This is a genomic window from Janthinobacterium svalbardense, assembly GCF_002327145.1.
GTDB lineage: Bacteria > Pseudomonadota > Gammaproteobacteria > Burkholderiales > Burkholderiaceae_D > Janthinobacterium > Janthinobacterium tructae.
Genome location: NZ_CP023422.1, coordinates 5,784,680 through 6,013,237 on the forward strand (window position 1 = coordinate 5,784,680; position 228,558 = coordinate 6,013,237).

The 228,558-nt window shown below is 62.9% G+C and carries 208 protein-coding genes, 1 tRNA gene and 1 pseudogene (2 of these 210 only partly in view); 87 read left to right on the plus strand and 123 right to left on the minus strand.

Annotated features, from left to right (window positions below; genetic code table 11):
- The 9 genes from CNX70_RS25775 to CNX70_RS25810 all read right to left on the minus strand — a co-directional run.
- On the minus strand, positions 1–1,372 hold the 5' portion of the coding sequence (locus CNX70_RS25775; RefSeq protein WP_096238679.1) for a bifunctional enoyl-CoA hydratase/phosphate acetyltransferase. The gene continues 44 nt to the left of window position 1, outside the view; the window shows 1,372 of its 1,416 coding nt (coding positions 1–1,372); its start codon is at positions 1,370–1,372; its stop codon lies off the left edge, out of view.
- Between the two features lie 9 nt (positions 1,373–1,381).
- A complete protein-coding gene (locus CNX70_RS25780) occupies positions 1,382–3,658 on the minus strand; it encodes a DUF3141 domain-containing protein (RefSeq protein ID WP_096237883.1) in 2,277 nt (758 codons plus the stop codon).
- A gap of 48 nt (positions 3,659–3,706) precedes the next feature.
- Positions 3,707–4,831 (minus strand): ABC transporter permease, encoded by a 1,125-nt coding sequence (locus CNX70_RS25785; protein WP_034746452.1) that lies wholly within the window; start codon positions 4,829–4,831, stop codon positions 3,707–3,709.
- A 1-nt stretch (position 4,832) separates the two neighbouring features.
- On the minus strand, positions 4,833–7,580 hold the full coding sequence (rbbA, locus tag CNX70_RS25790; protein WP_096237884.1) for a ribosome-associated ATPase/putative transporter RbbA: 2,748 nt from the start codon (positions 7,578–7,580) through the stop codon (positions 4,833–4,835).
- Between the two features lie 2 nt (positions 7,581–7,582).
- A complete protein-coding gene (locus CNX70_RS25795; RefSeq protein ID WP_096237885.1) occupies positions 7,583–8,656 on the minus strand; it encodes an HlyD family secretion protein in 1,074 nt (357 codons plus the stop codon).
- Between the two features lie 18 nt (positions 8,657–8,674).
- Entirely contained in the window at positions 8,675–10,132 is a 1,458-nt protein-coding gene (locus CNX70_RS25800; RefSeq protein ID WP_096237886.1) for an efflux transporter outer membrane subunit, read from the minus strand.
- A gap of 10 nt (positions 10,133–10,142) precedes the next feature.
- The gene (gene fabI, locus CNX70_RS25805) at positions 10,143–10,928 is read right to left on the minus strand and encodes an enoyl-ACP reductase FabI (RefSeq protein ID WP_096237887.1); all 786 of its coding nucleotides are present in this window, start codon (positions 10,926–10,928) and stop codon (positions 10,143–10,145) included.
- Positions 10,925–11,110, minus strand: a complete 186-nt coding sequence (locus CNX70_RS28435) for a hypothetical protein (protein ID WP_157751278.1) — start codon at positions 11,108–11,110, stop codon at positions 10,925–10,927. The genes fabI and CNX70_RS28435 overlap by 4 nt, the downstream gene beginning before the upstream one ends.
- A 430-nt stretch (positions 11,111–11,540) precedes the next feature.
- Positions 11,541–12,983 carry an IgA Peptidase M64 gene (locus CNX70_RS25810; RefSeq protein WP_096237888.1) on the minus strand — a complete coding sequence of 481 codons (1,443 nt, stop codon included), beginning with the start codon at positions 12,981–12,983 and terminating at the stop codon, positions 11,541–11,543.
- Positions 12,984–13,197: 214 nt separating this feature from the next.
- Here CNX70_RS25810 and CNX70_RS25815 point away from each other — a divergent pair, with 214 nt between their 5' ends.
- Positions 13,198–13,800 carry a TetR/AcrR family transcriptional regulator gene (locus tag CNX70_RS25815; RefSeq protein ID WP_096237889.1) on the plus strand — a complete coding sequence of 201 codons (603 nt, stop codon included), beginning with the start codon at positions 13,198–13,200 and terminating at the stop codon, positions 13,798–13,800.
- Between the two features lie 8 nt (positions 13,801–13,808).
- Complete coding sequence (locus CNX70_RS25820) at positions 13,809–14,993, plus strand: DUF418 domain-containing protein (RefSeq protein WP_208624468.1); 1,185 nt, start codon at positions 13,809–13,811, stop codon at positions 14,991–14,993.
- Between the two features lie 8 nt (positions 14,994–15,001).
- Here the strand turns inward: CNX70_RS25820 and CNX70_RS25825 are convergent, their stop codons facing one another.
- The 3 genes from CNX70_RS25825 to CNX70_RS25835 all read right to left on the minus strand — a co-directional run bounded on the left by CNX70_RS25825 (position 15,002) and on the right by CNX70_RS25835 (position 20,202).
- Positions 15,002–16,255 (minus strand): cyanophycinase, encoded by a 1,254-nt coding sequence (locus CNX70_RS25825; RefSeq protein WP_096237891.1) that lies wholly within the window; start codon positions 16,253–16,255, stop codon positions 15,002–15,004.
- Positions 16,256–16,399: 144 nt separating this feature from the next.
- Positions 16,400–19,168 (minus strand): TonB-dependent receptor, encoded by a 2,769-nt coding sequence (locus CNX70_RS25830; RefSeq protein ID WP_096237892.1) that lies wholly within the window; start codon positions 19,166–19,168, stop codon positions 16,400–16,402.
- A gap of 44 nt (positions 19,169–19,212) precedes the next feature.
- The gene (locus tag CNX70_RS25835) at positions 19,213–20,202 is read right to left on the minus strand and encodes a MurR/RpiR family transcriptional regulator (protein WP_096237893.1); all 990 of its coding nucleotides are present in this window, start codon (positions 20,200–20,202) and stop codon (positions 19,213–19,215) included.
- A gap of 202 nt (positions 20,203–20,404) precedes the next feature.
- Between CNX70_RS25835 and CNX70_RS25840 the strand changes: the two genes are divergently transcribed.
- Both CNX70_RS25840 and CNX70_RS25845 read left to right on the plus strand, forming a co-directional pair.
- Positions 20,405–21,541, plus strand: coding sequence for a succinylglutamate desuccinylase/aspartoacylase family protein (locus CNX70_RS25840; protein ID WP_096238680.1), 1,137 nt, complete (start codon positions 20,405–20,407; stop codon positions 21,539–21,541).
- A 19-nt stretch (positions 21,542–21,560) separates the two neighbouring features.
- A complete protein-coding gene (locus tag CNX70_RS25845) occupies positions 21,561–22,949 on the plus strand; it encodes a YfcC family protein (RefSeq protein ID WP_096237894.1) in 1,389 nt (462 codons plus the stop codon).
- 37 nt (positions 22,950–22,986) lie between these two features.
- On the opposite strand, the gene CNX70_RS25850 is transcribed toward CNX70_RS25845, so the two are convergent.
- The 3 genes from CNX70_RS25850 to CNX70_RS25860 form a co-directional block, all read right to left on the minus strand.
- Positions 22,987–24,192 carry an alpha/beta hydrolase family protein gene (locus tag CNX70_RS25850; protein WP_157751280.1) on the minus strand — a complete coding sequence of 402 codons (1,206 nt, stop codon included), beginning with the start codon at positions 24,190–24,192 and terminating at the stop codon, positions 22,987–22,989.
- Between the two features lie 155 nt (positions 24,193–24,347).
- Positions 24,348–24,917, minus strand: coding sequence for a GNAT family N-acetyltransferase (locus CNX70_RS25855; protein ID WP_341865538.1), 570 nt, complete (start codon positions 24,915–24,917; stop codon positions 24,348–24,350).
- Positions 24,918–24,930: 13 nt separating this feature from the next.
- Entirely contained in the window at positions 24,931–25,128 is a 198-nt protein-coding gene (locus CNX70_RS25860; RefSeq protein ID WP_096237896.1) for a hypothetical protein, read from the minus strand.
- A 266-nt stretch (positions 25,129–25,394) separates the two neighbouring features.
- Here CNX70_RS25860 and argH point away from each other — a divergent pair, with 266 nt between their 5' ends.
- Entirely contained in the window at positions 25,395–26,792 is a 1,398-nt protein-coding gene (gene argH, locus CNX70_RS25865) for an argininosuccinate lyase (RefSeq protein ID WP_096237897.1), read from the plus strand.
- 52 nt (positions 26,793–26,844) lie between these two features.
- Here the strand turns inward: argH and CNX70_RS25870 are convergent, their stop codons facing one another.
- Positions 26,845–27,501: a hypothetical protein gene (locus CNX70_RS25870; RefSeq protein WP_096237898.1), complete on the minus strand. Its 657-nt coding sequence runs from the start codon at positions 27,499–27,501 to the stop codon at positions 26,845–26,847.
- 675 nt (positions 27,502–28,176) lie between these two features.
- Between CNX70_RS25870 and CNX70_RS25875 the strand changes: the two genes are divergently transcribed.
- From CNX70_RS25875 to CNX70_RS25930, 12 genes are all read left to right on the plus strand, one after another.
- A complete protein-coding gene (locus tag CNX70_RS25875; RefSeq protein WP_096237899.1) occupies positions 28,177–30,708 on the plus strand; it encodes a M4 family metallopeptidase in 2,532 nt (843 codons plus the stop codon).
- Between the two features lie 246 nt (positions 30,709–30,954).
- A complete protein-coding gene (locus CNX70_RS25880; protein WP_096237900.1) occupies positions 30,955–32,148 on the plus strand; it encodes a type II secretion system F family protein in 1,194 nt (397 codons plus the stop codon).
- A gap of 10 nt (positions 32,149–32,158) precedes the next feature.
- A complete protein-coding gene (locus tag CNX70_RS25885) occupies positions 32,159–33,856 on the plus strand; it encodes a GspE/PulE family protein (RefSeq protein ID WP_096237901.1) in 1,698 nt (565 codons plus the stop codon).
- Positions 33,843–34,631 (plus strand): hypothetical protein, encoded by a 789-nt coding sequence (locus CNX70_RS25890; RefSeq protein ID WP_157751282.1) that lies wholly within the window; start codon positions 33,843–33,845, stop codon positions 34,629–34,631. The genes CNX70_RS25885 and CNX70_RS25890 overlap by 14 nt, the downstream gene beginning before the upstream one ends.
- On the plus strand, positions 34,622–35,164 hold the full coding sequence (locus CNX70_RS25895) for a hypothetical protein (protein ID WP_096237903.1): 543 nt from the start codon (positions 34,622–34,624) through the stop codon (positions 35,162–35,164). The genes CNX70_RS25890 and CNX70_RS25895 overlap by 10 nt, the downstream gene beginning before the upstream one ends.
- On the plus strand, positions 35,152–35,772 hold the full coding sequence (gene pilO, locus CNX70_RS25900) for a type 4a pilus biogenesis protein PilO (RefSeq protein ID WP_096237904.1): 621 nt from the start codon (positions 35,152–35,154) through the stop codon (positions 35,770–35,772). Before CNX70_RS25895 ends, pilO begins: the two co-directional genes overlap by 13 nt.
- Positions 35,769–36,308, plus strand: coding sequence for a hypothetical protein (locus tag CNX70_RS25905; RefSeq protein WP_096237905.1), 540 nt, complete (start codon positions 35,769–35,771; stop codon positions 36,306–36,308). The genes pilO and CNX70_RS25905 overlap by 4 nt, the downstream gene beginning before the upstream one ends.
- A gap of 17 nt (positions 36,309–36,325) precedes the next feature.
- A complete protein-coding gene (locus CNX70_RS25910; RefSeq protein WP_096237906.1) occupies positions 36,326–38,194 on the plus strand; it encodes a secretin GspD/PilQ domain-containing protein in 1,869 nt (622 codons plus the stop codon).
- Positions 38,191–38,661, plus strand: coding sequence for a type II secretion system protein (locus tag CNX70_RS25915; protein WP_279629335.1), 471 nt, complete (start codon positions 38,191–38,193; stop codon positions 38,659–38,661). The genes CNX70_RS25910 and CNX70_RS25915 overlap by 4 nt, the downstream gene beginning before the upstream one ends.
- A 5-nt stretch (positions 38,662–38,666) precedes the next feature.
- Positions 38,667–39,050, plus strand: coding sequence for a type IV pilin protein (locus CNX70_RS25920; protein WP_096238683.1), 384 nt, complete (start codon positions 38,667–38,669; stop codon positions 39,048–39,050).
- The gene (locus tag CNX70_RS25925; RefSeq protein WP_244198957.1) at positions 39,037–39,573 is read left to right on the plus strand and encodes a type II secretion system protein; all 537 of its coding nucleotides are present in this window, start codon (positions 39,037–39,039) and stop codon (positions 39,571–39,573) included. The genes CNX70_RS25920 and CNX70_RS25925 overlap by 14 nt, the downstream gene beginning before the upstream one ends.
- 45 nt (positions 39,574–39,618) lie before the next feature.
- A complete protein-coding gene (locus CNX70_RS25930) occupies positions 39,619–40,842 on the plus strand; it encodes a M24 family metallopeptidase (protein ID WP_096237908.1) in 1,224 nt (407 codons plus the stop codon).
- Between the two features lie 5 nt (positions 40,843–40,847).
- Here CNX70_RS25930 and CNX70_RS25935 read toward each other — a convergent pair whose 3' ends face one another.
- From CNX70_RS25935 to paaA, 20 genes are all read right to left on the minus strand, one after another.
- Positions 40,848–42,419: a methyl-accepting chemotaxis protein gene (locus CNX70_RS25935; protein WP_096237909.1), complete on the minus strand. Its 1,572-nt coding sequence runs from the start codon at positions 42,417–42,419 to the stop codon at positions 40,848–40,850.
- A gap of 61 nt (positions 42,420–42,480) precedes the next feature.
- Positions 42,481–42,888 (minus strand): type 2 periplasmic-binding domain-containing protein, encoded by a 408-nt coding sequence (locus tag CNX70_RS25940; RefSeq protein ID WP_096237910.1) that lies wholly within the window; start codon positions 42,886–42,888, stop codon positions 42,481–42,483.
- Positions 42,889–42,898: 10 nt separating this feature from the next.
- Positions 42,899–44,164 (minus strand): hypothetical protein, encoded by a 1,266-nt coding sequence (locus tag CNX70_RS25945; RefSeq protein ID WP_096237911.1) that lies wholly within the window; start codon positions 44,162–44,164, stop codon positions 42,899–42,901.
- A 388-nt stretch (positions 44,165–44,552) separates the two neighbouring features.
- Complete coding sequence (gene paaZ, locus CNX70_RS25950) at positions 44,553–46,604, minus strand: phenylacetic acid degradation bifunctional protein PaaZ (protein WP_096237912.1); 2,052 nt, start codon at positions 46,602–46,604, stop codon at positions 44,553–44,555.
- A 32-nt stretch (positions 46,605–46,636) separates the two neighbouring features.
- Positions 46,637–47,251, minus strand: coding sequence for a phenylacetic acid degradation protein PaaY (gene paaY, locus CNX70_RS25955; RefSeq protein ID WP_096237913.1), 615 nt, complete (start codon positions 47,249–47,251; stop codon positions 46,637–46,639).
- Positions 47,252–47,339: 88 nt separating this feature from the next.
- Positions 47,340–48,071, minus strand: a complete 732-nt coding sequence (locus CNX70_RS25960; protein ID WP_096237914.1) for an ABC transporter ATP-binding protein — start codon at positions 48,069–48,071, stop codon at positions 47,340–47,342.
- The gene (locus CNX70_RS25965) at positions 48,071–48,826 is read right to left on the minus strand and encodes an ABC transporter ATP-binding protein (protein ID WP_096237915.1); all 756 of its coding nucleotides are present in this window, start codon (positions 48,824–48,826) and stop codon (positions 48,071–48,073) included. Before CNX70_RS25965 ends, CNX70_RS25960 begins: the two co-directional genes overlap by 1 nt.
- Position 48,827: 1 nt before the next feature.
- Positions 48,828–49,823 carry a branched-chain amino acid ABC transporter permease gene (locus CNX70_RS25970; protein WP_096237916.1) on the minus strand — a complete coding sequence of 332 codons (996 nt, stop codon included), beginning with the start codon at positions 49,821–49,823 and terminating at the stop codon, positions 48,828–48,830.
- A complete protein-coding gene (locus CNX70_RS25975; protein ID WP_010401459.1) occupies positions 49,820–50,698 on the minus strand; it encodes a branched-chain amino acid ABC transporter permease in 879 nt (292 codons plus the stop codon). The genes CNX70_RS25970 and CNX70_RS25975 overlap by 4 nt, the downstream gene beginning before the upstream one ends.
- A 94-nt stretch (positions 50,699–50,792) precedes the next feature.
- Positions 50,793–51,944, minus strand: a complete 1,152-nt coding sequence (locus tag CNX70_RS25980; RefSeq protein WP_096237917.1) for an ABC transporter substrate-binding protein — start codon at positions 51,942–51,944, stop codon at positions 50,793–50,795.
- A gap of 78 nt (positions 51,945–52,022) precedes the next feature.
- A complete protein-coding gene (gene pcaF / locus CNX70_RS25985) occupies positions 52,023–53,228 on the minus strand; it encodes a 3-oxoadipyl-CoA thiolase (protein WP_096237918.1) in 1,206 nt (401 codons plus the stop codon).
- 22 nt (positions 53,229–53,250) lie between these two features.
- Positions 53,251–54,579 (minus strand): phenylacetate--CoA ligase PaaK, encoded by a 1,329-nt coding sequence (gene paaK / locus CNX70_RS25990; RefSeq protein WP_096237919.1) that lies wholly within the window; start codon positions 54,577–54,579, stop codon positions 53,251–53,253.
- 67 nt (positions 54,580–54,646) lie between these two features.
- Positions 54,647–55,072, minus strand: a complete 426-nt coding sequence (paaI, locus tag CNX70_RS25995; RefSeq protein WP_425269212.1) for a hydroxyphenylacetyl-CoA thioesterase PaaI — start codon at positions 55,070–55,072, stop codon at positions 54,647–54,649.
- Between the two features lie 22 nt (positions 55,073–55,094).
- Positions 55,095–56,663 (minus strand): 3-hydroxyacyl-CoA dehydrogenase PaaH, encoded by a 1,569-nt coding sequence (paaH, locus tag CNX70_RS26000; protein WP_096237920.1) that lies wholly within the window; start codon positions 56,661–56,663, stop codon positions 55,095–55,097.
- Between the two features lies 1 nt (position 56,664).
- A complete protein-coding gene (paaG, locus tag CNX70_RS26005; RefSeq protein ID WP_096237921.1) occupies positions 56,665–57,456 on the minus strand; it encodes a 2-(1,2-epoxy-1,2-dihydrophenyl)acetyl-CoA isomerase PaaG in 792 nt (263 codons plus the stop codon).
- 89 nt (positions 57,457–57,545) lie between these two features.
- Positions 57,546–58,625 (minus strand): 1,2-phenylacetyl-CoA epoxidase subunit PaaE, encoded by a 1,080-nt coding sequence (gene paaE / locus CNX70_RS26010; RefSeq protein ID WP_096237922.1) that lies wholly within the window; start codon positions 58,623–58,625, stop codon positions 57,546–57,548.
- A gap of 40 nt (positions 58,626–58,665) precedes the next feature.
- Positions 58,666–59,193: a 1,2-phenylacetyl-CoA epoxidase subunit PaaD gene (paaD, locus tag CNX70_RS26015; protein WP_096238685.1), complete on the minus strand. Its 528-nt coding sequence runs from the start codon at positions 59,191–59,193 to the stop codon at positions 58,666–58,668.
- 11 nt (positions 59,194–59,204) lie between these two features.
- Positions 59,205–59,957, minus strand: a complete 753-nt coding sequence (gene paaC / locus CNX70_RS26020) for a 1,2-phenylacetyl-CoA epoxidase subunit PaaC (RefSeq protein ID WP_096237923.1) — start codon at positions 59,955–59,957, stop codon at positions 59,205–59,207.
- A 14-nt stretch (positions 59,958–59,971) separates the two neighbouring features.
- Positions 59,972–60,256, minus strand: a complete 285-nt coding sequence (gene paaB, locus CNX70_RS26025) for a 1,2-phenylacetyl-CoA epoxidase subunit PaaB (protein ID WP_034746356.1) — start codon at positions 60,254–60,256, stop codon at positions 59,972–59,974.
- A 28-nt stretch (positions 60,257–60,284) separates the two neighbouring features.
- Positions 60,285–61,274: a 1,2-phenylacetyl-CoA epoxidase subunit PaaA gene (gene paaA / locus CNX70_RS26030; protein WP_071075427.1), complete on the minus strand. Its 990-nt coding sequence runs from the start codon at positions 61,272–61,274 to the stop codon at positions 60,285–60,287.
- Positions 61,275–61,536: 262 nt separating this feature from the next.
- Between paaA and paaX the strand changes: the two genes are divergently transcribed.
- On the plus strand, positions 61,537–62,466 hold the full coding sequence (paaX, locus tag CNX70_RS26035) for a phenylacetic acid degradation operon negative regulatory protein PaaX (protein ID WP_096237924.1): 930 nt from the start codon (positions 61,537–61,539) through the stop codon (positions 62,464–62,466).
- 113 nt (positions 62,467–62,579) lie between these two features.
- Here the strand turns inward: paaX and CNX70_RS26040 are convergent, their stop codons facing one another.
- Complete coding sequence (locus CNX70_RS26040; protein WP_096237925.1) at positions 62,580–62,834, minus strand: hypothetical protein; 255 nt, start codon at positions 62,832–62,834, stop codon at positions 62,580–62,582.
- A gap of 141 nt (positions 62,835–62,975) precedes the next feature.
- Between CNX70_RS26040 and CNX70_RS26045 the strand changes: the two genes are divergently transcribed.
- Together CNX70_RS26045 and CNX70_RS29160 are read left to right on the plus strand one after the other, a co-directional pair.
- The gene (locus CNX70_RS26045) at positions 62,976–64,100 is read left to right on the plus strand and encodes a M14 family metallopeptidase (RefSeq protein ID WP_096237926.1); all 1,125 of its coding nucleotides are present in this window, start codon (positions 62,976–62,978) and stop codon (positions 64,098–64,100) included.
- Positions 64,101–64,467: 367 nt separating this feature from the next.
- Positions 64,468–66,165, plus strand: a complete 1,698-nt coding sequence (locus CNX70_RS29160; protein WP_096237927.1) for a methyl-accepting chemotaxis protein — start codon at positions 64,468–64,470, stop codon at positions 66,163–66,165.
- A gap of 23 nt (positions 66,166–66,188) precedes the next feature.
- Here CNX70_RS29160 and CNX70_RS26055 read toward each other — a convergent pair whose 3' ends face one another.
- From CNX70_RS26055 to pmbA, 3 genes and pseudogenes are all read right to left on the minus strand, one after another.
- Positions 66,189–67,508 carry an aminotransferase class V-fold PLP-dependent enzyme gene (locus CNX70_RS26055; RefSeq protein WP_208624469.1) on the minus strand — a complete coding sequence of 440 codons (1,320 nt, stop codon included), beginning with the start codon at positions 67,506–67,508 and terminating at the stop codon, positions 66,189–66,191.
- Positions 67,509–67,517: 9 nt separating this feature from the next.
- On the minus strand, positions 67,518–69,929 hold the full coding sequence (locus CNX70_RS26060; RefSeq protein ID WP_208624470.1) for a TonB-dependent receptor plug domain-containing protein: 2,412 nt from the start codon (positions 69,927–69,929) through the stop codon (positions 67,518–67,520).
- 246 nt (positions 69,930–70,175) lie between these two features.
- Positions 70,176–71,527, minus strand: a pseudogene (pmbA, locus tag CNX70_RS26065) (metalloprotease PmbA).
- 92 nt (positions 71,528–71,619) lie between these two features.
- Between pmbA and yjgA the strand changes: the two are divergent.
- The 3 genes from yjgA (at position 71,620) to CNX70_RS26080 (ending at position 73,604) form a co-directional block, all read left to right on the plus strand.
- A complete protein-coding gene (gene yjgA / locus CNX70_RS26070) occupies positions 71,620–72,219 on the plus strand; it encodes a ribosome biogenesis factor YjgA (RefSeq protein WP_096237928.1) in 600 nt (199 codons plus the stop codon).
- Between the two features lie 90 nt (positions 72,220–72,309).
- The gene (gene mog / locus CNX70_RS26075; protein ID WP_096237929.1) at positions 72,310–72,939 is read left to right on the plus strand and encodes a molybdopterin adenylyltransferase; all 630 of its coding nucleotides are present in this window, start codon (positions 72,310–72,312) and stop codon (positions 72,937–72,939) included.
- The gene (locus tag CNX70_RS26080) at positions 72,936–73,604 is read left to right on the plus strand and encodes an alpha/beta hydrolase (protein WP_096237930.1); all 669 of its coding nucleotides are present in this window, start codon (positions 72,936–72,938) and stop codon (positions 73,602–73,604) included. The genes mog and CNX70_RS26080 overlap by 4 nt, the downstream gene beginning before the upstream one ends.
- 56 nt (positions 73,605–73,660) lie before the next feature.
- On the opposite strand, the gene CNX70_RS26085 is transcribed toward CNX70_RS26080, so the two are convergent.
- The 5 genes from CNX70_RS26085 to CNX70_RS26105 form a co-directional block, all read right to left on the minus strand.
- Positions 73,661–75,220 carry a S1C family serine protease gene (locus CNX70_RS26085; RefSeq protein WP_244198958.1) on the minus strand — a complete coding sequence of 520 codons (1,560 nt, stop codon included), beginning with the start codon at positions 75,218–75,220 and terminating at the stop codon, positions 73,661–73,663.
- Between the two features lie 95 nt (positions 75,221–75,315).
- Positions 75,316–75,882 carry a carboxymuconolactone decarboxylase family protein gene (locus CNX70_RS26090; RefSeq protein WP_096237932.1) on the minus strand — a complete coding sequence of 189 codons (567 nt, stop codon included), beginning with the start codon at positions 75,880–75,882 and terminating at the stop codon, positions 75,316–75,318.
- Positions 75,882–76,730: a fumarylacetoacetate hydrolase family protein gene (locus CNX70_RS26095; RefSeq protein WP_096237933.1), complete on the minus strand. Its 849-nt coding sequence runs from the start codon at positions 76,728–76,730 to the stop codon at positions 75,882–75,884. The genes CNX70_RS26090 and CNX70_RS26095 overlap by 1 nt, the downstream gene beginning before the upstream one ends.
- Positions 76,731–76,898: 168 nt before the next feature.
- On the minus strand, positions 76,899–78,020 hold the full coding sequence (locus CNX70_RS26100; RefSeq protein WP_244198959.1) for an MFS transporter: 1,122 nt from the start codon (positions 78,018–78,020) through the stop codon (positions 76,899–76,901).
- A gap of 2 nt (positions 78,021–78,022) precedes the next feature.
- Positions 78,023–79,387 carry a KamA family radical SAM protein gene (locus tag CNX70_RS26105; RefSeq protein WP_167389723.1) on the minus strand — a complete coding sequence of 455 codons (1,365 nt, stop codon included), beginning with the start codon at positions 79,385–79,387 and terminating at the stop codon, positions 78,023–78,025.
- A 284-nt stretch (positions 79,388–79,671) separates the two neighbouring features.
- Between CNX70_RS26105 and CNX70_RS26110 the strand changes: the two genes are divergently transcribed.
- Both CNX70_RS26110 and CNX70_RS26115 read left to right on the plus strand, forming a co-directional pair.
- Complete coding sequence (locus CNX70_RS26110) at positions 79,672–80,130, plus strand: cache domain-containing protein (RefSeq protein WP_034780434.1); 459 nt, start codon at positions 79,672–79,674, stop codon at positions 80,128–80,130.
- Positions 80,131–80,198: 68 nt separating this feature from the next.
- Positions 80,199–81,893, plus strand: coding sequence for a methyl-accepting chemotaxis protein (locus CNX70_RS26115; RefSeq protein WP_096237934.1), 1,695 nt, complete (start codon positions 80,199–80,201; stop codon positions 81,891–81,893).
- Here the strand turns inward: CNX70_RS26115 and CNX70_RS26120 are convergent.
- Positions 81,890–82,468, minus strand: a complete 579-nt coding sequence (locus tag CNX70_RS26120) for a DNA-3-methyladenine glycosylase (protein ID WP_096237935.1) — start codon at positions 82,466–82,468, stop codon at positions 81,890–81,892. The genes CNX70_RS26115 and CNX70_RS26120 overlap by 4 nt on opposite strands.
- A 46-nt stretch (positions 82,469–82,514) precedes the next feature.
- Positions 82,515–82,826 (minus strand): hypothetical protein, encoded by a 312-nt coding sequence (locus CNX70_RS28640; RefSeq protein ID WP_167389590.1) that lies wholly within the window; start codon positions 82,824–82,826, stop codon positions 82,515–82,517.
- Between CNX70_RS28640 and CNX70_RS26125 the strand changes: the two genes are divergently transcribed.
- Together CNX70_RS26125 and CNX70_RS26130 are read left to right on the plus strand one after the other, a co-directional pair.
- Positions 82,759–83,625, plus strand: coding sequence for an HDOD domain-containing protein (locus CNX70_RS26125; RefSeq protein ID WP_096237936.1), 867 nt, complete (start codon positions 82,759–82,761; stop codon positions 83,623–83,625). The two genes, CNX70_RS28640 and CNX70_RS26125, sit on opposite strands and share 68 nt — an antisense overlap.
- A 105-nt stretch (positions 83,626–83,730) precedes the next feature.
- Positions 83,731–84,939, plus strand: coding sequence for a hypothetical protein (locus tag CNX70_RS26130; RefSeq protein ID WP_096237937.1), 1,209 nt, complete (start codon positions 83,731–83,733; stop codon positions 84,937–84,939).
- 14 nt (positions 84,940–84,953) lie between these two features.
- Here CNX70_RS26130 and CNX70_RS26135 read toward each other — a convergent pair whose 3' ends face one another.
- A complete protein-coding gene (locus CNX70_RS26135) occupies positions 84,954–85,496 on the minus strand; it encodes a DNA-deoxyinosine glycosylase (RefSeq protein ID WP_244198960.1) in 543 nt (180 codons plus the stop codon).
- 94 nt (positions 85,497–85,590) lie between these two features.
- Here CNX70_RS26135 and CNX70_RS26140 point away from each other — a divergent pair, with 94 nt between their 5' ends.
- The 4 genes from CNX70_RS26140 to CNX70_RS26155 all read left to right on the plus strand — a co-directional run bounded on the left by CNX70_RS26140 (position 85,591) and on the right by CNX70_RS26155 (position 88,388).
- Positions 85,591–86,019, plus strand: coding sequence for an Mpo1 family 2-hydroxy fatty acid dioxygenase (locus CNX70_RS26140; protein WP_096237939.1), 429 nt, complete (start codon positions 85,591–85,593; stop codon positions 86,017–86,019).
- 150 nt (positions 86,020–86,169) lie between these two features.
- Positions 86,170–86,619, plus strand: coding sequence for an outer membrane lipoprotein (locus CNX70_RS26145; RefSeq protein WP_096237940.1), 450 nt, complete (start codon positions 86,170–86,172; stop codon positions 86,617–86,619).
- Between the two features lie 321 nt (positions 86,620–86,940).
- The gene (locus CNX70_RS26150; protein WP_096237941.1) at positions 86,941–87,885 is read left to right on the plus strand and encodes a DMT family transporter; all 945 of its coding nucleotides are present in this window, start codon (positions 86,941–86,943) and stop codon (positions 87,883–87,885) included.
- On the plus strand, positions 87,882–88,388 hold the full coding sequence (locus CNX70_RS26155; RefSeq protein ID WP_096237942.1) for a GNAT family N-acetyltransferase: 507 nt from the start codon (positions 87,882–87,884) through the stop codon (positions 88,386–88,388). The genes CNX70_RS26150 and CNX70_RS26155 overlap by 4 nt, the downstream gene beginning before the upstream one ends.
- Positions 88,389–88,694: 306 nt before the next feature.
- Here the strand turns inward: CNX70_RS26155 and CNX70_RS28440 are convergent, their stop codons facing one another.
- Positions 88,695–88,832: a hypothetical protein gene (locus tag CNX70_RS28440; protein ID WP_157751284.1), complete on the minus strand. Its 138-nt coding sequence runs from the start codon at positions 88,830–88,832 to the stop codon at positions 88,695–88,697.
- Between the two features lie 226 nt (positions 88,833–89,058).
- Here CNX70_RS28440 and CNX70_RS26160 point away from each other — a divergent pair, with 226 nt between their 5' ends.
- Positions 89,059–89,238 carry a hypothetical protein gene (locus CNX70_RS26160; RefSeq protein ID WP_034746290.1) on the plus strand — a complete coding sequence of 60 codons (180 nt, stop codon included), beginning with the start codon at positions 89,059–89,061 and terminating at the stop codon, positions 89,236–89,238.
- Between the two features lie 5 nt (positions 89,239–89,243).
- On the opposite strand, the gene CNX70_RS26165 is transcribed toward CNX70_RS26160, so the two are convergent.
- The 9 genes from CNX70_RS26165 to CNX70_RS26205 form a co-directional block, all read right to left on the minus strand.
- Positions 89,244–90,689, minus strand: a complete 1,446-nt coding sequence (locus CNX70_RS26165) for a glycine betaine ABC transporter substrate-binding protein (RefSeq protein WP_096238689.1) — start codon at positions 90,687–90,689, stop codon at positions 89,244–89,246.
- Positions 90,690–90,758: 69 nt separating this feature from the next.
- Positions 90,759–91,985 (minus strand): imidazolonepropionase, encoded by a 1,227-nt coding sequence (hutI, locus tag CNX70_RS26170; RefSeq protein ID WP_096237943.1) that lies wholly within the window; start codon positions 91,983–91,985, stop codon positions 90,759–90,761.
- 13 nt (positions 91,986–91,998) lie between these two features.
- Positions 91,999–92,574: a HutD/Ves family protein gene (locus CNX70_RS26175; protein ID WP_096237944.1), complete on the minus strand. Its 576-nt coding sequence runs from the start codon at positions 92,572–92,574 to the stop codon at positions 91,999–92,001.
- Positions 92,574–93,950, minus strand: coding sequence for a formimidoylglutamate deiminase (locus CNX70_RS26180; protein WP_244198961.1), 1,377 nt, complete (start codon positions 93,948–93,950; stop codon positions 92,574–92,576). Before CNX70_RS26180 ends, CNX70_RS26175 begins: the two co-directional genes overlap by 1 nt.
- Positions 93,947–94,735, minus strand: coding sequence for an N-formylglutamate deformylase (hutG, locus tag CNX70_RS26185; RefSeq protein ID WP_096237946.1), 789 nt, complete (start codon positions 94,733–94,735; stop codon positions 93,947–93,949). The genes CNX70_RS26180 and hutG overlap by 4 nt, the downstream gene beginning before the upstream one ends.
- A gap of 20 nt (positions 94,736–94,755) precedes the next feature.
- On the minus strand, positions 94,756–96,315 hold the full coding sequence (gene hutH / locus CNX70_RS26190) for a histidine ammonia-lyase (RefSeq protein WP_096237947.1): 1,560 nt from the start codon (positions 96,313–96,315) through the stop codon (positions 94,756–94,758).
- A gap of 19 nt (positions 96,316–96,334) precedes the next feature.
- Positions 96,335–98,038, minus strand: a complete 1,704-nt coding sequence (gene hutU, locus CNX70_RS26195) for a urocanate hydratase (protein ID WP_096237948.1) — start codon at positions 98,036–98,038, stop codon at positions 96,335–96,337.
- Between the two features lie 126 nt (positions 98,039–98,164).
- The gene (locus tag CNX70_RS26200; protein WP_096237949.1) at positions 98,165–99,838 is read right to left on the minus strand and encodes an amidohydrolase; all 1,674 of its coding nucleotides are present in this window, start codon (positions 99,836–99,838) and stop codon (positions 98,165–98,167) included.
- A 58-nt stretch (positions 99,839–99,896) separates the two neighbouring features.
- The gene (locus tag CNX70_RS26205; protein WP_096237950.1) at positions 99,897–100,511 is read right to left on the minus strand and encodes a GNAT family N-acetyltransferase; all 615 of its coding nucleotides are present in this window, start codon (positions 100,509–100,511) and stop codon (positions 99,897–99,899) included.
- A 118-nt stretch (positions 100,512–100,629) separates the two neighbouring features.
- Between CNX70_RS26205 and CNX70_RS29060 the strand changes: the two genes are divergently transcribed.
- The 4 genes from CNX70_RS29060 to CNX70_RS28455 are packed head-to-tail and all read left to right on the plus strand — an operon-like array spanning position 100,630 to position 103,179.
- Positions 100,630–101,700: a hypothetical protein gene (locus tag CNX70_RS29060; protein WP_096237951.1), complete on the plus strand. Its 1,071-nt coding sequence runs from the start codon at positions 100,630–100,632 to the stop codon at positions 101,698–101,700.
- Positions 101,701–101,710: 10 nt separating this feature from the next.
- On the plus strand, positions 101,711–102,151 hold the full coding sequence (locus CNX70_RS28445; protein ID WP_157751286.1) for a hypothetical protein: 441 nt from the start codon (positions 101,711–101,713) through the stop codon (positions 102,149–102,151).
- A 7-nt stretch (positions 102,152–102,158) separates the two neighbouring features.
- Positions 102,159–102,668, plus strand: coding sequence for a hypothetical protein (locus CNX70_RS28450; protein WP_157751288.1), 510 nt, complete (start codon positions 102,159–102,161; stop codon positions 102,666–102,668).
- A gap of 13 nt (positions 102,669–102,681) precedes the next feature.
- A complete protein-coding gene (locus tag CNX70_RS28455) occupies positions 102,682–103,179 on the plus strand; it encodes a hypothetical protein (protein WP_157751290.1) in 498 nt (165 codons plus the stop codon).
- Between the two features lie 5 nt (positions 103,180–103,184).
- On the opposite strand, the gene CNX70_RS26215 is transcribed toward CNX70_RS28455, so the two are convergent.
- The 3 genes from CNX70_RS26215 to ada all read right to left on the minus strand — a co-directional run bounded on the left by CNX70_RS26215 (position 103,185) and on the right by ada (position 106,680).
- Complete coding sequence (locus tag CNX70_RS26215; protein ID WP_096237952.1) at positions 103,185–104,864, minus strand: mechanosensitive ion channel family protein; 1,680 nt, start codon at positions 104,862–104,864, stop codon at positions 103,185–103,187.
- 74 nt (positions 104,865–104,938) lie between these two features.
- On the minus strand, positions 104,939–105,628 hold the full coding sequence (locus CNX70_RS26220; RefSeq protein WP_096237953.1) for a 2OG-Fe(II) oxygenase: 690 nt from the start codon (positions 105,626–105,628) through the stop codon (positions 104,939–104,941).
- Positions 105,625–106,680: a bifunctional DNA-binding transcriptional regulator/O6-methylguanine-DNA methyltransferase Ada gene (gene ada / locus CNX70_RS26225; protein WP_096237954.1), complete on the minus strand. Its 1,056-nt coding sequence runs from the start codon at positions 106,678–106,680 to the stop codon at positions 105,625–105,627. Before ada ends, CNX70_RS26220 begins: the two co-directional genes overlap by 4 nt.
- Before the next feature lie 181 nt (positions 106,681–106,861).
- Between ada and hutC the strand changes: the two genes are divergently transcribed.
- The 8 genes from hutC (at position 106,862) to CNX70_RS26265 (ending at position 117,321) form a co-directional block, all read left to right on the plus strand.
- Entirely contained in the window at positions 106,862–107,581 is a 720-nt protein-coding gene (gene hutC, locus CNX70_RS26230; RefSeq protein ID WP_096237955.1) for a histidine utilization transcriptional repressor HutC, read from the plus strand.
- Positions 107,582–107,911: 330 nt separating this feature from the next.
- On the plus strand, positions 107,912–111,244 hold the full coding sequence (locus CNX70_RS26235) for a PAS domain-containing hybrid sensor histidine kinase/response regulator (protein WP_096237956.1): 3,333 nt from the start codon (positions 107,912–107,914) through the stop codon (positions 111,242–111,244).
- Positions 111,245–111,317: 73 nt separating this feature from the next.
- Positions 111,318–111,776, plus strand: a complete 459-nt coding sequence (locus CNX70_RS26240) for a response regulator (protein ID WP_096237957.1) — start codon at positions 111,318–111,320, stop codon at positions 111,774–111,776.
- 302 nt (positions 111,777–112,078) lie between these two features.
- Positions 112,079–112,405: a thioredoxin TrxA gene (trxA, locus tag CNX70_RS26245; protein ID WP_071075390.1), complete on the plus strand. Its 327-nt coding sequence runs from the start codon at positions 112,079–112,081 to the stop codon at positions 112,403–112,405.
- Between the two features lie 155 nt (positions 112,406–112,560).
- Positions 112,561–113,823, plus strand: a complete 1,263-nt coding sequence (gene rho / locus CNX70_RS26250; protein ID WP_034746249.1) for a transcription termination factor Rho — start codon at positions 112,561–112,563, stop codon at positions 113,821–113,823.
- 234 nt (positions 113,824–114,057) lie between these two features.
- Positions 114,058–114,327: a type B 50S ribosomal protein L31 gene (locus CNX70_RS26255; RefSeq protein ID WP_010401544.1), complete on the plus strand. Its 270-nt coding sequence runs from the start codon at positions 114,058–114,060 to the stop codon at positions 114,325–114,327.
- A 153-nt stretch (positions 114,328–114,480) separates the two neighbouring features.
- On the plus strand, positions 114,481–116,205 hold the full coding sequence (locus CNX70_RS26260; RefSeq protein ID WP_096237958.1) for an ArnT family glycosyltransferase: 1,725 nt from the start codon (positions 114,481–114,483) through the stop codon (positions 116,203–116,205).
- A 135-nt stretch (positions 116,206–116,340) separates the two neighbouring features.
- Complete coding sequence (locus CNX70_RS26265; RefSeq protein ID WP_096237959.1) at positions 116,341–117,321, plus strand: choice-of-anchor A family protein; 981 nt, start codon at positions 116,341–116,343, stop codon at positions 117,319–117,321.
- Between the two features lie 76 nt (positions 117,322–117,397).
- On the opposite strand, the gene CNX70_RS26270 is transcribed toward CNX70_RS26265, so the two are convergent.
- Positions 117,398–119,077 carry an AMP-binding protein gene (locus CNX70_RS26270; protein WP_096237960.1) on the minus strand — a complete coding sequence of 560 codons (1,680 nt, stop codon included), beginning with the start codon at positions 119,075–119,077 and terminating at the stop codon, positions 117,398–117,400.
- 133 nt (positions 119,078–119,210) lie between these two features.
- Here CNX70_RS26270 and CNX70_RS26275 point away from each other — a divergent pair, with 133 nt between their 5' ends.
- From CNX70_RS26275 to CNX70_RS26285, 3 genes are all read left to right on the plus strand, one after another.
- The gene (locus CNX70_RS26275) at positions 119,211–121,574 is read left to right on the plus strand and encodes a DNA polymerase II (RefSeq protein ID WP_096237961.1); all 2,364 of its coding nucleotides are present in this window, start codon (positions 119,211–119,213) and stop codon (positions 121,572–121,574) included.
- 263 nt (positions 121,575–121,837) lie between these two features.
- The gene (locus tag CNX70_RS26280) at positions 121,838–123,154 is read left to right on the plus strand and encodes an enoyl ACP reductase FabMG family protein (RefSeq protein WP_096237962.1); all 1,317 of its coding nucleotides are present in this window, start codon (positions 121,838–121,840) and stop codon (positions 123,152–123,154) included.
- Between the two features lie 324 nt (positions 123,155–123,478).
- Positions 123,479–123,565 (plus strand) — tRNA-Leu (locus CNX70_RS26285).
- Between the two features lie 221 nt (positions 123,566–123,786).
- On the opposite strand, the gene CNX70_RS26290 is transcribed toward CNX70_RS26285, so the two are convergent.
- The 3 genes from CNX70_RS26290 to CNX70_RS26300 form a co-directional block, all read right to left on the minus strand.
- Positions 123,787–124,032 (minus strand): hypothetical protein, encoded by a 246-nt coding sequence (locus tag CNX70_RS26290; RefSeq protein WP_071075378.1) that lies wholly within the window; start codon positions 124,030–124,032, stop codon positions 123,787–123,789.
- A gap of 666 nt (positions 124,033–124,698) precedes the next feature.
- On the minus strand, positions 124,699–125,277 hold the full coding sequence (locus CNX70_RS26295; RefSeq protein WP_096237963.1) for an NnrU family protein: 579 nt from the start codon (positions 125,275–125,277) through the stop codon (positions 124,699–124,701).
- 69 nt (positions 125,278–125,346) lie between these two features.
- A complete protein-coding gene (locus CNX70_RS26300) occupies positions 125,347–125,739 on the minus strand; it encodes an Imm10 family immunity protein (protein ID WP_096237964.1) in 393 nt (130 codons plus the stop codon).
- A 147-nt stretch (positions 125,740–125,886) separates the two neighbouring features.
- On the opposite strand from CNX70_RS26300, the gene CNX70_RS26305 reads away from it, so the two are divergent.
- From CNX70_RS26305 to CNX70_RS26320, 4 genes are all read left to right on the plus strand, one after another.
- Positions 125,887–126,303, plus strand: a complete 417-nt coding sequence (locus tag CNX70_RS26305; RefSeq protein ID WP_244198962.1) for a GNAT family N-acetyltransferase — start codon at positions 125,887–125,889, stop codon at positions 126,301–126,303.
- Positions 126,304–126,311: 8 nt separating this feature from the next.
- Entirely contained in the window at positions 126,312–127,049 is a 738-nt protein-coding gene (locus CNX70_RS26310; protein WP_157751292.1) for a M56 family metallopeptidase, read from the plus strand.
- Positions 127,050–127,112: 63 nt separating this feature from the next.
- A complete protein-coding gene (locus CNX70_RS26315; RefSeq protein WP_096237966.1) occupies positions 127,113–127,613 on the plus strand; it encodes a hypothetical protein in 501 nt (166 codons plus the stop codon).
- 310 nt (positions 127,614–127,923) lie between these two features.
- A complete protein-coding gene (locus CNX70_RS26320) occupies positions 127,924–128,760 on the plus strand; it encodes a universal stress protein (protein ID WP_096237967.1) in 837 nt (278 codons plus the stop codon).
- A gap of 59 nt (positions 128,761–128,819) precedes the next feature.
- On the opposite strand, the gene CNX70_RS26325 is transcribed toward CNX70_RS26320, so the two are convergent.
- From CNX70_RS26325 to CNX70_RS26335, 3 genes are all read right to left on the minus strand, one after another.
- A complete protein-coding gene (locus tag CNX70_RS26325; RefSeq protein ID WP_096237968.1) occupies positions 128,820–131,138 on the minus strand; it encodes an NADP-dependent malic enzyme in 2,319 nt (772 codons plus the stop codon).
- Positions 131,139–131,330: 192 nt separating this feature from the next.
- The gene (locus tag CNX70_RS26330; protein WP_096237969.1) at positions 131,331–131,693 is read right to left on the minus strand and encodes a hypothetical protein; all 363 of its coding nucleotides are present in this window, start codon (positions 131,691–131,693) and stop codon (positions 131,331–131,333) included.
- Between the two features lie 34 nt (positions 131,694–131,727).
- Entirely contained in the window at positions 131,728–132,927 is a 1,200-nt protein-coding gene (locus CNX70_RS26335; RefSeq protein WP_096237970.1) for an MFS transporter, read from the minus strand.
- 124 nt (positions 132,928–133,051) lie between these two features.
- On the opposite strand from CNX70_RS26335, the gene CNX70_RS26340 reads away from it, so the two are divergent.
- Positions 133,052–133,573: a MarR family winged helix-turn-helix transcriptional regulator gene (locus CNX70_RS26340; RefSeq protein ID WP_096237971.1), complete on the plus strand. Its 522-nt coding sequence runs from the start codon at positions 133,052–133,054 to the stop codon at positions 133,571–133,573.
- Here CNX70_RS26340 and CNX70_RS26345 read toward each other — a convergent pair.
- Positions 133,570–134,178 (minus strand): hypothetical protein, encoded by a 609-nt coding sequence (locus CNX70_RS26345; protein WP_096237972.1) that lies wholly within the window; start codon positions 134,176–134,178, stop codon positions 133,570–133,572. The two genes, CNX70_RS26340 and CNX70_RS26345, sit on opposite strands and share 4 nt — an antisense overlap.
- 89 nt (positions 134,179–134,267) lie before the next feature.
- Here CNX70_RS26345 and thiL point away from each other — a divergent pair, with 89 nt between their 5' ends.
- Entirely contained in the window at positions 134,268–135,248 is a 981-nt protein-coding gene (thiL, locus tag CNX70_RS26350) for a thiamine-phosphate kinase (protein WP_096237973.1), read from the plus strand.
- A 7-nt stretch (positions 135,249–135,255) separates the two neighbouring features.
- Here thiL and CNX70_RS26355 read toward each other — a convergent pair whose 3' ends face one another.
- From CNX70_RS26355 to CNX70_RS26365, 3 genes are read right to left on the minus strand one after another with little or no spacing between them, the layout of a single operon-like run.
- Positions 135,256–137,844 carry an EAL domain-containing protein gene (locus CNX70_RS26355; RefSeq protein ID WP_096237974.1) on the minus strand — a complete coding sequence of 863 codons (2,589 nt, stop codon included), beginning with the start codon at positions 137,842–137,844 and terminating at the stop codon, positions 135,256–135,258.
- A complete protein-coding gene (locus tag CNX70_RS26360; RefSeq protein WP_096237975.1) occupies positions 137,841–139,871 on the minus strand; it encodes a sensor histidine kinase, YfiR-like protein-associated in 2,031 nt (676 codons plus the stop codon). The genes CNX70_RS26355 and CNX70_RS26360 overlap by 4 nt, the downstream gene beginning before the upstream one ends.
- Positions 139,872–139,873: 2 nt before the next feature.
- The gene (locus CNX70_RS26365; protein WP_157751294.1) at positions 139,874–140,491 is read right to left on the minus strand and encodes a TOL_0243 family YfiR-like periplasmic protein; all 618 of its coding nucleotides are present in this window, start codon (positions 140,489–140,491) and stop codon (positions 139,874–139,876) included.
- Positions 140,492–140,714: 223 nt separating this feature from the next.
- Between CNX70_RS26365 and CNX70_RS26370 the strand changes: the two genes are divergently transcribed.
- Positions 140,715–141,197 (plus strand): CinA family protein, encoded by a 483-nt coding sequence (locus tag CNX70_RS26370; RefSeq protein WP_096237977.1) that lies wholly within the window; start codon positions 140,715–140,717, stop codon positions 141,195–141,197.
- Here CNX70_RS26370 and CNX70_RS26375 read toward each other — a convergent pair.
- Positions 141,187–142,959: a GGDEF domain-containing protein gene (locus CNX70_RS26375; protein ID WP_244198963.1), complete on the minus strand. Its 1,773-nt coding sequence runs from the start codon at positions 142,957–142,959 to the stop codon at positions 141,187–141,189. The genes CNX70_RS26370 and CNX70_RS26375 overlap by 11 nt on opposite strands.
- Positions 142,960–143,172: 213 nt before the next feature.
- Here CNX70_RS26375 and CNX70_RS26380 point away from each other — a divergent pair, with 213 nt between their 5' ends.
- From CNX70_RS26380 to CNX70_RS26390, 3 genes are all read left to right on the plus strand, one after another.
- Positions 143,173–143,901, plus strand: a complete 729-nt coding sequence (locus tag CNX70_RS26380) for a P-loop NTPase family protein (protein WP_071075359.1) — start codon at positions 143,173–143,175, stop codon at positions 143,899–143,901.
- Positions 143,902–144,264, plus strand: coding sequence for a conjugal transfer transcriptional regulator TraM (locus tag CNX70_RS26385; RefSeq protein ID WP_096237979.1), 363 nt, complete (start codon positions 143,902–143,904; stop codon positions 144,262–144,264). It abuts the gene before it with no gap.
- A gap of 79 nt (positions 144,265–144,343) precedes the next feature.
- A complete protein-coding gene (locus CNX70_RS26390) occupies positions 144,344–147,157 on the plus strand; it encodes a M16 family metallopeptidase (RefSeq protein WP_096237980.1) in 2,814 nt (937 codons plus the stop codon).
- On the opposite strand, the gene CNX70_RS26395 is transcribed toward CNX70_RS26390, so the two are convergent.
- From CNX70_RS26395 to CNX70_RS26410, 4 genes are all read right to left on the minus strand, one after another.
- Positions 147,158–147,565, minus strand: coding sequence for a ribosomal maturation YjgA family protein (locus CNX70_RS26395; RefSeq protein WP_096237981.1), 408 nt, complete (start codon positions 147,563–147,565; stop codon positions 147,158–147,160).
- 144 nt (positions 147,566–147,709) lie between these two features.
- The gene (gene cysK / locus CNX70_RS26400; protein WP_096237982.1) at positions 147,710–148,642 is read right to left on the minus strand and encodes a cysteine synthase A; all 933 of its coding nucleotides are present in this window, start codon (positions 148,640–148,642) and stop codon (positions 147,710–147,712) included.
- A gap of 84 nt (positions 148,643–148,726) precedes the next feature.
- Positions 148,727–149,191: an FKBP-type peptidyl-prolyl cis-trans isomerase gene (locus CNX70_RS26405; RefSeq protein ID WP_096237983.1), complete on the minus strand. Its 465-nt coding sequence runs from the start codon at positions 149,189–149,191 to the stop codon at positions 148,727–148,729.
- A gap of 172 nt (positions 149,192–149,363) precedes the next feature.
- Positions 149,364–150,209 carry a tRNA threonylcarbamoyladenosine dehydratase gene (locus CNX70_RS26410; protein WP_071075352.1) on the minus strand — a complete coding sequence of 282 codons (846 nt, stop codon included), beginning with the start codon at positions 150,207–150,209 and terminating at the stop codon, positions 149,364–149,366.
- A 112-nt stretch (positions 150,210–150,321) separates the two neighbouring features.
- Here CNX70_RS26410 and pdxH point away from each other — a divergent pair, with 112 nt between their 5' ends.
- The gene (pdxH, locus tag CNX70_RS26415) at positions 150,322–151,530 is read left to right on the plus strand and encodes a pyridoxamine 5'-phosphate oxidase (RefSeq protein ID WP_096237984.1); all 1,209 of its coding nucleotides are present in this window, start codon (positions 150,322–150,324) and stop codon (positions 151,528–151,530) included.
- 127 nt (positions 151,531–151,657) lie between these two features.
- Positions 151,658–152,893 (plus strand): class I SAM-dependent methyltransferase, encoded by a 1,236-nt coding sequence (locus CNX70_RS26420; protein WP_096238691.1) that lies wholly within the window; start codon positions 151,658–151,660, stop codon positions 152,891–152,893.
- A gap of 27 nt (positions 152,894–152,920) precedes the next feature.
- Here CNX70_RS26420 and msrA read toward each other — a convergent pair whose 3' ends face one another.
- On the minus strand, positions 152,921–153,454 hold the full coding sequence (msrA, locus tag CNX70_RS26425; protein WP_244198964.1) for a peptide-methionine (S)-S-oxide reductase MsrA: 534 nt from the start codon (positions 153,452–153,454) through the stop codon (positions 152,921–152,923).
- A 176-nt stretch (positions 153,455–153,630) separates the two neighbouring features.
- Between msrA and CNX70_RS26430 the strand changes: the two genes are divergently transcribed.
- Positions 153,631–154,137, plus strand: a complete 507-nt coding sequence (locus CNX70_RS26430) for a flavin reductase family protein (protein WP_096237985.1) — start codon at positions 153,631–153,633, stop codon at positions 154,135–154,137.
- Between the two features lie 38 nt (positions 154,138–154,175).
- Here CNX70_RS26430 and CNX70_RS26435 read toward each other — a convergent pair whose 3' ends face one another.
- From CNX70_RS26435 to CNX70_RS26485, 11 genes are all read right to left on the minus strand, one after another.
- On the minus strand, positions 154,176–154,862 hold the full coding sequence (locus tag CNX70_RS26435; protein WP_208624471.1) for an OmpW/AlkL family protein: 687 nt from the start codon (positions 154,860–154,862) through the stop codon (positions 154,176–154,178).
- A 99-nt stretch (positions 154,863–154,961) separates the two neighbouring features.
- Positions 154,962–156,332 carry an SGNH/GDSL hydrolase family protein gene (locus tag CNX70_RS26440; protein WP_096237986.1) on the minus strand — a complete coding sequence of 457 codons (1,371 nt, stop codon included), beginning with the start codon at positions 156,330–156,332 and terminating at the stop codon, positions 154,962–154,964.
- Positions 156,333–156,571: 239 nt separating this feature from the next.
- Positions 156,572–157,594, minus strand: a complete 1,023-nt coding sequence (locus CNX70_RS26445) for an L-threonylcarbamoyladenylate synthase (protein ID WP_096237987.1) — start codon at positions 157,592–157,594, stop codon at positions 156,572–156,574.
- Positions 157,591–158,763 carry a 5-(carboxyamino)imidazole ribonucleotide synthase gene (locus tag CNX70_RS26450; RefSeq protein ID WP_096237988.1) on the minus strand — a complete coding sequence of 391 codons (1,173 nt, stop codon included), beginning with the start codon at positions 158,761–158,763 and terminating at the stop codon, positions 157,591–157,593. Before CNX70_RS26450 ends, CNX70_RS26445 begins: the two co-directional genes overlap by 4 nt.
- 38 nt (positions 158,764–158,801) lie before the next feature.
- Entirely contained in the window at positions 158,802–159,308 is a 507-nt protein-coding gene (gene purE, locus CNX70_RS26455) for a 5-(carboxyamino)imidazole ribonucleotide mutase (protein ID WP_096237989.1), read from the minus strand.
- A 1-nt stretch (position 159,309) separates the two neighbouring features.
- The gene (locus CNX70_RS26460; RefSeq protein WP_096237990.1) at positions 159,310–160,203 is read right to left on the minus strand and encodes a phosphoribosylaminoimidazolesuccinocarboxamide synthase; all 894 of its coding nucleotides are present in this window, start codon (positions 160,201–160,203) and stop codon (positions 159,310–159,312) included.
- A gap of 119 nt (positions 160,204–160,322) precedes the next feature.
- Positions 160,323–161,387: a class II fructose-bisphosphate aldolase gene (gene fba, locus CNX70_RS26465; RefSeq protein ID WP_071075342.1), complete on the minus strand. Its 1,065-nt coding sequence runs from the start codon at positions 161,385–161,387 to the stop codon at positions 160,323–160,325.
- 199 nt (positions 161,388–161,586) lie between these two features.
- Positions 161,587–163,035 (minus strand): pyruvate kinase, encoded by a 1,449-nt coding sequence (gene pyk, locus CNX70_RS26470; RefSeq protein ID WP_096237991.1) that lies wholly within the window; start codon positions 163,033–163,035, stop codon positions 161,587–161,589.
- 113 nt (positions 163,036–163,148) lie between these two features.
- Positions 163,149–164,360: a phosphoglycerate kinase gene (locus CNX70_RS26475; protein ID WP_096237992.1), complete on the minus strand. Its 1,212-nt coding sequence runs from the start codon at positions 164,358–164,360 to the stop codon at positions 163,149–163,151.
- A gap of 77 nt (positions 164,361–164,437) precedes the next feature.
- Positions 164,438–164,788 carry an AzlD domain-containing protein gene (locus CNX70_RS26480; protein ID WP_096237993.1) on the minus strand — a complete coding sequence of 117 codons (351 nt, stop codon included), beginning with the start codon at positions 164,786–164,788 and terminating at the stop codon, positions 164,438–164,440.
- A complete protein-coding gene (locus tag CNX70_RS26485) occupies positions 164,781–165,527 on the minus strand; it encodes an AzlC family ABC transporter permease (protein ID WP_096238694.1) in 747 nt (248 codons plus the stop codon). The genes CNX70_RS26480 and CNX70_RS26485 overlap by 8 nt, the downstream gene beginning before the upstream one ends.
- Before the next feature lie 258 nt (positions 165,528–165,785).
- Between CNX70_RS26485 and CNX70_RS26490 the strand changes: the two genes are divergently transcribed.
- Genes CNX70_RS26490 through CNX70_RS26505 form a run of 4 tightly spaced genes read left to right on the plus strand, consistent with a single transcriptional unit; the run spans position 165,786 to position 168,078 of the window.
- Complete coding sequence (locus CNX70_RS26490; RefSeq protein WP_070220739.1) at positions 165,786–165,980, plus strand: zinc-finger domain-containing protein; 195 nt, start codon at positions 165,786–165,788, stop codon at positions 165,978–165,980.
- Positions 165,981–166,038: 58 nt separating this feature from the next.
- Complete coding sequence (locus CNX70_RS26495) at positions 166,039–166,464, plus strand: YybH family protein (RefSeq protein WP_096237994.1); 426 nt, start codon at positions 166,039–166,041, stop codon at positions 166,462–166,464.
- Positions 166,464–167,489: a YheT family hydrolase gene (locus CNX70_RS26500; protein WP_096237995.1), complete on the plus strand. Its 1,026-nt coding sequence runs from the start codon at positions 166,464–166,466 to the stop codon at positions 167,487–167,489. Before CNX70_RS26495 ends, CNX70_RS26500 begins: the two co-directional genes overlap by 1 nt.
- Positions 167,482–168,078, plus strand: coding sequence for a DUF2946 family protein (locus CNX70_RS26505; protein ID WP_096237996.1), 597 nt, complete (start codon positions 167,482–167,484; stop codon positions 168,076–168,078). Before CNX70_RS26500 ends, CNX70_RS26505 begins: the two co-directional genes overlap by 8 nt.
- Here CNX70_RS26505 and CNX70_RS26510 read toward each other — a convergent pair.
- Positions 168,075–169,664, minus strand: a complete 1,590-nt coding sequence (locus tag CNX70_RS26510) for a beta-barrel assembly-enhancing protease (protein WP_096237997.1) — start codon at positions 169,662–169,664, stop codon at positions 168,075–168,077. The genes CNX70_RS26505 and CNX70_RS26510 overlap by 4 nt on opposite strands.
- A 152-nt stretch (positions 169,665–169,816) precedes the next feature.
- Between CNX70_RS26510 and moaC the strand changes: the two genes are divergently transcribed.
- Positions 169,817–170,323 (plus strand): cyclic pyranopterin monophosphate synthase MoaC, encoded by a 507-nt coding sequence (moaC, locus tag CNX70_RS26515; RefSeq protein WP_096237998.1) that lies wholly within the window; start codon positions 169,817–169,819, stop codon positions 170,321–170,323.
- Here moaC and CNX70_RS26520 read toward each other — a convergent pair whose 3' ends face one another.
- Positions 170,324–170,704, minus strand: coding sequence for a DUF6713 family protein (locus CNX70_RS26520; RefSeq protein ID WP_096237999.1), 381 nt, complete (start codon positions 170,702–170,704; stop codon positions 170,324–170,326).
- Between the two features lie 163 nt (positions 170,705–170,867).
- Between CNX70_RS26520 and CNX70_RS26525 the strand changes: the two genes are divergently transcribed.
- Positions 170,868–171,590, plus strand: coding sequence for a flagellar brake protein (locus CNX70_RS26525; protein WP_096238000.1), 723 nt, complete (start codon positions 170,868–170,870; stop codon positions 171,588–171,590).
- Positions 171,591–171,611: 21 nt separating this feature from the next.
- Here the strand turns inward: CNX70_RS26525 and CNX70_RS26530 are convergent, their stop codons facing one another.
- The 7 genes from CNX70_RS26530 to recA form a co-directional block, all read right to left on the minus strand.
- Positions 171,612–172,076: a pilin gene (locus CNX70_RS26530; protein ID WP_096238001.1), complete on the minus strand. Its 465-nt coding sequence runs from the start codon at positions 172,074–172,076 to the stop codon at positions 171,612–171,614.
- A 213-nt stretch (positions 172,077–172,289) separates the two neighbouring features.
- A complete protein-coding gene (gene sucD, locus CNX70_RS26535; RefSeq protein ID WP_065306949.1) occupies positions 172,290–173,171 on the minus strand; it encodes a succinate--CoA ligase subunit alpha in 882 nt (293 codons plus the stop codon).
- Between the two features lie 13 nt (positions 173,172–173,184).
- Positions 173,185–174,354 (minus strand): ADP-forming succinate--CoA ligase subunit beta, encoded by a 1,170-nt coding sequence (sucC, locus tag CNX70_RS26540; RefSeq protein ID WP_096238002.1) that lies wholly within the window; start codon positions 174,352–174,354, stop codon positions 173,185–173,187.
- Between the two features lie 75 nt (positions 174,355–174,429).
- Positions 174,430–174,990: a DUF2889 domain-containing protein gene (locus CNX70_RS26545; protein WP_096238003.1), complete on the minus strand. Its 561-nt coding sequence runs from the start codon at positions 174,988–174,990 to the stop codon at positions 174,430–174,432.
- A gap of 289 nt (positions 174,991–175,279) precedes the next feature.
- On the minus strand, positions 175,280–176,818 hold the full coding sequence (locus CNX70_RS26550) for a class I SAM-dependent methyltransferase (RefSeq protein ID WP_096238004.1): 1,539 nt from the start codon (positions 176,816–176,818) through the stop codon (positions 175,280–175,282).
- 95 nt (positions 176,819–176,913) lie between these two features.
- Entirely contained in the window at positions 176,914–177,369 is a 456-nt protein-coding gene (recX, locus tag CNX70_RS26555) for a recombination regulator RecX (protein WP_071075325.1), read from the minus strand.
- A gap of 227 nt (positions 177,370–177,596) precedes the next feature.
- Complete coding sequence (recA, locus tag CNX70_RS26560) at positions 177,597–178,697, minus strand: recombinase RecA (RefSeq protein WP_096238005.1); 1,101 nt, start codon at positions 178,695–178,697, stop codon at positions 177,597–177,599.
- Between the two features lie 249 nt (positions 178,698–178,946).
- Between recA and CNX70_RS26565 the strand changes: the two genes are divergently transcribed.
- From CNX70_RS26565 to CNX70_RS26585, 5 genes are all read left to right on the plus strand, one after another.
- Positions 178,947–179,681, plus strand: a complete 735-nt coding sequence (locus CNX70_RS26565; protein WP_071075323.1) for a response regulator — start codon at positions 178,947–178,949, stop codon at positions 179,679–179,681.
- Complete coding sequence (locus CNX70_RS26570; protein WP_244198965.1) at positions 179,678–181,210, plus strand: sensor histidine kinase; 1,533 nt, start codon at positions 179,678–179,680, stop codon at positions 181,208–181,210. Before CNX70_RS26565 ends, CNX70_RS26570 begins: the two co-directional genes overlap by 4 nt.
- Entirely contained in the window at positions 181,203–181,517 is a 315-nt protein-coding gene (locus CNX70_RS26575; RefSeq protein ID WP_096238006.1) for a DUF4212 domain-containing protein, read from the plus strand. The genes CNX70_RS26570 and CNX70_RS26575 overlap by 8 nt, the downstream gene beginning before the upstream one ends.
- The gene (locus CNX70_RS26580) at positions 181,514–183,562 is read left to right on the plus strand and encodes a sodium:solute symporter family protein (protein WP_096238007.1); all 2,049 of its coding nucleotides are present in this window, start codon (positions 181,514–181,516) and stop codon (positions 183,560–183,562) included. The genes CNX70_RS26575 and CNX70_RS26580 overlap by 4 nt, the downstream gene beginning before the upstream one ends.
- 118 nt (positions 183,563–183,680) lie before the next feature.
- Entirely contained in the window at positions 183,681–184,907 is a 1,227-nt protein-coding gene (locus CNX70_RS26585) for a 6-phosphofructokinase (RefSeq protein WP_096238008.1), read from the plus strand.
- On the opposite strand, the gene CNX70_RS26590 is transcribed toward CNX70_RS26585, so the two are convergent.
- Positions 184,904–185,761 (minus strand): IclR family transcriptional regulator, encoded by an 858-nt coding sequence (locus CNX70_RS26590; RefSeq protein ID WP_208624472.1) that lies wholly within the window; start codon positions 185,759–185,761, stop codon positions 184,904–184,906. The two genes, CNX70_RS26585 and CNX70_RS26590, sit on opposite strands and share 4 nt — an antisense overlap.
- Before the next feature lie 151 nt (positions 185,762–185,912).
- On the opposite strand from CNX70_RS26590, the gene CNX70_RS26595 reads away from it, so the two are divergent.
- Together CNX70_RS26595 and CNX70_RS26600 are read left to right on the plus strand one after the other, a co-directional pair.
- The gene (locus CNX70_RS26595) at positions 185,913–187,529 is read left to right on the plus strand and encodes a GMC family oxidoreductase (protein ID WP_096238010.1); all 1,617 of its coding nucleotides are present in this window, start codon (positions 185,913–185,915) and stop codon (positions 187,527–187,529) included.
- Positions 187,530–187,653: 124 nt separating this feature from the next.
- A complete protein-coding gene (locus CNX70_RS26600) occupies positions 187,654–188,985 on the plus strand; it encodes an MFS transporter (protein ID WP_096238011.1) in 1,332 nt (443 codons plus the stop codon).
- Between the two features lie 67 nt (positions 188,986–189,052).
- On the opposite strand, the gene purM is transcribed toward CNX70_RS26600, so the two are convergent.
- Positions 189,053–190,096 carry a phosphoribosylformylglycinamidine cyclo-ligase gene (purM, locus tag CNX70_RS26605; RefSeq protein ID WP_096238012.1) on the minus strand — a complete coding sequence of 348 codons (1,044 nt, stop codon included), beginning with the start codon at positions 190,094–190,096 and terminating at the stop codon, positions 189,053–189,055.
- Positions 190,097–190,284: 188 nt separating this feature from the next.
- Here purM and CNX70_RS26610 point away from each other — a divergent pair, with 188 nt between their 5' ends.
- The 6 genes from CNX70_RS26610 to panB all read left to right on the plus strand — a co-directional run bounded on the left by CNX70_RS26610 (position 190,285) and on the right by panB (position 195,609).
- A complete protein-coding gene (locus CNX70_RS26610; RefSeq protein ID WP_096238013.1) occupies positions 190,285–191,367 on the plus strand; it encodes an AI-2E family transporter in 1,083 nt (360 codons plus the stop codon).
- 76 nt (positions 191,368–191,443) lie between these two features.
- A complete protein-coding gene (gene hda / locus CNX70_RS26615; protein ID WP_096238014.1) occupies positions 191,444–192,112 on the plus strand; it encodes a DnaA regulatory inactivator Hda in 669 nt (222 codons plus the stop codon).
- Complete coding sequence (locus tag CNX70_RS26620; protein ID WP_096238696.1) at positions 192,112–192,783, plus strand: histidinol-phosphatase; 672 nt, start codon at positions 192,112–192,114, stop codon at positions 192,781–192,783. The genes hda and CNX70_RS26620 overlap by 1 nt, the downstream gene beginning before the upstream one ends.
- Positions 192,776–194,149, plus strand: a complete 1,374-nt coding sequence (gene pcnB, locus CNX70_RS26625; RefSeq protein WP_096238015.1) for a polynucleotide adenylyltransferase PcnB — start codon at positions 192,776–192,778, stop codon at positions 194,147–194,149. Before CNX70_RS26620 ends, pcnB begins: the two co-directional genes overlap by 8 nt.
- Positions 194,149–194,625 carry a 2-amino-4-hydroxy-6-hydroxymethyldihydropteridine diphosphokinase gene (gene folK, locus CNX70_RS26630; RefSeq protein ID WP_096238016.1) on the plus strand — a complete coding sequence of 159 codons (477 nt, stop codon included), beginning with the start codon at positions 194,149–194,151 and terminating at the stop codon, positions 194,623–194,625. Before pcnB ends, folK begins: the two co-directional genes overlap by 1 nt.
- Before the next feature lie 108 nt (positions 194,626–194,733).
- Complete coding sequence (panB, locus tag CNX70_RS26635) at positions 194,734–195,609, plus strand: 3-methyl-2-oxobutanoate hydroxymethyltransferase (protein WP_208624473.1); 876 nt, start codon at positions 194,734–194,736, stop codon at positions 195,607–195,609.
- Positions 195,610–195,623: 14 nt separating this feature from the next.
- Here panB and CNX70_RS26640 read toward each other — a convergent pair whose 3' ends face one another.
- The 10 genes from CNX70_RS26640 to CNX70_RS28460 form a co-directional block, all read right to left on the minus strand.
- Positions 195,624–195,956, minus strand: a complete 333-nt coding sequence (locus tag CNX70_RS26640) for a helix-turn-helix transcriptional regulator (RefSeq protein ID WP_096238017.1) — start codon at positions 195,954–195,956, stop codon at positions 195,624–195,626.
- Position 195,957: 1 nt separating this feature from the next.
- Positions 195,958–197,250 (minus strand): type II toxin-antitoxin system HipA family toxin, encoded by a 1,293-nt coding sequence (locus tag CNX70_RS26645; protein ID WP_096238018.1) that lies wholly within the window; start codon positions 197,248–197,250, stop codon positions 195,958–195,960.
- A gap of 173 nt (positions 197,251–197,423) precedes the next feature.
- Positions 197,424–198,911: an aldehyde dehydrogenase gene (locus CNX70_RS26650; protein WP_096238019.1), complete on the minus strand. Its 1,488-nt coding sequence runs from the start codon at positions 198,909–198,911 to the stop codon at positions 197,424–197,426.
- A gap of 30 nt (positions 198,912–198,941) precedes the next feature.
- Positions 198,942–199,793, minus strand: a complete 852-nt coding sequence (locus CNX70_RS26655; RefSeq protein ID WP_096238020.1) for an ABC transporter permease — start codon at positions 199,791–199,793, stop codon at positions 198,942–198,944.
- Positions 199,790–200,719, minus strand: a complete 930-nt coding sequence (locus tag CNX70_RS26660) for an ABC transporter permease subunit (protein ID WP_096238021.1) — start codon at positions 200,717–200,719, stop codon at positions 199,790–199,792. Before CNX70_RS26660 ends, CNX70_RS26655 begins: the two co-directional genes overlap by 4 nt.
- A gap of 7 nt (positions 200,720–200,726) precedes the next feature.
- On the minus strand, positions 200,727–201,875 hold the full coding sequence (locus CNX70_RS26665) for an ABC transporter ATP-binding protein (RefSeq protein WP_096238022.1): 1,149 nt from the start codon (positions 201,873–201,875) through the stop codon (positions 200,727–200,729).
- Between the two features lie 205 nt (positions 201,876–202,080).
- Positions 202,081–203,541 carry an aspartate aminotransferase family protein gene (locus CNX70_RS26670; protein ID WP_096238023.1) on the minus strand — a complete coding sequence of 487 codons (1,461 nt, stop codon included), beginning with the start codon at positions 203,539–203,541 and terminating at the stop codon, positions 202,081–202,083.
- 12 nt (positions 203,542–203,553) lie between these two features.
- A complete protein-coding gene (locus CNX70_RS26675; protein ID WP_071075305.1) occupies positions 203,554–204,924 on the minus strand; it encodes a glutamine synthetase family protein in 1,371 nt (456 codons plus the stop codon).
- Positions 204,925–204,995: 71 nt separating this feature from the next.
- The gene (locus tag CNX70_RS26680; protein WP_096238024.1) at positions 204,996–205,772 is read right to left on the minus strand and encodes a gamma-glutamyl-gamma-aminobutyrate hydrolase family protein; all 777 of its coding nucleotides are present in this window, start codon (positions 205,770–205,772) and stop codon (positions 204,996–204,998) included.
- 134 nt (positions 205,773–205,906) lie between these two features.
- On the minus strand, positions 205,907–206,059 hold the full coding sequence (locus CNX70_RS28460) for a hypothetical protein (RefSeq protein WP_157751296.1): 153 nt from the start codon (positions 206,057–206,059) through the stop codon (positions 205,907–205,909).
- Here CNX70_RS28460 and CNX70_RS26685 point away from each other — a divergent pair.
- Positions 206,058–207,203 (plus strand): MFS transporter, encoded by a 1,146-nt coding sequence (locus tag CNX70_RS26685; RefSeq protein WP_096238025.1) that lies wholly within the window; start codon positions 206,058–206,060, stop codon positions 207,201–207,203. The genes CNX70_RS28460 and CNX70_RS26685 overlap by 2 nt on opposite strands.
- A 4-nt stretch (positions 207,204–207,207) precedes the next feature.
- Here the strand turns inward: CNX70_RS26685 and CNX70_RS26690 are convergent, their stop codons facing one another.
- From CNX70_RS26690 to CNX70_RS26710, 5 genes are all read right to left on the minus strand, one after another.
- On the minus strand, positions 207,208–208,014 hold the full coding sequence (locus CNX70_RS26690) for a hypothetical protein (protein ID WP_096238026.1): 807 nt from the start codon (positions 208,012–208,014) through the stop codon (positions 207,208–207,210).
- The gene (locus CNX70_RS26695; RefSeq protein WP_244198966.1) at positions 208,011–208,577 is read right to left on the minus strand and encodes a sigma-70 family RNA polymerase sigma factor; all 567 of its coding nucleotides are present in this window, start codon (positions 208,575–208,577) and stop codon (positions 208,011–208,013) included. Before CNX70_RS26695 ends, CNX70_RS26690 begins: the two co-directional genes overlap by 4 nt.
- Before the next feature lie 49 nt (positions 208,578–208,626).
- Positions 208,627–210,510 carry a beta-propeller domain-containing protein gene (locus CNX70_RS26700; protein WP_096238028.1) on the minus strand — a complete coding sequence of 628 codons (1,884 nt, stop codon included), beginning with the start codon at positions 210,508–210,510 and terminating at the stop codon, positions 208,627–208,629.
- 97 nt (positions 210,511–210,607) lie between these two features.
- Positions 210,608–211,231, minus strand: a complete 624-nt coding sequence (locus tag CNX70_RS26705) for a trimeric intracellular cation channel family protein (RefSeq protein ID WP_071075300.1) — start codon at positions 211,229–211,231, stop codon at positions 210,608–210,610.
- 4 nt (positions 211,232–211,235) lie between these two features.
- Complete coding sequence (locus CNX70_RS26710) at positions 211,236–213,665, minus strand: penicillin-binding protein 1A (RefSeq protein ID WP_096238029.1); 2,430 nt, start codon at positions 213,663–213,665, stop codon at positions 211,236–211,238.
- A gap of 136 nt (positions 213,666–213,801) precedes the next feature.
- Here CNX70_RS26710 and CNX70_RS26715 point away from each other — a divergent pair, with 136 nt between their 5' ends.
- Both CNX70_RS26715 and CNX70_RS26720 read left to right on the plus strand, forming a co-directional pair.
- Positions 213,802–214,689 carry an HTH-type transcriptional regulator ArgP gene (locus CNX70_RS26715; protein ID WP_096238030.1) on the plus strand — a complete coding sequence of 296 codons (888 nt, stop codon included), beginning with the start codon at positions 213,802–213,804 and terminating at the stop codon, positions 214,687–214,689.
- Between the two features lie 221 nt (positions 214,690–214,910).
- Complete coding sequence (locus CNX70_RS26720; protein ID WP_096238031.1) at positions 214,911–215,396, plus strand: tetratricopeptide repeat protein; 486 nt, start codon at positions 214,911–214,913, stop codon at positions 215,394–215,396.
- Between the two features lie 18 nt (positions 215,397–215,414).
- Here CNX70_RS26720 and can read toward each other — a convergent pair whose 3' ends face one another.
- The 7 genes from can to CNX70_RS26755 all read right to left on the minus strand — a co-directional run bounded on the left by can (position 215,415) and on the right by CNX70_RS26755 (position 224,320).
- Positions 215,415–216,086 (minus strand): carbonate dehydratase, encoded by a 672-nt coding sequence (gene can, locus CNX70_RS26725; protein WP_071075293.1) that lies wholly within the window; start codon positions 216,084–216,086, stop codon positions 215,415–215,417.
- A gap of 134 nt (positions 216,087–216,220) precedes the next feature.
- Positions 216,221–217,354: a molecular chaperone DnaJ gene (gene dnaJ / locus CNX70_RS26730; protein WP_071075292.1), complete on the minus strand. Its 1,134-nt coding sequence runs from the start codon at positions 217,352–217,354 to the stop codon at positions 216,221–216,223.
- 160 nt (positions 217,355–217,514) lie between these two features.
- On the minus strand, positions 217,515–219,458 hold the full coding sequence (gene dnaK, locus CNX70_RS26735) for a molecular chaperone DnaK (protein ID WP_071075291.1): 1,944 nt from the start codon (positions 219,456–219,458) through the stop codon (positions 217,515–217,517).
- A 91-nt stretch (positions 219,459–219,549) separates the two neighbouring features.
- Complete coding sequence (grpE, locus tag CNX70_RS26740; protein WP_071075290.1) at positions 219,550–220,071, minus strand: nucleotide exchange factor GrpE; 522 nt, start codon at positions 220,069–220,071, stop codon at positions 219,550–219,552.
- A 345-nt stretch (positions 220,072–220,416) separates the two neighbouring features.
- Positions 220,417–221,526: a ferrochelatase gene (hemH, locus tag CNX70_RS26745; RefSeq protein WP_096238032.1), complete on the minus strand. Its 1,110-nt coding sequence runs from the start codon at positions 221,524–221,526 to the stop codon at positions 220,417–220,419.
- Positions 221,527–221,633: 107 nt separating this feature from the next.
- Positions 221,634–223,301 carry a DNA repair protein RecN gene (recN, locus tag CNX70_RS26750; protein WP_096238033.1) on the minus strand — a complete coding sequence of 556 codons (1,668 nt, stop codon included), beginning with the start codon at positions 223,299–223,301 and terminating at the stop codon, positions 221,634–221,636.
- Between the two features lie 47 nt (positions 223,302–223,348).
- Positions 223,349–224,320 (minus strand): NAD kinase, encoded by a 972-nt coding sequence (locus CNX70_RS26755; RefSeq protein WP_242428251.1) that lies wholly within the window; start codon positions 224,318–224,320, stop codon positions 223,349–223,351.
- A gap of 256 nt (positions 224,321–224,576) precedes the next feature.
- On the opposite strand from CNX70_RS26755, the gene CNX70_RS26760 reads away from it, so the two are divergent.
- The 4 genes from CNX70_RS26760 to gloA all read left to right on the plus strand — a co-directional run bounded on the left by CNX70_RS26760 (position 224,577) and on the right by gloA (position 227,237).
- The gene (locus tag CNX70_RS26760) at positions 224,577–224,843 is read left to right on the plus strand and encodes a hypothetical protein (RefSeq protein WP_096238034.1); all 267 of its coding nucleotides are present in this window, start codon (positions 224,577–224,579) and stop codon (positions 224,841–224,843) included.
- Positions 224,844–224,882: 39 nt separating this feature from the next.
- Positions 224,883–226,193 (plus strand): PQQ-dependent sugar dehydrogenase, encoded by a 1,311-nt coding sequence (locus CNX70_RS26765; protein ID WP_096238035.1) that lies wholly within the window; start codon positions 224,883–224,885, stop codon positions 226,191–226,193.
- A gap of 89 nt (positions 226,194–226,282) precedes the next feature.
- On the plus strand, positions 226,283–226,705 hold the full coding sequence (locus CNX70_RS26770) for an OsmC family protein (RefSeq protein ID WP_096238036.1): 423 nt from the start codon (positions 226,283–226,285) through the stop codon (positions 226,703–226,705).
- Positions 226,706–226,829: 124 nt separating this feature from the next.
- Positions 226,830–227,237 carry a lactoylglutathione lyase gene (gene gloA / locus CNX70_RS26775; protein ID WP_010401713.1) on the plus strand — a complete coding sequence of 136 codons (408 nt, stop codon included), beginning with the start codon at positions 226,830–226,832 and terminating at the stop codon, positions 227,235–227,237.
- A 4-nt stretch (positions 227,238–227,241) separates the two neighbouring features.
- Here gloA and CNX70_RS26780 read toward each other — a convergent pair whose 3' ends face one another.
- Entirely contained in the window at positions 227,242–228,147 is a 906-nt protein-coding gene (locus CNX70_RS26780; RefSeq protein ID WP_096238037.1) for a LysR substrate-binding domain-containing protein, read from the minus strand.
- A gap of 58 nt (positions 228,148–228,205) precedes the next feature.
- Here CNX70_RS26780 and CNX70_RS26785 point away from each other — a divergent pair, with 58 nt between their 5' ends.
- Positions 228,206–228,558, plus strand: partial view of a DMT family transporter gene (locus CNX70_RS26785; RefSeq protein WP_244198967.1) — the 5' portion only. The gene runs 148 nt beyond the window's last position; 353 of the gene's 501 nt are visible here — the first part of the coding sequence; its start codon is at positions 228,206–228,208; the stop codon falls past the right edge of the window.

Consider the following 228,558-nt stretch of genomic DNA (forward strand, 5'->3'; position numbering starts at 1 on the left):
TCGCGCACGAGGCGATGCGGCTGGCGCGCGAATCGGCGCGGCTGGTCAGGATGATGGGGATTTTCGCGCCCAGCACGATGCCGGCGCTGTCCGCGTCGCCCATGTATTCAAGCTGCTTGGCCAGCATGTTGCCGCTTTCCAGGTCGGGCACCAGCAAAATATCGGCGCGGCCCGCCACTTCCGAGACGATGCCCTTGACGGTGGCGGCGGCAATCGACACGGCGTTGTCGAAGGCCAGCGGGCCATCGAGGATCGCTCCGGTGATTTGGCCACGGTCGGCCATCTTGCACAGGGCGGCCGCGTCCAAGGTAGCCGGCATGTCCGCATTCACCGTTTCCACGGCGGCCAGGATGGCCACGCGCGGGCAGGCCACGCCGATCACGTGCGCCAGGTCGATGGCGTTGCGCACGATGTCGGCCTTCATGGCCAGGTTCGGCGCGATATTGATGGCCGCATCCGTGATGATGAAGGGACGCGGATAGGCAGGCGTCTGCATCAGGAAGCAGTGGCTGATGCGGCGCTTGGTGCGCAGGCCGGCGCTGGCGGCCAGCACGGCCGACATCAGTTCATCCGTGTGCAGGCTGCCCTTCATCAGCGCCTCGACTTCGCCCTTGCCCGCCAGCTCGGCGCCGCGCGCGGCGGCAGCATGGCTATGCTCGACATCCTCGATGGCGATGCCTTCCAGGTTCAGGCCAGCCTCGGCCGCCACCGCTTCCAGGCGCGCGCGCGGCGCCACCAGCACGGGCGTGATCAGGCCGGCCGCATGCGCATCGAGCGCGCCCGCCAGGCTCAGTTCATCGCAGGGGTGGATCACGGCTACCCGGATCGGACCCAGCGTGCGCGCGTGTTCCAGCAGGCGCCGCGTGCCGTCGCCGTTATGCAGGCGTACTTCGGGCAAGGTGGCGCGCACTCTTTCAATCTGTTCAGCGGGCGCGATCACCTGCGCTTCGCCGTCGAGCACCACGGCGCCATGCTGGTTGACGCAGCGGCAGGCCAGGGTCACGTGGCGGTTGCGCGGCTCGCGCGCGGTGACGGTGACGCTGATGGCCAGCGTATCGCCCACGCGCACGGGCTGTAGGAAACGCAGGGTCTGGCCCGTGTAGACGGTGCCGGCGCCGGGCAGGCGCGTGCCCAGCACGGCCGAAATGAGGGCGGCGCCCCACATGCCGTGCGCGATGACGCCCTGGTAGCGGCTGGAGGCGGCAAATTCGGCATCCAGGTGCTGCGGGTTGTCATCGCCCGACATCACCGCGAACAGGGCGATATCGTCCATGCTCAGGGTGCGCGTGATGCTGGCGGTGTCGCCGATGGCGATCTGGTCGAAGGTGCGGTTACGCACGATATGCAAATCATCGTCTTGGGTGGTAGTCATCATGGTCTTCTAGGCAGAGGTAGTGTTTTTGGCAGGTTTGGCCTGGATAGCAGGCTGGGACGCAGTTTGAGATGCGCGCGCGGCCGGTGGCAGCGCCTTCGCGTGCGCCTTGACCGCGCGATCGAAGACCTCCAGCATTTGCTGCAGGCTCGCTTCCTCATCCGGCGTCGGCGCTTCGGGCACTTGCAGCACTTGCTGCAGCCATTCGCCCAGCGCGCCGATGGCATCCGGTTCGGCGCGTGCCAGCAAAGTCGGCAAGGCGGCGATGGCGGCATCGAAATCATGCAGCATCAAACGCGCCTGCTGGCGCACGATGCCGCGGAATTCTTCCATACTGAAGCCCTGCGTGTACTGCGGCTTGACCAACTTGAGGGCCAGGTTGACCCTGCGCTCGTCGGCGATCATGCGGAAGCGGTAGATGTAGAACAGCGCGCGCACGGCCGCTTCCACCAGGCCGCCATGCTGCATGTCCGCGTCCATCTTGAGCGTTTCGCAACGCACGTATTCGCAATGCTCGGGCGAGATACCGGGATGCGGGCGCGGCGGCGTGGTGTCGCCGAGGGCTTGTCCCGTCAGCGCCTGCACCAGGGGCGAACCGTACACCAGGTCGAAGGTCGTTTCCTGCACCGTATCGCGCCAGTCGCGCCAGCTGTTCAAGCCGGCCGTGATGGCGCCGGAGATGGCCTCTTGCATGGCCAGCAGCGGATTGTCCGGCGCCACCGGCTGGCGGTGCGCACGCACTTTTTCCGCCTCCTTGGCCACCAGCTTGGCCAGCGGATTGTGGTCCGTCCAGCGCTCGTACGAGACGCGCAGCGGATGCGTGAGCTGCAGCAAGCGCGCCGACTGCGGCGTGACCATGGCGCGCACCCACGGCTGCGCAAACGTGCGGTACAACGCCAGGTTCACTTCGGACACGCGCGCGGCGGCGGCGAACTTGCGGTCATTTTCCACGCTTGGCTGCACGATGGCGCGCACATCCTCGATGCCGCGGTGCTCGACCTGCAGCACGTAGTCGCCGCTGGCCAGGTCCGCGTTCGGCGTATCGGGCGTCTTGTCGACGATCCGCGCTTCGTAAATGCCGGCCGGCAGCAGGTTGATCAGGTCGATATTGCTGGCAAATTTCTGGTGTTCTTTGTGGCCTACCTTGGCCGAGACGAAAATGCCCAGGTGGCCGATGCTGTCATGCACGGCATACACGATGGTCTGGTCGTGCAGCAGCACATCGTTGTCGTCGCGGTACAGGTCCGTGATCCAGCCCAGCGCCTGCGGCGGCGGCGTGATGTTGTCGCCGTTCGAGCAGAACACGACGATGGGCGAACGGATATTGCGCAAGTCCAGGCGCACGCCGTCGGAGGTTATCAACTCCGCCGTGGCCAGGCGGTTGCCGATGAACAGATTGTCGACGATGTACTGCATCTCGACGTCGTTGAGGAACACGTGGCCGCCCCAGTATTTTTCAAATTCCAGATAACGGGGCGCTTCCGTATCGATGTTCGCGTACAGGTTGTACTGCTTGCCCCACAGGGTATTGGCCGGGTTCAGCTTCTCGAAATTCTGCACCAGGCTGGCGCCGTCGAAACGGCCCTTGCCCAGGTCGCCCGCCAGGGCCGTGGCCCAGCTGCCGCCCATCAGGCCACCCGCATAGCGCATCGGATTGCGGCCATGCCAGCCGGCCCAGTACGACACGGGCGCGCCAGCCACGATGATGGGGCCGAACAGCTCCGGGCGCATGGCCGCCGTCATGAGGATTTGCCAGCCCGCCTGGCAATTGCCGATGACGACAGGCTTGCCTTCGCTCTGCGGATGCAGGGCGATGACTTTTTCCAGGAAGGCCGCCTCGGCGTGCATCACGTCTTCCACCGTCTGTCCCGGCACGGGATCGGGCAGGAAGCCGATGAAGTAGCACGGGTGGCCGGCGCGCAGGGCCACGCCGATTTCGCTCTCGGCCTTGAAGCCGCCGATGCCGGGACCGTGACCGGCGCGCGGGTCGACGACGACGAACGGCCGCTTGGCTTGATCTGGCTCCGGTGCATCTGGCGTCAATATGCGCGCCAGGCCGTAGTTGACGGGACGCGCCAGCTCCAGGCCGGACATCACCAGTTCGGCGGGAAAGTCCAGTACGTTCGGCACTTCCTCGGCCAGATGCTCCTGGTACTGGTTGCCACGCCGGCGCATCACGTCCGCGTACAGCACGATGCGCTGCCACGAGTCGCGCGCATAGTCGCCCAGCACGCCCAGCGACGGCAAGCCGCCGGTGGAGAAAAATGGAGCAGTTTCGATCTTCATGGCTATCCTTTTCATGCAAACAAACGCCGGAACATTCCGGCGCGGGGGCTACGCCATCTGGCTGATGGTCTTGCGAAAGCGCGCCAGCGCGAAGGTAAACAAGGCCGTGCCGATGGCCAGCAGGGCCAGGAACGGTTTCCACACCACGTCGATGCCGGCGCCCCGGTACAGGATCGCCTGGCTCAGTTCGACGAAATGCGTGGTCGGAGCGATCAGCATGATGTTCTGCACCAGTTCGGGCATGCTTTCGCGCGGCGTGCTGCCGCCCGAAAGCATCTGCAGCGGCAGCAGCACGAGGATCAACAGCATGCCAAACTGCGGCATGCTGCGCGCCACGGTGGCCAGAAAAATGCCCATCGAGGTGGTGGCAAACAGGTGCAAGGCTGCGCCGCACAGGAACAGCGCGATCGAGCCTTCGATCGGCACATGCAGCATGCCGCGCACCACCAGGTTCAGCGACAGGGCGGCGGCCAGCAGCACCACCAGGCCCATCGACCAGACCTTGCCCAGCATGATTTCGGCCGGCGTCACGGGCATCACCAGCAAGTGCTCGATGGTGCCGTGTTCGCGCTCGCGGATCAGCGCCGCACCCGTCAAAATGATCGACAGCATCGTCACCTGGTTGATGAGTTCCATCAGCGAACCAAACCACGCCTGGCTCAGCGAAGGATTGAAGCGCGCACGCATCACCAGCTCCACCGGCGAGACCGTCGCGCCGCGATAGCGCTTGGCGAATTCCGATATTTCGCCGGCGACGATCTGCTGGATGTAGCCGCTGCCGCTGAAGGCCTGGCTCATGCGCGTGGCGTCCACGTTCAGCTGCAGCTCCGCCTGGCGCCCACCCAGCACGTCCGCCTGCAGCTTGGGCGGGATGGTCAGCACGAAGGTGTACTGGCCCGCGTCCAGGCCCGCATCGACCTGGCTCTGGTTGATCATGGCCGGCGGCGTGAACTGCGGCGGAAAGAAGGCCGAGGCGATGCGCCCGGACAGCGGCGAGCCATCCTCGTCGACGATGGCAATCGAGGCCATGTGCAGGGTTTCCGGCTTGGCCGTGGCGGCCACGTAGATGGCCAAAGTGAAGGTGTAGAGGATCAGGATCAGCATCATCGGATCGCGGATCAGGCTCCAGATTTCCTTCACGCCCAGGCGGTAAATATTTTCAAGATGCCGCATATCAGCTCTCCTGTTTCTTCAGCAGCGCCACCGTCACGCCGAGGATCACGGGGATCGCCACGATCAGGGGCCAGAACGAGGCGTGCAGGTCGCCAAAGCCCAGCGCCTTGTTGAACACGCCGCGACTGATATTGAGCATGTGCGTGGCCGGATACATCAGGCCGATCGCCTTGCCCACGCCTTCCATCGAGGAGACGGGATTGAGCAGGCCGGAAAACTGGATGGCCGGGATCATGGTGCCGATCATGGTCACGAACAGGGCTGCGATCTGGCTGCGCGTAAACGTCGAAGCGAACAGGCCGATGCCGGTGGCGCAGATATTGAAGATGAACGTGGCGCCGATCAGGGTCAGCAGACTGCCCTTGATCGGCACGCCAAAGGCGGTCACCGCCAGCAGCGCCATGAGGGCGAAGTTGAACATGGCCAGCACGACGTACGGCACCTGCTTGCCGAGCAAGAATTCCAGGCGCGTGACGGGCGTCACGTACAGGTTGATGATGGAGCCCAGTTCCTTTTCACGCACCACGGACAGCGCCGCCAGCATGGCCGGCAGCATCAGCAGCAGCAGGGGAATCACGGCCGGTACCATGGCCGGCAGGCTTTTCACGTCGGGGTTGTAGCGGTAGCGCGTCTGGATGGCGACGGGATTGCTCATCGTGATGCCATAGCGGTGCAGGGCCTGGTCGGCCAGCCATAGCTGATGCATGCCCTGCACGTAGCCCTGCACGGTTTCGGCGCGCATCGGCATGGCGCCGTCGATCCAGGCGCCCACCTGGGCTGGCGCGCCGCGCTGCACGTCGCGCGCAAAGCCGGGCGGAATCTCGATCGCCAGCGACAGTTCGCCGCTGCGCATGCGCTTGTCGATATCGGCATAGTCGCGCAGCGGCGCTCGCTCGACGAAGTAGCGCGAACCGGCCAGGTTGTTCGTGTAATTCTGGCTCAGGGTGGTCTGGTCGTGGTCGAGCACCGCATAACTGAGGTCTTCCACATCCAGGCTGATGCCGAAGCCGATGACGAACAACAGCAGCACGGAGCCGCCCAGCGCCAGGGTCAGGCGCACGGGGTCGCGCCGCAATTCCAGCGTTTCGCGCCACATGTAGCTGAGCATGCGCCCCAGGCTGAAGCGGCTGCGCGGCTGCTTCTGCTGCGGTGCCTGCACTGCCGCCTTTTGCCCCGGCGCCTCGCTTTCCTGCGCTTCGGCCGCTGCCGTGCCGCCGCCCGCCTCTTCCAGGTAGGCGATGAAGGCCGCTTCCAGCGAGGGCGCGCCCTTCTTGCGTACCAGTTCGGCCGGCGCATCGCTGACCAGCACTTTACCGGCATGCATCAGCGAGATGCGGTCGCAGCGCTCCGCCTCGTTCATGAAGTGGGTGGAAATGAAAATGGTGACGCGGTCGCGCCGCGCCAGCTCGATCATCAGGCGCCAGAAATTGTCGCGCGCGATCGGGTCGACGCCGGACGTGGGCTCGTCGAGGATCAGCATTTCCGGCTTGTGCACCATGGCCACGGCCAGCGACAAACGCTGGCGTATGCCCAACGGCAGGCTGTCGGGCAGGTCGTCCATCACCTCGCGCAAGTCGAAGCGCTGCGCCATTTCGTCGATGCGGGCAGCGATTTGTGCTTCCGGCACGTGGAACAGGCGCGCATGCAGCACCAGGTTCTGGCGCACTGTCAGTTCGCTGTACAGCGAGAATGCCTGCGACATGTAGCCGACCCTGCGGCGCGTATCGATATCGTTGGAATCGACTTCCTTGCCGAACAGCCAGGCCTTGCCTTCCGTTGCCGGCAGCAGGCCCGTGAGCATCTTCATGGTGGTCGACTTGCCGCAGCCGTTCGAGCCGAGAAAGCCGAAAATCTCGCCGCGGCCGATGCGGAAATTCACATGGTCGACGGCCGTAAAATCGCCGAAGCGCATGGTCAGGTCTTGCGCCTCGATGGCGACGTCCTGCGCGCTGGCAGCGTCCAGCGGCGTGATCACCACAGGCTGGTGACCCGCGCGCTTGGCTTCCGGCAGCAGCTTGATGAAGGCCGCCTCCAGGTTGTCGCTTTGCGTGCGCGCCAGCAGTTCGGCCGGCGTGCCCGTATCAAGCACCTTGCCGTCATCCATGGCCACCAGCCAGTCGAAGCGCTGCGCCTCGTCCATGTAGGCGGTGGCGACCATCACGCTCATTTGCGGGCGCTGCACGCGAATGCCGGCGATCAGGTCCCAGAACTGGGCCCGCGCCAGCGGATCGACACCGGTGGTCGGTTCATCGAGAATGAGCAGATCGGGATCGTGGATCAGGGCGCAGCACAGGCCCAGTTTCTGCTTCATGCCGCCCGACAGCTTGCCCGCCGGGCGCGCCAGGAAGGGGTGCAAGCCCGTGCTGCGGGTCAGCTGGTCGATGCGGCGGCGGCGTTCGGCGGCATCGTGGCCGAACAGGCGCGCGAAAAACTGCAGGTTTTCCTCGACCGACAGGGTCGGATACAGATTCTTGCCCAGGCCTTGCGGCATGTAGGCGATGCGCGGACAGACGTCGTCGCGATGGCGCGCATCGCGCATGTCGCCGCCCAGCGCCATGACGCTGCCCTGCTGCACGGCGCGCGCGCCGGCCACCAGCGACAGCAGGCTCGATTTGCCCACGCCATCGGGCCCGATCAAGCCGACCATGCGGCCGGCCGGCACATCGAGGTCGATGGCGTCGAGCGCCACCGTCTTGCCGTAATGCTGGCTGACGCCCTTGATGCTGACGACAAATGGGGTCACGTCCATGCTCACTGCGGAACTTTGGCCGTCAGTTCAGCCGGCCATGCCTGCTGCGCATCGAGACGTACCCAGGCCACGCCGGGCAAGCCCACCTTGACCAGCGCCAGGTGCTTTTGCAGCAGCTCGCGGCTGATCTGCGCTTTCACGCGGAACATCAGCTTCTGGCGCTCGCTGGCCGTTTCTACCGTCTTCGGCGTGAACTGCGCGCTAGCAGCGACAAAGGAAATCGTTGCCGGAATCACGTAGTTGGGCGCCGCATCGAGGATGATGCGCACTTCGCCGCCCATCGCCACCTTGCCGGCCGCCGTCTCGGGCAGGAAGAAGGTCATGTAGACGTCCGACAGATCGACCAGGTTGAGCACCTTGCCGCCACCGGCCAGTACTTCGCCCTGCTGCGCCACCAGGTACTGCACGCGGCCGTCGCGCGGCGCCGCCAGCTGGCCATCGGCCAGGTCGGCGTCGATGCGCGCGGTGGTCGCTTCGGCGGCCGTCACGGCGGAACGCGAACCGACCACTTGCGCCCTGGCCGCGTCGATGGCAGCCTGCGCCGCCGTGACCTGCGCCTTGGCCGCATTCAGGGCTGCGGTCACGCTGCGCACGCGGGCGCGGTCATCGTCGAGTTCCTGCACCGAGGAAGCGCCCTCCTTCGACAAGGTTTCCGAGCGGGCCAGGCGGCGGCGGGCCGCATCGAGTTCGCTTTCGCGCTGCGCCACCAGGGCCAGCGCGGCCGCCTTGTCGCTCTCGCGCACGGCCACCTGCGCCTGCGCACCGACCACCGCGTCGGAGGCCTGCTGCTGGCGCGCGCGCGCCTCGTCGCGCTGGGCAGTCAGCGAGTCCACCTGCATGCTGGCCAGCGGCTGGCCCGCCTTGACGAAGTCGCCCTCGCGCACGAGGATCTCCTTGACCCTTCCGGCCAGCTTGGTGGCGACGTCGATTTCGGTCGCTTCGATGCGGCCATTGCCGCTGACAAAACCTTCACCGGGGCCGGTAGGACGCATTTTTTGCCAGGCCACATAGCCCAGCACGAGAACGGCCACGACCAGCGCAGCGGGGATGAGTTTTTTCTTCAGTTGAGCATTCATGGTATCGGGGCGATCAAATTAGTGGGTGGAAGCGGCGGCGGCGACAGGCGCGCCGCCGCCCAGCGCGGCATACAGGCTGACCTGGCTGGAGAGCAGCGCGCGGCGCGTTTGCACCAGTTGCTGCTCGACCGTCAGCAGGTCGCGCTGCGCATCGAGCACTTCGAGGTAGGGCGCGGCGCCATTGTCATAGCGCAGCTTGGCCAGGCGCGCGCGTTCGCTCTGCGCGGCCAGGGTGGTCTTGCCGATGTCGACCTGCAGCGCCAGCCAGCGCCGGTTCGACAACGCGTCGGCCACTTCGCGAAACGCGCCCTGCACGCTCTTTTCATAATTGGCCACGGCCACGTCGCGGCGTACCTCGGCCAGGTCCATGTTGGCGCGGATGCGGCCCGCGTCAAAGATCGGCAGCACCAGGCGCGGCGCGAAATTCCAGGCGCCGCTGCCAGAATCGAACAGGCCGCTCAATTCCGCGCTGGCCGTGCCGTAGGCGGCCGTCAGCGAAATGGTCGGGAAGAAGGCGGCCCGCGCGGCGCCGATATTGGCTTGCGCGGCGCGCAGCTGATGCTCGGCCGCCACCAGGTCGGGGCGCTGCGTGAGTAAAGCCGAGGGCAGGCCCGCATGCAGCGGCTGCAGCACGCTGGCATCGTCGAAGCGGCGCACGTCACCAGCCCCCGGCGTCAGGTCGACCGGGCCGCCCACCAGCTGGGCCAGCGCATGCGCTTGCACGGCGCGCGCCTGCTCCAGCTGCGCCGACAGCGAGAGGGCCTGGCTGAGCAGGGTTTCCACCTGCGTCAGGTCCAGCTTGGAAATCGAACCGACCTCGAAGCGGCGCGTAAAGATGCGCAGCGACTCGGCACGGCTGTCGACCGTGGCGCGCGCCAGCGCCACCCGTTCATCGAGTTCGCGCAAGCTCAGGTAGCCATTGGCCACCTGCGCCACCAGGGCCACGCCGACGGCACGGCGCGCCTCGTCGCTGGCCAGCAGGGTTTGCAGCGCGCTGTCCTTCAGGCTGCGCACGCGGCCCCAGAAATCAAGCTCCCAGGCGCTCACGTTCAAGCCCGTTTGGTACTGCGCGCTCGTCATGGGGCGGCCCGTCACGCTCAGGTCACCAGGCACGCGCGCACGGCTGCCGGAGGCGCCCAGCGCAATGGTGGGGAATTGTTCCGCGCGCTGGATGCCATACGCGGCGCGCGCCTCTTCCACGCGCAGGGCGGCGATGCGAATATCGCGGTTGCTGGCCAGCGCCTGCGCAATCAGCGCCTGCAGGCGCGCGTCGGCAAAGTAGGCTTGCCAGGCGATGTTCGCCGCGTGCGCGCCGGCGGGATCGGTTTCCGGATACTGCGCCGCCACGGGTAGCGGCGGTGGCGCATACGGCGGCGCCATCGAGGCGCAGCCGGCCAGGGCCAGCGTGGCGGCCAGTCCAGTGGCCAGCGCGGCCATCCTGGCGCACGCAGATAAAGCGGGAACAGGCATGATCATCTTCTTCCAGTCAATTCAGAATGTTGTAGCCGCCGTCGACATACAAGGTGCCGCCGGTGATGGCGCGCGCGCCGTCGCCGGCGAGGAAGGCGCATAGCGCGCCCACGTCCTCGATGGTGGCCAGGCAGCGCATGGGCGAGCGTTCGATGGCGTCGGCCATCAGGCGGTCGAAATGGGCAATGCCGGAAGCGGCCCGCGTCTCCAGGGGCCCCGGCGAGATGGCATTGACGCGGATGCCTTGCGGACCCAGTTCCGCAGCCAGGTAGCGCACCGATGCTTCCAGCGCCGCCTTCACGGGACCCATCAGACCATAGTCGGCGATGACTTCCTCGGCGCCCAGGTAACTCATGGTCATCAGGCTGCCACCGTCCGGCATCAGCGGTTCGGCCAGCTTCGCCATGCGCATGAAGGAGTGGCACGAGATATCCATCGCCTGCGCGAAGCCGTCGGCCGAACTGTCCGTGACGCGGCCATGCAAGTCTTGTTTGGGCGCGTAAGCGATGGAATGGACGACGAAATCGAGCCGCCCCCACTGCTGCTCGATCTGCGCAAACAGCGCTTCGAGCTGGCCTGGCACGGCCACGTCGAGGGGCGCCATGATGGCCGCCTGCACTTGCTGCGCCAGCGGCTCCACATGCGGACGCGCCTTGTCATTGAGCCAGGTCACGGCCAGTTCGGCACCGGCCGCGCGCAATGCGCTGGCGCAGCCCCAGGCGATGCTTTGCGCGTTGGCGATGCCGACCACAAGCCCACGCTTGCCCTGCAAAGGCAAGTACTGCTGCAAGGCGCCCGTCATGCCTGAACTGGACGCAGGGCGGGCCAGGGCGTGGCCGCATGCACGCAGCGCACCGCGCCGGCACGCATGGCGGCGGCGCACATGGCCAGGGTGACGCCACCGGCGCGCGCATACGGCAAAGCAATGGGAGTGTGGGGGTGTAAGGTACTGCACGCGTCAGGCGCGGGAATCTGCATCTTCATGAATCGGGCTTCCGTCACTGAAATTCGAGGCCAGCACCAGTGCATTCTCGGGGAACTGGTACGGGGCGAAAATTACTCTACAGCATTTAGATACGTGATTCCCGATAAGTCCGGTCCGCATGCATAAAGCTTTTGAGCTAGGTCAACTATAAGTGCGATTGCGGCAATGCAGCATTGATGTAAATCAAATTTTACCTCAATATTATCTAAATGAAATATTTTTCAAGCAAGCGTGCGGGCATGCATATTTGATAATACTGCTGGGCTGACGGGAAGAAAAGAGACTTTTCCAGCGCAGATGAACATTGCTTGAAACACAAGCAGCGCTGGACGGCGGCGGATGACAGGCGCTGGGGGAGAGATGGAATGGGGGCCATGCTATTGCATTGCAACATGGCCGCCATGCCTTACGGAACTGCGCTGAACGGCATTATTGGCGCGGCGCCGCCGCAGGACGCGAATACAGGTCGATGATGGTGCTGATGCCATCCTGGCATACGGAGCAGAACGTCTCGCTGCGGTCGAACATGATGCACTGCATCTCGGGGCGGTAGTAGCCGGACGACTCATAGTTCGCGCCTTCGAAGGCGCCCACCGCATGGCGCTGCGGCGCCTTCGAGAACAGCTGCTGCGTGTACGCCAGGTCAGCCTTGAACAAGTCGCTCATCTCGCTTTCCGGGCGGTTGGCCGCGCGCAGGGCGGCGCGCTGCTTCTGGTATTCGCGCGCATGGCTGTCGTACGCTTCCTTCGGCCACGGCGTGGGCAGCGGCGTGCCGGCCTTGACGTGGTTCTGCCATTTCAGCCTGGCCGGATCGCGCAGCGCCGTGGCATTCGGCTCCCACGGTTCCTGCCGCTCGCCATTTGACTGATAGGCCACGGGCGAGGTGTAGTATTCGTCGGCCAGGCCGGCAAAGTGGTGGCCGAATTCATGCACGAACAGGTAATTGGCCCAGTCGTTGTTGGCTGCGGCCGTGCTGAACTGGCCGAAGATGCCGCCACCGCCGTAGGTATCGTTATTCACGAGGATTTCGATGAATTCATACGGCGCATACTGCGCCAGGTCGCGCAGCGCGCGGTTGTCGGTGGTCAGTACATAACGCTCGCTGCCGAAGATATCGTAGCGCGTGCCCAGCGGCGACGCATGGTGCACGCCCGTCGATGGACGCGACACGCCCGATTCCTGCGTCGGCGCGGCCATGGCCCACACATTGAAGTCATCGGCCCGCTCGCGAAATGGCGACACCGTAAACAGATGTTCGGCCAGTTTGCGCGCCGTCGCTTCGAATTTGCCCATTTCGGCGGCCGTGTAGCCGTCGCCCATGATCAGCAGGTCGACCTTCCCGGACGAAGGGCCACTGATGCGGATCGGTATCGGCTTGACGGGTGCCGGCGGCTGCTTGCGAATCACGTCCTGCGCGGCCGGGTCGACATCGGTACTCCACACAACGGAAAACAGGCCGCGCTCGTCGCGCTTGAGGATGCGCACGCGCACGGGGAGCTCGGGCTGCGGGAAACGCACGGATTCCTGGAACGCGCGCGTGGTGGTTTTCGCTTCGTCGGTACTGGCCCATTCACCGAAAATGGTAGAAAAACCGCGCGAATACAGCACCTTGCCCGACTTGATATCGACCACTTCCAGCAAGTTGTTGCCACGGTTGCTGTCGTCGATGGGACGCGCCAGATTGCCCGGCCATGGCAAGGGTTCGACCAGCACGCGCTCGACCGCATAATGCTCGCCCAGCGCATTGCCGCTGTGCTGGTAATCGAGGCGCATGGTGGCCGGCTGGGCGACACCGGCAGCGTGCGCGACAGGGACGATGCCGGCGGCCAGCGCCAGCGCGCAGAGGAAGGATCGAATCGGGGTCTGCTGCATTTCATTCCTGACACGGTAGAAAAACGGGTAAAAGAAGCGGTTTTCCAAACAAACAGCGGCGCCAGCGGCGGGCATGGAAAAATCCGGTGCGGCACATTGTAGCGACAGGAATACGCACTGCAAAGCACCTATTTCACGCACCCGCTTGACCGCGCCACGCAATCCATTTATATTAGACTGACTAGTCGATCAATTAAAAGGAGAGCCAACCGCCATGCGCACCATCGATCCCGGCAAACACGCGGCCCGTCGCGATGCCATTCTCGCCGCCGCGCGCAGCTGCTTCGCGCGCAAGGGCTTTCACCAGACCAGCACCGCCGCCATCTGCGCGCAAGCGGGCATGAGTCCCGGCAACCTGTTTCATTACTTCCCCACCAAGCAAGCCATCATCGCCGCCATCGTCGACCAGGAAGGCGGCGAGACGGCCGCCTATTTCGCCGGCGTGCAAGCCAGCGATGATGCGTACGGCACCCTGCTCGATTTCATGGACCTGGTACTGGCACTGGCGGCAGACGCGGACTTTGCGGGACTAACACTGGAAATAGCGGCCGAGGCGATGCGCGACACGGATATCGCGGCCAGGGTGGCGCGCAACGATGCCGTGCTGCGCGCCGGCGTGCAGGCGCTGCTGGAAAGCGCTGCTGCGCGAGGCCAGGTCGACGCCGCGCTCGACCCCGCGCAAACGGCCGGCTGGATCGCCGCGCTGATCGACGGCATCTTCAACCGGGTCGCCGTCGATCCCCATTACGCGCCGCCGGCGCAGCGCGCCAGCCTGCACCTGTTATTGGCGCGCTTCCTGCGCCCTGCCCTGGCATGAGCGCCGTCATGCAAACCCCGCCGGCGCGCATCGCCGACGTCGACGCCCTGCGCGGCTGCGCCCTGTTCGGCATTTTGGTCGTCAATATCGGCGCCTTCGCCACGCCCTGGTTCGGCCTGGGCTTGACCGATCCGGCCTTTCACGGCGGCGTGGACCGCGCCACGCATTTTCTCGTCGCCCTACTGTTCGAGACCAAGTTCTATCTGCTGTTTTCCTTCCTGTTCGGCTACAGCTTCACCTTGCAGATGCAGGCGGCGGCGCGCGCCGGTGCGCCGTTCGTGCCGCGCATGCTGCGCCGGCAAGCGGGCCTGTGGCTGATCGGCGCCCTGCATGCCGTGTTGCTGTTTCATGGCGACATACTCACCACCTACGCCGTGCTGGGCATCGTGCTGCTGGCGCTGCACCGCTGCGGAGAACGCCAGGCACTGTCCCTGGCCTTGATGCTCGTCACCGTCTGCGTGGCGTTCTGGGGATGGATGGCCTGGCTGCAAAGCCTGCAGCCGGCGGGCGACGCGGCGGACAACGCCGTGGCGATGGCGCAGAAAGCGGCAAGCGCGCTGGCCGCCTGGCGCGCCACCCCGGCCACAGTCGTCCATCAGCACTTGCGCGAACTGAGTGACATCTGGATCGTCCTGCTGCTGGTGCAAGCGCCATGCGCGCTGGCCATGTTCCTGTGCGGCCTGGCCGCCGGCAAGCGCGAGATGCTGCTGCACGCAAGCGCGTATCTGCCGCTGCGCCGCCGTCTGCTGTGGGCCGGGTTGCTGGTGGGCCTGCCCGGCGCTGCCTTCTACGCGTGGACGTCCGTGTATGCGCAAAGCCAGGCATGGCAGGTGGCGGGACTGGCCGTGGGCCTGGCGAGCGCGCCGCTGCTGGCCGGCGCTTACCTGGCGCTGGCACTGGCCCTGTTCGAGCGCCTGCGCGGTGGCACGCTGTTTTCCCTGCTGGCCGATACGGGCCGCATGGCCCTGTCGAACTACCTGCTGCAGTCGGCCATCTGTGCCTGGCTGTTTCTCGCGTATGGCGCACGGCTGATGGGCAGCGTCTCGCCGCTCGGGGCGCTGGCGCTGGCCGTCATCATCTTCAGCCTGCAGCTGCCACTGAGCCGCCGGTGGCTGCGCGGCCACGCGTATGGCCCCGTCGAGTGGCTGCTCAGGGCATTGACGATCGCCGCATGGCCCCGCTGGCGGCGATAGCGCGCCGCCTATTTGTAGCGGTACAGCGGCTGGCGCAGCTGGATCGGGCGGATATCGAGGCGCAGCTTCAGCACCGAATACGCTTCCGCCTCGGTCGAACTGTAGCCGACGCTGTTGACGGTCTTGCTGAACCTGAATTCAAAACCCAGGTCCGGGTACGGGTCGCGCGGGTTGCCGAAGGCGATGCCGATGGCTTCCTGCTGCGCGTTGTCGATCAGGTTGCCCATCAGGTCCAGCACGGCGTTATTGCCGAGGATATCGTTGGTAAACACAGGTTCGCGCATGTCGGGCTGGTTCGGATCGAGCTTGTTGTCGGCCTTGTCCGGCGAGGGTGTAAACACGCGCGTGACGAGGTTGAATTTGTCGCCCCGGTCCAGGTAGCTGATGGCCGCGTTGCTGATATTGAAATTTTTCACACCACGGTCGCTGATGGCGCCCGACAAGTCGATCAGCAAGGCGCCGCTGTAGCCGATGACTTCCACGTCGCGCATGGCGTCGACCACCATGGCGCTGTTTTCATCGATACCCAGCCCCAGGTGATAGCCTTTTTTCAGCATCACGGGAATCATGCGCGCAAAGCGCCCGCGTACCAGCAGATGCTGGTCCACGAAGACATCGCTGCCGATGAAGCCCAGCCCCGGCGCAATCTCGCGGCCATCCGTGACGCCCATCTTGAGCATGTCGAGCACGGGCTTGGCATCGTAGAACATGGTGGTGCTCATGATGGCGGCGCCGGCGCTGGAACCGGCGATCACGCCGCCATTGCGGTAGACCGACCAGATGGCTTCCAGCGCGGCCGTGCGGCTGCCGTCCGGGCGCAGCAAGGCTTGCGTGATGCGGCCCTGGTCGCCGCCAGCAAAATAGATGCCGCTGGCCGACTTGATCTGCGTGACGATGGCCGGATCTTCGGCCGCCTTGCGGTAATCGCGATTGGGCAGCTTGACGGCCAGCGGCACGAAAAAGGCATCGGCGCCATATTGATTGAGTTTTTGGATGATGCTTTCACCCGACTTTTCCGGATTCATCGCGGCCGAGGCCAGCACGGCGATCCGCGCGCCCGGCCCGCCCGACAACTTGACGATGCGCTGCCAGACTTCGGCATTGTCGGCGCGCAGGCCGCCGCCAATGATGACGAGGGTGCCCTGCGGGGCGCTGCCGATGGCACTGCCGCCAGGCGCCGCCACGGCATGGAAGCTGCACAATGCCAGCGCGAACAGCAGCGCGGCGCGGAAGGTGTGATACAGGCTTGAAGATGATTTCATGGTGCCTCTCGAATACATGGAAAGGGGCACGCGCCTGGCGCGCGCCCTTGCTGCCAAAACTGCTGCTTGCAACCTACGCCATCGAGCTACGATACTACCCGCTGCGTGTGACAGCCGTATTGCGGTATCTCCTGCTTTGCCGCCCTACTTGAAGCTGTAATTGGCGCTGGCATAGAAGCGCCGGCCGCGCGGGTCCGAATAAGTAGGGTCATAGCCGGACAGGAAGAAGTACGCCTGGTTCGAGTACGGCGGGCTGGTATTGAACAGATTCTGTATGCCCGCGCGCAGCTTGAACTGCTTGCTGACCGCATACGCACCCGACATGTCCCACAGCGTGTAGGCCTTCACCCGGTTCGGCTTGACCACGCTGCCGTCGTCCGTGTTGATGGCCGAATTCTGGTCATCATAGCCGCTCGAATACGTGTTCGACAGGCTGGCCGAATACGGGCCATTATCCCAGTCCAGCGTGATCGTATGGCGCCAGCGCTGCACCACGCCGTCCGTGACGAATTTATTCAAGTTACTGATAAAAACGTCTCCGGGGCTGGTCTGGATTTTCGAGTCGAGCACATACGTGCCGCTCAGGTGGCCGCCGAAACGCCCCCACGCCGTTTTCACGCCATGCAGGTCGGCCGTGATATCGATGCCCGCGGCTTTTTGCGCGCCGCGGTTTTCCTTGCGCAGCTCGATGTAGTCGATCCCATTGTCTTCATCGCGGTGCACCAGGTTGCCGTATTTGGCCAGGTTGGACAGGATGATGTCGTCGCCGATTTCGCTGATCAGGTCCGTACGCTTGATGTTCCAGTAATCAAAGCTGAAGGTCCAGTGCTGGCTGGGCTCGAGCACCAGGCCGGCCGTGAACTGGCGGCTGCGTTCCGGTTTCAGCTTGTCGTTGCTGTAGCGGCGCGTACGCCAGTTGTCGGCGCAGACAGAGTAGTCGTTGTCCTCGGCTTCGCAGTACACGGGATCGGGCAGGGTCGCCGTCTGGCTATAGACGGTGGGCCGGTGCAGGTCCGACATCGATGGCGCGCGGAAGCCCTTGCCGGCCGAGGCGCGCAGCAGCACCTGCTTGCTGGGCATGTAGGTCAGGCCGATTTTAGGACTCAAGGCGCCGCCCACCTGCTGGTAATGGTCATAGCGGCCCGAGAGCTGCGCCTGCCACTGCTTGCTGAATGGCAGCAGCAGTTCGCTGTAGATGGCCTGCACATTGCGGCTGTCGCTGGTGGCCACGCCCCCTTCGGGCGCTTCGTCGTTGGTGATGTTATTACTCATCAACAATGCCGATGGCCGGAAGTCCGTGCGCTCGCGCCGCACTTCGCCGCCCACGGCCAGCGCCAGGTCGCCGCCGCCCAGCGCCATCAGCGCGCGCGACACCTTGAAATCGAGCGAGTCCATGACGCCGCGCGCATGCCGCACCTCGTCGTTGATCTGGATGCTATCGAGCAGTGCCTTGCCCGCCGCGCTGGACGGGCCGAAGGGATTGATGGTGCCATCCGTGATGCCCTTTTGTAGCTGGTCGGCCAGGAGGTAGCCGTGCGTGTCCTTGTCCCTGACCACGTTGACGCTGTGATTCAAGCCCACGTCGTAATCCCAGCCGCCCACGGTGCCGGTGGCGCCCACCACGTAACGCTGGCTTTCGCTGGTCAATTCGCTGGTGCGCATGCCCGCTTCGTTCAGGCGGATGCGCAGGGCCAGCGTGTCAGTCAGACCGGCCGCGCTCAGCTGCGGCACCATGCTGGCGTCGATTTCACCATCCGGCCGCGCTGTCGATCCCACGTAATAGCTGCGCGAACGGCTCAACGCCACCTCGGCATACAGCTGGTGATCATTGTTCAATTTGAGGACGCCGCGCGTCAGCAGGTTCTGCTTGTCCGTCTTCGGATACAGCTCGGTGTCGCCCATATAGTTATAGGTACACGCATCGACGCCGCCCGTGCCCCCCGGCAGGTACACATTGGCAGGGCCGCTGCAGCCGGGAATCGACAGGTTGATCAGGCGATTCGTGATCGGCTTCCCATTGAGCAGGAAGCCCTGTTCCTGCAGGTAGTCGCGCTGGTCGCTGGAGAGGCGGATATTCGCCGGACTGGTGTAACTGGACAACAAATGACCAAGGCGTTCCGGCACATGCAGGTTCGGAATGAACTTGCGCTGCGAAGTGCTCAGGCGGTCGGTTTTTTGCAGGTCGACCACGGCAAAGATATTGTAGCCATCCGCCGCCAGGTCACCGGTGCCGGCCGTGATGCTGGCAGTGCGCTTGCCGGCCCCGCCTTCATCGGTGCGGCTGCCGTAGACATTCAGCTCCACGCCCTGGTAATCCTTGCGCGTAATAAAATTGATGACGCCGCCGATGGCGTCCGTGCCGTACAGGGCCGAGGCACCGTCGAGCAATACTTCCACGCGCTGCAGGGCGGCGGCGGGAATGTTATTCAGGTCCACGCCCGCATCGTCGCCGGGCGAGGCAAAGTTGGCCATGCGCCGGCCATTGAGCAGCACCAGGGTCGATGAGGTGCCCACGCCGCGCAGGTTGGCGCTGTTGAAGCCGCGCTGGTCGCCGCCCACATTGATGCTGACGCCATCGGTCAGGCCGCCCACGTTGGCCGACACGCGCGCCATCAGCTCGGCCGCCGTCGTCACGCCCGCCTTCTCGATATCGGCGCGCGTGATGACCTGCACCGGCAGCGCCGTCTCCGATTCCAGGCGCTTGATGGCCGAACCCGTGATCTCCACGCGCTGCATTTTTTTCGGCGCCGGCTCGCCATCGCGCGCCTGCTCCTGTTCCTGTGCCTGCGCGCCGCTGGCCAGCATGCCCAGCGCCGCCGACACGCTCAAGGCGCCCAGCGCCAGGCGCACGCCTTGCGCCAGCAGCGACTCGCGTGGCAATACGGAACGGCCGTCCTGTCTTTTCATGTGCATTGCAACTCCCCCCAATGGTGTATGTCTGATTTTTATCATGATTTTTATACTGCCTTGCGCTGCCTGAATACTGCTTTCCGGGGCCCCGGCACGCCATGCTCGCCGCCGTACAAATAGGCGGCGATGACTTCGCTCAGGCGGGCCGCTTTTTCAACGTTGTTCTTGTTCGATACCATCAGCGCCACGGCCAGCGCCTCGATCACGGCCAGTGCCGTGCTGGCGCTGCTGGGCAGGACGGGATGCGTGCTTTGCGCATACAAGGCGTGATCGGCCAGTTCGGCCAGGGGGGATGCCGGAGAATCGGTGAGCGCCACGATGCAGGCGCCGCGGTCGCGCGCAAAGCTGGCCAGGCCGATGCAGTCGAGCGTATAGCGGGGCAACGAAATCACCACCAGCACGTCGTGCGCCGTCAGGTTGACCAGATGCCCGGCCGCCACTTCCGAACCGCCGATGCCCACCACTTCCACCACATGCGGGCAAAACGGCTGCAGATGCTGCACCAGCATGCCCGCCAGGTTGGCCGACAGGCCAAACCCCATCACATACACCACCTTGGCGCGCGTCAGGCGCCGCACCACGGCCTGCATGGCAGGCGGCGACAGGGCATCGGAGGTGGCGGCAATGTTCGCGGCCGCATACTCCAGGCTTTCCGTGACGGGTGATGTGGCGCGCCCACGCCGTTGTATCGTACGGCGCAATTTGTCGACTGGCTGCAACAGCGATTGCAGGGTTTCGGCCATGGCGCTGCGCATGGCCGAATAATTCTTCTGGCCGATGTCGCGCGCGAAGCGGCTGATGGTGGCCGTCGATACCTGGCAGCTGTCGGCCAGTTCCTCGATGCCCAGCGCCGTCACGCGCATCTGGTTGCGCAGCAGGTAATCGGCGATCTGCCGCTGCGAGGCCGAGCCGCTGGCCAGCAGGTGCATCAGCGTTTGCCCCAACGGCGATTGCGCGAAGGCGGCATCGGGCGACGACAGGGCGGCGGCCACCGGCGCGCGGAAGCTGTTACGGGCAGGACTGGCGGAGGATTTCATATCACTGGCGGCCTGTGTTCTTGTACATGGCGGATGACGCATAAAAAGGCGAAAACGGGTCGCTGGAACTTACTCTACTCATATCAAAAAGAAAACTCAACAAATATTTGTAAAAGGATTTTCATTGATTTACTTCGTGAAAATAATGCTACATAATCGACCGAAATCCATCAACCGCGCCCCGTTTTGGGGCGAATTTTCCATGCAAGTACAACAGCATCCCATCTCCACTGCGCACGCCAGCATCACCTGCCAATTGAGCAGCTTCCACTTCGGCGCCGCAGCAGCCAATAGCCGCAGCGGCAAGAAGGTGTATATCCAGGCGGCGCTGCACGCGGACGAAGTACCGGGCATGCTGGTATCGCAATGCTTGCGCCGCGAGTTGCTGGCGCTAGAGGCGGCGGGCAAGATCCACGGCGAAGTGATTCTGGTACCGGCCGCCAATCCCATCGGCCTGGCGCAAGCCATCCATGGCGCGCCGTTCGGCCGCTTCGACCTGACCACCGGCATCAACTTCAACCGCGCCTACCGCCACGTGGCCGATGAACTGAAAACCACGCTCGATGGCAAGCTGGGGCAAGATGCGCAAGCCAACGTGGCGCTGATACGCCAGCATGCGCGCGACGCCGTCGCCGCCTGGCGGCCGTCCACGGATGCGGAGACGCTGAAAAAGACGCTGCTGGGCATGGCCATTGATGCCGACATCGTGCTCGACCTGCATTGCGATAACGAGGCGGCCCTGCACATCTATACGGGCACGCCGCTGGCAGCGCAGATCGCGCCCCTGTCCGCGCTCTTGGGCGCGCGCGCCGTGCTGCTGGAACTGGCGGCCGGCGAAGAGCCGTTCGACGAAGCCTGCAGCCGCCTGTGGTGGGACCTGGACGCACACTTCCAGGGCCGCTATCCGATTCCCGCCGCCTGCCTGTCGACCACCGTCGAATTGCGCGGCGAAGTGGAAGTGAGCTATGCCCTGGCAGAGCGCGACGCCACCGCCCTGCTGCGCTTTCTTGCCATCGAGGGCGTGCTGGAGATCGCCGGCGCCGGCGACGACCTGCCTGCACCGCAATGCCAGCCCACGCCGCTGGCCGGCGTGGAACCGATCCTCGCGCCGCATCACGGCGTGCTGGTGTATCTGCGCGAAATGGGCGAGGTGCTGGCCGCCGGCGATGCGCTGGCCGACCTGATCGATCCGGTCAGCGGCGAGACGACGACCTTGCGCTGCAGCGTCGCCGGAGTCTTCTTTGCGCGCAGCGCCCACCGCCATGTCTTGCGCGGCATGAACGTCGGCAAGGTCGCCGGCGCCATCGCCTTCCGCGGCGGCAGCCTGCTGAGCCAATAAAAATTCCAAAAAAAGCGCCATGAAAAAATTCAAGCTGCCCAATACCTTCGTCCTGCTGTGCGGCATCCTGGCCATGATCGCCCTGGCGACCTGGCTGGTACCGGGCGGGAAATTCGATACCCAACTGGTGAACGGCAAACAGCTGATCATTCCCGGCACGTTTCACTACGTGGACAACAAGCCGCAGGGACTGGCCGCGCTGATGATGGCGCCCATCAAGGGCTTCGTCGATGCCAGCCTGATCATCGGCTTCATCCTGATCGTCGGCGGCGCCTTCGCCGTGCTGCAAAAAACCGAAGCCTTCGATTCGCTGATCAAGGCCATCGCCAAGGCGCATACCAGTTCGCGCTTCGTGCGCGCCGCCATCATTCCCGTCTTCTTCACCATGTTCTCGCTGGGCGGCGCCACTTTCGGCATGAACGAGGAAGCCATTCCCTTCATCCTGATCTTCGTACCGCTGGCGCTGGCGCTGGGCTATGACACCATCACGGGCGTGTCGATTCCTTTCATCGGCTCGCAGGTGGGCTTTTCCGCCGCCTTTTTAAATCCGTTCAACGTCGGCATCGCGCAGGGCATCGCCGGCGTGCCGATCTTTTCCGGCATCGGCTACCGCCTGATCGTGTGGGCCATCGCCACGGCGGTCAGCATCGTGTTTTTGATGTGGTACGCGGCGCGCATCAAGCGCCATCCGGAGAAAAGCCCGACCTACCTGCTCGACATCGAAAAGCGCAGCGAGCATTCGATGGACCTCGACAGCTTTGCCGGTATGACCCGCACGCACCGCGCGGTGCTGTGGATTTTCATGGCGACCTTGCTGACGATGGTCGTCGGCGTCGTCAAGTACGACTGGTTCATCGATGAAATCGCCGCCCTGTTCCTGGTGATGGCCATCGTCGTCGGCCTGGTTGGCCGGCTCGACATGGACAGCCTGGTGGCATCCTTCGTGCAAGGCGCGCGCGACATGGTCAGCGTGGCACTCGTCATCGCGCTGGCGCGCGGCACCATGATCCTGGCGCGCGATGCGCAGATCATCGACACCATGCTGCATGCGCTCACGCCCCTGGTGGCGTCGTCAAGCCCCGTCTTTGCCGCGCAAAAGATGTTCTTCATGCAGTCAGTGATCAACTTCTTCATCCATTCCGGCAGCGGCCAGGCGGCGCTGACCATGCCCATCATGGCGCCACTGGCCGACCTGGTGGGCGTGACGCGCCAGACGGCCATCCTGGCCTTCCAGTTCGGCGAATTCACCACGCCGATGATTCCCACTTCCGGCATCACCGTCGGCGTGCTGGCGCTGGCGCGCGTGCCGTGGATTACCTGGGCCAAGTGGATGATTCCGCTGCAGCTGATCTATCTGGTGCTGGCGCTGCTGCTGCTGATTCCACCCTGCCTGATGCACTGGCAGTAAAACAACGCCACGGCGATGCACAGCCGCCGTGGCGTTCTTATTTGCGGTACGCCTGTCCGTACGCGCCATCGACGCCGCCCTTTGCCCAGTCGGCCATCAAATCATAAAACCCTGGCGTGATGACGGTGGGTTTGTGCGTTCCATCCGATGCCTGCGCGTAGCTGCGCATGCCGTGATCTGCCTGCGGGAAGAGGTAGACCGAGATGGCCTGGCCCTGGCCGCGCAATGCCGTCAGGCGCTCCACGGTGACAGCCGGCGGCGCCTGGCGATCGTCCTCTGCCAAGGCCCATAGCTGCGGCACTGTGACCTGGCGCAATACCTGCACCGGATCTTGCGACCAGTCGACACCGAGCTTGTCGAACCGCGGCACGCCATGCTTACGCAGCTCATCGACCGGTATGCCCAGCAACACGCCCGTGTAGCCTCCCTTGATGAGGCCAAACCACGCTTCCTTGCCGAACTGCTGCTGGAATGCCGCCAGGTCGTCCAGGCCATCCTTGTAGCCGGATTTGACGATTCTTGCCGTGATATCCGTCACCATCCTGGCCTTGGCGATGACGTCGCCGCCATAGCCTTTGTCCCGCAATTCCATGGCGACCTGCGCCGCATCCTGCTCCGTGATATCGGCCACCAGGCCGTAGCCGATGCCGAGAAATTCCGCCTTGGCGCGCGCCTGCGCCAGCGGGGCGATCCAGCCGCCCTGGCTCACCCCCATCAGGCCGAAGCGGCCGTAGCGGCCTTGCGCCAGCCGTTTGGCTTCGTGCGACGCGGCCACCAGGTCATCGGCCAGGCGCGGAAAATTCTGCGTATATTCGCCTTCGGATAGCCCTGTACCGCGCTTGTCATACACGAAAACAGACACGCCCCGTCCAACCATCTGGTAAGGATCACGCGCGTGGTCGATCCAGCCGCTGCCTTCGGAACCATGGGCATACACGACCAGCGGCGTGTTCTTGCCTGCGCCCGGCGCTTCCAGCAAGCGGCCAGCGAGCATGACGCCATGCGATTCAAAGCGCGTATTGGCTTCGGCCAATGCCACTTTCGGCCAGCGTTCCTTGCCGCTGACAAGCACGGCGTCCTTTCCGCACACGACCAATGCCCCGGCATCCTGCGTGTTGCCAACGGTCCCGTCGCTGAAGGTGTAGCTGTACCCTTTGCCCCCTTTGGTGACGGCGACGAAGCCAGTCCGGTCCTGGCGAAAAATGCCCGTCTCGCAAGGCGCCGGACTGAATGCCTCCAGCATGGGTGCGCCAGTCGCCGTGAGCGAAACAGCAAGGAGAGGCCAGAGAAAATAAGAGGTCATGGAGTCAGTATCCAATAGTGGATTGTCGCGTTGTTGATCGAGAAAACGGAGATATCAGGGCAAGACCGGGGTCGCGCGCAAACCGTGCCAGCTGTTCAACGCCGATAAATATCGGGAAAATACCGCTCCATCAGCGTCTCCGGCCTGAGCGGCGCGGTAAAGCCGTGACGCACATACAAGCCATGCGCCGTGCTGGTGGCCAGCATGAAACGGCGCAAGTCCTGCAAGTCGGGATGTGCCATCACGGCCTCCATCAGGCGCTTGCTGTAGCCACGGCCGCGGTACTCTTGCAGCACATACACGTCGACCAGATAGGCAAACGTGGCGTAGTCGCTGACCACGCGGGCGAACGCCACCTGACACCCGTCGAGCGTGCCGCCAAAGCACAGCGAATGGTCAATGGCGCGCTGTACGGTGGCCTGCGGGATGCCGATGGCCCATGTCGATTGCGTGCTGAGAAAATGGTGGATGGCTGGAACGTCGAGTTCCGCCTTGTCGGTGCTGATCTTCAAGTGTGGCATCACGCTGTCCGCCTGTCGTGGAAAAAACTGATCATCGGCGATTTGCGCGCTGCTGTTACCCGGCACGAAAGAATCGGCGCGCCGCCCCTGCTGACTGCTGATGACGGGGGTACTGCCTGCTGCTGCCGTAGCTGCGACTGGCATGCGGCCGCCACGCTTACAGGGCGGCTTTTTCTTCTGCGCTCAGACGCTTGGCGCTGACATACACGGTGTGCATGGTGGCTTGATCGGCGCTGGCGGCGATGGGGGCTGGCGCGGCGCGCAATTTCGGCACGGCGGCGGTGGCCAGGCTGGTGGCGGCGGCGATGGCGATGATGGCAACGAAGATGGCTTCCATGTTTTTAGCGATGTTCATGATGGTGTCCTTTGAGTGGCTGGTTGTGTGTTGCGATGATTGAACTGTAGGCCGATCACCCCTGAACTGCCATCGGATTGCGACCAAACGCACGATTCGCGGGACAGAATACAAAAAGCCCGGATGGAACGCGCAAGCACCGCCCGCGCCTGCCATTTGACGCTTGCCAGCCCCATTCCTGGCCATTTCAGCGCCCTGCAAGGTCCTAAAAGCCCTACCGCTGGCCAACCTTGTTTATAATCGCCCTACACTAAAGGACTTCTTTCATGACTGATCAATTCTCCAAAAAGGGCGAAGCCTGGTCGGCCCGGTTTTCCGAACCGGTCTCGGACCTCGTCAAGCGCTACACAGCTTCTGTATTTTTTGATAAGCGCCTGGCGCTGTTCGACATCGAAGGTTCGCTCGCCCATGCGGAAATGCTGCATGCGCAAGCCATCATCAGCCCGGCCGACTACGCGGAAATCGTGCGCGGCATGGCGCAAATCTCGCAGGAAATCGCCGCCGGCCAGTTCGAATGGCTGCTGGATCTGGAAGATGTCCACCTGAATATCGAAAAACGCCTGACCGAACTGGTAGGCGATGCGGGCAAGCGATTGCACACCGGCCGTTCGCGCAACGACCAGGTAGCCACCGACATCCGCCTGTACGTGCGTTCCGCCATCGACGACATCACCACCCTGCTGGCGACGTTCCGCAGCGCGCTGACGGACCTGGCCGAGCAGCATGCCGACACCATCATGCCGGGCTTTACCCACATGCAGGTGGCCCAGCCGATCACCTTCGGCCATCACATGCTGGCGTATGTCGAAATGTTCGGCCGCGATGCCGAGCGCATGGCCGATTGCCGCAAGCGCGTCAACCGCCTGCCGCTGGGCGCCGCCGCCCTGGCCGGCACCACCTTCCCCATCGACCGCCTGCGCGTGGCAAAAACGCTGGGCTTCGACGACGTCTGCCACAACTCGCTCGACGCCGTGTCGGACCGTGATTTCGCCATCGAATTCTGCGCCGCTGCCGCCGTGCTGATGATGCACGTGTCGCGCATGGCCGAGGAACTGGTCATCTGGATGAGCCCTCGCATCGGCTTCATCGACATCGCCGACCGCTTCTGCACTGGCTCGTCGATCATGCCGCAAAAGAAAAACCCGGACGTGCCCGAGCTCGCCCGTGGCAAGACGGGCCGCGTGTATGGCCACCTGATTGGCCTATTGACCCTGATGAAAGGCCAGCCGCTGGCCTACAACAAGGATAACCAGGAAGACAAGGAACCGCTGTTCGACACCGTCGACACCGTCATCGACACCTTGCGCATCTTCGCCGACATGGCCGGCGGCATCACGGTGAAACCGGAAGCGATGCGCGCGGCAGCCCTGCAGGGTTATGCCACGGCGACCGACCTGGCCGACTACCTGGTCAAGAAGGGCTTGCCGTTCCGCGACGCCCATGAAGCGGTGGCCCTGGCCGTGCGCGCCTGCGTCGATGCCGGTTGCGACCTGGCCGACCTGACGCTGGAGCAGCTGCGCGCGTTTTCCCCGTTGACCGGTGAAGACGTGTTTGAAGTGCTGACGCTGGAAGGCTCCGTCGCCGCGCGCGATCACGTGGGCGGCACCGCGCCGCGCCAGGTGCGCGCCGCAATCGCCCGCGTGCGCACGCAACTGGAAAAATAAACCGCGCTTGCGCGCTCAAGCGCCCCGCTGCATCGCGCAAGCGGGGCGTTTTTCATTGCGCGACGATTTTCGACAGCACGGAAAAAGCGGCCCCCGTCTGCGATGCTTCCAGCAGCAAGGTCAGCTCCGTATACGTGCAGATGATATTGATCAGGTTAATGCGCTCCCAGGCCAGGCGCTTGAGGATGGCGTGATACACGCCCGGCGTATAGCAGGTTTCGGGCGCCAGATGCAAGGTCACGGCCGTCACCCGTTCCAGGCGCGCCAGTTCCTGCTCTTCGCCGAACACCTCTTCCACCAGCGCATGCAGCGAACGGCTGCAGATCACCATCACCTCGTTGACGCCGCGCGTGACCGTAATGAACGTGCCGCGCTGGGGCGCTGCCAGCGCCAGCAACTGGCGCTGGCAGGCATACGTCTGGTCGGAGTAGCGGTAGGTAAAAATCATCAATTCGCTGCGCGTGGACAGTTCGCCCGCGCGGTGCGCCAGCACGATCTCGCCGCTTTTCTGCTGCGGCATCCGCTCGGCCAGGCGGCGCAGCGCCATCACCACGGCGGCCTGCCCCACCGGTTTCCATAAGTCGGTCTGCAATTGCGGCTGCAACTGGCGCGCCAGTTCCGACAGGTTGAGCAAGCCCCGGCCCAGCCCCTCGCTGAGAAACGCCGATTCCATCACGATCTGTTCCACTTTGGTCGCTATCGAAAGCATAGTTCGTCGGGCCGGTGATTCCGGTGCACGCACCAGGAGCCGGCAACCCTTCCTGAAAAAAGGATGCACTGTGCCAGCGGCCACGCCGGGTGGCGCGGTCGGACTCACGAAAAGCCCCCCGTCGCAGGGGAGGAGGAGCCGGATAGCGGCGGCTAGGAAGGCGGATGCAGCATACTGGCCGCTCCAGAGGGGAAATGGCTGAAACCAACAGCAGAAAACAGAACTGATGTCATGTGAAACTCCCGATTTTTTTCCCGATGCGCTGTATCTGGACGCGGTCATTGCCGCGTGCGCTTTTATTGTCTTCGCGTGCTCCGCTGGGGGCAACGCGAAGAGCTAGTGTAGATCGCAACATTTAAAAAAGGCAACAGTGTTTTTCCAACAGAACACGCCATTCGGGGAAGTAGTCCAAAACAAAAATCGCAGCTTGCGATACATCAAACTTTGCGATGATGCCGCGCCGATAAATGTTCAATTCTTAACAAAAACTCGCGTAGTGACCCATTTCTTGAATTTTTTGACATGGCGATCTCGACAAGTTTAGTGTCCCCCTACCCGGCGTCACGCCACCACAAAACGGCAGGCTATCCGCTCGCCGCAAGGCAGGCCGGGGTGGCCATCAGGCATCGCGGCCAGCTCATTCACCATTTCCTTAACCGATACCATGGAGCAGAAATGAATTTACGTTTGACGATAGTTGCCGCATCCATCGCCGCCTTGCCGCTGATGGCCACCACGGCCGATGCCGCCACGCCGCTGCCACAAACCCTGATGGCCGCCCCCGTCACCCTGGCCTCTCCACAAGAGAACGCCAGCTTGGTCAACAAGCTGGCCGCGCAGGCGCGCAGCCGCGGCCTGAATACCGAACATGGCTTTGCCGTCGGCGCCCAGCATCCCGGTGTCAGCGGCACGCGCGTGAGCCGCGTACAGCACACTTACAAGGGCTTGCCCGTCTTCGGTTCCGAGACGGTGGTGGTCAGCAACAGCGCTGGCGACATCGTCAGCGAATCTGTGTCGGACCGCGCTTCGGGCCTCGGTAGCGGCAGCATCAATGCCGTCACCCGCAGCGCCACCACCGATATCGACACCACGCCGGCAGTCAGCGCTGCTGCCGCCATCGCCGCCGCAGTGAAAAGCATCGGCGTGCCGGCCGTCGACCACGTGCCGCCGCAGGCGCAACTGCTGATCTACCCGGTGATGAAAACCGTGCGCGTGGCTGGCGCCGAAAACAAATCGGAAGCGGCACTGAACGCCCTCGACGTGCAGGACGTGGTCGACCACTACGAGCTGGCCTACCTGGTGCAGACGCGCATGATCAGCGGCAACAAGCCCGTCTACTACGACACCATCGTCAGCGCCAAGGACGGCCGCATCCTGCGCCAGTGGAAAGCCCTGAAAACCGTCGCCGGCATCGGCAACAGCCAGTACAACGGCCAAGTTCCGCTCAACACCACGCTCACGGGCAGCACCTACAGCATGAAGGATCCCAGCCGTGGCACGGGCGGCAGCTTCGGCGGCATGGCCATCACGAATGCCAACCACGGCACCACATCGGGCAGCGTGTACAGCAGCACCAGCAATACCTGGGGCGACGGCCAGCAATACATCAACGGCGGCAGCACCACCAACGCCAACGGCCAGACGGCGGCCGTCAACGCAATGTGGGGCCTGATGAACACCTACGACACGCACAAGAATGTGCTGGGCTGGTCCAGCCTGGACGGCAACAACACGGCCACCCATATCGCCGCCCACGTCAACACGGCCTACGACAACGCCTACTACGACAGCAGCTGCAAGTGCATGTACATCGGCGACGGCGGCAGCTCGTTCAACAACCTCGGCTCCATCGACGTGATCGGCCATGAAATGGGCCACGGCATCACGGACGCCACCTCGGGCCTGATCTACTCGCAGGAGTCGGGCGGCTTGAACGAATCGAGCTCGGACATCGCCGGCGAAATGGTGGAAGCGTATGCGCGCGCCGGCGGCACTGGCACCAGCATCCCCAACACGGGCAACGATTGGATGACGGGCAAGGAAATCGCCAAGAATGGCCAGCCGCTGCGCTGGCTGTACAAGCCGAGCAAGGATGGCAGCAGCCCGAATGCATGGAGCAGCACCATCAAGAACCTCGACGTCCACTACAGCAGCGGCCCGAACAACCGCATGTTCTACTTCCTGTCGCAAGGCTCGAATTCCACGTCCAGCAGCGACTACTACAGCTCCTACCTGAACAAAAGCCCGCTGGCCATGACGGGTATCGGCAGCGACAAGGCTTACCGCATCTGGTTCAAGGCAGCGACCACCAAGTTTACTTCTTCGACCAACTACGCCGATGCGCGCAACAAGGTGCTGCTGGCCGCCGAGGAACTGTATGGCGTGGGCAGCGCCGAGGCGACGGCCGTCAAGCGCGCGTATGCGGCCATCAACGTCGGCACCGACGTCGATGAATCGACCACGGGCGGCGCGGTGAGCATCACCAGCCAGCCGGCCAGCATCAGCGTCGCACCGGGCGCCACCGCCTCGTTCGCCGTGGGCGCGGGCGGCGGCACGGCACCGTACACCTACAAGTGGTACCGCAACGGCGCCGTGATCAGCGGCGCCACCTCGCCCGCCTACAGCTTTACCACTGTGGCGGCCGACAGCGGCGCCGTCTTCAAGGCCACGGTAACGGATGCCTCCTCGCCCGCCGTGACGGCCACGTCGAACAACGCCACGCTGACGGTGGGCACCAGCAGCGCCACCGAACGCGTGACGAACGGCGGCTTCGAGTCCGGCGCCACGGGTTGGAGCGGCACCACGGGCGCCATCGGCACCTTCACGGGGCAAACCGCGTATGAAGGCACGCAGTACGCCTGGCTGGGCGGCAATGGCGCCACGGCCAGCGAATCGCTGACGCAAAGCGTGGCCATTCCTGCCGCCGCCACCTCGGCCAGCTTGACCTTCGCGCTGCATATCGACACGGCGGAAACGGGCAATACCGTGTACGACAAGCTGGTCGTCACCGTGAAGAACAGCGCCGGCACGGTGCTCGGTACCCTGGCCTCGTACTCAAACGTGAACAAGGCGGCCGGCTACCAGATCCGCACGTTTAACCTGATCGCCTACAAGGGCCAGACCGTCCAACTGTCGTTTGCCGCGACCGAGGACGCCTCGCTGCAAACCTCGTTCGTGATCGACAAGGTCAGCCTGATCACCCAGTAAGCGGCTGAACATGCGGGCAAGCCATCGATACAAGGGCTTGCCCGCGCATGCGACACCGCACGATTGATTTTCTGGCAATTCAAGTCTACCCTGAGGCAGTGATTGCATTTTGCTGCTGCCGGTACCCGCGACGAATTGAACTTTTTTTGGATTGTTCCTGACCGATGCCTACTTTGACCGCACGCACCTACCTCCCCGTCAGCCTGTCCCTGTCTACTTCCGTCGCCCTGCTCACCTGAGCCGGCGATGCAGTTCCACCTCCAGGTGCAGGGCCCGGCCGGCAGCCAGGCATTGGCCGTCGACGCCGCCAGCGAGGCCGAGGCGATCCGCGCGGCCGTGCGCGGTGGCTGGCGCGTGCTTGCCGTCGACGCTGGCGCCACCTCAGACACGGGCGCCGCGCTACGCCCGGGCAAACAGGGACTGCCCCTGCTGCAATTCAGCCAGGAGCTGCTGGCCCTGCTCGAAGCGGGCCTGAACCTGGGCGAGGCCATGGCCACCCTGCACAACAAGGAAACGCGCCCGGGCGCCAAGACCACCCTGGCCGCCATCGTGCTCACCCTGCAGCAAGGGCAAAGCTTTTCCGACACCCTGGCCGGTTTCCCCGACATCTTCCCTGACATTTACATCGCCACCGTGCATGCGGCCGAACGCTCGGGCAACCTGCCGGAAGCGCTGGCGCGCTTTGTCGGCTACCAGCTGCAGTTCGACGCCATCCGCAAAAAACTCATTTCCGCCGCCATCTATCCGTGCATGCTGCTCGTCGTCGGCGGCCTGGTGACGCTGTTCCTGCTCGGCTACGTGGTGCCCAAATTCAGCGTCGTCTACGAAAGCTCGGGCCGCGAGATTCCGTGGATGTCGCAAATGCTGCTGGGTTTTGGCCAGACCCTGGCCGCGCATCCGCTGCTGTGCGCCAGCGCACTGGCCGCTGCGGTCGGCGCCGTGGTCTTTGGCATCGCCAATGCCGGCGCGCGCCAGGCCCTGGTTTTGCGCCTGCTGCGCCTGCCCGTGCTGGCGGGGAAGGCGGCGGAGTTCCGCCTGGCCCGCTTCTACCGCGCCCTGAGCCTGCTGCTGCACGCCGGCATCCCGCTGCACAAGGCACTGGCCATGGTGGCACCCATGCTGCTGCCGGCGCAACAGGAACAGCTGGCACAGGCGCGCCGCGCGGTGCAGGAAGGCATGCCGTTTTCCACCGCGCTGGAACACGCCGGCATGGCCACGCCGGTGGCGCAATCGCTGCTGAAAGTGGGAGAAAACACGGGCCGCCTGGGCGACATGCTGGAACGCTCGGCCAAGTTCCACGACGAGGAATTCGCCCGCTGGGTGGACTGGGCATCGCGCCTGCTCGAGCCACTCCTGATGACCATCATCGGCGTGGTGATCGGCGGCGTGGTGGTACTGATGTACATGCCGATCTTTGAACTGGCGGGGAGCTTATCTTGAAGGTCATGTCATGAACGCGCGCGACGAAGAACGCACCGTCCTCGATGCGGCCATGCTGCGCCGGGCCCACGCCAGCGCGCTGGAACAGGGTCGCCCGCAGATGGCCGTGCTGCAGGAAACGGCGGCCCTGCCCCCAGAGGTCTTTTTGCGCCAGCTGGCCGCCCTGTTCCGCTATCCGGCCTGGACGATGGCCGAACTGCAGGCCGCCCTGCCCGCCTTTGCCCTGCTGCCCTATACCGATTGCGCCCAGCGCGACTGCGTGCTGCTGCAGCCGGATGCTCCGGGCGCGCCGCCCGTGCTCGTCATCGGCAACCCGTTTGCCGAAGACTTGCTGCAATGGGCCGACTTCGCCCTGTCCATGCCCTTCACGGTGGCGCTGGCGCACCCGGACGACCTGGCCGCCTATTTGCTGCAGCAGGAAAGCGTGCAGCAGGCGATGCAGGAGATGCAACACGGTGATGACGTGCCGGGACTCGACCAGAGTATCGAAGATATCTCGCTGATCCGCATCAGCGAGGACAGCAGCCCGGTCGTGAAACTGGTGAACTCCACCATCTACGATGCCCTGAAATTCCAGGCCAGCGACATCCACCTCGAATGCGACGTGGCCAGCCTGGTGATCAAATACCGCGTCGACGGCGTGCTGGTACAGGCGGGCCAGGTGCAGGGGCTGGCGATGGCCGAACAGATCATCTCGCGCATCAAGGTCATGGCCGACCTGGACATCGCCGAGCGGCGCATCCCGCAGGATGGCCGCTTCAAGGTGCGCGTCAAAGGGGCGGAAATCGATTTTCGCGTCTCCATCATGCCCAATATCTTTGGCGAAGACGCCGTGCTGCGCCTGCTGGACCGGCGCGCGCTGACGGAAGCGGCGCAGGCGCTGCGCCTGGAAAGCCTGGGCCTGAACGAGGATGCCATCGAGCAGATACGCCGCCTGGCGGCCAAGCCGCACGGCATGCTGCTGGTGACGGGGCCCACGGGTTCCGGCAAGACCACCACCCTGTACGCGGCCATCACGGAAATCAATACAGGACGCGACAAGATCGTCACCATCGAAGACCCCGTTGAATACCGCTTGCCGCGCGTGCTGCAAATTCCCGTCAATGAAAAAAAGGGGCTGACGTTCGCGCGCGGCCTGCGCTCCATCCTGCGCCACGATCCCGACAAGATCATGATCGGCGAGATCCGCGATGACGAAACGGCGCAGATCGCCGTGCAGGCGGCGCTCACGGGCCACCTGGTGTTTACCACCGTGCACGCGAACAACGTCTTTGATGTGGTAGGCCGCTTCCTGCACATGGGCGTCGATGCCTACAGCTTTGCGGCGGCCCTGAACGGCATCGTGGCGCAGCGCCTGCTGCGCCTCAATTGCGTCCATTGCGCCGTCGACGCCAGCGCCGAGGTACTGGCCGATGCGCAGCAATTGCGCGACAGCGGCCTGGCCCTGCACCAGCTGCAGGACTGGCAATTCATGGCCGGCAAGGGGTGCGGCCATTGCCGCGGCACCGGCTACAAGGGCCGCAAGGCCGTTGCCGAGGTCTTGATGCTCAGCGACGCCATGCGCGAAATGATCTGCACGCGCGCGCCCCTGAGCCAGATGAAGGAAGAAGCGGCGCGCAACGGTTTTCGCCTGGCGCGCGAAGCGGGCCTGGACCTGGTGCGGCGCGGCGAAACCACTTTAGCGGAGCTCAATCGTGTCACTTATTGAACGTGTTAGCCGCGCCACCGTGTGCCTGCACCTGGCGCCGCACGGATTGTACGGCGTGCTGCGCCGCGCCGGCCGTCCCGTGGCCGACAGCACCTTCCACCTGCCGATTGCGAATCCCGAGGCCAGCTGGCAAGTGGCGCTGGCCGCCCTGCGCGGCTGGCTCGAACAGCACAATGAAAAAAGACTGCCGCTGGCCGTCAGCCTGGCCAGCCGCTGGTGCGCCATGCTGATGGTGCCGTGGAGCGGCGCCCTGCTCGACCGGAGCAGCGCACAGCGCTTCCTGCATGGCCAGTTCGCTGCCGTCTACGGCGATGGCGCGCGCGCCTGGCGCCTGGCTGCCGACGACGCGCCCTATGGCAAACCGCGCCTGGCCTGCGGCATCGATGGGGACTTGCTGCAAGGCGTGCAGGATGCAGTGGCAGCACATGGCCGGCGCTGCCTGTCCATCGAACCCATCGTCGGGCCGGCCTGGCGCAGCATCGCCAGCGGCAAGCCAAACGCCTTCGCCCTGGTGGAAGCGGGACGGCTGCTGCTGGCAACGACGAGCGGCGGGCGCATCACGGCCCTGCACAGCCAGTCTTGCGGTGCCGCCTGGGGCGAGGAACTGGATAGCGCGTGGCGGCGCTGGACTTTGCGCGCGCCGCAGCTCGACGCCATCGAACACGTGGCGCTGCTCGACCTGAGCGGCGTGCCGCAAGCGGAGGTGCCAGAACGCTTCGTGCCCATCGCCGTGGCCAGCGGCGCCCACCTGATGCGGGAGGCCGCATGGGCCTGAGCCGCCTGGAATTCCTGCCACCCGGAGCAAGGCAGACCTTCAAGGGCTGGCGCCTGGCCCTGTGCCTGGCAAGCGGCCTGATGCTGCTGCCGGCCGCCGTGTACTGGCTGGTGCAGGCGCAGGAAACGCGGCGCCTGGAAGCCCAACTGGCGCAGCTGCAGCCAGCGCGCCCCGTGCGCGCCCCTCTCTCGGCAAGCCAGCAACGCGAACGCGACCTCGAACTGAAACAGGTGGCCGCCGCCGTGCGCCAGCTTAACCTGCCCGTCACGCGCCTGGTCCGGACGGTGCAGGCGCCGCGCGACGTGCGCGTGGCCCTGCTGGGACTGGACCTGAACGCGCAGCAGGGGCAGGACGGCGCCAGCGTCCTGAAAATCGCCGCCGAAGCGGAAACGCCGCAGGACATGCTCAACTACCTGGCCTTCCTGAACCAGCAGCCCATGTTCAGCTCCGTGTATCTGCTCAAGCACGAGATGAATGCGAACGCCCCCGAACACCCTTACCGTTTTCAGCTGGAGGCGCAATGGCGACAATAAAACCGGCACTAAAAGCCAGCGCGCCCGTGGCCCGTCCGCGCCTGCAGCTGCGCATGCCGCCGCGCCTGCAGTGGGAAGCGCAACGGCTGTGGCGTAGCCTGGGCTGGCCTTGCGCCATCGGCGCGGCCTGCCTGGCGCTGGCCGCTTTCGCCATGCAGCAGGGCGATGCGCTGGCCGCGCGCCAGCAGCAATTGACGGCGCAACTGGCCGCGGCTGCCAGACAATCGGCGCTGCCGTCGGCACCAATCACGCTCGATGCCGATGCGGACAGCCTGGCCGCCTTTCACGCCTACCTGCCCGCGCATGACAGCATTCCCGAACAGTTAAAGGCCTTGCTGGAAGTGGCGCAAAAGAGCGGCGTCACCCTGGCCAAGGCCGACTACAAGCCGCAGGAAGACGGTAACACAGCCTTTTTACGCTACCAGATCACCCTGCCCGTGAAGGCTGAATACGCGCAGCTGCAAACCTTTATCGTCGACGCGCTGCAGGCGCTGCCCACCCTGACGCTCGACTCCGTGCTCTTCAAGCGCGAGCAGATCGAAGCGGGCGAGATCGACGCCCGCATCCAGTTCATCCTGCTGGTGAAAAAGGCGGAGGTGCGCCGATGAAAAAGGCCGTACTGGGAGCCGCCGCCGTGGCGACCTTGCTCGCCGCCCTCTTCGCGCCCGAGGATGAAGGCAGCATCGTGGGCCCGGCCACGGCCACCACGCGCCAGGTGGAGCGGGTGGCGATCGCGCCTCTCGCTGCAGCCACTGCTGCTGCGCAACCCAATCGCGCGCTGGCCATCGAACCGCGCCGGGGCCTCGATGACGAGGAAGCGGCCACCCTGTTCGCCAAGCAAAGCTGGCAGCCGGAGACGCCGAAAAAGATCATGCTCGACCAGCAGGCAGCCCAGGCCGCACTACCCGCTGCCCGCGTCGATGCGAACGCGCCGCCACCGCTGCCGTTTCAATTCCTTGGCCGCTTTGTCGATGAAGGCAAGGCGGCCTACTTCCTGCAGACGGGCGAACGCAACGTGGTGGCGCGGCCAGGCGACACGCTCGAAGAGCGCTACCGCTTCGATGGCGTGGTCCAGGGCGCCCTGCAATTTACCTATCTGCCGCTCAACCTGAAACAGACACTCGCCGTAGGGGACCTCAATTGAAACGACGCGCCGCACGTATGTCTCGTACTATCCTCACCCTGCTCCCGGTGCTGTCCCTGCTGGCCGCCTGCGCCGGCAACCAGGCCTACAACGATGGCCAGGTCATGCTGGGCGCGGGCCGCACGGAACAGGGACTGGCCCTGCTGGAACAGGCGGCGCAAGCCGAACCGACCAACGCCAAGTACCGCATCGCCGTCACCAATGGCAGGATGCGCGCGCTGAACAAGCTGAATGGCGCTGCGGAAGCGCTGCGCCAGCAGGGCAAGCTGCCCGAAGCGCAAGCGCTGTACCAGCAGGCGCTGGTGCTGGACGCCAGCAACGACGTGGCACAGCGTGGCCTGGCTGGCGTGGTGCAGGAGGAACGGCACCGCAAGCTGGTGCAGGACGCGCAGGCCAGCTACCAGCGCGGCGGCGAAGCGAATATCGCGCAAGCGCAGGAAGCCTTGCGCCAGGTACTGCAGGAACGTCCCGCGCAGCGCGAAGCGCTGGCCCTGAAAAGCCGTATCGGCGACGCGCAGGCCAAGGCACGGCCGGCCGGCGGCAAGCTGGCGGCCGCCTACCGCAAACCCGTGACCCTCGAATTTCGCGATGCCCCCCTGCGCTCCGTGTTCGACTTCATCAGCAAGGTCTCGGGCCTGAACTTCGTCTTCGACAAGGAAGTCGACCCCGCCCTGCGCGCCACCATTTCCGTGCGCGACACCAGCATCGAAGAGGCGATTGCCATGCTGCTGGGCGCCAACCAGCTGGAACAAAGCGTCACCAGCGACAAGTCGATCACGATTTACCCGAACACGCCGCAAAAGGTGAAGGATTACCAGCAACTGGTGGTACGCACCTTCTTTCTCGCCAATGCGGACGTCAAGACGGTGGCGTTTTCCATCAAGACCCTGCTCAAGGCCAAGGACGTCGTCACCGATGAACGCCTGGGCATCATCATGCTGCGCGATACGCCGGAAATGGTGCGCATGGCCGAACGCATCATCAATGTGCAGGATCTGGCCGACCCGGAAGTGATGCTGGAAGTGGAAGTGCTGGAAGTCAAGCGCACGCGCCTGATGGAACTGGGCGTGCGCTGGCCCGACCAGGCCAGCCTGACCTTGGCCGGTGTCGGCAGCGGCTTGGGCGGCCTGAAGGTGGCGGACCTGCACCGCATCAATGGCGACAATATCAACCTAGGCATCGGCGGCGTCACCCTGAACGCCAACAAGACCGATAGCGACAGCAATATCCTCGCCAACCCGCGCATCCGCGTGCGCAACAAGGAAAAGGCCAAGATCCTCATCGGCGACCGCGTGCCCGTCATTACCGTCACAACGAATAACGGCGTCAGTTCCGACAGCGTCAATTACATCGACGTGGGCCTGAAGCTCGACGTCGAACCGAACGTCTACCTGGACGACGAGGTGGCCATCAAGATCAACCTGGAAGTGTCGAACGTCGTCAAGGAAGTGATCAGCAAGACGGGCACGCAGGCATACCAGATCGGCACGCGCAGCGCTTCCACCGTGCTGCGACTGAAAGATGGCGAGACGCAGGTGCTGGCAGGCTTGATCAGCGACGAGGACAGGGGCACGGCCAACAAGGTGCCCGGCGTGGGCGAACTGCCCGTGTTGAACCGCCTGTTTGGCAGCCAGAAGGATGACGCCATGCGCAGCGAGATCGTGCTGTCGATCACGCCGCGCCTGCTGCGCAGCATCCGCCGCCCGGACCTGATGACGGCCGAGTTCAACTCGGGCACCGAGGCAGCGGTGGGCGGCCGTGCCAGCGTGGGCGGCACGCCGGAAGCCATTACCGCACCCGAGCAGGCCGCGCCGCGTACCGGCTCGCCCATGACGGGCGGCGACGAAGCGCCCGCCGCCGACAAGACAAGCAAAGGTGGCCAGTGAAGCATAAAGGTTTTACTTTCATCGAGCTGATGATCACCCTGGCCATCATGGCGACCCTGGCCACGGTGGCCGTGCCGATGGCGCAGGTGGCCGTGCAACGGGCGAAGGAGCAGCAATTGCGCAGCGCCCTGATCGAGATACGCGAAGCCATCGATACCTACAAGCGCGCCTCGGACAATGGCCGCATCAAGCTGTCGCTGGGAGGATCCGGCTATCCGAAGAAACTCGATGAACTGGTCGAGGGCGTGCCCGACCAGCGCAGTCCCTCGAAACAGAACATCTATTTTTTGCGCCGCCTGCCGCGCGACCCGTTCCAGCCCAGGGAAGAAGGCAGCGCCGCCGACAGCTGGAGCAAGCGCGCCTATGCCTCGCCGCCCGACAATCCCAGCGAAGGCGAGGACGTATTCGACGTCGCCTCGCGCTCGACCAAGGCAGGCCTGAACGGCGTGCCGCTCAATCAATGGTGATCCCCATGCCCTGTTCATCCCCACGGCGCGGCTTTACCCTGGTCGAATTGCTGGTGGTGCTGGCGATCATCTCGCTGCTGCTGACGATTGCCATTCCCCGCTATTTCGGCTCCGTGGAAAAATCGAAGGAAGTCGCGCTGAAGGAAAACCTGCAAGTGCTCAGGAGCGGCCTCGATAAATACTACGCCGACAAGGGAGAATATCCGGCCGCACTGGCCGACCTGGTGACCCACCATTACTTCCGCAGCGTACCGCTGGACCCCGTCACGGAGTCCGCCGCCACCTGGCAACTGATCCCTTCTCCGAACGGCGAGATCAGCGGCGTGGCCGACGTGCGCAGCGGCGCCAAGGGCAAGACGCGCGAGGGCATCCCCTTTGAGCAGCTCTAGTTTTCGACTTCGCGCACGGGGCTTCGCGTATATCTGGACCCTGATGCTGGTGGCCTTCATGGGTGTCGGCCTGGTGTTGGCCAGCGAATTGCATGCCACGGCCGCGCGGCGCGAGAAGGAGCGCGAGCTGCTGTTCATCGGCCATGAATTCCGCAATGCGCTGGGCCGTTACTACGACAGCACGCCGGGCGACGGGCGACCCCGCTATCCCTTGACCTTGCAGGAACTGCTGCGCGACCCACGCTTTGCCAACGCCCGGCGGCACTTGCGCCGCCTGTATGCGGACCCCGTCACCGGCAAGGCGGAATGGGGCGTGCTGCGGCAGGAGGGGCGCATCGTCGGCATCCATTCGCTCTCGCCGCAACTACCCATCAAGCAGGATCATTTTCTCGACGAAGACGCCAGCCTGCGCCGCAAGCAGCGCTACGCGGACTGGCATTTTACCTATCCGCACGACCTGATGCTGGCCCAGCCCGATGCCGCTGGCGGCGCGCCGGGACTCAAGCCGAAAGGCGCGAACTGATATCATGCCCGCATTCCCTATTCAGCATCGAGCAAAGGAGCAGGCATGAGCATAGGTGGCATTTCCATCGAACAGGCATTGGCATCGCTGTCGGACATGACGGGCGGCATGGTCGCCATCGGCAAGGACGAACATGCGCAACGCATCGCCAGGGCGCAGGACTTCATGCGCGAACAGGGCATCGCCGCGATCTACCTGAACGCGGGCGCTAACCTCACCTATTTTACGGGTACCAAATGGTATGCCAGCGAACGCATGGTGGGCGCCATCCTGCCGGCCAGCGGCGAGATCGAATACATCGCCCCCGCCTTCGAGGAAAGCACCTTGACGGGCTTCATGCTCATCGAGGGCAAGGTCAATTGCTGGGAAGAGCATGAAAGCCCGTACCAGTTGTTCGCCGACGTGCTGGCGCGCATGGGGGTAGCCCAGGATGCGAATCAACCGCCGCGCGTGGGCATCTGCGAAAGCGCCGCCTTCTTCATCTACGACGGCATCCGGCCGCTGGCTCCCGGCTATGCGCTGGAAAACGCGCGCGCCGTCACGGCGTACTGCCGCAGCCGCAAGTCAGCGGCGGAAATCGCCCTGATGCAGCGCGTGATGGACATGACCCTGGCCGTGCACGTGGCCACGGCCAGCATGCTGGTCGAAGGCATCACGACGGTGGAAGTGGAAGAATTCATCCAGCGCGCGCACCGCAAGGTGGGGGCGCCGCGCTCGTATTTTTGCATCGTGCTGTTCGGCGAAGCGACGGCCTACCCGCATGGCGTCAACTACGTGCAAACCTTGAAGGCGGGCGACACGGTGCTGATCGACACGGGTTGCCAGGTGATGAACTACATCTCCGACATCACGCGTACCTATGTGTTTGGTGCGATCAGCGCGCGCCAGCGCAGCGTGTGGAACAGCGAAAAGGCGGCCCAGGCCGCCGCGTTCGCCGCCGCCCGGCTGGGCGTGCCCTGCGGCGACGTCGACCGCGCCGCGCGCGTCTCCCTGGAGGCAGACGGCTTTGGCCCCGGCTACAAGCTGCCGGGCCTGCCGCACCGCACGGGCCACGGCATCGGCCTCGATATCCACGAGTGGCCTTACCTGGTGGGCAACGACACGACGCCGCTCGACGTGGGCATGTGCTTCTCGAACGAGCCGATGATCTGCATCCCCGGCGAATTCGGCATCCGCCACGAAGACCATTTCTACATGACGCAAGACGGTCCGCGCTGGTTCACGCAACCGGCGCACAGCATCGACGATCCGTTCGGTATGCATGCCTAGGCAGCTTACCTCAACGCCAGCCGCCGTGCCGCCGGCATGGGGCTGATTGCCGGCGCGCCGTCCTGCGCCAGCTTGAACACGGCCAGCGCCGTGCCCAGTTGCACGGCCTGTTCCTGCAGCGATTCGGCCGCCGCTGACGCCTCTTCCACCAGCGCGGAGTTTTGCTGCGTCATCTGGTCCATGCTGCCGATGGCCACGCCGATATCGCCGATGCCGGCGCTCTGCGCCTGGCTGGCGGCGCTGATTTCGGCCATGATGTCGGCCACCTTTTTCACCGACTCGACAATCTGGCCCATGGTCAGCCCCGCCTCGTCGACCAGCTTCGAGCCGACATTCACCCTGGCCACCGAATCGCCGATCAATTGCTTGATCTCGCGCGCCGCTGCCGCGCTGCGCTGCGCCAGGTTGCGCACTTCGGATGCCACCACGGCAAAACCGCGTCCCTGCTCGCCCGCGCGCGCCGCTTCCACGGCCGCATTCAAGGCCAGGATATTCGTCTGGAAGGCGATGCCGTCGATCACGCCGATGATGTCGACAATGCGCCTGGACGAGTCATTGATCTCGCCCATGGTGGTGACCACCTGGCTGACCACTTGCCCGCCTTTCACGGCGACAGAAGACGCCGACACCACCAGTGCATGCGCCTGGCCCGCATTGGCCGCGTTGTCGCGCACGGTGCTTGTAAGGCTATCCATGCTGCGCGCCGTCTGATCCAGGCTGCCCGCCTGCGATTCCGTGCGCGCGGCCAGGTCCGCATTGCCTTGCGCGATTTCCGCGCTGGCCACCTGGATGGTTTCGGCCGATGCCTTGATACCGGACACCATGCCAGCCAGCCGGCCACGCATCTCCTTCAGCGCCGCCAGCAGACTGGCCTGGTCGCCCGCCTCGGTCTCGATGTGCATCGAGAGGTCGCCATCGGCCACGGCGCGCGCGATCTGGCGCGCATATTCCGGTTCGCCGCCCAACTGCTGCCAGATGGCGCGCACGACAAAGTGCGACACGGCCGCCAGGCAAACAATGACGGCCAGCGCCACGGCGATGCTGGTATTGAGGGCATGACGCACATTCGCCGCACTGCGCTCGATGCCTTGCTTGAATTGCGCTTGCGCCTGTTCGTTGGTCTTGGCCAGGTCCGTATTGAGCACCGCCAGCGCGCCCTGCATGCGGGCCACAGTGGCTTGCGGGTCGCCCTCTTCCATTTCCAGCATGATGCGCGCCGCACTCATGGCCGGCGCATAGTAGGCATCGAACTCCTTCGCCAATTGCATGCCGTGCTCGCGCTGGCCGGGAATGGCGGCAAAGGCGGCCAGCTTCGCGCGCAGCTTGACAGCCTGGCCATCGACTTGCCCGATGCGCTCCTTGTCACCTTCGCTGACGGCGTCGCGCAAGCCATCGCCGACGGCGGCCAGGTCCAGCGTCAGCGACTTGGCCATGTCGAGCACAGGATAGTCGGCGCTTTCGGTGGCGTGAATGGAATTGAGCGCGGCCGTAGACAGGTAGGCACTGACGGCCAGTCCCAGGCCGAAGATCACGGCCGATACGGCGGGCAGCGCCCATATCTTGCGTTTGATGCTCATTGCTGTCTCCTGATTCTGATGAATTATCGGGCCGCCGCATGGCGCGCGGCCCGAGCCGGCCTTATGGCGCCGTCAGCACTACTTTGACGCTGGCGTCGACGGCACTCTTTTCGATATAGCCGATGGCTTTCGGATCGGCGGCCACGGCCTTTTTCACGTCGGCGCTATTGGCCACCTCTTTCGGCAAGGTCGCCTTGCCCGTGAAGACCAGCTTGGACCACAGGGCCTTCGCCTGCGACGGTTCCTTGTCCGTCACCTTCTTGTAGAACTCGGCGCGCACGGGGGCGCTTTCCGGCTGGTCGATCGGCGTCATGGCCGTCGATTTCCCGAGGAAAAATTGCGCCACCTGTTCATTCGTCATCGCGCCGGCGGCGCTTTTGGGATTGACCACCACGACCACTTCGGCCATGGCGGGAACGCTCATCGACAAGGCCAGCAAGGCAGCCATATGCAAAATAAATGGTTTCATGTGGCGCTCCTTAGAAAACGAAATCGATGGCGGCAGCCACCACCGTGACGGGGCCGCTGAAACCCGGCTTGGCTTGCACGAACAGGCCCTGGCCATTCTTCGGCTTGATGCGGTCGATCTGCACCTTCAAGGCGGCCGAACGGTGGAAGTCCCAGCGCACGCCGATGCTGTCCGTCGATTGCTCCAGCTGGTTGCGCGTGTTGGCCATGGTATTGACGCCGGCCGACAGTGCGCGCAGGGTTGGCGTGCAGGCGGCTGGATAACCGGCCGGGCAGGCAGCCGGCACAGTGTTATTCACGCGATCATCGGCCTTCAGGCTGGCATGGCTGTAATACGGCAAAAAGGCGCCGATGCGGTAGCCGCCCATCACGTACCACGAGGTACTGTCGCTGATATAACTGTCCGTCTTGCGCTTGGCATACTCGGACTGTACCAGGACATTGTTCCAGTCCAGGCCCAGGCCCACGGACGTGAAGGACGCCTTCTTGTCCTTGACTTCCAGCGCATCAGCCAGGGCGCCCAGCTGGGCGATCCGGTAGCCGCTGCCGGCCGCGCGCAAGCTGCCCATCAAGGTATTCAGGCTGGGCGAATCATTGATCGTCAGCTTGGTCTCGGCACGGCCGAAACGCAGGGTCAGGGGACCATGTTCGGCCACCATGTTCAGCGCAACGATGGACTTGCCTTCCACATGCACGGTCGAATCGGGTCCCGTTGCCAGGGTGGCCTTGGTGCGGCCCAGCGCCAGCTGCGTGGTGATGCTGGTATCGCCCAAGCTGAACTGGTAAGTGCCATCGATGCCATCGATGCTGTTCAGAGGCACCTGCGAATACATTTCGCCCGGTGGGCGCAGCATGGTATTGGCATAGCCCACGTTACGGTAATCGGAAATCATGAAGACGGGCAGACCCATGCGGCCAACGCGGACGCTGAAGCTGTCCGACACCTTGGCCTTGGCGAAAGCCCACGCCAGTTCGGCGCCGAAATCATCTTCGCCATCCTTGCGCGCCAGGCCTTGCACGGTGGCCGACAACCAGGGATTGACGGTGACATTGGCCTGCAATCCCAGGTTCGAATCGACGCCCGTACGGGCTGTCCGACCGGCGCCGGCGGCCTGGTTCGGACGCGCGAACTGGGCCTTGTCGGTATCGGCCACAGTTAGCGCGGCCGTGCCGAAACCGCTGATCTTGACGGTCGGGCCGCTGGCGACATCTTCAGCGTAGGCGTGGCTGATGGCCAGGGGCATGGCCAGCAGAAAAATCAGGACGTGTTTATTCATAGTAATTAAATACCCGTAGCGGTGAACGTTAATCGTGGAGTTGGGCTCGAGGTCGATGGTTCACCGGCCATAACAGGCCGGGTCCTTTTTTGCGCCGCCGTCGCCTTGCATGGCATGAATGACGGTGTGACCAGTGAGTAGAACCATGCTACAGAGAAAAAGTCTGCTTTGAAAAGTTTTCCTATGGCAATTACCGATTTTGCCATTTTTCATCGAAAAAACATGGTTTCTAGAGGATTTTATCTAATGAGCAGATGGAAAAAACCACACTTTCGGTATATTTTTCATACACTTATGGATAATTCAAGACGAAAGGAACTCGGATAAAAAAACGCCACCCGCGCAAAGATCGCGGGTGGCGCCGGTCGATGCCGTGCTGCGAAAACGCTTACTCGCGCTTCGACACCAGGGTCAGAATGTCGTAGCTGGCCACCAGTTCCTCGTTCTGGTTGGTCACCTGTACGTCCCACGCCACCACGCCCTGGCCCACGCCAAAGACGTCCTTGCGGTTGCGGTCGACCTTGCGCTTGCAGGTCAGGCGCGCGCGGATGGTATCGCCGATGGCGACGGGGGCGACGAAACGCAGGTTATCCAAGCCATAGTTGGCCAGCACGGGACCGACGCCAGGCGAGACGAACAGGCCGGCGGCGGCCGACAGCACGAAGTAGCCGTGGGCGATGCGCTTGCCGAACTGCGACTCTTTCGCCGCGATTTCATCGAAGTGCATGTAGAAGAAATCGCCCGAGATGCCGCCAAAGGCGACGATGTCCGCTTCGCTGACAGTGCGGCGGTGCGTCAGCAGCGAATCGCCCGTCTTCAGGTCTTCGAAGTGCTTGCGGAACGGATGGATCGGGCTTTCGTTGACATCCGCGCCGCGCACGTATTCGCCGGTGATCGCCGCCAGCATGGTCGGCGAGCCTTGCACGGCCGCCCGTTGCAGGTAGTGGCGCACGGCGCGCACGCCACCCAGTTCCTCGCCGCCGCCCGCGCGGCCAGGGCCGCCGTGCTTCAGTTGCGGCAAGGGCGAGCCATGGCCCGTCGAATCGACGGAGGCCACGCGCTCGAGCACATGCACGCGGCCATGCGTGGCCGCTACTTGCGGCACCACGCGCGCGGCGATCTTCGGATCGCGCGTCACCAGAGTACTCACCAGGCTGCCCTTGCCGCGCGCGGCCAGCGCCAGCGCCTCGTCGATATCCTTGTAGCCCATCATGGTGCTGACGGGGCCGAATGCTTCCACATCATGCACGGCATCGTTGCCGAAGGCGTCGCGGCACAGCAGCAAGGTCGGCGAGAAAAAGCTGCCGTCAAGGGCGCCATCGCCCAGGGGACTGAAACCGTCGGCCGCGCCAAATACCACCTCGTTACCCTGCGACAGGGTGGCGACACGCTCCGCCACATCGTTTTGCTGTTCCTTCGAGGCCAGCGCGCCCATGCGCACGCCTTCGATGGACGGGTCGCCCACCACCACCTTGGCCAGGCGCTCGCGCAAGCGCGTGCCGACGGCATCCATCAGGTGCTCGGGCACGATGATGCGGCGAATCGCCGTGCACTTCTGGCCCGACTTGCCCGTCATCTCGCGTACCACTTCCTTGACGAACAGGTCGAATTCCACGTCGTCTGGCGTGACGTCCGGCGCCAGGATGGCGCAGTTGAGCGAATCGGCTTCGCCGTTGAAGGGTACGGACTGGGCGATCAGGTTCGGATTCGTGCGCAGCTTGGCCGCCGTAGCGGCCGAGCCTGTAAACGTGACGAAATCCTGGCCATTCAAACGGTCCAGCAAGTCGCCCGTGGAACCGATCACCAGTTGCAAGCTGCCAGCCGGCAGCAAGCCCGATTCATGCATCATGCGCACGACGGCTTGCGTCAGGTAGCTCGTCGCCGTGGCCGGCTTGGCGATGCAGGGCATGGCGGCGAGAAAACTCGGCGAGAATTTTTCCAGCAGACCCCAGATGGGGAAATTGAAGGCGTTGATGTGCACGGCCAGGCCGCCGCGCGGCACCAGAATGTGCGTACCGGCGAAGCCGCCTTTTTTACCGAGCGCGATGGCCGGGCCTTCGTGCAGCACGTTCGACGACGGCAGCTCGTTGCTGCCCATGCTGGCGTAGGCGAACAGGGTACCCGTGCCGCCTTCGATATCGACCCAGCTATCGGCGCGCGTGGCGCCCGACAGGTGCGAGATCGCATACAGTTCTTCCTTGCGCTCGACCAGGTACAGGGCCAGCGCCTTGAGGCGCGCGGCGCGCTGCTGGAAGTCCAGCGCCATCAGGCCCGGCACGCCCGTCTTGCGGGCATACGTAACGGCTTCGTCGAAGTCGATCTTCTCGGCATGCGTGTGATAGATCACGCGGTTGTTCAAGGCGCTATGCAGGGGCACGGCGGCGCTTTCGCCCAGCCAGCGGCCGGCGATCAGGCTTTGCAGGGTGGATATGTGAGCCATGTGATTTACTCCTATGTTGGGTTACTGCGTGCTTACTGCGCTGCGGCGTTCTTGTGCAAGTGCAGCGGCAAGGCGGATTCAAAATTGAGGCGCTGGCGGTTCGCCTCGACTTGCGTCAGGGCGTCCACTTCGCGCATCGTCTGCATGGAGCGCACGGCCAGTTCGTGGTACTGGCTGGTGCCCGAGCTTTTCCATTTGATTTCATCGTCGGTGAGCGACCGTATCACCTTGGCGGGCGTGCCCACCACCATGCTGCGCGGCGCGACGATCATGCCCGCCTTGACGAAACTCATGGCGGCGACGATGGATTCCTCACCGATGATGGCATTGTCCATCACCACTGCATTCATGCCGACGAGCGCATTGCGGCCGATGCGGCAGCCATGCAGCACGGCGCCGTGGCCGATGTGGCCATCGACTTCGACCACCGTGTCGCAACCGGGGAAACCGTGCATGACGCAGGTATCCTGCAGGTTCGCGCCCTCTTCCAGGATCAATCGGCCGAAGTCGCCGCGGATCGAGGCCAGCGGACCGATATAGCAGCGCGGGCCAACGATCACGTCGCCGATCAATACCGCGCTCGGATGCACATAGGCGCTGGGGTGGACGACGGGGGTGACGCCGTTGATTTCGTAGACTTTGACCATAAAAACTCCTATATGCCTTGAGATAAAGCGTGCTTTCAGCCCAAGACCTCAACTGCCGGGGTCGGACCCTCAGGGCCCGCCCTTCGGGTTACATACCCAAGTACGCGCTTTGTACCTGCTCGTTATGCAGCAATTCGGGACCGGGGCCGGACAGCGTAATGGCGCCCGTCTCGATCACGTAACCCACGTCGGCAATCGACAGGGCCGCGTGGGCATTCTGCTCGACGAGGAAAATGGTGATGCCCTGGTCGCGCAGTTCGGCGACGATGCGGAAGATTTCCGCGATCAAGAGTGGCGCCAGGCCCATGCTCGGCTCATCAAGCAGCAGCAGTTGCGGACGGCCCATCAGCGCGCGCGCCATGGCCAGCATCTGCTGCTGTCCACCGGACAGCGTACCGGCCAGCAACAAGCGCTTTTCCTTCAGGATGGGGAACAGCCCATACATGCGCTCCATGTCACCCGCCACGTCCTGCGCGGGGCGCGTAAAGGCGCCCAGGCGCAGATTGTCTTCCACCGTCATGGGGCCGAACACTTGCCGCCCTTCCGGCACCTGGCAAATGCCGCTGCGCACGCGTTTGTCGGCACTCATGCGGCTGACGTCCTGGCCGGCGAAAACGATGCTGCCCGCGCTGATCGGCTGCACGCCGGAAATCGCCCGCAGCAGGGTCGTCTTGCCGGCGCCATTCGCGCCCACCAGCGCCACCAGCTGGCCCTGGCGCACCTGCAGGTCGATGCCGTGCAGGGCCTGGATGCGGCCGTAATGGCTGGTCAAGCCGGCGATATCGAGCACCAGCGGAGTTTGAGGTTTTTCCATCTTCATCATGCCGCCACTCCCAGATACGCGGCCACCACGTCGGGGTTGGCGCGCACTTCGGCGGCGGTCCCTTCGGCCAGCTTCTTGCCATAGTCGAGCACCAGGATATGGTCCGACAGATTCATCACCAGTTTCATATCATGCTCGACCAGCACCACCGTCACGCCCGATTGCGCCACCTTGCGTATCAAGGCTTCGATCTCGCCCGTCTCGGTATGGTTCAGACCAGCCGCCGGCTCATCGAGCAGCAGCACCTTCGGTTTGGCCGCCAGCGCGCGCGCGATTTCCAGGCGTTTCAAGGCGCCATACGACATCTGCCCCGCCTCGTCATCGATATGCCGCCCCACGCCGACAAACTCCATCAGGTCCGCCGCCTCGTCGCGACAGGCCGCGTCGGCACGGCGCACGGACGGCAAACGCAGCATGGAGGCGAACAGGTTCTGGTTCAGGCGCAGATGCGCGCCCACCATGACATTATCGATGGCCGTCATGTTCATGCACACCTGCAGGTTCTGGAAGGTGCGGCTCATGCCGCGCCGCGCCAGCGCATCGGGCGGCATGGCGGCCACATTTTCGCCATTCAGCAAAATCTCGCCCCGGGTCGGCGTGTACACACCCGTAATCAGGTTGAACAGAGTCGTCTTGCCGGCGCCGTTCGGCCCGATCACGGAGTGGATATTGCCTTCCTTGACGGTGAAGCTCACGTCCTGCACCGCGTGCACGCCGCCGAAGCTCTTGCTCAGATTGTTAATCGTCAGCATCTCACACCTCCTGTGCCGGTGGTTTATTTGATGCGGCGGGCGCCTTGGGCACCCCTGCCCGCTTGCGCGAACGGCTGGCCAGGCTCGGTACGAGACCTTTGGGCATGAAAATCATGGTGGCCATCAAAATCACGCCGAAGACCACCGTTTCCCAGCCTTCAAAACTGGACAGCAGTTGCGGCAGGATCGTCAGCAGGGCCGCACCGATGATGGAGCCGAAGATCGATGCCATGCCGCCCACCACCACCATCGTTACCAGCTCGATCGAGTGGAAGAAGCCGGCCAGGTTGGGGGTGATAAAACCGATGTAGTGGGCGCTGATGCTGCCCGCAATGCTGGCAATGACGGCCGACAGCACGAACACGCGCACCTTGAAGCGGGTCGTATCGACGCCGACCACGCGGGCTGCCACTTCCGAGCCGTGGATCGCCTGCAGCGCGCGGCCGACGGGCGAATCGATCAGGTTCAGGGCCAGCCAGGTGACCAGCAACAGCAGCACGGCGCACACCAGGTACCACGATTTTTCACCGGCGATTTCCAGCCCGGCGACACTGAAAGCGGAGACCCCGATGCCATCGGGGCCGCCCGTCCATTGCGTTTCGTTGTTGATGACGATGGAAATGATGATGCCCAGGCCCAGAGTCGCCATGGCCAGGGTATGGCCCTTGAGCTTCAACACGGGACGCGCCAGCAGCAGCGCCAGCAAGCCGGTGGCGACGGCACCGGCGGCCAGGGCGGCCAGCGGCGGCCAGCCGTAATGCGTGGTCAGCACGGCCGACGCATACGCGCCCAGGCCATAGAAACCTGCGTGACCGAGGCTGATCTGGCCCGTGTAGCCCATCAACAGGTTCAGGCCGATGACGACGATGGCGTTCAGGGCAATGCGGATCGCCACGTCATAGTAGAACGCATTGGTGAGGAACAGCGGCAGGATGGCCAGCACCAGGGCCAGCACCAGCAGTCCACCGTGGCGCGAACGGGTAAAGAAATTCTTCATACACGCTCCGAATTTTTAGCGCCAAACAAGCCTTGCGGCAGGAAGAACAGGATCAACAGGATCAGCACGAACGGCACCGCGTCTTTATATGCCGAGGAGATGTAGCCGGCCGTCATGGCTTCGGCAATGCCGAGAATGAGGCCACCGGCAATCGCGCCGGCGCCGCCGCCCAGGCCACCCAATACGGCGGCGACAAAGCCTTTCAGGCCCAGCATGATGCCCGCGTCATACGAGGTATACGTGATCGGCGCGACGAGGATGCCGCCCGCCGCGCCCAGCAGGGCCGACAGGCCGAACGAAAACAGCAGCACCTTGCGCGTGTTGATGCCCACCAATTGCGCCGCCAGCTTGTTGTGCGAAGTGGCCAGCATGGCCTTGCCCATCAGGGTGCGGCCGAAGAACCAGCCCAGCACCAGCACGATGACGACCGTCACGCCCAGTACCCACAGGCTTTGCGGCAGCAGGCTGGCGCCCAAAAATTCGATCGGCGCGTCGCCGGAAAACGCTGGCAATGTATGCGTATCCTTGCCCAGCCAGATTTGCACCAGGCCGCGCAGTACCAGCGAGGCGCCGATGGTGATGATCAACAGGGTAATGACCTGCGCATTTTGCGCCGGTTCGATCACGGTTTTTTCCATCAGCAGGCCAACCAGGCCCGTGGCGATGACGGCCAGGATGATGGCCAGCGGCAGCGGCACGCCGGCGGCCGACATCACGGCGGCCAGCATCCCGCCCAGCATGATGAATTCGCCCTGGGCGAAGTTGATCACGCCGCTGGTGTTGTAGATGATGGTAAAGCCCAGCGCCGCCAGTGCGTAGGCGGAACCGACCGTCATCCCGGAATACAGAAATTGTAGAAATTGAGCGACTTCCATGGTGTCTCCATTATGTTCGGCTACGCGCGGACCGCCTTCAAGGGCAGCCCGCGCAGGTACTTCTGGCTTACTTATTTCGAACAAATTTCGAACATTATTTCGACAATTGCCATTCGCCGTTCTTCACTTCCACCATGCGGAACGCCGACAGGTCCAGGCCCATGTGGTCCTTGGCCGACATGTTGAAGACACCGGTGGTGCCGACAAAACCCTTGGTCGTTTCCAGCGCCGCCCGCACTTTTTCGCGATCCGTGCCGCCGGCGCGCTTGATGGCATCGACCGACAGATTCAGGGCATCGAGTGCATAGCCGCCAAAGGTCGACGGATCGATCTTGTAGCGCTCTTTATACGTCTTGTCGTAGCCGACCACGATGGCCTTCTGCGCGTCGCTATCGGGCAGCATGGCGCCGATCAAGAGGGCCGGTGTTGGCAGGCGCACGCCTTCGGCGGCCTTGCCCGACAGCTTCAGATACTCGTCCGACGCCACGCCGTGCGACTGGTACAGCGGCAGCGCGGACATGCCCAGTTGGCCATAGTTCTTGGTCACCACGGCAGGACCCTGGCCCAGCCCAAAGACGAAGACGGCTTGCACGCCGGCCGTATTCTTGATGCGCGTGAGCTGCGCCGTGATATCCGTGTCTTTCGGGCCGTAGGTTTCATCGGCCACCAGGGTGATGCCATATTTGGAGGCGACGATCTGCGATTCCTTGCGGCCCGATGCGCCGAAGCCGCTCGTTTCCGACAGCAGACCGACCTTGCTGATGCCACGCTTCTTCATGTCCTCGAACACCTTCTCGGCCGCCATGCGGTCCGTATGGGGCGTCTTGAACACCCATTTCTTGACGGGGTCGATGATGACCACGGCGCCTGCCAGCGAAATGAACGGCATGCTGGCACGCTCCACCAGCGGCGCCATCGCCATCGTCGCGCCGGTGGTGGTGCCACCGATCAGCACATCGACCTTGTCCGACTCGATCAGGCGCTTGGTAAAACCGTTGGCCTTGGCCGCATCGCTGCCGTCGTCGTAGTGCACCAGTTCCAGCTTGCGTCCCAGGACGCCGCCGGCCGCATTGATTTTCTCGATATACAGCTGCAGGGTTTTCAGTTCAGGGTCGCCCAGGAAGGCGGCAGGTCCCGTGACGGACAGCACGGATCCGATCTTGATGTTCTCGGCCGCATACGCGCCTGCGGCGGACATGGCCAGCACGCCAGCGATCAGGGTTTTCTTGAAAATATTGGCAATCATTGTGGTCTCCACCAGGTTGGCACTACGGTCAATGTATGGTTGGCGCTTTTTTTACCAGCCTGCGCCTTTTTTACTTTTTTATACGCGTTCAATTACGACAGCAATACCCTGCCCCACGCCGATGCACATGGTGCACAGCGCATAGCGCCCGCCCGTGCGTTCCAGCTGGTTCAATGCGGCCATCACCAGGCGCGCACCCGATGCGCCCAGCGGGTGGCCGATGGCAATCGCGCCGCCATTCGGGTTCACGTGGGCCGCGTCGTCCGCCAGGCCCAGGTCGCGCGTGACGGCCAGCGCCTGCGCCGCAAACGCTTCATTGAGCTCGATCACATCCATCTGCTCGATGCTCAATCCCGTCTGCGCCAGCACCTTGCGCGAGGCTGGCGAGGGGCCAAAGCCCATGATGCGCGGCGCCAGGCCGGCCGTGGCCATGCCCAGCACTTTTGCGCGCGGCGTCAATTTGTACTTGTCCACGGCGGCGGCGGACGCCAGCAGGATGGCGCAGGCGCCGTCGTTCAAACCAGAGGCATTGCCAGCCGTGACCGTGCCATCCGGTTTGACCACGCCCTTGAGCTTTGCCAGCATCTCGATCGAGGTATCGGGACGCGGATGTTCGTCGCTGGTGACCATCTTCGGCTCGCCTTTTTTCTGCGGCACGGCGACGGGCACGATTTCGCGATCGAAGACGCCAGCCGCGTTAGCGGCCGCCCAGCGCTGCTGGCTGCGCAAGGCCAGACCATCCTGGTCGGCGCGGCTGATGCCAAATTCCACGGCCACGTTTTCCGCCGTTTCCGGCATGGTGTCGATGCCGTACTGCGTTTTCATCTTGCCATTGACGAAGCGCCAGCCCAGGGTCGTGTCTTCGATTTTCGCCGCGCGCGAGAATGCGCCGTCAGCCTTGCCCATCACGAAAGGCGCGCGTGTCATGCTTTCCACGCCACCGGCAATGATCAGCTCCGCCTCGCCCGCCTTGATGGAGCGGGCAGCCATGCCGACGGCATCCAGGCTGGAGCCGCACAGGCGGTTGATGGTATTGGCCGGCACTGCTGCCGGCAAACCGGCCAGCAGCGCAGCCATGCGGCCCACGTTGCGGTTGTCTTCGCCCGCCTGGTTGGCGCAGCCGTAGAACACGTCGTCGATGGCGGACCAGTCGACGGAAGGATTGCGGGCGATCAGCGCGGCAATCGGCAGCGCGCCCAGGTCGTCGGCGCGCACGCTGGAGAGTGCCCCGCCATAGCGGCCAAAGGGAGTGCGCACGGCATCACAGATAAAGGCTTCGTTCATGTATGCTTCCTTGTTCGGACTATCAGGGGAAAAGCTTCGGGCGCTGGTCGACCACGCGGCGGGCCTTGCCCGTCAGGGTGCGTTCGATGCCGGCGGCGGCCACCAGGCGCACGCGCGTGCTCACGCCCACATGCGTCTTGATGCGGTGTTCCAGCTCGCGCGCCAAGCCATCGGTCTCGCTGGCCGAAATGGTGGCGGTGAGGTCGATACGCAGCTCGGCGATCACTTCAAGCTTGTCGAGGTGGCCGTCGCGCGTGACCACCAGCTGGTATTGCGGCGCCAGCTTCGGCATCTTCAAAATCAGCTCTTCGATCTGGGTGGGGAAGACGTTCACGCCGCGGATGATCAGCATGTCGTCCGAGCGGCCCGTGATCTTGCCGATGCGGCGCATCGAGCGCGAGGTGGGCGGCAGCAAGCGGGTCAGGTCGCGCGTGCGGTAGCGGATGACAGGCAGCGCTTCCTTCGACAGCGAGGTGAAGACCAGTTCGCCCTCCGAGCCATCCGGCAGCACTTCGCCCGTTTCCGGATCGATGATTTCGGGATAAAAATGGTCTTCCCAGATGACGGGACCGTCCTTGCTTTCGATGCATTCGGACGCCACACCAGGCCCCATCACTTCGGACAGGCCATAGATGTCGACGGCGTCGATGCCGGCGCGCGCTTCGATTTCCGCACGCATGGCGTCCGTCCACGGCTCGGCGCCGAAGATGCCCACCTTCAGCGACGATTCAGCCGGATCGAGACCCTGGCGCGTGAATTCCTCGATGATGTTGAGCATGTACGACGGCGTGACCATGATGATCGATGGCTTGAAATCCTGGATCAGTTGCACCTGCTTTTCCGTCTGGCCACCCGACATCGGGATGACGGTGCAGCCCAGGCGTTCGGCGCCATAGTGCGCGCCCAGGCCGCCCGTGAACAGGCCGTAGCCGTAGGAGATATGCACCATGTCGCCCGCGCGGCCGCCGCCAGCGCGGATCGAGCGCGCCACCACGTTGGCCCAGGTATCGATGTCGTTCTGCGTGTAGCCAACTACCGTGGCCTTGCCCGTGGTGCCGCTCGATGCGTGGATACGCACCACTTGCTCGCGCGGCACGGCAAACAGGCCGAACGGGTAATTATCGCGCAAGACTTTTTTATCGGTGAACGGGAATTTCGACAAGTCGGACAGCGACTTCAGGTCGTCCGGATGCACGCCCGCTTCGTCAAAAGCGGCGCGGTAATGGGGCACGTTGTCATACGCGTGCTTGAGCGTCCATTTCATGCGTTCGAGCTGCAGCGCCTGCAATTCATCCTTGCTGGCGCGCTCGATCGGTTCGAGGTCATTGGGGGAAGGCGTACGTTGGACCATCATTGTCTCCTGTTTAATTCCTTAACTATTCAATCGGTACTGGCAGTTCAAGCCTGCTCTTGTCACTTCAATTGCTGATGACTTCGCCCGCCACGCGGATCGACTTGCCGCGAAACAGCGCGACGGCGCGGCCATCCTGGTTGCTGACCTTGACGTCGTAGACGCCGCTCTTGCCGGCCAGCGCCTGTTCGACGGCATGCGCCGTGAGCACGTCGCCTTCGCGGCCCGGCGCCAGATAATCGATGCTGCAGCCGGCGCCCACGGTATTCATGTTGTAGCTGTTGCAGGCAAACGCGAAGGCGCTGTCGGCCAGGGCAAAGATAAAGCCGCCGTGGCAGGTCTGGTGACCATTGAGCATGTCTGGGCGCACCGTCATCGTCATGCGCGCATGGCCGGGTCCCACCTCGGCCAGGGCGATGCCCATGGCAGCGGTGGCGTTGTCGCGCGACAGCATGGAAGCGGCGGCCGCTTCAGCCAGAGCTTGCGCGGTCATGTTGTGGTCCTTATTTGACATATCATTCGGCATGAAACGTCGCTCCAGTGGCAAGTTTGCGGCGCAGCAGCGGCGAGACACGGTAGCGGTCTTCGCCATAGCCATGCGCCAGGTGGTGCAGCACGGTCACGATCTGCTGGACGCCCACCGCATCGGCCCAGGCCAGCGGTCCGCGCGGATAATTGACGCCCTTCTGCATGGCGATATCGACGGCAGCTACCGTGCACACACCCTGGTTGACGGCGTCGGCCGCCTCATTGGCCAGCATGGCCACCGTGCGCATGACGGCCAGGCCAGGCACGTCGTCCAGGCGCGTGACGATGAAACCGGCTGCCTGGAACAGGCCGACGGTAGCTGCGTAGGCGGCATCGCTGCACTGGTCGGCACGCGCCACGGCAATGCGCTTGGCTCCGGCGTAATCGAGCGCCAGGTCGAACAGCACCGTGTCAGGATGCTGGTTGTCGTGCGCGCGCTGGGTGGCGCTGCGTCCGTCCGTGAGATAAATCGCGGCGCCGTGGCAATGCAGGGCCGGCGCTTCGTCATGCGCCTGGCCTTCCTGCATGACGCGGCGGCTGACGGTGATGCCGGCCTGCTCCAGGCGCTGCACCAGGCTGCGAATGACGCCGCTGTGGCCACGGCCATCGCCGCCGATGGCCGCCGACAGGGCGACGAATTCCGGGGTCGCTTGCGCGCTTTCCGCCTGCGCCACGGGGGCAGGCGCGCCTTCGCTGTACAGGTAAAAGCCACGGCCCGATTTGCGGCCGAGGAAACCGGCGTTGACCATTTCCTGCTGCAGCACGGACGGCGTGAAGCGCGGGTCGTTGAAATAGGCGCCGAACACGGATTGGGTGACGGAGAAATTGACGTCGTGGCCGATCAGGTCCATCAACTCGAATGGCCCCATGCGGAAACCGCCCGCTTCGCGCAGCACGGCATCGATGGTGGCAGCATCGCCCGCCTGTTCGTTCAACAGGCGCCAGCCTTCCGCGTAAAACGGACGGGCGACACGGTTGACGATGAAGCCGGGCGTCGATTTCGCATGCACGGGGTTCTTGCCCCAGGCGATCGAGGTGTCATACACGGTGGCGGCGACTTGTTCGCTGGTGGCCAGGCCACTGATCACTTCGACCAGCGCCATCAGGGGCACGGGATTAAAGAAGTGCATGCCGACCAGGCGTTCAGGGCGGCGCAACTTGGCGGCGATGGCCGTCACGGAAATCGACGACGTGTTTGTCGCCAGGATGCAGTCGTCGCTGACTAACGCTTCGAGTTCGGCGAACAGGCCGCGCTTGACGTCGAGATTTTCCACGATGGCTTCCACCACCAGAGAAGCGTCGCTCACCTCGGCCAGGCTGCCGGCCGCCTGCAGGCGCGCCGTGGCGGCCGTGGCTTCTTCCGCCGTCATGCGGCCCTTTTCAGCCAGCTTCGCATACATCTTGCCGATGTCGGCCAGCGCCTTGCTGACGGCTTCCGCGCGCGTGTCGTACAGCTTGACTGTGTAGCCGGCGGCCGCAGCCACCTGTGCGATGCCGGCGCCCATGGCGCCGCTGCCGATGACGGCGACGATACTATTGTGTGCCAATGCGCTCATATCAGTGTCCCTTGAATTGCGGTGCGCGCTTTTCCATGAAGGCGGCCACGCCTTCGCGGTAATCGTCGCTGTGACCGAGATCGCTCATCATGCGCGCTTCCAGCGCCAGCTGCTGCGGCAAGGTATTCGCACCGCTGGCGGCCAGCGCCTGCTTGGTATAGGCCAGGCCCCTGGTCGGCGCCGTGGAAAAGTGCACGGCCAGCTTGCGCGTTTCTTCGGCCAGCTGCGCATCGTCCACGCATTTCCAGATCAGGCCCCAGTCCTCGGCTTTTTCGGCCGTCAGTTTTTCGCCGAGCATGGCCAGGCCCATGGCGCGCGCCGAACCGATCAACCGCGGCAGGAAGAAAGTGCCGCCCGTGTCCGGGATCAGGCCCAGCTTGCAGAACACTTCGACGAAGCTGGCCGACTTGCCGGCGATGACGATGTCGCAGGCCAGCGCCAGGTTGGCGCCCGCGCCGGCGGCCACGCCATTGACGGCGCAAATCACGGGCATCGGCAGTGCTTTCAAGGCCAGCACCAGCGGTGCATAGTTCTTTTCCACCGACTCGCCCAGGTCCACGCTTTTCGAACCCGGTTCGACGGCGCGGTCGGACAGATCCTGGCCCGCGCAAAAGCCACGGCCCGCGCCCGTCAGCACGAACACGCGCACGGCGCTGTCGGCGTTCACTTGCGCAATCGCATCGCGCACTTCCTCGTGCATGGCTTGCGTAAAACTATTGAGTTTGTCGGGACGGTTCAGGGTGAGCGTCGCGATGCCCTGCTCGATGGTGAAGAGGATGTTTTGGTAGGTCATGGCGTCTCGCTTCAATTTTTTAAACCCAGCTGCAAGTGCCGGGGTCGGCCCCTGAGGGTCCGACCCCAGTCTTCGCTTGGGGTCTGATGTTATTCAGCCTGGTCAAAGTCAACCACGACCTTGTCGGTCAGCGGAAAACTCTGGCAACTGAGGACGAAGCCGCGCGCCACTTCGTAGTCTTCCAGCGCGTAGTTGACGTCCATCTCGACCTTGCCGTCGAGGATCTTGCAGCGGCAGGTCGAGCATACGCCGCCCTTGCACGAGTAGCGCATGTCCAGCCCAGCGCGCAGGCCCGCGTCGAGAATGGATTCCTTGTCCTTGTCCATCGTGAAGGTGGTGTGGTTGCCATCCATGATGACGGTCACTTCCGTTTCCTGCACGGCGCCCGCGTCGAACTGGGCGCGCGGCTTGTGGGCATTTTTCGGGATGCTGGCGGCGAACAGTTCGATCTTGATGTTCTGCTTGGGCATGCCGGCCGCCTGCAGGGCGGCGGAGACGCCCAGCATCATGTCTTCCGGGCCGCAGATGAAGGCGTTGTCGTAATCTTCTACCTTGATCCAGTGCTGCAGGAACTGCTCGCATTTTTCCTGCGTGATGCGGCCGTTGAACAGCTCGATATCCTGCTGCTCGCGGCTCATCACGTACACCAGGTTCAAACGCTCCAGGTACACGTCCTTCAAGTCCGTCAATTCTTCCTTGAAGATGACGGACGACGAAGCGCGGTTGCCGTAGAAGAGGGTGAAACGGCTCAATGGCTCCGTCAGCAGTGTCGTCTTGATGATGGAGAGGATGGGCGTGATGCCGCTGCCGGCCGCAAACGCCAGGTAGTGCTTGCGGTTGACGCAGTCGAGCGGCACGTTGAAGTGGCCCATGGGTGGCATCACCTCGATGGTGGCGCCGGCCTTGAGGGTATCGTTCGCCCAGGTAGAGAAAGCGCCGCCGGGCGTGCGCTTGATGGCCACGCGCAGGGTACCATCCTGCACCGCCGAACAGATGGAATACGAGCGGCGCACGTCTTCCGCATTGATATTGGCGCGCAGGGTCAGGTGCTGGCCCTGCTGGAAGCGGAACTGCTGCTGCAGTTCGGCCGGCACGTCGAACGTGACGGCGATGGTGTCGCGCGTTTCATTGCGCACGTTCGCTACGCACAGCGGATAAAATTTACTCATGCTTCATCTCCAGTTTCTTCGGAACGTGTGCCTGATTTTTTTAGTGGCACTTGAAGTAATCAAACGGTTCGCGGCAAGCCAGGCATTTGTACAGGGCCTTGCACGGCGTGGAGCCAAACTGGCTGGTCAGCTGCGTATGCGTGGAACCGCAATTCGGGCAGACCACCTCCAGCGTCGGCATGGGCTGGCGCTTGACACCACCCGCTGTTGCGCTACGAAGGCCGCTGATGTCGATCACCTGCTGCTGCGGCGGGGCGATGCCATAGCCTTTCAGCTTGGCCTTGCCCGCCTCGCTCATCCAGTCCGTGGTCCAGGCGGGTGCCAGCTGGTTCACCAGCGTTACCTTGGCCACGCCATGGCTGCGCAAGGCATCCGTGACGGCATCGGCGATCACCTGCATGGCCGGGCAGCCCGAATAGGTGGGCGTGATCGTCACGATGCACTCTTCGCTGCTGACCACATCGACGGCGCGCACGATGCCCAGGTCCACCACCGAAATGACGGGAATTTCCGGGTCCGGCACGTCGCCCAGCCAGGCCCAGACCTGGGCCGCGTCCAGCGTTGCCATGGGCGTGTTCACTACCACTCCGCCCCGGGATAGGCGCGCTGCAGGAACTGCATCTCGGCCAGAATAAAACCCAGGTGTTCCGTGTGCGTGCCCTGCTTGCCGCCCTTTTGCATCCAGGCGTCGGGCGCCGGCATGCTCAAGGTGGCTTCGGCAAAGATCTCGGCCACGTGTTCGAGGAAGGCCTGGCGCAACACGTCCGATGGCGGCGCGATGCCGGCTGCAAGCATGGCCTGGTCGACGGCGTCGTACTTGAACATCTCCCCCGTGTACATCCACAGCTTGTCGGCCGCCGCCTGCGTCTTGGCATGGCTGTCCGCCGTACCGTCGCCGAGACGCACGATCAGGTCACCGCTGCGGCGCAGGTGATACGTCACTTCCTTGACCGACTTCTGCGCCACTTCGACGATGCGTGGATCACTGCATTTCGCCAGTTCCAGCAGCTGGAAGTAGTGCCAGGTGTCGAAGAAGAACTGGCGCATCATGGTGTCGGCGTAATTACCGTTCGGCTGCTCCAGCAGCAGGCAATTCTTGAAGTCGTGGGCGTCGCGCAAAAAGGCGATGTCATCCTCGTCGCGGCCCGCGTTTTCCAGTTCAGCCGCATAGCTGAACCACAAGCGCGTCTGGCCCAGCAGATCGAGCGCCACGTTGGTCAGCGCCATGTCTTCTTCCAGCGCGGGACCCTTGCCGCACAGCTGCGACAGCTGCTGGCTGAGGATCAGGGCATTGTCGCCCAGGCGCAGGAGGTAATTGACTTTGTCATCCATTGCAGGCGCTCCCATCACAGGTTCTTGACTTCTTCCGGCATCGGGAAGAAGGTGGGATGGCGGTACACCTTGCTGTTCGACGGCTCGAACAGGGCGCCCTTGTCGCCGGGGCTGCTGGCGACGATATCGGCCGCGCGCACCACCCAGATGCTCACGCCTTCATTGCGGCGCGTGTAGACGTCGCGCGCATGGTTGACCGCCATGGTGGCGTCGGAGGCGTGCAGGCTGCCCACATGCTTGTGCGCCAGGCCGTGCTGGCTGCGGATGAAAACTTCCCACAATGGCCATTCTTTGCTCATGTTGCTCTCCCCTATCTGTCTTATGTAATTACGCTGCTGCTTTATTAGCGGCTTGCTTGTCTGCATACGCGAGCAAGGCATCGCGGAACCACTCGCCGTCTTCATACGCTTTCACCCGCGTTTGCAAACGCTCGCGGTTGCACGGACCATTGCCCTTCAGGACATTGTTGAACTCGGACCAGTCGATCTCGCCGAATTCATAGTGGCCCGTTTCCGCATTGAACTTCAGGTCGGGATCGGGCACGGTCAAGCCCAGGTACTCGATTTGCGGCACGGTCTGGTCAACCATGCGCTGGCGCAATTCGTCATTCGAGAACAGCTTGATGCGCCATTGTGCCGACTGGGCGCTGTTGACGGAGGCGGCATCGGACGGACCGAACATCATCAAGGACGGCCACCACCAGCGGTTCAGCGCATCCTGCGCCATGGCTTTCTGCTCTGGCGTACCCTTGCACAGCGACATCATGATGTCGTAACCCTGGCGTGCATGGAATGATTCTTCCTTGCAGACGCGGATCATGGCGCGTGCATACGGGCCATACGAGCAGCGGCACAGGGGAATCTGGTTGATGATGGCGGAGCCGTCGACCAGCCAGCCGATGGCGCCCATGTCGGCCCACGACAGGGTGGGATAGTTAAAGATGCTGGAATACTTGGCTTTGCCCGAGTGCAAGGCAGCGAGCAGATCGTCGCGCGACACGCCCAGGGTTTCGGCGGCGCTGTACAGGTACAGGCCGTGACCCGCTTCGTCCTGGATCTTCGCCAGCAGGATGGACTTGCGTTTCAAGGTCGGTGCGCGCGTGACCCAATTACCTTCGGGCAATTGACCGACGATTTCCGAATGCGCATGCTGCGAAATCTGGCGGATCAGGGTCTTGCGGTAAGCGTCCGGCATCCAGTCCTTGGCCTCGATCTTGATGCCTTCGTCGATGCGCGCCTGAAAAGCGCGCTCTTCCTGGCCCATGTCGTCGATGGAGCGGACGTTCTTGAGGCCGGTTTCAACCATTTGTGCGTACATGATCTGTCTCCCATGTCTTTGATTTTGCGCAGCAACGCGGTGCGATCAACAGATAATACGATACAAAAAACTATTTGCATACACTTGATGTGAATCATTTTAAAAATTCGTATCTTGTGCGGTTGTGCGTATGATATTGCTGATGAGAAAACACTGCGAAGTGCCACCAGCGCTTCCTGCAAATTATTGACGCGCTACCCGCGCAGCCAAGTAAACTGCTGCTTTTATTGAATCGACCGCAACACGGCCAGACCGGAACCACATGAAGAACACCCGCTGCACGGCATGGATAGCCGATTTCCTGGAAAGCGACCCACCGCGCTCAAAGTCCCTGGTGATGACGATTTTCGGCGACGCCATCGTGCCGCGCGGCGGCGCCATCTGGCTGGGCAGCCTGATCGAACTGCTGGCACCGTTTGGTGTGAATGACCGCTTGCTGCGCACCAGCGTGTTCCGCCTGGCGCAGGAGGGCTGGCTCAGCTCGCAACGCGACGGCCGCCGCAGCGCCTATACCATACGCCCGGAGGCGCTGGCCCGCTTCGAGCGCGCGTATCGCCGCATCTATGCGCCACTGGTCGTGCACTGGGATGGCAGCTGGACCCTGGTGATCGGGCCGGCCGGCAGCATCGGCGCCGCCGAGCGAGGGGCGCTGCGCAAGGAATTATTGTGGGCGGGCTATGGCTTGATCTCTCCTGGCATCTTTGGCCATCCAGCCAGCAACTCGGAGGCGCTGGAAGACATCCTCGTGCGCAACGAGGTACAGGGCAAGCTGTATGTCTGCCACACTACGGAGTTGCCGGATGTCAGCACACGCCCCTTGCGCGACATGGTGGGCGAATGCTGGGACCTGTCGGAAGTGATGGCCGGCTACGAAAAATTCATCGCCAGCTTCCAGCCGCTGCTGACCTTGCTGCAAGAAGCGCCCGTGTTCGATGCCGAGCAAGCCTTCGTCATCCGCTCGCTGCTGACACACGCCTACCGCCGCGTGCAGTTGCACGACCCACAGTTGCCCGTCGAACTGCTGCCCGAACCGTGGCCCGGCACGCAAGCGTATGCACTGGCGCGCGACCTCTACCGCATCACCCATGCGGCGGCCGAGGACCATATCCTGGCCACCCTGCGGCGCGAGGATGAGCATGCACCGGACGTGGAGCCGTGGTTCTTTGAACGTTTCGGCGGCCTGAACACCTGACAAAACGTCCATGGCGGCGTTGCAGGGCCTGGGCGTACGTTCGTACTGCCTGCGGCCCCGCGCCTTGCCCTGAACATTTTTCAGGCGTTCAGCAAGCGCCTCTTATCCAACGTTCATTGTTTGACAACTACCTGCTTCGCCCCAGCCAACAAATCCTGCCCCAGCTTTTCCAGCGCATTGGCCTGCACCAGCATGGTGTCGAGGATGGCGGCATTGAAGGTAAATTCGGCCGGCGTCGTATAGCCGGGGAAACGCAGGATGCGCAGTAATTCCTGCAAGGTGGTGCCCTTGCCCAGGTGCGCCAGGGCGTCGCTGAGGACGCTGACTTTCTTTTCCAGTTCGCGTATGTGCTTGCCGTTGTCGTCCATGATGCTCTCCCCATGTTGGAGCTATCACGTTAGCAAAGCACGTCCCGCGTCGTTTGCGCCAGCACAAAGGCGCGGCTAAAACGGGTATCATCGCGCCATTGCACACGATGCAAAACCCATATGTTTTTATCAGGAACACTCATGACCATTAAAATCAGCCAGCAATTCGACGCCGGCGCGATCGAGGTGCTGCGCGCCGACGATGCCCAATCCATCGAGCTGAATATCCGCAAGGATTCCCACGCCGACATCACGCAGTGGTTTTATTTCCGCCTGCAAGGCGCGCAAGGCGAGGCGTGCACAATCCGCTTCATGAATGCAGGCAAGTCGGCCTATCCGGACGGCTGGAAAGACTACCAGGCTGTCGCCAGCTATGACCGCGAAACCTGGTTCCGCGTGCCAACCAGCTTCGACGGCACGGTGATGACCATCGCACACACCCCCGAGGAAGAAAGCGTGTACTACGCCTACTTCGAGCCGTACCCATGGGATCGCCATCTGGCCCTGATCGACAGCGCGCAAGCGTCGCCGCTGGTGCGCCTGATCGACCTGGGCAGCACGGTGGAAGGGCGCGACATGAATCTGCTGGTGGTCGGTGACGCCGATGCCGAGAAGAAAGTCTGGGTCATCGCGCGCCAGCATCCCGGTGAAACGATGGCGGAATGGTTTGTCGAGGGCATGCTCGACGCCTTGCTGGACCAGGCCAATCCGTTTGCCCGCCAGTGCCTGCAAGACGCCGTCTTCTACGTGGTGCCGAACATGAACCCGGACGGTTCCGTGCATGGCAACCTGCGCACCAACGCGGCCGGCGCCAACCTGAACCGTGAATGGATGACGCCGACCATGGAACGCAGCCCGGAAGTATTCCTGGTGAAGCAGAAAATGCATGAAATCGGCTGCGACCTGTTCCTCGACGTACATGGCGACGAAGGTCTGCCTTACGTGTTCGTCGCCGGCAGCGATGCGCTGGAAAATTTCACGCCAGCACAAAAAGCCGAGCAAGACCGCTTTATCGCCGACTTCAAGGTGGCCAGCCCCGACTTCCAGGATGAGCACGGCTATGAAGACGGCCCGTTCACGCCGGAAGTACTGACCATGGGTTCGCCTCACATCACGCACGCCTTCGGCTGCCTGGCACTGACCCTGGAACTGCCGTTCAAGGACAATGCCAACGATCCCGACCCACAAACGGGCTGGAGCGGCGCCCGCAGCGCTGCCCTGGGCGCGGCCGTCCTGCAGCCTATCCTGTCCAGCTTGCGCGCCTGAGCATCAGGGCCGGACCGGCCCGCGTAAGCCCCATGCCCCGCACGCCGGGGCATTTTTTTTGACCGCACGGCAAGCGTTGCTGGACGAATGGTTTTTTTCGCAAACATCTTGCCTGTCAGAAATTATCGTCCTACACTATCCAACAGAATCGGGCCGTGCCACGCTGCGCGGCCCCGCAAGAATACGCCACCGGGTGGGTCGCCATGACTTCCCGCCACCGGAAATACGCATCCACGGCCCTATCCCCGCCGAATTAGCTTTCTGTAACGCAAACTGACCGCATCAGCATCGTCATGCACAGGCGCCGCTTGTCCGCAGGACCATGCCAAGCGCACGCTTTCCGCTTTACGTTGAGGATGAATACCCTATGTCCAAGCTTAACATCAGTACCCGGCTGGCCTTGAGTTTCGGCCTGATCATTGTCCTGCTTGCCATGGTGGCCTTTGTTTCCGTGAGCCGCATCCGCAACATCAATGCTTCGACGGAAAAGATTGTCAATGACCGCTATGTCAAGGTCATGCTGTCAAACACCATTCAGTCCGAGATCAATATCCAGGCCCGCCTCTTGAGCCTTGCCATCATCGGCGCCAACGATGCCGACGAAGTCAGCAGTTCCGTGGCCAAGGTGCAGGCGTCGGTCAAAAAGAACGTGGAACTGCTGGCGCGCCTGAAAACCCTGGTCAATACGCCCAAGGGCCAGGAACTGCTCCAGGCCGTGATGAGCAGCCGCGAAACGTATGGCAAGACGCGCGATGCGAATATCAAGCTGTTACAAGAAGGCAAATCGGAAACGGCGGGCATTTTCCTGCTGACACAGCTGCGCTATCCGCAAGAAAAATTCCTGACGGCATTGGCGGCCATGGCCGGCTTCCAGGAATCGCTGATGGAAAGCGAAGGCAAGCAAGCCGCCGCCGACGGGCGTCTGGCCATCATCCTGACCCTGTCCCTGTCCATCGCCGCGACGCTCATTGCCATCGTGCTGGCCATCCTGATCAGCCGCTCCATCAGCCGCCCCATAGGCGAAGCGGTCAAAGTGGCGCAACGCGTGGCATCCGGCGACCTGTCGGGCAGCATCGACGCGCGCGGCACCGATGAAACGGGCTTGCTGCTGCGTGCGCTGAAAGAAATGAACGACAATCTGCAAGGCATCGTGGCCCGCGTGCGTCATGGCACGGATGCCATCGCCCATGGCTCGCGTGAAATCGCCTCCGGCAATATGGACTTGTCCTCGCGCACGGAGCAACAAGCCAGCTCGCTGGAAGAAACGGCATCGTCGATGGAAGAACTGACGTCGACCGTCAAGCAGAATGGCGAAAACGCACGCCAGGCCAACCAGATGGCGCAATCGGCCTCCAGCGTGGCCAGCAAAGGCGGCCAGGTGGTGGCGGAAGTGATCACGACCATGGATACGATCAATGCCTCGTCGAAGAAAATCGTCGACATCATCGGCGTCATCGATGGCATCGCCTTCCAGACCAATATCCTGGCTCTGAATGCGGCAGTGGAAGCGGCCAGGGCGGGCGAACAGGGCCGCGGCTTTGCCGTGGTGGCCACGGAAGTGCGCAACCTGGCTCACCGCTCCGCCGCCGCCGCCAAGGAAATCAAGATCCTCATCGACGACTCCGTGCAGCAGGTTAATCTCGGCAGCAACCTGGTGAACCAGGCCGGCAGCACCATGCAAGAGATCGTCAGCAGTGTGCGGCGCGTTACGGACATCATGGCCGAGATCACGTCCGCCAGCAACGAGCAGGAAACGGGGATTGAACAGATCAACCAGGCCATCACGGAAATGGATGCCGTGACACAGCAAAATGCCGCCCTCGTGGAAGAAGCGGCAGCCGCGTCCGAAGCGTTGCAGGATCAGGCCGCCATCCTGGCCGAAGCCGTCAGCGTGTTCAAGCTCGACGGCACGCAAGCGCTGCCACCGGTTCCGGTTCCAGCCATCCGCGCGCCGGCCAAGCCTGCCGCCGCGCCACGCGTCACGGCCACTGCCGCACCGGCCAGGAAAGCAGACAAGGTGGTCGCACAGGCCGCGGTCGCCGAGACCGAGTGGGAAGAGTACTGAGGCCATCCCCTGCAGAAGCAAACTCAGCCCTTGGCCACCTGGCGCAGGGCATCGACCAGCTTGTCCAGGTGCGCCTCGGGCGTAAAGATGCCCGGCGTGACGCGCACGCACGCGCCACTGGCAAGACCGTCGCGCGGCACGGCAAAGATGCCGTGTAGCTGCACCAGCTTTTTCGACAGGGCAAAATTGTCCGCCACGCTGGTCTTGCCTTTTAGCCGGAACGAGGCGATGGCGCTCGTCAGGCGGGGATCGCTGGACGCCAGCACCTCGATGCCATCGATGCCGCGCGCCGCTTCCACCCAGCGGTTGCGCAGCAGCCGCAGCCGCGCCTGCTTGTTGGCAACGCCGATCTGCGCATGCAAGTCCAGCGCCGTCGGCAAGCTCAGATAGGCGGCGAAATTGACCGTGCCCGTGTGCACGCGGGTACGGATATCGTCGCCCGCCTTTTCTCCCCGCGATTCCCCCATGTACGGGTCGATATCGGCCAGCCTGCCCCGCTTGATGTAGGCGGCGCCCACGCCCACGGGCGCGCCTATCCATTTGTGCAGGTTGATGCCGGCAAAGTCCGCCTGCAAGTCGGGAATCGTCATGTCCAGCTGGCCAAAGCCATGCGCCGTATCGACGATGACATCGATGCCCCGTGTGCGCGCCAGGCGGCTGATTTCGGCCACCGGCAAGACCATGCCGTTGCGGTGATTGACATGCGTAAGCAGCATCAGTTTCAGCTGCGGATGGCGCTCCATGGCAGCAACATAGGCAGCAATGACGTTGTCATGCGTAAATGGTTCCGGCATGGCAATCGACACTACCTGGGCGCCGCGCCGCTGCTGCAGCCAGCGCGTGACGGTGATCATATTGTCGTAATCGATATCCGCGTACAGCACCGTATCGCCCGGCTGCAGGCGGTTGTAGCCGGCGATCAAGACTTGCAGCGCTTCCGTGGCGCCCCGCGTCAGCACGATTTCATCGATACCCACGCCCAGCGCCCTGGCCGCCGCGGCGCGGGCCGCCTCGAAGTCGGCCGGAAAGCGCATGCGTGCATACCAAGCGTTGTCGCGGTTGACCATGCTCAATTGCTGCTGGTAATGCATCAGCACGGGCCTGGCCATCGAACCCCAAAAGGCGTTGTCCAATTGCACGACGGCATCGGTGGTGTCGTATTGCGCGGCCACCGCCTGCCAGTACGGCTGATTGCTGGCCAGGGCTTCCGGCGTGCTGCCAGCCGGCACTGCTGGCAAAAATACCGGCAAAGCGGACGCTGCCGATGCTGCGCCAGCCGTCAAGGGCAGCGCCACCGCCAGCGAACTCGCGCGCAGCAAGGCGCGGCGTTGTGGATTCATCATGATCTCCCCTTAAAATTTCACTTTGTACTCGACGTACAGATTGCGCCCGTCCGTGTCGTAGGGCGCATTGCGCGAATAGATCAGACCGCGGCTGGCCTGGAAGCTTGCTTCATCAGGATACTTGTCCAGCACGTTATCTATCCCCACGCGCACGGACTGCTTGTCGCTGATCTTGTAGCTGGCCGTCAGGTCAAGGAATTGCATGGCGCCGAAACGCTGGAAGATATCGCCCGTGGCGTTGCCGGAATTGTCCGTCCACGCGCCGTAGTACCGCACGCGGGCCAGGGTATTCCAGCTGCCCAGCTCGTAGTTGCCGCTGATGGTGGCTTTCTGGCGCGGCAAGCGCTCTTCGAACACCTGGCGCTGGGCCGGATTGGTCACCAGGCTGGACTTGCCGCCATCGACTTTCGTCGTGTTGTAGTTGTAGGCCAGCGTCAGGTTCAGCTTGCCGTCGCCGATACGGCTCAGGTGGCTGCCGACGATATCGATGCCGCGCGTGGTGGTGTCGAAGTCGTTCGTGAAATAGCTGACCGAGGTGTAGCGCAACGGGTTGGCCACGCCAGCGGGCACGGCAAACGCGGCGGACGTGCTGAAGCGGTCGCTGACCTTGATGTCATACACGTCGACGGAACCGGAAAAGCCGGCCTGCATCTTCCAGGTAAAGCCCAGCGACAGGTTTTTCGATTTTTCCGGCTTCAGCGCCTGCGCACCGAGCAGGATGGCCAGTGGATCGTTGTTGGCCAGGCGGCCGCTGGTAAACAACAGCAGGGTCTTGGTGTCGAGGCCTTGATTCGTGCTGTTGGTATTCGACTGGCCGGGCGTTGGCGCGCGGAAACCCGTCGAGTACGAGCCGCGCAAGGCCAGGTCCGCGCTCAAGGCATAGCGGGCCGACAACTTGCCGTTGACGGTGCCGCCGAATTCCGAGAAATGCTCGTAGCGGGCCGCGCCGCCCAGGCTCAGTGCCTTCGTGACGGGTACTTCCACATCCAGGTAGGCCGCATAGCTGTCCTGGCCCCAGCTGCCCGCCTGGCGGTCGCTGAAACCCGGTGCGCCGTTGGCGTTCGCGTCGAGGCCGATGGCCGCGCCCTGCCCCACCGTCCAGGACGCCGTATCGCCTGCCTTCACGCCATACGTTTCGTTGCGGGCCTCGGCGCCAAACGCGATATTGACCGGTTGCGACAAGGATGCCACGGGCAACTCATAATTAAAATTGGCGTTGAGAATCTTTTCCGCCTGCGACAACTGGCCCAGGTAGAACGACGTCGGGCTGGTCGGCCCCATCGAGGCGTTGATGGAATTGGCCAAGTGATAGTCGATGCGGTTGCGGCCGTAGGAAGCGCTCACATCCCAGCCGAAGCGCTCGTTGAAGTGACCACGCACGCCGGCCACCAGCTGTAAATCATCCTGGTCGTTCGAATAGCTGGGGCTGAAGCCCAGCGGATACAGACTGCGCAAGTCCCAGCCTGGGAACAGGCTGCTGGTTTTATACGCGCCCGTGCTGGTGTCGGGATTGCGCCAATTAAAATCCGAGGTACCGTCGCTGCGGCTGAACAGGCCGAAACCGTACAGTTCCACCGTGTCGGACAGGGCCATGCTGGCATTGAAGCCGATGCGTTTGCTATCGAGCTCAGGCTGGCCCCAGCGCTGCACGGGATTGGGCACCTTCAGTGCCGGATGGGCGTTCTGGAAGGCAATGGCGTCGGCCCGCTGGCGCGTGCGCGAGGTGGGATCGGACTGGGCCAGCGCGCCAAAAATCGTCGCCTTGCCCGTCTCGCCAAAGGCAAAGCCCGTCTTCAGGTTGAGCTCATTGCCCTTGCCGTCGCCTTCCGAGTATTGCGAGTGGTGCACGGAAAGCTCCGTGCCCAATGTATCGTCGAGGATGATGTTGATCACGCCGGCGATCGCGTCGGAGCCGTACTGGGCCGAGGCGCCGTCGCGCAGCACTTCGATGCGCTTGATGGCGGACACGGGAATCTGCGCCAGGTCGGGCGCCTGCGCGCCGCGCGCGCCCAGCAGGGCGCTGCGGTGGAAGCGCTTGCCGTTCACGAGCACCAAAGTCTGGTCCGGCGACAGGCCGCGCAGGGTTGCAGGGCGCACGAACACTTGCCCATCGGCCATCGGCAGGCGCTGCACCACATACGAAGGCACCAATTGCGCCAGGACATCGTTCAAGTCCGACGATGCGACGGCGCCGATATCTTCGCGGTTGAACACGTCCACGGGCGCCATGGTGTCGAACTGCGTGCGGTTGCTGCCGCGCGTGCCGGTGACGATCACGGCTTGCGGTGCATCCAGGAAATCGCTGGCGGCAGCTGGTGCGGCAGACGCATCGCCATGGGCTTGCGCTTGGGTGGAGAACAGGGCGTTCATGGCACACAACAGGGCCACCGCGCGGGCGATGCGGGTACGGGAGTAGGTCATGGAGAGTTCACTATGCAGGTTGGATCAACAACAACGCGTCACTGCAAGACTCGCATCTTGCATGAAATATCACGAAGTTCGGCTTACTTACATTAAAAGCATCTAAACCACGCAAATAACGTCAGGTGGCGTCATCATACGAAGCGAATATTTCCGCCGTATGACGATCAGGCCGCTGCCCGAAAAACCACACGGACAAGAAAAAAGGCGCCAGCGGCGCCTTTTGACAAGGAGGAATGCATCCGTTCAGCCGCCCGCCACCACCATGCTCTCGATGAGGATGGAACCCGTCTCTTTGGTGCCACGGCGCAGCACGTCGGCGCCCACGGCGACGATGTTGCGCAGCATGTCCTGCATATTGCCGGCGATGGTGATTTCTTCCACCGGATACTGAATCACCCCATTTTCCACCCAGAAACCGGAGGCGCCGCGCGAATAGTCGCCCGTCACGTAATTGGTTCCTTGTCCCATCAATTCCGTCACCAGCAAACCCGTGCCCAGCTTTTTCAGCATGGCAACGAAATCATCGGTGGCGGCCGTCTGGGACGAGGTCAGGTAGAGATTGTGCGAGCCGCCCGCGTTGCCCGTCGTCTGCATGCCCAGCTTGCGGGCCGTGTAAGTCGACAGGAAATAGCCTTGCACCACGCCATCCTTGACGACGTCACGGCTGACGGTTTTTACGCCTTCTTCGTCGAACGGCGCAGAACCGACGCCGCCGATCACGTGCGGATCTTCAAAGATCTGCACATGCGACGGCAGCACTTGCGTGCCCAGGGAATCGTTCAGGAAAGTGGACTTGCGGTACAGGGCGCCACCCGAGGTCGCTTGCACATAGGTACCCAGCAAACCGGCCGCCAGCGGCGCCTCGAACAGCACGGGACAGGTGCGCGTGCCCAGCTTGCGCGCGTTCAGGCGCGACAGGGCGCGTTCCGCGGCGTAGCGGCCGATGGCTTCCGGGCTCGACATTTTGGCGGCGTCGCGCACGGACGAATACCAGTCGTCGCGCTGCATCTTCGCACCCTTGCCGGCGATGGGCGCCACGGACAGGGTGTGGCGAGAGAATGGGTAGCCGCCGATGAAGCCGCGCGAATTGGCGGAGACAAAATGCGATTGCTGCACGTGCACGCCCGCGCCTTCGCTGTTCGTGATGCGCGGGTCGACGGCAAACGCGGCCGCTTCAGCCCGCTGGGCCAGCACGACGGCTTCCTCGGCGGAAATGAGCCAAGGATAGAACAGTTGCAAGTCGCGGGGGACATTTCCAGCATGTCCGCGTCGGCCAGGCCCGCGCAATCGTCTTCGGCCGTGAAACGGGCGATGTTGTAGGCGGCGTCCACCGTGGCGCGCAGGGCCGATGGCGAAAAGTCGGAGGTGCTGGCATTGCCGCGTTTCTTGCCGACAAACACGGTCACGCCCATGCCCTTGTCCTTGTTTTGCTCGATCGTCTCGATCTTGCCTTTTCGTACAGAAACGGACAAGCCGCCGCCTTCGCTGACTTCGACGGCTGCGTCGGTGCCGCCCGCTTCCCGCGCAAAAGACAACACATCACGGGCCAGTTGCTGCAATTGCTCTTGACTATGGGTAAATACGGAGTCGTTCATGCGCTGTTTTCTTCGGAAAGCCGCTAAAAAGGGTATCATAGCAGTCGTTTACAGTTTACAGGTGCGGCCTACGCGGCCAATCCCGCCTTATCATGCCAAATCCAAACCGGGGAGCTTGCGGCTTCCAATCCACCGAATTCGAACAGGAATATGAACGTCCGTCGAAGTCGGAACTCAAGCGCCAGATGACCGTCCTGCAAAAGCTGGGCGAAGAACTCGTCAATGAAGCACGCGACCGCGTCAAGCGCGTCCCGATGCCGGAAGACGTGCGCGACGCCATTCTCGAATGCCAGCAAATCAGGGATCACGAAGGCCGCCGCCGCCAGCTGCAATACGTGGGCAAGAAAATGCGCACCCTGGATGAAGAAGAAGTTGCCGCCATCCAACGCACCATCGATAGCTGGAAAGGCTTGTCGAAAGCCGACACGGCCAATATGCATGCGATGGAACGCCGCCGCGACAAACTCTTGACGGATGACAAGGCGCTGACCGTCTTGCTGTCGGAAAACCCGGAACTGGACGTGCAGCACCTGCGCACCCTGATCCGCAATGCCCGCAAGGAGCAGGCCGAGAACAAGCCGCCAAAAGCTTACCGTGAAATCTTCCAGATCTTGAAAGAGATCGCCAAGAAGAAAAACGGCGGCAAGAAAGATGCCGACGAAGATGACGTTGAAGGCGACGACGACGAGTAAAAAACTGGGGTCAGACCCGGCGGGTCTGACCCCGAAAGTAGCTAAAAACCGGGATCAGCCCGGTTTTTTTACGACATAGACAGGTGCCGCATGACCACGATAGAAGACGAATTGATTATCGGCCTCGTGTCGATCTCGGACCGCGCCAGCGGCGGCGTGTATGAAGACCTGGGCATCCCCGCGCTGGAAAGCTGGCTGTCCGCCGCCATCCGCACGCCGTTTCGCCTGGAAAAACGCCTGATCCCGGACGAGCGCTCGCAGATTGAAAACACCCTCATCGACATGGTCGACCTGAGCCACTGCCATCTGATCCTGACGACGGGCGGCACGGGCCCGGCGCGGCGCGATGTAACGCCGGACGCCACGCTCAGCGTCGGGACCAAGGAAATGCCCGGTTTCGGCGAACAGATGCGCCAGATCAGCCTGCAATTCGTGCCGACGGCGCTTCTGTCGCGCCAGGTGGCCGTGATCCGCGAGACGCCCGAGCGCGCTTGCCTGATCATGAACTTGCCGGGCCAGCCGAAAGCCATCAAGGAAACATTAGAGGGCCTGAAAGACGCTGATGGAAATCAACTGGTCAACGGCATCTTTGCCGCCGTGCCGTATTGCATCGACCTCATCAAAGGTCCCTACATGGAAACCGACCCGGCCATCTGCAAGGCCTTCCGTCCCAAATCGGCGCTGCGTCCGGCGCAACCCCTACCTGAGGAAAATACATGAGCACCTTGCTGGAAACCATACAACTCGACAGCGCACCGAACCCCACCGTTTCCATCATCTGGATGCACGGCCTGGGCGCCGACGGCAATGACTTCGTGCCCCTGGTGAAGGAACTCGACCTGCGCGGCTGCCCCGCCATCCGCTTCATTTTCCCCAGTGCCGGCACCATGCCCGTCACCATCAACAACGGCTACGTGATGCGCGCCTGGTACGACATCCGCGAAAATGACCTGGTGCGCCGCGAAGATGAGGGTGGACTGCGCGCCTCGCAAGCCCAAATTGAGGCGCTGATCGCGCGCGAAAAGGCGCGCGGCATTCCCGCCAGCCGCATCATCCTGGCCGGCTTCTCGCAAGGCTGCGCCATGGCCCTGCAAACGGGCTTGCGCCATGCGGAACCGCTGGCCGGCCTGATGTGCCTGTCCGGCTACCTGCCGCTGGCCGACAAGACGGCAGCCGAGCGCACGCCGGCCAGCCTGGACACACCGATCTTCATGGCGCATGGCACGGCCGACCCCGTGGTGCCGATCGCTCGCGCCCAGCAGTCGCGCGACTTGCTCGCCGGCATGGGTTACAAGGTGGAATGGCACGAGTACATGATGCAGCACTCGCTGTGCCAGGAAGAGATCGACGCGATTGGCGCGTGGCTGAAAAAAGTATTGGCCTAAAGTAAAACAGGCGCGGTGTGTGCCGCGCCTGTTGGTGTACGGAACGCCGGGAACGATCAGTTCGCCGGCGTTTTTTCATTCCATATCTTCAACATATCGGGCGATGCTTCCGAGCGGATGCCGTTGTCCGTCAGCACCGATTCCGTCGCCGCCAGCATGTCCTTGCGGGGTACGACCAGCATTTCCGCATCGCGCTGCTGGAAGCGGAACGTCAGCAGCTCATCGGTCTGGTCGCGCAGCAAGGCTACCAGGTGCGCCAGACTGCGCACGCGCACGCCATTGACGGAATCGACGACCGAAAAGAAACGGGTACTGTAGCCATTCATCAGCTTGTGCGGGAAGAACGGCGCGGCAATCACCACCAGCTCTTCGCGCTCGCTATCGGGCGCGTCGCCACGCCGCGTGGCAAGGGGATTGCCGGCAAACGCCATGCCGCCCAGGATCGCAGGGTTGCCATTGGGCGCCGCCATGAATTCCGTGGTCGCGCGCGAAAACACCATCGGGCCGAAAATGAAATAGGATGGGTAATTGCCCTGCAGGCTGGCAATGAGCATCGGGTGCGCCGCCGAGACGGGTACCTTGATTTTCAGGGGTGCGCCCTGGCGCACCACCGTCAACGGCAATTCGCCGTCTTTCGCCAGCTGCTGCACCCGGTACTGGAAGCGCACGCGGCTGTTGGCATTCAGCTTGACCATGCCCTGGTTGTCGATGGGAAATTCGCCGATATGCGTGATGACATCCCACTCCTTGAGCGGATAGGCGGCGTTCTTGCTGGCCGGCGTCATCACGACGGCGCCCTCGACACCCTTGGCCAGCTTCAGGTAGGTGCGCAGCGCGGGATTTTCCAGCGTTTGCGTCACGTCGCGCATGGCCGGCTTGCCCTGGGGCGCACCACTTTCCTGGTCGCGCAGGAACAGCTCGATTTCCTCGTTGGGGATGATGTAGCCGATGTTTTGCGCATTGAGCATGCCGGCAAAGGCCAGGCCGATCATCTTCTCGCCCGCAATCACAGGGCCGCCGCTATTGCCCGGGTTGATGGCCGCATCGATCTGGATGCGCAAGCCGGAGACGGGGAAGTTATAGCGCACGAATTCGATGCGCGAGACGATGCCCTTGGTGATCGACAGCGAGGTGCCGCCCGTCGGATAGCCATACGCCAGCACGGCATCGCGCACGTCCGGCAAGACATTGGCGCGCGGCACCGCTTTATGGCTGGCGAAAAAACTGTCGTCGTCGATTTTCAGCAAGGCCAGGTCCATGCCGCGCGAGATGGCCAGCACGGTCGCCGGTATCTTGTCGCCCGCGCCATTGGCCTGAATCTGCACCTGGCTGGCATAGCCGACCACGTGCGCATTGGTGAGGATGCGGCGGCCTTCGATGACGACGCCGGAGCCCGTCACCTCTTGCGGCGCGGCCTTGCTCCAGGGTTTATAGGGGTCCGGCCCGCGCAGGGTGGAAAACACCTTGACGACGGAATTTTCCAGTGCGGAAGCGCTGGGGCTAGCGCTAGCGGCGGTTTCGGCGGCCAGCGCCCGTACCGTCATCAAGGGGAAAAAAGAAAGGGCCAGCACCAGGAAGGCGCGGCCCATCAGGGTGAAGCACGGACGAGTTTTCATTGAGCTTGTTGGCAATGGAAGGGAAGCAAAATTATATATTGAATAATTGCAACTTCATTACACTTTGTCCATCTTTGCCCGAAGAAGTCCTCTAATCAGGCGGGCAGGGGCGGCACGCCCAAGGCTGGCACCGCCGTCTGCGCCCCATTCATGACCATGGCCAGGAAAGTGTAATAGCCATTGATACCCATCAAGTCGACCACGCCGTGTTCGCCGAACAGCGCCAGCGCGCGCGCATACGTGGCATCGCTGATCCTCTTGTTCCGCTGCAACTCGATGCAAAAGTCGTGCACGGCTTGCTCGTCTTCTTTCAGGGCAAGCGGCGCGCGCCGCGCCGCGATGGCGTCCACGGCCGCCTGCGCGATGCCATTCTGCACGGCCAGCGGCGCGTGGATGGCCCACTCGACTTGCTGGTCCCACTGGCGCGCCGTCACCAGGATCGCCAGCTCGGACAGGCGCGTGCCGATGGCACTGCGGTAGCGCAAATATTCTCCCATGCGCTGCGCCGTTTCCATCAGCTCGGGGCTGCGGATCAACGGCACGAAGGGGCCGTACAGGGCACCGCGCGGACCGTCGATGATGGCTTGCGCGGCGGCGCGCTGCTGGACGTCGAGCCGGTCCAGCGGCAGCGCGGGCAAACGGTCGATATCGCTACCGGCCATCAGGCAGTCCAGGCGACCACGTCCTGCTGCTGTTCACCGAGGCCGGGGATGCCCAAGCGCATGCTGTCGCCTTTTTTGAGGAAACGCTGCGGCTTGCGGCCCTGGCCCACGCCCGGCGGCGTGCCCGTGGCGATGACGTCGCCCGGTTCCAGGGTCATGAATTGCGACAGGTAGCTGACGATCTGCGCCACCGTGAAAATCATGGTTTGCGTATTGCCGGTCTGCATGCGCTTGCCATTGACTTCCAGGTACAGGTCCAGGTCTTGCTCGTCGATGACTTCATCGCGCGTCACCAGCCACGGGCCGATGGGGCCGAAGGTGTCGCAGCCCTTGCCTTTATCCCATTGGCCGCCCCGCTCCAGCTGGAACGAGCGCTCGGAAATATCGTTGACGACGCAATAGCCGGCAACGTATTTCAGCGCATCCTCTTCGCTCACGTATTGCGCGCGCGTGCCGATGACGACGCCCAGCTCCACTTCCCAGTCCGTCTTTTTCGAGCCTTTCGGCAACACGACATTGTCGTCCGGGCCATTCAGGCAAGTGATCGCCTTCATGAAGACGATGGGTTCGGCGGGAATCGGCATGCCCGATTCGGCTGCGTGATCCGCGTAATTGAGGCCGATGCCGATGAACTTGCCGACTTTCGCCAGCGGCACGCCGAAGCGTGGATTGCCGCGCACCAGGGGCAAGGTCTTTTCGTCCAGCTTGGCCAGCTTGCGCAGGGCCTTGTCGGACAGTTGCGCACCGTCAATATCGGCAATCACGCCGGACAGGTCGCGCAGTTTGCCTTCTTCATCGATCAGGCCCGGTTTTTCCTTGCCTGGACGTCCATAACGAACGAGTTTCATAGTCTTCCTTGGAGTTGATCATTGCCGCTGTGCAGGCTGCCATTTTACCGGATGGCCCGGCGCGCCTGTAGCGGTGAATGAAAAACATCGCAAGTCCCGGCAGTTGCAAGGCCGCCAGCACGCCAAACGCCACCTGGTACGCTTGCGGCGGGTACTGCTGCAAGCTGTTCAGGGCCAGCAGCCGAGGATCAGGCCAAAGCCCGCCTGCACCAGGAATGCGCCCGTAAAAATGAGCAAATTCAGGCAGGTGGCCGCCCTGCCCGTCAGGCTGGCCGGCATGCTTTGCGCGACGATCGCATATTCGAGGCCCGTTACCGTGCCCAGCAAGGTAAACAGCACGGACAGCACGGGCAGGCTGGGCACGACGTTACACGCCATCGCCACTTGCACGGAGACAAACAGGACGATGCCGGCGGCCGCCACTTGCATGGGTTCAATTGCATGCCGCCCAGCCCACTCCGTCAGCATGCCCATACCGATGGCGCCGAAGATGACGGCCGCCATGCCCAGGTACAACAAATATGCCACGCTATCGTCGGACATGCCACCCACGTCGGCCAGCCAGCGCCCTACCCACAAGCCCTGCACGCCAAAGAACACCGTGTGCGGCAGCAAGATCAGCGCGATGGTGCGGCGAAAGCCGGGATCGCGGTACACGCTCCAGACACTGACCTTGCTCACCGAGTACGCGGTGGCGGGCGCGGGCATGGCCGGCGACAGCAGGCGGATCAGCACGCCGATGGCCAGCGCCGCCAGCGCCAGGCCCAGGAACACGCCGCGCCAGTCCGTGTAGTGCAGGGCCAGCTTGATGGGCATGGTGGCCGTGGCCGCGCCCAGGCCGCCCATGGCGATCAGGTAGCCATGCACGGAAGGCAGGCGCGCGGGCACAATGGCGCACGAGATCGCTTTCACTGCGGCCATGAAACAGCCGCCCAGGCCTGCCCCCATCAGCGCGCGCGCCCACATCAGCTCGGCAAAGCTGTGGCCCCGGCTGAACAGCCACACACCCAGGGCCGCCAGCGCCAGCAGCCACAGTTGCACCGTGCGGGGGCCGTAACGGTCGAGCGCCATGCCGATCGGCAGTTGCACCAGCGCAAAGGCGAGAAAAAAGGCGCTGGTCAGCAAGCCCAACTGCGCTGGCGTCAGGGCGATGGCACCCAGCAACTCCGCCGTCAGCACGGCATTCACGCCGCGCAGCAGGCACGACAGGTAATGCCCGAGCGCGAACGGCAGGAACACCAGGCAAAACACGGCCACCCCGCAACGGGAAGAGGCGCCGGCGGCGTGCATGCTCAGGCGGCCTGTGCCAGGCGGATGATCTTATGCGGCAACTGCGGCATAGGTTCATCCGTCTCGAAGAAGAATTTATCGTGGCCGAACGCGGGCTTCAAATCGTCCATCCACGTCGCTTCCGCATCGAACTTCGCATAAAACGGCCGGCGCACCCAATCCGGATTGCGCGCCTGCAAAAATTGCAGGGCAAACAGTTTTTCGCCATTGATGCTGACGATGCCATCGATGACGATCTTGCCGGGGAACGCGCTCATGGAGGGCCCGCGCACCGTGCGCGACAGGCCGGACACCATTTGGTAGGCGGCCTGGAAGATTTCATGTGCCTTCGCCAAGGGCAACTCGAAATAGCCGCGCGGCCCCGTGTCCCGTTCGACAAACATGTAATACGGAATCGCTCCCAGGCGCGTGCCCGTCTGCCACAGCTCGGCCCAGCTAGCCGGGTCTTCATTGATGTGGCGGATCAGCGGCCCCTGCATGCGCAAGGTGGCGCCCGTGGAGACGATGCGTTTCACCGCTTGCTGCGCGATATCCTGGCGCAACTCGACGGCATGGCTGTAATGGCCCATCACGGCCAGGTTCTTGCCCGCCTTGACGATGCGCTCGAACAGGCGCAACAAATCGTCCGCATCGCGGTCGGAGACAAAACGCTGCGGCCAATACGCCACCGCCTTGGTACCGATGCGGATGTTCTGGATGTGTTCCAGGCCCGGCGCCAGCAGCGGCTCCAGGTAGGCGGCCAGTTGCCGCGTATTCATGATCATCGGGTCGCCGCCAGTGATCAGCACATCCGTCACTTCCGGATGCAGTTTCAGGTAGGCGGCCAGCTCATGCGACTCGCGCGCATCAAACTTCATGTCATCCATGCCGACGAACTGGGGCCAGCGGAAGCAGAAGGTGCAATACGCGTGGCACGTCTGGCCCGCGCTGGGGAAAAACAGCACCGTTTGCGCATATTTATGCTGCAAGCCGCGCACGGGTGCATCGTTGACTTTAGGCACGTTATGCGTCATCTGCCCGGCCGGATGGGGATTCATGCCCAAGCGCAAGCCATGCACATAGGCATCGATGGCAGCCTTGTCACGCTGCACCAGCACCAGGTCGCGCAAGTGCGCGTACTGCTCGGGCGGCAGCATGTCGCGGTGAGGGAAGACGAGGCGGTAGATGGGGTCGTCAGGAATATTGTTCCAGTCGATCAGCTGGTCAAGCACATAGGCATTGGTGCGAAACGGCAAGACGTGCGACACCACTTGCACGGCTACACGCTGCTCTTCTGGCAGCCATTCCCACTGCCGCGCCTGATGAATGGTTTGCCGCGTATACGGCTTGAACTTGGGTGAAAACGGCTCGGTAATGAGTGCGGACACGATAGTCTCCTTGCCAATAAATAGCGATAACTTTCATGAAATTGACCCTATATCGGCCAATTCCAGCCTCTTTCTCCCACAGGCCATGCCAGCTCGGCATGCTGTGAAAGTCATCATAGTTCTTGCCATAAAGAACCAAATTGCTACACATCAACAAGCATTCCGATACGTTGTTCGCTGCCTACAAGCAACACCTTAGTTTGTTCCATCGCAATTTGATGGGGCCGTCGACGACGTAAATTACGGCTGTGCAACACATCCCTCGATTCTCACAAGGAGCAGTCATGAAACGCTTATTCACGGGTAGCCTGCTGTGCCTGGCATTTGCCGGCGGCAGCGTCAGTGCCGCCGTCGAACCAACGGAAAAAGACGCCATCGCCATGGCTGAACGGGGCGCCGCCTTCATGAAGGCGCATGGCAAGGAAGAGATGATGAAGAAAATCACGGCGAAAGACCCCGACTTCGTGCAGGGCTCGCTGTATGTGGACATGCGTGACATCAAGACGGGCATCGTGCTGGCCCACCCCATCAATCCTTCCATCGTGGGCAAGGATTTGACGGATGTGCCTGATGCGAATGGCAAGAAATATCGCCGTGAAATCATTGAGCTGGCGCAAAAGCAGGGCAAGGGCTGGGTCGACTACCAGTACAAGAATCCCACCAGCGGCAAGATCGAGCCGAAGACCACGTACATCCTGCGCGTCAACGACGTGGTGCTGGAAGCGGGGATCTACAAAAAATAAGGCAACGGCGGCGTACACGAACGCTGTGCGCAGCCAGTGCCTGGAACAGCCATAGCCAGGAGTCAAGCATGCTCAATCAATTACGCATCGGACCAAAATTATTGCTGGCGCCCGCCCTGGTCTTGCTGCTGCTGATACTCAGCTCGAGCGGCGCCTGGTATGGCATGGTGCGGCAAAATACCTCACTGGAAAACATGGTGCTGGTGCGCATCGCGCATCTGAAAGCGGCCGCCGACGTCGTCGGCGAGGCCAAACATGTGCATGGCAATATGTACCAATTGCTGTCGTGGACGAATGGCAGTTTCGCCAAGGCCCGCATCGACGCGCTGGAACAACAGATCAAGGCGCGTCACGCGACCATCGGCACCCAGCTGGCCACACTGCGTTCCACGGCCACGGGTGCCGAACGCACCTTGGTCGATGCCGCCATCACGGCCCTGGCCGGATATCGCAAGGCCGTGCTGGAAACCATGGAAATGGCGCAGATGGATCAGTCGATCGCCACCAATTCCATGCTCAAGGCGGAAACGCAATTCGGCCAGTTCAATACGCAGCTGGCGCAGCTGTCGGCCCTGGAAACGACGCTCAGCAGCCAGGCCCATGCGACGGCCAGCGCCGAGTTTCGCAGCCTGGGCTGGAGCCTGCTGCTGACCGTCATGCTCTCCATCCTGGCCTCCATCGTAGTAACCATGCTGGTGCGGCGCGCCATGCTGCTGGAAATCCGCGGTATCGCCGACGCCGTGCAAGACCTGGCGGCGGGCAAGCTGATCGCCGGTGCGCCCAAGCAAGGCAATGACGAGATCGCCGCCACCTCGCGCGTGCTGGACCAGACCATCGCCCACCTGAACCAGACCTTGCGCACCATCATGGGCGCCGTGCACTCGATCGACACGGCGTCGCGCGAAATTGCCACCGGCAATCTGGATCTGTCGGCGCGCACGGAAATGCAAGCCAGTTCGCTGGAAGAAACGTCGAGCGCCATGGAAGCGCTGACGCAAGCCGTCAATGACAACGCCGACAACGCCCAGCTGGCCTGCGAGCTGGCGGGGCAAGCCTCCACCCTGGCCGTGCAAGGGGGAGAGTCGATGCAGCAAGCGGTGACGACGATGGCGACGATACGCGCCAATTCGCGCCAGATCGTGGATATTATCGGCGTGATCGATGGTATTTCCTTCCAGACCAATATCCTCGCGCTGAACGCCGCGGTGGAAGCGGCGCGCGCGGGCGAGCAAGGCCGCGGCTTTGCCGTGGTGGCGTCCGAAGTGCGCACCCTGGCACAACGCTCGGCGCAGGCGGCCAGGGAAATCAAGACCCTGATCGCCACCTCCGTCACTACCATCGATGGCGGCAGCGTGGCCGTGCAGCAAGCGGGCGACAGCATGGGCGCCATCGTGGCCTCGGTACAGCAAGTCAATGCCATCATCCAGCGCGTCAAAGAGGCCAGCGCCGAGCAGGCCTCGGGCATCACGGAAGTGAACCAGGCCGTCACGCAAATGGATGACGTCACCCAGCAAAATGCGGCCCTGGTGGAACAGGCGGCAGCGGCGGCGGCCAGTTTGCAGGACCAGGCCGTCAAATTGTCGGCGGCAGTCAGCGTGTTCACCCTGGACGAGCGCCCGGCAGCGCCGAGCGGCCATACCGAAGCAGAAGCGTTCCGGCATCCGGCCAGTGCGCAACAGGAGCGGCGCGCACTGCACAGCCCGCTGCGCGGCAAGTCTGCCCAGCGCGGCGCAAGCACGGCGCCACAGCGCCGGCGCAGCTAAGCGGCTGGCGCGCGCATGGGTTTGCTTAAATATGGCGAACCGGCCAGCACGAAGCGCCACGGTGTTTCCATCGCCTTGGAAATGCCGATGCGCGGCCCCGCTTGCACCGTCACGTCATCCTCGCGGGCCAGCAGCATGAACGGCGGCGCATCGAGCGCCAGCCGGTTATGCATCTGCGTGACCCCTAGTGCCTGGCACACCTTGCCAGGCCCCGAACACAGCCGCCGCAGTTCCTCGACGCCGCGCCGCTCGCGCATGCGGTCAAGGCCCGCCAGCGGCTCGATGGCGCGGATCAGCACGCCCGCCCCATGCCCCGCTTCGCGGCAGACAAAATTCAAACACCAGTGGATGCCATACGAGCGGTAGACATAGGCGTGCGCGGGCGGGCCGAACATGGCGGCGTTGCGCGGCGTCATGCCGGCATACGTGTGCGAAGCGGGGTCCAGCCGGTCATACGCTTCCGTTTCCACGATGCGCCCACCTACGCCGTCGACCAGCACGGTCACGCCGATCAGCTGGCGCGCCACGCTGCAAGAATCGTCCGCAAAATCGATACCGGCGAGGAGTTTTTTCATGCGGTAATTGTACTGCCGCGTTTCCCGGCGCACGCCTTGCCCTACCTTAAAAACAAGTAAAGCTTAATCTTTTGCTCACCCAATCCGGGTAGGACAGCGTCGTAAAATGACGAAAATAGCGGTTGGACAAGGTCAAAACGGGGATTTTTTCCAGAATATATTGTCGAGATGAACTATTGCCACGCATAAACAGCGATAATCGTTGGGCACTGCGCCAGACGCTCATGAAGCGGGCAGCGGCAGCGCGCGACAGAATAAGCACCGGGCACAAAAATGATGATGAAAGCGTGATGATGAGAGCGGCAGCGTCAAAGCAGGTAGTGCAGGAAGATCCGGTCGACGCCTTGATGCGTTCCATCCGCATTCCGCCACGCCCCAGCCTGCTGGTCGACTTGCAGCGCGAACTGGCCGAAGCCGACCCGTCGCCGCGGCGCATCGCGCGCATCATCGCCGACGATGTCGGCATGTCCGGCGCCCTGCTGAAACTGGCGAATTCACCGTTCTATGGCGCCGCGCGCAAGGCCAAATCCGTCGAACAAGGCATCAACTTTCTCGGCATCAACCAGTGCAGCGCCATGATGACGGGCTTGCTGGCGCGCCAGGCGCTGGAAGCGGAAGGCGTGGAACTGACCAACTTCTGGGATGTGTCGGCCAAGCGCGCGCGCGCGCTGGTGTTTACCTCCCGCAAGCTGCGCATCGCCCCGCCCGACATTGCCCACACCTTCGGCCTGTTCTGCGATATCGGCGTGCCCCTGCTGATGAACCGCTTTCCCGACTACGTCAAGACGTACGCGGCAGCGGCCAACGATGCACACAATTGCTTTACCCGCCTGGAAGACGCGCGCCACCAGACCAACCACGCGGCCATCGGCTGCTTGCTGGCGCGCAACTGGGGCCTGTCTTCCGATGTCTCCTGGGCGATTTTGCACCACCACGACTACACGGTGCTGGCGGACCCGTCCACGGACGACGCCATCCGCTCGCTCGTCGCCCTGTCGCTGCTGGCCGAAAAGGGCATTCAGCGCTACCATGGCAACAGTACCTCGCTGGAATGGGACAAGGGCGGCGAACTCGCCTGCCAGCATCTCGGCCTGTCGCAGGAAGAAGCCGCCGACCTGCTCGACGAGCTGCACGAGATGTTCGATACCGACCATTGAGGTATCAGGCGGCCGCGGCCGCCTGTATGATCTGTCCCGGCGCCTGGCAGAGCCCTGGCGCCCGTTTCCGTTTGCCTGACCGTATTTCTTAACCTGTTGATCGCCATGCCCAAAAATAAGCGCCCTGTCCCACGTAAATCCGCCAACACGCCTGAAGACAAGGATGAGTCCGTCACGCGCATGCTGTGCACGATGGCCCTGAACCTGGCGGAGCAGGAAGACAGCGAATCGCAGGGCACGGTGCTGGCCGAGCAAGCCGTCGAATTCGGCCGCCTGATCCGCAAGGCCTTGAATCAAAAGAAGGATGAAATCCTGTACGACGCCATCGAGCGCGCCAAGTACGAAGACGTGGGCGCCTATCAATACTTGCGCAGCCATATCGAGGAAGCCGCGTCCGTCGTGACGATCCGCCGCGAGAATGCCCCCACCATGGAAATCAACGCCTTCGTCGTACCGCTGCTGGTGCAAAGCACGGGTGGCTTGAAGGAAGCGGACAGCTTCCAGGACCAGGACGCGTTCGAAGCGCTGGTCAAGAGTGTTCAACAGTCGCAACTGGAAAGCGCCAAGGCCAAGGTGGTCTTGATGAGCCATGCCTACGACCTCGATGAAATCGACCGCATCACCTATAGCCATTTGCATGAGATGGTGCGCGATGCGTACTCGTCGATGACAGACAAGAAAATCGTCGCCACGCCGGGCCTGGAAAGCAGCATCGTCGGCTGGAACGAAACGGCCTTCGGCCCGCAAGACACGGCCATCGAACTGCGCTTCCTGCTGGGCTTTGCATTGAAGCGCGTGGACGACCCGTTCTATGCGGAACCGAAGGATGAAGCGGCGCTCGACGCCTGGTTCGACGCGCGCCTGGCCCGCTACCAGCAGTGGACGACGGAAGTGGGCGACCTGGTGAAACGCTGCCTGGCGCCGGCCGCCAGCGCCCTGGAAGTGAGCTTCCTCTACCAGGATCTGTTCCACGGTGGCAAGGAACAAGGCATGAGCGAGTACGCGATGCTGCAGATGATGTCCGGCATCAACCACGCGCTGGCGGAAAACAACGTGGATGCCGGCGACGTCTCGGTGGTCGTCGGCCCGGCCGATGAGCACGGCGAAATGCTGTTGCGCGTCAATGTCAGCACGGCGGGCGGCGAGCTGCTGCACAGCGCCGACAAGCCGCTGGACCTGGCCGCCGACCTGCAGGACGAAGTCGACGACATCTGCGATGCGCTGGCCACCATCGGCGTGACGCAATTGTCAGTGGCGCTAAAGTTCGATGCCAAGGGGCAGCCGCTGGAAGCGCAGCCGTACGCGCCGGTGTAAAACCGGCGACATAATCAGCGCGCGGCCGGCTCCTGTTGGTCGCGCATAGGTAGCCACGCCTGCAATTTCTGCGCATACGCCAAGGTGTAGGCGGGGCTGCTCGACGGCAAGCTGACGATGCGGTAGCGCTGCGCGTGCTCGCCCAGCACCTTGATGCCCAGCTTCGCCGCCGTGGCGCCGTTGAAGGCGATCGTCTGCAGCCGTGGCAGGCTGGCGGCCAGGGCCACCAGGTCGTTATCGTCGCGGGCGCGAATATTGCTGTCCAGGCTACCCGTGCGCTGCGCCTGCGCCACCACGTCCCACAGACCCACGCCGTGCGCCAGTAAGGTTGCCAGACGCTCTTCATAGGGCAGGCTGGTCAACTCCACACCCAGCACCTCGCCCAGCAGCAGCCAGAATTTGTTTTGCGGATGCGCATAGTACTGGCTGTGCGCCAGCGATTTTTCGCCGGGCAGGCTGCCCAGTATCAGCAAGCGCGTACTGGCGTCGACGACGGGATCAAAACAGCGCTTGCGCGGGTCGGCAGCAGCATCTGGCAAGAAGGCAGGGCTATTCAAATGAGATGTCCGGAAGGGAAAATGAAGGACCATTTTACCCGGCCACGCGACGGTGTAGAATTCCCGGACAACCATCCCCCACAAGAGACCGCCCATGCGCACCATCGACACCCTGCTGGCCCAGTATGGCGAAAGCCACCGCAACCACGTCAATGAATGGGTGCACATCGTGTGCGTGCCGCTGATCGTTTTCAGTCTGCTGGGGCTGCTGTGGAGCGCGCACCCCAGCGTGGCGCTGCTCGGCAGTATTCTCGCCTTATACTATTATTACAAGCTGTCGCGTGCGTTTGCGGCGGGCATGCTGGCGATCCTGGCCATCATGCTGGGCCTGCTACTGATGATGCCGGCGCTGACCATCCTGCCCGTGTCGCTGGCGCTGTTCGTGCTGGCCTGGATAGGCCAGTTCATCGGTCACCAGATCGAAGGCAAGAAACCGTCGTTCCTCGACGATGTGCGCTTTTTACTCGTGGGTCCGCTGTTCGTGCTGGGCTTCTTGTATCGGCGCCTGCGGCTGGCGTATTGAGCGGCAGGTGGCCCCTTGGTCACGCGGAACCGGTAACAGATTTTTACTATTCGCAACTAGTTATCTGAGGCGAGTGTCCTTATGATAAGTCAGCATCTTTACTGCCGGTCGACGCAATCGGCAACTAACTTTTGTCCAAGGGAGTCCTACATGAAAGCACCAATTATTGCAGTGGCATTGCTCGCCACCCTGGCCGGCTGCGCCGTACAACCGAACTCGGCGAACGTGTACAACGCGCGCCAGGCGCAGAATGAACAATCGGTTCGCATGGGTACGGTTGAATCCGTGCGCCAGGTAAGCATCGACAAGGGCGAAACGGGCACGGGCGTGCTGGCTGGCGCGGCACTGGGCGGCGTGGCCGGTTCCGCGGTCGGCGGCGGCAAGGGCGCCATCGCGGCCACCATCCTCGGCGCGGTTGCCGGCGGCATGGCCGGCAAGAGCATCGAAGCGAATGCCTCGAACAAGGCCGGCCTGGAAATCACCGTGCGCCTGGACAATGGCGACATGCGCGCCATCGTGCAGGACGCGGACGAACTGTTCCGCCCGGGCGAACGCGTGCGCCTGCTGTCCGATGGCCGCAAGACCCGCGTCACGCATTGATCTGCTTGCCGGCGCATGCGCTCAGCCGAATGCGCCGGCAGCGAGCAAGGCAGACGGGTGCAGCCAGATGGCAATCACAGCGGTCACAACGACATACACAAGCAGGCTCCAGACTTTGATCTGCAGTGAGGCTGGCATGGCGGCTCCTTTTCAAAGAGGCAATTCAGAAAATATTTACTTGATAATAAAGTAAATATTTTCATAAATTCAACATTTTTCAGAAGCACTGCGCTGGCTCAATGCCCGGGTGTCTCCTGACCGCTCTTTGAGCAAGCTCGACCAAGACTCGCCATCCCCGCGCGATGCCCGTATACTTGCGCGATGTCCTCTCCTATCCTGTTTATCATTGCCTGCCTGATCTGGGGCTCCACCTTCTGGGCCATCACATTGCAGCTGGGCGATGTCGCCCCCGCCGTTTCCGTGGTCTACCGCTTCGGCCTGGCTTCCGCCACCCTGTTTGCCTGGTGCGCCCTGCGCGGCGACACCCTGCGCCTGCCCTGGCGCGCGCAAAAATGGATGCTGCTGCAAGGCTTGGCCTCGTTTGCCCTCAGCTATGTGTGCACCTACAGCTCGGAGCAATACCTGGTTTCGGCCCTCGTCAGCGTGCTGTTCGCGCTGATGGTGTTCTGGACGCCCTTGCTCAACCGCATCGCCTTCGGCACGCCGATTACCTGGAGCACCTGCTGCGCGGCGTTTGTCGCCATCTGCGGTATCGTGCTGCTGTTTTACCAGTCCATCGGCGCGGCGCTGCACGATATTCTCGGCGGCGGCAAGGGGCACTTCCTGCTCGGCTTTATCCTGGCGCTGGTGGCCACCATTTCCAGCACGGCCGGCAACGCCCTCGTCATGAAAGTGCGCGAACACTCGGGTAACGTGATGCTGACCATGGCCTGGACCATGCTGTGGGGCACCTTGATGGTGGCCGCCTGGGCCATCGCCACAGGCCAGTCCTGGCAGTTACCCACGCGCCCCAGCTACTGGATGGGCTTGGTATATCTGGCCATCTTCGGCTCGGTGATCGCCTTCAGCGCGTATTTCACTTTAATAGCCCGCATCGGCACGCAAAAGACCGTGTACATCGGCGTCGTCACGCCCGTCATTTCCGTGCTGCTGTCGGTGCAATTCGAACAGTACCGGCCCGCCCCCATCGAATGGGTGGGCATGCTGCTATGTCTGTCCAGCGTGGCCTGGGCCCTGACCTCGGGCGCGCGCAAGACGGCTGCCGTCGCCTCCCTTTCCACCACTCCATCAACAAAGGCAATATGAGCACCTCTTCCACCCTCGCCATCCGTCCCGCCCAGGAAACCGACGTGGCCGCCATCTTCGGCATGATCCATGAACTGGCCGTGTTTGAAAAACTGGAACACATGATGATCGCCAAAGAATCCATGCTGCACGACAGTCTGTTCGGCAAGCACCCCGCGTGCGAAGCGCTGGTCGGCGAGGAAGATGGCGAGGTGCTGACGTTCGCCCTGTTCTTCCATAATTTTTCCACCTTCCTGTGCCGCAAGGGACTGTACCTGGAAGACCTGTATGTGAAGCAATCGGTGCGCGGCAAGGGCTATGGCAAGCAGATGCTGGTGGCCCTGGCGCAACTGGCCGTCGAACGCGATTGCGGCCGCTTCGAATGGTCGGTGCTGGACTGGAATGAAAACGCGATCAACTTCTACAAGGGCATGGGCGCGGACGTGATGCCGGACTGGCGCATCTGCCGGGTCGCTGGCGATGCCTTGACGCAATTGTCGGCAGGAACGCCGAAGCTTGCCTGATTGAAGGGGAACTGTAGCGAGCGGATGCGATTTGTGGCCGAGAAGCGGAACTGTACGCAAGTACGGGGCCGCCGAGGCAGTGAGCATCCCAGGGCGCAAGGCGCGCCGCGCAGTAAGTTCCAAAAAAATCCCCGCAGGCTAGCGGCACCGCGGGGTGAACCCATTGTCAAGTGGGAGGGGGAGAATGCAATCAACGGTTATCAATATAAACGCTACGACTTGCCAACGCGTCGACCTTTACATTTGCTTACCGGGCCTTACATTTGACTTAAGTCCGCTAACCAAGTGTCGCTCGGAGGACACTGATTATTTCCGTGGTTCAATCAACGTGCCATGCAAGCCGATATGTTGTTGCGCAACCCCACTGCCACCCTGCGCATTTTTATAGATTTGGTACACTGTCAGGCAGGCGATGCAGCCAGCAACCACGGCAAAAATGACCATGCGACGCTCCTTGAGTTTTTTGTAGGTATCAGGGAAAACAGAGCCTGCGGCCGATGATGTCCAAGCAGGGAAGATTCAGTGTGGCATCTTCGGCTGGTGGGGCATTGCGCAATATCAAACGCGTCAACGTGACGGCGCGCTGGCGTTTGATGCGACGCAAAATGGCGGCAATGCGCTCACACACAATGAACGAATCAATGAACGAATCGCATACGGGAGCCACATCATGAATGTCTCTGCCAAACCGCTCGTCATGAAAATCTACCGCGCCTACCTGCGCTCCCGCCTGGAACGCTACACGCGCGACTTGCAAGCCATCGCCGAACAGCGCGAAAACGACTTCCAGGCTGAACGCATCCTGCACCAGGCCGTCGTCTCGGTGCGCTCCAAACTGCATTCGCTGTGACGCCCTCAGTGCTGCCGGCCGGCCACGGCCCAGCGCTCCACCAGCTCGAACAAGCCTTGCGTCAGCAGGGCCAGCACGGCTGCTGGGATCGCGCCGGCCAGCAGCATGTCGTTGTCGTTCAGCGCCAGGCCGATGGTGATGCGTTCACCATAGCCGCCCGCGCCGATGAAGGCGGCGATGGTGGCCGTGCCCACGCTCATCACGGCGGCCGTTTTCACGCCCGCCAGCATGACGGGCAAGGCCAGCGGCAAGTCCACGTGCAGCAGGCGGTCGCGCCGGCTCAAGCCCAGCGCCAGCGCCGCCATGCGCAAGCCTTGCGGCACCTGCAAGATGCCCGTGCAGGTGTTGCGCACGATGGGCAGCAAGGCGTACACGAATAGCGCCACCAGCGCCGGCACGGTGCCGATCATGCCCAGCACAGGGATCAAGATCGCCAGCAGGGCCAGGGAGGGCACCGTCTGCAGCACGCCGACGAAGGCCAGCACCGTTTGCCGCAGCGGCGCCGAAAACGCCGCCAGCACGCCCAGCGGAATGCCGATCAGGCAGGCCAGCGCCACCGACAGCAGCACCAGAGTCACATGCTGGCGCGTCAGTGTCCACAGATCATCGCCGATGATTTTATCGAGCAGCTTGCTGCGCGCGGCGGACGGTTTGCTTGCCTGCGTGCCGGAGGCCAGCCACTGGTGCGCCACGTCAGAAAAACGCTTGCCATCGATTTCCACTGCCGCATTCATGGCGATCATGTCGCCCTCACTGATGCGCCCCTGCAGCCCTTGCAAGGCTTGCCAGGCGGCGGGAAAACGCGGCGGCAAGTCGAGCCGGTACAAGAGCATGGCGTCGTAGCGGGGAAAATACTGCTGCGTGTCGGCCAGCACGCGCAAGCCGTACTGACGGATCTTCGCGTCCGTTGAATAAATGTCGATCACGTCCACCTGGCGCTGCGCCAGCGCTTCATAGGCGATACCATGATCGAGCCCGCGCGGGCGCTGCGGCAAGCCATAGCGCGCGGCCAGGCCCGGCCAGCCATCGACGCGGCCGATGAATTCATGCGACAGCCCAAAGGTCAGGGCCGGGTGCTGCGCCAGCTGTCCCAGGCTGGCGAGGGATTGTTCATCACCGCGCATGGCCAGCGCATAGGTATTATTAAAGCCCAGCGGCACGGCCACGCCCAGCCCCAGCGCCGCCAGTTCGCGCCGCATCTGTTCCAGATCAATGGCTTTGTCGTGCTTGAGGATTTCGCTGGCGATCGTGCCCATGTATTCGGCATACACGTCGATGCTGCCCGCCTGCAGCGCAGCGAGCACGATGGCCGTATTGCCCAGTCCCTGGCGGTGCTCCGTCCTGACGTGCGGCGCGGCGCTCTGCTTGACGATTTCGCCGAGAATATACGATTCGGTAAAGCGCTTCGAGCCCACCTTCAAGGTGCCGCCGTCCTGGGCAAGGGAGGACATGGGCGCGGTGGCGAAGACTAGCGACAACAACAGGTAAACAACACGCACGCGGCGCTCCAGGACGAATGATCAGTCCGCCAAGCTTACCACCGGCGCGCGCCAGACACCGCCGTGCACCACGCCCGCGCACGGGTTCAGGCCCAGCGCATACGCCAGGTCGGCCGGGCGCGCGATGCGCCACAGGGCGAAATCGGCGCGCTTGCCCACTACCAGGCTGCCCGTTTCATGCTGCAGGCCCAGCGCGCGCGCCGCATGGCACGTAGCACCGGCCAGCGCTTCCTGCGGCGTCAGGCGCCACAGCGTGCACGCCATATTCATCGCCAGCAGCAAGGACGTCATGGGCGAGGTGCCCGGATTGCAATCGGTAGACACGGCCATCGGCACGCCGGCCGCGCGCAAAGCGATGACAGGAGGTTGCTGTACTTCGCGCAAAAAGTAATACGCGCCCGGCAGCAGCACGGCCACCGTGCCATGTTCTGCCATGGCGGCGATGCCCTCTTCCGATAAAAATTCCAGATGGTCGGCCGACAAGCCATCGTAGCGCGCCACCAGCGCCGCACCACCTAAATCAGACAGCTGCTCCGCATGCAGTTTCACGGGCAAGCCCAAGCCTCGCGCCGCCTCGAACACCCGCTGCGTTTGTGCCGGCGTAAAGCCGATGCGCTCGCAAAACGCGTCGACGGCGTCGACCAGGCCATCGCTGGCCAGCCGGGGCAGCATCTGCGCGCACAGCAGGTCGATATACGCATCGGGCTGGCCCGCATATTCGGGAGGCAGCGCGTGCGCGCCGAGGAAGGTGGTGCGCACAGTGACCGGTAGCTGTTTGCCTATCCTGCGCGCCACGCGCAGCATCTTCGCTTCGCTGTCCGCAGCCAGGCCGTAGCCGGACTTGATCTCCAGGGTGGTCACGCCCTCGGCCAGCAGCGCCAGCACGCGGGGCAGGCTTTGCCGCAGCAACTCGTCGTCGCTGGCCGCGCGCGTGGCGCGCACGGTGGACATGATGCCGCCGCCGGCGCGGCTGATGTCTTCATAGCTGGCGCCATTCAGGCGCGCCTCGAATTCGTCGCTGCGGTTGCCCGCGTGGACGATATGCGTATGGCAGTCGATCAGGCCGGGCGTCAGCCAGCAGCCCTGCCCATCGAGCAGCACCGCGCCGCTGGCCGGCAGCTCGTCGCCGGGACCGAACCAGGCGATGCGACCATCCTTGACGGCGATGGCCGCGTCCAGCAGCTCGCCATAACCGTGCTCCATGGTGGCCAGGTGGACGTTGTGGATGACCAGGTCCCAGTCTTGCATGGTGTTTTCCTCGTTAGATGAACAGGTCGACGCGGAACACGGCCGTGCGCTGCAGAGCTTCCAGCCGCCATTCCTGCGCATCGTCGGCATCGAGCAGCAGCGCGTCATGGCGGGCCAGCGCGAACTGCTGGTCGCTTGCGCGCGCCAGCACGAGTCCCTCGCCGGCGACGAACAGCAAGGTCGCTGCGCTGCGCCGCGCCAGCTTGCCCGGCGCCGTGATTTTTTCCAGCTGGTGGCGGCAGCGGTCACGCCGCGTCATCACGTTGAAATCCGTCGTGACGCCTTTCACTTGCGCGGACACGGCCGCCTCGCCGGGAAACCACAACATCGGTTGCGCCGCGCTCAAGGTCACCTTGCGCGTGCCCTCAAACGTCAGCTGCACGCTGTCGCCATCGACCAGCATCAGACTGCGGTCGATGCCGGGAAAGCTGGAAAACGGCCCACTGGCCGTGATCGTCGCCAGGCTGATACGCCAGTCGAAGTCGTCGAAGCCGGCGCCCAAGGGAGCAATGGCGATTTCCGTCGTACTGCCGCCGCCATTTTTCCATGGCGCGGCGCGCAGGCATTCGTGCGGAATGAAGGTCGCCATCAGAGCGCTCGCAGTTGCGCCAGGGTGCGCTTGTAGGCAGCCGCGATGGCGTCCTGCGCCACGTGGCGCCCGCCGCGCACCTGCCACTGGCCGCCGCACAGCACGTCGCGCACCAGCTTGTCGTTGCCGCAGAAGATAACACTGCCCAGCACATCGGCGATGGCCACGCCGCACAGATTCACATGCGCCTCGTCGAGCACCAGCAAGTCGGCGCGGCAGCCCGGCGCCAGGGCACCGAGCTTGCGTCCGGACGCCTGCGCGCCGCCGCGCAAGGCCGCCTGCCACAGGTAGTCGCCCACATGCCGCTCATCGGGTGTGGCGGCGACATTGCGCTGCTGGCGCTGCAAACGCTGGCCATATTCAAGCCAGCGCAATTCTTCCACCGGCGACTGCGATACATGGCTGTCGCTGCCGACGCCGAAGCGCCCGCCGGCGGCGATGAATTCGGCCAGCGGGAACAGGCCGTCGCCCAGGTTCGCCTCCGTCGTGGGGCACAGGCCCGCCACGGCGCCGCTGGCGGCCATCAGCGCCACCTCGTCAGACTGCACATGCGTGGCATGCACGAGGCACCAGCGCGCGTCGACATCGACCTGATCATACAGATACTGCACCGGGCGCCGGCCGCTGTAGTCAACACATTGGCGCACCTCGCCCTGCTGCTCGGCGATGTGGATGTGAATGGGGTGCAGTGGCGGCAGCGCTTGCGCCACTGCGCGGATCTGCGCCACGTCGGCGGCGCGCAGCGAGTGGGGCGCGAAGCCCACCTCCACCTGCCCGCCGCGCTGCGGCGCCAGCGCCTCGATGATGCGCAAGACATCATCCGCAGTGGTACGGAAGCGCGCCTGCTCGGGTTTGAGGGGTTGTGCGCCGAAGCCCGCATGGCTGTACAACACGGGCAGCATGGTCAGGCCGATGCCGCTGAGGCGCGCCGCGGCCAGCACCCGTTCCGCCGTTTCCGCGGGACGCGCATACAGCGCGCCGGCCGCATCGCGCTGCAGATAATGGAATTCGCACACGGCCGTGTAGCCATGGCGCAGGCATTCCGCGAACAGCTGTGCGGCGATGCTTTCCATCTGCTCCGGCGTGATGTGGCGCGCAAAGCGGTACATCAGGTCGCGCCAGGTCCAGAAACTATCCGCTACATGATTAACCTCGTCACCTGCAACCTCCGTCATGCCGCCCAGCGCCCGCTGGAACGCATGCGAATGCAGGTTGACCATGCCGGGCAAGACATATTGCGCCACTTCCACGCCAGGCGCCGGAACGGCATCCTCCTGGATGCGCGTCAGATCGCCGGCCGCATCCCATTCCAGCAGCACGTCGCGGCACCAGCCCTGCGGCAGCAGCGCATGGCGCGCAAACAAGCAGCCGCTCAACGCGCCACCCACGCCACGGCCGCGTCCATCATCTGACGCAGCAGCGGCTGCACCTTTGTCGCCAGGTCGGGCCGGTAGCCGAACGGCGCCGTCTCGTCCATGTACAGGCACTGGCACATCTCCAGCTGGATCGCATGCACGTGCTTGTCCGGCTGGCCGTAATGGCGCGTGATATGGCCGCCCTTGAAGCGGCCGTTGAGCGCCACGGTAAATTCATCCTGCGCGCGCGCGATATCGACCACGGCGGACGTCAGGCCGCTATTGCAGCTGACTCCATCGGCCGTGCCGAAGTTCAGGTCGGGCAGCTTGCCCTCAAAAAAACGCGGCACGTGCGAGGCGATGGAATGGGCATCCCACAGCACCACGGCGCCATGCACGCGCAGCAGGCGGTCCAGTTCCCCGCGCAGCTGCGCATGATACGGCGCCCAGTAGCGCTGCAACCGGCGCTGCACATCAGCCGCATCGGGCTCTTTGCCGGCCAGGTACAGCGGCTCGCGGTGAAAGGTATCGTTGGGCAGCAAGCCCGTCGTATCCTGGCCCGGATACAGATTCGTGTCTTCCTGCGGGCGATTCAAGTCGATGGTGTAGCGCGACCAGCGCGCCGACAGCACGGATGCATCCATCTCCTGCAAAAAGCCATACAGCTCGCGCAAATGCCAGTCCGTATCGGCCTTGATCAAGGCCTGCGGCGTCATGCGCGCGGCGATATCATCGGGTATGTCGGTGCCCACGTGGGGCATCGACACCAGCAGCGGGATGCTGCCTTCGTTGAAGCGGAAATCCATGCTTGTCTCCTTGCGCCCGCTCAGGCGTACAGCGGGGCGAACAAATTCTTGCACGTGCTGCTCAATTCACCGTGCAGCACCATCTGCTTGGCCGCTTCGATGTCCGGCGCGAAAAAGCGGTCGGCGTCGAAGAACGGCACCTTCTGGCGCAACTGGTGATGCACGTGTTCCAAGTGCGGCGAGGTTTTCAGCGGACGGTGGAAATCGATGCCCTGCGCAGCAGCCAGCAGCTCGATGCCGACGATGACGGCCGTGTTGTGCGCCATGTCGTCCAGGCGGCGCCCGGCGAACGTGGCCATGCTCACATGGTCTTCCTGGTTGGCGGACGTGGGCAGGCTGTCGACGCTGGCCGGATGCGCGAGCGACTTGTTTTCCGACGCCAGCGCGGCGGCCGTCACATGGGCGATCATGAAGCCGGAATTGACGCCCGGATCGCGCACCAGGAACGGTGGCAAGCCAGACAAGGTGGCGTCGATCAGCAGCGCGATGCGGCGCTCGGCCAGCGCGCCAATTTCGGCGATCGCCAGCGCCAGGGTGTCTGCCGCAAAAGCGACAGGCTCGGCGTGGAAGTTCCCGCCCGAGACGATTTCCGCCTGTCCGCCGGGACCATCCTGGAAAATCAGCGGATTGTCCGTGACGGCATTGGCTTCGATCAGCAGAGTACGGCCCACATTGCCGATCAAATCGAGGCAGGCGCCCATGACTTGCGGCTGGCAGCGCAGGCTGTACGGGTCTTGCACGCGCTCGTCGCCTTCCAGGTGCGAAGCGCGAATGGCGCTGTTGGCCACCAGTTGGCGATACATCTGCGCGGCCAGGATCTGCCCCGGCTGTCCGCGCACGGCGTGCACGCGCGCATCGAACGGCGCATCGCTGCCCTTGGCCGCATCGAGCGACAGCGCGCCCGTGACCATGGCCGCTTCCAGCAGGCGTTCTGCCATGAACAGGCCATGCAGCGTCAGCGCGTTCGACACTTGCGTGCCGTTGATCAGCGCCAGGCCCTCTTTTGCCGCCAGCACGACAGGCGCGATGCCGGCCTGCGCCAGCGCCTCGGGGGCCGGCATCAATTCGCCATTGACGCGCACGTCGCCCACGCCCAGCATGGCCAGGGTCATGTGTGACAGGGGTGCCAGGTCGCCCGAGGCGCCCACGGAACCCTTGGCGGGAATGGCCGGCATGATGCCCGCGTTGTACAGGGCGATCAGGGTATCGACGATCAGCGGGCGCACGCCGGAATAGCCGCGCGCCAGGCTGCCGATCTTCATCAGCATGATCAGGCGCACGACGGCGTCCGACAGCAGCTCTCCCGTGCCGACGGAATGCGACAGGATCAGGTTGCGCTGCAATTGCTCCAGCTTTTCATCGGGGATGCGCGTCTTGGCGAGCAGGCCGAAGCCCGTGTTGATGCCGTAGGCCGCATCGCCCTTGGCGACGATGGCTTGCACGGCCGCAGCCGACGCCTCGATGACGGGATACGCCTCGGCGGCGAGAATCAGTTTGGCGGGTGCGGCCCAGACGGCGCGCAGGTCGCCCAAGGTCATCGCGCCCGGTTTCAGGGTCCAACTTTTGGCGTGCTGTGTCATAGTCATTCGAGTCTAAGTCTCAAGGAAGCATGGGAAGAATCAGGCCGTTGCGCTTGGCGCAGGCGGCCGCTGTTTCATAGCCGGCATCGGCATGGCGCATCACGCCCGAGCCGCTGTCGTTGACCAGCACCCTGGCCAGGCGTTTTGCCGCGCTGTCCGTGCCGTCGGCCACGATGACCATGCCCGCATGCTGAGAATACCCCATTCCCACGCCGCCGCCATGGTGCAGCGAGACCCAGGTGGCGCCGCCGGCCGTGTTCAGCATGGCGTTCAGCAGCGGCCAGTCGGAGACGGCGTCGGTGCCATCCTTCATGCTTTCCGTCTCGCGGTTCGGGCTGGCGACGGACCCCGTATCGAGGTGGTCGCGGCCGATGACGATGGGCGCCTTCAGCTCGCCCGTGCGCACCATCTCGTTGAAGGCCAGTCCCGCAATGTGGCGCTCGCCCAGTCCCAGCCAGCAAATGCGTGCCGGCAGGCCCTGGAAGGCGATGCGCTCGCGCGCCATGTCCAGCCAGTGGTGCACCTGCGCATGGTGCGGGAACAGCTGCTTGATCTTCGCATCCGTTTTATAGATGTCTTCCGGGTCGCCCGACAGGGCCACCCAGCGGAACGGCCCCCGTCCTTCGCAAAATTGCGGGCGGATGTAGGCGGGCACGAAGCCGGGAAAATCGAAGGCGTTGTTCACGCCCTGGTCGAACGCCACCTGGCGGATGTTGTTGCCGTAATCGACAGTGTGCACGCCCATGGCGTGGAAATCGAGCATGGCTTGCACATGGGCGGCGCAGGAATCGGCGGCGGCCACCGTCAGACGCGCGTGGCGCTGCGGGTCCTGCTGCGCCGCCTTCCAGTCCGACACGCTCCAGCCGCGCGGCAAATAGCCGTTGACCAGGTCATGCGCAGACGTCTGGTCCGTCACCAAGTCCGGCAGCAGGCCGCCCGCTTTCGCGCGGCGCACGAGTTCCGGCAACACTTCGGCCGCGTTGCCCAGCAAGCCAATGGAAATGGCTTCCTTGCGCTGCGTATGGTATTTGACCAATTCCAGGGCTTCGTCCAGGCTGGCCGCCTGCTTGTCCAGGTAGCGCGTGCGCAAACGGAAGTCGATGCTGCTTTGCTGGCATTCGATATTGAGCGACACGGCACCGGCCATGGTGGCGGCCAGCGGCTGCGCGCCGCCCATGCCGCCCAGGCCCGCCGTCAAAATCCAGCGCCCGCCCCAGTCGCCGCCGAAATGCTGGCGGCCCGCTTCGGCGAAGGTTTCATACGTGCCCTGCACGATGCCCTGCGTGCCGATGTAGATCCAGCTGCCGGCCGTCATCTGGCCGTACATGAACAGGCCTTGCCGATCGAGTTCGTTGAAGTGTTCCCAGTTGGCCCATTTCGGCACCAGGTTGGAGTTGGCGATCAGTACGCGCGGCGCGTCCGCGTGGGTCTGGAACACGCCCACCGGCTTGCCGGACTGGATCAGCAAGGTCTGGTCGTCTTCCAGTTCGCGCAGCGAGGCGAGAATCTGGTCGAAACAGGCCCAGTTGCGGGCGGCGCGGCCGATGCCGCCGTAGACGACCAGATGCTGCGGATTTTCCGCCACTTCCGGGTCCAGATTATTTTGCAACATGCGGTAAGCCGCCTCGGCCTGCCAACTCTTGCAAGCCATGACCGTGCCGCGCGGGGCGCGGATGGTACGGCTGGCATCAAAGCGTGGATCGGTGTCCATTGTGCTGTTCATGCTGTCTCCTCGTAGGGTGCAAGCGGACATGCGTGGTCCGCTCTGGTGCTCCCAGCATAGGTTGTCTATACAACCAAGTCAACAGGTTTTCTTTGGGGTCAGACCCGCCGGGTCTGACCCCAGCCTTTATTTTTTCTCGAACACGCGCTTGCCCGCCACCCACGTCTGCAGCACCTGCGTCTTGCCGATAGCCGTCGGCGCCACCTTGAACAAGTCCTGGTCAACGACGATGAAATCCGCCCATTTGCCCGCTTCCAGGGTGCCGATGACCTTTTCCTGGTGCGCCGCCCAGGCCGCGTCCAGGGTGAAGCAGCGCAGCGCTTGCGTCACCGTCATGGCTTGCTGCGGATACCAGCCGCCGGCTGGGAAACCGTCGCTGTTTTGCCGCGTGACGGCCGCGTGGATGCCCTCGAACGGATTCGGCGACTCGATAGGGAAGTCCGAACCGCAGGCGATGCGCGAACCCTGCTGGAGGAAGGTGCGCCACGCATATGCGCCCTTGATGCGCTCGTGCCCCACGCGCTGCTCCGCCATGTTCTGGTCGGACGTGGCGTGCGTCGGCTGCATCGATGGCACGATGCCGAGCCTCTTGAAGCGTGGGATGTCGCTCAATTGCACCACCTGCGCGTGCTCCATGCGGTGGCGCAGGCCCACGCTGCGGTATTGCGCGCTCAAGGCCTGGTAACCGTCGAGGATTTGATGGTTGCCCGCGTCGCCGATGGCGTGCACGTTCACCTGGTAGCCGGCGCGCATGGCTTTTTCCATCTTCGCGCGCATGGCATCATCCTTGTAGAACAGCAGGCCGCGGGTAGAAGCATCGTCGCTGTACGGCGCCAGCAGGGCCGCGCCGCGGCTGCCCAGGGCGCCGTCGGATAGCAGTTTGACGGCGCGCAAGGCGTACATGTCGCGCGCATAGCTAGTTAAAGGGCCGTTTTTCGACAGCGCGTCAAAGTCATCCGTGGTATCGGCAATCATGCCGTACACGCGCACCGTCAGCTTGCCGTGGTCCGCATAGTCGCGGAACAATCGGTCCTGCATCTGGCCGATGCCCGCATCGTGCACGCTGGTCAGGCCCACTTGCGACAGCTGCGCCAGCGCGCCATCGAGGGCAGCGCGGTTTTCCACGTCGCCCGGTTTAGGCAGCACGGCGTCCATCAAGTCCATGGCGTTATCGACCAGCACACCGGTGGCATTGCCGTTCGCATCGCGGACTATCTTGCCGCCCGCCGGATCTGGCGTGGCGCGCGTGATACCGGCCAGCGCCAGCGCGCGGCTGTTGGCCCAGCCCGCGTGGCCATCGACGCGGCGCAACCACACGGGCCGCGCACTTTCCGCCGCATCGAGCTCAAACGCCGTGGGAAAGCGCCCCAGCTTCCAGATTTCCTGGTTCCAGCCACTGCCGATGATCCAGCTGCGTTCCGGATGCGCGCGGGCGAAGTCGCCCACGGCCTGCACGGCGGCCGGCAGCGAGGACGAACCGTACAACATCACGCCGCTGGCAATCGTCCCCAGGCCGAACACGTGGCCATGCGCGTCGATCAGGCCCGGCAACACGGTTGCTCCCTGCACGTCGACATGGGTGGCGCCCTTGGCCGCCTTGCGCTTCACCTGCGCGGCACTGCCGACGGCGAGCAGCTTGCCCCCGTCGTCAAACGCCAGCGCCGTGAAGCGCACTACCTTGCCGTGCGCGTCGAGCGTGTAGCCGTTGGCATTGTCGATGACGGTATCGGCGTGGGCGTGGCCCAAGGTGCCAAGGCAGGCGAGAACGAGCAGGGTGCGGCGCAGTGGCAGGGTCGGCATTTCCATCTCCAAGTCTTGAATGAAAAGACGAGTGTATAGAAATTGGCAAAATGGTCAATCAGGCAGCGTGCGGCTGCCTTAGCATCAGCCAGTAATCGCACCCCGTGACAGCTTCCGCGTAGCGTCCCGCCACCGCGAAGCCCATCCGGCCATAGAACGGCAGGCTGCGCTCATTGTAGGTCTCCAGGAAGCACAGGGCACGAGCCGCATCGACGGCCGCCAGGCCAGGCGCCAGCACGGACGCGCCCAATCCCCGGCCCTGTGCGTCCGGGTGGATGCCGGCGATCGACAGATACCACGCGTCCTGCAGACCATGTGGCGCCAGCGCGTGCTCCATGTTCTCGACGATGGCCGAAAAGTGTGCAAAGCCGCGCTCCCCCAGCAGCGCGCGCAAGGCGTCTTCGCGCTGCGCGTACGCGGCCTGGCGCAGGGCCGCCGGCGTATCCGTGGTCCAGATCGCGGCGCCATTTCCCCCGTCATCAGCCAGGTCGACGCGGCCCGCCTGCTCGCCCTCGGCCAGCGCCAGCGCGAAGTAAGCACCCAGCATTTCCAGCCGGGCCGCCTCGTCCTCGCCGCACGCCACCGTGACAGCGCGGTAAAACGGGTCGCCGATCAGGGCGGCGGCCAGGCTGCGAGAGGTGCGGGAGGCTTCGGTGTGGGATGGGCGGGACATGGTTCTCTTTCTTTGTGTTAAAACGCCCGGCATCTTAGCGCAAGCGCGCAGGCCTTGCGCCTGGTCAATACTTCCCCGCCGCCGCTGTCCTACGCTGGCGTTTTATCGCGGAGGTTCCATGGCCAGGCACCATGTCATCAGCACCACCGCATGCGACGTGTTCTTCAAGCTCGTGAGCCACCAGAAGAAGAACCTGGGCGCGCACTTCGACAGCATGATCGTCACCTTCAGCGCCGACGGCCAACCCGTGCTGGGCGCCACCCTGCGCAATGCAAAAAGCGGCTGCGAACTGCACCGCCTGGCCGGCCAGCCCGACGAATGCTGGTGCTGCGGCTACGACGAGCAGCTGGAATTCGTCTCGCAAAATAAGGTGCCGCTGGCGCACGCCGACTACCGCCTCACCTTGAGCAATGGCGAAACGTGGACGGGGACGACGGATGCAAAGGGACGCACGGGGCGCGTGGCCAGCAAGCAGGAAGCGCAAATTACCCAGGCCGAATTCCTGCCGCACGCGGATAAATCGCCATGTTGCGCCGCCGCGCCAAAACACGCTGCGCCAGCCATCAAGGTCGTCCAACTGGAAGGCATCAAGACGACCGACAAGGACGTCGGTTCGTCCGTCAAACAGGTCAAAGTGAAAGACAAGGTTCGCCCGCTGACCAAGGGTGAGATCGACATGGCGTGGATGCTGTTCCAGGATGCGATCGACTATGGCAAGGTCAAGGTGCATGGGGAGCCGTATTTGTGGTTTGGCTTGCAGCCCAAGAACGTGGCTATGACGCCGGATGGGGAGATTTATTTTCATCCGTCGGAATTTCGAGAAGATTTTTCAAAGGAAAAGCCAAGGCCGAAAAACTGGTTCATGCATGAAATGGTCCATGTTTGGCAGCATCAATTAAATTATCCGGTGGCGATACGGGGTCTTGTCAGGCTAGGTTTGGATTACAAGTATGTGCTAATCCCAAAGAAAAAATTATCAGACTACAACATGGAAGCCCAGGGTGATCTGCTCGCCGACTATCACACATTGAAGTATTTAAAAGATCCAGACGCAATGCGTCAACCTAAATATCAACACTCACTAAAACTTTATGAAGAGGTACTACATGAGTTTTTTAAAGATAGGAAAAGCAAGGCAAATCTGCCTGGCCGTAATGCTGAACATGAGCCTTTGTTTGACATACCATGACGCTTTCGGCATGTCCCGCATGGCATACGCGGAAGTACAGCTAAAAAATGGCACTCCCTGTTTCTCCATTTCTGAAAAGGAAGAAGCGCGTAACGGGGTTCCGCAGATTAGTGCGGTCGTACTGACAGATGTATCCGTCAAGCCAGCAGTCAAAGTATGGTCTTTTCTTTTACCGGGCGCAGCGACTATTCCTGTTCATGCCAGGTCCTGCCTTCTGTATGGAGTTGCACCAGCAACAGCAGAGGTCAAGCCACCCAAAGCGCCGCCGCTGAAAACGGGGCGCATGTATGACGTCTTCCTGAACGGTGGGCCAGCCGATCCATCGGACCCTACTCGCGGTTACGTGGGCAAGTTTTGCTTATTCACCGACATCTCCGGGGAGCGCAAGATTCTTCGTATCGACAGCGATAGCCAAGCCTGGATAGATGAAATCTGTTCCGTTCAGAAATAGGGAAAACATGATGTCCTTGCAGCAGAATGCCCTGTTCATACTGCTCATGTCCCTCGGCCTGCATGCCTGTGCAACATCACGCATCGCCGATGCTGAAATCAGTTCCGTGAATGGCACACCCTGCTTCACAATCTTGCTAACGGAAGAAAATCGCAACGGCCAGCCACTCCTGGGAGCACTCAGCATTTCAGATCTGTCAGAAAAGCCCGTCGTTGGTGTATGGAGTTTTTATATGACTGGTGGAAAAAAAGTACCGCTCTCGTCAAAAATTTGCCTTCGATATGGCGATCTTCCTCAGGGAGCGGACGGCATGCCCGCCCCTGAACTGCAAACAGGACGGGTCTATAGCATTTTCCTCAATGGAAGACCAAATGATCCTGCAGACCCCACCTATGGCTACATGGGAAAATTTTGCATACTAGCCACGGCCACTGGTGAACGAAAAATCATCGCCATTGGCAGCGACACGCCAGCATGGAAACAGGATAGTTGCACGGAACATTCGCTCATCAGATAGTGCGGGGATCGCCATGCCACATCGTCACACACTGCTATTCCTGCTTGCCACGCTGACGACTATCAATGTCTCGGCGTGGTCGCGCATGGCTGATGCCCGCATTCACTCTGTCAACGGCATGCCCTGCTTCTCAATTACAAAAAAGGAAGAGGCGCGCAATGGCCTGCCATTTCTTGGCGCACTCATGGTTTCAGACATGTCCGTGCAACCGGTAAAAGAAGTATGGGGACTCTCCATGCCTCCAGACATGCCGCTACCCATCCGCGCCAGCATATGTATACGTTATGGAAACGTGCCTACCGGCGCGACGGGCATACGCGCTGAAAAACTGATACCCGGGCATTTTTATCATGTGTTCCTAAATGGCCGCCCCAAAGATCCGTCCGATCCAACCTATGGCTATCAAGGCAAATTCTGCGTGAGAACTACGGCTGCTGGCAGCCAGCAAGTCATTCCTATTATCAGCGGCATGCAGGCCTGGATCGATGAAGTTTGCCCACTTCCTCCCTAGCACCTTCAGGGCTTCGGAGGCACCACTTGACTCGTCTCTTCCTCCCCCCGCCTTGCCGGCGCCCTGAACCACTCACTAGGCGGCACCACGTGCGACTCTTTCGGGTCATCGATGTAGTGCGGCGAGGTGATTTGCACGTCGAATTCGTTGAAGACGTCGATGATGTTCTGGTGCAAGCGGTTCAGCACTTCGGCGCGCTGGCGGGGGACTTCGGCGCTGGCGTAGGCGACCAGGCGGTATTGCACGTAGTAATCCTGCAGCGCCAGTTGCATCACGTACGGTTTCGGCGTGGTCGACAGTTCCGGCGTGCGCGACGCGGCCAGTTCCAGCATGGCGTGCACCTGGCGCCACGGCGTGGCATAGCCGATGGTGACGGTGGAGTCGAGCACGAAGCCGCCGCCGGGCTGGGCGCGCGAATAGTTTTTCGTCGTTTGCGACATGACCCAAGCGTTCGGCAAGGCAACTTCCTCGCCCAGGCCCGTGCGCAGGCGCGTCTCGAACATGCCCACGTCGACCACCGTGCCTTCGCTGTCGCCCACGCGCACATATTCGCCCTTGCGCAGGGCGCGCGTGTACATCAGGATCAGGCCGCTCGCGCCCTGGCCGACGATGCTCGACGCACCAATCGACACCATCAGGCCGACCAGCACGGAGAGTCCCTGGAAGGCGGCCGTGTGCGAGCCGGGCAGATACGGATACGCCATGGCCAGCGCGAACAGCCAGATCACCACGCTGGCGATGCGGCGCGTCGGCAGGGCCGTGTCCTTGTCGAGCCAGCCGATCTGCAATTCGCCGCTTTCCACGCGCTTGAACAGCGAGGCGGCCGTGGCGGCGATCAGGCGCGCGATGGCGAAGATCACGCACACCAGCACCAGCCCCGGCAAGGCGCCGATGATGGCGTGCAAGACATCGGCCGCCACGTCGAACAGATAGCCGCTCAGGCTTTCGCCCCAGGAACGCGTGTAGGGCAGGCGGCCCAGCACGAAGGCAGCCCACAGATACGTGGCCATCAGGCGCAAGCCCCACAGCACGGCGCTCAGCAGTTGATACGCGAAGGCGATGTAGTGCTCGGCGTCGAGCACGCGCACATTCTTCAGGCGCACATCGCGCAGGCGCGAGGCCAGCAGGATGCCGCTGCGGCGCTTGGCCCAGCGGTAAAAGCGCGTCAATCCCAGCCACACCAGCCAGAACACGAGGGTGGCGGCCGCGCATACGGCGGCGGCGATCGCCAGGTAGCGCCAGCTGCTCTGCTCGCGATAGTCGAGCACGGCCTTGCTCAACTCGCCAGCCGCCACTTTCGCCACGCTTTCCGTCGTGTCGCCGGCCAACTGGTTGACGTCGCCGGGCACGACGACGAACAGCTGCACGCCGTCGAGCAGCACTTGCGTGCCTTCAGGAATCATGCGCGTGCTCGTCTGCAAGGGACCGTTTTTCGCCAGCACGCCTTCCAGGCGGCGCTGCGCGCCGATGGCGCGTTCATCGGGCGGATAGCCGGCCAGCGCGGCGCGGAAGATGAATACCTTGCGGTTGGCAAACATCAGCGGCGCCGTCCTGGCCGCCGCAGCCTGTGACGGCGCGATGGTAGTCGCGGCTTGCGCAAAGAGCGAGGATGCGCCATCGTCCGCGTGGGCTGCGGGCAACAGGAACATGGTCAACAGGCACAGCAGGCGGAGCAACGCGGACATGGCAGAAATGAAAGAGTGACAAGAAGAGCCATCATGCCATGTAATCCTGGAAACTCAAGCGTCGCAGCTAGCGTTCAGCTCGCATCGTGAAAAATGATGCCCAGGGTGTGGCGCAAGCCAGAACGCAGGCGCGACACGCCATGGCGCATGTTGACGCGGTAACTGCCGCGCATGCCATTCACGGGGCGCTGCGCCACGGGAAAGAGGACGGCGTCGCCCTGCGCCAGCGGCACGACCTCGGCGCGCGACTGCATGCGCGGGCGCTGCTCCGTCAGCACGAACTCGCCGCCCGTGAAATCGTCTTGCGGGCGCGACAGCAGCACGGCCAGTTGCAGCGGAAACACGTGCTCGCCATACAGGTCCTGGTGCAGGCAGTTGTAATCGCCTGCGCGGTAGCGCAAGAGCAAGGGCGTGGGCCGCGTCTGCCCGGCCGCATGGCAGCGCGCCAGGAAATCGGCGTGACTGGGCGGAAAGCGCGTCTCCAGGCCCATGCTGGCATGCCAGCGGTTGGCGATCGCTGCCAGAGGCGAATACAAGCGCGTGCGCAGATCGGCGACGACGTCGGGCAGCGGATACGCCCAGTACTGGTACTCGCCCTGGCCAAAACCGTGGCGCTGCATCACGACCTTGCTGCGAAAACGCGACGCCTCGTCATACTGCGCCGCCAGCGCGGCGCAGGCATCCGCATCGAGCAAGCCCGGCACGACGGCATAGCCATGCGCATTGAGCGCATCCTCGATTTGCCGCCAGTCCAGCGCCCTCACCGCTCGCCCTCGCGCTCCAGCAGCGCCTGCTTGCGCTCCACGCCCCAGCGGTAGCCGGACAGCGCGCCATCGTTGCGCACCACGCGGTGACAAGGGATGGCGACGGCCAGCGCATTCGCGGCGCAGGCGCCCGCCACGGCCCGCGCGCCGTGCGGGGCGCCGATGCGCCGCGCCAGCTCGGCATAGCTGACCGTGCTGCCGGCGGGAATGTCGCGCAAGGCTTGCCACACGCGCTGCTGGAACACGGTGCCGCGCACGTCGAGCGGCAAGTCCAGACCGATAGCGGGCGCTTCGACCAGGCCGATCACCTGCGCCACCGTCTGTTCATAGTCCGCTTCCGCGCCGCGCAGCTCGGCTTGCGGAAAGCGGTCCTGCAAGTCGCGCAGCAGCACTTCCGGGTCGTCATCGATCAAAATGGCGCAAATGCCCTTCTCCGTGCTGGCCACCAGGATGGCGCCCAGCGAACAGGCGCCGATGGCGAAGCGGATCACGGCGCCGCTGCCGCCAGCGCGAAACGCGCCCGGCGTCATGCCCAGCAAGCCCGGCGTGGCGGCATACAGGCGGCCGCTGGAATTGAAACCGGCCGCATATAACGTTTCCGTGACGTTCGCCGCGCCCTGCAAGCCGGCCTTCAGGCGCTCGCCGCGCCGCGCCGCCGCATAGGCTTTTGGCGTGATGCCCGTGTGCGCCTTGAAGACACGGTGAAAGTGAAAGCGGCTCATGCCGGCGGCACTGGCAAGGCTGTCCAGGTCAGGCAGCTCGTCGCTGGCATCGATCAAACGGCAGATGTCGGCCACGATGGCCGCCTGGCGCTGGGCCAGCGGCGGCAAATTCGGTTTGCAGCGCAGGCAGGGGCGAAAGCCGGCCGCCTCCGCCTGCTCGCAGCTGGCGTGGAACGCCACGTTGCGGCGCAAGGCGGGACGCGCGGCGCAGGAAGGACGGCAATACACGCCCGTCGTGCGCACCGAGTAATAAAAGACGCCGTCGGCGTCGGGCGCGCGCCGCTGCAGGGCGTCCCAGCGTTCATCATCGGTGGTGTAAGAGTGATCCATGTCGGACTCCGTGCTTGTCATTGGCAAGTAGCCAGCATAGCCAGCAGCCGCGCGCGCCACACTCCGGCGCTTGCTTTTGAATTCAAAAAAGGCTGGCGGCAGGCGGCGTGCTCGGTGCTAAAATCGGCCATCGCGCCTCCAGCCGGGGGCGCGCCCTGCCCGCGCCCCCGGAGAAACCGCATTGGACGATCATACTACCCAGGAAAATACGCCCATTTTCCAGCGCATCAAGGATTTTCTGCTGGCCGGCATCGCCGCCGGACGCTGGAAGGAAGGCGACGTGATTCCCTCCGAGCAAGCCCTGGTAAAACAATTCGGCGTCTCGCGCATGACGGTCAACCGCGCCGTGCGCGAACTGACCAGCGAGCAAATACTGACGCGGCGCCAGGGTTCCGGCACCTACGTGGCGCAGCAAAAATACCAGGCGACCTTGTTGGAAATCAAAAGTATCGCCGATGAAGTGCGCGCGCGTGGGCATATCCACCGCAGCAGCTTGCAATTACTCGAACGCACCAAGGCCTCGGATTTGCTGGCCAAGCAATTCGGCTTGCCGCCGGAACACCCGCTGTTTCATTCGCTGATCGTGCATTTTGAAAACGGCGTGCCGATCCAGGTGGAAGACCGCTGGGTCAATCCCGAATGCGCGCCCGATTACATGACGCAGGATTTTTCCAGCATCACGCCGAACGAATACCTGATGGCCGCCGCCCCGCTGCAAGGCGCCACCTACAGCATCGAGGCGCTGTCGGCGCCGCGCGACATCGCCGAAATGCTGGCCATCGACACCAAACAGCCATGCCTGGTGCTGCGCCGCCAGACGCGCTCGGGCGGCAAGATCGCCTCGATCGCCACCATGTGGCATCCCGGACACCGCTATCAGTTTGCAGGAAGCTTCGCCTAAGGTTATCGCCGCAATTGAGTAGCACGATTTCGCGCCAACTTTCTCACGAATTCTCACCAAATCGCAAAAAAAACAGCCATTCCGGGGCAAAAAAAATCCCGTTTTGGCCGTTTCAGAACTTAACTACTGCGACTAAATATTCGATGCTATAGTTGCCGCCAGAAAGCGCCGCAGGCGTTTATTTGAGCGCGCATCATGCCCTGTCAGCCCAGTTCAATCATGCCCCAGAAAGGGATGCATTTGTCGTATTGCAGCCACACGAGTTTCAGCGCACCGCGCCGACGGCGCCCTGCGCTGCGTCGGCTCGCTCGCATGATACTGGCGGCAGGCATGGCATTCTCGCTGCCGGTGCAGGCGGCGGTACACGGCATGGCGCCGACACTGCTGTGGCCGTACGCTGCCGCCAGCGCCACCGCCCTGGCGGGACTGGCTTGCTGGCAAGCCTGGCGGCTGCGGCAACAACTGCGCCACCGGCTCCTGCCCGCCCATGCCCTGAGCGAACAGGATGCGGGGCAAGCCTTGCGCGGCGCGGCCCTGACTGGCTGGACTTGGCGGCGCCAGTCCGACCGCTTGCAGTTCGCTTCCCAGTACCAGGACGTGCTGGGCGACAAGAGCGCCAGGCTCGACCATACACTGGCCGACTGGCTGGCCGAAGTACACCGCGACGACCGCGCACGCCTGAGTCTTACATTTCGCCAGCATCTGGATGGCCAGGCGCACGGCACCTTCAATTGCGAATTCCGTTTGCGCCACAGCGACGGCCACTGGCGCTGGCTGCTGGCGCGCGGCGCCGTGCTGGCACGCGCCTCGGATGGCGCCGCCACCCACGCCAGCGGCATCGTCTGCGATATCAGCGAACGCAAGCAGGACGAGCAATCGCGCATGCGTTCGATGCTGGAAGCGGCGCCCGAAGCCATGCTGGTAGCCGACGTGGAGGGCAAGGTGCATTACGCGAATCAGATCGGCGCGCGCTGTTTCGGCTATCCGCTGGCAGAATTGACGGGCATGTCGCTGGAGCAACTGGTGCCGGAAAGCACGGCCAACCACTCCGTGGGCGACCCGCAAGCGCGGCACAGCCTGCCGGGCCGGGTGATGATGGCGCGCCGCCGCGATGGCACGCACTTCCCCGCCAAGGTCAGCCTGTCGCCGCTGCGCATGGCCGGGCAAGTGTTTTCCATCGTCTCGCTGCGCGACATGACGCAGCGCCAGCGCGCCGAAGAAGCCTTGCACGCCAGTTCGGAACGCTACCGCCTGATCGTGCAGACGGCGGCCGAAGGCATCTGGATGACGGATGCGGACGGCAAAACCACCTTCGTCAACCCGAAGATGGCGCACATGCTGGGCTATACGGTGCAGGAAATGCTGGGCCGTCCCATGCTCGACTTCATGGACCGCGACAGCCAGTTGCTGATGCAGCGGCGCCTGGCCAGCCACGGCAGCTTGGCCAGCCAGCCGGACCAGGTCGACTTCCGCTTCTTCCGCAAGGACTTGTCCAGCCTGTGGGGCTTGCTGTCGAGCACCAGTATCCAGTCGGAGAATGGCGAGCCGGGCGGCACGCTGGCGATGATTACCGACATCACGGAACGGCGCCAGGCGTCCATCGCCCTGTCGAACTCCAGCCAGCGCATGGCCTCCGTGTTCGGCGCCGTGACGAATGGCCTGGTGGTGCAGGACAGCCAAGGCCACATCCTGGAAAGCAACGCCGCCGCCGAGCGCATGCTGGCGGCCAGTCCGGCCAGTCCGGCCAACCGCAGCCTGTGGCAAGCCATCCGCGAAGATGGTTCCGCTTTCGACCAGCGCAGCCATCCCGTGCACATCACCCTGTCGACGGGTGTCGCCATGCGCGACGTGCTGATGGGTGTGCAGCAGCCTGACGGCAGCCTGTCGTGGCTGTCCGTAAATACCGAGGCCATCCGCGATGAGTACGGCAAGGTGGGCATGGTGGTGGCCAGCCTGACGGACATCACGTATCACAAGCGCAGCGAGAGCGCCTTGCGCGAACTCAATGAACACTTGGAAGAGCGCGTGGCGCAGCGCACGGAGCAACTGGACCAGGCCAAGCAGGTGGCCGAAGAGGCCAGCCTGGCGAAAGGACAATTCCTGGCCAACATGAGCCATGAAATCCGCACGCCGATGAATGGCGTGATCGGCATGGCGTATCTGGCCCTCAAAACAGACCTGGAACCGCGCCAGCGCGATTACCTGGAAAAAATCCGCTTCGCCGGCGAACATTTGCTGGGCATCATCGACGATATTCTCGACATCTCGAAAATCGAGGCGGGCAAGCTGGAAATCGAGCGCGTCAACTTCAGCTTCGACCACGTGGTGCAAACCCTGATGACGGTGGTGGCGCCGCGCGCCGCCAGCAAGAACCTGGAACTGCTGTTCGAGATCGACCCGCAATTGCCGGCCGTGCTGGTGGGCGACCCGCTGCGCCTGGGGCAAGTGCTGATTAACTACGCCAATAACGCCATCAAGTTCAGCGAACAGGGCAGCATCACCGTGAAAGTGCGCAAAGTGGTGGCGGACGCCAAGCACTGCCTGGTGCGCTTCGAAGTGTGCGACCACGGCATCGGCCTGTCGCAGGATGAAATGAGTAAACTGTTCCAGTCCTTCCAGCAAGCCGACACCTCCACCACGCGCGAATATGGCGGCACGGGCCTGGGCCTGGCCATCTGCAAGCAGCTGGCCCAGCTGATGGGTGGCGACGTGGGCGTCGACAGCCGCCCCGGCGCCGGCAGCACCTTCTGGTTCACGGCCAATCTGGGTATTTCCGACCAGGCGGCGCCGGCCATGCTCGACAGCATGGCGCAGACGGCAGCGGCCATGCGCGCCAGCGCCGACGCCGCCCTGGTCATGCGCACGCTCAAGCATGCGCGCATCCTGCTGGTGGAAGACAACACCTTCAACCAGCAAGTGGCGCTGGAATTGCTGGAAGAAGCGGGCGCCTCCGTCTGCCTGGCCAACAATGGCGAAGAGGCGCTTGACCTGCTGCGCCAGACGCAGTTCGACTGCGTACTGATGGACGTGCAGATGCCGTTGATGGATGGCTTGCAAGCGACGCGCCACATCCGCGCCGACCCGCAGCTGGCGCATCTGCGCGTGCTGGCCATGACGGCCACGGCCACCAGTGAAGACCGCGTGCGCTGCCTGGAGGCGGGCATGGACGATTTCATTTCCAAACCGATCCAGCCGGCCATGATGTACCAGACCATCGCCAGCTGGCTGCCGGCGCGCGAGACACCGTCGCCGCCCGCGCGCAGCCGCGCCGCGCCCGCCTTCAAGACCACGCTGGCCGGCGATCCGCAAGTGATCGACCTGTCCATCCTGGCCAAGTTGCTGGGCTACAACCCGGAAAAAGTGCGTAAATTTGCCTTCAAGTTCCTGCAGACGACGCAGGATGGCTTTGGCGACATCGATGCGGCCCTGGCACGCGGCGACGTGCACCAGGTACGCGAACTGGGGCACCGCATCAAGTCCTCGGCGCGCACCGTGGGGGCCCTGGGGCTGGCCGAACTGTGCCAGAACCTGGAAACCCTGGCGCCGGGCGAACCGGCCGACGAGGCTGAACGGGCACAACACATTGTGGCGCGCCTGTGGCCCCTGCTGGAACTGATTACCGAACAAATCATGAATAACACCAGCTTTGCCAATGACGATTAGCTACCGCCAAATCACCTTACGGCAAGGTATCGGCATCGACAACGATGCAGCATATCAATAGGAAGACAGAACGATGAATACTGTATCAAACCAAGCAAGCCGGGAACACAACGAAGCAGGCCTGGCGCCGTTGCGCGTGCTGCTGCTGGACGACGACGTTTTCATGCTCGACGTGCTGAGCGACATGCTCGAGCAAATGGGCCCGTTCGACATCCGCTGCGAATCGCACAGCGAACAGGCGCTGGCGGCCCTGAAGCAGCACCAGCCCGACCTGCTGATCTGCGACCTGTCCATGCCCGACATCGACGGCATCGAATTTCTGCGCATGGCGGCGGAGAATGGCTTCCGCGGCGGCGTAGTATTGCTGTCGGGTCTGCATTCGGCCGTGCGCCTGGCGGCCGAACGCCTGGCCGTGGCCAATGGCCTGCATATATTAGGCACCTTCCGCAAGCCGATGGAAAGCGCGGAATTGCAGCTCATGGTGAACTTGCAACTGCAGCACACGGCGCGTCTGGCCAGCGTACATGCCTGAGCGCGGAGGATGGCCGGAGGGCGGGTACGGCGCTGCGGGCCAGCAGGCATGCGGCTTTGCCGCCCTGCCTGCACGCGCGGTGGCGATATGCCTCAAGTTTTTCTGCAATAATCGCCACGCTTTGAAAAAATGGGTTATTATTTCAGCCATCCCCGCCTGCATACCTCTGGTCGCACCTTCCAAGAATATTGAAGTCGTGCCCATTGTCCCCATCTGCTAGCTGCATTCCAGGAAGCATGGATGGCGAACCAGCGTATGGTTAATCCCAGGCATTATTGATCCCACCCTCATTTGAGGAAAATATGAGCGAAAATATCAAACACATTAGCGATGCATCTTTTGAAGCAGACGTCCTGAAATCCGACTTGCCCGTCCTGGTGGACTTCTGGGCTGAATGGTGCGGTCCCTGCAAGGCCATCGCCCCGATCCTGGAAGAAGTGGCCAAGGAATACGCCGGCCGCATCGTGATCGCCAAGATGGACGTGGACGCCAACCAGGCAGTGCCTGCCAAGTTCGGCATCCGCGGCATCCCGACCCTGATCCTGTTCAAGGATGGTGTCGCAGCTGCGCAAAAAGTGGGCGCCATGGCCAAGGGCCAGTTGACCGCTTTCGTCGACAGCAACATTTAATGTATGATAGGCAGCGCTGCGCCCGCAGCGCCGCCTGACTGGATAGACCGGGAAGCGGCTTTGCCATCATTCGTGCACAGCCTGCCCCATAATTAATCAACGCCACGCAGTCCCCTCCCCTACCTTTACATCCCGTCTCGGGACACTCAACACATATGCATTTATCCGAACTAAAGGCCCTACACGTATCCGCCCTGCTTGAGATGGCGATCGGTCTTGACATTGACAACGCAGCCCGCTTGCGCAAACAGGAGCTGATGTTCGCTATCCTGAAAAAACGCGCCAAGTCCGGCGAACAGATTTTTGGCGACGGCGCCCTGGAAGTGCTGCCAGACGGCTTCGGCTTCCTGCGCTCGCCTGACGCCAGCTACATGGCGTCCACCGATGACATTTACATCTCCCCTTCGCAAATCCGCCGCTTCAATCTGCACACCGGCGATTCGATCGAGGGCGAGGTACGGACCCCGAAAGATGGCGAACGCTATTTCGCATTGGTCAAAGTCGACAAGGTCAACGGCGAATCGCCGGAGATGTCGAAACACCGCATCCTGTTTGAAAACCTGACGCCGCTGCACCCGAACGAGCCGCTGCGCCTGGAACGTGAAATGAATGGCCAGGAAAACATCACCGGCCGTATCATCGACCTGATCGCCCCGATCGGCAAAGGCCAGCGCGGCTTGCTGGTGGCATCGCCGAAATCCGGTAAATCCGTGATCCTGCAGCACATCGCTCATGCGATCACGGCCAATCACCCGGATATCACGCTGATCGTGCTGCTGATCGACGAACGTCCGGAAGAAGTTACCGAAATGCAACGCTCCGTGCGCGGCGAAGTCGTCGCCTCGACCTTCGACGAGCCGGCCACGCGCCACGTGCAAGTAGCCGAGATGGTGCTGGAAAAAGCCAAGCGCCTGGTCGAAATGAAAAAAGACGTGGTCATCCTGCTCGACTCGATCACCCGTCTGGCCCGTGCCTACAACACCGTCATCCCTGCCTCGGGCAAGGTCCTCACCGGTGGTGTCGACGCCAACGCGCTGCAACGTCCAAAACGCTTCTTCGGCGCCGCGCGCAATATCGAAGAAGGCGGTTCGCTGACCATCATCGCCACGGCGCTGATCGAAACGGGTTCGCGCATGGATGACGTGATCTTTGAAGAATTCAAGGGTACCGGCAACATGGAAGTGCATCTGGAACGCCGTCTGGCTGAAAAACGCGTCTATCCGGCAATTAACCTGAACAAATCGGGTACCCGCCGCGAAGAACTGCTGATCAAGCCGAACGAGCTGCAAAAAATCTGGATCTTGCGCAAGTTGCTGTACTCGATGGACGAGATCGAGGCGATGGAGTTCATTTTGGATAAAATGAAGGCAACAAAAAACAATGCAGAGTTTTTTGACATGATGCGCCGCGGTGGTTAATTTGACGTGAACCCTTGAACCGCCGGGGTCGGACCCTGAGGGTCCGACCCCAGTTTCTGCCTTGGGTTATCGATGCAAGCCGCTCATTGAGCGGCTTTTTTATTGCCGCCAGCCCGAAAGCGCTATATAATCGACGGTTGCATTATTTTAAACCCTGGCAAGTGATCGGCAATCGGGTCAAGAAGCAAGACGACCGACGAAGTGCTGTTTGGCTACCAAACTAGAGAGAAGACCATGAAAGTCGATACCCATCCAGAATACCGCGAAGTTGTTTTCCACGATCTGTCGTGCGATTTCAAATTCGTTACCCGCTCGACCATCCAAACCCGCGAAAAAATCACCCACGACGGTAAAGAATACCCACTGGTGAAGATCGAGGTTTCGGCTGAATCGCACCCATTCTTCACGGGCAAGCACAAAATCGTCGATACCGCTGGTCGCGTCGAGAAGTTCCGTCAGAAGTTCGGTACCGTTGGTTCGAAAACCGCAGTCGCAGCAGGCTGATTTTTGCCGCTCTGCGGCAAAAAAAGGGCAGCTTCGGCTACCAGAGAAAAGGCAGCTACGGCTGCCTTTTTTGTCTTTGGCCGCTTTACTTTATACTCGCGCATACCCGACGCCATTCGTCGCGTCTTGCCACTATTCTGATACCGATTATCGATGAAGCCAGTCCGCCTTCCTGCCGCTGCCACACTCGCGCTGCCACGATGGGCCTTGTTTGCGCTTGGCCTGCTGTACATCCTGCCTGGCCTGATCGGCCGCGAACCGTGGAAGAACGATGACGCCGCCAGTTTCGGCATCATGTGGACCATGGCGCATGGCGGCCTGAACGACTGGCTGTGGCCCAACGTGGCCGGCTTGTCCTGGCCCGAGGAAGGCCCGCTGGCCTTTTGGCTGGGCGCCATTTTCATCAAGCTGTTCGGCTGGATCGACGGCGACGTCTTCGGCGCGCGCATGTCGACCATCGGCATCTTCGCCGTCAGCACCTTGTCCGTCTGGTACACCGCCTTCAACCTGGGCCGCCGCAATGACGCCCAGCCCCTGCGCCTGGCCTTCGGTGGCCAGCCCGAGCCGGACGATTTCGGCCGTACCCTGGCCGATGCCGCCGTGCTCATCTATCTAGGCTGCCTGGGTTTGCTGCAGCACAGCCACGACATCACGGCCGAAGCGCTGTACGTGTCCCTGATGGCCTATTTGCTGTATCGCGCCGTGCGCTATGTGGAAGGCCCGTCCATGCGCAATGCGGCCCTGCTGGGCCTGGCGCTGGGCGGCCTGACCCTCACGCGCGGCTGGATCACGCCGGCGGCGCTGAGCATCGCCCTGCTGCTGTGCACCGTCTTCCTGCGCCTGCCGCTGCTGCGCAGCATGCGCCACCTGGCGCTGGCCGTGCTCGTGTCCATCGCACTGGCCCTGGTCTGGCTGTTGCCGGGCGAACTGCTGCAGCCATACGGCCATTCGCCGCTGCAGGCATGGATGGAGTGGAATTGCCGCCAGTTCAGCGCCCCGAGCCTGAAAAGCCTGCAATATTTCTTGCGTGTCGGCATCTGGTTCTTCTGGCCCGCGTGGCCGTTCGCCGCCTGGGCCGTGTATGCCTGGCGCCGCCAGCGCCACGTGCTGCACATCGTCGTGCCGCTGACCTTTGTCGCCATGCTGGCCATCCTGGGTCTGTGCCACCCCGATCCCGAACCGAGCCAGCTGTTGCCCCTGCTGCCGCCGCTGGCCGTGATGGCCGCGTTCGGCCTGCTGACCATGAAACGGGGCGCCATCAACGCCATCGACTGGTTCTCCGTCATGGTGCTGACCATCTGCGCCATCGTACTGTGGCTGTTCTGGTTCGCCATCCTGACGGGCTGGCCGCCGCAACAGGCCCACAATGCACTGAAACTCGTGCCAGGATTCAAGCCCGAGCTGGAACTGGTGGCCTTCTTCGTGGCCGCTGGCGTCACGGCCGGCTGGATCGCCCTGGTGCACTGGCGCATCTCGCGCCAGCCTGCCGTGCTGTGGCGCGCCGTGGTGCTGTCGTCCGGCGGCCTGATCCTGATCTGGGTCCTGATCATGACGCTGTTCCTGCCGCCGCTGAACTACAGCAAGAGCTACGCCAGCGTGGCGCACCAGATTTCCATCCATCTGCCGCCAGGCAGCAAGTGCATCAACAGCAACGTCGGCGCCGCCCAGCGCGCCTCGTTCGCCTACTACGGCCACCTGCCGTTTGCCAGCGTGGAGCAGCAGCAATGCGATGTGTTCTTGTTGCAAGACAGCATCAAGGTTCCTGACAGTAAGGAACAGCTGCCCGAGCATCACGGCGCGGACTGGATCAAACTATGGGAGGGCCGCCGCCCCACCGACAATGTGGAGCGCTTCCGCCTGTACCAGCGCGTCAGGTAACACACGAATGTTGCCTTTAAGTATAGTCAATTAGCTAAAATGAACGACAATTGCTTTTTATATTATAATGTCGTCCAGCGCGATGGCGGTGTACTTGCTTTCCCGCCCTTCCGTCCCTATTACTAGAGAATATTTATGACATTTTTTGCCTCACGCACCTTGCCGCTCATCAGCGCCGCCCTGTTCGCTTTTTCCTTCAGCTCCTCGGCCCAGGCGACCGTGATTGACCTCGGTGTCGCCAACGGCTACTCGGCCTTCATCTTCGGCAACATCGGCAGCAGCAACGCCAGCGGCTTTACCAGCGTCGGCGGCAGCCTGGCCGCTGGCGGCAGTATCTACCTGGACGGCTACAGCGTCGGCACGAACAAGAAGCCGGGCAGCGCCGCCAACACGCTGGTTGCCGGTAGCAACCTGAACATCGGCGGCGGCAGCATCAACGGCACGGGCGTCTACGGCGTGAGCAATGCCAACGGCAGCGTGACTGCGCCATCGTGGTACCCAACGGGCACCTTCAGCAAGGGCAATGCCTCCACCCTGGACTTTGCAGCGGCCCAGCAGCAACTGACGACCCTGTCGGGCGATGTGGCCAAGCTGCAATCGAACGGCACCGTGATCTCCCAATACGGCGGCTTCAAGCTGGTGGGCGACGTCAACGCCGACGTGAATGTCTTCACGATCGATGCGGACAACCTGCATAACCTGATCCTGGACGTATCGTCGCTGAAAAGCACGGCCAGCATCATCATCAACGGCACGGCCACCAAAATCACCATGAGCGGCGGCTTCGACAATTTCACCAGTTTCGCTGATCGCACGCTGTTCAACTTCGCCAACGCCACCACCACCAGCCTGCAGAACGTCGGCATCAACGGCAGCATCCTGGCGCCGAACAGCGCTTTCTCGGGTTCGGGCAACATGAATGGCACCCTGATCGCCAATTCGGTCAGCTCGGTCAATTATGGCCACGTTTCCATGAACGGCTCCGGCTTCAATACGGTCAACGTCTCGGCCGTGCCGGAACCAGGCACCTGGGCCATGCTGCTGGCCGGTCTGGGCTTGCTGGCATTCATGCGCCGCCGCACGCCAGCGCGCGCACCGCAAGCGCAACTGGCCTGAGCTTCACGCTGCAGCCATCAAAAAAACACCGGGCCGCGCGAGCGTCCCGGTGTTTTTTTATGTGCTGGCGATAGGATTATTCCGCGCTCAGCCCCAGATCCGTGGCAACTTGCTGGCGCAACAAATATTTCTGGATCTTGCCCGTCACCGTCATGGGAAATTCCTCGACGAAGCGCACATAGCGGGGAATTTTGTAATAGGCGATCTGCCCGTCGCAAAAGGCGCGGATATCCTCGCTGGTGGCCTGCGTGCCCGGCCGCAGGATGATGCAGGCGCACAGTTCTTCACCATACTTGGCATCGGGCACGCCCACGCATTGCACGTCGAGCACGCTCGGGTGGCGGTACAGGAATTCCTCCACCTCGCGCGGATAGATGTTTTCACCGCCACGGATGACCATGTCTTTCGAGCGGCCGACGATGCTGCAAAAACCGTTCTCATCGATGACGGCCAGGTCGCCCGTGTGCATCCAGCGCGCCGTGTCGATGGCCTCATTTGTTTTTTCCGGGTCACCCCAGTAGCCCTGCATCACGGAATAGCCGCGCGTGAGCAATTCGCCCTTCTCGCCGCGCGGCACGATCCGGCCTTCCGCATCGACGATTTTCACTTCCAGGTGCGGGTGCACGCGGCCAATCGAGGACACGCGCATTTCGCGCGGGTCTTCGATCGCCGTCTGGAAACTGACGGGCGACGTTTCCGTCATGCCATACGCGATGGTGATTTCCGCCATGTGCATCAATTCGATGACCCGCGTCATGACTTCCATCGGACACGGCGAGCCGGCCATGATGCCGGTGCGCAAATTCGACAGATCGTATTGTTTGAAATCAGGATGGTCGAGGATGGCGATGAACATGGTCGGCACGCCATGCAGCCCCGTGCAGCGCTCGGCCTGCACCGTTTCCAGCACGGCCTTCGGATCGAAACCTTCGCCCGGAAACACCATGGCAGCGCCATGCGTGACGCACGCCAGGTTGCCCAGCACCATGCCGAAACAGTGGTACAGGGGCACGGGTATGCACAAGCGGTCGCGTTGCGTCAGGCGCATGGCTTCGCCAATGAAAAAACCGTTGTTCAGGATATTGTGGTGCGTCAAGGTGGCGCCCTTCGGCGCGCCCGTGGTGCCGGAAGTGAACTGAATGTTGACCGCGTCGTCAAACTGCAAGGTGGCGCTGACGTCTGCCAGGTGCGCCAGGTCGGCGTCCGTGATGCCGTCCATCACCGCGTCGAAGTTATGCATGCCCGGTGTGGCGGCCGTGCCCAGGCGGATGACGTGGCGCAATTGCGGCAAGCGCGGCGACTGCAGGGCGCCCGCACGCGAACGGGCGATCTCCGGCACCACGTCTTGCACGATGGCCAGGTAGTCGCTGGACTTGAAGCTGGGCGACAGGATCAGCGCGCTGCATTGCACCTTGTCGAGCACGTATTCGAGTTCCGAACGGCGGTAGGCGGGGTTGATGTTGACCATGATCAAACCGGCTTGCGCCGTGGCGAACTGGGTCAGCACCCATTCGGCGCAATTTTGCGACCAGATGCCAACCCGGTCGCCCGGCTGCAAGCCCAGTTTCAGCAAGCCGGCGGCCAGGCGGTGCACGCGCCGCTGGAATTCCAGATACGTCCAGCGCACGTTCTGGTGCGCCACGATCAGGGCATCGTGCTGGCCGTAGCGGGCGGCGACGCCGTCCAGGTAAGCGCCTATGGTTTCGCCGATCAACGGCGTCTCGTGGGCGCCATGTACATAACTCATTGCTTGCATGCTGTCTCCAGGGTGTGCGGCGCGACGCGCTCTTGTTATCGTCTTCGATGCTGAAAATTATAGCCGCAACCGCCCCCGCCCTGCACCGGCTTGCTGTAATGTGCAGGCCAGCACACCAGACATTCACGGCACCATGACAGGCAACGCGCAGCACCCGCCCGAACAGGGCTTTATTTTGACCCGCCACTGGCGCGACACGCCCGCCGGCACGGAAGTCGATTTCTGGCTGGCAACAGACGCCGGGCCGCGCCACGTGCGCCTGCCCGTGCAGACGGCCGTCGCCTTCCTTCCCATGGAGCAGCGCGAGCAGGCGGAACTGTTGCTGCGCGGCGAGCGCCACGCCGAGTTGCGGCCCCTGTCGCTGTGCGATTTTCACCATCGTCCCGTGCTGGGGCTGTACTGCAAGCAATACCGGCATTTGCTGAAGCTGGAAAAGCAGTTGCGCGCGCACGGTATCGATGTGTACGAAGCCGACATCCGCCCACCCGAGCGCTACTTGATGGAGCGTTTCATTACGGCGCCGGTAAGCGTCAAAGGAGAAACAGGGCAGGAAGTGCAGCTGAGGCCGTCGCCCGGCTACCGCCCCACATTAAAACTGGCATCGCTCGATATCGAGACGACGGCGCATGGCGAGCTGTATTCGCTGGCACTGGAAGGCTGCGGCCAGCGCCAGGTCTACATGCTGGGGCCGCCAAACGGCGGCGCCGAGACACTCGATTTCGACCTCGCATACTGCGACAGCCGCGCACAGATCCTCGAACGTCTGAACACGTGGATGGAAGAGCACGATCCGGACGCCATCATCGGCTGGAACCTGGTGCAGTTCGACTTGCGCGTGCTCAAGGAACATGCCGAGCGCTATCAAATTCCCTTGCGGCTGGGACGCGGTGGCGCCGTGATGGAATGGCGCGAGCATGGCGGCAAGCAGGAACACTATTTTGCCGCCGCCGCGGGACGCCTGATCATCGACGGCATCGAAGCATTAAAATCGGCGACGTGGAACTTTTCCTCGTTCAGCCTGGAAAACGTGGCGCAAACGCTGTTGGGCGAAGGCAAGTCCATCGACAATCCCTACCAGCGCATGGCCGAAATCGACCGGCGGTTCCGCGAGGATAAACCGGCACTCGCGCGCTACAACCTCAAGGATTGCGAGCTGGTCACGCGCATCTTCGCGAAAACCGAGTTGCTGACGTTCTTGCTGGAACGGGCCAGCGTGACGGGGCTGGCCGCCGACCGCAGCGGCGGCTCCGTGGCCGCCTTCGAACATTTGTACTTGCCGCTGATGCACCGGCAGGGCTATGTGGCGCCCAACCTGGGCGATATCTCGGGCGAAAACAGCCCTGGCGGCTTCGTCATGGATTCCCAGTCGGGCCTGTACGACTCCGTGCTGGTGCTCGACTACAAAAGCCTGTACCCGTCCATCATCCGCACCTTCCTGATCGATCCCGTGGGACTGGTGGTGGGCACCAGCGGCGACGAAGCCGATACCGTGCCCGGCTATCGAGGCGCGCAGTTTTCGCGTGTAAAACATTGCCTGCCCACCATCGTGGAACAAGTGTGGCAAGGGCGCGAGACGGCCAAGCGTGAGCGCAACGCGCCCCTGTCGCAAGCGTTAAAAATCATCATGAATGCGTTCTATGGCGTGCTGGGATCGAGTGGCTGCCGCTTTTTCGACCCGCGCCTGGCCTCGTCGATCACCCTGCGCGGTCACGACATCATGCACCGCACGCGCGAGCTGATCACCGAACAGGGGTATCAAGTCATCTATGGCGACACGGATTCCACCTTCGTGTGGCTGAAAACGGCGCATACGGATGAAGAGGCGGGCAAGATCGGCCGCGCCCTGGTGACGCACGTCAACGCCTGGTGGGATGCACATCTGCGCGAGGAATTCGGCCTGGAGAATGCGCTGGAGCTGGAATTCGAGACGCATTACCGGCGTTTCCTGATGCCTACCATCCGCGGCTCGGAAGAAGGCAGCAAGAAGCGCTATGCGGGCCTGGTGGGCAAGCCGGACGGCAGCGAACAGATGGTCTACAAGGGTCTGGAAACGGTGCGCAGCGACTGGACACCGCTGGCGCAGCAATTCCAGCAAGAGTTATACCGGCGCATCTTCCAGCGTGCCGCCTACCAGGATTATGTGCGCGACTACGTGGCGCGCACCGTACGCGGCGAATGCGACGCCTTATTGGTCTACCGCAAGCGCTTGCGCCGTCCCCTCGGTGATTACCAGCGCAACGTGCCGCCCCACGTGCGCGCGGCGCGCACGGCCGACGCCTACAACCTGGCGCAGGGCCGGCCGCTGCAATACCAGAACGGCGGGTGGATCAGCTATGTCATCACGGTGGCAGGGCCGGAACCGCTGGAAACGCAGCGCTCGCCCATCGACTACCATCACTACCTGACACGCCAGCTGCAGCCGGTGGCCGACGCGATCCTGCCCTTCCTGGGCGACGACTTTTCGCGCCTCGTGTCCGGGCAGCAGGATTTGTTTTAGGTCAATTTTACTGACCCGCATGGCCAAGCTGGGGTAATATCGGCGCCTGCCAGGCCAGTGGGCGGGCGCTGTGCGCCGGGGCAGCGTAAAATACGCCATGGCGAAAGAATAAGAGCTCCACCGCAGAAGAAGAAGCCGTTCCAGACGAGAATCGTTCGCAACATGATTTTCCCGGCTGAAATGGCGCATAATTTACAACTATGTTGAACCAGCGGGCAGTAGGAATAGCCATCTGCCTGCTAATTTTTGAATGAATTGACACCATGACCGAGATTACGTCCTTAAGAGACATCCCGCAAAAAAATATCTTCCGCAAGGGCGACACCTTTGTGCTGTTCGGCGAGCTGTTCGGCCGCGGCTATGTGAATGGTTTGCTGGACGAAGCGCGCAAGGCGGGCATGAATATCGTCGGCATGACGGTCGGCCGCCGCGATGAAAACATGGCGCTGCGCCCATTGAACGCGGAAGAACTGGCGGAAGCCGAAGCCAACCTGGGCGGGCGCATCATCAATGTGCCGCTGATGGCCGGTTTCGACCTCGATGCGCCTGCCGGCGAACCGACGCCGACGGCCCTGCTGGCCGACATGACCCTGAAAAGCTGGCAAGAAGACAAGCTGGACTGGGCGCAGATCGAACGCTGCCGCGAAGCCGGCATCGCCCGCTTCAGCGCTTCCGTGGCGAAAGCCATGGCCGAGCTGGACAGCCTGATTCCTGACGGCAGCAATGTGTATTTCGCCCACACCATGGCTGGCGGCATTCCAAAGGTCAAGGTCTTCCTGGCGATTGCCAACCGCATCTACAAAGGCCGCGGCGAGCGCTTCATGTCCTCGCGCGCCCTGCTCGACAGCGACCTGGGTAAATTGATCCTGATGAACTTCGACGAAGTCACGGCCAACACCCTGCAGCACCTGATCGACGGCAGCGCCGCCATCCGCGCCCGCATCGAGCAAACAGGCGGCCAGGTGCGCTACAGCGCCTACGGTTACCACGGCACCGAGATCTTGATCGACGGCAAATACCAATGGCAAACGTATAGCAACTACACGCAAGGCCTGGCCAAGAAGCGCCTGGAAAACGTGGCCAAGGCCGCGTGGGAAAAAGGCATCAAGGCCACCGTGTTCAACTGCCCGGAAATCCGCACGAATTCGTCCGACATTTTTGTCGGTGTGGAACTGTCGCTGTTCCCCCTGCTCGTCGCGCTGAAAAAAGAAGGCGGCGCAGCCTGGGCCGAAGAGCAATGGAAAATCTGCCAGGGCTTGCTGGAAGACGGCGTCTCGCTGCAAGACTTGCTCGACCGTATCGCCACCTACAACGGCGACGCCACCAGCGTGCAGTTCCGCAACTTCGCCGCCTGGCCAATGGACAACACGCCAGAACTGGCCGACGTCATGATCGGCACCTCGGACGAGATCACCAAGCTGCACAAGGACCGCAAGGAACTCATCACCGACCACCTGAGCTCGCTGGTACTGGAAGGCACGGGCCCGCTGATGTTCCACACCATGTCGGAACCGCCAGCGCCCGTCATCTGGCTCAACCACGACATCATTGCACGCCAGCTGAACTCGGTTCACAACTGAGCTTGATGTAGCCTAAGGCAAGCTGCAAGACACCGACGGCCCGGCTCATCCCGGGCCGTCGGCGTTTCCGGCACCGCGTGGATGCCCGCACGATGGATACGCCGCCATCGCAGGCAGCTGCTACTTGGCCACCAGGAAGGCACTGGGGAGATTGGTATCGACGGCCGCGCGCCAGTCTTCCAGGCAGGACGGCTGGCCAGGCGCGGCACTGCGCTTCTTGCGCTGGAGGCGGCGCCGTCAAGCATGCTCAATGCTGGTGTAAAACACACGCCAAGCATAAAACTTGCCAGATTGTGACAAATCAGCGATAATGCGTCTCGCGTTGCCGGGATGGCGGAATAGGTAGACGCACGGGACTCAAAATCCCGCGCTGGAAACAGCGTGCCGGTTCGATTCCGGCTCCCGGCACCACCAGACACATCGAAGAAGTACCGATAAAGCCATTAAATCCAATAAAATCAAGGATTTAGTGGCTTTTTTCTTGTCCATTCATTCCGAACACCAGCGATTACTCCCAATAGCGCCCGATAGCGCTGCAGCGAGGCGCGCCATGAACCGCCTGCCGCTGCTGCCCTAGCCGCAGCGGGGATTTGCGGCCGCATCATTGAATAGCGGCCGACGATTCCTTGCCATCATGAATAGCTCATTTCCAGACCGGCCATCCTGACAACGAAGAAGGTGACGATCCCCAAGGCCAGGAGCAACAGCATGAAGACTGCGACCACCTTGCCGCTGGCGCGCAGCACCGCGCGATTCTGCTTCGCCTTATCCTGATCCTTCTTCCCTTGATCGTAATGCCACTTGATGGCGAAGAACATGCCCGTGCCGAGCACGAGAGCCTTGAAGGTAACTAAGACTATGGGGGTCCAATCGATCATTTTGAGTCTTTCCAGTTTATTACTTGACACTATCTATCGTGAGGAGCACTACCTCAAAATGCTGCTTCAGCAGCTTCTGTTCCAACCATCCCCCAGACATCCTGTTTGACTCTTTCATTATATCCACCTATGAAATACCAATGGCATCGGGCGCAGTGATGGGCCGAATGCGGATGAGAGAGGAGAAAACGTCAGCGACTGCCATGCAAGGATGCTGCTGTACATTCTGCAGCATACTACTTCAAAACAATTTCCATACATTGAGACAAAATGTCCCAGTTGAAAACCATGCAAGATGATCATTTGGCTATCTGCTTGCCGTAATTGGCCGGGAACGAGGGAGCGGGCACAGCAGCAGGGAAGCTGCCGCCTAAGGCTTAATGCCGTTCAGATAGCGCCCCTACGCGACCAGTAGACCTGCAAACCGGATTAAAGCCCCAGTCGCCCGCACAGGTGTACCGGGCCGAGCGAGCCTGAAAAATGTCGAGGGCAAGGCGCAGCGACGAAGACAGTACGCATGTACGGCGAGGAGCTGCAACGCCGCCATCGGCATTTTCTCGGGCTCGCGTCTCCGGCCCGCCATTTTTACGTTTTTACGCCTTACACCTTTGCCTTTAAATGCGTCGGACAGCTTAACTGAACGGCATTACCGCCTAAGGCTAGTACTTAGCCAAACGGCCGCACGCCAAACAGCACGCCATGCAGCCAGAACGCCAGCAGCAGCCACAGCGCGACCCCGGCGCCGATGGCGATCAAGGTGCCTTGCATGGTGCCGCCAGGGTACGCCACGCCGGCCGCGCGGTCGCGCCGCACGGCGGCATACAGATCCACTGACGACCAGACGAGGAAGCCGCCGAACAGCAGCACGTCGGCCACGCTGCCATTGGCCAGCAGATGCGCCACGGCCCAGAGTTGCGTGCCCAGCAGCATGGGGTGGTGCACCCAGGTCTTGATGCGGTTGCGCGGCACATTGGCCGCCGCCAATAAAATCAGCGAGAACAGCATCAGCAGGGCGCTGGCGTGGCGCAAGCCCATGGGCGGCGTCCACAGCACCAGCGGCTGCTGGCGCGCCAGGGCGTAGCCCCAGATGATCAGGCCCAACCCGGCGAACGCCACGAGCGAATACAGCCCCTTCCAGCGCTTTTCGCCGAGGCGCGCCAGCTGGGCGCTGCGCCAGCCGTCGGCGACGATGCGCACCGAGTGCAAGCCCAGGAACAGCAGCAAACCGAGTATCAGCACCGTCATCGTCTTCCCTCCCAGTCAATAGCAGCTAAGGAGCATAGACGACGCCATGGCCGGCGTCGTCCGCGCAGATCAACGTTCCTCGCGATAGTAGTCGCAGCCCTCGAACGTGGTGCGCAGCGCCTGCTGCAGCTGGGCGTAGCGCTCCGGCGTCAAATTGAAACGCACGTCGATCTGGCCGTCGTCATCCATCTGCATGGCCGCCTCGGCATCCATCTGCACGGACAAGCGGTTCGGATGCAGGATCACGGCATGCATGTGGCCATACCAGGCAAATTCCTGGCCGCAATATTCAATATAGGGTTCGTCCATGCCCATGGCGACGTCCTGCTCGTCATACTCGTCGGCGCGCTGCAGCATCAGATAGACGGGTTCGCCTTTGCCGGCCGGTGCTGCCAGGGTGGTGATCAGGGCGTCGTCTTCATTCATAACGGACAACTCGGTGGCGGTAAATCCTGCGGACATGGCGTGCTTTCAACAAATAGGGGGATGACGCCACCATAGCGCAAAAGCGACCCGGACGACATAGGCGCGGGCGAATAAAGCGTGCCGTCACGAAAATCCATCGCCGCCTATAATTACCGCTCCAAACTATTTCCACAGGAGACAGCCTTGACCGCAACATCGCCCTACACCATCCGCCTGGCCATTCCCGCCATCGCCACTTACCAGCACCTGCGCGTCGCCGCCGGCATGAGCGCGAAAACCGCGGAGGCGGCGGCCAAGGGCTTGCCCAACTCCCTGTTTGCCGTGCAAGTGCTGCTGGGCGACGAAGTGGTGGGCATGGGCCGCATCATCGGCGATGGCGGCTGCTTCTTCCAGGTGACCGATATCGCCGTGCTGCCCGCGCACCAGGGCAAGGGCCTGGGCAAGCGCATCATGGGCGAGATCATGCAATTCATCGAGACGGACGTCCCGCAAAGCGCGTATGTCAGCCTGATCGCCGATGGCCAGGCGCAAGAGCTGTATGCGCAATTCGGCTTCAAGCATACGGCGCCCGTCTCCGTCGGCATGGCGCTGGTACGCTAGTGCCGGCCATGCTGGCTGCCAGCATGGCGCTGGCGCTGCTGTTGAGCGCCGCCGCCTGGCGCGCCGAGCGCCTGCTGCAGCGGCGCGGGCGCACGACGCGCTGGCTGTGGCTGGCGGCCATCGCAGCCTCCGTCATCGTGCCGCTGGCGTGGCTGCCCGGCGTGCTGGCGGTCATGCCTGCGACACAATCGCAGCTGAAACTGGGCTGGTTTGTCTTATCAAGCGGCATGCTGATGCTGTTGGTGCTGCGCAGCGCCTGGCTGCTGTCGCACCAGCGCCGCTGGCAAAAAACCACCTTGCTGGGTACGCCCGTGTACTTGAGCGGCGGCATCGGCCCTTGCGTGGCGGGGCTGCTGCGGCCGCGCATCGTGATGCCCGTCTGGCTGCAACTGATTCCACCCCGGCAGCAGGCGCTGCTGCTGGCGCACGCACAATGCCGGCTGGCCGCGCGCGACCCGCAGTTGCTGGCCCTGGCCTACGCCTTGATCGTGCTCATGCCCTGGAACCTGCCCCTGTGGTGGCAGCTGCACCGGCTACGCTTTGCCATCGAAGTCGATTGCGACGCGCGCATGCTGGCGCACGGCCACGCGCTGCGCGACTATGCCACGGTGCTGCGTCGGCACGGCCAGTATTATTCGGGCTTGACGGGCGCCGCGCCCATCGTGCTGGGCGACCCGCGCGCGCTGCGCCGGCGCCGCCATCTGATGGCCAGATTTAGCGGGAAGCAGGCAGCGAACTTGCTATAGTAGCGGCAACGCCGGGCGGCGCGCCCGCGTTCCCGGCTCCCCCTTAGAAATCAGAGAGATACCATGCTTTACCTGCTTGCCATCGTGATCGTCATCGCCCTGCTGTACTACGTTTTCAGCGGCCGCACGCCCATCAAACCGCTGCACAAGCCACTCGTCTCGGTGCGCCAGTATGTGCCGGCGATTCCCGCAGGCGCCCCCGCGCACCACTGGAACGACGAGGGGCGCTTTGCGTCGGAAGTGGAAAACGAAGCGATGTACCAGAGCGCCATCGCCAAACTGGCCGGCGAACACGGTCCCGGCAACGCGGAAGAAAAATGCCTGGCCCTGCTCGTCTGCGACGATGCCAACCCGTTCCAGGACAAGGCCATCGCCGTCTTCATCGATGGCCAGTTGGTCGGCTACCTGTCGCACAACGACGCCCTGCGCCTGCGCCGCAACCTGGGCCGCATGGATCTGGTGGGCCAGCTGACCTCGTGCGACGCCGTCATCCGTGGCGGCGGCCTGTGGAACGGCAAGCGCCTGTCGTATGCCGTCTGGCTGGACTTGCAGCCCTACAATTAAGTGAACTCCCGCCACGGCCAGCGTTGTTGCGTCACACAAAGAAGTGCCGGACAGATGGCGCCGGCGCCGATGCAGACCACTGGAAGTGGCAAGGAGTTCGATGCCATTATGACTGGCGACGGGGTCGGCATTTTGATGCACATCAAACAGCTCGCAATTTCCTGGCCGTGGCCTTGCGGAAGGCCACGGTCCGTGTTTTCTTGACCCACGTCAAGCCCAGCATAAGAAAATCCCTAGCCACTACGGCAATGCTGGACTTGCCGGCGTTGTCGTTCTAGCCTTGTTGCCATCCTGACTACCGAGTGACAACATGGCTTACAAATCCATCCTCGTCCACGCCGACCTGTCGCGCCATGCGCCGCAGCGCATCGCCATCGCGGCGCGACTGGCGCACGCGCACCAGGCGCACCTGATCGGCGCGGCGATGACGGGCCTGTCGCGCTTTACCCTGGAAAACAACCGCGGCATGCGCGGCGGCGCCGTGGCGGCGCAGATCAACGCCCTGCATGGGCAGGCGGAACAGGCGCTGGACCAGTTCGAAACGCTGGCGCGCCAGGCCGGCGCCGTCTCGCTCGAACGGCGCCTGATCGAAGACGATGAAGATGGCGGCATGGCCGTCAGCGCCCGCTACAGCGACTTGACAGTGCTCAGCCAGCACGACGACAGCGAAGCACTGCCCGGTGCCATGAGCGACCTGGTGCCGTATGTGATGCTGAACGCGGCCCGTCCCGTGCTGATCGTGCCGCGCAGCGGCCAATTTTCGGAAGTCAACAACACCGTGGTGGTGGCCTGGGATGGCGGCATGGAAGCGACGCGCGCCATCGGCCACGCCCTGCCGCTCTTGCGCGCGGCGCGCCTGGTGGTGCTGGCGCTACTGCACCCGCCCGCTGGCCATGCGCAGCCAGCCCGCCATCCGGGCGCCGACATCGCCGCCTACCTGAGCCGCCATGGCGTGCCCGTGGAAGTGCGCTCCGCCATCGCCACGGGCGACGTCGGCGCGGCGCTGCTGGCCATGGCTGCCGAAGTGCATGCGAACCTGCTGGTGATGGGTGGCTACGGCCACGCGCGCTTCCGCGAAATTTTATTGGGCGGCGTGACGGAAACCGTGCTGCGCCAGATGACGGTACCCGTGCTGATGGCGCACTGACGTAAAAAAAGCCGCGCCACCCTGGCGGATGGCGCGGCTTTCAATTGACAGCGACAGCCTTAGACCTTGCGTTGCGCTACGGCATCCACGACACAGAGTGCCGTCATGTTGACGATGCGGCGCACGGTGGCCGATGGCGTCAAAATGTGCACGGGCTTGGCGCAGCCGAGCAGGATCGGACCCACGGCGATGCCGTTGCCGGCGGCCGTTTTCACCAGGTTGTAGGCGATGTTGGCCGACTCGATGTTGGGCATGACCAGCAGGTTGGCATCGTGCTTCAGTGCCGAGTTTGGCATGATTTTTTGACGCAGCTTGCTGTCGAGGGCCGTATCGCCATGCATTTCGCCGTCGATTTCCAGGTCCGGCGCGCGTTCCTTGATGATGGCCAGCGCGGCGCGCATCTTTTGCGCCGAAGCGCTGTCGCTGGAACCGAAGTTCGAATGCGACAGCAGCGCCGCGCGCGGCGACAGGCCGAAGCGCGTCATTTCCTCGGCAGCCATGATGGTGATCTCGGCCAATTGCTCGGCGTCCGGATTTTCGTTGACGTGCGTGTCAACCATCACCAGCTGGCGCTCCGGCATGATCAAGACGTTCATGGCCGCGTAGACATTGCTGCCGGCGCGCTTGCCCAGCACCTGGTCGATGTATTTCAGGTGCAGCTGGGTGGTGCCGAAGGTACCGCAGATCATGCCGTCGGCGTCGCCCTTGTGGATCATCATCGAACCGATCAGGGTATGGCGGCGGCGCATTTCCAGCTTCGCGTATTCCTCGGTGACGCCTTTGCGGCTGGTCATCGCGTAATACGTGTTCCAGTAATCGCGATAGCGCTCGTCGAAGTCCGGGTTGATGACGTCGAAATCGACGCCTTGCTTGAGGCGCAGGCCGAACTTCTGGATGCGCGCTTCAAGCACGGGTGGACGACCCACCAGGATAGGACGCGCCAGTTTTTCATCGACCACCACTTGCACGGCGCGCAGCACGCGCTCTTCTTCGCCTTCGGCGTAGACGATGCGTTTGAGTTCGGCCGGCGTGGATTTGGCCATCAGGAACAACGGCTTCATGAAGGTGCCGCTGCGGTAGACGAATTGCTGCAGGCTGTCCGCGTACGCTTGCAAGTCCTTGATCGGACGCGTGGCGACGCCCGATTCCTCGGCTGCCTTGGCGACGGCCGGCGCGATCTTGATCAAGAGGCGCGGGTCGAACGGCATCGGGATCAGGTATTCAGGACCAAACGACAGATTGCTGATGCCGTAGGTGGTGGCGACGATGTCGGACTGCTCGGCATGCGCCAGGTCGGCGATCGCGTGCACGACGGCGATTTCCATTTCGCGCGTGATCGTCGTCGCGCCGCAATCGAGGGCACCGCGGAAGATGTACGGGAAGCACAGCACGTTGTTGACCTGGTTCGGATAGTCCGAACGGCCCGTGGCGATGATGGCGTCGCTGCGCACGGCCTTGACTTCTTCCGGCAGGATTTCCGGATTCGGGTTGGCCAGCGCCAGGATCAGCGGGTTCGGCGCCATCTTGCGCACCATGTCCTGTTTCAGCACGCCGCCGGCGGAGACGCCGAGGAAAATGTCGGCGTCCGGAATGACTTCGCCCAGGGTGCGCAGCGGCGTGTCTTGCGCGAAGCGTTCTTTGTCCGGGTCCATCAGTTCCGTGCGGCCCTTGTAGACCACGCCGGCCAGGTCGGTGACGTAGATGTTTTTCAGCGGGAAGCCCAGGTCGACGATCAGGTCCAGGCAGGCCAGCGCTGCGGCGCCCGCGCCCGACACGACCAGCTTGCAGTCCTCGATTTTCTTGCCGACGGCTTTCAGGCCGTTCAGGATGGCCGCGCCGACGATGATGGCGGTGCCGTGCTGGTCGTCATGGAAGACGGGAATCTTCATGCGGTCGCGCAGCTGGCGCTCGATGTAGAAGCACTCGGGCGCCTTGATGTCTTCCAGGTTCACGCCGCCGAAGGTCGGTTCCAGCGAAGCGATGATGTCCACCAGTTTATCGGGGTCCATCTCGTTGATTTCGATGTCGAAGACGTCGATGCCGGCGAATTTCTTGAACAGCACGCCCTTGCCTTCCATCACCGGCTTGGCGGCCAGCGGGCCGATATTGCCCAGTCCCAGCACGGCCGTGCCGTTGGTGATGACGGCCACCAGGTTGCCGCGCGCCGTATATTTATACGCATTCGCCGGATCGATGACGATTTCTTCGCACGGTGCCGCCACGCCTGGCGAGTAGGCCAGCGCCAGGTCGCGCTGGTTGGTCAGTTGTTTGGTCGGCGTCACGCTGATTTTGCCGGGGCGCGGGCACTCGTGATATTCGAGTGCGGCCAAGCGCAATTGTTGACGCAATTCTTCTTTTTTATCAGATGACGAATCCATGCTGTGCAGCCTTCCTGTTTGGTCGATCGGGTGTTCCGGATTTTATCAGACCGATTCTTTCAATTAGCTAGGTATTTTCCGCTAGCCACAGTCTGATATCACGAAAACGCATAACCTAGCATTGTAAGGCCGTCCGGCGGCACAAACGTGCCGAGCAGGAAAAACTATCAAATTTTAGTTTTCAATTAGTTTTTATGATAGACGACCAGGGGCACGCCACAGCGGCAAGGCCTCGACGGCGCGCTCGAGATCGTCCATGTCGTCCGCGCCCAGTGTCGTATCGAACGGCGCAGACAAAATGCTGCGCATCAGCGCCAGGCGCGTCGTGGCTTGCTCCGCGTCGATGAAGCGCGTCGTCTCCGCGCAATACTGCGCGCGCCGCAGGGCATCGGCGCCGTCATCGTCGCCATCGGGATAGTAATGGCGGCCGATGTGATGCAGCGACTGCAGCAGAAATTCGATCTCGCGCAGGATGCGCAGCACATCCTCGCCGGACAGCACGATGCGGCGGTTGGCGGGCAATAGGGACGGTGGCGCAGCGATATCGTCAGCCATGGCAGCATCTTTCTCTCAAGAACAAACCGCCAGCCTACGCGATTTTCCCTGCCGGCGACGCCAGCCGTGCGCCCGGCGCGAAACGCACGGCGATCAGCAGCAGCAGCACCACGCCGCCCGCCATCACCATCCATGCCTGGGCCAGGCTGGACGAATGCTGGCGGATCAGCCCGGCAATGAAGGGCATGCTGCTGGCGATGATGTAGCCGCCGCCCTGCACAAAGCCCAGCAGCGCGCCGGCGCCGGCCGGGTCCGTCACGTGGTCCATGCTGACGATCAGCGACAGGGGGAACAGGGAACCGATGCCGCAGCCCAGCAGGATCACGGCGGGCAGCGCCAGTTGCGCCGGCGCCACGATCAGACAGGCCAGGCCGCCCAGCACGGACAACAAGACGGCCAGCAGCAGGATGCGGCGGTCGGGAAAGCGGTGGATGATGCTGGAAATCACCAGTCCGGCCAGTACTTCCACCAGGGTCAGGGCACCGAGCAGCAAGCCGCTGTCGGCCGCGCTCCAGCCCAGTTCCGTGTAAAACGGCGGCAACCAGGCCAGCACCAGCGTGTAGGCGCCCGTGCCGATGCCGAAAAACACCATCAGCAGCCAGGCGCGGCCACTGCCCACGGGCAAGCTGGCGCCCGCGCCGCTGGCCACGTCCACGCGGGTAGCGGCAGCGCGGCGCCACAGCAGGGCGGCGGCCACGGCAGGCAGCGCCCACAAGGCCAGCAGCGCGTTCCAGCCCCAGCTTTGCGCCAGCGGTGAAGCGGACGCGGCGGCAATGGCCGCGCCGCCCATGATGCCCGTCGTATAAAACCCCATCAATTGCCCGGCCCGTCCGGGAAAATGGCGCTTGATGAAGGCTGGCAGCAAGGCTTGCACCAGTGCGATGCCCAAGCCGCCCAGGGCCGCCGTGGCGATCAGGCCGCCGCTGCCATGCAAGGGCCAGCGCAGCGCGCAGGCGGCAGCGATGATGGCGATGCCCAGCGAGATGCCACGCGCCACACCCAGCCGGCGCTGCAGCTGGGCGCCCGCCAGCGCGCACACGCCCATGGCGAACACGGGCACGGTGGTCAGCAAGCCTGCGTCGGCATTGCTGATGCCCGTGCTGGCCTGGATGCTGTCGAGCAAGGGGCCGATGGCGGCCAGGATGGGCCGCAAGTTCAAGCCCAGCAGGATGATGGCGGCCACCAGCAGGGCGGACGAGGGAAGCGGGACAGAAACGGGGCGTTCGGATGGCATGGGATAGTAGTCCTTGCCTCGCAGGGAGGCACATGGTTTAATGCGTCATCAAATATGACTCGATGAAAAGTATCTTAACATGAAGATAAAAATCTATCTTGATGTCAAGATAAATGGATACCCGATGACAACTACCCAGCAAGAACACACACGCGCGCAATTTGCCGCAGCACAATGGCAGCGCGAATTACCGCAGATGGATACGCGTGCCATGCAACTGGTGGGCCAGCTGGGCACGGTGGGCCAGCTGATGGCGCGCGACTGGCTCAACCCCCTGTTTGCCGAACATGGCTTGCAACCGGGCGAATTCGACGTGCTGGCGACCTTGCGCCGCTCGGGCACGCCCTATGCGCTGACGCCGACGGCCTTGTACGAGGCGGCCATGCTGTCCTCGGGCGGCATGACCAACCGCATCGACCGGCTGGAAGCGGCAGGCCTGATCGAACGCCAGAAGCACCCGACGGACCGGCGCGGCGTGCTGGTGGCCCTGACACCTCTGGGTCTGGCATTGATTGACAAGCTGGTGCTGCTGCACGTGGAGAACGAGCGCACCATGCTGTCGGCCCTGAGCGCGGACGAGCAGCGCCAGCTCGACCAGTTGCTGGCCAAGCTGCTGCAGGGCATGGCGCAGGCAAAGAAAGTTTAAGGAGCGAGCAGCTGCGCCAGCTCGCGCAGCGCCGCATTGCCGCGCCGTGCCAGGCGCTGCAGTTCGGCAGGGTCGCGGCTGTCGTACAGGGCCTGGACATGGCCCACGCTGGCGGCGCGCAAGTCGATATCGCTGTCGCGGTCTGGCAGCTGGGCGTCGGCCACGTGGCCCTCGACCAGGGTCAGATAGTAATGACGGGGCTTGCCGCGCAAGTTGGCGGCAAACTGCAGCACCAGGCCGCTGTCGAACAGCAGGGCGCCGCTGCGCCCGCCCTGTTCCAGCAGCACGCGAAACGCCGGCAAAGGTTGCCGCGCCGCGCGCAGAAAACCGGCCAGGTGCACCTGATAACCGAGGTCCAGGCCATTCGCGCCCAGCTGGCCGCGCTGCAGATACGCCTTGAACGACGCCTGCACGGGACGCTGGCCCCGGCGGAACAGGCGCTCGTCCTCGTACAGGCACAGCTGGCCGCCGTCGCTGATGGCGTCGAAGCCCCATGCCACCAGTTCCTGCGCCTCGAAGGAAGCCAGGCCGACGGCTTGCGGGTCGCGCAACCAGCCATGGTCGAGCCAGGATTGCAGTAAGACGTGAATATCGAGAATGGGCATGGCAAGTTGCTCGGCAGTGGAAAAGACCCGTATTGTAGGCCAGCCTATAATAGCCGGGCCACACCATCACTCAACGCACAGACTACGCCATGGCCCCACACGACGCGCTTTCCGAATTCGACCTGATCAAACACTATTTCGTGCGCCAGCGCCCCGGCCGTGCCACCCTGGGTATCGGCGACGATTGCGCGCTGATGACGCCAGCGGCAGGCAAGCAGATCGCCATCTCCTCGGACATGCTGGTCGAGGACCGGCACTTCTTTGCCGGCGCCGACGCCCGCATGCTGGGGCATAAAAGCCTGGCGGTGAACCTGTCCGACCTGGCCGCCATGGGCGCGCGCCCCGTGGCATTTACCCTGGCCCTGGCGCTGCCGCAAGCCGAGCGCAGCTGGCTGGCCGGCTTTGCCGACGGCCTGTTTGCGCTGGCCGACGCGTTTAATTGCGAACTCATCGGCGGCGACACCACCAAGGGGCCTTTGAATATCTGCATCACCGTATTCGGCGAACTGGCACCGGGCCAGGCCTTGCGCCGCAGCGCGGCCGTGGCGGGCGACGATATCTGGGTCAGTGGCACCCTGGGCGACGCGCGCCTGGCGCTGGCAGGCTACCGCGTGGAACAGGAACTGGCGCCAGACGACCTGCTGATGGCTGGCGTGCGCATGCACACGCCCACGCCACGCGTGACGCTCGGCTGCGCGCTGGCCGAAGCGGGCCTGGCGCATGCGGCCATCGACATTTCCGATGGCCTGGTGGGAGACTTGGGGCACATCTTGAAAGCGTCGCAAGTGGGCGCCACCCTCGACGTCGACGCCCTGCCGGCCGGCCCCGTGCTGGCGCGACAGGAAACCAGCCTGCGACGCCGCTACACGGCCGCCGGCGGCGACGACTATGAACTGTGCTTCACGGCGCCGACAGCGTCGCGCGAGGCCATCGCCGCGCTGGCGGCCAGCTGCGGCACGCCCGTCACGCGGGTCGGACGCATCGAGGCCCAATCAGGCTTGCGGCTGGTGGATGCCAAGGGCTTGCCGCTGGATCTGGCCTTGAGTTCTTTCGACCACTTCAGCGAATAAACCAGCGCTAGCGCACCGCCGCCCGCGCCAGCCCCGGCTGGTTCACCATCCAGTAGTGCTGGAAGGCCAGGCGGATGTTGTCGCGCAGCTGGGTGTCATCCCACGGCTTCGTATAAAAACGGTAGATGGCGCCCCGGTTGATCGAGTCGAGCACCGCTTCGAGGCCCGTGTAGCCGGACAGGATGATGCGGATGGTTTCCGGGTACAGCTCTTTCACTTTGCTCAAGAACTCCGTGCCGCTCATGCTGGGCATGCGCTGGTCGCAGACGATCACGTGCACGCGGTGCAGGGCCAGCATTTCAAACCCTTCGGCTGGCGTGCTGGCCGTGAGGATCTGGTAGCCCTCGGGACGGAACAGGCGGTGCAGCGAGGACAGCACGTTGACATCGTCGTCGACGATGAGCAGCGTTTGCGCCGGCTGGGCGGCAGGATCGTGGCCGGGCGGCAGGCCGGCGCCGGCGGCGATCATCTGCCCCAGTTCCAGCGCCGGCAGGGCGCGGCTGAAATAAAAGCCCTGGATCTCGTCGCAGCGGTTGCGCCGCAGGTATTCGAGTTGCGGGCGCGACTCCACGCCCTCGGCCACCACGCTCAGTTTCAGGCTGTGCGCCATGCTGATGATGGCCAGCGCGATGGCCGCGTCGTTCGGGTTGCTGGTGATGTTGCGCACGAAGGCGATGTCGATTTTCAGCTTGTCGATGGGGAAGCGCTGCAAATACGCGAGGCTCGAGTAGCCGGTGCCGAAATCGTCGATGGCCACCTTCACGCCGATTTTTTTCAATTTCCCCAGCACGACGATGGTGCGCTCGGCGTTCGACATCAGCGCCGTTTCCGTCAGTTCCAGCTCCAGCAGTTCCGGCGCCACTTTGTGCTGCGCCAGCGCGCGCGTCACTTCGCCTTCCAGGTCGCCTTCGGCAAACTGGCGGCTCGACACATTCACGGCCACGCGCACGGGCCCCACTTCGCTGTCGCGCCACTCGGCGATCTGGCGGCAGGCGGCCTGGATCACCCAGGAGCCCACGCGCACGATCAGGCCCGTGTCTTCCAGCACCGGTACGAATTCGGCCGGCGCCACCAGGCCGTAGCCGGGACGGCGCCAGCGCAGCAGCGCTTCCACGCCGCTGATGCGGCCCGTGCGCAAATCCACCTTCGGCTGGTAGTAGAGGATGAACTGCTCGTGTTCGAGCGCATGGCGCAACGCCAGTTCCAGGTCCAGGCGCGCCAGCACCTGCACATTCATGCCGGCCGTGAAAAAGCGGTAGCCGTCGCGCCCCGCCTGCTTGGCGCCGCCCATGGCCGTATTCGCGTATTTGATCAGCGTTTCCGGGTCGGTGGCGTCGTCCGGATACATGGCGATGCCGATGCTGGCCGTCAGGGTGGCCGCATGGCCGCGCAAGTCGAACGGCGCGCGCAAGGCTTCGCGCACCTGGTTCGCTACCGCCACGGCTTCCTGCTGGTTGCGGCTCATGGTCAATATGAGCGCGAATTCGTCGTTGCCCAGGCGCCCCACCGTGTCGCGCAGGCGCACGCATTCGACCAGGCGGTTGCTGAACTGGCGCAGCAGCTCGTCGCCCAGCGCCGCGCCCAGGGTATCGTTGATGCTTTTGAAGCGGTCGAGCGCGATGAACAGCACCACGATGCGCCAGCTTTTCTCTTGCGCCAGTTCGACGGCCTGGGCCAGCGTCTGGTAGAACAGGCTGCGGTTCGGCAGCCCCGTCAAGCCATCGTAATGGGCCAGGTGCTTCAGGCGCTCCTGCGCCTGGCGCCGCTCGCTGATGTCGCGCGCCACGGCGATCAGCAGCAGGCCACCCGTGGCCGCAGCGCCCGGATAGCCGCCCGCCACGGGCGCCTGCGCATACCAGTGCCAGCCCAGTTCCACGGGCACCGGGCTCAGGTCGCGCCGCAGCAGTTCGCATTCCGTCACTTCCGTGGCCAGGTGGGCCGCGCCGCCCGGCAGCGCGGCCAGAGGCGGGGCCGGCGGCGGCGGCAGCAGGGTGCCGGGCGCCAGCGCCAGCAGTTCGGCGCGCGCATAGCCGAGCAGGCGGCATGCGCCGTCGTTGACGTCGACCAGGGTCATTTCCAGCACGTCGACGAGAAAGATGGCGTCGGTGGCGGCGTCCATGGCGCCGCGAAAGCGCTGCAGTTCGGCCGTGCGCTGGCCCACCGTGCGTTCGAGCAAGGTGTTGTAGTGACGCGCGGCGCGGTGCAGCAACCGCACTTCGAGCATGTTGCGGATGCGCGTGAGCACTTCGAGCGCGTCGAAGGGCTTGCTGATGAAGTCGCGCGCGCCCGCTTCCAGCGCCGCCATCTTGGCGTCCGGGTCGGCGGCGATCACCAGCACGGGCAGATAGCCTTCCAGTTCCAGCGGGCGCAAGGCATCCATCACGTCGTAGCCGCTCATGCCGGGCATCACCAGGTCGAGGATGATCAGGTCAAACTGGTGGCGCTGGTGCAGGCCGGCCACGGCGCGCGCGTCGAGGGTGCTGCTGATGGCCGTGTAGCCGCCGCTGCCCAGCAAATGCTCGAGCAGGCGCAAATTGACGTCCTGGTCGTCGACGATGAGAATTTTCGCCGCATAGATATCGGCCTGGCTGATCATGGCGCGCCTGCTCCCTTTTGCCGGCGCTGCTGCGCCACATAGGCCAGCGTGCTGTTGATCGCCTCGGTAAATTCATCGAGGTTGATCGGCTTGGTCAGATAGCGATAAAAGCCCAGCGCCATGCTGCGCTCGACGTCGCCCGGCATGGCGTTGGCCGTCAGCGCGATGACGGGAATGTGCGCCGTGCGCGGATCGGCGCGCAGCAGTTTCAGCGCGTCCGTGCCGTTCACATGCGGCAGGTTGATATCCATCAAGATCAGCTGCGGCAAATGCGTGCGCGCCATCTCCACGCCCAGGCGGCCATCCGTGGCCGTCAGCAGCTGCAATTGCGGGCAGTAGCGCACGATTTCCTCGACCAGGGTCAGGTTGGCGGGATTGTCTTCCACATAGAGCAAGGTCACGGGGGCGCTGTTATCGAGCAGCGCGCCGGCCAGGTCCGGCCGCGGCAAGGACGGAGCGGCGGGAATGGGCACGGCGTCGACCACACGCAGCTCGATCCAGAAAATGCTGCCCTCGCCGGGCGCGCTGGAGACGCCGATGTTGCCATCCATCAATTCCACCAGGCGCTTGGTGACCACCAGGCCGATGCCGCTGCCTTCTTCCGTGCCGCCCTCCTGCCCCAGCCGGTTGAAGGGCTGGAACAGCAGTGCCAGTTGTTCGGCATCGAGACCCACGCCCGTGTCGCGCACGCTGATGCGCACGCGTCCGCCCGCGTGCGGCGCGCACTCGATGGCCACCTGCCCCTGCTCGCGGTTGTACTTGAGCGCATTCGACAGCAGGTTCAACAGAATTTGCTTGAGGCGCGTGCGGTCGGCCAGCACGTTGAGGGGGCAGGCGTCGGGGAAGGCCATGCCGATGCCGCGCTGGCTGGCCAGCGGCGCGATCATGTCGCGGCATTCCTGCAAGATGGCGTCCAGGCCCACCGGTTCCAGCGACAGGCTGACCGTGCCCGACTCGACCTTTGCCAGGTCGAGGATTTCATTGATCAAGGTCAACAAATGGCGCCCCGATTTGAGGATATGGCCGGCGAATTCCTTCTTTTGCTCCAAGGTCGACGGCAGGCGGTCGGAACTGAGGATTTGCGCGAAGCCCAGGATGGCGTTCAGCGGCGTGCGCAATTCATGGCTCATCGACGACAGGAAGGCCGACTTGGCATAGTTGGCGCTGCGCGCCTCTTCCATCGCCATGGCCAGTTCGCCATTCGTCATTTCCAGCTGCATCGTGCGCTCGTGCACGCGCACTTCCAGTTCCTGGTTCAGGCGCATGACTTCCTGCTGCGCCTGGGTGCGCTGCTCGCCTTCGCGCGCCAGTTCGCCGTTCGAGCGTTCCAGCGCGTGCGTGCGCAGCTCGATCTCGGCCAGCATCTTGTTGAAGGAGTCGACCAGCTGCGCCACTTCGTCGTCGCTGAGCTTGCGCGCGCGGCGCGAGTAGTCGCCCGTCTCGATCACTTCGCGCGCCACATCGGCGATATCGAGGATGGGCTGCGTGATGACGAAATCGAGGCGGCGCAGCAGCAGCAAGGCCACCAGCAGCGCCAGCACCGTCACGCCCAGCGCGATGGCCAGGTAGTCGGCCGTGCGGCCGGCCAGCTCATAATCGGCGCGCAGATACACGGTGCCCAGCAGCTCGCCATTATCGACGATGGGCTTGAACAATTCCACCGAGCTGCCGGCGATGCTGACACCTTCCTTGCCCACCTTCGCCGGCAGCGCGCCCACGCGCTCGTTCGCGCGGTAGCTGGCAAACAGGCTGCCGTCGGCCTTGTACAGGGCGCCGGCCGTCACGCGCGGGCGGATGCGCATCAGGTTGAGGTTTTCCAGCGCCAGGCGTTCGTCGTCGAAGGCCAGCGCGGCCGAACTCATATGCCCCAGCAACTCGGCCTGGGTACTGATGTCGGCCACCAGGTTGCGGTGATAGGCGCGCAAGTCGTAGACGACGATGGTGCCCAGCGAAATGACGAGCGCCACCAGGGTGGTCAGCAAGACCACCGACATCAGCTTGTGGCGGATGGAACGCAGTCGCAGCATGTTCAGGCGCCCCCCGTCTGCACGCGATAGGCGGCCAGCAGCATGCGCGCGCTGATGCGGATATGCGCCTGCGCCACGGGTTTTAAGGCCACGTCGAAACGCACCTTGTCTTCGGCCATCACAAAATTGATCATGCTGCCCATCGCGTAGACCTCATCCGAATCGGACACCGTCAACAACGCCAGGCCACGGCTGGCGGCCAGCATCTCCTGCAGCGCCGTTTTTTCCAGCGCGCCCAGGTACAGCACGTGCAGCCCGGCCAGCGCTTCGCCGCGGCGCACTTTTTTCACCTGCACGGCGCGGCCATTGACGCTGTGCCCGGCCACGCTCTGTTCTAGCTGCTCGGCCAGCGCATCGGCGCCCGCCACGCCGATCACCAGCGGAGAGTCGGGCCGGACAAAACTGCCGTCTGGCCACTCGACATAACCAGCAAACTTGTACAAATACGCGGCCTTGACCTGGCGTTCCAGCTCCCCCGGCACCTGCGCCCGCGCCTCGGCGCACAGCACGCCCAGGAGCAGCAATAGCCAGCCCCAGCGAAGAGGGCGGCGGCCGGCGCCGCGCACGGGGCGGCGCAGGGGGCCAGGATGACGCCACCAGGACCAGTTCAAAATTGCCATGACTACCGAGTAAAGAGAATGCATACGAAGGCGCGGCACCATGCCGCTTGCCGGTTCGGGCGATGCACACCAGGGTGGCGCAGCGACAGAGCGCCTGCCAGCCCAAAGTGGTAGCAAATGTATAAAAGAGTGTACGCATTTTCGCTGTTACCGGGGAAAGTTTCTTTTACCGTCGACCATGCTACAGTCTCGCCACCCTTACCACCGCATGCAGGAGTCCGCCATGAGCAACACACTCGCCCCCCTCTCCACCGCCGTCGGTCTGGCCTTGCAGGCGAAGGGCCTGCTGCTGGCCACGGCCGAATCGTGCACGGGCGGCGGCGTGGCCCAGGCTGTCACCGACATCAGCGGGTCGAGCGCCTGGTTCGAACGGGGCTTCGTCACCTATTCCAACGGGGCCAAAAGCAGCATGCTGGGCGTGCCCGCCGAGCTGATCGCCGCACACGGCGCCGTCAGCGAGGAAGTGGCTGCCGCCATGGCGCAAGGAACGCTGGCGCACAGCGATGCCCAGGTGGCCGTCTCGACCACCGGCATCGCCGGCCCCACGGGCGGCGTGCCCGGCAAGCCCGTCGGCACCGTCTGCTTCGGCTGGGCCATGGACGGTCGCGCACAAACAGAGCGCCGGGTATTCGCGGGCGACCGGCAAGCCGTGCGCGAACAGGCCGTCCTCCATGCGCTGCAGGGGCTCTTGCGCTTTATCCAGTAGCGTCGGCGATGCAGGCGCGGTCGCGGCCCGCCTGCTTGGCCGCATACAGGGCGCTGTCGGCGCGCAGCAGCAGCTCGTGGCGGCCGGCGCCGTGGCGCGGATACTCGGCGATGCCCGCCGAAAAGGTGCAGCCCGTCAAGCTGTGCGGCGCCTGCCGGATCAGCAACTGGCGGTAGCGCGCGGCGATATCGTCGATCTTGTGCGCGGCGATGACGCTGTCGGCTTCGCGCAACAGCAGGCAAAATTCCTCGCCGCCATAGCGGCATACCATGTCGCTGCCGCGCAGCTGGCTCTCCACCAGGCGCGCAAACTGGATCAGCACTGCATCGCCAAAGTTGTGCCCATACGTGTCGTTGACGCGCTTGAAGAAATCCAGGTCGATGATGGCGATGGCCACGGGCGCATCCGCATCGGCCGCATGCAGGATGGCATTGAGGCAGGTTTCAAAATGGCGGCGGTTGTACAGGCCCGTCAGGTGGTCGCGCATGGCCTGTTCCTTCAGGCTGTCCTGCAGCGAATTGACGTGCAGGATCTGGTGCGCCAGTTCGCGGTTCAGGTGCTCCAGCTTGACGTTCTCCGTCTCGCGCGCCGCCTGCAGCTCCAGCGCCTTGTCGCGCTCGGCCTTCAGGCTGTGCATTTCCTTTTCCAGGTTGCGCATCAGGCTGCGCGAGGCGCGCGCCGACTTGCTGCTGGCCTCGTAGGCGGCCTGGTATTGCTGCAGGAAGCCGTACGCCGCCTGCCATTCGCCCAGCTGGGCATTGATCTCGGCCAATCCGCGCAAAATCTGCTGCTGGTGAAACGGATTGCGCGTCCAGCTCAGCAGGCTGTGCGCCTGCGTCAGCGAGGCCAGCGCCTGCGCCGTCTGGCCCGCGTGCAGGTCCAGCTTGCCGCGCACCAGCCACGCATGCATCTGCTCTTCCAGGTCCTGGCCGCGGCACGCATACTCTTCGGCGCGCAACAGCAATTGCAAGGCGTTATCGGGCTGCCGCAGCAGGATGGCTGCATGGGCGGCGATGCAGAACAAAAAGGCGCGGACGGCCAGGTCTTCCTCCGGCCACTCATAAAACGGTTCCACCAGCGCCAGCGCCTCGGCCGGCTTGCCCGTAGCCAATAAACACATGGCCAGGTTGGCCGAGACGATGGTTTGCTGGTATTTTAATTTTTGCGTGCCGATGATCTCGAGCGCCTCGACCAGCAGGGGGATGGCGTCTTCGTCGTTGCCCAGGTCATGCTGCGACGACGCCAGGTTCGACAGGCTGTTGACCCGGTGCGCGGGGCTGCCGAAACGTTCGGCGATGTCCAGCGCCAGCAAAAAATTGCGCGGGCCGTCTTGCGTATCGCCACGGTTCAGGGCATCGACGCCCAGGCGCGCATACAGCATGAATTTGTGCAGCGAGTCGGGGATCTGCGCGGCCTGGCTGCGCGCCTGCAGGAAATGCTGCTCGGCGTCGGCAAAGTCGCCGCGCCGGCTCGCATACGCGCCCTGCAGGGCGGCCACTTCCATGCCCCCTTCCAGGTCGCCGCTGTGCTGGAAATACGCGTGCAGGCGCTCGCACGACGGTTCAGCCTCGCCCGCGTAATACGCCAGCCAGCAATGATTCAGTTCCGCATACGCGCCACCGCGCGCATACTGTTGTCGTTGCGCCGCCGCCAGCGCCATCTGCGCCAGCCGGCGTGCCTGGCGGCGGTTGCCGACCAGGCAAGACAGGGCTTGCTGATTCAAACGGTCAATGTCGGCTTTATCGAGACTGGAGATCGGCACTGCGTCCTCGTTCACACTCTGGGGGTGGATTTTTCACACAAAACTTGCTCTGTATCAATGGTATCCTGATTAACATCATAACCAGATTCGCTGTTCCGCATGGCATATTCGCAAACGATTGTGGTAAAAATGCCAGTCGTGGCCTGGCCTGGCGCCCGCGCCGCTGTCACGAATCTTTGATTGTCACTGACGCAACAACTTGGAGTAGTCGCAATGCAAAACACGGTACATTTCATCCTGCAGGGCAAGGGCGGCATCGGCAAGACCCTGGTATCGACCCTGCTGGCCCAATGGATAGGCGGCAAGGACGACACGCCCTTGCGCTGCTATGACACCGATCAGGAAAACGCCACGTTCTCGCGCTACAAGGCGATGCAGGTCAAGCACGTGCCCGTGATGACGGATGCGCGCAACATCGACCCGAAACGCTTTGACGCGCTGATGATCGACATTCTCGACACAGACGGCAACTGCGTGATCGACAATGGCGCGAATACCTTTTCGCCGCTGATGGGCTATCTGCTGGAAAACGATTGTTTCTCGCTGCTGGAAGAATCGGGCCGCAAGGTGTACATCCACACCATCGTCGGCGGCGGCGACACCTTGCACGATACGGCCACGGGTTTTGTCGCCACGGCGCAAGCGACGAAAGTGCCGCTGGTGCTGTGGCAAAACGAACACTTCGGCCTGCTGCAATCGGCGTCCGGCAAGCAGTTTATTGAATCGCAGTCGTATGCCGACAACCGCGCGCGCGTCAAGGGCAGCATCACCTTGAGCCAGCGCAATCCCGACACCTTCGGCGCGGATGTCAAGAAAATGAATACGGCACGCCTGACGATGCAGGAAGTGATGCAGAACGACAAGTTCAACATCATGGAAAAACAGCGCATCAAGGTCGTCTACCGCGACATCTTCGAACAACTCGACAAGGTGCAATGGTAGATGGACCAGCACAAACTGCGCAGCCATGTGTTCGACAAGACGGGCATCAAGATCGACGTTGACGACCCGATATTCGCCTTGGTGGCGCTGAACGAAGCGGTGCTGGCGGAAACCGTCGAGCGCCAGCTGGCCCTGCTGGACGCCGCCACGCAAGCGCTGGCGGCCCAGGCGCGCGCGGCGGGCGGCTTGCCTGAGCTGCCGCCCGCATCCTTGGCCAGCCTGGCCAGCCCTGCCGATAATGCGGCGACGCCAGCCACCGGCTTTACGCCGCGCGAATGGCGTTTGCTGGGCGCGGCCGCCATCGTCTCCATCGCCTGCGCGCTGCTGGTGCTGGGCGGCGCGGCCCTGCTGTATAAACTGTAGCACCGAGCATAGCACTGTCGCGCTGCGCCAGCCACGAGCGAAGCGCAGCGTCTTCCCCCACCCTAGCCTGGAAGCATGCATGAAACCGATCAAATTGCTGGCCATACCCGCCTTGTTGCTGTCGCTGTACGGCGCCCCCCTGAGCCTCGCCCACGCCGCCGGCGCCGCCGCCGCGACGGCAGCCACGAGCGTGCCAAATGTTGCCTACGAAAAATACACGCTGCCGAATGGCCTCGACGTGATCCTCGTGGAAGACCATAAATTGCCCGTCACGGCCGTCAATGTCTGGTATCACGTGGGGCCCGCGAATGAAGCGCCGGGCCTGACGGGCTTTGCGCACTTGTTCGAGCACATGATGTTTGCCGCCACCAAGCACGTGCCGCGCGGCATGGCCGACCAGTTGCTGGAAGGGGCGGGTGCCACCGATTCGAACGGCAGCACGGATTTCGACCGCACCAATTATTTCGACACGGTGCCGTCGAACCAGCTGGAACTGGCCTTGTGGGCCCATTCCGACCGCATGGGCTATCTGCTGGACGTACTCGACCAGACGGCGCTGACGAACCAGCAGGACGTGGTGCGCAACGAACGCCGCCAGAGCGTGGAAAATGCACCCTACGGCATCGTGCAGGAAGCCCTGTACCACCAGCTGTTCCCGAAGACCCACCCGTATTACGCCAGCGTCATCGGTTCGCACGCGGACATCCAGAACGCGAAGCTGGCCGATATCAAGGAATTCTTTACCAAGTACTATGGTCCCAACAACGCCAGCCTGGTGATCGCCGGCGACATCGACAAGGCGAAAACCAAGCAACTGGTCAACAAATACTTCGGCAGCTTCAAGAGCGGCCCCGCCGTGGCCAAGCCCGATGTGGTGACGCCGCCCATCACGCAGGAGCGCCGCATCGTGGTGCAGGACCGGGTCGAGTTGCCGCGCGTCTTCATGGCCTGGCTGACGCCGTCCGCCTACGCCAAGGATGACGCGGAACTGTCGATGGCCGCGCACATCCTGGCCGGCGGCAAGTCCAGCCGCCTGTACAAGTCGCTGGTGTACGACAAGCAGATCGCGCAGGATGTGGGCGCGAACCAGAGCTCGAACGCCCTCACCTCCGTGTTTACCATCGACGTGACGGCGCGCCCCGGCCACCAGCCAGAGGAAATCGAGCAAGCCATGCAGGCGGAGCTGGAGCAATTGCGCGCCAAGGGACCTAGCGAGAAGGAAATCGAACGGGCCCGCAACAGCATCGAGACGAGCATGCTGAGCCAGGTGGAAAAAGTGGGCGGCAACGCCAACATGATGAACCAGTACAACCAGTACCTGGGCGACCCCGGCTACCTGGGCAAGGATATCGAACGCTACCGCCAGGTGACGGCGGCCGGCGTGCAGCGCGCCGTCGACACCTACCTGAAAAACCAGGCGCGCGTGGTCGTGTATGGCGTGCCGGGCACGCCGGACCTGGGTCAGGAAGTGGCGACGCCAGCACCGGGCAAGGTCAAGGCAGCGCCGGGCACGGCCATCAATGCGGACGAGCCGTGGCGTAACAAGGTGCCGGCCGCCGGTCCCGCGCCGAAGATCGTGCTGCCGCAAGCGACGTCGTTCACTTTGAGCAATGGCTTGACGGTGATCCACAATTACAACCCGGCCGTGCCGCTCGTCTCCAGCCAGCTGGTGGTGAAAAGCGGTTCGGGTGCCAATCCGCTGGCGCAGCCGGGCTTGTCGGGCTTTACGGCGCAGTTGCTGCAGGAAGGCACGGCCACGCGCAGCGCGTCGCAGATCGCCGATGATGTGGCGCAACTCGGCGCTTTTCTGGGCACGGGCTCCGGTGCGGATGCCTCGTTCGCCCAGCTGACGTCGCTGAAAACCACCTTCCCGCAAGCGCTCGACGTGCTGGCCGACGTGGTGCAGCACCCGCAATTCCCCGCGGCCGAAGTGGAGCGCCAGCGCGCCAGCCGCATCGGCGAACTGGCGCAGCAGCGCGAAAACGCGGGGGCCGTGGCGGCCCGCGTGGAAGCGGCAGCCCTGTACGGCTCGCAACATCCGTACGGGTATATCCAGCTGGGCACGGAAGCGGCCCTGAAAGCCACCAGCCGCGCCGACCTGCAGGCGTTCTGGCAGCAGCATTATGTGCCGAACAATGCGGCCCTGATCGTCTCGGGCGATATCGACGCAGCGCAATTGAAGGCGCTGGCCGAAGCCAAGTTCGGCAGCTGGAAGGCCGGTACGGTGGCGCCTTCCGTGACGGCGGCGCCGGCCACGACGAAAGCCCGGCTGATCCTCGTCGACAAGCCGGGCGCGCCGCAGACGGCCGTGCGCCTGTCGACCATCGCCGTGGCCCGCACGACGCCCGATTATGCGCCGCTGCAAGTGATGAATGCGGCGCTGGGCGGCTTGTTTACGAGTCGGCTGAGCAATAATCTGCGCGAAGAAAAGGGCTACACGTATGGCGTGCGCTCGCAATTCCAGTACCGCAGCCAGCCGGGCCCATTCTCGATCACCGCCGGCGTGCGCACCGATGTGACGGGTCCGGCCGTGTCGGAAACCTTCAAGGAAATCCGCGCCATGATCGCCAAGCCGTTAACGGCCAGGGAATTGTCGAATGCGCGCAATTCGCAGGTGCTGTCGCTGCCGGGCCAGTTCGAGACGAATGCCAGCATCAGCGCCAGCATGGCCAACGTGTATATCTACGGCCTGGGCCTCGACTACTACGCGACCCTGCCGCAGCGTTTTGCCGGCGTGACGGACAAGCAGGTGCAACAGGTGGCGAAGAAATACCTGCAGCCGGAAAAGCTGATCGTCATCGGCGTGGGCGACAAGGCGAAGATCGTCCCGCAATTGAGCAAGCTCAAACTGGCGCCCGTGGAATGGCGCGATGCGGAGGGTAACGTCAAGTGATCAGAATGAGCGGCGCTTGAACAGCGCCACTGTATCGACCAGCGCCGCGATCGCCACACCGGCCGTGTAGGCGATCAAGTCGGCCCAGCCGAAGGTGGAACCGAGCACCAGGTGCCCCAGCGGATGCGCACGCAACTCGACGAGCCACGGCGCCTGGACCAGCTGGCCGAATTCCACGGCAAAGCAGATCAGCAAGGACCACAAGGCCAGTTGCCACGTGCGCATGCGCGTGGCGATGATGCCCAGCGCAAATACGATCATCATGGCCCACAGGGCGTCGCCCGGATACTTGCCGAGTGCGGCGGGAAGAAATTGGGGATAAGCGCGCGAGGCCAGGCCCAGCGCGATGACAGCCACGGTTGCGCCCACCTGCAGCAGGCGGCGGCGTTCAGGTTTTACCAGGAACATATTTCCATTCAAAGACACAATTCGGACCGAACCATTGCGGCCCATCCGATATTGTACTGCGCCTGCCCTGCCTGCCTGGCGCCTATTTCGCTATGACAAGTTCAAGCGGGGCCACCTGCGCAGCCCCGCCGGACGGATAGGTTCTCAGTCGCCCAAGCCCGCATACAGCGCCGTGCTCAAGTAGCGCTCGCCAAACGACGGGATGATGGTGACGATGGTCTTGCCTGCGTTTTCCGGACGGCGTGCCACCTGCAGGGATGCCCACAGGGCGGCGCCCGACGAGATGCCGACCAATAAACCTTCATCGCTGGCGGCCAGGCGCGCCGTGGCGAACGCATCGTCGTTCTTCACGCAAATGATTTCGTCGTAGATGGCCGTGTTCAAGATCTGCGGCACGAAACCGGCGCCGATGCCCTGGATCGGGTGCGGCCCCTTGGTGCCTTTCGACAGCATCGGCGACGCTTCCGGTTCCACGGCAATCACTTGCAGACCGGGCTTGCGTTCCTTCAATACTTCGCCGATGCCGGTGATCGTGCCGCCCGTGCCCACGCCAGCGATGACGATATCGACTTGCCCATCCGTATCGCGCCAGATTTCCTCGGCCGTCGTGGCGCGGTGGATGGCGGGATTGGCAGGATTGTTGAATTGCTGCAGCATCAAGTAGCGCGGCTCGGCCGCCACCATTTCCTCGGCCTTGCGGATGGCCCCCAGCATGCCTTCGCTGCCGGGCGTGAGCACCAGCTCGGCGCCGTAGGCGCGCAGCAGGATGCGCCGTTCGCGGCTCATGGTGTCGGGCATGACAAGGGTGCAACGGTAGCCGCGCGCAGCGCACACCATCGCCAGCGCGATGCCCGTGTTGCCACTGGTAGGCTCGACGATGACGGTATCGGCATGGATCTTGCCAGCAGCTTCGGCCGCAACGATCATGGACAGGCCGATACGGTCCTTGACGCTGTGCGCGGGATTGTAGAATTCGAGTTTGGCCAGGATGGTGGCCACACTGCCGGCGGCGATGCGGTTGATGCGCACCAGGGGGGTGTTGCCGATCAGTTCAGTGACGTCGTTGGCGATGTTCATGGGAGTCTCCACAGCAATTACAGAAGAATCCAGTCTACCGCTTTTTCACGGCAGCGCACGTGGTGCGCTGCCGAAACTGAACAATTACTTCACGTCCAGCAATTCCACGTCGAAGATCAGTGCCGAGTTCGGCGGAATGTCGCCATTGCCGGCGCCGCGCGGGCCGTAGGCCAGTTCGCCTGGAATGATCAGGGTGCGCTTGCCGCCCACTTTCATGCCGGCCACGCCCTGGTCCCAGCCCTTGATGACCATGCCCTTGCCGAGCGGGAAGTCAAACGGGCCACGGCCCACGGAGCTGTCGAACTTCTTGCCGCGCGAATCTTTCGCCAGGGGACGGTACAGCCAGCCCGTGTAGTGCACGGTGACGTTATTGCCGGCGGACGCTTCCTTGCCCGTGCCGACCTTGTTGTCGATCACGATCAGTTTATCGGCGACAGGGCCGGGGCTCAGCGAGACGGCGGAGGCGGGAACAGGCGCTGGCGCCTGTGCCTGCGCCAGCGACGCGGCGACGGAGCAGATCAGGGCAAACAAAACGGAGCTACGCGTCATGATGGTTTCTTTCAGTGAGTTTCGGTGAGATCCCTGCAGTCCAGATAGCGCAGGGACAACAATAATAGCAAACCGCCGCCCGAAGTTGAAAACCCTGTCACAAGACTTACACTTTCCACGCCCGCTTCCGGCGCACAAGAAGAACTGGTGCTGCCAGAATGGACTTAGCGCCTTAGACAAGGTCCGGCAAGGCTGAGGCACCAGGCTGGCGCAAGCTTTTCAGCGCATGGGCGGCCGCCACCATGCCGAAGCTGGCCGTCACCACCACGCTGGAACCGAAGCCGGCGCAATTGAGGCCCGTGACGCCGGCGGGCGCACTGCCATCGATGGCGCATGCTTCCGCGCTCTCGGGCGTGCTCAACGGTTCCATGGAAAACACGGCGTCGACATTGAATTTGTTTTTCACGCCACGGGGGAAACCATATTCGGTGCGCAACAGTTTGCGTACACGCTTGAGCAGCGGTTCCTGCTCCGTTTTCGACAAATCGCGCACGGCGATCAGGGTCGGGTCCGTCTGCCCGCCCGCGCTGCCGATGGTCAGCATGGGGACATTGCGCGCGCGGCAATACGCGATCACGGCCGCCTTCGCCTTGGCATTGTCGATGGCGTCGACCAGATAGTCGAAATCGCGCCCGCCCAGCAACTGCTCCAGATTATCCGGGGTAATAAAATCCTCGATCTGCGTGACCTGGCACAAGGGGTTGATCAGCTCGATGCGTTCGGCCAGGGCCGTGATCTTGGCCTTGCCGATGGTGTCGCTCATGGCCTGGATCTGGCGATTGATGTTCGATTCGGCAACATTGTCGAGGTCGATCAAGGTCAGGCGGCCGATGGCGCTGCGCGCCAGCGCTTCAACGATCCAGGAACCGACGCCGCCCACGCCGATCACACAGACGTGGGCGGCGCGGAAGCGTGCCAACGCGGGGGCGCCATACAGGCGGGCAATGCCGCCGAAACGCCGTTCAAAATCGATCTCGGTCAAGTCCATGGAAATTAGTTCATTGGTGGAGGTATGCATGGCGCCATTTTAACGGACACTGCGCTGGCAGATATTCTAAAATAGCCGAATTGACACAGCGACAAGCCGCATTGTCGCCGCGCCCCCACACCGCCCACCTCGAGAACTCGCCATGACCGCTCCCCTGTTCGACTCCGTTCCCGGCTTTGACCAGCCCATCGCCGTGCTCAAGCATTGCCACGACAAGATCCGCAAGCAACTGACGACCCTGCAAAATCTGCTGGGCCACCTGGGACAGAACGGCAACACGCCGGAAGCGCAGCAAGCGGCCAAGGCGGTGTTGCAATATTTCAATAAAGCTGCGCATCTGCACCATGATGATGAAGAGCAAGACCTGATGCCCATGTTACAGGCGACGGCCACGGGCGAGGACGCGGCCCTGCTGGCCACCCTGGTGCCGGAAATCCTGGCCGACCACCAGCGCATGGACCAGGCCTGGCTGACCCTGCGCCCGGAACTGGACGCCATTGCCGCCGGCACGGACACGCAATTGTCCGCCGATGGCGTGCGCGACTATGTCGCCGCCTACCAGGCCCACATGGCCAAGGAAGAAGGACAACTGGCGCCCATGGCCAAGCGCCTGTTCAGCGCGCAGCAGATGGAGCAGCTGGGCACGGCCATGCAGCGCCGCCGCGGCATCGCGCCCGATGCGCCGGAAGCTCCTGCAGTGCCGGACGCGGCCGCCGTGCTGGCAGCCATGCGCACCGATTACGTGCAATCGAGCCTGAGCGAGACGGATGCGCTGGCCGATCCCATCGCCATGTTCCAGAAATGGTTTGCCGAAGCCGTCAAGGCCCAGGTGATGGAGCCAAACGCGATGGACTTGTCCACCGTCAGTCCCGACGGCAAGCCCAGCTCGCGCATCGTGCTGATCAAGCAGTTCGACGAGCGCGGCTTTACCTGGTACACGAATTACCACAGCGACAAGGGCCAGCAGCTCGATCACAATCCCAACGCCGCCCTGCTGTTCTTCTGGCGCGAGCTGGAACGGCAAGTGCGCATCGAAGGCACGGTGGTGAAAACCACGGCGGCCGAGAGCGACGAGTATTTCAATATGCGTCCCCTGCAAAGCCGCTTGTCGGCGATTGCCTCGCAGCAAAGCGCCCCCATCGATAGCCGTGCCACGCTGGAAAGCCATTACGAAGCCGTGGCCGCCGCCCTCGGCGATGCGCAGCCACCGCGCCCGGCCCACTGGGGCGGCTACCGTTTGCAGCCGGAGCGCATCGAATTCTGGCAGGGACGCCGTTCGCGCTTCCACGACCGCATCGTGTTTACCCGCAGTGCCGACGGGCAATGGAGCATGCAACGCTTGCAACCCTGAGCAAGCTAGTCAAGGCGGCGCAAAGCAAGCTGGTCAATATAGGTGTAGGCTATGAGGGTAGAAGTTACTAAATGACATTGTTTCTCAATTTGCGGCCGCAACTGGGGCCGCTGCATTGGAGGCCATTTTGTTTGTACAAAACCAACTCAAGTCCTGGATCGCCAGCATCCGCAGCAAGACCGCCTTGCCGCTGCGCATAGAATTGTGGAACGGCCAGCATGTCGACCTGTCCAGCGAGGCGCCCAGAGTCACGATCCGCCTGCCGACCGTCGCCTCGGCGCGCTATCTGCTGAACCCCTCGCTGGCCAATCTGGGCTCGGCCTATGTGGAAGGCAATATCGAAGTCAGGGGCACGGCCCAGGACATGATTTCCATCTGCAATGCGCTGGCGCGCAATACCCTGAAACCGGAAGGCAAGCTGGCACGCATCGTGCGCAGCTTTACGCACGACAAGAGCAAGGATGCCGAAGCCATCCGCTACCACTACGACGTGTCGAACGCGTTTTATGAACAGTTTCTCGACCCCGCTCTCGTGTATTCCTGTGCCTATTTCGAACATGGCGATGAAACCCTGGCACAGGCGCAAGTCAAGAAGATCGACCATATCCTGAAGAAAATCCAGCTGCAGCCAGGCCAGACCTTGCTCGATATCGGCTGCGGCTGGGGCGCGCTCGTCATCCGGGCCGCGCAGCAATATGGCGCCCGCTGCGTGGGCGTGACCCTGTCGGAAAACCAGTACGCGCTGGCGCGCCAGCGCGTGGCGGCAGCCGGCCTGGCGCACTTGATCGAGATCCGCCTGCAAGACTACCGCGACGTCACGGGCCAGTTCGACCGCATCACCAGTGTGGGCATGTTCGAGCACGTGGGTTTGAAACATTTACCCGAGTACTTTGCCATCCTCAACAAGCTGCTGGCGCCGGACGGCATGGCGATGAATCACGGCATCACCTCCACCGATCCGGAGAATGGCGAAACGCCGTATGGGGGCGGCGAATTCATCGAGAAATATGTGTTTCCGCACGGCGAGCTGGCGCACATCGGCAATGTGCTCAAGACCATGCAGCAAGGGGGGCTGGAAGTGCTCGACGTAGAAAACCTGCGGCGCCACTATGCGCGCACCTGCGCCCTGTGGACGGAGAATTTCGAAGCCCATGCCGAGCAAATTCGTCCGCTGGCGGGCGAGCGGCGCTTCCGCATCTGGCACGTCTACCTGGCCGGCTGCGCTTATGCCTTCGAGCAAGATTTGATCAGCCTGTACCAGATCGTCTGCGTGAAGGCAGGCCGGCGCTCTTCCACACTACCCTGGTCGCGCAACTACATGTATGCGCAGGATGCCAGGCCCGCGCCGGCGCTCACGCCCTGACAGGCGCGCGCGGCGCCGGGGACTGCCTCACTTCAGACGCCCCGCATACATGGCGCGGAATTTCTCCACCTTGGGCGCGACGACCAGCGCGCAATAGCCCTGCAAGGGATGCTGTGCGACGTAATTCTGGTGGTAATCCTCGGCCGCGTAAAAGGTGACTGCCGGCGCCAGCTGCGTGACGATGGGCGCATCCCACACGCCGGCCATCTCGGCGAGCACCTTGCGCGCCACGCTTTCCTGTTCGGCCGACTGGTAATAGATGACGGAACGGTATTGCGTGCCGACATCGTTGCCCTGCCGGTTCAGGGTGGTGGGATCGTGCAGCGTGAAAAAGATTTCCAGCAAGTCGTGGTAAGCGATGACGGCGGGATCGAATTCCAGGCGCACCACTTCCGCGTGGCCCGTATCGCCCGCGCATACCTGTTCATACGTAGGATCGGGCACGCCGCCCCCAGTGTAGCCGGACGCGACGCGCGTCACGCCGCGCACTTCCCCATACACGGCAGCGAGGCACCAGAAACAGCCGCCGCCGAGTACCGCCACTTCCATCTGTTGGTTCATGATGTCCTCCCGCAACGCCTGTGCGACGTATCATTTCATTACTGTAACGCAAAGCGCCACGGCCTGCAGTGCTGCTTGAAACGGCGCGTGGCGCACCGCACATACGGGCAAGCTGGCCACGATTGCGCTGGCATGGCCGATTTTTGGCATAATGTCAGCAAACAGACAGGTCAACCATGAACACACGCTCTCCCCGCGCGCCAGCGCAAGAATTTGATACGACACATTTCCGTCAGGCATTGTCGCAGTTTGCCACCGGCGTGACGGTCATCACCACGCGCCTGGCCGACGGCAGTTTCCGCGGCTTGACGGCCAGTTCCTTCAATTCCGTTTCGCTGTCGCCGCCCCTGGTGCTGTGGAGCCTCGGTTCCGTGGCGAACAGCATGCCCATTTTCAGCGGCAACTCGCATTACGTCATCAATGTGCTGGGTGCCGAGCAGGCGGAACTGGCGCAGCGCTTTGCACGCCGCACGCCGAATCCCTTCGACGACGTCGAATACGAACTGTCGCGCACGGGCCAGCCCATCCTGAAAGGCGCGTCGGCGTGGTTCGAATGCCACAACCGCAGCCGCTATCCGGAAGGCGACCACGTCATTTTCGTGGGCGAAGTGGAACAATGCGCATTTGCCGCGCAACCGCCCTTGATCTTCCACAATGGAAAGTTCAATACACCGCCTGCCTGAGCGGGACAAAAAAAATCCGCCGAGGCGGATTTTTTGTTTTACAGCGTAAAGTTGTACCCGATGCTGATACTCACGGCAAGCGGGTCGAGCTTGATGTCCTGCGTCTGCCCCGTCGAGAATTTCGCCTTGGTTTTCAGGTAGGTCTTGACCACGGCCACGTCAGCAAACCAGCGCTCGTTGATGGCCACGGTGCTGCCGACCACCAGGCTGCCTGTCAGCTTGTTGTCCATGCGGTAGGTCACTGGTTTTCCACCCGGATCCAGCAAGGCCGTCATCTGGCCCGAGCCGGTTTCCTTCTGGAAATAGGCATACGTCAAGCCCGCACCCACGTAAGGGCGGATCATCGCATTGGGCTGGAAGAAACGGTACTGGATGAAAGCCGTTGGCGGCAAGGCTTCGGCCGTCCCCAGCTTGCCCGTGCCCTTGATGGAACCATCGCCCATCAGGTCATGCTTGTACGGTACGCCCAGGATCATTTCAGCGGAAATATTGTCCGTAATCATGTAGGCAAAGGTCAGGATGGGCTTGGTATCGGCCTTGACGTCGGCTTTCGTACCCGGCAGTGCCGGTGCGGAAATGTCGCCACTGTCCACGTGCGGCGTGATCTTGTTGAGGCCGACCTTGGCCATCCAGGTGCCTGCGCTTTGCGCCGAGGCGCCCGTCGCCACGGTCATCGCGGCAACTGCGGCCAGTACGCGCACGGCGGTATTCAAATGATTCTTCATCTTGTCTCCTGATTCAGTATGTGCGGAGTGTTCCGCTATCGAGTCTTGTCGCTGCCGGCACCGGCCGCGCCTCCCAGGCACAGCCGGTGCGGCCATCCCTTACAGCCAGCCCCGCACGACCATGTCCTTGGCCACATAACGGGCCAGCAACAGGTTGTTGAACGGCGAAGGATGCACATCGTCGGCATAGGAGTAATGGCTGACGTCGCCAGCGATCAGGTTGCTGCCGTTACACACCAGCGAGCTGCCCAGCGGATTCTTGGCAGCGGTCAGGTCGCATGCCGGTTCCTTGACGTTGGTCAGGCCATACGGACCAGGGTTGCTGGCCTGGTCGTGGCTGACGGCAAACACGTCGACCAGCAAGACCTTGTCATTCGCGGCCAGGCCGGTGCTGATCTGGGTATTGAAGGCGCTTACCATGGCATTGATCAAGGCCTTGGTATTGGCATCCTTGCTCAGGCCCGATGGCGTATTGGCCACGTCCGGCAGGTTGTTGACGACCACATGGGTCGCGCCCTTGGCGATGATCTGGTCTTTCACCAGCGCTACCAGTTCGGTGCCGGCCGTGCCCATCGCGGTCACCAGTGCCGGACCGTTGGCGGCGGCGTAGTCGGCGCCGGCCTTGGCGCCAGCAGCGGTGGCAGCCGTTTGCGCGGTAGCGACCATCGGGCCGTAGACGGTAGCCGAAGCGACTGCCGAGTTGCCTGGTTGCACGGCAGCGGCGCCAACCGCAGCTTGCACGATGGTGGTGGTGGTGGCGCCTGGCGCCCCGCTGGCCGTGCGTACGGCAGCGGTAATGGCGACACCGGCGGTAGCAGGATTGGTGGCGCCGGCGGCCAGCAGCGGAATCAGGGTGCTGGCGAAAGTGGCGCTACCGGCTGCGGTGCCAGCAGCCGTCGCTGCCGCCTGCAAGGAGCCCAGCTGGAACAGCAAGTCATTGCCGCCCGCCATCACGAACACTACTTCGGTGCCGCTGAACTTGCCGCCCGATGCCGCCAGGTGGTTGGCGATCTGGGTGGTCACCGGCACGGTCAGGGCGCCCAGCGCGCTGCCCGTCAATTTGTTGTTCGGGCCGACCGGGTTGGTCACGCGCGAGCCGCCCATGGCGTAACCGAAGCAGCCGGCCTTCTTGACCGATGGTACCGAAAAGCCCTGGGCCGCATTGCCGTCCAGGCCGGTTTGCGCGGCGCATGGTGCCGGCAGGCCGAATTGCGCGGCCAGGTGCTCGGTCCAGTTCTTGCCGGTCAGCTCGGGATTAATGGCGGTATTGTCGCCATTGATGGTGAATTTTCCGCCTTTCAGGGCAAGGACCGTGCCGACCGCATAGGAGCCGACATCGGACAGGCTGTCGCCGAACGACACCTGCGCCGTGTATTTGACTTTCAAGGTTTGATCACCGCCACTGGCGCCGCCGCAACCTGCCAGGACAGCCGCAGCCAGCACGGCCAGCGCGAATTTTGTTTGATGCATTTTGTCTCCTCGGTCTTTTTTCTGGTTTCTAAACGAACGGGCGTGCTATTCGCTACCCAACTAATATGCCATCGTTCCTCAGGCTTGTATAGAAAATATGTTTTAAAAATCAACGAAATAACAACACCGCCAGCGCCCTGTCATGAGCGGGCGATCAGCTGAATTATGGAGGATATAAGATGTTTCGTGGCAAGCATCGCTATTGCGCTGCATCAAGGAAAAGCCCCTTGCGGGGCTTTTCATGATGCGGATAGAAACTGCTGCAAGATACCACTTGAGCCGAACGCGGCGCGCCGCAAACGGTCATTCACGCCCAGCCACGCGGGGCCGGTGGGCGGTGCTTCGACGAGGATCAGCTCGGCGCCGACCTGATCCATCGTGCGCAGCGAGGCATACAGCGCGTGTGCGTAGTTCTCCGGACTGGCCGCCAGGCGCACGCTGGCGCTGGCCGGCGGCAGGTCCGAGTAATGGATCAGGGCCACGCGGCGCCCGTCGTTGAGCAGGCGGTTCAAGGTGGCGCGCACATCGTCGCTGTGCTGCATCGCAACAGGCGTATGTGGTGCGTAGTGCGATTCCAGCGTGCCCGAGGCACGCGGCGCGGCTGCATCGGCGATGGCCGGTGCGCGGCCAATGACGGCGGCGATCTGCGCGCTGCTGATATGACCGGGACGCAACAGCACGGGACCGTGCGTGGCCAGACGCGACAGGTCGATGATGGTCGACTCGATGCCCACCTCGCTCTGGCCGCCATCGAGAACCAGGCCCAGCAAGCCGCTGTCCAGTTCCGCCGCGAATTCATCGCGCACATGCTGCGCCGTGGTGGGGCTGACGTTGCCGAATTTGTTCGCCGACGGCGCCGCCAGGCCGCCCTTGCCACCCTTGAAGGTGCGTAGCAATGCGATAGCCACCGGGTGCGACGGACAACGCAGGCCCACCGTATCCTGGCCGCCGGAAACGGCATCGGGAATATGCGCGGCGCGCTTGACGATCAGGGTCAGCGGGCCGGGCCAGAAGGCGGCCACCAACTGCTGCGCTTCCACGGGAATATCATCGGACCAGTGTGCCAGGTCGGCACCGGGCGCCACGTGCACGATCACGGGGTGGTCCGAGGGCCGCCCCTTGGCTTCATAGATGCGCGCCACGGCGGCCGGGTTTTCCGCATCGGCGCCCAGACCGTACACTGTTTCGGTCGGGAAAGCGACGAGGCCGCCCGCTTCCAGCACGGCAGCCGCTGCTGCCAGGTCTTGTGCGGGCACGCTCACGGCGCGATTCCCAGGATCAGGCAAGCGTCGCGCAGGCGCTGCTGCGCCTCTGGCAAGGTGGCCGCGATGAAGGTCAGGTGACCCATCTTGCGGCCACGGCGCGGATCGTCCTTGCCATACAGATGCAGACAGGCGCCCGGCAGCGCCAGCACCTGGTCCCACGCCGGCTCATTGGCCACATCGCTGGCGTCGGCAAACCAGGCGTCGCCGAGGATGTTGAGCATCACGGCCGGCGAATGCTGGCGTACGTCGCCCAGCGGCAAGCGCGCCATGGCGCGCACCTGCTGCGCGAACTGGCTGGTGACGCAGGCATCCATCGTGTAATGACCGCTGTTGTGCGGACGCGGCGCCATTTCATTGACCACCAGGCTGCCATCTTCCAGCACGAAAAATTCGATGCACAGCACGCCGACATAACCGAGTTCGGCAACCATCGCTTGCGCCGCGCGCTGCGCCCTGGCGGCGCAGTCGTCGGACACGTTCGGGCCCGGCACGGTGGTTGTAAACAGCACGCCGTCGCGGTGCACGTTTTCGGCGATCGGATACACGACCGATTCGCCGTCCACGCCGCGCGCCGTCAGCACCGACACTTCATACGCCAGCGGCAGCATCTTTTCCAACAGACAAGTCACTTCGCCCATTTCGGCAAAGGCGGCGCGCACGTCTTCACGCGTGCGTACGCGGAACTGGCCCTTGCCGTCATAGCCCATGCGCACGGTTTTCAGTATGCCTGGCAGCAAGTCGTCGGCTATGCTGTCGATATCGTCCTGCGTGGCGATGACCATGTGCGGCGCCGGCAATACGCCCGATTTCGAGGCGCAGGCGACAAAGAAACGCTTTTCCGCGATGCGGTCTTGCGCTACCGACACGCCGTGGGCGTTGGGGGCGACAAACACGCGTTCGGCCAGGCGCGACAGGCTGTCGGCCGGCACATTTTCGAATTCAGTGGTGACGGCCAGGCATTGCGCGGCCAGGGCGTCGAGACCGTCAAGGTCACTGTAGCCGGCATTGACCAGGCGCTGCGCCACCTGCCCCGCAGGGCAGACATCGGATGGTTCCAGTACAGCCACTTGATAGCCCATGCTCTGGGCGGCCTGGGCAAACATGCGGCCAAGCTGGCCGCCACCCATCACGCCCAGCCACGCCGGTGGGTTGGCGGCGGGCAGCAAGGGGAAGTCGATTTACTATTCATTATTTTTCAAACACATTAGTCAGGCAAGACCATGGCCTTGGCGGCGGCCGTTTGCGTGGTACGGAAGGCTTCCAGCTGGTCGGCCAGGGCGTCGTCGTTGGCGGCAAGCATCGCCACCGCCGTCAGCGCCGCATTCGCCGCGCCCGCTTCGCCGATGGCGAAGGTGGCCACCGGCACGCCCTTGGGCATTTGCAGAATCGACAGCATGGAATCTTCGCCGCGCAAGTATTTCGACGGCACGGGCACGCCCAGCACGGGCACGATGGTCATCGCCGCCACCATGCCAGGCAGGTGGGCCGCGCCGCCGGCGCCGGCGATGATGGCGCGCAAGCCGCGCGCGCGCGCGCTCTTGGCATAGGCGTACATCTCGTCGGGCATGCGGTGCGCGGAAATGACTTGCGCTTCGTATGGCACGCCAAACTGTTTCAGGATGGCAACCGCGTTCTGCATCACTTCCCAGTCCGAGGACGAGCCCATGATGACGCCGACCAGCGGCTTGGGGTTCAACTTGTGCTCATTCATCTCAGGCCTTCAGCTTCTCGCCCGTCAGGCGTTCGATGGCTTCAAAGTACTTGGCCTGGGTTTTTTCGATGACGTCGGCCGGCAGCGCAGGCGCCGGTGCGGTCTTGCCCCAGGTCAGTGTTTCCAGGTAGTCGCGCACGAATTGCTTGTCGAACGACGGCGGCGAGATGCCAGGCTGGTAGGAATCGGCGGGCCAGAAGCGCGACGAGTCGGCCGTCAGCACTTCATCCATCAGGTGCATGACGCCGTTGTCGTCCAGGCCGAATTCGAACTTGGTGTCGGCGATGATGATGCCGCGCGTGGCCGCGTATTCGGCGGCCGTCTTGTACAGGGCAATGGCGACGTCGCGCATCTTGGCAGCCAGGTCCGCGCCGATGCGCTCTTCCATTTCAGCAAAGCTGATGTTTTCGTCATGCTCGCCCAGCTCGGCCTTGGCCGCCGGGGTGAAGATCGGTTGCGGCAGCTTTTCCGCCTGTTGCAGGCCGGCTGGCAACTCGATGCCGCAGATGCTGCCCGTATCTTGATAGTCTTTCCAGCCCGAACCGATGATGTAGCCGCGCACGACCGCCTCGACCATGATGGGTTTCAAGCGCTTGGCCACCACGGCGCGGCCCTTGACCTGCTCCACTTCATCGGGCGCCACCACCGATTCCGGCGCCACGCCGGTCAGGTGATTCGGCACGATGTGGCCCAGTTTCTCGAACCAGAAGTCACTCATCTGGTTGAGGACCTTGCCCTTGCCGGGGATAGGCTCGTTCATGACGACATCGAAGGCCGACAGGCGGTCCGTGGTGACGATCAGGATCTTGTCGTCGCCGACGGCGTAATTGTCGCGGACCTTGCCGTGGCCCAGCAATGGCAGGGAGTGGATGGAAGTCTGATAGAGGCTGTTCATAGCGGGGGAATAGTTGGATGAAACGAAACCGGCAGGCAGGGAAGGCGCCCGCCGGTCGAGAAAATCGGGCACAAGGATACGCTGTATGCGCATGCCTCCTGCCCGTTCCAGACAAAATTTTACTTCACAATTTGCGACAGCTCGCCGGCCTTGTAGCGCTCGGCCATTTTTTCCATCGTGATGACCTTGATTTTCGACGCCTGGCCTTCGCAGCCGAATGCCTGCATGCGGGCGCGCACGATTTGCTCGGCGGCAAGGCGGGCTGGCTTCAGGTAGTCGCGCGGGTCGAATTTCGACGGGTTTTCAAACAGGTACTTGCGGATCGCGGCCGTCATCGCCAGGCGGATATCGGTGTCGATGTTGATCTTGCGCACGCCGTGACGGATACCTTCCTGGATTTCCTCGACTGGCACGCCGTAGGTTTCCTTCATGTCGCCACCGAATTCGCGGATGATGGCCAGCAATTCCTGCGGTACCGACGACGAGCCGTGCATCACCAGATGGGTGTTCGGGATACGCGCGTGGATTTCCTTGATACGGTCGATGGCCAGGATGTCGCCCGTTGGCTTGCGCGTGAATTTATACGCGCCGTGCGAGGTGCCGATGGCGATCGCCAGGGCGTCGCACTGGGTGCGCTGCACGAAGTCGGCAGCTTGCGCCACGTCCGTCAGCAGTTGCTCGCGGGTCATGGTGCCGTCGGCGCCGTGGCCGTCTTCCTTGTCGCCCTTCATGGTTTCCAGCGAACCGAGCACGCCCAGTTCCGCTTCCACCGTCACGCCGATGGCGTGCGAGAATTTCACCACTTCACGCGATACTTCCACGTTGTATTCGTAGGAGGCAACCGACTTGCCGTCCGCTTCCAGCGAACCGTCCATCATCACGGAAGTAAAACCCGAGCGGATGGCGGCCATGCAGACGGCCGGCGACTGCCCGTGATCCTGGTGCATGACGACGGGAATGTGCGGATACGCTTCAACGGCGGCGTCGATCAGGTGGCGCAGGAAGGCTTCACCGGCGTACTTGCGCGCGCCAGCGGACGCTTGCATGATCACCGGCGAGTTCAAGGCATCGGCGGCGGCCATGATGGCTTGCACTTGCTCCAGGTTATTGACGTTGAAAGCAGGAATGCCATAACCGTTTTCGGCGGCATGGTCCAGCAGTTGACGCATGGATACGAGAGACATGGTAATACTCCAGATAACAATAGAAACCGTTGCGGCGCTTCGCGGTGGTCAATAACCGCGCCAGCGCCTGAATTCTTCCGACTAATCCGACTAAACTAGAACGTCCAACAAACTGCTCAGGGCTAGGCGCGTTGCCGAAGGCAGTACGACTAGTACGACTAGGCAATGCAACAACGCCCTGGGCAGTTTTTGGGCGTTTTTACTCGAATTCGCCTACCTTCACAATTTTCAAGGCATTCGTACCACCCACCTGCCCCATCGGCTCGCCCCAGGTGACGACGATCATGTCACCCTTGCGGACGATGCCCTGCGCCACCAGCAGCTCTTCCGCCTGCTTCAGCACTTGCGCGCTGGGGGCGTTCTGCATCAGATGATACGCCCGAACATTGCGGTACAGCGCGGCTTTGCGCAAAGTGGTCACACTGGGCGTGAGCGCGTAGATCGGCGTGTCGATGCTGTGGCGGCTCATCCACAAGGCGGTGGAACCGGATTCCGTCAGCGCCACGATGGCTTTCACGCGCAAATGGTGGGCCGTGAACAGCGCGCCGTACGCGATCGACTGGTCGATGCGGGTAAACGTGACGTTGAGGAAATCGGCATCGAGCTTGTTGTATTCGGACTGTTCCGCTTCGACGCAGATGGCGGCCATCATTTCCACCGTCTCGATGGGGTACTTGCCCGATGCCGTTTCGGCCGACGTCATGACGGCATCCGTACCGTCCAACACGGCATTGGCCACGTCGGACACTTCCGCGCGGGTCGGCACGGCGTTGACGATCATCGATTCCATCATCTGCGTGGCAGTAATGGCCAGTTTGTTCGACGCGCGCGCCATCTTGATCATGCGCTTCTGCAAGGCCGGCACGGCCGCATTGCCAACCTCGACTGCCAGGTCGCCGCGCGCCACCATGATGCCGTCGGACGCGTCGAGGATTTCTTGCAAGGCAGGAATGGCTTCCGCCCGTTCGATCTTGGCGATCATCATCGGCTTGTGGTGGTAGGGCTCTCCGGCGATATTGGCCAGCTGGCGCGCCATTTCCATGTCGGTCGCGCATTTCGGGAAGGAAATGGCAAGATAGTCGGCCTGGAAACTCATGGCCGTCTTGATATCTTCCATATCCTTGGCCGTCAGCGCGGGCGCGGACAGGCCGCCGCCTTGGCGGTTGATGCCCTTGTTGTTCGACAACTCGCCGCCAATCTTGACGGTGGTGTGGATTTCGCTGCCATGGATGCGCTCGACGATCAGCACGATGAGGCCGTCGTTCAGCAGCAGCACGTCGCCCTTGTGCAAGTCGCGCGGCAGGGCCTTGTAGTCGAGGCCGACCCGTTCCTGGTTGCCCAGTTCACCGTTTTCGCCCCACTTGGCGTCGAGAATGAAGCGCTCGCCCGCTTCCAGCTGGATACGGGTGTTTTCAAACTTGCCGACGCGAATCTTCGGCCCTTGCATGTCGGCCATGATGGCCACTTCGCGGCCGCACTCGGCTGCCGCCAGGCGTACCAGCGCGGCGCGGTCGATATGGTCTTGCGCCTTGCCGTGGGAAAAATTCAAGCGCACCACGTCGACGCCCGCACGTATCATTTTGACCAGGATATCGAAGTCAGTGGAGGCGGGGCCGATTGTTGCTACGATTTTTGTACCACGTGGCATAAGAATCCTTGTGCGCGAGCGAAGGTGAGCAAGGCCGGTTTGAGACAGCAGCCGGCAAGGTAAAAGCGCAGCGGTCAGGCTGCGCTTGGTATTGAACTGCTGAACGCTCCGTCTTAGCCGGCGCGTTGCATCAGGATTTCCACTGCCGGGAGGGTCTTGCCTTCCAGGAATTCCAGGAAAGCGCCGCCGCCCGTCGAGATATAGCTGATTTTATCCGTAATGTCGTATTTGGCAATCGCCGCCAGGGTGTCACCACCACCGGCAATCGAGAACGCTTTCGATTCGGCAATGGCCAGCGCCAGGGTCTTGGTGCCGTGGCCGAACTGGTCGAACTCGAACACGCCAACCGGGCCGTTCCACACGATGGTGCCGGCGGCGGCGATCTGCTGCGCCAGCAGGGCCGCCGTTTTCGGGCCGATATCGAGGATCATGTCGTCGTCCGCCACGTCGGCCACGTCCTTGACGGTGGCGGCGGCCGTAGGCGAAAACTCCTTGGCACACACGACATCGACAGGAATCGGCACTTGCGCGCCGCGCTTGGCCATGATCTCGATGATGGCCTTGGCTTCTTCGACGAGTTCCGCTTCCACCAGCGACTTGCCGACGTTCAAGCCAACGGCCTTCATGAAGGTGTTGGCAATGCCGCCGCCGACGATCAGGTTATCGACCTTGTCGGACAGGGCTTTCAAAATGGTCAGCTTGCTCGATACTTTCGAACCGGCGACGATGGCCAGCAAGGGGCGGGCCGGCGCGTGCAAAGCTTTCCCCAGTGCATCGAGTTCGGCGGCCAGCAGCGGGCCGGCGCAGGCGACAGGCGCGAACTTGGCGATGCCGTGCGTGGACGCCTCGGCGCGGTGGGCCGTGCCGAACGCGTCATTGACGTAGATATCGCACAGCTTGGCCATTTTTTGCGCCAGCTCATCGCTGTTTTTCTTTTCGCCCTTGTTGACGCGCACGTTTTCCAGCAGGACGACCTGGCCGGCGGCCAGGTTTTCCAGGCCGGCGCCATCGATCCAGTTTTGTTTCAGTGCCACTTCCTGGCCCAGCAGCTCGGACAAGCGGGCGGCCACGGGTGCCAGGCTGTCGGCAGGCTTGAACTCGCCTTCCGTCGGACGGCCCAGATGCGACGTCACCATGACGGCGGCGCCAGCGTCGAGCGCGGCGCGGATGGCCGGCACCGAGGCGCGGATACGCGTATCTTCGGTGATCTTGCCACTGTCATCTTGCGGGACGTTCAGGTCGGCGCGGATAAACACGCGCTTGCCTTGCAGTGCATTTTGGGCGATCAAATCTTGCAGACGGATGAAGTTGAGAACAGCTGACATGGCGATCCAGATGACGAGTGGAAGGAAGTGCGCTATTTTACCGCAATGACCAGAGCAAATCCCCGATTTGTCCTGCTTTACTGAAAAACATGCAACAGTCGCAAGCCCGTGAAAACCAGCATGCCAAACACGATGGTTTGCAACATATTGCGGCGGATCACGAAAAAGAGCGTGGCGGCAATACCCGACAAGAGTTTCAAATTCGACAATTCGAAGTACACTTGCTGCCCCTCCATCAGCATGTCGGGCGCGATGATGGCCGCCAGCGCGCAGGCCGGCGCATAGCGCAGCATCTCGCCCACGCGGCGCGGAATGGTGATGTGGTGGCCGACCAGCCAGAAGGTGCTGCGCGTGGCGGCCGTGGCCACCACCAGCACGGCGATGGCGATCCACACATCAGCCCTGCCCCAATCGATGCCGTCAAACATGGCGTTTGTTCCATTTATCGGTCAATTCTTCCACGGCCATGGCGCTGACCATGCCCACCACGACGGCCACCAGCAAGCCCAGCTTGTATGGCAAGCCAAACGCCAGCACGGCCACCGCACCCGCCACCAGCACGCCGCACAGGGCGGCGCGGCTGAGGATCAGCGGCACCGTCACGCACAGGATCGCCAGGGTGCCCGCAAAGCCCAGCCCCCATTCGGCCGGCACGACGGCGCCCAGCACGATGCCGATGAAGGAACCGATCTGCCAGGCCAGCCAGTTGGGGTAAATCAGCCCCTTGAGGAAGGGCAGCTTGGCCGGGTCCGGCGTTTCATGCGGGTAGCGCTGCAGGAACAGGCCCACCGTGATATCGCCCGCCACATAGCCGAGCGCAAAGCGCTGGCGCCACGGCAAATGGGAAAAATGTGGGGCCAGCAACACGGAAAAGATGACAAAACGCAAATTGACGACGAGCGCCGTGGCGAAGATCACCCACACGGGCGCCTGCGCGGCCAGCAGCGGCAGCGAGGCCAACTGGGCCGAGCCGGCAAACACGAACAGGGTCATCGCCCCCGCCTGCGCCACGGTCAGGCCGCTTTTCACCATGGCCACTCCCACCACCATGCCCCAGGCGGCGATGCCCAGCAGGGTGGGCGCGCCCAGGTTCAGGCCGGCGCGCCAGGCGTCTTTCAGCAAGGCGTCGTCCTTGGCGGCCGGGACGGCGTTCACGCGGGTGTTCATGCGCGCCCCCGGCAAGCGGAGTGTGGTAACTGCACAACAATGGTGCATGGCGACAAGGGCGGCAACGGTGATACCGGCAAGGCAAATCCAGTCAGTGTGGCGCTGCAGCTGCCATCTTTCCGCAAAAAAACGCGCCGCAGCCGCAGATGATCGAGCCGCCATTTTAGCCATGATTTTTGCTGTCTGCCTGAATCCGTTAAAATCGTACTTTTGGCAGCAGCCGACTTCCTTCCATACAGCCTCACGGAGCATGACAAGATGACAAAAACCACCCAGCCAGCGGTCGAACTCGACGGTAAAGACTTGCCAGCCCACTGCCCTAACCCGGCCATGCCGCTGTGGTCGTCGCATCCGCGCGTGTTTCTGGAATTCAACAAAGACGGTATCGCCAAGTGCCCCTACTGCGGCACGGCGTATACCCTGAAGGAAGGCGCCAGCGCCGGCCATCATTAAACTGCCCAGCGGCGCGCCCCCAGCGCGCCGTTTTTATTTGCACCAGCCCGGAGTCGTCATGAAACGTCTGAAAGAACTCAATGGCAGCGCCGCCGAAGTCGAAGCGGCTTTCTACGATGCCTTGCACCGCGCCGACCTCGAAGCGCTGATGGCGCTGTGGGCCGACGATGAAGAGATCGTCTGCATCCACCCGGGCGGCGCACGCCTGATCGGCCATGCCGCCATCCGCGCCTCGTGGGAAACCATTTTGACGGGCGGCGGCCTGCACATCGTGCCGGCGCAGCTGCATGAAACGCACAATTTGATGAGTTCAGTGCACACGGTCATCGAAGGCGTCACCGCCGACGAAGGTGGCCCGGCGCATCTGCTGGCGACAAATGTGTACGTAAAAACGCCGCGCGGCTGGCGCATCGTGCTGCACCACGCCTCCGTCGCCCCCGGCGGCGCGCCGGCCGACGCCACGGGAACGCAGATCCTGCACTGATGTCGTTGCTTCTTTCCTATACCGCCCCGCTCTGGCTGCCTGGCGGCCACGCGCAGACGATTTATCCCGCCGTGTGCCTCGCCAAGCCGGCCGTGGCCTTCCGCCGCGAACGCTGGCAAGCTCCCGATGGCGACTTCGTCGACGTCGACCTGGTCGACGGCCAGCCGGGCCAGCCCTTCGTGGTGCTGTTCCACGGCCTGGAAGGCTCGTCGAACAGCCATTACGCGCGCGCGCTGATGAGCGAAGTGGCGGCGCGCGGCTGGTCGGGCGCCGTGCCGCACTTTCGCGGCTGCTCGGGCGAAGCCAACCTGGCGCCGCGCTTTTACCATTCGGGCGATGCGCAGGAAGTCGACTGGGTACTGCGCCAGCTGCGCCCGCGCGCGACGGGGAAATTTTACGCGGCCGGCGTCTCGCTGGGCGGCAACGCCCTGCTGTGCTGGCTGGGCCAGTCGCAGCACCAGGCCGATTTCATCGATGCGGCGGCCGCCGTGTCGGCCCCGCTGGACCTGGCGCAAGGGGGCAAGGCCCTATCTTCGGGAGCCAACCGGCTCTACACGCGCATGTTTTTGAATACCTTGAAACCGAAATGCCTGGCCAAGCTGGAACAGTTTCCCGGCCTGTTTGCGCGCGACGCCATGCTGGCCGCGCGCGACTTGCACGCCTTCGACAATGTCGTCACGGCGCCCCTGCACGGCTACCGCGACGCCGACGATTACTGGCACCGCGCCAGCGCCAAGCACGTCTTGCAAGACATCACCGTGCCGACCCTGGTACTCAATGCGCAGAACGATCCCTTCCTGCCCGGGCGCTACTTGCCGCGCAGCGCCGCACCGCAGGTCACGCTCGAGTATCCGCGCCACGGCGGCCACGTCGGCTTTGCCGCTGGCAAGTTACCGGGAAGCACACGCTGGCTACCACAGCGCCTGATCCATTTTTTTGAAGGCGGCAACACGGCGCCCTCGTCCCCGCAAAGCTGTCACGCTGCTAGCTCGCAAACGCACACGGAAAACGCACCACATGGATGAACTCGTCAAACAGGCGCTGGCCAAATGGCCCAACGTGCCGCACTGCTACGGCTGGCTGGGCCTGGACGCGCGCGGCCACTGGCGCATGCGCGACCAGCAGGCGCAACAGCAACAACTGCCCGGCGACAAGATCGCCCATGCAGCCCTGTTGGGATTTATCAACCGCAATTACGACCATGACGACCGGGGTTGCTGGTTTTTCCAGAATGGCCCGCAGCGCGTCTACCTGAACCTGGAAGCGACGCCGTACATCGCCCGCAGCGATCCGCAGCACGGTTTTATCTTGCAGACGGGCGCGCCGCTGGCGGCCATCGAGGCAGCGTATCTATGCGACAACGGCGCGCTGATCTTGCGCCAGGGCGATATCGTGGCGCAGGTCGACGACCGCGACATGGCGCAAGTGCTGCCATCGCTGCGGCTCGACGGCCTGGCGGCCAGCGACGAGGCCTTGCTGGCCTGGCTGGAAAATGGGCAAGGCAACTTGATGCTATTGCATGACGGCAAGGAGATTGCCGTGCAGCCGCTGGCCTATGCCAGCGTACCGCTCACCTTCGGCTTTCAGCCGGTGCCACAAGCCGATCAAGACTAGCCCTTCTGGTCCTTGATCTGTTCGCGGCGCTTTTCCTGCAATTCGCGCTCGCGCGCATCGATCACGGCCTGGTCATAAAAGGTCGCGTCCGTCGACTTGCGGGCGATGGTCAACTGGTCCAGCGCGGCCATGGTGGCGCCCTGCAGCACGTAGGATTCGGCCAGCGCCATGTGCTGCAAGGTCATCTTGCCCTGGTCCGCATAGGCTTTCGCCAATAAATCATACAGTTCCGGCTCCTCCTTGTAGAGCTGCACCTGGTCGCGCAGATACAAGGTAGCCTGCTCCAGCTTGCCGGCAGCCATCAGCGCTTCCGCATACTGATGCGCAATGCCGCGCGAGAGGGGAAACTGCTGGCGCGCCGCATCGGCTGCCTTCAGCGCTTGCTGCGCCACTTCCTTCTTCTGCGCCGGCATCAGCAGCACTTCCAGCCCCATCGCCGCCAGCAGCGAATTGGGATCCTGCGTGCCGCCCGAGGTAAACACATTCGGCCCGGCCGGCTTGTGCAGGGCGGCATTGGCGGCATCGAGTTCCTTCTGCGCCTCCGTCGGCTTGCCCTGCTTGACGGCGACAAAGGACAAGCCGTAATGGGCGGCCACGACCTGGAAGCGGCTTTGCTGTTCCAGCTGCGTCTTGAAGACAGCCTTGGCATTCAACAGGCCTTGCACGCTTTCATCCTGCAGCACGCGGGCACGCGCGCGGGCCAGGTGAAAACTCAGGCTGTCCGGACGCTGCTTGTAGGGTTGCTCGCGGATGCGCGCCTGGATGTCGGCGATGCGTTCCGTCGTCAGCGGGTGGGTCTGCAGATAGGCGGGCATCAAGTCACTGTACGAGCGGCTGGCCGCCTGCATGCGACCGAAGAAGGCCACCATGCCGGTGGTATCGAAACCGGCTTCGCCCATGATCTGGAAACCGATGCGGTCCGCCTCGCGTTCGGCATCGCGGCCGAAGTTGAGCTGGCGCTGGATGGCCAGGCCCTGGCCGGCGGCAAACACGCCCAGCGCCACATCGCCGCCTGCGCGCGACGCCAGCGCCGCCAGCAGCATGGCCGCCAGCGGCATCAAGGCATCCTGGCGCTGCTGGCCCAGCATGCGCGCGATATGGCGCTGCGCCACGTGGCCGATCTCGTGCGACAGCACGGACGCCAGTTCCGCTTCCGTTTGCGCCGCCAGCACCAGCGCAGAATGCACGCCGATGAAGCCGCCCGGCAAGGCAAACGCGTTCAACTGAGGATCGCGCACGGCAAAGAAGAAATAGTCGTAATTCGTTTCGCCACGCACGCTGGGGCGCGCCGCCACGAGGGCGTTGCCGAAGGTGTTCAGGTATTCCAGCAGCGGGGCGTCATCGAGGTAATCGCGGTCGCCGCGGATGCCGCGCATGATCTCCTCGCCGATCTTGCGCTCCATCGCCGGCGACAGGTCTTCGCGCGAGGTATCGCCCAGATTCGGCAGGTTCGGCGCCGGCGGCACGGCCAGCGGCGTCCAGCTGCCGGCCGGCTTGGCCACCGTGCTGGCGGCCGGCGCCGCCGGCGCGGACGTATAGGTTTGCGCCAGCGCAAACGGCGCCGCCAGCCACAAGGCAGCCAGCATGGATGCGCGCCGGGAGCGGCGCAGCCATGCCGGACCGGCGTTTTCAAGGATGATCGGAAGGGGAGTTTTTGAATTCACGGGTGCTATCATACCTTGTTAGCGGCGCCTATTCCCACGCGTGCCGCGCCCCACTCCTCACCTATTTTGACGCCATGACGACAGCAGACAAGCAAGCCCCCGCCGAAGAACTGACCCATTTCGACGCCACGGGCCAGGCCCATATGGTCGATGTGGGCAGCAAGGAAGACACGCGCCGCAGCGCCGTGGCCGCCGGCAGCATCCGCATGCAGCCCGCCACCCTGGCATTGATCATTTCCGGCAATGCGAAAAAGGGCGACGTGCTGGGCATCGCCCGCATCGCCGCCATCATGGGCGCCAAGCGCACCAGCGACCTGATTCCCCTGTGCCACCCGCTGGCCCTCACGCGTGTCACCGTCGACTTCGAAGTGGAGGTAGCGGCCAACAGCGTGCACTGCCGCGCCCAAGTCGATACCACGGGCAAGACGGGCGTGGAAATGGAAGCGCTCACTTCCGTGCAAATCGGCTTGCTGACGATTTATGACATGTGCAAGGCCGTCGACCGGGGCATGGTCATGACCAACGTGCGCGTGCTGGAAAAGCATGGCGGCAAGTCGGGCGATTGGCACGCCGAGGTGTAACTATGCTGCCTGGCGCGCCAGCTGGCCCAGGACGCGGCGCACGTCGCACAGCAGCCAGACGGCACTGGCCAGGCACAGCGCGATGATGGTGATCGACAGCGGCAAGTGGAATTGCGCCTGTCCTGCCAGCGCAAAGCCGGCGTGGATAAGACACGTTCCCACGCCCAGCGCGGCGCACACACAAGCGTACAGGACCGCCCGCGGGGTGGCCAGCAGCACGTGCCGATAACCGACGAGCACCAGGGCAATCGCCGCCAGGTTAAACACCAGGAAACCCTGGATGCCGCCCGGCACATGGAACATCTCCCACTCTTTCCAGTAGGCAGCGTCGATTTGATGCAGGATCAGAAACAACATGGTCCAGAAATAGCTGCGTGGCATAAGATTTACATTCGTCAATATTGATGCAATTGTAAAGCCAGAGCCGCGCACCGGTACGCGCACAGGGCATTTTTCTATGCGAATATGAATTTCATTGATATAAGTGCTTTTTCATCAAGAAATCATGCATACTGCGATTCGACAATATCGAGATGAGCATCGCATGACAAGCAACAAGCCCGCCGCGGAAAACAAGCTCCAGGACTTCGAATTCGAGGCGATGAATCTGCAGGTGGGCGGACGCATCCAGTTCATCACGCATCGCACCATCAAACCGATCCAGCATTTCTCGACCCTGATCGGCTATGTAAAGGACGAGTACCTGATCGTCAAGATCCCCATGGAAAACGGTGCGTCCATCGTACTCAACGAGGGCGACAAACTGACCATCCGCGTGTTTTCCGGCGTCACCGTGTGTTCGTTTTCCTGCAGCGTGCTGCGCATCTTTGGCCGCCCCCTCAATTATGTGCACCTGAGCTTTCCCGACGCCATCCAGGGCACCAGCCTGCGCACGGCCATGCGCGTGAAAGTGGACATTCCGGCGCAGCTGAGCTACCGCGACGTGGCGGCCGTGCCCGTGTTCATCGTCAACCTCAGCGTCTCGGGGGCGCTGATCGAGGCGCCCAGCATGCTCACGCCGGACGACGAGGGCGTCGCGCTCAGCTTTACCCTGCTGGTGCAGCCGAACAAGCATCAGATGCGCGTCAACACGCGCGCGCGCATCCAGAACGTCAGCGTGGGCAAGCCGTCGAATGGCAATGCGGCCGAGGTCGCCGAAATTTATACGTATGGTGTGCAATTCATCGACCTGGAACCGACCCACTACACCCTGCTGCAAAACCTCACCTATGAAGCGCTGATCGCAGACCGGCAAAAAATCGTCTGACACGGGCACGCCAGATGCCGCTCACTGCGTCGCCACCACCTTGGGAATATTGTTCCTGGTAAGGGCTTCCCTGGCCGCCGCATTCGTCACGCTGGTGCTGTTAAACCAGCTCAGGCTGCTGGAGCCGACCTGCAACTCCATGCTCACCGTCTGGCCACCCATGCCACTGCCCAGGTCGGTTGCCAGGGTCAGCTCGATATTGCCCTTGTCGACCTTGGCGCCGGCCACTTCGCGCGTCGGGCTGAACACGGGGATGGCGCTGGGCACGGCTTCGGTGGGGGTGCTGCAAGCGGTCGCCAGGCCGCCATTTTCCTGCACGCACAGGGCCACGGCTGTCTTCAAGGGTGCAGCCGCCGCCAGCACGTTGCTGACCTTGGCCCGCATCGTATAGTCGCCGTACTGGGGAATGGCCACGGCCGCCAGGATGCCGGCGATGGCCACCACGATCATCAGTTCTATCAGGGTAAATCCGCTCTGCGCGCGCATCGTCGCCTCCCATTGTGCATTGCTCGTGCCGTGCACGGTGCAAGCGCCATGCCAGCAGCGCGCCCGGGCAGCGGCGGTACACGTGGAAAGAAAAGCGACACATTTGGGCAGGTTCGGACCAAGGCCGTCGGCCCAGGCCGGGCAGCGGCCTGTCTTGCGGACAAAAAAAAGGAGCCGAAGCTCCTTTTTGGTACTGCGTGAACCAGGCTGAAATTACAGCATGGCTTTCAGCAGACGCGCCATTTCCGACGGGTTTTTGGTCACGGTGATGCCGCAAGCTTCCATGATTTCCAGCTTGGCTTGCGCCGTATCGGCACCGCCCGAGATCAGCGCGCCGGCGTGGCCCATGCGCTTGCCTGGAGGAGCGGTGACGCCAGCGATGAAGCCGACGACCGGTTTTTTCATGTTGTCTTTGATCCAATACGCCGCGTTGGCTTCGTCCGGACCGCCGATTTCGCCGATCATGATGACCGCGTCGGTATCTGGATCATCATTGAACATCTTCATGATGTCGATGTGCTTCAGACCGTTGATCGGGTCGCCGCCGATGCCGACTGCCGACGATTGGCCCAGGCCCAGTGCGGTCAGCTGACCCACTGCTTCATAGGTCAGGGTACCCGAACGCGATACCACGCCGATGCGGCCCTTTTTATGGATGTGACCTGGCATGATGCCGATCTTGATTTCGTCTGGCGTGATCAAGCCTGGGCAGTTAGGGCCCAGCAGCAGCGTTTTGCTGCCCGACTTGGCCATGCGGTCTTTCAAGGCCATCATGTCACGGACAGGAATGCCTTCGGTGATGCAAATGGCCAGATCCATTTCAGCTTCGACAGCTTCCCAGATCGCCGCTGCCGCGCCTGCTGGCGGCACGTAGATCACGGAAACGTTGGCGCCGGTTTCTTTTTTCGCTTCGGTGACGCTAGCAAAAATAGGAATGCCTTCGAAATCTTCGCCGGCTTTCTTCGGGTTCACGCCTGCCACGAAGGCAGCTTTGCCGTTCGCGTAGTCGCGGCAACCGCGGGTGTGGAACTGGCCGGTCTTGCCGGTGATCCCTTGGGTTACGACTTTGGTATCTTTATTGATCAGAATGGACATGTTGATTCCTTAATTAAGCTTGACCGGCAGCAGCGGCAACGACGCTCTTGGCTGCATCTTCCATGGTGTCGGCTGCGATGATAGGCAGACCGGAATCGGCCAGCATCTTTTTGCCCAGATCTTCGTTGGTGCCCTTCATGCGCACCACCAGCGGTACGTTCAGCGAGACGGCTTTCACTGCGGCGATAACGCCTTCAGCGATCACGTCGCAACGCATGATGCCGCCGAAAATGTTCACCAGGATGGCTTTCAGGCCTGGGTTTTTCAGCATGATCTTGAACGCTTCGGTGACTTTTTCTGCCGTGGCGCCGCCGCCGACGTCGAGGAAGTTGGCTGGCTCGCCGCCGAACAGTTTGATCGTGTCCATGGTGGCCATGGCCAGGCCGGCGCCGTTCACCAGGCAGCCGATGTTGCCGTCGAGCGAGATGTAGGCCAGGTCGAATTTCGACGCTTCGATTTCAGCTGGATCTTCTTCGTCCAGATCGCGCAGGGCGACGATTTCCGGATGGCGGAACAGGGCGTTCGGGTCAAAGTTGAACTTGGCGTCCAGGGCGATGACTTTGCCACTGCCGGTGACGATCAGCGGATTGATTTCGGCCAGCGAGCAGTCAGTTTCCCAGTACGCTTTGTACAGGCCTTGCAGGTTGACGCGGGCATCGACGATGGAACCGGCAGGCACGCCGATTTTGGTCGCGATGTCGTCTGCCTGGGCATCGGTCAGGCCAACGCTAGGCTCGATGGTGACGTGGTGGATCTTCTCCGGGTGGCTCTCGGCCACTTCTTCAATGTCCATGCCGCCTTCGGACGAAGCCATCAGGACGATTTTCTGGGTGACGCGGTCGGTGACCAGCGAAACGTACAGTTCTTGTTTGATGTCGGCGCCTTCTTCCACCAGCAGGCGGTTGACTTTTTGGCCTTCGGCGCTGGTCTGATGCGTGATCAGCTGCATGCCCATGATCTGGTCGGCGTATTCCTTGACCTGTTCGATCGATTTCGCCACTTTCACGCCGCCGCCCTTGCCGCGGCCACCTGCGTGGATCTGCGCCTTGACGACCCATACCGGACCGCCCAGGGTTTCCGCAGCCTTGACGGCTTCGTCGACGGACATGCACGGAATACCGCGTGGTACCGTCACTCCATACTGCCGGAGGATTTCTTTGGCTTGATACTCATGGATTTTCATGCTGGCTTCCCTTCTGATACTGATTTGTAAAAATACGGTTAGTGGTGCAAAAAAACAGGAAATACAGCGCCGGGGTCACACTTTGGCTACCCAGCGCGGGTAGTACTGTGCAACTGCCCCGCCATCGGTGCGCAAGGCGTGACACTTGTCGAGTTGAAACGGCTTTTCATGCGACAAATCAGCATTCTCACCGTCACGGGTCGACCAGACATCGCCGGCAAATGCCTGAACCGTCGCAGTCGGCAAGACTTGCGCCAGTTCGGTCAAATGGGTACAGCCAGCGATTCCCGCCAGGCGCTGTTTCAAGTCGCGGCGGAAATTCTTCAATAAATTCAAACCGATCAGCGCACTGTAAGCGGGGCCGATGGTATCGCAAAAACCGGGATAGGGCACGGCATCGGAGGCGGCTTCGGCCTCGACGATGGTCAGTTCGCGATCGACGGTAATGCGTAAATGGAGGTCATGCAGGGGAGTGCCGGCGGGACGGGGGCCGGAGGCCAGGGTCGCGTCATAGCTTTTGATATCAGTGATACGGGCGTCAATATCCCACAGGCCGTCGTCGCGCACATACGCTTGGACGTCGATAACGCGGGAGTGCCGTAGGGCGCGCCGGGATACGGGAGTTGACAGGGGCATAAGACCGATGCCGCTTGCGCGGCCAAAATTTAGTAAGCAGCCATGTGCCTAAAGCACGCCGTTCGCAGCTTCTACGAACAGCAACCGCACCTGCGGCGCCGCAAAAACCCTAAAAGTGTAGCACATTGGGCCCAGGTTGCGCCGCAACATAATTTTTCATTGCTTCGTTAAAAACATTTCAAATTATAAATAAAAAGCAGTGATTTTCATGTAGTCATTCACGAAACAAATGATTGATATCATAAAAATCACTACCATCGTCATGCCGCGAGGTGCTTCGGCATCAGCATCAATCAGCCACGCCCAGCGCCTGCAGGATGGGCAGCACGGTGATGCGGAAGCTTTCCGCCTGCACGGCCAGTTCGGCCAGGTTGTCTTCGTCCGTCGTCAGCACCGTGCCATTGCGCACCATGGTTTGCTGCAGTGCGCGGAAAGCCTGCCAGGCAAATGCCGCCCAGGCGTCGGCCTCCTGATACCCTTCCAGCCTGGCCAGCAGGAACAACTGTTGCAGATGCAACACACCCACGCCGCCGCCCGTCACCGGACTGGCCAACGCGGCCAGGTCCGTGCGGCCCAGGGCCTTTCCCAGCAGATGCCGGTTCAGCCTGGCCGTGGCCGGCCCCGCCTGCGCGATCGCGGCGTCATCCTGCACCGGCGATATGCAGGCTTTATGTGCCAGCACCAGCAGCATCTGCAGCAGGCTGCCCAGGTCAGCCAGGTTGGCGGGCAAACGCTGTTGCAGTTCGGCTATGGTATGGGGTTTGCCATCACCGAGCAGTTCCAGCAGGGGGCCATACACGGCGGGGTCCAGGTCGGCCTCGCCCAAGGCGCCCGTCACCTTCATGGAGATCTGCTCGACCGGCGCCACCAGCAGGATGCGTACGGCGCGCAGTGCGGCAGCCTGTTCATGGGCGCTCAGCTTGCGGCTGCCCTTGACCCAGTAATCCTGGCGAAACTGGCGATTGACGAGGAAATCGGCAGTGTTCTCGCGGAAAGTGGCATCCGGAATCTGCGCCAGGAAAGCCATGTGTTCGGGCGAGAAATTGAGAGGGGCAACATGATCGGGGTAGGCGGCCGAACCGGCAAACTCGAGCTTCACCCCGGCCAGCACCGGCTTGATGGCCGAAAACGATACCGGTTGCCAGTAATGATTGAAGTATTCGTGGGACAGATAATTCGGATCCTGTTCACCGAGCTGTTGCAGCCGCAGGGCGATGCTGGGATTGGCCAGCAGGTAGCGCGGCTTGGTCTCCATCATGCGGTTGACAAAGGATAGCGCGCTGCCCACGCGCGTCAGGGAATCCTGCCCCGGCGCGCTCAGCACGCGGCTGTGCTGCTCCATCAGGTCGCGGATCGGCGCCATCGCCGCCCAGCCCGCCTGCGTGTTGTAACTGATGTACAGCACGCCACCCGGCTTGAGCTTGCGCGCCAGGAAGTCGCTGATATGCGCCTGGTTTTCCGGCGAGATCCAGCTCCAGATACCGTGCAGGGCGATGAAATCGAAGTCAGGCAGGTCGCTGCGGGCGCAAAAATCCTGGAACGATTGCTCCGACAGCACGGCGCCATTGCCGGAGACCTCGGCCAGTTCCTGCGCAAAGGCGGTCTGGGCAGGATTGAAATCAGTGCCATACCAGCGTGTGCAGGACGCTGCGGCATGGATATTGACGGTCACGCCCTGGCCAAACCCGAGTTCGCATGCGGTGCTGACCTTCGGCGGCTGTATGCCCCAGCTCAGCAGCAACAACTGTATGCGCAAGGGGTTCAATTCCGTGTAATAGCCGTAGGTGTATGCGGTTTCGGCCGTGTAGCCGGCATGCCAATTGCTCATCAGGTGTCCCGTATATCAAGTAAAAAAGCTGGGACGCAACATGCGCAGCAGCAATTGGGCAGAATAACTGATCCTTGCTGTCAAGTTAACAAATATTACTCGTCGTCGGGCTCCAGGCCTTTCAAGGCCACCTGCACGGCGCGCTGCGAAAAGCCGCGCTGCATCAGGAAGCGCACCTGCTTGTTGCGCTGTTCGGCATCCTGCGCCACTACACCGAATTTGCGGCGCCACACTTCGCAGGCGCGCGCGGTCTCGCCTTCGGCCAGGCCCGCCTTGAGTTCCTGCAGCGCTTCACCGCCTATGCCATGGCTTTGCAATTCCGCCATGATGCGGCTATTGCCAAAGCGCGCCGAGCGGCGGTGGATCAGCGACTCGGAAAAGCGCTCCTGCGACAGCCAGTTGGCCTGCTCCAGGCTGTCGAGCAAGGCTTCCACATCATCGCCTTCCTGCGCATGCCGCTGCAGCTTGCGCCGCAATTCCATGCGGCTATGCTCGCGCATCGACAGAAAGCGGAGCGCCCTGCCCTTCAGGCTTAGTTGTACTGCAGCCATACACCCACCTTGTCTTTCATTCCACGATCACAGCACCCAAACACAATCGCCGCCCGGCGCAACAGCGCGGGACGGCGATCAGGGTCCTACCTTGCGGCAAGCCATGCGTAGGTCGGATCAGGCCCCTTGGGCCGTAATCCGACAACATTGTTGGCATCTGATCCGACAACATGGTTGACGTCTGTGGTGTTGTCGGATTATGCGCGGCTTTGCCGCGCTAATCCGACCTACTCTGCCTTGGCTTCCGCCTTGGCAGCCTTGTCGGCGGCTTTATCCGCTTTTTCCGGCTTTTCAGCAGCCAGTGGCGGCAGTTCACGCACGCCCAGCGAAGCGCGGACCTTGTTTTCGATTTCGCGGGCCAGCGCCGGACGCTCTTGCAGGAAGGCGCGGGCGTTGTCCTTGCCCTGGCCGATGCGTTCGCCGTTGTAGCTGTACCACGAACCGGATTTTTCCACGATTTTGGCATCCGAGCCCAGGTCCAGGATTTCGCCTTCGCGCGAGGTACCGGCGCCGTACAGGATGTCGAAGTGCGCTTCCTTGAACGGTGGCGCAATCTTGTTCTTGACGACCTTGACCTTGGTTTCGTTGCCGATCACTTCATCGCCGGACTTGATCGAGCCGGTGCGGCGGATATCGAGGCGCACGGAGGCGTAGAATTTCAGCGCATTGCCGCCCGTGGTGGTTTCAGGACTGCCGAACATCACGCCGATCTTCATGCGGATCTGGTTGATGAAGATGACCAGGGTATTGGTGCGGTTGATGGAACCGGTCAATTTACGCAGGGCTTGCGACATCAGGCGCGCTTGCAAGCCTGGCAGGGAATCGCCCATGTCGCCTTCGATCTCGGCGCGTGGCGTCAGTGCGGCCACGGAGTCGATGACGACCAGGTCGACGCTGCCCGAGCGCACGAGGGCGTCGCAGATTTCCAGCGCCTGCTCGCCCGTGTCCGGTTGCGAGATCAGCAATTCGTGCAGGTTCACGCCCAGCTTTTGCGCGTAACCGACGTCGAGCGCGTGCTCGGCATCGATAAAGGCGCACGTGCCGCCCAGCTTTTGCATTTCAGCAATGGTTTGCAGGGTCAAGGTGGTTTTACCCGACGATTCAGGACCGTAGATTTCCACCACGCGTCCGCGCGGCAAGCCGCCTACGCCCAGCGCGATATCGAGGCCGAGCGAACCGGTCGACACGACTTGCACTTCTTCGATCACCGCGCTGGCATCCATGCGCATGACCGAACCTTTGCCAAACTGCTTCTCGATCTGCGCCAGTGCGGCGGCGAGCGCCTTGGCTTTTTCCGATGCGGGTACTACAGCTTTTTTATCGTCCATATGTTCTTTCAGCCGTTCTACAGTTGCGGACTCAGTGGAATCCGGCAGCCTGCGATAGCGCCAGTGGGTTAAATTCTTTACACAGACAGTACTGTATAAAAAAACAGTGATCAATGCAAGCGGAACGTGGATTTGTTTTGAAACAGATCAATACAACCCTGGTTTTTCACAAAAACTATCCACCTTGCGGAAAATGAAACACAATACAGACTTCAGATGTCCTGATGTTGCAAGCATAGGAAGTGCACCATGCGTATTTTACTTGCCGAAGATGACAGCGTGCTAGCCGATGGCCTGACCCGCTCGCTGCGCCAGTCCGGTTATGCCATCGACTACGTCAAGACCGGCCAGGAGGCCGATACGGCCCTGTCTACCCAGGAATTCGACCTGCTGATCCTCGACCTGGGTCTGCCGAAGATGTCCGGCCTAGAGGTGCTGCGCCGCCTGCGCGCGCGTGCCTCGCTGCTGCCGGTGCTGATCCTGACGGCCGCCGATTCCATCGAACAACGCGTGAATGGACTCGACCTGGGTGCCGATGATTATATGGCCAAGCCGTTCGCCCTGTCGGAACTGGAGGCAAGAGTGCGCGCCCTGACGCGCCGCGGCGCCGGCGGCGGTGCCACCGTCATCAAGCACGGCCCCCTCAGCTACGACCAGGTGGGGCGCAGCGCCTACATCAACGACCAGATGCTCGACCTGTCGGCGCGCGAACTGGGCTTGCTGGAAATCCTGCTGGGCCGCACCGGCCGCCTCGTCTCGAAAGAGCAGCTGGTCGACCACCTGTGCGAATGGGGCGAAGAAGTGTCGAACAACGCCATCGAGGTGTATGTGCACCGTTTGCGCAAGAAGATCGAGGTGGGCGGCGTGCGCATCGCCACCGTGCGCGGCCTCGGCTATTGCCTGGAAAAATACTCGGAAGCGGCGCGCCTGAACGCCGAAGCGGGCGAGGCGGCAGGCCCGGCCAGCGGACCCGCCAGCAAGTGAAGGCGCGCGAAGCGCCGGCGGACGAGGTGGACGACGACGACTGGTTCGAGCCGCCCACCACGGAGCAGGATGACACCATCGAGCATTCGCTGTTTGGCGAAATCCTCGACTGGATGCTGGCACCCTTGCTGCTGCTGTGGCCGATGAGCATCGCCATCACCTACCTGGTGGCCAAGGGCATCGCCAATCAACCGTTCGACCATGCGCTGGAAGACAGCGTGACGGTGCTGACGCAGCAGGTCAAGCAAGCCGATGGCGCGCTGCTGCGCCGCGTGCCGGACAAGAACCGCAGCGGCCGCGACTTCCTGCGCGGCGACGATGTCGACACCCTGTATTACCTGGTGGTGGGCGGGCGCGGCGAATACCTCGACGGCGACCGCGACTTGCCGCCGCCGCAAGACCCCGACAAATACCGCAGCGGCATGGTGCTGTTTCGCAATGACACCATCCACGGCACGCCCGTGCGCGTGGCGTTTACCTATCTCGACACGCCGTCCGGCAGCGACGACGAACCGCGCCGTACGCTGGTGCAAGTGGCCGAGACGCTGGAAAAACGCGCCCAGTTGGCGAATGAAATCATCAAGGGCGTGATCTTGCCGCAGTTCATCATCCTGCCCGTGATCCTGGCCCTGGTCTGGTTTGCCCTGGCGCGCGGCCTGTCGCCGCTGGCGCAATTGCAGGAGCGCATACGCGCGCGGCCACCCGACGATTTGAGCCCCATCGAATCGGGCCAGGTGCCCGAGGAAATCACGCCACTGGTCGGTTCGCTCAACGAGATGCTGGCGCGGCTGTCGCTGTCGATCGACATGCAGAAACGCTTCATCGCCGATGCCGCGCACCAGATGAAAACGCCGCTGGCCGGCATGCGCATGCAATCCGAGCTGGCCTTGCGCCAGACCGACCACGACGAGATTCACCGCTCGCTGCTGCAGTTGGCGAAAAGTTCGGAAGCGGCCACGCGCCTGGTCAACCAGCTGCTGGCTCTGGCGCGCGCGGAAAACCAGCCGCAGGCGGGCACGGCGTTCGAGCCGATCGAGCTGAGCGAACTGGCGCGCGGCGTGGTGCAAGACTGGGTGCAAGCGTCGTTTGCCCAGCATATCGACCTGGGCTTCGAACAGCCCGCGTATTCGATCATGATTTCCGGCAATCCCATGATGCTGCGTGAACTGCTGAGTAACCTGATCGACAATGCCCTGCGCTACACGCCGGCCGGCGGCAGCGTCACGGTACGCGTGCGCAGCACCCTGGAACTGGCCATCCTGGAAGTGGAAGATACGGGCCCCGGCATACCGCAGGCCGAGCGGGCGCACGTGTTTGAACGCTTTTACCGCATTCTCGGCAGCAATGTCGATGGCAGCGGCCTGGGCCTGGCCATCGTGCGCGAGATCGCCCAGCAGCATGGCGCCGAAGTCGATATTTTTAACAATCCGCGCGCGCACTCGCCGAAGCTGCCGGGCACCCTGCTGCGTCTGAGCATTGCGCTGCTGTTGCCGGACGCGCCAGAAGAGGATGACATCACGTATGGATAAGCCCAGCCTTCCCGCAGCGCCGCTGCGGCCGGCGCGCACGCCCAGCCCCGAGCTGCAGGCGCGCCTCGACGCGCACTGGCACAAGACGCGGCGCCTGACGGCCATCCTGCTGCTGATCTGGCTGCTGACGGGCTTCCTGACCGTGTTTTATGCGCGTGAACTGTTGCACCTGAACCTGTTCGGCTGGCCGCTGCCCTTCTATATGGCGGCCCAGGGCGCCTCGCTGGTGTACCTGGCCATCATCGCCTTGTATGCCTGGCGCATGCGGCGCCTGGACCGGGATTTTCATGCCGCGGAGCAAACATGAGCGGCCAGCGCAGCTTCTTTGCGCGGCTGTGCCGCTACTACCTGCTGTTTACCGCCGGTTTCGCCGCCTTCCTGCTGGCCCTGTCGGTGCTGGAACAGGAAGGCATGCCGCGCGCCTGGATCGGCTACCTGTTCATGCTGGTCACCATCACCCTGTACGCCACCATCGGCGTCATCAGCCGCACCTCGAACGTCACCGAATACTATGTGGCGGGGCGCCGGGTGCCGGCCATGTTCAACGGGATGGCCACGGCCGCCGACTGGATTTCGGCCGCCAGCTTCATCAGCCTGGCCGGCGGCCTGTACCTGAACGGCTTCGACGGACTGGCCTTCATCATGGGCTGGACGGGTGGCTATTGCCTGGTGGCGCTATTGATCGCGCCCTACCTGCGCAAGTTCAGCCAATACACGATTCCCGACTTCCTCGCCGCCCGCTACGGCAGCGGCACCGACAAACGCGGCGCCAGCGTGCGTGTGGTGGCCGTGGCCGCCACCATCATCGTCTCGTTTACGTATGTGGTGGCGCAGATCTACGCCGTCGGCCTGATCGCCTCGCGCTTTACGGGCGTGGATTTTTCCGTCGGTATCTTCCTGGGCCTGGCCAGCATCCTCGTTTGCTCCTTTCTGGGCGGCATGCGCGCCATCACCTGGACGCAGGTAGCGCAGTACATCATCATCCTGGTCGCCTTTCTGATTCCCGCCATGTGGCTGTCGGTCAAGCATGCAGACAATCCCGTGCCGCAGATCGCCTACGGCAAAGTGTTGCCGCAACTGAGCGCGCGCGAACACGTGCTGGAAACGGACCCGAAAGAAAACGAAGTGCGCGCCATCTTCCGCCAGCGCGCGCACAGCTACCAGGAGCGCATCGCCGGCTTGCCCAGTTCCTGGGAGCAAGGCCGGCTGGCGGCCCAGCGCCAACTCGATCATTTGCGCCAGCGCAATACCTCGCTGTTCGATATCCGCAACGCGGAGCGCTACCTGGTCGCCTATCCGAAAAGCCCGGATGAGGCACGCGTGCTGTGGCAGGCGGCGCAGGCGCAGAATCAGAAACGCGCCGAACCCATCATTCCGCACGCGCAGCCGTTTCCCGCCGCCGACCGCGAGCAGTCCGACATCAAGCGCAACAATTTCCTGGCACTCGTGTTTTGCATGATGCTGGGCACGGCCGCCCTGCCGCATATCCTGATGCGATCCTATACCACGCCCTCCGTGCACGAAACGCGTGTGTCCGTCTTCTGGGCCCTGTTTTTCATCTTGTTGATCTATCTCACGATTCCCGCGCTGGCCGTACTGGTCAAGTACGATATTTACTCGGCACTGGTAGGCACGCAATACACCAACCTGCCCACCTGGGTGTCGTACTGGGCCAATGTGGACAAGCTCAGTCCCCTGATCAGCATCGTCGACGTCAACCGCGACGGCATCGTGCAACTGGCGGAAATTTCCATCGATGCCGATGTGCTGGTGCTGGCCACGCCCGAGATCGCCGGCCTGCCCTACGTGATTTCCGGCCTGGTGGCGGCCGGCGGCCTGGCCGCCGCCCTGTCGACGGCGGACGGCTTGCTGCTGGCCATTTCAAATGCCCTGTCGCACGACATCTATTACAAGGTGGTCGATCCCAGCGCCTCGACGCAAAAGCGCGTGACGATTTCCAAATTGCTGCTGCTGGCCGTGGCCTTCATCGCCGCCTATGCGGCCTCGCAAAAACCGGCGGACATTTTGTCGCTGGTGGGCGTGGCGTTTTCGCTGGCCGCCTCGACCCTGTTCCCGCCGCTGGTGCTGGGCGTCTTCTGGCAGCGCGCCAATTACCAGGGCGCGCTGGCCGGCATGTTCACGGGCTTTGGCGTCTGTCTTTACTACATGCTGCATACGAGCGCCATGCTGGGCGGCACCCCGGATGGCCAATGGCTGCATATCGCGCCCATTTCCGCCGGCATCTTCGGCGTGCCGGCCGGCCTGGCCGCCGCCGTGCTGGTCAGCTGGCTGACACCGGCCCCGGGGCGGCGCAGCACGGGACTGGTCGAGCATATCCGGGCGCCGGAATAAAAGCTGATCAAGGCCTGGGGGTGGCGTGGAGAAATTCCTCGACAGAACGATCGGAAAAGACAGCGCCCCGGCAAAAAAGGAGTAGGCTGGAGGGCCGCGCCATTTACGAGGAAATCCCATGCCGTCTGGAAAAATTCTTGTTGCCCAGGGAGGCGGCCCCACCGCCGTCATCAACCAGTCGCTGGTGGGCGTGGTGCTCGAATCGCGGCGTTTTCAACATGTCACGCGCGTGTATGGCGCGCTGCACGGCGTGCGCGGCATCGTCAATGAAGAATTCGTTGATCTGACGCAGGAAACCAGCCACAACCTGGAACTGGTAGCCGCCACGCCCTCGTCGGCCCTCGGCTCCACGCGCGACAAGCCCGATATTGCCTACTGCCAGCAAATCTTTGAAGTCTTGCGCGCGCACGAAATCGAACATTTTTTTTACATCGGCGGCAACGACTCGTCCGACACGGTGCGCATCGTCAGCGAGGAAGCGCACAAGGCCGGCTATCCGCTGCGCTGCATCCACATCCCGAAAACCATCGACAACGACCTGGTCGGCAGCGACCACACGCCCGGCTTTCCCTCGGCCGCGCGCTTCGTCGCGCAGGCGTTCGCTGGCGCCAACCTCGACAACGCGGCCTTGCCCGGCGTCTACGTGGGCGTGGTGATGGGCCGCCACGCAGGCTTCTTGACGGCCGCCTCGGCGCTGGGCAAGAAGTTCCCCGACGATGGCCCGCACCTGATCTACCTGCCCGAGCGCGTCTTCGTGCTGGACAAATTCCTGGCCGACGTGAAAGCCACGTATGAAAAATACGGCCGCTGCGTGATCGCCGTCTCGGAAGGCATCCACGATGCCTCGGGCGAGCCGATCGCCAGCCTGCTGGCCAAACAGGTGGGCAGTGAGGTGGAACGCGATGCGCACGGCAATGTGCAATTGTCGGGCACAGGCGCGCTGGCCGACCTGCTGTGCGACGAAATCAAGGCCAAACTGGGGATCAAGCGCGTGCGCGGCGATACCTTCGGCTATCTGCAACGCTCCTTCATCGGCTGCGTCTCCGACGTCGATCAACGCGAAGCGCGCGAAGTGGGCGAAAAGGCGGTGCAGTTCGCCATGTGGGGCGACCGTGACGGCTCTGTCGCCATCAAGCGCACGGGCTTTTATTCCGTCGACTACGAGCTGCTGCCACTGACCGAGGTGGCAGGCAAGACGCGCACCATGGAAGACGAGTTCATCAGCGCCAGCGGCACCGACGTGACGGATGCCTTCCGGCTGTATCTGCGCCCGCTGCTGGGTTCAGGCATGCCCGATGCGTTTCGCCTGCGCGCGGCCAAAGTGGCAAAGGTCTTGAAACCCTAGCTGGACTCCGCCAGCAGCAGCGGCCGTAGTTTCACGGCCGCTTCCTTCAACTGCGGCACGTGCTGCAGCAGCTGCTCCACGGATTTGCGCGCCACGGGCGCGTGGCAGGCCACGGCCGCCACGATGCGCCCGTCTGCCGCGCAGATGGGCACCGCCACTGCCACCATGCCGTGCACGAATTCCTCGTCGTCGATACCGATGCCCAGGCGGGCGATGCGCACGATCTCGCGTTCCAGCAGCACGGGGTCGGTGATGCTTTTCGGCGTGCGCGCCTGCAAGGTCAGCATGGCCAGCAGCTCGCGCCGCTCCAGCAAGGTCATGTGTGCCAGGAATAGTTTTCCGCTCGCCGTGCAATGCATGGGCGCGCGCGTGCCCAGCACCAGGTGCAGGCGCAGCGGTTCCTGCGTTTCCACCCGGTCCACATACACGATAGCGTTGCCCTCGGGAATGGCCAGGTTGCATGTCTCGCCCGTGGCCGCCACCAGGCTGCCCAGGATGCTGCGGCTCACGCGGATCAGGGCATTGTTGCGCAAGGTGGCCAGCGCCAGGTTGGTGGACGCGGCACCGGGTACATAGCCGCGTCCCACGGGCGTGCGCAACACATAGCCGTGCTGTTCCAGCGTATCGAGCAGGCGCATCATGCTGGCCTTGGGCACCTGCATGCGCGTCGCCAGCTGCGACAAGGTCAATGGCTGGCTGGCGCTGGCCAGGTGCTCGATCAGGCGCAACACGCGCAAGCCGCGCGCCTCGTCGCCGTGGGCCGCCGCATGGACAGCCACCACGCCGCCCGCCGGGCTGTCTTCTTCGGCCTCGGCCTGCCGTTTTTGAAACGCATCCTGCATGTTCTGTTTCACCTCTCGCGTATGTGGCTGTTTCCGCTTGTCCCGGCGCTGCTCGTCTTTTATAAATGGAACCAGACGTTCCAAAACATCAAATAAAAGACCAGTGTATCGCAAAAATTGCCAGCAAAGGCAAGCGATGCCACAAACGCAGGAGACCAGGGCAATGTCACAAACACACTACGATTACATCGTCGTCGGCGCCGGTTCGGCCGGCTGCGTGCTGGCCAACCGCCTGTCGCACGACAGCAACAATCAGGTATTGCTGCTGGAAGCTGGCGGCAAGGACAACAATCCCTGGATACACGTGCCGGTCGGCTATTTCAAGACCATGCACGACCCCAAGCTGGACTGGTGCTACCGCACGGAAGCGGACGCCGGCATCGCCGGGCGCCAGCTGCAATGGCCGCGCGGGAAGGTCCTGGGCGGCTCCAGCTCGCTCAACGGCTTGCTGTATGTACGCGGCCAGAAGGAAGACTACGACCGCTGGGCCGAGCTGGGCAATGCAGGCTGGAGCTATGCCGAGGTGCTGCCCTATTTTAAAAAATCGGAAGACCAGGAACGCGGCGCCAGCGACTACCACGGTGTCGGTGGCCCGCTGAAAGTGTCGGACCTGCGCCTGCGCCGCCCCATCGCCGAACATTTTATTGCCGGCGCCACGGAAAGCGGCATCCCCTTCAATGCCGATTACAACGGCGCCACGCAGGAAGGCGTGGGCTACTTCCAGCAAACGGCCAGCAAGGGCTTGCGCTGGAGTACGGCGAAAGCCTTTTTGCGGCCCGCCCGCAAGCGCGCCAACCTGCGCGTGGAAGTGCATGCGCACATCATGCGCGTACTGTTCGAGGGCAAGCGCGCCGTCGGCATCGAGTACCGGCAGGATGGCCAGCTGCGCCAGGCGCGCGCCAGCGGTGAAGTGATTTTATGCGCGGGCGCCATCGGCTCGCCGCACATCCTGCAATGCTCGGGCGTGGGCCCGCGTGCCCTGTTGGAAGAGGTGGGCGTGCCGCTGGTGCACGACTTGCCCGGCGTGGGGCAGAACCTGCAAGACCATTTGCAAATCCGCCTGGTCTTCAAGACGCGGCTGAAAACCCTGAACGATGAAGTCAACAGCCTGTGGGGCAAGCTGTGGGTGGGCATGCAATATGTGTTTTCCCGCTCCGGCCCACTCACGTTGGCGGCTAGCCAGGTGACGGTGTTTACCAAGTCCTCGCCCGAGGTGGAGCGGCCCGACATCCAGTTCCACATGCAGCCGCTGAGCGCCGACAAGCCCGGCGAAGGCGCGCATCCGTTTTCCGCGTTTACCTCGTCCGTGTGCCAGCTACGCCCGCACAGCCGCGGCCACGTGTCGATCAAGTCCAGCGATCCCCTCGTCTACCCGGGCATCCACCCGAACTACCTGTCCGACCCGCGCGACCAGCAGACGGCGATCGCCGCCCTGCGCGTGGCCCGAAAAATCGCCGCCGCCCCGTCGCTGGCGCCACACATCATTTCCGAGTTCGTGCCCGGCCCGCAGTTCGAGACGGATGCGCAGCTGTTGGACGCGGCGCGGCGTTTCAGCCAGTCCATCTACCATCCGAGCGGCACCTGCAAGATGGGGCATGACGCCATGGCCGTCGTCGATGACCGCCTGCGCGTGCGCGGCCTGCAAAACCTGCGCGTGGTCGACGCGTCGATCATGCCGGAAATCGTCTCGGGCAACACGAATGCACCCACCATCATGATCGCCGAAAAGGCCGCCGACATGATCCTGGCGGACGCCGTGCGCCTGCCGCAAGCGGCCTGACCCACCCATTCCAATCTCTGCAAGGAGGATGCCAGCGGCGGGCAGACGGCCCCGCTCCCAATGACTCGGCAAGCAGCCTAGCATCAAAAAATACATAATCGATATCGATTGGAGACTAGATATTATGGATAACAATCCGAACCATCCGAAAAAGGCCAAAGAGCTACGGAAAGTCGTGATGGCCAGCGTGATCGGCGCCACCATCGAGTGGTACGACTTCTTTTTATACGGCGTCGTCGCCGGCATCGTGTTCAGCAAGCTGTATTTCCCGGGCGGCGATCCGCTCGTCTCGACCATGCTGGCCTACGGCACCTTCGCCGTGGGCTTTTTGTCGCGCCCCATCGGCGGCGTGATCTTCGGCCATTTCGGCGACAAGATCGGCCGCAAGAGCATGCTGGTGATGACCCTGATGATCATGGGTGTCTCCACCTTCCTGATCGGCGTGCTGCCGACCTACGACCATATCGGCTACTGGGCGCCCGGCCTGCTGCTGTTCCTGCGCGTGCTGCAGGGCATCGGCCTCGGGGGCGAATGGGGCGGCGCCGTGCTGATGGCGTACGAATATGCGCCGCCGAAAGAGCGCGGCTTCTATGCCAGCCTGCCGCAGATCGGCCTGGCCATCGGCCTGTGCCTCGCTTCCGGCATGGTGGCGATCCTCTCGTACACTTTAACGGATGCGCAGTTCCTCGCGTGGGGCTGGCGCGTCGCCTTCATTTTATCGGCAGCCCTGGTTTTCATCGGCATGTGGATACGCCTGAACGTGATGGAAACACCGGAATTCCAGGCGGTGAAAGAGAAAAACGCGGAGACGCAGATTCCGTTTTTCGACCTGCTGAAACGCTATCCGGGCAATGTATTGAAAGGCATGGGCGCGCGCTATATCGACGGCGTGTTCTTCAATATCTTCGGCGTGTTTTCCATCACCTATCTGACCAACACCATCAAGATAGATCGCACGGAAGCGCTGATGGGCGTGATGGCGTCGGCCGTCGTGATGTGCTTTTGCATTCCCTTCTTCGGCCGCCTGTCGGACCGCATCGGGCGCAGCAAGGTGTTCTTCTGGGGTGCCTTGATCACGGGCATGTCATCGATTCCCGCCTTCTGGATCATGCTGCATCACGCCGACAATCCGCTGCTGCTGTGGTGCTCCGTGATCATCCCGCTGGGCGTGCTGTATTCGGCCGTGTACGGCCCCGAAGCGGCGCTGTTCTGCGACCTGTTCGACGCCAAGGTGCGCTACACGGGCATCTCCTTCGTGTACCAGTTCTCCGGCATCTTCGCCAGCGGCCTGACGCCCATCATCGCCACCTACCTGCTGAAAACGGGCAATGGCGAGCCGTGGCACATCGTCGGCTACATCCTGTTCGCCTCCCTCGTCTCGGCCGTCAGCGTGGCCATGATCGGCAGGGGCGGCGCGCAATCGGATGGCCACATGAAGACGGCGCACGCGCGCTAGGCCGATTCGCGACGTAAAAAAAGGCAGGCCTCTCGCGAGTGCCTGCCTTGTTTGTTCAAGCTACAGCTTAGATCACAATCGTTTGATGCTCGTCGCCCACGCGTGCGCGGATGGTACCGATGCGCGAAACGCTTTCGCCGGCCGCTTGCAATTGCGCGATGGCGGCGTCCGCGTTTTCCTGCGAAACGATGACGGTCATGCCGATGCCGCAGTTGAAGACGCGGTGCATTTCGGCGTCAGCCACGCCGCCGTGCTGTTGCAGCCACGTGAACAGCGGCGGCATGGTCCATGCCTTCGAGTCCAGTTCGGCCACCAGGCCAGGCTGCAGCACGCGCGGGATGTTTTCCACCAGGCCGCCACCGGTGATGTGCACCATGCCTTTGACTTCCATGGCATCCATCAGCGCCAGCAGCGGCTTGACGTAGATGCGCGTCGGCTGCATCAGCACATCGGCCAGCTTGCGGCCATGGAAATCGCCTTCCAGGTCCGGTTTCGCCACTTCGATGATCTTGCGCACCAGCGAATAACCGTTCGAGTGCACGCCCGACGAGGCCAGGCCCAGCACCACGTCGCCCGGGGCGATCTTGGTGCCGTCGATGATTTTCGATTTTTCCACGGCGCCGACGGCAAAACCTGCCAGGTCGTATTCGCCGGCAGGATACATGCTCGGCATTTCCGCCGTTTCGCCACCGATCAGCGCGCAACCCGCTTGTTCGCAGCCCTGGGCGATGCCCTTGATGACGTCGGTGGCAATCGCCACATCCAGTTTGCCGCAAGCGAAATAGTCGAGGAAGAACAGCGGTTCGGCGCCTTGCACCAGGATATCGTTGACGCTCATGGCGACCAGGTCGATGCCGACCGTGTCATGGCGGTTCAGTTCGAACGCCAGGCGCAATTTGGTGCCGACGCCGTCGGTGCCCGAGACCAGCACCGGTTCCTTGTACTTCTTGCTGATTTCAAACATGGCGCCAAAACCGCCCAGGCCGCCCATCACGCCTTCGCGCAGGGTGCGCTTGGCAAACGGCTTGATTGCTTCGACTAAAGCGTCGCCTGCGTCGATATCGACGCCAGCGTCACGGTAGGAAAGGGAAACATTAGAAGTCTGGTTCATGGTGTGGTGGCAGCGGAGGCGGTAAAATAGAAGGCGGATACCCGCCGGCACGCGCGCGCAAGCATGTTTTTCAACATCCTGCGGCAGGACGCCAGCGGGTGAATTCGGTCGATCAAGACGCTATTTTATCAAACTGCCTCGCCATTTCGTAATTAACTGCCTTTTTTTAACGCAACAGCACAAACTACATGCCATTCGCCATCACCGCCGAGCAGAAGCAAACAGCATTTTGGATCGCGGTCTGGCTGGCATTCTTGCTGCTGCTCGTCAGCCTGGGCCCCATCCTGACGCCCTTCCTGGCCGCCGCCATCCTCGCCTACGTGCTCAATCCTGGCGTGGACCGCTTGCAACGCCTGCATTACAAGCGCTTTTACGTGCCCCGACCGCTGGCCGTGCTGGTCGTCGTGGTGTTGTTTTTCCTCGCCATTACCGCACTGGTGCTGATTGTCGTACCCGTGTTGCAAAAGGAAATCCCCTTGCTGCAAGCGCAGATCCCGCAATTCCTGAACAAGGCGAATGATTTCCTGGCGCCAAAACTGCGCGACCTGGGCATCCGCGTGCGCCTCGACGGCACGGGCATCAAGCGCATGCTGGGCCAGCAGATGGCCACCAGCGGCGATGAAATCTGGAGCACCGTGCTGGCCTCGGCGCGCATCGGCGGCACGGCCGTGCTGGGCTGGCTGGCCACCGTGGTGCTGATTCCCGTCGTGTTGTTCTACCTGTTGCTGGACTGGCACCCGATGCTGGCACGCATCGCCGGCGCCGTGCCGCGCCGCTGGGTCGGGCGCACGGTGGGCATGGCGCAGGAAGTCGACACCCTGCTGGCGCAATACCTGCGCGGCCAGCTGCTCGTCATGCTGGTACTGGCCACGTACTACTCGGTGGCGCTGGCCATCGCCGGTTTTGAAGTGGCATTGCCTGTCGGCATCATTACGGGCTTGCTGGTGTTCATCCCCTACCTGGGCTTCGGCCTGGGACTGATGCTGGCGCTGATCGCCGCCCTGCTGCAGTTTGCCGACTGGAGCGGCGTGATCGCCGTCGCCGTCATCTACGGCTGCGGCCAGGTCATCGAAGGCTTTTTCCTCACGCCGCGCCTGGTGGGCGAGCGCATCGGCCTGAACCCGCTGGCCGTCATTTTCGCTTTATTGGCTTTCGGACAACTGTTCGGTTTCGTCGGCGTTTTGCTCGCTTTACCCGCTTCTGCCGTGTTGATGGTCGCTTTTAAGCATCTAAGACGCCACTACCTCTCCAGCAGCTTCTATAATACCTAGTAAAAGCGGATATCATATCAACCTGGCAATACCACGATGCACATGCAGTAATGAAAAACAGGACAAGGCGTACGCCATGAAACAACTGGTGCTCGATTTAGGCACAGACCAGGCGCACAGCCTCGATACCTTCGAGGTGGGACAGAATGCCGAAGTGGCGCAGCTGATGCGCCAGTTCGCCGCGCGCACGTCGCGCGAACATTTTGCCTACCTGTGGGGCGAACTGGCCGCCGGCAAGAGCCATCTGCTCAAGGCCCTGGCCAGCACCGAGCGCGCGCGCTACATTTCGCCGTTCTCGATCGAGTCCGAATTCATGTATTCGCCCGACGTCGACCTGTACCTGCTCGACGACTGCGAAAAGCTGTCGCCGCTGGCGCAGATCGATGCCTTTGCCCTGTTCAATGAAATCCGCGCCAACAAGGCCTACATGGTGTGCAGCGGCGCCGTGCCGCCAGCCGTGCTGCCCGTGCGCGAAGACTTGCGCACGCGCATGGGCTGGGGCCTGATCTATCAGATCCACGGCTTGACCGACGATGAAAAAATCGCCGCCCTGACCCAGGCGGCCACCACCCGCGGCTTGACCTTGTCGCCGGGCGTGTTACCCTATCTGCTGTCCCATTTCCGGCGCGACATGCGTTCGCTGTCGACGATGCTGGACTCTCTCGACCTCTACTCCCTTGAAACCCAACGCCCGATCACCTTGCCATTGTTGCGCGAGTTGCTGCAGGCGGAAGCGAAAGAATGATGAATCTGGCCCTGTTTGACCTCGACCACACCCTGCTGCCCATCGACTCGGATCACGAGTGGGGCGAATTCCTGGTACGCATCGGTGCCGTGGACGCCGCCGAATTCACCCGTCGCAACGACGAATTTTTCGCGCAGTACCAGGCCGGCACCCTGGACCCGGTGGAATACCTGGAATTCTCGCTCGGCACGCTGGCGCAGTTTCCGCGCGCACGCCTGGAAGCGCTGCACCGGCAATTCATGGCCGAAGTGGTCTTGCCGTCCATCCGCCCCGAAGTCGTGGCCTTGCTCAAGCAGCACCAGGACGCGGGCGATTTGCTGGCCATCGTCACGGCCACCAACCATTTCATCACCAAGCCCATCGCCGATGCGCTGGGCGTCGAGCACCTGCTGGCCGCCATGCCCGAATATGACGCTGCAGGCAACGTCACGGGCAAGCTGCTGGGCACGCCGACCCTGGGCGCGGGCAAGCTGACCCACACCCACGCCTGGCTGGAAAAGATGGGCAAGGAACTGGGGCAGTTCGAGCGCAGCTATTTTTACAGCGATTCCCATAACGACATTCCCTTGCTATCGGTCGTGACCCACCCTGTCGCGACCAATCCCAACACCGCTTTGAGCGCACACGCATCCCTCCACGGCTGGCCATCACTCCACTTATTCAATGATTAAAAAATTCATCCGCAAGATCCTCGGCGTTAAAAAAGAGGCAGCGCGCGACACCACGGCACCCATCGTGCTCGGTCCCGCGCAACACGGAATCGACCCGAAACTGGTGTCGTCGAATGCCATCCGCGTCACCAGCAGCCTGCAGGAAGCCGGTTTTGAGGCCTTTGTCGTCGGCGGCGCCGTGCGCGACCTGCTGCTGGGCGTCAAACCCAAAGACTTCGACATCGCCACCAACGCCACGCCGGAACAGGTCAAGCGATTGTTCCGCCGCGCCTTCATCATCGGCAAGCGCTTCCAGATCGTGCACGTGATGTTCGGCCAGGATTTGCTGGAAGTGACGACCTTCCGTGGCGCCGGCGCCGACTCCGCGCCCAAGGATGAACATGGCCGCGTCCTGCGCGACAATACCTTCGGCTTGCAGCACGAAGATGCGCTGCGCCGCGACTTCACCATCAACGCCATGTACTACAACCCGGCCACGCAGGAAGTGCTCGATTACCACGGCGGCGTGGAAGATATCCGCGCCAAGACCTTGCGCATGATCGGCAAGCCCGAAGAGCGCTACCGCGAAGATCCCGTGCGCATGCTGCGCGTGGTGCGCTTCGCCGCCAAGCTGAAATTCACCATCGAGCCGCATACGGCCGCGCCGATTGCCATCATGGCGCCGCTGATCAACAATGTACCGGCGCCGCGCGTGTTCGACGAGATGCTGAAACTGCTGATGAGCGGCCACGCACTGGCCTGCCTGCAGCAGTTGCGCAAGGAAGGCTTGCATCATGGCTTGCTGCCGCTGCTCGACGTGGTGCTGGAGCAGCCGCTGGGCGCGAAATTCGTCACCCTGGCGCTGGACGCCACGGATCAACGCATCGCCGCCGGCAAGACTGTCTCGCCAGGCTTCCTGTTTGCCTCGCTGCTGTGGCACCAGGTGCTGGAAAAATGGACGGCCTACCGCGCCGCCGGCGAATCGACGATTCCCGCGCTGCACCTGGCGGCCGACGACGTGCTCGACTCGCAAACGGAAAAGCTGGCCCTGCAGCGCAAGATCGGCTCCGACATGCGCGACATCTGGTCGATGCAGCCGCGTTTCGAGCGCAGAGTCGGCAAGGCGCCGCACAAATTACTGGAACACCTGCGCTTCCGCGCCGGCTACGACTTCCTGCTGCTGCGCTGCGCCTCGGGCGAGATCGACATGGAGATCGGCGAATGGTGGACCGCCTTCTATGAGGGCGACGAGGAAACGCGCGAAGCGCTGCTCGTCAGCGCGAATGCCGCGCCGGGCGCCGTCAAGAAGAAGCGCCCGCCACGCCGCAGCACGCGCAGCAAGACGAGTACAGGCGGCTCGACCACCGGCAGCAGCAGCGACGAATAATGGTCGTCATTGCTTACATCGGCATCGGGGCCAACCTGGGCGACGCGCGCGCGAATGTGCAGGATGCGATTGCGCGCCTGGCGCGCCTGCCCGGCGCGTCCCTCGTGGACGCCTCGTCCAGCTACCGCACGGCGCCCATCGCTTCCAGCGGTGACGACTACATCAACGCGGTGGCGCGCATCACGACCACCCTGCCAGCCGAAGAGCTGCTGATGGCGCTGCACGCCATCGAGGCGGCGCACGGGCGCGAACGGCCTTACCGTAACGCCCCGCGCACGCTGGACCTGGACTTGCTGCTGTACGGCGATGAACAGATCGCCAGCGCCAGCCTGACGGTGCCGCATCCACGCATCACCGAGCGCGCCTTCGTGCTGGTGCCGCTGCTCGAACTGGCGCCCGCCGTCGCCGTGCCCGGCCTCGGGCCAGCGCAGGACTACCTGGCGGGCGTGACAGACCAGGCCATCAGCCAGCTCTGAGCGCCACGCGGCATTGCTCTACCATGCCGCCCCTGCACGCCGCGATATAAAGTACTACACTAGCGGCGTCGCAATAGCATCACCCCCCTTTCACTCTAGAGAATACCTATGTCCGCTTATTTGCAAGGAACAGATCTGGCCGCAAAAGACAAGGCCGCCACGCCGGCGCCGGCGCCATCCAAGCCTGTCGCCAACAAGGCCGTGACCATCCACACCTTGGCCACGCTGCGCGCCGCCCGCGAAAAGATCACCATGCTGACCTGCTATGACGCCAGCTTCGCGTCGCTGATGGACCGCTGCGGCGTAGAGATCCTGCTGATCGGCGATTCGCTCGGCATGGTCTGCAACGGCCACAACTCCACCCTGCCCGTCACCGTGGCCGAACTGGCTTACCACACGGCTTCCGTGGCGCGCGGCGCCAAGTCGGCCATGATCATGTCCGACTTGCCGTTCGGCGCGTATGGCACGCCCGAAACAGCGTATGCCAACGCCGTCATCCTGATGCAGGCTGGCGCGCACATGATCAAGATCGAAGGCGGCGCCTGGCTGGCCGAGACCGTCCGTTTTCTCACGCAGCGCGGCATTCCCATCTGCGCCCACATCGGCCTGACGCCGCAATCGGTGCACCAGCTGGGCGGCTACAAGGTGCAGGGCAAGAGCACGGAAAGCGCCGCAGAACTGAAAAACGACGCGCTGGCGCTGCAAAACGCGGGCGCCGCCATCGTGCTGATGGAAGCCATGCCGTCGCAGCTGGGCAAGGAAGTGACCGACATGTTGACGATCCCCACCATCGGCATCGGCGCCGGCCCTGACTGCTCGGGCCAGGTGCTCGTCATGCACGACATGCTGGGCGTGTTCCCAGGCCGCAAGGCGCGCTTCGTGCGCAACTTCATGGAAGGCGCGGCCAGCATCGACGACGCCGTCACCGGCTATGTGAACGCCGTCAAGGATGGCAGCTTCCCGGCGCTGGAACACTGCTTCTGATCTTCTGATCTAGCCTATTGAGGCGATATCGCCCTGGCACTCGCCGGGGCGATTTCTTTTTCGCGCAGCGTTTCTGTGCGTACAAAGGCCACCTCCAGTCCAAAGAACTGCCCGATACGGTTCAGCGTCTGGATGGTCGGATTGCCTTTGCCGCTCTCGATCTCCTTGATGGTTTTCAGGCTGACCCCTCGGTGTTGCGCAAATTGTGCCTGCGTCAGGCGCGAGATGGCCCGCATTTCCTTGACGGCATGCTGTAGCGTGACGGCGCCTGCTTCAATGGCTGCGTAAAGCACTGCCCTGCGCTGCCGCAACTCTTCCTTGTCAACGGTCTTTTTCGTACGCGCCATGTCAGTGCTCTCCCAATGCCTTGAGCTGTTCGATCTGCCCGGCGATATGTGGCCGGAGGAAAGCAATGATGTCATCATCCACGCCTGCCTCCCGCATATGCTGTTCCAGCGCAAGCAGGTGCCGGGAAAATCCGTATAGCGCGAGGCGGATCTGCTGGCGCTCCACGTCCGGCATGCCGATCGTAGCCAGTATCGTCGTCCAGTCATGCAGCTCGTTTTTGGTATCCGGGTGATACCAGCGCGCCGCGCGTGGTATGCCATCCGGGTCCAGGTACATCGGCGCAAAATCGAACAGCGGCGTGAGGCGCACCTCGGCACCAATTTGCTGCACCGCCGTATTGCGTGCGTGATTATCGGTATTGCGCATGGCCAGGTTCAAGATATCGCGTTTGAGAAATTCGATGGTTTCCGCAGTCTTGTCGCTGACGACAGCGCGCAGCGCCTGCAATAGGTCGAACTGGCTGGGCGTGGCTTCAAAGCCAACGATACCTGCCAGCGAAGCGGCGCTTTCCTGATGCAGCCGCAGCACTTTTCCATTCCGGATGTGGCGGTCAAAACGGGGAATGAACAAGGTATCGTCCCAGAAGCGCAGCTGGCCTTCGGTGCGCAAGCCCACCGCGCGCGCCACAGTCATGTATGCGGCTTCATTTCTCAATACCTTGGCGTCGCTTGCGGTCTTTCCGCGCGGACGCTTGACGATGAAATGGGCAGCCGCGTCCTGGTCCGCCAGGGCGCCATCGGCATGCCAGAGACCGGCATGGTCAGTGGTCAGCAGATATTTCGGCGCCGCTCCTTGCACCCCCAGAGTGCCGGCGGCCAGCATGCCATGCACCAGCATGCGCTCATTGAAAGCATCGCCGCGACCGATGATCTCGTCCAGTGAAAAGCCGCTCAGCGGCTTGCCCTGGTCATGGCGATGCATATGTTGTGCGTAGTACTGCACGGCCTCGGCGATGCGCACGCGCCCGACGGGATTGAATGCGCCGGCGCACATCAGCGGAAAATCGGCAGCCGGACCATCGGCCAGTTGAAGCTGCCCAAGCAGATATTGCCGTCCGCTTCCCTGGGGAATCAGGTCAAAGAGAAAGGCTGGCCATTGCGCCAGCTTCTGCATCTCTGCCGTGACGGGAAAACGCAGCGAGACAGGTCCGCTCTCAAGCGTGAAGAACGCATAATCGAGGTCATACTCGAACAGCGCAGCGGTGCGTGGATTGCCGCCTGCAGGCTCAAGCAAAGTCAGCGATGCGCAATCGTGCCACGCATCATCATGAAAAATTTGAAAATGGCATTGCATGGCGGCTCCACTGGATCTTATAGTAGCTAATTGTGTTGAGTTTATCCCTAAATTAGCACTTATACGATCCAAATTTTAACAAGTGTAGCGCCGTGAAAAAATTAATAGCACCCAAAAGAACTATTTTAAGCCATTAACATCCATAAATAGCCCTTTTAAGTACCTTTATCAAATTACCCCACCTGTATCCACGTCGTCTTCAGCTCCGTGTATTTATCGAGCGCGTGCAATGACTTGTCGCGCCCGTTGCCCGACTGCTTGTAGCCGCCGAACGGCACGGTGATGTCGTCGCCGTCGTACTGGTTGACGTGCACGGTACCCGCGCGCAAGGCGCGCGCCGTCTGGATCGCCTTGGTGATGTCGGAGGTCCATACGGCCGCCTGCAAGCCGTATGGCGTGGCGTTGGCCTGTTGAATGGCGTCGGCGATATCCGTAAAGCCCAGCACGGACAGCACGGGGCCGAAGATCTCTTCACGCGCGATCGTCATGCCGGCCTCCACGCCGAAGATGGTCGGCTGCACGTAATAGCCGCCTGTCTCCGCGCGCACGGCCTCGCCGCCACCCAGCAGCTGCGCGCCTTCGTTCTTGCCGGCCGCGATATAACCCATCACCGTGTTCATCTGCGTGGCGTCGACAATCGCCCCCATGACGGTGGCTTCATCGAGCGGATCGCCAGGCTGGAAGCGGGGCAGCATGGCCAGCGCCTTGGCAAGGAATTCCTGCTTGATCGATTCTTCCACGAACAAACGCGAGGGCGCATTGCAGCTTTCGCCCTGGTTGAAAAAGATGGAACCGACGGCGGCTGCCACGGCCTTGTCGAGGTCCGGGCAATCGGCGCAGACAATATTTGCCGACTTGCCGCCCAGTTCCGTCCACGCCCGCTTCAGGTTCGACTGGCCCGCCATCTGCACGATCAATTTGCCCGTGCGCGTGGAACCCGTAAAGCCGATGCAATCGACATCCATGTGCAGCGCCAGCGCGGCGCCAGCTTCATTGCCGTAGCCTGGCAGCACGTTGAAAACACCGGCCGGCACGCCCGCCTCCAGCGCGATGTCGGCCAGGCGCAGCGCCGTCAGCGGCGATTTTTCGGACGGTTTCAGTATCACGCTGTTGCCGGCCGCGAGGGCCGGCGCGATCTTCCAGGCGGCCATGATCATCGGGTAATTCCACGGCACGATGGCGGCGACGACGCCCACCGGTTCGCGCGTGATCAGGGCCAGGCTGTTGGCAGGGGTCGGGGCGATTTCATCGTAGACCTTGTCGATCGCCTCGCCATACCAGCGCAGGCAATTGGCCGTGGCGCCCACGTCCACGCTCTGGCTGTACTTGATCGGTTTGCCCATATCCAGCGTTTCCAGCAGGGCCAACTCGGGACCGTTCTGCTGCACCAGGTCGGCGAACTTGATCAATATCCGCTTGCGCTGCGCGGGCGACTTGCCGGCCCAGCGGCGGTCATCGAAGGCGGCGCGGGCGGCCAGCACGGCCGCATCCACATCGGCGGTGTCGCAGCGGGCCACCTGCCCCAGCAGGCGCCCGTCGATGGGCGACAGATTGTCGAAAGTCTGGCCGGACCTGGCCGGGACCCGCTCGCCGTTGATGAAGGCGCGTCCATCGATCGCGAGCGCTGCGGCCCGTGCATGCCAGCTGGTGTTTTCCGTCATGGTCATCTCCTGTGTCAGTGTAAGAGCAGCTTACTCCTGGTCTGCCAAATACGCCGCCGCCATCTGCTTGCGGCGCTGCCGGTCGGCGCGCGCCAGCAGCACGGCATACACGATGACGGCGAGCGTCACCACCAGAATCGTCAGCGCGGCGATGGCATTCACGCGCGGATCGAGCCCCAGGCGCGCGCGCGAGAAGATCACCAGCGGCATCGTCGTCGAACCGGGGCCGGACAAAAAGGCTGACAGCACCACGTCATCGAGCGACAGGGTGAACGTTAGCAGCCAGGCCGACGCCAGCGCCTGCGTGATGTTCGGCAGGGTCACTAGGAAGAATACCTGGTGCGCGCGGCAGCCCAGGTCCATCGCCGCTTCGGCCAACGATTTACTCATCTCCTGCAGGCGCGACTGCACCACCACGGCCGCATACGCCATGCCCAGCAGGGTGTGACCGAACCACATCGTCAGCACGCCCCGCTCGGGAAAGCCAAAGACCTTTTGCATGGACACCAGCATCAGCAGCAAGGACAGGCCGATGATCACTTCCGGCATCACCAGCGGCGCGCTGACCATGGACGAGAACAAGGTGCGGCCGCGGAAGCGCTGGTAATTGGTCAGCGCAAAGGCGGCGAAGGTGCCCAGGATGACGGACGAGGTGGCCGACATGAAGGCGATTTTCAATGACAGGCCGAAGCCGGAAATGATTTCCGTATCGCTCATCAACTCGCTGTACCAGCGCAGCGAAAAGCCGCTCCACACCATGTCCTGGCGCGAGCTGTTGAACGAAAAGACAATCAGCACGATGATGGGCAGGTAGAGGAACAGATAGCCGAGCGCGAGCCAGCCGCGCCCGAACCAGCGCTGCAGGAAATGACGTCCGTTCATGTGCGCTCCTCCGCGTCCTGGTCCGTCTTGTATTTGTTAAAAATGGCCATCGGCACGAGGATCAGCAAGACCACCAGCACCGTCACGGACGAAGCCATGGCCCAGTCGTTATTCGTGAAATACTCATCCCACAGCACGCGGCCGATCATCAACGTTTCCGGCCCGCCCAGCAGCTCGGGAATCACGTATTCGCCCACGGACGGGATGAACACCAGCATGGCGCCGGCGATGATGCCCGATTTCGACAGCGGCACGGTGATGCGCCAGAACGCCTGCAAAGGCGTGGCGCCCAGGTCGGCCGCCGCTTCCAGGTAGCGCACGTCCATTTTCACCAGATTCGCATACAGGGGCAGGATCATGAACGGCAGGTAGGCGTACACCATGCCGACCACCAGCGAGAATGAAGTATTCATCATGTGCAGCGGTTCCTGCACGATGCCCAGGGCGATCAGCAGATCGTTGAGCAAGCCGTGGTTGGCCAGGATGCCCTTCCACGCATACACGCGCAGCAGGAACGAGGTCCAGAACGGCAGCATCACCAGCAGCATCAGCACGGGCCGGATCGACGGTCTGGCGCGCGCCATGAAGTAGGCGAACGGGTAGCCTAGAACGAGACAGATGGCCGTGGTGATGGCCGCGTACTTGATGGAACTGAGGTAGGTGAGCAGGTACAGTTCATCGGCGGCGATGAACAGGTAGTTGGCGATTTTCACCTTCAGCACGACGATGCCGTCGACATACGACAGCAAGCCGCCGAACGGGCTGCCCGCCGTGTCCATGTCGGACAGGCTGATGCGCAGCACGATCAGGAAAGGCACCAAAAAAGCCGCCGTGAGGAACAGCGCCGGCACGGCGATGACGGCGTTGCGCCCGGTGAGCCAACGCAAGGTGAGCAGGCTGCGCAGCGATTGCAGGAGGAAAGTCATGATGGCCTCAGCTGGTCAGCACGACGATGTCGGCGCCATCCCACCAGACCCACACGCGCTGTTCGCGCTCCAGGCGCGCGGCGTCGTGGCGGGCCGCGTTGGTACGCGAGACTTTCACCAGCGTACCGCTGTCGAGGCGCACATGGTAGCTGGTTTCATTGCCAAAATACGCCATGGCGACGATTGCTCCTTGCGCGCAGTTGTAGCCGTGTTCGGCCGGCGACGCGCGCTCCTCCAAAGCGGGTGGCGCGATCTGAATGCCGATTTTTTCGGGGCGCACGGCCACCGAGACATCCATGCCCAGATTGCCCGTGATGCCGTGCGAAACATAGTGCTCGCCATCGGGCGTGGCGATCACCACGTGATCGGGTTCATCTTCCGTGATGCGCCCGTCGAACAGGTTCACGCTGCCGATGAAGTCGGCGACGAAACGGCAGTTCGGCGTCTCGTAGATTTCGCCCGGTGCGCCCACTTGCAGGATGCGTCCTCCGCTCATGACGGCGATGCGCGTGGCCATGCTCATGGCCTCGTCCTGGTCGTGCGTGACCATCACGCAGGTGACGCCCACCTGCTCGATGATATTGACCAGTTCCATCTGCGTGCGTTCGCGCAGTTTTTTATCCAGCGCGCCCAGCGGCTCGTCGAGCAGCAGCAACTGCGGCCGCTTGGCCAGGCTGCGCGCCAGCGCCACGCGCTGCTGCTGCCCACCCGACAGCTGGTGCGGCTTGCGCTTCGCATACTGGCCCAGCTGCACCAGCGCCAGCATCTGCTCGACCCGTTCGGCGATCTGCGCCTTGGGCAAGCCGTCGCGGCGCAGGCCGAAGGCGATGTTGTCCCACACGGACAGGTGCGGGAACAGCGCATACGACTGGAACATCATGTTGATGGGCCGCTGGTGCGGCGGCACATCGACGATGCTGTTGCCCGCCAGGGCGATCCTGCCCGAGGTCGGCGTCTCGAAGCCAGCCAGCATGCGCAGCAGGGTCGACTTGCCGCAACCTGAACTGCCGAGCAGGGCGAAGATCTCGCCCTGGTTGATCGTCACGGAAATATCATTGACGGCGCGCACGCCATCGAATTCCTTGACCAGCTGATCAATCAGCAAGAAAGGCGCTGGGGCGTCGCTGGCCGACGCGGCAGGTGTTGCTATCGTCATGTGGGTGCTTTGGGTAAGAGGGTGTCAAAATGAAAAACTGGCCGCTGTAGGAGCGGCCAAGATGGAAGTTTAGCGGAACTGCCGCGATTCTGGTCCAAAAAAACTTGAGTTAGCGTCTATTTTGGTGAAAAACTGACACCAACCGCAGAGCAAACCCCGGGGTCGTACCCTGAGGCTACGACCCCAGCCCTTGCGTTTGGGTTCACTACACCCAGCCCTTCGCTTTCACATCCGCATACGTCTTGTCCAGGCACACGCGTATCAGGCCCACCATTTCATCGATCTGCGCGCGCGTCATGACCAGGGGCGGGGCAACGATCATGCGCTCGCCCACGGCGCGCATGATGACGCCGTTGTCGAACATGTGGCCACGGCAGATCATGCCCACGCCCTGGTCCTCGTCGAACAACTCGTTCTCATGCACGGTGGCGCCCTTCTTGCGCACCAGGTTCAGGCCCGCCACCAGGCCGCAGCTGTCCGCGTAGCCGACCAGCGGATGCTCGCCCAGGCTGGCGAAGCACTGCTTCAGGTACGGTCCCGTATCGTCGGCCACCTTCGCCACCAGCTGCTCTTCCTCGATGATGCGGATGTTTTCCAGCGCCGCCGCGCAGGCCACGGGATGGCCCGAATACGTAAAGCCATGCGTGAATTCGCCGCCCTGTTCAATCAAGACTTTAGCGACGCGATCCCCCACCAGCACGCCGCCCAGCGGCACGTAGCCCGAGGTGACGCCCTTGGCAAACGTGATCAGGTCGGGCTTGATGCCGAACAGTTCGGAGCCGAACCAGCGCCCAAGGCGGCCGAAGCCGCAGATGACTTCATCGGCGATCAGCAAAATGCCGTACTTGTCGCAGATGCGCTGGATCTCGGGCCAGTAGGTACCTGGAGGGATGATGACGCCGCCCGCGCCCTGCACCGGTTCACCGATGAAGGCGGCCACCTTGTCGGCGCCGATCTCGAGGATTTTGTCTTCCAGCCAGCCGGCCGCTTTGATACCGAATTCCTCGGGACTCAATCCGTGGCCCGATTCCAGGTAATTCGGCTGGCCGATATGCGCGATACCGGGTATCGGCAAGCCGCCCTGCGCATGCATGCCATCCATGCCGCCCAGGGACGCTCCCGCCACCGTGCTGCCGTGATACGCGTTGTGGCGGCTGATGATGGTGTGGCGCTCCTGGTAGCCGAGGATGTCCCAGTAGCGGCGCACCATGCGCAGGTTCGTGTCGTTGCCTTCCGAGCCGGAGCTGGTGAAGAACACGTGCTGGAACTGCGGCGGCGATATTTGCGCCAGCTTGGCGGCCAGTTGCGCGGCCGGCACGTTGGTCGTGCCAAAGAAGCTGTTATAGAACGGCAGCGTCTCCATTTGCCGGTACACGGCTTGCGAGATCGAGGTGCGTCCATAGCCCACGTTGACGCACCACAGGCCCGACATGCCGTCGACGATTTTCTTGCCCTGGCTATCCCACAGGTAGACGCCATCGCCGCGCACGATCACCCTGGCGCCTTTCGATGCGAGGTCCTGGAAATCGGTGAACGGGTGCAGGTAATGGGCCGTATCCATTTTCTGGATGGCGGCCGTGTCATAAACCTGCGGCGCCGCATTCCTTTGCGCCACGGAGGAGACAAAAGCGGCGCTCGGCGCCAGCGGATTGTTTGTTGTACTCATTGCGATCCTTTCTTAAACGTGGAGCAGAAGATGTTCGCGCTCCCACGGGCTGATGACGGTCATGAATTCCTGGTGCTCCAGGTCCTTGATGGCCGCATACACGTCGATGAAGCGCTCGCCAAGCACCGTGCGCAGCTTGTCTTCCGCGCGCAGCAGTTGCAGGGCTTCGGGCAAGCCTTGCGGCAGCTCGAATTTCATGTCGTAGGCGCTGCCCACCATCATCGGCGTCGCTTCCAGCTGCTCCGTCATGCCCAGATAGCCGCAGGCCAGGGTGACGGCCAGCGCCAGGTAGGGATTCGCGTCGGCGCCGATGATGCGGTTTTCCACGCGGCGGTCCTGCACGCCCGACTCGGGTACGCGGAAACCCACGGTGCGGTTGTCCAGTCCCCACTGGATGTTGATCGGCGCGGCCGTATGGCGCACGATGCGGCGGTAGGAATTCACGTAGGGCGCGACGATGGCCATGGCCGACGGCATGTAGCGCTGCAGCCCCGCGATGTAATGCTTGAAGATGGGCGCGGCCGAACCGTCGTCGTTGCTGAAGATATTCAAGCCCGTCTTCGCATCGACAACGCTCTGGTGCACATGCATGGCGGACCCTGGTTCGCCGGCCATGGGCTTGGCCATGAAGGTGGCGTACATATCGTGCTTCAAAGCCGCTTCACGCAGGGTGCGCTTGAAGAAGAAGACCTTGTCGGCCAGGCCCAGCGGGTCGCCGTGCAGGAAGTTGATTTCCATCTGCCCTGCGCCGATTTCGTGGATCAGGGTGTCGACGTCAAGGTTCATCAGTTCGCAGTAATCGTAGATATCCTCGAACAGCGGGTCGAATTCGTTGACGGCGTCGATGCTGTACACCTGGCGGCTGGTCTCGGCCCGGCCGCTGCGGCCGATGGGCGGCTTCAGCGGCAAGTCGGGGTCCGTGTTTTTCGCCGTCAGGTAGAACTCCAGCTCCGGCGCCACCACGGGCTTCCAGCCCTTGTCCGCATACAGTTTCAGCACGCGCCGCAGTACAGATCTTGGAGCAAAATCGACCAGCGCGCCATCGGAAAAATAGCAGTCGTGGATGACTTGCGCGGTGGGATCGGTAGCCCACGGCACCATGGTGATGGTGGTGGGATCGGCCTTCAAGATCATGTCGCGGTCGGTGCTGGAAATGGCACGGTCATAGCCGCCATCATCGACCGGGTAATTGCCCGTCACGGTCATGCCCAGCACCGCCTCCGGGATGCGCATGCCGCGCTCCTGGGTGAATTTCCCGCGCGGCAGAATCTTCCCGCGCGCCACGCCCGTCAAGTCGGGCACCAGGCATTCGATTTCCGTGACGCGCTTTTCATTGAGCCACAAATCCATATCCGTATAGGTGAAATTTTCGCGTATTGCCATGTTTCCCTCTCGCTGGTCTTGATCAGGCGCCGCATGCTGCTGGTGCGGCGCACCCGTGCTGTCATCCTGTCCTATCCTGTCCTGTCATTCTTTCTGTGCTGCTGTTCCTGGTAATCGCGGCACACCTGGCCAAAGGCACCGAACAGCCGCATCGACTGCGGATTGTCTTCCACCTGCCATTCCGGGTGCCATTGCACGGCCAGCGTAAAACCGGCGGCGCTGGCCACCGTATAGGCTTCCACCAGGCCGTCGTCGGCCAGGGCATCGACCAGCAAGCCATCGGCCAGCCGGGCGATGCCCTGGCCATGCAGGGAATTGACCATCATTTCGCTCTCGCCGCCCAGCAGCCGTGACAGCAGGCCGTCCGGCATCAACTTGATGCGGTGCGCGGGCGCGTACTGGCGCGCCAGGGGATCGAGCACGTTCTCGCGGTGGTCCATCATGCCCGGCACCGCATGCACGGCCTGGTGCAGGCTGCCGCCCAGGGCCACGTTGACTTCCTGGAAGCCGCGGCAGATGGCGAGCAAGGGCAGCTGGCGCGCCAGCGCGGCGCGGATCAGGGGCAAGGTGGTGGCGTCGCGCGCGGGGTCTTGCGGCAGGTCGGGGTGCAGGATGTCTTCGCCATACAGGCGAGCGTCGACGTTCGAGGCGGAACCGGTCAGCATGACGCCATCGGCGATCCGCAGCGCCGCTTCCAGGTCGGCTTCCAGGCCCAGGGCGGGCAACAGCAGCGGCATGCAGCCGGCGCCGTGCAGCACGGCGTGCAGGTATTTGTCCTGCGCCATGTGCCAAACGTGGCTGCCAAGCTGGCGCTGGCAGGCGGGAACGAGAACGATGGGACGGCGCATAGAGTGCTACCTCGCTGGCGTGACGATCCAATGACAGCGCCATGACAGCGCTGCCGCTCGCTACACTGTACAGCAGAGCCGGTGCAGGCGACCACACTGATGGGCGTGGCCAGCGGCGGCACACATCGCCTACACTACGACTTTGCGATATAGCTTTTATTAAAATCATCATATGCCCGTCCAGCGCCAAACACCAGCGCCACCGGCAAAGTCCCCTTACTTTCCCATGCACCCATACCGTTTTCCAGCCTGCCGACATTACTTTTTAACCCTGCGGGGGCAATCATGAAGCACATGCCATGGCGTGACTTCTTTGCCCTCGTGGTCAGCATCGGCGTGGTCGGCCTTGGCTTGGGCGCGACCATGCCGTTGACGGCGCTGACCCTGCACCAGCGCGGCGTGGGCACGGACATCATCGGCATGATCACGGCCGTCAGCGCGCTCGGCATCCTGGCCGCCTCGCCATTCGTCTCGCGCTGGGTGGGGCGCTTCGGCGCGCGCGCCACCATGCTGGGCGCCGTGTGGGTGGCGTCGCTGGCGACGATCGCCATGCAGTTCACCGACCACCTGCTGGCGTGGAGCGTGCTGCGCTTCCTGTTCGGCGGCGCCATGGGCGTGCTGTTTACCATCGGCGAGGCGTGGGTCAACCGCCTGGCGCCCGACAATTCGCGCGGACGCGTGGTGGCCATGTACACCACCAGTTTTACCTTCTTCCAGCTGATCGGCCCGGCCCTCGTCGCCCTGTTCAACGACAAGATCAGCTGGAGCTTCGCCGCCTGCGGCCTGCTGTTTTTGCTGGCCGTGCCGGGGCTGATGCTGATCTCGAACAGTGGTCCAGCACGCGAACCGGAAGAACACGGTGTGAAGTGGACTTTGATTCTGCCGCGCATGCCGATGATCGTGCTGGGCGCCGCCTTCTTTGCCCTGTTCGACACCCTGGCCTTGAGCCTGTTGCCGCTGTATGCGATGGAGCACGGCATCAGCACGGACCTGGCCCTGCTGTCGGCCACCGTGGTGCTGGTGGGCGACACGGGCCTGCAATTCGCGCTGGGATGGATGGCCGACCGCTACGGCCGCGCCAAAGTCCACGCGGCCTGCGGCGTGGCCGTGTGCCTGCTGCTGCCGCTGCTGCCGTTCGCCGTCGGCACGCCGTGGCTGTGGTGGACCTTGCTGCTGTTGCTGGGCGCGGCGGCGGGCGGCATCTACATGCTGGCGCTGGTGGCCTGCGGCGAGCGCTTCACGGGCCTGTCGCTGACCAGCGCCAGCGCCATCGTCAACGCCACCTGGGGTGTCACCAGCGGCGGCGGCCCCCTGCTGACGGGCGTGCTGATGCAATCAGTAGGCGTGAACGCCCTGCCGGCCGTGATGTGGGTGTGCTGCGCCATTTTCGTCGGCAGCGCAGTGTGGGAACGCAGGAAGGGGATTGTGTAACGCGCTACTTTTTTTCCAGCCGCTGCCGCAGCTCCTCGGCCACCGGATAGTCGGGATACGCCTGCCGGAACGCGGCCCATTCCTCCTGCGCCAGCGCCGCTTCGCCCGCTTTTAACAAGGCGTCGATCTTCACCAGCCACACGGAAGCGTCAAGCTTTGCCGGCGGCGGCAGCGGCGCCGACTTTGCCGCGATGGGAGCGGGCATGGCCAGCGCGCGCTGCACCGGTGCCTGGCGCTGCAGGCTAAATTCGGCCTGCATGGCCGCTTGCTGCTCCATCGCCTCCCTCATTGCCGGGGGCGGCGGCGGGGCCGGTGGCGCAGGCGCGGGTACGGACACGGATGCTGGCGCCGGCTCGGCTTGCGCCGGCGGCCTCGGTGCCGCCTTGGCCATGGCGCGCGGTGCTGGCGGTAGTGGCGCAAACTCAGTCGCAGGTGCAGCCGCCGGTGCAATGACCGGTGCGGCTTCCTGCATCACCTCCTGCGTGACCGGTTCCCCGACCACGGGAAATTGCGCCGGTTTCGAGCCGAACCAGTCCACGCCGATCAGGTTGACCGTCAACAGCACGGCCGCCGCCAGTCCCAGCGGAATGCGCCAGCGCTGCAGGTAATCGGGCGCCTTCTTGACGGGCAAGGTGCGCAGCACGCCATCGGCGCTGTCGTTCGCGGCTACCGGTTGCGGCAAGGCTTTTTCCGCGTCCGCCAGAATGGCCGCATCGAGCGCGCTGGAAGGCGCGGGCTGCGGCAGGCTGGCCAGCAGCGCCTTCAATTCCTCGTCATTCGGTTCGTCGTGATCTTGATCGTGCGTATTCATGCCTGTCCTCCCGCGTCCGCAACACTGTCCAAGCCCGCACGCAATTTCTGCATGGCGTAGCGCAGCCGGCTCTTGACGGTTTCCGCTTCCGCCCCCGTCACCACGGCGATCTCGAGGATGCTCATGCCGCTGAACTGCTGCAGCACCAGCGCCTCTTTTTGCTCGGTGGGCAACGCGGCGATGGCCGCATGCAGACGCGCATGCTGCTGTTTCTGCTCCAGCGACTGCTGCGGCGATGCGCGCTCGTCGGCCGGCTCGCCTGCTTCCCCTTGTTCCTGCCCTTCCCGCTGGCGCAGGATATCGATCAGGCGGTTGCGCGCGATCTGGTACAGATAGGTGCGAAACGCCGCCTGCGGCTGGTAGCCCGTGCGCGCCGCATGCAGGCTGGCCCACGCATCCTGCACGATCTCGTCGATCCACGCGCGGCGCGGCGAACGCCAGGCCACGAAGCGGTACAGGCCCTGGCTATGGCGCCGGTACAATTCGCGAAACGACGGCAGGTCGCCGGCGCTGTAGCGCAGCATCAGCTCTTCATCCGTGGCAGTGAGTAATGTGTCGGGCATGCGAAGCAGTGTAGCCGAACTGCGCGGCAGCGACAATTTCCCTACGCCTTCAGCGTACAGCGGACGCAATGGGCGCATAGCTGATGCGGCGTACTTCACGGATCTGTCCCTCCTTGAGCACCCCTTCCACCACTTCATAGCCGAGCAGGGCGAAGACCCGGCCCTGCAGGAACAGGGGGCGCGCATTGCCATACCAGTCCACGCAGGACGCGCGGCAGCCATCGTCCGGTGCTGGACCGTGACGCGCCGCCAGCGCACCGAGTTCCGTCAATGTCAAACCACTGTTGCGCAGGTACAGGACGGAGGCGGCCGGCCGACTTGATCCTGGCCGCTCGTCCGCGCCCAGGATGGGCAGGCCGATCACGCCATCGCTGGCCGTGTGTGGCTTGTAGAAAAAGCCGTGGCTGCGCGACTCGCCCTGCGCCGCGTCGGCGCGGATGTAGCGCGTGGCAATCGCCGCCTGCGCCCCCAGGCGGATGCTGCTGAAGTGCAGATCCTTGCCCTGCGCGCCGATCACCACGGCGTCATTGCCCAGCGCCTCGATGCGCTCCACGCCGTGCGGCAGGGACAAGGCTTGCACGCTGCGCGCATCGGCCCAGCGCACGGCATACAGGGGCTGGCGCGGCCATGCCTGGTCCGCCTGCCGCCGGCCGCCATTGCCCGGATTACCGTACAACAGATACGCCCCCACATAGCGATTCTGCAGTCCGTAGCCACCACCTGGCAGCGCCTTGTAGCTGCTGGCGGGCGCACTGTCGCGGCCATCGGAAAACGACGTCAATGGCACGCGCAGCAGGGCCATGTCGCCGCGCCCGCGCGTGCCATCCCACATCGCGTCGCCCTGGCCCTCGGCGCGCAGCAAAACGTTCAGGTGGCCATCAGCGCTTTCCAGGAACGAGAACTGGTCGACGGGCGCGCCCGCCACCTTCAGGGCGCTGGGCGCCGAACCATCGAGGGGAATGCGGAACACGCCCGAGTCGCTGCCGCGCCGCGTCGTCCACACGAAAACGGATTCGCCCGACACATAAAACACGCGGCCCTGCGGCCCCATCACGGCAGTCGCTTCGCAGCGCATGTCGCGCTGCGCCAGGTCGCATACGGTGACCGTGTGCAGGGTCAGACCGAAGCCCGGTTCGGGTTCTTCATCGGTGCGGTAGATGCGCGTGGCCGGAGCGATGCGCTTGAAGTCGGATGGCACGGCGTCAGGGCGCCAGCGGCGCAGCGCGGGAAAGCCGCCAAACGGGTCGCCCCGGCGCAGGTTCAGCGACAGGGGCGAATAGAACACCAGTTTGCTGCCGACCAGGCGGCTGGCGTAATTGCGCGAGGAATAATAATCGTTGGAGCGCAAGTGATACGTGGCGCGGTAGGCCAGCTTGCCGTCGGCGTTAATGTCGAACAGGCCGATCTCCGTGCCGCCCCGGCTGTAGCTGTAGCCGATCACCACCAGCGTATCGCCATCGATCAGCATCTCGTCATACCAGCTGCCCGACGGGTCGCTGCCCGGAGCGAACGCATCGAGCGAAGACACCGGCTGCAAGGCATTGCCGCCCACCTGCACGGTGAACAGCTTGCCGCGCCTGAGCATCACCAGGTGCTTGCCATGCAGCTTGACGATGCCGCCTTCGTCCACGCCCGCCGTCTGCACATTGGTGACCGATTCCGCAGCTTCTGCTGATGGCGCGGGGGCAGCCCTGGCCAGTATCGGCGCGGGAGGGGCCGGCGCCGCCGACATGGACTGCGCCGTGGCGCGCTGCAGTTTCTGCCGTTCCTTTTGTAGGGCCTCCTGGCGCGCTTGCAACTGCTGCAGATAGCTGCTCAAGGCTTGCTCGCTGGCGAACGGCGCCAGGGTCTTGCGCGGCGCCGTGTCGGCGGCATGGCTGCCTGCCGACAGCAGCAGGGACAGTATCAATGTGATCTTGAGGACGCTGGACATCGCTTCTTCTCCGGTTGGCTAGGGTGTCCAACATGAAACGTAGCGGCGCAGAAAAAGGGGTTAAAGGCGCATGAAAATATTCACGCAGCGTTTTACCTTATTCAAAACCCCGTATGCGGTCGCCGTTGAAATTCGGCAGGCGCCACTCGAAATGCAGGGCCAGGAAGCGGAACAGGAAACCGGCGCCGATGGACGCCAGCTGCGCCACCGAGCTGTCGACCTTGAAGTGCAGCAGGCCGACATACAGGGCGCCCGTGAACAGGGCCACGGTGGCATACACTTCGCGCTGCAGCACGAGGGGAATCTGGTTGCACAGGATATCGCGCAGCAGGCCGCCGAAGACGCCCGTGATCATCCCCGCCAGCACCACGATGGCCGGGTGCATCTTCGCCGACATGGCGATGTCGCAGCCGATCACGCAAAACGCCACCAGGCCCAGGCCGTCGACCAGCAAAAAGATGGCGCGCAGATGGTGCAGGTAACGCGCGACAAAGGCCGTGACGACGGCCGCGCCGATGGTAAACAGCAGGTACTCGGGATGCGCGATCCAGCCCAGCGGATAGTGCCCCAGCAGCACGTCGCGCACGGTGCCGCCGCCGAGCGCCGTGACGGTGCCGATCATGCAAATGCCGAACAAATCCATACCGCGCCGCATGCCCATGATGGCGCCGGACATCGCTTCGGCGACAATCGCCACCAGGTAAATCGTATATAACAGCATGCTCTTACTCTTCCGAAAATGATTTGAGAATTTGTTCGCGTTCGCGCGCTTCGCTCAGGGCGCGCGCTTCATTCGTACCCGTGCTGGAGCCGCCATTGCCAGTTTCACCGTGCGCCATGCGCGTGTCCGCACCACCGCTGCCGCAGCTAACGCTGCTGTGGATAAAGGCAAAGTTATCCTTCAGACAGTCGCCGGCCAGGTATTCGGCATACACGTAATCGCCATCGAGCAGGGCCAGGCCAGGCGGCTCGGCCAGCACCTGCTCGCGTCGGCCCTGCACGGCCACCTGCATGTAGTCGCGCCAGACGGGCAGCGCCAGGGTGCCGCCCGTGGCATTGCCCAGGCTCTTGGGCTGGTCGTAGCCGAGCCAGACGACGGACACCAGGCCCGAGGAGTAGCCGGCGAACCAGGCGTCATAGGCGTTATTCGACGTACCCGTCTTGCCGGCCGCGTCGCCGCGCCCCAGCGCCAGCGCGCCGCGTCCCGTGCCGCTCTTGACGACGTCGCGCAGCATACTGTCCATGACGTAGGCATTGCGCGTGGAGATGACTTGCGTGCCGCGTGCCGGCTCGCCCTTGGCGCGTGGTGCCGCATCGCTGAACAGCACCGCGCCGCTGCGGCTGCGCACTTCCTTGATCAGTTTCGGCGGCATCTGCATGCCGCCGTTGGCGAACACCGCATACGATTGCGCCAGTTGCAGCGGCGTGACGGCGCCCGCGCCCAGCGCCAGCGGCAGGGAGACGGGATTACGCGCGCCCTCGAAGCCGAAGCGCGTGGCGTAGTGCTGCACGTAGCCGGCACCGGCCGCCTGCATCAGGCTCACGGCCACCAGGTTTTTCGAGCGCACGAGGCCACGCCGCACGCTGATGAAACCTTCATAGTTGTTGCCGTAATTGCGCGGACGCCACTGCCGCGCGCCCGTTTCCTGCGGCAGCAGCAAACGCTGCGTATCGTCCACGGCCGTACCGGGAAAATATCCCTTTTCCAGCGCCGCCGAATACACGAAGGGCTTGAAACTGGAGCCGGGCTGGCGATAGGCCTGCATGGCGTGGTTGTAGTGGTTGCGGTAAAAATCAAAGCCGCCCGCCATGGCGACGATTTCGCCGCTGTGCGCCTCGACGGAAATGAGCGCGCCTTCCATCTCGGGCAGCTGGCTCACCAGCCAGCGCTTTTTCGCCACGTCGTGCACCACGCGGATCACGCTGCCCTCGACGATGGCGCGCTTGCCATCCCACTGCAGCTTGCCGCCCAGGCGCGCATCCGATGCCGTCAACACGATGTCGTCGCCATTGCGCAGCTGCGCCGTCAGCTGGCGCTTGGCCGAAGTCTCGACCTTGCGCACCAGCGCGGCGCGCAATTCTCCGCTGTCCGGATAGGCGGCCAGCTGGCGCGCCACGCTATCTGCGGAGGGGGCCAGGCGCGCTTCCGGGCCACGGTAGCCGCGCCGCGCCTGCGCGTTTAACAGCCCATCGCGCAGCGACTTGTCGGCCGCGATTTGCGGCGCCATGCGGATGGTCGTCGTCACGTCCAGGCCCATGCTGTAGGCGCCTTCGGGATAGCTTTGCAGGATCAATTGACGCGCTTCCTCGACCGCATACGCGGCCGCGTGCACGGAGCTGTTGCGGTCCTTGTTCAGGGCCAGTTTTTCCGCCACGGCCACGTCGTATTCGGCCGGCGTGATGTAGCCGAGTTCGCGCATGCGCTGCAGGATGTAGTGCTGGCGCACGGTGGCGCGCTGCGGATTGGCGACGGGGTTGTAGGCCGACGGCGCTTTCGGCAGGCCGGCCAGCATGGCCGCTTCGGCGATGCTCACTTCCGCCAGCGGTTTGTCAAAATAAATGTTCGAGGCGGCGGAAAAGCCGTAGGAGCGCTCGCCCAGATAAATCTGGTTCATATACAGCTCCAGCAGCTTGTCCTTGCCGTAGTGCTGTTCCAGCTTGTAGGCGAGCAGCATCTCCGTCAGCTTGCGCTGCACGGTCTTTTCGCGCGACAGGAAAAAGTCGCGCGCCACCTGCATGGTGATGGTGCTGGCGCCCTGCACGTGGTGGCCGGTGACGATGTTGGCCAGGGTGGCGCGCGTCAAGCCATAAAAGTCGACGGCGCCGTGTTCATAAAAGCGCGCATCCTCGATGGCCAGCAAGGCCTGGCGCATGCGCAGCGGGATCTCCTTCAGCGGCAGGAATTCGCGGCGCTCTTCGCCGTATTCGGCCAGCAGCTCGCCTTCGCTGGAGAAAATGCGCAGCGGCAGCGCGGGCTTGTACTGGGCCAGGTGCTCGACGGCCGGCAAGTCCTGCCAGGCCTGGCGCAGCCACCAGCCGCCCGCCAGGGCTGCGGACAAGCCCAGGCCCAGGGTCAATCCCAGGCCGAATTTCAGATTGCGCTCCAGCTTCGACTGGGGCTTGCGGGTGGTGCGGTCGTTCGCTTGTGCTTCCATGGTGGTATTTCCTTGCTGCCAGGAGGTCGCGCGCGACACTCCATCAAAGAAGCATTGTGCACTGCAACACACCTATCCTTATGAAAAGTAAGTATTATTTAGTATTGATAAATTTTTCTTATGTTAGGCGCGCACCATGGATCTGAATCCCAAACACACGGAAGCGTTCCGCGCCGTCGTCGAAACGGGCAGCTTCGAGCAGGCGGCGCTGCGGCTGCACCTGACGTCACCGGCCATTTCGCAAAGGGTACGGGCGCTGGAAAGCCAGCTGGGCAATGCCTTGATCGTGCGCAGCCGTCCCGCGCGCGCCACGCGCATGGGCCAGCGCCTGATGCAGTACCTGAAGCGCGCCAAGCTGCTGGAAGCGGACTTGCAGGCGGAACTGGCGGTGCAGCAGGACGCCCCGCTGACCCTGGTGCTGGCGCTGAACGCCGATTCGATGGGTACCTGGTTCTTCCCCGCCCTGTCGGAGGTGCTGATACGCGAGCGCGTGCTGCTGGACCTGACCGTGGAAGACCAGGACCATACCTACACCTTGCTGGAAACGGGCATGGCCATCGGCTGCATCAGCACGGAAGCCAAGCCCATGCGTGGCTGCACGGCCGAGCCGCTGGGCGTGATGCGCTACTGGCTGGTGGCCACGCCCGCGTTTCGCCAGCAGTGGTTCGCGCACGGCCTGACGCGCAATGCGGCGCGCACGGCGCCCGTGGTCGCCTACACGCGCAAGGACACCCTGCAGTCATCGTTCCTGCAAGAGGCGCTGGGACTGCCGGAAGGCGCCTACCCCTGCCATTACGTGCCCGGCGCCACCTCGCACTTCAACGCCATCCGCTACGGCCTCGGCTACGGCATGGTGCCGGAGTTGCTGCTGAAGGCCAACACGGATGGCGAGCTGGTGGAAATACTCACGCCCAAGACCCCGGCCGACGTGGCCCTGTACTGGCACACGTGGAAGGTGCAGTCGCCGCGCATGGAGCAGCTGTCGCGGCACATCATCGCGGCGGCGCGCAAGATCCTCAAATAGCTGTCGCTGCATGCCTTGGCGCTTGAGGGACGCCCGCTCCAGGCTGCGAAAGCCGATGTCTTGCAGCAGCAGCCCTGCGACGATATGCGCGGCGTGTTGCGCCAGGCTGCAACAGCGGCTGTCACGCAATGGCACAGCAGTATCGGCCTCGCCCGGGAATGGCGCTAGCACGCAATTTGCTTATCTACCTTACCGATCTTCAATCGTTGACCAGGAAAGCCATGCCCACCTATGCCCTGCTGTTCGCCTTGCTGTTCCCTGCCTCCGTCCACGCCCAGGATGGCCAGGATGAAAGTGATCTCAGCTACAAAGCCTATGTGCACAGCGACAAGCGCATCAAGTGTCTGTACGGCTATGCGGCCGACAAGACGGGCGACCATGCGGCCGCCGTCGCCATCTTTGAAGACTGCATCCGGCGCTGGAACGATGTGTATTCGATGATTTGGCTGGCCCAGCTGTATGAAACGGGCGTGGGCGTGCCGAAGGACCTGGCGCAGGCGACGGCGCTGATGCGGCGCGGCGCGCATACCAATGATGACGCCGCCTATGCGCGGCTGGCGCGCTACCACTATGGCGTGGCGCTGGCCGAAGGCCGGGGCACGCCGCAGGATATTGCCCAGGCCAAGACGTGGCTACGCCAGGCGGCGCAGGAAGGCATGCGGGAGGCAGGCGATTATCTGGACCGCCTGGAGAGCGCGGCGCCATAGGCGCTGCGCCAGCGTTGATTACGCGGTTGCTTCGTAGCGAGCCAGGCGGGTCGCCATGCGTGGCGCCAGCTCGTGACCGGCCGTGACCGTCACTTCCAGATCGTTCAGCAAGCCATCCTTCAAGCCGTAGACCCAGCCATGGACGCTGAGTTCCTGGCCCCGTTCCCACGCATCTTGCACGATGGTGGTCTGGCAGACGTTCAGGACCTGTTCGACCACGTTCAGTTCGCACAGGCGGTCGCCGCGCTGGCGACTGGTCAGCACGTCGCCCAGGTAGCGTTCATGCTTCTGGCCTACGTCCTGCACGTGGCGCAACCAGTTGTCGACCAGGCCGATGCGCGTGCCCGTCATGGCCGCATGCACGCCTTTGCAGCCGTAATGGCCGACGATGATGACATGTTTGACTTTCAGCACGTCCACGGCAAATTGCAGCACGGACAGGCAGTTCAGATCGGAATGCACGACCACGTTGGCAATATTGCGGTGCACAAACACGTCGCCAGGCGCCATGCCCAGCAGTTCGTTGGCGGGCACGCGGCTGTCGGAGCAGCCGATCCACAGGTATTCGGGCGACGTTTGTGCTTCCAGGTTCTTGAAGAAGTTCGGGTCTTTCGCCACCATCGAGTCGGCCCAGCGGCGGTTACGCTGCAGCAGTTCCGCCAGGGCCATGCCATTTTTCGGTTCGGTCATATCGCTCCCATTGTGTAAGTACGACTGAGGGCGGCAGATCGCGCCCATAGGCCGGCGATGTGCGCACATGGCTCAGTCGTAGTGAAAAAAACGCCGGGATGTGTGAGCATCCCGGCGCATGGTATTACGTGTGCTTACTCAAAAAAGTCCTTGACCTTGTCTTTCCAGGTCTTGCTTTGCGGACTGTGCTTGGCACCGCCCTCGGTGGTCGACTTTTCAAAGTCGCGCAGCAGGTCTTTCTGTTTTTCCGTCAGTTTCACCGGTGTTTCGATCGCCACGTGGCAGAACAGGTCGCCCGCGTAACCGGAGCGCACGCCCTTGATGCCCTTGCCTTTCAGGCGGAAGGTTTTGCCCGACTGGGTGCCCTCAGGAATCGTGAACGACACTTTGCCGTTCAGGGTTGGCACTTCGATTTCGCCGCCCAAGGCCGCCTTGGTAAACGAGATCGGCATTTCGCAATGCAGGTCGTCGCCTTCGCGCTGGAACACGGCGTGCGGCTTGATGTGGATTTCCACATACAGGTCGCCCGACGGACCGCCATTCGTGCCCGGTTCGCCGTTGCCGGAGGAACGGATACGCATGCCGTTGTCGATACCGACTGGTATCTTGACTTCCAGGGTCTTGTTGCGCTTGATGCGACCAGCGCCGCCGCATGGCGTGCAGGGGTCGGTGATGACCTTGCCACTGCCATGGCATTTCGGGCACGTTTGCTGGATGCTGAAGAAACCTTGCTGCATGCGCACCTGGCCGTGGCCACCGCAAGTACCGCAGGTGGTTGGCGACGTACCTGGCTTGGCGCCGCTGCCGTGGCAGGTGTCGCACTTGTCCCAGCTCGGCACGCGGATGGTCGTGTCGAAGCCGTGCGCAGCTTGCTCCAGTGTAATTTCCAGGTTGTAGCGCAAGTCGGCGCCACGGTACACCTGTGGCCCCGCATTGCGGCTGCGTCCTCCGCCACCGCCAAAGATGTCGCCGAAGATATCGCCAAAGCTGTCGGCAAAGCCGCCAGCACCGCCACCGAAGCCGCCACCGCCGCCCATGTTCGGGTCCACGCCGGCGTGACCATAACGGTCATACGCTTCGCGCTTTTCCGGATTGGTCAGCATCTCGTAGGCTTCTTTGACTTCCTTAAACTTTTCTTCCGATTCCTTACTGTCCGGATTGCGGTCCGGATGGTATTTCATCGCCAGTTTACGGTAAGACTTTTTGATCTCTTCTTCCGAAGCATTTTTTGCGACACCGAGTGTCTCGTAAAAATCACGCTTTGCCATGTTGTCGGCACCTTGCAGTCTATCTACTGATGTAAAAATTACACGAAAAAGCCGAGTCGAGTGCTGCACTGGGCAACGACTCGGCTCGGCCGGTCTTCGCGGCTAATCCCGCGATGTAGCGTTCAGCCCGGCTGCCCCCAGTTCATGGGAGCGCAAGACATTACTTGCTGTCTTTGACTTCTTTGAAGTCAGCGTCAACAACGTCGTCTTGCTTGGCGCCTGCGTCCGATGCGCCAGCAGCTTGCTGTGCACCTTCCGCGCCGCCGGCAGCTTGCTGCGCTTGCATGTCGGCATACATTTTTTCGCCCAGTTTCTGCGATGCGCTCGACAGTGCAGCCACCTTGGTGTCGATCTCAGCCTTGTCGCCCGCCTTGATGCTTGCTTCCAGGTCGGTGATCGCCGCTTCGATCTTCTCTTTCTCGCCCGCATCGAGCTTGTCGCCGTATTCGGTCAAGGATTTCCGGGTCGAGTGTACCAGAGCATCGGCCTGGTTGCGCGACTCGGCCAATTCTTTGACCTTCTTGTCTTCTTCCGCGTTCAACTCGGCGTCTTTCACCATCTTCTGGATTTCAGCCTCGGTCAAGCCGGAATTGGCCTTGATCGTGATCTTGTTTTCCTTGCCAGTGGCCTTGTCTTTCGCGCCGACATGCAAAATGCCGTTGGCGTCGATGTCGAAAGTCACTTCGATCTGCGGCGTACCGCGCGACGATGGTGGAATGCCTTCCAGATTGAATTCACCCAAGCCTTTGTTGCCGGCGGCGATTTCGCGCTCACCCTGGAAGACCTTGATGGTCACCGCAGGCTGATTGTCGTCGGCCGTCGAAAACACCTGGCTGAACTTGGTCGGAATCGTCGTGTTTTTGTGAATCATCTTGGTCATCACGCCGCCCAGGGTTTCGATACCCAGGGACAGAGGGGTGACGTCCAGCAACAGCAAGTCTTTGCGTTCGCCCGACAGGACCGAACCTTGAATCGCTGCGCCCACTGCCACGGCTTCGTCCGGATTCACGTCTTTGCGTGGATCTTTGCCGAAGAATTCCTTCACTTTTTCCTGTACCTTCGGCATACGCGTCATGCCGCCGACCAGGATGATGTCATCGATGTCCGACACTTTCACGCCAGCATCTTTGATAGCGATGCGGCATGGTTCCATCGTCGCGATGATCAGTTCTTCCACCAGGGACTCCAGCTTGGCGCGGGTCATCTTCAGGTTCAAGTGGACCGGTGCGCCATTGGCCATGGCGATGTACGGCTCGTTGATCTCGGTTTGTTGCGACGACGACAATTCGATCTTCGCGCGCTCGGCCGAAGCCTTGATGCGCTGCAGAGCGATCGGATCTTTTTTCAGATCGATGCCGTTGATCTTCTTGAACTCGTCGATGATGTAATCGATGATGCGCTGGTCGAAGTCTTCGCCACCCAGGAAGGTATCGCCGTTGGTCGACAGCACTTCAAATTGTTTCTCGCCATCAACATCTGCGATTTCGATGATCGACACGTCGAACGTACCGCCACCCAAGTCATACACGGCGATTTTACGGTCGCCTTTTTCGGTCTTGTCCAGGCCGAACGCCAGCGCTGCCGCGGTTGGCTCGTTGATGATGCGCTTGACGTCCAGACCAGCGATACGGCCGGCATCCTTGGTCGCTTGACGCTGCGAGTCGTTGAAGTACGCAGGCACGGTGATGACGGCTTCGGTGACTTCTTCACCGAGGTAGTCTTCTGCCGTTTTCTTCATCTTGCGCAGCACTTCAGCGGAAATTTGTGGCGGCGCCAGTTTTTTGTCGCGCACGCCGATCCATGCATCGCCGTTGTCGGCTTTCATGATTTGGTACGGCATCAGCGCGATGTCTTTTTGTACTTCTTTTTCGTCGAACTTGCGACCGATCAGACGCTTGACTGCATACAGCGTGTTTTTCGGATTGGTCACGGCCTGGCGTTTCGCCGGCGCGCCGACGAGAATTTCGCCATCTTCTTGATAAGCAATAATCGACGGCGTCGTGCGTGCGCCTTCAGCGTTTTCGATTACCTTTGGTTGACCGTTTTCCATGATGGAAACGCAGGAATTCGTGGTTCCCAGATCGATACCGATAATTCTACCCATGATTTTTTTCCTTTTATTTGCTAGATTTCAGATGGTTCTTATATGTGGCAAAGCGGCATGGTTTCAAGGCTTGCTTGATGCCGCACTCTGATTATTTTGCTTGCGCGGTCGTTACAATGGCTGGACGCAACAGGCGGTCCGCAATCATATAGCCCTTTTGCAGGACTGACACGATGGTATTGGCCTCCTGCTCCGCTGGCACCACGGCAACGGCCTGGTGTTTCATCGGATCGAGCTTTTCACCCTGCACCGGCAACACTTCCACCAGGCGGTTGCGCTCGAACGCGGCATTCAATTGCTTCAGGGTCATCTCGACGCCTTCTTTCAGCGATTCGATGGTCGGTGCTTCCACCGTCAGCGCCGTTTCCAGGCTGTCTTTCACCGGCACCATGGCTTCGGCAAAGCTTTCCACTGCGAATTTATGCGCTTTAGCAACATCTTCCTGCGCACGGCGGCGAATATTTTCGCCATCAGCCTTGGCGCGCATGAAGGCATCGTGCATCTCTGCAAGACGCGCTTCGGTACTCGCCAGCTGCTCTTCCAAAGTAGGCTCTGCGGGAGCCGCGGCGTCCGCTTGCGGATTAGGTACAGCTTGGTTTTCCTGATCTTGCATCTGAAAAGCTCCTACAATCAATGACTTAAATGAGTTAGTCTAACTATCTTTACAACACTAACGGGCAGATGGGGCTATATCCTATTGTTTCAAGGGGTATGCATGGCAAAACCAGATTTACATCGATCCATGTTACAGCTTATTACAAAACGCTACCCATTTCGGCCAGCGATCCGTGCGCGCCCCCCTTGATTTCCCAGGCTTCCCAGCGTAAAGCGGGCATTCTACCAGCCGCGCCGCCGCCATCGCCACTGGCGGCGTTGCTATCTGGATAGTACTTTTGTCGCGCCAGACATGACAAAGCCGCGCAAGCGCGGCTTTTGCTTGTCAAAAAATTTACTATCCTTAATTCGCCGCGCCCAGCGCCAGCGCCGCCGTGCGCGCCTGCTCGCCCGCTTTCTTGTCCGCTTCGCGCTGCGGCGCCGTCTTCATCGTCGGCCAGCCGATCATGTGCTGTTCGGCAATTTCTGCCATGCCCGCGATCCAGGCTGGCGTTTCGTTCAGGCAAGCGATGTAATGAAACTGCTGGCCGCCGGCCGTTTCGAAATCATGCTTGGCTTCCATGGCGATCTCTTCCAGCGTTTCCAGGCAATCGCTGGTAAAGCCCGGACACAGCAGGTCGACGCGCTTGACGCCCTGTTGCGCCAGCGCCACCAGGGTCGGTGCCGTGTACGGCTGCAGCCACTCGGCCTTGCCAAAGCGCGACTGGAAGGTCACCACATATTGCTCTTTAGTTAATTTCAATTTTTCCGCCAGCAGCCGCGCCGTTTTCAGGCATTGGCAGTGGTAGGGGTCGCCCAGCAGCAAGGTACGCTTGGGCACGCCATGAAAACTCATCACCAGTTTTTCCGGACGGCCATGCGCTTCCCAATGGTTCAGTACGGAATCGCGCAGGGCGTCGATATACGTGTCGTGCTCGTGATACTGCTTGATAAAGCGCAATTCCGGCACATTGCGCACCGTGGCGTAATGGGCAAACACGGCGTCGTAGATGGAACCCGTCGTCGTGCCCGAGTATTGCGGATACGCAGGCAAGATGGCGATGCGCTCGCAGCCTTCGCTTTTCAGCCTGGCCAGTACTTCGGGCAGGGAAGGCGAGCCGTAACGCATGGCCATGGCCACCGTCACGCCGTCGTGGCCCCGCTCGGCCAGCGCGCCGGCCAGCAACTTGGCTTGCTTTTGCGTATGCACTTTCAGGGGCGAACCCTCGCGCGTCCAGATCGACGCATATTTCTTGGCCGACTGGCCGGAGCGGAACGGCAAGATGATCAGGTTCAAAATGCACCACCAGACCAGGCGGGGAATCTCAACCACGCGCGGGTCGGACAAAAATTGCTTCAGGTAGCGCCGCACGGCCGACGAGGTCGGCGCATCGGGCGTGCCCAGGTTGACCAGCACCACGGCGCTGCGGTCGATACTGCCATGCGTGTACGGCGGTTCTGTTTGAAATGACATGAAGGCTCTTCGAAGGCGTTGGAGGGATAGCCCAACCATTATAGTTACATTGCGTCAACATCGGGGAGTACTGCCAAGCGATGGCAGCACGCCCGTCACGTCCCAAGTCAAATCGCGAGCAACTCGCGCGCATGCTTGCGCGTGGTGGCCGTGATTTCCAGGCCGCCCAGCATGCGCGCCACTTCTTCCACGCGGGCCTTGGCATCGAGCATGTCGATGCGCGACGCCGTCTTGCCATTGTCCAGAGTGCTTTTTGCCACCTGAAAATGCTGGTTCGCCTGGCTGGCCACTTGCGGCAAATGGGTCACGCACAGTACTTGGCGTCCCTGCCCCAGGCGTTTCAGCAGGCGCCCCACCACTTCGGCGACGGCGCCGCCGATGCCGCTGTCGACCTCATCGAAGATCAGGGTCGGCGTGGTGGTAGCGTGCGAGGTGATGACGGAAATGGCCAGCGCGATGCGCGCCAGTTCGCCGCCGGACGCCACTTTGGCCAGCGAACGCGGCGCCGTGCCCGCATGGCCGGCAACGAGGAATTCCACTTGCTCGAGCCCATGGGCAGCCGGTGCGCACGGGTGCAGGGCGATCTCGAAGCTGCCGCCCGTCATGCTCAGTTCCTGCATGGCGCGCGTGACGGCGTGCCCCAGTTCCAGGGCGGCGGCGCGGCGCGTGGCGGACAGGCGCTCGGCAACACTGCGGTATTCGGCCTCGATCTTCGCTTCCTGGCGCAGCAAGCCTTCGATATCGGAAGCGTCGGCCAGGTGCTGCAGCTTTTCCGACAGCTTGGCGTGTTCCTCGGGTAGCTCTTCGGGCGTGACGCGGAATTTGCGGGCCGTGCTGTGCATGGCTTCCATGCGCGCGTCGAGCTGGTGCAGGCGCTCCGGGTCCAGTTCCACGCGGTCCAGGTAGTTGTTCAGCGCGTACACGGATTCCTGCAGCTGGATGCGCGACGATTCGATCAGGTCGACGATCGGCTGCAATTCCGCATCGACGGACACCAGCTTGCCCAGCTTCTGGTTCAGGGCCGACAGTTGCGACACGATCGGGTGGTCTTCCGACTCGGAAATGAGGGACAGCGCTTCCTGCGCCCCTTCCAGCAGGCTGGCCGCGTGCGACAGGCGGCTGTGCTCGTTTGTGATCTCCGTCCATTCGCCGGGCTTGGCAGCCAGTTTTTCCAGTTCGCCCACTTGCCATTCCAGGCGTTCGCGCTCGTACAGCACGTTGGCGGCATTCGTTTCGAATTCTTCGCGCTGGCGCACGAGGGCGCGCCAGCGCTTGTGCAGCGCCGCCACCTGCCGCGCATCGTGCTCCACGCCCGCTTCGCGCGCCGTCGCCTGGCCGTCGAGCAGGGCGCGCTGCGCCTCGCTTTTCAGCAGCGACTGGTGCGCGTGCTGGCCGTGGATATCGACCAGCATGTCGCCCAGTTCGCGCAACTGCGCGGCCGTGGCGGGAATGCCGTTGATATACGCCTTCGAGCGGCCCGCATTGTCGATCACGCGGCGCAGCAGGGCGCCGCCATCGTCGTTGGCAAACTCATGTGCCACCAGCCAGGCCTGCGCCACCTCGCTGACGGAAAAATCGGCCGTGATGTCGGCCTTGGCCGCGCCTTCGCGCACTACGCTGGCATCGCCGCGCCCGCCCAGCGCCAGGGTCAGCGCATCGATGAGGATGGACTTGCCGGCGCCCGTCTCACCCGTCAGCACGCTGAAGCCGGCGGAAAATTCCAGTTCAATGGTATCGACAATGACAAAATCGCGAATGGACAGTGTATGGAGCATGGCTTCTGTGGTTAGGCGGCGCACCGCGGGTTAGCGTGGAGAAAAAGTTAGCTGAGCTTGCCCTCGCCCGACGGATACTCATTCCAGTGCAATTTTTCACGCAGGGTGTTGTAGTAACTCCACCCTTCCGGATGCAGGAAGGTAATCGTGTGCGGCGAACGGCGGATGAGGATGCGGTCTTGCTGCACCAGGCTGGCAAAGGTCTGCATGTCGAAATTGACGCTGATATCGCGCCCGCGCACGATTTCCACCACGATCTGGCTGGAGTCGGGCAAGACGATGGGGCGGTTCGACAGCGCATGCGGGGCAATCGGCACGAGCACGATGCCGCCCAGGGTCGGATGCAGCAAGGGGCCGCCGGCCGACAGCGAGTACGCGGTCGAGCCCGTGGGCGTGGAAATGATCAAGCCGTCTGAGCGCTGGTTGTACATGAAGTGGCCGTCGACTTCGACGCGCAATTCGGCCATGCCGGCACCACCGCCGCGCGAGACGACGACATCGTTGACGGCCATGCCCACGTGAATCGACTCGCCGTCGCGCAGCACGCTGCCTTCGAGCAAGGTGCGGCGTTCGGCCTTGAAGCGGCCGCCGAGAATTTGCGCCAGTACGGGCAGCATGCGCTCGAGCGGGATATCCGTCATGAAGCCCAGGCGCCCCTGATTGATACCGATCAAGGGAACATCGAATGGCGCCAGCTGGCGCGCAATGCCCAGCATGGTGCCGTCGCCACCCATGACGATGGCGCAATCGGCGGCGGCGCCGATCTCGGCCGGCGACATGGCGCGCACGCCGGGAAACGCCAGGTTCAGATGCACGGCCGTCTCCGCCTCGAAGACCACCGTGTGGCCCAGCACCTGCAGGAAATCGACGATGCTTTTGACAGGCTCGGCAATGCCATCCGTATTCTGGCGCACGACCAGGGCGATTGTCTTGGCGCCCAGGTTGAAGCGCTCGCCCGGGGCTGGCAAGGTCGCGGCTGGCTGTTCGGCGCGTTGTTCGGCGTGTGTATCGACGGGCATAAGAATCTCGGTAGTGAATTCGGTGGCAAACCGCCCCAGGCTGTCGCGTCGCACGCCGTCATCACATGATACTGTATATATGCACAGTATAGTGTGCCTGTCGTGTGCCTGCAAGGGGCGTTCTTGGTGTTGCACGCAGTGTAGCGCAGAAAAAGAATCGTCCATGCGTGCGCCAGCGCTCCCAGCACGGACAAATCCGCTTGCAGGCGGCCTGGCGCGGCAGGACACTGGTAGCACTTTACTGTCAGGAGGCCATATGGTTAGCCAGCATAGCGAACGCAAGATCAATACCGATGAAAAGGTCCAGAATGACGGCGTCGACCGCCTGCCGCACGAGCGCGATGAATCGCCCGATGCGCAAGACGTGCGCCCGCGCAAAATCATGCAACAGGCGGCCAGCGACCTGGAACGCGGCCTGGTCGACACGGACCGCCACGCCCAGCCCGGCGTGGAAAAGGTCAAGCCGGCCGCGCCGCAGCAAGCCCGCCCCGATGCGCAACTGGAACCAAAGAAGGCGCGCTGAATCGAATCCTCACGCAATGCTATTGTTCCGGAGTACGCCATGCACCGCTACGTCTGTTCATTCCTGCTGGCCGCTGCCTGCAGCACTACGCTCGCCCATGCCCAGGCGCCCGCCATGCCCGTGGGCTTTGGCCCGCAACCCGACCTGCCCGCGCCAGACAAACAATTCATTCCCACCGTCAACGTGGCGCCCGTGCAGCGCTGGACGGCCGCGCAGCGCCCCGTAGTCGCGCCCGGCCTGGCCATCCAGGCGTATGCGCGCGACCTCGACCATCCGCGCTGGTTGTACGTGCTGCCGAATGGCGACGTGCTGGTGGCGGAAACGAATGCCCCGCCCAAGCCCGATGACAGCAAGGGCATCAAGGGTGCCATCATGCAGATGCAAATGAAAAAGGCGGGTGCCGCCACGCCCAGCGCCAACCGCATCACCCTGCTGCGCGGCCTTGACGCGAATGGCGTGGCGCAATCGCGCAGCGTGTTCCTGCAAGGGCTGAACTCGCCATTCGGCATGGCCCTGGTGGGCAACGAGCTGTACATCGCCAACTCGGATGCGCTGCTGCGCTTTCCCTACAAGGAAGGCCAGACGGCCATCACGGCGCCGGGCGTGAAGGTGATGGATTTGCCGGGCGGCTCCATCAATCACCACTGGACCAAGAACGTCGTCGCCAGCGCCGACGGCAAATTTTTATATGTTTCCGTCGGCTCGAACAGCAATGTAGGCGAGAACGGCATGGCGGCCGAAGATGGCCGCGCCGCCATCTGGCAATTCACGCGCGCCACGGGCAAGGCACGCGTGTATGCCACCGGCTTGCGCAATCCGAATGGCATGGCCTGGCAACCCAAAACGGGCACCTTGTGGACAGCCGTCAATGAGCGCGACGAGCTGGGCAACGATCTGGTGCCGGACTACATGACCTCGGTCAAGGACGGCGCCTTCTATGGCTGGCCCTACAGTTATTTCGGCCAGCACGTCGATGCGCGGGTCAAGCCGCCGCGCCCCGAACTGGTGGCCACCGCCATTGCACCCGACTATGCGCTGGGCGCGCACACGGCATCGCTGGGACTGGCATTTTATGACGGCACCTTGCTACCCGAACGCTACCGGGGCGGCGCCTTCATCGGCCAGCACGGCTCATGGAACCGCAAGCCCTTCAGCGGCTACAAAGTCATCCATGTGCCCTTCGCGAATGGCGTGCCCAGCGGCCCGCCACAGGATGTCGTCAGCGGCTTCCTAGACGAGAACGGCAAGGCACAGGGGCGCCCCGTCGGCGTGGCCGTCGACAAGGTGGGCGCGCTGCTGGTGGCGGACGACGTGGGCAATGTCATCTGGCGCGTGATGCCGGCCCGTTGATCCTCCATCTGCCACAGTGTGACGCAACGAACGGAAGCGCAAAGGCAGGGCGCGCATGATGGACCTTCGAACCACGCAAGGAGTACATCATGAAAAAAACAGGATCAGCCGTCTGGAGTGGCGGCCTTAAAGATGGCAAAGGGTTTATTTCGACCGAAAGCGGCGCGCTCGACAATGTGGCATATGGCTTCAACACGCGCTTCGAGGACGGTCCCGGCAGCAATCCGGAAGAACTGATCGGCGCCGCCCATGCCGCCTGCTTCACCATGGCCCTGTCCGGCCAGCTGGGCGAGGCGGGCTTGCGCGCCACGGCCCTGAAAACCACGGCCGATGTCAGCCTGGAAAAAATCGATGGCAGCTATGCCATCACGGCCGTGCACCTGACCCTGGTGGCCAGCATTCCCGGCGCTACCGACGCAGCGTTCCAGGATGCAGCACTGCGCGCCAAGCTAGGCTGCCCCGTGTCCAAATTGCTGGCCACGGAAATCACGCTGGACGCCCGTCTGGAGTAAATCCAGAGGCACCAACGTCACCGTCTGCGGCTGTCCGGCACCAGGGCGGCCGGGGCGGTTTCGGCAAGAAAGCCATAAAACGCATAAAATCCTGTCATTCCCCTATCACCATCAAGGATTTACGATGCGTATTTTGCACACCATGTTACGGGTCGGCGACCTGCAGCGCTCCATCGATTTTTACACCAAGGTCCTGGGCATGAAGTTGCTGCGCACCAGCGACAATCCCGAATACCAGTACACGCTGGCCTTCGTCGGCTATGGCTCGAACCCCGACCACGCGGAACTCGAACTGACGTATAACTATGGCACCACCAGCTACGAGCTGGGCACGGCGTATGGCCACATCGCCATCTCGGCCGACGACATCGTCGCCGCCTGCGACGCGGCACGCGCGAATGGCGGCAACGTCACGCGCGAACCGGGCCCCGTGAAGGGCGGCAACACGGTCATCGCCTTCATCACCGATCCGGATGGCTACAAGATCGAATTGATCGAGCGCAAGTTCGACGGCCAGGGCGGCGGCCTGTAGTTGCTCAGCCTGGCCCGGCTGCCGTTGCAACGGCCGCGCGCAGCCAGGCGATGCCCGCATCACCGTCCGTGCGGCGGTGCCGTATCGCTTCAAACGCAAACGGCGCGATGGCAAACGGCGCAGAATGCTGCGCCAGCCCTTGCGTTGCGCTGCCACGCAAGGCGCGCCGCGCCACCGTCAAAATCATGTCCGTCCCCATCACAACATCCGGTGCGACCGTCCAGTACGGCACGCGCACGGCGATGCGGCGCGTCTGGCCCAGCTGGGCCAGCGATGCGTCGACTTCGGCCGCCATGCCGCCCTCGCCGGATGCCACCAGCACGTGCGGGCGCGCCAGATAGGTGTCCAAACTCAATGTTTCGCCCGGCGCCAGGCTGGCCGGGTCCAGCGCGCACGCGAACGTTTCCTCGAATAGGGTTTCCCTGTGTAACTGCTCGGGCAGTTGCGGGAACACGCCCAGCGCCAGGTCGATCTCGCCATCCTGCACGCCAGCGATCACGGCAGGGCGGCTGGCGTAGCTGATGGCCAGGTCGATGCCGGGCGCTTCCACGCGCAAGCGGCGCAGCAAAGCGGGCAAGAGCAACGCCGCGCCGTAATCCGACATGGCCAGGCGAAACACGCGCTGCGCCGTGGCCGCCTCGAAAACGGCCCCGCCCAGCACGGAACGCACGCTTTGCAGCGCTTCGGCCAGCGGCCGCGCCAATGCCAGTGCGCGCGCCGTCGGCTGGAAGCCGCCCTTGCCGCGCAGCAGCAGTGGATCGTCGAGCAGATGGCGCAGGCGGGCCAGCGCATGGCTGACGGCAGGCTGGCTCATATGCAAGCGTTCGGCCGCGCGCGACAGGTGGCGCTCGCTGAGCAGCGCTTCCAGGATCACCAGCAAGTTCAAATCGACGGCGCGCAGATTATTCATTTGATGCATAGTTGAATGGCAAATTACGAATTGGATTTAATCATCACAGCATAATACGATGACGCCATCAACTCAACTGTGGGAGTCGCACATGTATGGATGGATTACCGTATTTGCCCCGCTGGCCATGCTGGCCGGCGCCGTCGTCCCCTTTCAGGCGGGCGCGAATGCCGCACTGGGCCGCAACCTGGGCCACCCGCTGTGGGCCACCCTCGCCTCGCTGGCCGTCAGCGCCGTACTCGCCTCGCTGGTGATGCTGCTCTGGAGAGTGCCGGCGCCCGATTTCCAGCTCGCCGTGCGCGGACCCGGCTGGTCCTGGCTGGGCGGCGCGGCCGGCGTGTTTTATATTACGGCCGCGCTGATGCTGGCGCCGCGCATGGGGTCCGGCCCCTTCATGGCGGCCGTCATCGG

Excerpts from the sequence above, each read along its gene's own strand:
- hutG (WP_096237946.1), bottom strand. The coding sequence starts at position 94,735 with ATGGATTTCCGCTTCAACGAAGGCAGCATCCCGCTGCTGGTGTCGATG.
- CNX70_RS26705 (WP_071075300.1), bottom strand. The coding sequence starts at position 211,231 with ATGCTGTTATATACGATTTACCTGGTGGCGATTGTCGCCGAAGCGATG.
- CNX70_RS26680 (WP_096238024.1), bottom strand. The coding sequence starts at position 205,772 with ATGCGCCGTCCCATCGTTCTCGTTCCCGCCTGCCAGCGCCAGCTTGGC.
- paaC (WP_096237923.1), bottom strand. The coding sequence starts at position 59,957 with ATGGATGACAAAGTCAATTACCTCCTGCGCCTGGGCGACAATGCCCTG.
- CNX70_RS25815 (WP_096237889.1), top strand. The coding sequence starts at position 13,198 with ATGCGCACCATCGATCCCGGCAAACACGCGGCCCGTCGCGATGCCATT.
- CNX70_RS26110 (WP_034780434.1), top strand. The coding sequence starts at position 79,672 with ATGAAACGCTTATTCACGGGTAGCCTGCTGTGCCTGGCATTTGCCGGC.
- CNX70_RS25835 (WP_096237893.1), bottom strand. The coding sequence starts at position 20,202 with ATGAAATCCTCCGCCAGTCCTGCCCGTAACAGCTTCCGCGCGCCGGTG.
- pilO (WP_096237904.1), top strand. The coding sequence starts at position 35,152 with ATGGCGACAATAAAACCGGCACTAAAAGCCAGCGCGCCCGTGGCCCGT.
- paaK (WP_096237919.1), bottom strand. The coding sequence starts at position 54,579 with ATGGTCCAACGTACGCCTTCCCCCAATGACCTCGAACCGATCGAGCGC.
- CNX70_RS25895 (WP_096237903.1), top strand. The coding sequence starts at position 34,622 with ATGGGCCTGAGCCGCCTGGAATTCCTGCCACCCGGAGCAAGGCAGACC.
- CNX70_RS26300 (WP_096237964.1), bottom strand. The coding sequence starts at position 125,739 with ATGTCCGCAGGATTTACCGCCACCGAGTTGTCCGTTATGAATGAAGAC.
- CNX70_RS26115 (WP_096237934.1), top strand. The coding sequence starts at position 80,199 with ATGCTCAATCAATTACGCATCGGACCAAAATTATTGCTGGCGCCCGCC.
- CNX70_RS26295 (WP_096237963.1), bottom strand. The coding sequence starts at position 125,277 with ATGACGGTGCTGATACTCGGTTTGCTGCTGTTCCTGGGCTTGCACTCG.
- CNX70_RS26140 (WP_096237939.1), top strand. The coding sequence starts at position 85,591 with ATGCGCACCATCGACACCCTGCTGGCCCAGTATGGCGAAAGCCACCGC.
- CNX70_RS26175 (WP_096237944.1), bottom strand. The coding sequence starts at position 92,574 with ATGGCGACCTTCATTCCGCACGAATGCCTGCGCGCCGCGCCATGGAAA.
- CNX70_RS25975 (WP_010401459.1), bottom strand. The coding sequence starts at position 50,698 with ATGGAAGTCGCTCAATTTCTACAATTTCTGTATTCCGGGATGACGGTC.
- CNX70_RS25980 (WP_096237917.1), bottom strand. The coding sequence starts at position 51,944 with ATGATTGCCAATATTTTCAAGAAAACCCTGATCGCTGGCGTGCTGGCC.
- CNX70_RS26545 (WP_096238003.1), bottom strand. The coding sequence starts at position 174,990 with ATGCCCCTGTCAACTCCCGTATCCCGGCGCGCCCTACGGCACTCCCGC.
- CNX70_RS26040 (WP_096237925.1), bottom strand. The coding sequence starts at position 62,834 with ATGGACGACAACGGCAAGCACATACGCGAACTGGAAAAGAAAGTCAGC.
- CNX70_RS26640 (WP_096238017.1), bottom strand. The coding sequence starts at position 195,956 with ATGGCGCGTACGAAAAAGACCGTTGACAAGGAAGAGTTGCGGCAGCGC.
- CNX70_RS25825 (WP_096237891.1), bottom strand. The coding sequence starts at position 16,255 with ATGAAATCATCTTCAAGCCTGTATCACACCTTCCGCGCCGCGCTGCTG.
- rbbA (WP_096237884.1), bottom strand. The coding sequence starts at position 7,580 with ATGGACGTGACCCCATTTGTCGTCAGCATCAAGGGCGTCAGCCAGCAT.
- paaB (WP_034746356.1), bottom strand. The coding sequence starts at position 60,256 with ATGAGCAAAGAATGGCCATTGTGGGAAGTTTTCATCCGCAGCCAGCAC.
- gloA (WP_010401713.1), top strand. The coding sequence starts at position 226,830 with ATGCGTATTTTGCACACCATGTTACGGGTCGGCGACCTGCAGCGCTCC.
- CNX70_RS26260 (WP_096237958.1), top strand. The coding sequence starts at position 114,481 with ATGAAGCCAGTCCGCCTTCCTGCCGCTGCCACACTCGCGCTGCCACGA.
- CNX70_RS25945 (WP_096237911.1), bottom strand. The coding sequence starts at position 44,164 with ATGAATAAACACGTCCTGATTTTTCTGCTGGCCATGCCCCTGGCCATC.
- CNX70_RS26335 (WP_096237970.1), bottom strand. The coding sequence starts at position 132,927 with ATGCCATCCGAACGCCCCGTTTCTGTCCCGCTTCCCTCGTCCGCCCTG.
- CNX70_RS26550 (WP_096238004.1), bottom strand. The coding sequence starts at position 176,818 with ATGAGCAATTGGCATGCCGGCTACACGGCCGAAACCGCATACACCTAC.
- CNX70_RS26290 (WP_071075378.1), bottom strand. The coding sequence starts at position 124,032 with ATGATCGATTGGACCCCCATAGTCTTAGTTACCTTCAAGGCTCTCGTG.
- panB (WP_208624473.1), top strand. The coding sequence starts at position 194,734 with ATGTCCGCTTATTTGCAAGGAACAGATCTGGCCGCAAAAGACAAGGCC.
- hutU (WP_096237948.1), bottom strand. The coding sequence starts at position 98,038 with ATGAACAGCACAATGGACACCGATCCACGCTTTGATGCCAGCCGTACC.
- CNX70_RS26460 (WP_096237990.1), bottom strand. The coding sequence starts at position 160,203 with ATGAACAGCCTCTATCAGACTTCCATCCACTCCCTGCCATTGCTGGGC.
- CNX70_RS26330 (WP_096237969.1), bottom strand. The coding sequence starts at position 131,693 with ATGGCTGACGATATCGCTGCGCCACCGTCCCTATTGCCCGCCAACCGC.
- paaZ (WP_096237912.1), bottom strand. The coding sequence starts at position 46,604 with ATGGCTCACATATCCACCCTGCAAAGCCTGATCGCCGGCCGCTGGCTG.
- CNX70_RS26270 (WP_096237960.1), bottom strand. The coding sequence starts at position 119,077 with ATGCAAGCAATGAGTTATGTACATGGCGCCCACGAGACGCCGTTGATC.
- CNX70_RS26480 (WP_096237993.1), bottom strand. The coding sequence starts at position 164,788 with ATGTTTGACGGCATCGATTGGGGCAGGGCTGATGTGTGGATCGCCATC.
- CNX70_RS26710 (WP_096238029.1), bottom strand. The coding sequence starts at position 213,665 with ATGGAAGCACAAGCGAACGACCGCACCACCCGCAAGCCCCAGTCGAAG.
- CNX70_RS26045 (WP_096237926.1), top strand. The coding sequence starts at position 62,976 with ATGACCATTAAAATCAGCCAGCAATTCGACGCCGGCGCGATCGAGGTG.
- CNX70_RS26670 (WP_096238023.1), bottom strand. The coding sequence starts at position 203,541 with ATGAGTACAACAAACAATCCGCTGGCGCCGAGCGCCGCTTTTGTCTCC.
- paaX (WP_096237924.1), top strand. The coding sequence starts at position 61,537 with ATGAAGAACACCCGCTGCACGGCATGGATAGCCGATTTCCTGGAAAGC.
- CNX70_RS26235 (WP_096237956.1), top strand. The coding sequence starts at position 107,912 with ATGGCATTCTCGCTGCCGGTGCAGGCGGCGGTACACGGCATGGCGCCG.
- CNX70_RS28435 (WP_157751278.1), bottom strand. The coding sequence starts at position 11,110 with ATGAAGATGCAGATTCCCGCGCCTGACGCGTGCAGTACCTTACACCCC.
- CNX70_RS26160 (WP_034746290.1), top strand. The coding sequence starts at position 89,059 with ATGAATGTCTCTGCCAAACCGCTCGTCATGAAAATCTACCGCGCCTAC.
- cysK (WP_096237982.1), bottom strand. The coding sequence starts at position 148,642 with ATGAACATCGCCAACGACGTCACTGAACTGATCGGCAACACCCCCCTG.
- fabI (WP_096237887.1), bottom strand. The coding sequence starts at position 10,928 with ATGACGGGCGCCTTGCAGCAGTACTTGCCTTTGCAGGGCAAGCGTGGG.
- CNX70_RS26345 (WP_096237972.1), bottom strand. The coding sequence starts at position 134,178 with ATGCCCATTCTCGATATTCACGTCTTACTGCAATCCTGGCTCGACCAT.
- CNX70_RS26655 (WP_096238020.1), bottom strand. The coding sequence starts at position 199,793 with ATGAACGGACGTCATTTCCTGCAGCGCTGGTTCGGGCGCGGCTGGCTC.
- CNX70_RS26275 (WP_096237961.1), top strand. The coding sequence starts at position 119,211 with ATGACAGGCAACGCGCAGCACCCGCCCGAACAGGGCTTTATTTTGACC.
- CNX70_RS26405 (WP_096237983.1), bottom strand. The coding sequence starts at position 149,191 with ATGACGCGTAGCTCCGTTTTGTTTGCCCTGATCTGCTCCGTCGCCGCG.
- CNX70_RS26665 (WP_096238022.1), bottom strand. The coding sequence starts at position 201,875 with ATGACGATAGCAACACCTGCCGCGTCGGCCAGCGACGCCCCAGCGCCT.
- CNX70_RS25930 (WP_096237908.1), top strand. The coding sequence starts at position 39,619 with ATGAGCATAGGTGGCATTTCCATCGAACAGGCATTGGCATCGCTGTCG.
- CNX70_RS25870 (WP_096237898.1), bottom strand. The coding sequence starts at position 27,501 with ATGCTTTCGATAGCGACCAAAGTGGAACAGATCGTGATGGAATCGGCG.
- hemH (WP_096238032.1), bottom strand. The coding sequence starts at position 221,526 with ATGTCATTTCAAACAGAACCGCCGTACACGCATGGCAGTATCGACCGC.
- CNX70_RS26080 (WP_096237930.1), top strand. The coding sequence starts at position 72,936 with ATGAGCACCTTGCTGGAAACCATACAACTCGACAGCGCACCGAACCCC.
- CNX70_RS26780 (WP_096238037.1), bottom strand. The coding sequence starts at position 228,147 with ATGAATAATCTGCGCGCCGTCGATTTGAACTTGCTGGTGATCCTGGAA.
- CNX70_RS25850 (WP_157751280.1), bottom strand. The coding sequence starts at position 24,192 with ATGCTGGAGGCATTCAGTCCGGCGCCTTGCGAGACGGGCATTTTTCGC.
- folK (WP_096238016.1), top strand. The coding sequence starts at position 194,149 with ATGGTCGTCATTGCTTACATCGGCATCGGGGCCAACCTGGGCGACGCG.
- CNX70_RS26320 (WP_096237967.1), top strand. The coding sequence starts at position 127,924 with ATGGCTTACAAATCCATCCTCGTCCACGCCGACCTGTCGCGCCATGCG.
- CNX70_RS26595 (WP_096238010.1), top strand. The coding sequence starts at position 185,913 with ATGTCACAAACACACTACGATTACATCGTCGTCGGCGCCGGTTCGGCC.
- CNX70_RS26215 (WP_096237952.1), bottom strand. The coding sequence starts at position 104,864 with ATGTCCGCGTTGCTCCGCCTGCTGTGCCTGTTGACCATGTTCCTGTTG.
- CNX70_RS29160 (WP_096237927.1), top strand. The coding sequence starts at position 64,468 with ATGTCCAAGCTTAACATCAGTACCCGGCTGGCCTTGAGTTTCGGCCTG.
- purM (WP_096238012.1), bottom strand. The coding sequence starts at position 190,096 with ATGAACCAGACTTCTAATGTTTCCCTTTCCTACCGTGACGCTGGCGTC.
- sucC (WP_096238002.1), bottom strand. The coding sequence starts at position 174,354 with ATGAAAATCCATGAGTATCAAGCCAAAGAAATCCTCCGGCAGTATGGA.
- CNX70_RS26440 (WP_096237986.1), bottom strand. The coding sequence starts at position 156,332 with ATGCATCAAACAAAATTCGCGCTGGCCGTGCTGGCTGCGGCTGTCCTG.
- CNX70_RS26200 (WP_096237949.1), bottom strand. The coding sequence starts at position 99,838 with ATGCCGACCCTGCCACTGCGCCGCACCCTGCTCGTTCTCGCCTGCCTT.
- CNX70_RS25880 (WP_096237900.1), top strand. The coding sequence starts at position 30,955 with ATGCAGTTCCACCTCCAGGTGCAGGGCCCGGCCGGCAGCCAGGCATTG.
- CNX70_RS28440 (WP_157751284.1), bottom strand. The coding sequence starts at position 88,832 with ATGGTCATTTTTGCCGTGGTTGCTGGCTGCATCGCCTGCCTGACAGTG.
- CNX70_RS25855 (WP_341865538.1), bottom strand. The coding sequence starts at position 24,917 with ATGCCAGTCGCAGCTACGGCAGCAGCAGGCAGTACCCCCGTCATCAGC.
- CNX70_RS26155 (WP_096237942.1), top strand. The coding sequence starts at position 87,882 with ATGAGCACCTCTTCCACCCTCGCCATCCGTCCCGCCCAGGAAACCGAC.
- pdxH (WP_096237984.1), top strand. The coding sequence starts at position 150,322 with ATGACCGCTCCCCTGTTCGACTCCGTTCCCGGCTTTGACCAGCCCATC.
- CNX70_RS26410 (WP_071075352.1), bottom strand. The coding sequence starts at position 150,209 with ATGCATACCTCCACCAATGAACTAATTTCCATGGACTTGACCGAGATC.
- CNX70_RS26600 (WP_096238011.1), top strand. The coding sequence starts at position 187,654 with ATGGATAACAATCCGAACCATCCGAAAAAGGCCAAAGAGCTACGGAAA.
- CNX70_RS26325 (WP_096237968.1), bottom strand. The coding sequence starts at position 131,138 with ATGGATTCGTCATCTGATAAAAAAGAAGAATTGCGTCAACAATTGCGC.
- CNX70_RS25840 (WP_096238680.1), top strand. The coding sequence starts at position 20,405 with ATGCAAGTACAACAGCATCCCATCTCCACTGCGCACGCCAGCATCACC.
- hutI (WP_096237943.1), bottom strand. The coding sequence starts at position 91,985 with ATGCAAGACTGGGACCTGGTCATCCACAACGTCCACCTGGCCACCATG.
- CNX70_RS26500 (WP_096237995.1), top strand. The coding sequence starts at position 166,464 with ATGTCGTTGCTTCTTTCCTATACCGCCCCGCTCTGGCTGCCTGGCGGC.
- CNX70_RS25905 (WP_096237905.1), top strand. The coding sequence starts at position 35,769 with ATGAAAAAGGCCGTACTGGGAGCCGCCGCCGTGGCGACCTTGCTCGCC.
- CNX70_RS26125 (WP_096237936.1), top strand. The coding sequence starts at position 82,759 with ATGATGAGAGCGGCAGCGTCAAAGCAGGTAGTGCAGGAAGATCCGGTC.
- paaI (WP_425269212.1), bottom strand. The coding sequence starts at position 55,072 with ATGACCGCGCAAGCTCTGGCTGAAGCGGCCGCCGCTTCCATGCTGTCG.
- CNX70_RS26485 (WP_096238694.1), bottom strand. The coding sequence starts at position 165,527 with ATGAACACCCGCGTGAACGCCGTCCCGGCCGCCAAGGACGACGCCTTG.
- thiL (WP_096237973.1), top strand. The coding sequence starts at position 134,268 with ATGGCCCCACACGACGCGCTTTCCGAATTCGACCTGATCAAACACTAT.
- CNX70_RS26760 (WP_096238034.1), top strand. The coding sequence starts at position 224,577 with ATGGTTAGCCAGCATAGCGAACGCAAGATCAATACCGATGAAAAGGTC.
- CNX70_RS26365 (WP_157751294.1), bottom strand. The coding sequence starts at position 140,491 with ATGGCAATTTTGAACTGGTCCTGGTGGCGTCATCCTGGCCCCCTGCGC.
- CNX70_RS26490 (WP_070220739.1), top strand. The coding sequence starts at position 165,786 with ATGACAAAAACCACCCAGCCAGCGGTCGAACTCGACGGTAAAGACTTG.
- CNX70_RS25875 (WP_096237899.1), top strand. The coding sequence starts at position 28,177 with ATGAATTTACGTTTGACGATAGTTGCCGCATCCATCGCCGCCTTGCCG.
- CNX70_RS26755 (WP_242428251.1), bottom strand. The coding sequence starts at position 224,320 with ATGCCCGTCGATACACACGCCGAACAACGCGCCGAACAGCCAGCCGCG.
- CNX70_RS26315 (WP_096237966.1), top strand. The coding sequence starts at position 127,113 with ATGCTTTACCTGCTTGCCATCGTGATCGTCATCGCCCTGCTGTACTAC.
- CNX70_RS25785 (WP_034746452.1), bottom strand. The coding sequence starts at position 4,831 with ATGCGGCATCTTGAAAATATTTACCGCCTGGGCGTGAAGGAAATCTGG.
- CNX70_RS26205 (WP_096237950.1), bottom strand. The coding sequence starts at position 100,511 with ATGTCCCGCCCATCCCACACCGAAGCCTCCCGCACCTCTCGCAGCCTG.
- paaH (WP_096237920.1), bottom strand. The coding sequence starts at position 56,663 with ATGAGCGCATTGGCACACAATAGTATCGTCGCCGTCATCGGCAGCGGC.
- CNX70_RS26385 (WP_096237979.1), top strand. The coding sequence starts at position 143,902 with ATGGACCAGCACAAACTGCGCAGCCATGTGTTCGACAAGACGGGCATC.
- sucD (WP_065306949.1), bottom strand. The coding sequence starts at position 173,171 with ATGTCCATTCTGATCAATAAAGATACCAAAGTCGTAACCCAAGGGATC.
- hda (WP_096238014.1), top strand. The coding sequence starts at position 191,444 with ATGAAACAACTGGTGCTCGATTTAGGCACAGACCAGGCGCACAGCCTC.
- CNX70_RS25920 (WP_096238683.1), top strand. The coding sequence starts at position 38,667 with ATGCCCTGTTCATCCCCACGGCGCGGCTTTACCCTGGTCGAATTGCTG.
- CNX70_RS26430 (WP_096237985.1), top strand. The coding sequence starts at position 153,631 with ATGAACACACGCTCTCCCCGCGCGCCAGCGCAAGAATTTGATACGACA.
- grpE (WP_071075290.1), bottom strand. The coding sequence starts at position 220,071 with ATGCAAGATCAGGAAAACCAAGCTGTACCTAATCCGCAAGCGGACGCC.
- paaE (WP_096237922.1), bottom strand. The coding sequence starts at position 58,625 with ATGAGTAAATTTTATCCGCTGTGCGTAGCGAACGTGCGCAATGAAACG.
- CNX70_RS26265 (WP_096237959.1), top strand. The coding sequence starts at position 116,341 with ATGACATTTTTTGCCTCACGCACCTTGCCGCTCATCAGCGCCGCCCTG.
- CNX70_RS26120 (WP_096237935.1), bottom strand. The coding sequence starts at position 82,468 with ATGAAAAAACTCCTCGCCGGTATCGATTTTGCGGACGATTCTTGCAGC.
- CNX70_RS25885 (WP_096237901.1), top strand. The coding sequence starts at position 32,159 with ATGAACGCGCGCGACGAAGAACGCACCGTCCTCGATGCGGCCATGCTG.
- CNX70_RS26360 (WP_096237975.1), bottom strand. The coding sequence starts at position 139,871 with ATGCTGCGACTGCGTTCCATCCGCCACAAGCTGATGTCGGTGGTCTTG.
- CNX70_RS26715 (WP_096238030.1), top strand. The coding sequence starts at position 213,802 with ATGGATCTGAATCCCAAACACACGGAAGCGTTCCGCGCCGTCGTCGAA.
- CNX70_RS25800 (WP_096237886.1), bottom strand. The coding sequence starts at position 10,132 with ATGATCATGCCTGTTCCCGCTTTATCTGCGTGCGCCAGGATGGCCGCG.
- CNX70_RS26370 (WP_096237977.1), top strand. The coding sequence starts at position 140,715 with ATGAGCAACACACTCGCCCCCCTCTCCACCGCCGTCGGTCTGGCCTTG.
- msrA (WP_244198964.1), bottom strand. The coding sequence starts at position 153,454 with ATGAACCAACAGATGGAAGTGGCGGTACTCGGCGGCGGCTGTTTCTGG.
- CNX70_RS26645 (WP_096238018.1), bottom strand. The coding sequence starts at position 197,250 with ATGCAATGCCATTTTCAAATTTTTCATGATGATGCGTGGCACGATTGC.
- CNX70_RS26145 (WP_096237940.1), top strand. The coding sequence starts at position 86,170 with ATGAAAGCACCAATTATTGCAGTGGCATTGCTCGCCACCCTGGCCGGC.
- dnaK (WP_071075291.1), bottom strand. The coding sequence starts at position 219,458 with ATGGGTAGAATTATCGGTATCGATCTGGGAACCACGAATTCCTGCGTT.
- trxA (WP_071075390.1), top strand. The coding sequence starts at position 112,079 with ATGAGCGAAAATATCAAACACATTAGCGATGCATCTTTTGAAGCAGAC.
- pcaF (WP_096237918.1), bottom strand. The coding sequence starts at position 53,228 with ATGAACGAAGCCTTTATCTGTGATGCCGTGCGCACTCCCTTTGGCCGC.
- mog (WP_096237929.1), top strand. The coding sequence starts at position 72,310 with ATGACCACGATAGAAGACGAATTGATTATCGGCCTCGTGTCGATCTCG.
- CNX70_RS26530 (WP_096238001.1), bottom strand. The coding sequence starts at position 172,076 with ATGCGCGCGCAGAGCGGATTTACCCTGATAGAACTGATGATCGTGGTG.
- CNX70_RS26165 (WP_096238689.1), bottom strand. The coding sequence starts at position 90,689 with ATGTCCTCCCTTGCCCAGGACGGCGGCACCTTGAAGGTGGGCTCGAAG.
- CNX70_RS26675 (WP_071075305.1), bottom strand. The coding sequence starts at position 204,924 with ATGGCAATACGCGAAAATTTCACCTATACGGATATGGATTTGTGGCTC.
- CNX70_RS26100 (WP_244198959.1), bottom strand. The coding sequence starts at position 78,020 with ATGCACGCCGCCGGCGCCTCTTCCCGTTGCGGGGTGGCCGTGTTTTGC.
- CNX70_RS26565 (WP_071075323.1), top strand. The coding sequence starts at position 178,947 with ATGCGTATTTTACTTGCCGAAGATGACAGCGTGCTAGCCGATGGCCTG.
- CNX70_RS26610 (WP_096238013.1), top strand. The coding sequence starts at position 190,285 with ATGCCATTCGCCATCACCGCCGAGCAGAAGCAAACAGCATTTTGGATC.
- CNX70_RS26150 (WP_096237941.1), top strand. The coding sequence starts at position 86,941 with ATGTCCTCTCCTATCCTGTTTATCATTGCCTGCCTGATCTGGGGCTCC.
- CNX70_RS26280 (WP_096237962.1), top strand. The coding sequence starts at position 121,838 with ATGACCGAGATTACGTCCTTAAGAGACATCCCGCAAAAAAATATCTTC.
- argH (WP_096237897.1), top strand. The coding sequence starts at position 25,395 with ATGACTGATCAATTCTCCAAAAAGGGCGAAGCCTGGTCGGCCCGGTTT.
- can (WP_071075293.1), bottom strand. The coding sequence starts at position 216,086 with ATGACCGAACCGAAAAATGGCATGGCCCTGGCGGAACTGCTGCAGCGT.
- CNX70_RS25965 (WP_096237915.1), bottom strand. The coding sequence starts at position 48,826 with ATGCTGACGATTAACAATCTGAGCAAGAGCTTCGGCGGCGTGCACGCG.
- paaA (WP_071075427.1), bottom strand. The coding sequence starts at position 61,274 with ATGTACGCACAAATGGTTGAAACCGGCCTCAAGAACGTCCGCTCCATC.
- CNX70_RS26585 (WP_096238008.1), top strand. The coding sequence starts at position 183,681 with ATGCCGTCTGGAAAAATTCTTGTTGCCCAGGGAGGCGGCCCCACCGCC.
- CNX70_RS26495 (WP_096237994.1), top strand. The coding sequence starts at position 166,039 with ATGAAACGTCTGAAAGAACTCAATGGCAGCGCCGCCGAAGTCGAAGCG.
- CNX70_RS26355 (WP_096237974.1), bottom strand. The coding sequence starts at position 137,844 with ATGATCAGCCAGGCCGATATCTATGCGGCGAAAATTCTCATCGTCGAC.
- CNX70_RS28460 (WP_157751296.1), bottom strand. The coding sequence starts at position 206,059 with ATGATTGCCCCCGCAGGGTTAAAAAGTAATGTCGGCAGGCTGGAAAAC.
- CNX70_RS25940 (WP_096237910.1), bottom strand. The coding sequence starts at position 42,888 with ATGAAACCATTTATTTTGCATATGGCTGCCTTGCTGGCCTTGTCGATG.
- recN (WP_096238033.1), bottom strand. The coding sequence starts at position 223,301 with ATGCTCCATACACTGTCCATTCGCGATTTTGTCATTGTCGATACCATT.
- fba (WP_071075342.1), bottom strand. The coding sequence starts at position 161,387 with ATGTCTCTCGTATCCATGCGTCAACTGCTGGACCATGCCGCCGAAAAC.
- pyk (WP_096237991.1), bottom strand. The coding sequence starts at position 163,035 with ATGCCACGTGGTACAAAAATCGTAGCAACAATCGGCCCCGCCTCCACT.
- CNX70_RS25795 (WP_096237885.1), bottom strand. The coding sequence starts at position 8,656 with ATGAATGCTCAACTGAAGAAAAAACTCATCCCCGCTGCGCTGGTCGTG.
- CNX70_RS26695 (WP_244198966.1), bottom strand. The coding sequence starts at position 208,577 with ATGCCCGACACATTACTCACTGCCACGGATGAAGAGCTGATGCTGCGC.
- CNX70_RS26685 (WP_096238025.1), top strand. The coding sequence starts at position 206,058 with ATGAAGCACATGCCATGGCGTGACTTCTTTGCCCTCGTGGTCAGCATC.
- CNX70_RS26575 (WP_096238006.1), top strand. The coding sequence starts at position 181,203 with ATGGATAAGCCCAGCCTTCCCGCAGCGCCGCTGCGGCCGGCGCGCACG.
- CNX70_RS28455 (WP_157751290.1), top strand. The coding sequence starts at position 102,682 with ATGCCACATCGTCACACACTGCTATTCCTGCTTGCCACGCTGACGACT.
- CNX70_RS25810 (WP_096237888.1), bottom strand. The coding sequence starts at position 12,983 with ATGCAGCAGACCCCGATTCGATCCTTCCTCTGCGCGCTGGCGCTGGCC.
- CNX70_RS26255 (WP_010401544.1), top strand. The coding sequence starts at position 114,058 with ATGAAAGTCGATACCCATCCAGAATACCGCGAAGTTGTTTTCCACGAT.
- CNX70_RS26085 (WP_244198958.1), bottom strand. The coding sequence starts at position 75,220 with ATGAAAACTCGTCCGTGCTTCACCCTGATGGGCCGCGCCTTCCTGGTG.
- CNX70_RS26700 (WP_096238028.1), bottom strand. The coding sequence starts at position 210,510 with ATGTCCAGCGTCCTCAAGATCACATTGATACTGTCCCTGCTGCTGTCG.
- paaG (WP_096237921.1), bottom strand. The coding sequence starts at position 57,456 with ATGACCTACCAAAACATCCTCTTCACCATCGAGCAGGGCATCGCGACG.
- CNX70_RS25910 (WP_096237906.1), top strand. The coding sequence starts at position 36,326 with ATGTCTCGTACTATCCTCACCCTGCTCCCGGTGCTGTCCCTGCTGGCC.
- hutH (WP_096237947.1), bottom strand. The coding sequence starts at position 96,315 with ATGACACAGCACGCCAAAAGTTGGACCCTGAAACCGGGCGCGATGACC.
- CNX70_RS26525 (WP_096238000.1), top strand. The coding sequence starts at position 170,868 with ATGACAAGCAACAAGCCCGCCGCGGAAAACAAGCTCCAGGACTTCGAA.
- CNX70_RS26720 (WP_096238031.1), top strand. The coding sequence starts at position 214,911 with ATGCCCACCTATGCCCTGCTGTTCGCCTTGCTGTTCCCTGCCTCCGTC.
- yjgA (WP_096237928.1), top strand. The coding sequence starts at position 71,620 with ATGCCAAATCCAAACCGGGGAGCTTGCGGCTTCCAATCCACCGAATTC.
- CNX70_RS26090 (WP_096237932.1), bottom strand. The coding sequence starts at position 75,882 with ATGGCCGGTAGCGATATCGACCGTTTGCCCGCGCTGCCGCTGGACCGG.
- CNX70_RS26690 (WP_096238026.1), bottom strand. The coding sequence starts at position 208,014 with ATGAATACGCACGATCAAGATCACGACGAACCGAATGACGAGGAATTG.
- CNX70_RS28450 (WP_157751288.1), top strand. The coding sequence starts at position 102,159 with ATGATGTCCTTGCAGCAGAATGCCCTGTTCATACTGCTCATGTCCCTC.
- paaY (WP_096237913.1), bottom strand. The coding sequence starts at position 47,251 with ATGGTCAAAGTCTACGAAATCAACGGCGTCACCCCCGTCGTCCACCCC.
- purE (WP_096237989.1), bottom strand. The coding sequence starts at position 159,308 with ATGAATGAGCACAAGTTGAACCCCAAGCCGCTGGTCGGCGTCATCATG.
- pcnB (WP_096238015.1), top strand. The coding sequence starts at position 192,776 with ATGATTAAAAAATTCATCCGCAAGATCCTCGGCGTTAAAAAAGAGGCA.
- CNX70_RS25960 (WP_096237914.1), bottom strand. The coding sequence starts at position 48,071 with ATGAAGATGGAAAAACCTCAAACTCCGCTGGTGCTCGATATCGCCGGC.
- CNX70_RS26435 (WP_208624471.1), bottom strand. The coding sequence starts at position 154,862 with ATGAAGAATCATTTGAATACCGCCGTGCGCGTACTGGCCGCAGTTGCC.
- CNX70_RS25970 (WP_096237916.1), bottom strand. The coding sequence starts at position 49,823 with ATGAAGAATTTCTTTACCCGTTCGCGCCACGGTGGACTGCTGGTGCTG.
- CNX70_RS26055 (WP_208624469.1), bottom strand. The coding sequence starts at position 67,508 with ATGATGAATCCACAACGCCGCGCCTTGCTGCGCGCGAGTTCGCTGGCG.
- CNX70_RS26130 (WP_096237937.1), top strand. The coding sequence starts at position 83,731 with ATGCCCAAAAATAAGCGCCCTGTCCCACGTAAATCCGCCAACACGCCT.
- CNX70_RS26770 (WP_096238036.1), top strand. The coding sequence starts at position 226,283 with ATGAAAAAAACAGGATCAGCCGTCTGGAGTGGCGGCCTTAAAGATGGC.
- CNX70_RS26310 (WP_157751292.1), top strand. The coding sequence starts at position 126,312 with ATGCTGGCTGCCAGCATGGCGCTGGCGCTGCTGTTGAGCGCCGCCGCC.
- CNX70_RS26650 (WP_096238019.1), bottom strand. The coding sequence starts at position 198,911 with ATGACGGAAAACACCAGCTGGCATGCACGGGCCGCAGCGCTCGCGATC.
- CNX70_RS28640 (WP_167389590.1), bottom strand. The coding sequence starts at position 82,826 with ATGGAACGCATCAAGGCGTCGACCGGATCTTCCTGCACTACCTGCTTT.
- CNX70_RS26340 (WP_096237971.1), top strand. The coding sequence starts at position 133,052 with ATGACAACTACCCAGCAAGAACACACACGCGCGCAATTTGCCGCAGCA.
- CNX70_RS26765 (WP_096238035.1), top strand. The coding sequence starts at position 224,883 with ATGCACCGCTACGTCTGTTCATTCCTGCTGGCCGCTGCCTGCAGCACT.
- CNX70_RS25845 (WP_096237894.1), top strand. The coding sequence starts at position 21,561 with ATGAAAAAATTCAAGCTGCCCAATACCTTCGTCCTGCTGTGCGGCATC.
- CNX70_RS28445 (WP_157751286.1), top strand. The coding sequence starts at position 101,711 with ATGTCCCGCATGGCATACGCGGAAGTACAGCTAAAAAATGGCACTCCC.
- CNX70_RS26660 (WP_096238021.1), bottom strand. The coding sequence starts at position 200,719 with ATGACTTTCCTCCTGCAATCGCTGCGCAGCCTGCTCACCTTGCGTTGG.
- CNX70_RS26620 (WP_096238696.1), top strand. The coding sequence starts at position 192,112 with ATGAATCTGGCCCTGTTTGACCTCGACCACACCCTGCTGCCCATCGAC.
- recX (WP_071075325.1), bottom strand. The coding sequence starts at position 177,369 with ATGGCTGCAGTACAACTAAGCCTGAAGGGCAGGGCGCTCCGCTTTCTG.
- rho (WP_034746249.1), top strand. The coding sequence starts at position 112,561 with ATGCATTTATCCGAACTAAAGGCCCTACACGTATCCGCCCTGCTTGAG.
- recA (WP_096238005.1), bottom strand. The coding sequence starts at position 178,697 with ATGGACGATAAAAAAGCTGTAGTACCCGCATCGGAAAAAGCCAAGGCG.
- CNX70_RS26240 (WP_096237957.1), top strand. The coding sequence starts at position 111,318 with ATGAATACTGTATCAAACCAAGCAAGCCGGGAACACAACGAAGCAGGC.
- CNX70_RS26580 (WP_096238007.1), top strand. The coding sequence starts at position 181,514 with ATGAGCGGCCAGCGCAGCTTCTTTGCGCGGCTGTGCCGCTACTACCTG.
- CNX70_RS25820 (WP_208624468.1), top strand. The coding sequence starts at position 13,809 with ATGCAAACCCCGCCGGCGCGCATCGCCGACGTCGACGCCCTGCGCGGC.
- CNX70_RS26380 (WP_071075359.1), top strand. The coding sequence starts at position 143,173 with ATGCAAAACACGGTACATTTCATCCTGCAGGGCAAGGGCGGCATCGGC.
- moaC (WP_096237998.1), top strand. The coding sequence starts at position 169,817 with ATGACGACAGCAGACAAGCAAGCCCCCGCCGAAGAACTGACCCATTTC.
- CNX70_RS25780 (WP_096237883.1), bottom strand. The coding sequence starts at position 3,658 with ATGAAGATCGAAACTGCTCCATTTTTCTCCACCGGCGGCTTGCCGTCG.
- CNX70_RS25935 (WP_096237909.1), bottom strand. The coding sequence starts at position 42,419 with ATGAGCATCAAACGCAAGATATGGGCGCTGCCCGCCGTATCGGCCGTG.
- ada (WP_096237954.1), bottom strand. The coding sequence starts at position 106,680 with ATGGATCACTCTTACACCACCGATGATGAACGCTGGGACGCCCTGCAG.
- CNX70_RS25860 (WP_096237896.1), bottom strand. The coding sequence starts at position 25,128 with ATGAACATCGCTAAAAACATGGAAGCCATCTTCGTTGCCATCATCGCC.
- CNX70_RS25830 (WP_096237892.1), bottom strand. The coding sequence starts at position 19,168 with ATGCACATGAAAAGACAGGACGGCCGTTCCGTATTGCCACGCGAGTCG.
- CNX70_RS26475 (WP_096237992.1), bottom strand. The coding sequence starts at position 164,360 with ATGTCAGCTGTTCTCAACTTCATCCGTCTGCAAGATTTGATCGCCCAA.
- paaD (WP_096238685.1), bottom strand. The coding sequence starts at position 59,193 with ATGGCAACGCTGGACGCGGCCCAGGTCTGGGCCTGGCTGGGCGACGTG.
- CNX70_RS26060 (WP_208624470.1), bottom strand. The coding sequence starts at position 69,929 with ATGACCTACTCCCGTACCCGCATCGCCCGCGCGGTGGCCCTGTTGTGT.
- CNX70_RS26095 (WP_096237933.1), bottom strand. The coding sequence starts at position 76,730 with ATGAAACTCGTTCGTTATGGACGTCCAGGCAAGGAAAAACCGGGCCTG.
- CNX70_RS26395 (WP_096237981.1), bottom strand. The coding sequence starts at position 147,565 with ATGTTCCTGGTAAAACCTGAACGCCGCCGCCTGCTGCAGGTGGGCGCA.
- CNX70_RS26510 (WP_096237997.1), bottom strand. The coding sequence starts at position 169,664 with ATGCTGGCTGCCTTGTGGCTGGCGGCGCCGTTTGCGCTGGCGCAAACC.
- CNX70_RS26505 (WP_096237996.1), top strand. The coding sequence starts at position 167,482 with ATGGATGAACTCGTCAAACAGGCGCTGGCCAAATGGCCCAACGTGCCG.
- CNX70_RS29060 (WP_096237951.1), top strand. The coding sequence starts at position 100,630 with ATGGCCAGGCACCATGTCATCAGCACCACCGCATGCGACGTGTTCTTC.
- CNX70_RS26390 (WP_096237980.1), top strand. The coding sequence starts at position 144,344 with ATGAAACCGATCAAATTGCTGGCCATACCCGCCTTGTTGCTGTCGCTG.
- CNX70_RS26520 (WP_096237999.1), bottom strand. The coding sequence starts at position 170,704 with ATGCCACGCAGCTATTTCTGGACCATGTTGTTTCTGATCCTGCATCAA.
- dnaJ (WP_071075292.1), bottom strand. The coding sequence starts at position 217,354 with ATGGCAAAGCGTGATTTTTACGAGACACTCGGTGTCGCAAAAAATGCT.